Annotated in this window: 231 protein-coding genes, 4 pseudogenes and 4 riboswitches (2 of these 239 running past the window's edge); of the genes and pseudogenes, 59 read left to right on the top strand and 176 right to left on the bottom strand. The window is 38.3% G+C overall.

From position 1 onward, the window contains the following. From ACIQXI_RS04360 to ACIQXI_RS04345, 4 genes are all read right to left on the bottom strand, one after another. Positions 1–288, bottom strand: partial view of a nucleoside 2-deoxyribosyltransferase gene (locus ACIQXI_RS04360; RefSeq protein ID WP_402921983.1) — the 5' portion only. It extends 192 nt beyond the left edge of the window; only the first 288 of its 480 coding nucleotides appear in the window; it begins with the start codon at positions 286–288; the stop codon falls past the left edge of the window. A 10-nt stretch (positions 289–298) separates the two neighbouring features. After that, complete coding sequence (locus tag ACIQXI_RS04355) at positions 299–733, bottom strand: GNAT family N-acetyltransferase (protein ID WP_402921981.1); 435 nt, start codon at positions 731–733, stop codon at positions 299–301. 73 nt (positions 734–806) lie between these two features. Next, positions 807–1,355: a hypothetical protein gene (locus ACIQXI_RS04350; RefSeq protein ID WP_402921979.1), complete on the bottom strand. Its 549-nt coding sequence runs from the start codon at positions 1,353–1,355 to the stop codon at positions 807–809. A gap of 635 nt (positions 1,356–1,990) precedes the next feature. After that, positions 1,991–2,971: an ABC transporter substrate-binding protein gene (locus ACIQXI_RS04345; RefSeq protein WP_402921977.1), complete on the bottom strand. Its 981-nt coding sequence runs from the start codon at positions 2,969–2,971 to the stop codon at positions 1,991–1,993. A gap of 119 nt (positions 2,972–3,090) precedes the next feature. Here ACIQXI_RS04345 and ACIQXI_RS04340 point away from each other — a divergent pair, with 119 nt between their 5' ends. Together ACIQXI_RS04340 and ACIQXI_RS04335 are read left to right on the top strand one after the other, a co-directional pair. Then, entirely contained in the window at positions 3,091–4,116 is a 1,026-nt protein-coding gene (locus ACIQXI_RS04340) for a FecCD family ABC transporter permease (RefSeq protein WP_402921975.1), read from the top strand. Continuing rightward, positions 4,116–5,144 (top strand): FecCD family ABC transporter permease, encoded by a 1,029-nt coding sequence (locus tag ACIQXI_RS04335; RefSeq protein ID WP_402921973.1) that lies wholly within the window; start codon positions 4,116–4,118, stop codon positions 5,142–5,144. Before ACIQXI_RS04340 ends, ACIQXI_RS04335 begins: the two co-directional genes overlap by 1 nt. Positions 5,145–5,258: 114 nt before the next feature. On the opposite strand, the gene ACIQXI_RS04330 is transcribed toward ACIQXI_RS04335, so the two are convergent. Next, positions 5,259–5,696: a hypothetical protein gene (locus tag ACIQXI_RS04330; protein ID WP_402921971.1), complete on the bottom strand. Its 438-nt coding sequence runs from the start codon at positions 5,694–5,696 to the stop codon at positions 5,259–5,261. A gap of 208 nt (positions 5,697–5,904) precedes the next feature. On the opposite strand from ACIQXI_RS04330, the gene ACIQXI_RS04325 reads away from it, so the two are divergent. Both ACIQXI_RS04325 and ACIQXI_RS04320 read left to right on the top strand, forming a co-directional pair. Further along, positions 5,905–6,537 (top strand): cupin domain-containing protein, encoded by a 633-nt coding sequence (locus tag ACIQXI_RS04325; RefSeq protein WP_402921969.1) that lies wholly within the window; start codon positions 5,905–5,907, stop codon positions 6,535–6,537. A gap of 540 nt (positions 6,538–7,077) precedes the next feature. Continuing rightward, a complete protein-coding gene (locus tag ACIQXI_RS04320; RefSeq protein WP_402921967.1) occupies positions 7,078–7,563 on the top strand; it encodes a DUF3231 family protein in 486 nt (161 codons plus the stop codon). Positions 7,564–7,618: 55 nt separating this feature from the next. Here the strand turns inward: ACIQXI_RS04320 and ACIQXI_RS04315 are convergent, their stop codons facing one another. Both ACIQXI_RS04315 and ACIQXI_RS04310 read right to left on the bottom strand, forming a co-directional pair. Then, positions 7,619–7,912 carry a hypothetical protein gene (locus tag ACIQXI_RS04315; protein WP_402921966.1) on the bottom strand — a complete coding sequence of 98 codons (294 nt, stop codon included), beginning with the start codon at positions 7,910–7,912 and terminating at the stop codon, positions 7,619–7,621. 88 nt (positions 7,913–8,000) lie between these two features. Continuing rightward, complete coding sequence (locus ACIQXI_RS04310; RefSeq protein WP_402921964.1) at positions 8,001–9,176, bottom strand: MFS transporter; 1,176 nt, start codon at positions 9,174–9,176, stop codon at positions 8,001–8,003. Positions 9,177–9,237: 61 nt separating this feature from the next. Further along, a riboswitch (purine riboswitch) is annotated at positions 9,238–9,337 on the bottom strand. A 127-nt stretch (positions 9,338–9,464) separates the two neighbouring features. On the opposite strand from ACIQXI_RS04310, the gene ACIQXI_RS04305 reads away from it, so the two are divergent. Beyond that, the gene (locus ACIQXI_RS04305; protein ID WP_402921962.1) at positions 9,465–9,662 is read left to right on the top strand and encodes a hypothetical protein; all 198 of its coding nucleotides are present in this window, start codon (positions 9,465–9,467) and stop codon (positions 9,660–9,662) included. Between the two features lie 52 nt (positions 9,663–9,714). Here the strand turns inward: ACIQXI_RS04305 and lepB are convergent, their stop codons facing one another. From lepB to dacB, 7 genes are all read right to left on the bottom strand, one after another. Further along, the gene (lepB, locus tag ACIQXI_RS04300; protein WP_402921961.1) at positions 9,715–10,272 is read right to left on the bottom strand and encodes a signal peptidase I; all 558 of its coding nucleotides are present in this window, start codon (positions 10,270–10,272) and stop codon (positions 9,715–9,717) included. A 202-nt stretch (positions 10,273–10,474) separates the two neighbouring features. Beyond that, positions 10,475–10,570 carry a transcriptional regulator gene (locus ACIQXI_RS04295; protein ID WP_402921959.1) on the bottom strand — a complete coding sequence of 32 codons (96 nt, stop codon included), beginning with the start codon at positions 10,568–10,570 and terminating at the stop codon, positions 10,475–10,477. Positions 10,571–10,930: 360 nt separating this feature from the next. Further along, positions 10,931–11,863: an LCP family glycopolymer transferase gene (locus tag ACIQXI_RS04290; protein WP_402921957.1), complete on the bottom strand. Its 933-nt coding sequence runs from the start codon at positions 11,861–11,863 to the stop codon at positions 10,931–10,933. A gap of 131 nt (positions 11,864–11,994) precedes the next feature. Beyond that, positions 11,995–13,677, bottom strand: a complete 1,683-nt coding sequence (locus ACIQXI_RS04285) for a methyl-accepting chemotaxis protein (RefSeq protein WP_402921955.1) — start codon at positions 13,675–13,677, stop codon at positions 11,995–11,997. Positions 13,678–14,059: 382 nt separating this feature from the next. Continuing rightward, positions 14,060–14,494, bottom strand: a complete 435-nt coding sequence (locus ACIQXI_RS04280; RefSeq protein WP_402921953.1) for a MarR family winged helix-turn-helix transcriptional regulator — start codon at positions 14,492–14,494, stop codon at positions 14,060–14,062. A 29-nt stretch (positions 14,495–14,523) separates the two neighbouring features. After that, positions 14,524–15,279 (bottom strand): SDR family NAD(P)-dependent oxidoreductase, encoded by a 756-nt coding sequence (locus ACIQXI_RS04275; protein ID WP_402921951.1) that lies wholly within the window; start codon positions 15,277–15,279, stop codon positions 14,524–14,526. An 88-nt stretch (positions 15,280–15,367) separates the two neighbouring features. Continuing rightward, positions 15,368–16,804 (bottom strand): D-alanyl-D-alanine carboxypeptidase/D-alanyl-D-alanine endopeptidase, encoded by a 1,437-nt coding sequence (gene dacB / locus ACIQXI_RS04270; protein WP_402921950.1) that lies wholly within the window; start codon positions 16,802–16,804, stop codon positions 15,368–15,370. Between the two features lie 173 nt (positions 16,805–16,977). Between dacB and ACIQXI_RS04265 the strand changes: the two genes are divergently transcribed. Continuing rightward, complete coding sequence (locus ACIQXI_RS04265) at positions 16,978–17,355, top strand: hypothetical protein (protein WP_402921948.1); 378 nt, start codon at positions 16,978–16,980, stop codon at positions 17,353–17,355. Positions 17,356–17,766: 411 nt separating this feature from the next. On the opposite strand, the gene ACIQXI_RS04260 is transcribed toward ACIQXI_RS04265, so the two are convergent. After that, a complete protein-coding gene (locus ACIQXI_RS04260) occupies positions 17,767–19,500 on the bottom strand; it encodes an ABC transporter ATP-binding protein (RefSeq protein WP_402921947.1) in 1,734 nt (577 codons plus the stop codon). Continuing rightward, positions 19,497–21,239: an ABC transporter ATP-binding protein gene (locus ACIQXI_RS04255; protein WP_402921946.1), complete on the bottom strand. Its 1,743-nt coding sequence runs from the start codon at positions 21,237–21,239 to the stop codon at positions 19,497–19,499. Before ACIQXI_RS04255 ends, ACIQXI_RS04260 begins: the two co-directional genes overlap by 4 nt. A gap of 587 nt (positions 21,240–21,826) precedes the next feature. Between ACIQXI_RS04255 and crcB (ACIQXI_RS04250) the strand changes: the two genes are divergently transcribed. From crcB (ACIQXI_RS04250) to thiD, 5 genes are all read left to right on the top strand, one after another. Beyond that, positions 21,827–22,189 (top strand): fluoride efflux transporter CrcB, encoded by a 363-nt coding sequence (gene crcB, locus ACIQXI_RS04250; RefSeq protein ID WP_402921945.1) that lies wholly within the window; start codon positions 21,827–21,829, stop codon positions 22,187–22,189. After that, positions 22,186–22,518, top strand: coding sequence for a fluoride efflux transporter CrcB (crcB, locus tag ACIQXI_RS04245; protein WP_402921943.1), 333 nt, complete (start codon positions 22,186–22,188; stop codon positions 22,516–22,518). The genes crcB (ACIQXI_RS04250) and crcB (ACIQXI_RS04245) overlap by 4 nt, the downstream gene beginning before the upstream one ends. A gap of 20 nt (positions 22,519–22,538) precedes the next feature. Beyond that, the gene (locus tag ACIQXI_RS04240; protein WP_402921941.1) at positions 22,539–22,886 is read left to right on the top strand and encodes a hypothetical protein; all 348 of its coding nucleotides are present in this window, start codon (positions 22,539–22,541) and stop codon (positions 22,884–22,886) included. A 185-nt stretch (positions 22,887–23,071) separates the two neighbouring features. After that, entirely contained in the window at positions 23,072–24,280 is a 1,209-nt protein-coding gene (locus ACIQXI_RS04235) for a DUF418 domain-containing protein (RefSeq protein ID WP_402921940.1), read from the top strand. Positions 24,281–24,424: 144 nt separating this feature from the next. After that, positions 24,425–25,243 carry a bifunctional hydroxymethylpyrimidine kinase/phosphomethylpyrimidine kinase gene (thiD, locus tag ACIQXI_RS04230; protein ID WP_402921939.1) on the top strand — a complete coding sequence of 273 codons (819 nt, stop codon included), beginning with the start codon at positions 24,425–24,427 and terminating at the stop codon, positions 25,241–25,243. Positions 25,244–25,320: 77 nt separating this feature from the next. On the opposite strand, the gene ACIQXI_RS04225 is transcribed toward thiD, so the two are convergent. The 8 genes from ACIQXI_RS04225 to ACIQXI_RS04190 form a co-directional block, all read right to left on the bottom strand. Next, positions 25,321–25,644: an antibiotic biosynthesis monooxygenase family protein gene (locus tag ACIQXI_RS04225; RefSeq protein ID WP_402921937.1), complete on the bottom strand. Its 324-nt coding sequence runs from the start codon at positions 25,642–25,644 to the stop codon at positions 25,321–25,323. Between the two features lie 61 nt (positions 25,645–25,705). Next, complete coding sequence (locus ACIQXI_RS04220) at positions 25,706–26,893, bottom strand: MFS transporter (protein ID WP_402921935.1); 1,188 nt, start codon at positions 26,891–26,893, stop codon at positions 25,706–25,708. 114 nt (positions 26,894–27,007) lie between these two features. Further along, the gene (locus tag ACIQXI_RS04215; RefSeq protein WP_402921933.1) at positions 27,008–27,460 is read right to left on the bottom strand and encodes a VOC family protein; all 453 of its coding nucleotides are present in this window, start codon (positions 27,458–27,460) and stop codon (positions 27,008–27,010) included. 205 nt (positions 27,461–27,665) lie between these two features. Then, positions 27,666–28,535, bottom strand: coding sequence for a metal ABC transporter permease (locus ACIQXI_RS04210; protein WP_402921931.1), 870 nt, complete (start codon positions 28,533–28,535; stop codon positions 27,666–27,668). Next, positions 28,532–29,404 (bottom strand): metal ABC transporter permease, encoded by an 873-nt coding sequence (locus ACIQXI_RS04205; RefSeq protein ID WP_402921929.1) that lies wholly within the window; start codon positions 29,402–29,404, stop codon positions 28,532–28,534. Before ACIQXI_RS04205 ends, ACIQXI_RS04210 begins: the two co-directional genes overlap by 4 nt. After that, a complete protein-coding gene (locus ACIQXI_RS04200; RefSeq protein WP_402921927.1) occupies positions 29,398–30,147 on the bottom strand; it encodes a metal ABC transporter ATP-binding protein in 750 nt (249 codons plus the stop codon). Before ACIQXI_RS04200 ends, ACIQXI_RS04205 begins: the two co-directional genes overlap by 7 nt. An 8-nt stretch (positions 30,148–30,155) precedes the next feature. Then, positions 30,156–31,070 (bottom strand): metal ABC transporter solute-binding protein, Zn/Mn family, encoded by a 915-nt coding sequence (locus ACIQXI_RS04195; RefSeq protein WP_402921925.1) that lies wholly within the window; start codon positions 31,068–31,070, stop codon positions 30,156–30,158. Positions 31,071–31,679: 609 nt separating this feature from the next. After that, a complete protein-coding gene (locus ACIQXI_RS04190; RefSeq protein ID WP_402921923.1) occupies positions 31,680–31,826 on the bottom strand; it encodes a hypothetical protein in 147 nt (48 codons plus the stop codon). A 360-nt stretch (positions 31,827–32,186) separates the two neighbouring features. On the opposite strand from ACIQXI_RS04190, the gene ACIQXI_RS04185 reads away from it, so the two are divergent. Next, positions 32,187–33,212 (top strand): S-layer homology domain-containing protein, encoded by a 1,026-nt coding sequence (locus ACIQXI_RS04185; protein WP_402921922.1) that lies wholly within the window; start codon positions 32,187–32,189, stop codon positions 33,210–33,212. 197 nt (positions 33,213–33,409) lie between these two features. Here the strand turns inward: ACIQXI_RS04185 and ACIQXI_RS04180 are convergent, their stop codons facing one another. From ACIQXI_RS04180 to ACIQXI_RS04165, 4 genes are all read right to left on the bottom strand, one after another. After that, positions 33,410–34,459: a 2,3-butanediol dehydrogenase gene (locus ACIQXI_RS04180; RefSeq protein WP_402921920.1), complete on the bottom strand. Its 1,050-nt coding sequence runs from the start codon at positions 34,457–34,459 to the stop codon at positions 33,410–33,412. A 20-nt stretch (positions 34,460–34,479) separates the two neighbouring features. After that, entirely contained in the window at positions 34,480–35,118 is a 639-nt protein-coding gene (locus ACIQXI_RS04175; RefSeq protein ID WP_402921918.1) for a GntR family transcriptional regulator, read from the bottom strand. Positions 35,119–35,436: 318 nt separating this feature from the next. Further along, the gene (gene ade, locus ACIQXI_RS04170) at positions 35,437–37,179 is read right to left on the bottom strand and encodes an adenine deaminase (RefSeq protein ID WP_402921916.1); all 1,743 of its coding nucleotides are present in this window, start codon (positions 37,177–37,179) and stop codon (positions 35,437–35,439) included. A 309-nt stretch (positions 37,180–37,488) separates the two neighbouring features. After that, positions 37,489–37,908 (bottom strand): pyridoxamine 5'-phosphate oxidase family protein, encoded by a 420-nt coding sequence (locus ACIQXI_RS04165; RefSeq protein ID WP_402921914.1) that lies wholly within the window; start codon positions 37,906–37,908, stop codon positions 37,489–37,491. A 162-nt stretch (positions 37,909–38,070) separates the two neighbouring features. Here ACIQXI_RS04165 and ACIQXI_RS04160 point away from each other — a divergent pair, with 162 nt between their 5' ends. Continuing rightward, on the top strand, positions 38,071–38,697 hold the full coding sequence (locus ACIQXI_RS04160) for a YczE/YyaS/YitT family protein (RefSeq protein ID WP_402921912.1): 627 nt from the start codon (positions 38,071–38,073) through the stop codon (positions 38,695–38,697). A gap of 71 nt (positions 38,698–38,768) precedes the next feature. Here the strand turns inward: ACIQXI_RS04160 and ACIQXI_RS04155 are convergent, their stop codons facing one another. The 5 genes from ACIQXI_RS04155 to ACIQXI_RS04135 form a co-directional block, all read right to left on the bottom strand. Continuing rightward, positions 38,769–39,404, bottom strand: a complete 636-nt coding sequence (locus ACIQXI_RS04155; protein WP_402921910.1) for a 50S ribosomal protein L25/general stress protein Ctc — start codon at positions 39,402–39,404, stop codon at positions 38,769–38,771. Positions 39,405–39,571: 167 nt separating this feature from the next. Next, positions 39,572–40,438 (bottom strand): ATP-binding cassette domain-containing protein, encoded by an 867-nt coding sequence (locus tag ACIQXI_RS04150; protein ID WP_402921908.1) that lies wholly within the window; start codon positions 40,436–40,438, stop codon positions 39,572–39,574. Between the two features lie 343 nt (positions 40,439–40,781). Further along, positions 40,782–41,696 (bottom strand): S-layer homology domain-containing protein, encoded by a 915-nt coding sequence (locus ACIQXI_RS04145; RefSeq protein WP_402921907.1) that lies wholly within the window; start codon positions 41,694–41,696, stop codon positions 40,782–40,784. 147 nt (positions 41,697–41,843) lie between these two features. Beyond that, the gene (locus tag ACIQXI_RS04140) at positions 41,844–42,533 is read right to left on the bottom strand and encodes a YjjG family noncanonical pyrimidine nucleotidase (protein WP_402921905.1); all 690 of its coding nucleotides are present in this window, start codon (positions 42,531–42,533) and stop codon (positions 41,844–41,846) included. 86 nt (positions 42,534–42,619) lie between these two features. Beyond that, on the bottom strand, positions 42,620–42,988 hold the full coding sequence (locus tag ACIQXI_RS04135; protein ID WP_402921903.1) for a YhjD family protein: 369 nt from the start codon (positions 42,986–42,988) through the stop codon (positions 42,620–42,622). A 499-nt stretch (positions 42,989–43,487) separates the two neighbouring features. Between ACIQXI_RS04135 and yfkAB the strand changes: the two genes are divergently transcribed. Then, the gene (gene yfkAB, locus ACIQXI_RS04130; RefSeq protein ID WP_402921901.1) at positions 43,488–44,600 is read left to right on the top strand and encodes a radical SAM/CxCxxxxC motif protein YfkAB; all 1,113 of its coding nucleotides are present in this window, start codon (positions 43,488–43,490) and stop codon (positions 44,598–44,600) included. 224 nt (positions 44,601–44,824) lie between these two features. Here yfkAB and ACIQXI_RS04125 read toward each other — a convergent pair whose 3' ends face one another. After that, positions 44,825–45,823 carry an LLM class flavin-dependent oxidoreductase gene (locus ACIQXI_RS04125; RefSeq protein ID WP_402921899.1) on the bottom strand — a complete coding sequence of 333 codons (999 nt, stop codon included), beginning with the start codon at positions 45,821–45,823 and terminating at the stop codon, positions 44,825–44,827. Between the two features lie 75 nt (positions 45,824–45,898). Next, positions 45,899–46,324 carry a hypothetical protein gene (locus ACIQXI_RS04120; RefSeq protein WP_402921897.1) on the bottom strand — a complete coding sequence of 142 codons (426 nt, stop codon included), beginning with the start codon at positions 46,322–46,324 and terminating at the stop codon, positions 45,899–45,901. A 216-nt stretch (positions 46,325–46,540) separates the two neighbouring features. On the opposite strand from ACIQXI_RS04120, the gene ACIQXI_RS04115 reads away from it, so the two are divergent. The 6 genes from ACIQXI_RS04115 to ACIQXI_RS04090 all read left to right on the top strand — a co-directional run bounded on the left by ACIQXI_RS04115 (position 46,541) and on the right by ACIQXI_RS04090 (position 52,665). Then, positions 46,541–47,308, top strand: a complete 768-nt coding sequence (locus ACIQXI_RS04115; RefSeq protein WP_402921895.1) for a TSUP family transporter — start codon at positions 46,541–46,543, stop codon at positions 47,306–47,308. Positions 47,309–47,426: 118 nt separating this feature from the next. Then, positions 47,427–47,942 (top strand): RNA polymerase sigma factor SigV, encoded by a 516-nt coding sequence (locus ACIQXI_RS04110; RefSeq protein ID WP_402921894.1) that lies wholly within the window; start codon positions 47,427–47,429, stop codon positions 47,940–47,942. Beyond that, positions 47,935–48,825, top strand: coding sequence for an anti-sigma-V factor RsiV (gene rsiV / locus ACIQXI_RS04105; RefSeq protein WP_402921892.1), 891 nt, complete (start codon positions 47,935–47,937; stop codon positions 48,823–48,825). The genes ACIQXI_RS04110 and rsiV overlap by 8 nt, the downstream gene beginning before the upstream one ends. A gap of 108 nt (positions 48,826–48,933) precedes the next feature. Further along, a complete protein-coding gene (locus tag ACIQXI_RS04100; RefSeq protein ID WP_402921890.1) occupies positions 48,934–50,058 on the top strand; it encodes an endospore germination permease in 1,125 nt (374 codons plus the stop codon). Beyond that, positions 50,058–51,518, top strand: a complete 1,461-nt coding sequence (locus tag ACIQXI_RS04095) for a spore germination protein (RefSeq protein WP_402925656.1) — start codon at positions 50,058–50,060, stop codon at positions 51,516–51,518. The genes ACIQXI_RS04100 and ACIQXI_RS04095 overlap by 1 nt, the downstream gene beginning before the upstream one ends. After that, entirely contained in the window at positions 51,511–52,665 is a 1,155-nt protein-coding gene (locus tag ACIQXI_RS04090) for a Ger(x)C family spore germination protein (protein ID WP_402921888.1), read from the top strand. The genes ACIQXI_RS04095 and ACIQXI_RS04090 overlap by 8 nt, the downstream gene beginning before the upstream one ends. Positions 52,666–52,714: 49 nt before the next feature. On the opposite strand, the gene ACIQXI_RS04085 is transcribed toward ACIQXI_RS04090, so the two are convergent. Further along, positions 52,715–54,451 carry an ABC transporter ATP-binding protein gene (locus ACIQXI_RS04085; RefSeq protein ID WP_402921886.1) on the bottom strand — a complete coding sequence of 579 codons (1,737 nt, stop codon included), beginning with the start codon at positions 54,449–54,451 and terminating at the stop codon, positions 52,715–52,717. 439 nt (positions 54,452–54,890) lie between these two features. Between ACIQXI_RS04085 and ACIQXI_RS04080 the strand changes: the two genes are divergently transcribed. From ACIQXI_RS04080 to ACIQXI_RS04070, 3 genes are all read left to right on the top strand, one after another. Then, on the top strand, positions 54,891–55,649 hold the full coding sequence (locus ACIQXI_RS04080; RefSeq protein WP_402921884.1) for a TerC family protein: 759 nt from the start codon (positions 54,891–54,893) through the stop codon (positions 55,647–55,649). A 185-nt stretch (positions 55,650–55,834) separates the two neighbouring features. Then, positions 55,835–56,470 carry a Bax inhibitor-1/YccA family protein gene (locus ACIQXI_RS04075; protein WP_402921883.1) on the top strand — a complete coding sequence of 212 codons (636 nt, stop codon included), beginning with the start codon at positions 55,835–55,837 and terminating at the stop codon, positions 56,468–56,470. A gap of 135 nt (positions 56,471–56,605) precedes the next feature. After that, positions 56,606–57,118: a ferritin gene (locus ACIQXI_RS04070; protein WP_402921881.1), complete on the top strand. Its 513-nt coding sequence runs from the start codon at positions 56,606–56,608 to the stop codon at positions 57,116–57,118. 60 nt (positions 57,119–57,178) lie between these two features. Here the strand turns inward: ACIQXI_RS04070 and ACIQXI_RS04065 are convergent, their stop codons facing one another. From ACIQXI_RS04065 to ACIQXI_RS03990, 16 genes are all read right to left on the bottom strand, one after another. Further along, complete coding sequence (locus ACIQXI_RS04065) at positions 57,179–58,363, bottom strand: iron-containing alcohol dehydrogenase (protein WP_402921879.1); 1,185 nt, start codon at positions 58,361–58,363, stop codon at positions 57,179–57,181. A 15-nt stretch (positions 58,364–58,378) separates the two neighbouring features. Continuing rightward, positions 58,379–59,224 (bottom strand): AhlS family quorum-quenching N-acyl homoserine lactonase, encoded by an 846-nt coding sequence (gene ahlS / locus ACIQXI_RS04060; RefSeq protein WP_173478915.1) that lies wholly within the window; start codon positions 59,222–59,224, stop codon positions 58,379–58,381. 23 nt (positions 59,225–59,247) lie between these two features. Then, positions 59,248–60,669 (bottom strand): aldehyde dehydrogenase family protein, encoded by a 1,422-nt coding sequence (locus ACIQXI_RS04055; protein ID WP_402921877.1) that lies wholly within the window; start codon positions 60,667–60,669, stop codon positions 59,248–59,250. 104 nt (positions 60,670–60,773) lie between these two features. Then, the gene (locus tag ACIQXI_RS04050) at positions 60,774–61,763 is read right to left on the bottom strand and encodes a LacI family DNA-binding transcriptional regulator (protein WP_402921875.1); all 990 of its coding nucleotides are present in this window, start codon (positions 61,761–61,763) and stop codon (positions 60,774–60,776) included. Positions 61,764–61,911: 148 nt separating this feature from the next. Next, entirely contained in the window at positions 61,912–63,762 is a 1,851-nt protein-coding gene (locus ACIQXI_RS04045; protein WP_402921873.1) for a dynamin family protein, read from the bottom strand. Between the two features lie 246 nt (positions 63,763–64,008). Continuing rightward, positions 64,009–64,890 carry a ribokinase gene (rbsK, locus tag ACIQXI_RS04040; RefSeq protein WP_402921871.1) on the bottom strand — a complete coding sequence of 294 codons (882 nt, stop codon included), beginning with the start codon at positions 64,888–64,890 and terminating at the stop codon, positions 64,009–64,011. Positions 64,891–65,154: 264 nt separating this feature from the next. After that, positions 65,155–65,745 carry a 3-isopropylmalate dehydratase small subunit gene (gene leuD / locus ACIQXI_RS04035; protein ID WP_402921870.1) on the bottom strand — a complete coding sequence of 197 codons (591 nt, stop codon included), beginning with the start codon at positions 65,743–65,745 and terminating at the stop codon, positions 65,155–65,157. A 32-nt stretch (positions 65,746–65,777) separates the two neighbouring features. Next, the gene (leuC, locus tag ACIQXI_RS04030) at positions 65,778–67,187 is read right to left on the bottom strand and encodes a 3-isopropylmalate dehydratase large subunit (protein ID WP_402921869.1); all 1,410 of its coding nucleotides are present in this window, start codon (positions 67,185–67,187) and stop codon (positions 65,778–65,780) included. Positions 67,188–67,203: 16 nt separating this feature from the next. Then, a complete protein-coding gene (leuB, locus tag ACIQXI_RS04025) occupies positions 67,204–68,304 on the bottom strand; it encodes a 3-isopropylmalate dehydrogenase (RefSeq protein WP_402921867.1) in 1,101 nt (366 codons plus the stop codon). A gap of 87 nt (positions 68,305–68,391) precedes the next feature. After that, positions 68,392–69,933 (bottom strand): 2-isopropylmalate synthase, encoded by a 1,542-nt coding sequence (locus tag ACIQXI_RS04020; protein WP_402921865.1) that lies wholly within the window; start codon positions 69,931–69,933, stop codon positions 68,392–68,394. Beyond that, positions 69,920–70,972 carry a ketol-acid reductoisomerase gene (ilvC, locus tag ACIQXI_RS04015; protein ID WP_402925653.1) on the bottom strand — a complete coding sequence of 351 codons (1,053 nt, stop codon included), beginning with the start codon at positions 70,970–70,972 and terminating at the stop codon, positions 69,920–69,922. The genes ACIQXI_RS04020 and ilvC overlap by 14 nt, the downstream gene beginning before the upstream one ends. A 77-nt stretch (positions 70,973–71,049) precedes the next feature. Beyond that, positions 71,050–71,565 (bottom strand): acetolactate synthase small subunit, encoded by a 516-nt coding sequence (gene ilvN, locus ACIQXI_RS04010; RefSeq protein ID WP_402921863.1) that lies wholly within the window; start codon positions 71,563–71,565, stop codon positions 71,050–71,052. Further along, positions 71,562–73,325, bottom strand: coding sequence for a biosynthetic-type acetolactate synthase large subunit (gene ilvB / locus ACIQXI_RS04005; RefSeq protein ID WP_402921861.1), 1,764 nt, complete (start codon positions 73,323–73,325; stop codon positions 71,562–71,564). Before ilvB ends, ilvN begins: the two co-directional genes overlap by 4 nt. Positions 73,326–73,829: 504 nt before the next feature. Beyond that, positions 73,830–75,500 (bottom strand): dihydroxy-acid dehydratase, encoded by a 1,671-nt coding sequence (gene ilvD, locus ACIQXI_RS04000; RefSeq protein WP_402921859.1) that lies wholly within the window; start codon positions 75,498–75,500, stop codon positions 73,830–73,832. A gap of 376 nt (positions 75,501–75,876) precedes the next feature. Then, positions 75,877–77,199 (bottom strand): D-arabinono-1,4-lactone oxidase, encoded by a 1,323-nt coding sequence (locus ACIQXI_RS03995; protein ID WP_402921857.1) that lies wholly within the window; start codon positions 77,197–77,199, stop codon positions 75,877–75,879. Next, entirely contained in the window at positions 77,187–78,362 is a 1,176-nt protein-coding gene (locus ACIQXI_RS03990; protein ID WP_402921855.1) for an amino acid deaminase/aldolase, read from the bottom strand. Before ACIQXI_RS03990 ends, ACIQXI_RS03995 begins: the two co-directional genes overlap by 13 nt. Before the next feature lie 415 nt (positions 78,363–78,777). Between ACIQXI_RS03990 and ACIQXI_RS03985 the strand changes: the two genes are divergently transcribed. Both ACIQXI_RS03985 and ACIQXI_RS03980 read left to right on the top strand, forming a co-directional pair. After that, positions 78,778–79,164 carry a cysteine hydrolase family protein gene (locus tag ACIQXI_RS03985; protein WP_402921853.1) on the top strand — a complete coding sequence of 129 codons (387 nt, stop codon included), beginning with the start codon at positions 78,778–78,780 and terminating at the stop codon, positions 79,162–79,164. A 103-nt stretch (positions 79,165–79,267) separates the two neighbouring features. Then, complete coding sequence (locus tag ACIQXI_RS03980; protein WP_402921851.1) at positions 79,268–79,525, top strand: GlsB/YeaQ/YmgE family stress response membrane protein; 258 nt, start codon at positions 79,268–79,270, stop codon at positions 79,523–79,525. Positions 79,526–79,603: 78 nt separating this feature from the next. Here the strand turns inward: ACIQXI_RS03980 and ACIQXI_RS03975 are convergent, their stop codons facing one another. From ACIQXI_RS03975 to ACIQXI_RS03950, 6 genes are all read right to left on the bottom strand, one after another. After that, complete coding sequence (locus ACIQXI_RS03975; protein ID WP_402921850.1) at positions 79,604–80,947, bottom strand: LLM class flavin-dependent oxidoreductase; 1,344 nt, start codon at positions 80,945–80,947, stop codon at positions 79,604–79,606. 12 nt (positions 80,948–80,959) lie between these two features. Further along, complete coding sequence (locus tag ACIQXI_RS03970; protein WP_402921848.1) at positions 80,960–81,772, bottom strand: ABC transporter permease; 813 nt, start codon at positions 81,770–81,772, stop codon at positions 80,960–80,962. Positions 81,773–81,776: 4 nt separating this feature from the next. Further along, the gene (locus ACIQXI_RS03965; protein ID WP_402921846.1) at positions 81,777–82,604 is read right to left on the bottom strand and encodes an ABC transporter permease; all 828 of its coding nucleotides are present in this window, start codon (positions 82,602–82,604) and stop codon (positions 81,777–81,779) included. Between the two features lie 19 nt (positions 82,605–82,623). Then, positions 82,624–83,616, bottom strand: a complete 993-nt coding sequence (locus ACIQXI_RS03960; RefSeq protein WP_402921844.1) for an aliphatic sulfonate ABC transporter substrate-binding protein — start codon at positions 83,614–83,616, stop codon at positions 82,624–82,626. Positions 83,617–83,632: 16 nt separating this feature from the next. Continuing rightward, positions 83,633–84,409 carry an ABC transporter ATP-binding protein gene (locus ACIQXI_RS03955; protein ID WP_402921842.1) on the bottom strand — a complete coding sequence of 259 codons (777 nt, stop codon included), beginning with the start codon at positions 84,407–84,409 and terminating at the stop codon, positions 83,633–83,635. 324 nt (positions 84,410–84,733) lie between these two features. Next, positions 84,734–85,432: a lytic transglycosylase domain-containing protein gene (locus ACIQXI_RS03950; protein ID WP_402921840.1), complete on the bottom strand. Its 699-nt coding sequence runs from the start codon at positions 85,430–85,432 to the stop codon at positions 84,734–84,736. A 172-nt stretch (positions 85,433–85,604) separates the two neighbouring features. On the opposite strand from ACIQXI_RS03950, the gene mscL reads away from it, so the two are divergent. The 3 genes from mscL (at position 85,605) to ACIQXI_RS03935 (ending at position 88,613) form a co-directional block, all read left to right on the top strand. After that, complete coding sequence (mscL, locus tag ACIQXI_RS03945; protein ID WP_402921838.1) at positions 85,605–85,994, top strand: large conductance mechanosensitive channel protein MscL; 390 nt, start codon at positions 85,605–85,607, stop codon at positions 85,992–85,994. Positions 85,995–86,333: 339 nt separating this feature from the next. Further along, the gene (locus ACIQXI_RS03940) at positions 86,334–87,449 is read left to right on the top strand and encodes a methionine biosynthesis PLP-dependent protein (RefSeq protein ID WP_402921836.1); all 1,116 of its coding nucleotides are present in this window, start codon (positions 86,334–86,336) and stop codon (positions 87,447–87,449) included. Between the two features lie 3 nt (positions 87,450–87,452). Further along, on the top strand, positions 87,453–88,613 hold the full coding sequence (locus tag ACIQXI_RS03935; protein ID WP_402921834.1) for an aminotransferase class I/II-fold pyridoxal phosphate-dependent enzyme: 1,161 nt from the start codon (positions 87,453–87,455) through the stop codon (positions 88,611–88,613). A gap of 112 nt (positions 88,614–88,725) precedes the next feature. Here the strand turns inward: ACIQXI_RS03935 and ACIQXI_RS03930 are convergent, their stop codons facing one another. Continuing rightward, positions 88,726–89,526: an alpha/beta fold hydrolase gene (locus ACIQXI_RS03930; protein ID WP_402921832.1), complete on the bottom strand. Its 801-nt coding sequence runs from the start codon at positions 89,524–89,526 to the stop codon at positions 88,726–88,728. Positions 89,527–89,601: 75 nt separating this feature from the next. Further along, positions 89,602–90,036 (bottom strand): NUDIX hydrolase, encoded by a 435-nt coding sequence (locus ACIQXI_RS03925; RefSeq protein WP_402921830.1) that lies wholly within the window; start codon positions 90,034–90,036, stop codon positions 89,602–89,604. Positions 90,037–90,126: 90 nt separating this feature from the next. Between ACIQXI_RS03925 and ACIQXI_RS03920 the strand changes: the two genes are divergently transcribed. Continuing rightward, complete coding sequence (locus ACIQXI_RS03920; RefSeq protein ID WP_402925651.1) at positions 90,127–90,600, top strand: GNAT family N-acetyltransferase; 474 nt, start codon at positions 90,127–90,129, stop codon at positions 90,598–90,600. A 4-nt stretch (positions 90,601–90,604) separates the two neighbouring features. Here the strand turns inward: ACIQXI_RS03920 and ACIQXI_RS03915 are convergent, their stop codons facing one another. The 4 genes from ACIQXI_RS03915 to ACIQXI_RS03900 all read right to left on the bottom strand — a co-directional run bounded on the left by ACIQXI_RS03915 (position 90,605) and on the right by ACIQXI_RS03900 (position 93,539). Beyond that, entirely contained in the window at positions 90,605–90,955 is a 351-nt protein-coding gene (locus tag ACIQXI_RS03915; protein WP_402921828.1) for a cupin domain-containing protein, read from the bottom strand. Between the two features lie 28 nt (positions 90,956–90,983). Beyond that, the gene (locus ACIQXI_RS03910) at positions 90,984–91,499 is read right to left on the bottom strand and encodes a GNAT family N-acetyltransferase (protein WP_402921826.1); all 516 of its coding nucleotides are present in this window, start codon (positions 91,497–91,499) and stop codon (positions 90,984–90,986) included. 135 nt (positions 91,500–91,634) lie between these two features. Continuing rightward, positions 91,635–91,787 carry a YpzG family protein gene (locus ACIQXI_RS03905; protein ID WP_402921825.1) on the bottom strand — a complete coding sequence of 51 codons (153 nt, stop codon included), beginning with the start codon at positions 91,785–91,787 and terminating at the stop codon, positions 91,635–91,637. Between the two features lie 90 nt (positions 91,788–91,877). Continuing rightward, positions 91,878–93,539: a sensor domain-containing diguanylate cyclase gene (locus tag ACIQXI_RS03900; RefSeq protein WP_402921823.1), complete on the bottom strand. Its 1,662-nt coding sequence runs from the start codon at positions 93,537–93,539 to the stop codon at positions 91,878–91,880. 194 nt (positions 93,540–93,733) lie between these two features. On the opposite strand from ACIQXI_RS03900, the gene ACIQXI_RS03895 reads away from it, so the two are divergent. Then, positions 93,734–94,318, top strand: a complete 585-nt coding sequence (locus tag ACIQXI_RS03895) for a GNAT family N-acetyltransferase (RefSeq protein ID WP_402921822.1) — start codon at positions 93,734–93,736, stop codon at positions 94,316–94,318. Positions 94,319–94,404: 86 nt separating this feature from the next. On the opposite strand, the gene ACIQXI_RS03890 is transcribed toward ACIQXI_RS03895, so the two are convergent. The 5 genes from ACIQXI_RS03890 to ACIQXI_RS03870 form a co-directional block, all read right to left on the bottom strand. Further along, on the bottom strand, positions 94,405–94,722 hold the full coding sequence (locus ACIQXI_RS03890) for a DUF3784 domain-containing protein (protein WP_402921820.1): 318 nt from the start codon (positions 94,720–94,722) through the stop codon (positions 94,405–94,407). 38 nt (positions 94,723–94,760) lie between these two features. After that, the gene (locus tag ACIQXI_RS03885) at positions 94,761–96,050 is read right to left on the bottom strand and encodes an alpha/beta hydrolase (RefSeq protein ID WP_402921818.1); all 1,290 of its coding nucleotides are present in this window, start codon (positions 96,048–96,050) and stop codon (positions 94,761–94,763) included. A gap of 444 nt (positions 96,051–96,494) precedes the next feature. Continuing rightward, positions 96,495–96,893 carry a carboxymuconolactone decarboxylase family protein gene (locus ACIQXI_RS03880; protein ID WP_402921816.1) on the bottom strand — a complete coding sequence of 133 codons (399 nt, stop codon included), beginning with the start codon at positions 96,891–96,893 and terminating at the stop codon, positions 96,495–96,497. A 205-nt stretch (positions 96,894–97,098) separates the two neighbouring features. Next, positions 97,099–98,472 (bottom strand): argininosuccinate lyase, encoded by a 1,374-nt coding sequence (gene argH, locus ACIQXI_RS03875; RefSeq protein WP_402921815.1) that lies wholly within the window; start codon positions 98,470–98,472, stop codon positions 97,099–97,101. Positions 98,473–98,550: 78 nt separating this feature from the next. Then, the gene (locus ACIQXI_RS03870; protein WP_402921813.1) at positions 98,551–99,744 is read right to left on the bottom strand and encodes an argininosuccinate synthase; all 1,194 of its coding nucleotides are present in this window, start codon (positions 99,742–99,744) and stop codon (positions 98,551–98,553) included. Positions 99,745–99,962: 218 nt separating this feature from the next. Here ACIQXI_RS03870 and ACIQXI_RS03865 point away from each other — a divergent pair, with 218 nt between their 5' ends. Then, positions 99,963–100,136 (top strand): hypothetical protein, encoded by a 174-nt coding sequence (locus tag ACIQXI_RS03865; protein WP_402921811.1) that lies wholly within the window; start codon positions 99,963–99,965, stop codon positions 100,134–100,136. Between the two features lie 36 nt (positions 100,137–100,172). Here the strand turns inward: ACIQXI_RS03865 and ACIQXI_RS03860 are convergent, their stop codons facing one another. Together ACIQXI_RS03860 and ACIQXI_RS03855 are read right to left on the bottom strand one after the other, a co-directional pair. Next, positions 100,173–100,928 (bottom strand): SDR family NAD(P)-dependent oxidoreductase, encoded by a 756-nt coding sequence (locus tag ACIQXI_RS03860; protein WP_402921809.1) that lies wholly within the window; start codon positions 100,926–100,928, stop codon positions 100,173–100,175. Between the two features lie 9 nt (positions 100,929–100,937). After that, entirely contained in the window at positions 100,938–101,885 is a 948-nt protein-coding gene (locus ACIQXI_RS03855) for an MBL fold metallo-hydrolase (RefSeq protein WP_402921807.1), read from the bottom strand. Between the two features lie 384 nt (positions 101,886–102,269). On the opposite strand from ACIQXI_RS03855, the gene proC reads away from it, so the two are divergent. Both proC and namA read left to right on the top strand, forming a co-directional pair. Next, positions 102,270–103,076, top strand: a complete 807-nt coding sequence (proC, locus tag ACIQXI_RS03850) for a pyrroline-5-carboxylate reductase (RefSeq protein WP_402921805.1) — start codon at positions 102,270–102,272, stop codon at positions 103,074–103,076. 46 nt (positions 103,077–103,122) lie between these two features. After that, positions 103,123–104,133: an NADPH dehydrogenase NamA gene (gene namA / locus ACIQXI_RS03845; protein ID WP_402921804.1), complete on the top strand. Its 1,011-nt coding sequence runs from the start codon at positions 103,123–103,125 to the stop codon at positions 104,131–104,133. A 185-nt stretch (positions 104,134–104,318) separates the two neighbouring features. Here the strand turns inward: namA and ACIQXI_RS03840 are convergent, their stop codons facing one another. After that, on the bottom strand, positions 104,319–104,597 hold the full coding sequence (locus tag ACIQXI_RS03840) for a YuzB family protein (RefSeq protein WP_402921802.1): 279 nt from the start codon (positions 104,595–104,597) through the stop codon (positions 104,319–104,321). Positions 104,598–104,666: 69 nt separating this feature from the next. Continuing rightward, the gene (locus tag ACIQXI_RS03835; RefSeq protein WP_402921800.1) at positions 104,667–105,548 is read right to left on the bottom strand and encodes a LysR family transcriptional regulator; all 882 of its coding nucleotides are present in this window, start codon (positions 105,546–105,548) and stop codon (positions 104,667–104,669) included. 125 nt (positions 105,549–105,673) lie between these two features. Here ACIQXI_RS03835 and ACIQXI_RS03830 point away from each other — a divergent pair, with 125 nt between their 5' ends. Continuing rightward, positions 105,674–106,723, top strand: coding sequence for a DUF2332 domain-containing protein (locus ACIQXI_RS03830; protein WP_402921798.1), 1,050 nt, complete (start codon positions 105,674–105,676; stop codon positions 106,721–106,723). A gap of 206 nt (positions 106,724–106,929) precedes the next feature. On the opposite strand, the gene ACIQXI_RS03825 is transcribed toward ACIQXI_RS03830, so the two are convergent. The 25 genes from ACIQXI_RS03825 to ACIQXI_RS03705 form a co-directional block, all read right to left on the bottom strand. Then, on the bottom strand, positions 106,930–107,496 hold the full coding sequence (locus ACIQXI_RS03825; RefSeq protein WP_402921796.1) for an NADPH-dependent FMN reductase: 567 nt from the start codon (positions 107,494–107,496) through the stop codon (positions 106,930–106,932). A gap of 12 nt (positions 107,497–107,508) precedes the next feature. Continuing rightward, positions 107,509–108,564 (bottom strand): LLM class flavin-dependent oxidoreductase, encoded by a 1,056-nt coding sequence (locus ACIQXI_RS03820; protein WP_402921795.1) that lies wholly within the window; start codon positions 108,562–108,564, stop codon positions 107,509–107,511. Between the two features lie 13 nt (positions 108,565–108,577). Beyond that, on the bottom strand, positions 108,578–109,519 hold the full coding sequence (locus ACIQXI_RS03815; RefSeq protein ID WP_402921793.1) for a ring-cleaving dioxygenase: 942 nt from the start codon (positions 109,517–109,519) through the stop codon (positions 108,578–108,580). Positions 109,520–109,575: 56 nt separating this feature from the next. Beyond that, positions 109,576–110,013 carry a MarR family winged helix-turn-helix transcriptional regulator gene (locus tag ACIQXI_RS03810; protein ID WP_402921791.1) on the bottom strand — a complete coding sequence of 146 codons (438 nt, stop codon included), beginning with the start codon at positions 110,011–110,013 and terminating at the stop codon, positions 109,576–109,578. A gap of 101 nt (positions 110,014–110,114) precedes the next feature. Then, the gene (gene cdaS / locus ACIQXI_RS03805) at positions 110,115–110,732 is read right to left on the bottom strand and encodes a sporulation-specific diadenylate cyclase CdaS (protein ID WP_402921789.1); all 618 of its coding nucleotides are present in this window, start codon (positions 110,730–110,732) and stop codon (positions 110,115–110,117) included. 143 nt (positions 110,733–110,875) lie between these two features. Then, entirely contained in the window at positions 110,876–111,106 is a 231-nt protein-coding gene (locus tag ACIQXI_RS03800) for an acyl-phosphate glycerol 3-phosphate acyltransferase (protein WP_402921788.1), read from the bottom strand. 96 nt (positions 111,107–111,202) lie between these two features. After that, complete coding sequence (locus ACIQXI_RS03795; protein ID WP_402921786.1) at positions 111,203–113,197, bottom strand: methyl-accepting chemotaxis protein; 1,995 nt, start codon at positions 113,195–113,197, stop codon at positions 111,203–111,205. A gap of 333 nt (positions 113,198–113,530) precedes the next feature. Then, a complete protein-coding gene (gene rnz, locus ACIQXI_RS03790; RefSeq protein WP_402921784.1) occupies positions 113,531–114,463 on the bottom strand; it encodes a ribonuclease Z in 933 nt (310 codons plus the stop codon). 95 nt (positions 114,464–114,558) lie between these two features. Then, the gene (locus ACIQXI_RS03785) at positions 114,559–115,395 is read right to left on the bottom strand and encodes a class I SAM-dependent methyltransferase (protein WP_402921782.1); all 837 of its coding nucleotides are present in this window, start codon (positions 115,393–115,395) and stop codon (positions 114,559–114,561) included. Continuing rightward, complete coding sequence (locus tag ACIQXI_RS03780) at positions 115,392–116,891, bottom strand: cobyric acid synthase (RefSeq protein WP_402921781.1); 1,500 nt, start codon at positions 116,889–116,891, stop codon at positions 115,392–115,394. The genes ACIQXI_RS03785 and ACIQXI_RS03780 overlap by 4 nt, the downstream gene beginning before the upstream one ends. Positions 116,892–116,973: 82 nt before the next feature. Then, positions 116,974–117,510, bottom strand: a complete 537-nt coding sequence (locus tag ACIQXI_RS03775; RefSeq protein ID WP_402921780.1) for a cob(I)yrinic acid a,c-diamide adenosyltransferase — start codon at positions 117,508–117,510, stop codon at positions 116,974–116,976. A 12-nt stretch (positions 117,511–117,522) separates the two neighbouring features. Then, on the bottom strand, positions 117,523–118,083 hold the full coding sequence (locus ACIQXI_RS03770) for a nitroreductase family protein (RefSeq protein WP_402921778.1): 561 nt from the start codon (positions 118,081–118,083) through the stop codon (positions 117,523–117,525). Positions 118,084–118,171: 88 nt separating this feature from the next. After that, entirely contained in the window at positions 118,172–118,939 is a 768-nt protein-coding gene (cobA, locus tag ACIQXI_RS03765) for a uroporphyrinogen-III C-methyltransferase (protein ID WP_402921776.1), read from the bottom strand. Beyond that, positions 118,936–119,574: a precorrin-2 dehydrogenase/sirohydrochlorin ferrochelatase family protein gene (locus ACIQXI_RS03760; protein ID WP_402921774.1), complete on the bottom strand. Its 639-nt coding sequence runs from the start codon at positions 119,572–119,574 to the stop codon at positions 118,936–118,938. Before ACIQXI_RS03760 ends, cobA begins: the two co-directional genes overlap by 4 nt. Further along, positions 119,567–120,934 (bottom strand): cobyrinic acid a,c-diamide synthase CobB, encoded by a 1,368-nt coding sequence (locus tag ACIQXI_RS03755; protein ID WP_402921772.1) that lies wholly within the window; start codon positions 120,932–120,934, stop codon positions 119,567–119,569. The genes ACIQXI_RS03760 and ACIQXI_RS03755 overlap by 8 nt, the downstream gene beginning before the upstream one ends. A gap of 11 nt (positions 120,935–120,945) precedes the next feature. Further along, positions 120,946–122,067: a cobalt-precorrin 5A hydrolase gene (locus tag ACIQXI_RS03750; protein ID WP_402921770.1), complete on the bottom strand. Its 1,122-nt coding sequence runs from the start codon at positions 122,065–122,067 to the stop codon at positions 120,946–120,948. After that, positions 122,060–122,845 carry a precorrin-4 C(11)-methyltransferase gene (gene cobM, locus ACIQXI_RS03745; RefSeq protein WP_402921768.1) on the bottom strand — a complete coding sequence of 262 codons (786 nt, stop codon included), beginning with the start codon at positions 122,843–122,845 and terminating at the stop codon, positions 122,060–122,062. The genes ACIQXI_RS03750 and cobM overlap by 8 nt, the downstream gene beginning before the upstream one ends. Beyond that, positions 122,845–123,552: a precorrin-2 C(20)-methyltransferase gene (gene cobI / locus ACIQXI_RS03740; protein ID WP_402921766.1), complete on the bottom strand. Its 708-nt coding sequence runs from the start codon at positions 123,550–123,552 to the stop codon at positions 122,845–122,847. The genes cobM and cobI overlap by 1 nt, the downstream gene beginning before the upstream one ends. Further along, on the bottom strand, positions 123,545–124,765 hold the full coding sequence (gene cbiE, locus ACIQXI_RS03735) for a precorrin-6y C5,15-methyltransferase (decarboxylating) subunit CbiE (RefSeq protein WP_402921764.1): 1,221 nt from the start codon (positions 124,763–124,765) through the stop codon (positions 123,545–123,547). The genes cobI and cbiE overlap by 8 nt, the downstream gene beginning before the upstream one ends. After that, the gene (locus ACIQXI_RS03730) at positions 124,722–125,855 is read right to left on the bottom strand and encodes a cobalt-precorrin-5B (C(1))-methyltransferase (RefSeq protein WP_402921762.1); all 1,134 of its coding nucleotides are present in this window, start codon (positions 125,853–125,855) and stop codon (positions 124,722–124,724) included. Before ACIQXI_RS03730 ends, cbiE begins: the two co-directional genes overlap by 44 nt. Beyond that, on the bottom strand, positions 125,855–126,514 hold the full coding sequence (locus ACIQXI_RS03725) for a precorrin-8X methylmutase (protein ID WP_402921760.1): 660 nt from the start codon (positions 126,512–126,514) through the stop codon (positions 125,855–125,857). Before ACIQXI_RS03725 ends, ACIQXI_RS03730 begins: the two co-directional genes overlap by 1 nt. Positions 126,515–126,526: 12 nt before the next feature. Beyond that, entirely contained in the window at positions 126,527–127,288 is a 762-nt protein-coding gene (gene cobK / locus ACIQXI_RS03720) for a precorrin-6A reductase (protein ID WP_402921758.1), read from the bottom strand. Continuing rightward, positions 127,285–128,241: a sirohydrochlorin chelatase gene (locus ACIQXI_RS03715; RefSeq protein WP_402921757.1), complete on the bottom strand. Its 957-nt coding sequence runs from the start codon at positions 128,239–128,241 to the stop codon at positions 127,285–127,287. The genes cobK and ACIQXI_RS03715 overlap by 4 nt, the downstream gene beginning before the upstream one ends. A gap of 14 nt (positions 128,242–128,255) precedes the next feature. Beyond that, positions 128,256–129,926, bottom strand: coding sequence for a precorrin-3B C(17)-methyltransferase (gene cobJ / locus ACIQXI_RS03710; RefSeq protein WP_402921756.1), 1,671 nt, complete (start codon positions 129,924–129,926; stop codon positions 128,256–128,258). 3 nt (positions 129,927–129,929) lie between these two features. Continuing rightward, on the bottom strand, positions 129,930–130,301 hold the full coding sequence (locus ACIQXI_RS03705; RefSeq protein WP_402921754.1) for a (2Fe-2S) ferredoxin domain-containing protein: 372 nt from the start codon (positions 130,299–130,301) through the stop codon (positions 129,930–129,932). A gap of 135 nt (positions 130,302–130,436) precedes the next feature. Further along, positions 130,437–130,615, bottom strand: a riboswitch (cobalamin riboswitch). Positions 130,616–130,860: 245 nt separating this feature from the next. Beyond that, a riboswitch (cobalamin riboswitch) is annotated at positions 130,861–131,045 on the top strand. Between the two features lie 141 nt (positions 131,046–131,186). Between ACIQXI_RS03705 and ACIQXI_RS03700 the strand changes: the two genes are divergently transcribed. The 5 genes from ACIQXI_RS03700 to ACIQXI_RS03680 all read left to right on the top strand — a co-directional run bounded on the left by ACIQXI_RS03700 (position 131,187) and on the right by ACIQXI_RS03680 (position 137,568). After that, entirely contained in the window at positions 131,187–131,933 is a 747-nt protein-coding gene (locus ACIQXI_RS03700; protein ID WP_402921752.1) for an energy-coupling factor ABC transporter permease, read from the top strand. 1 nt (position 131,934) lies between these two features. Next, positions 131,935–132,207 carry an energy-coupling factor ABC transporter substrate-binding protein gene (locus ACIQXI_RS03695; protein WP_402921750.1) on the top strand — a complete coding sequence of 91 codons (273 nt, stop codon included), beginning with the start codon at positions 131,935–131,937 and terminating at the stop codon, positions 132,205–132,207. Positions 132,208–132,210: 3 nt separating this feature from the next. Beyond that, complete coding sequence (cbiQ, locus tag ACIQXI_RS03690) at positions 132,211–132,984, top strand: cobalt ECF transporter T component CbiQ (RefSeq protein WP_402921748.1); 774 nt, start codon at positions 132,211–132,213, stop codon at positions 132,982–132,984. After that, a complete protein-coding gene (locus tag ACIQXI_RS03685) occupies positions 132,981–133,817 on the top strand; it encodes an energy-coupling factor ABC transporter ATP-binding protein (RefSeq protein WP_402921746.1) in 837 nt (278 codons plus the stop codon). The genes cbiQ and ACIQXI_RS03685 overlap by 4 nt, the downstream gene beginning before the upstream one ends. 226 nt (positions 133,818–134,043) lie before the next feature. Beyond that, positions 134,044–137,568, top strand: coding sequence for a S8 family peptidase (locus ACIQXI_RS03680; protein ID WP_402921744.1), 3,525 nt, complete (start codon positions 134,044–134,046; stop codon positions 137,566–137,568). Positions 137,569–137,717: 149 nt separating this feature from the next. On the opposite strand, the gene ACIQXI_RS03675 is transcribed toward ACIQXI_RS03680, so the two are convergent. From ACIQXI_RS03675 to ACIQXI_RS03655, 5 genes are all read right to left on the bottom strand, one after another. Then, positions 137,718–138,335, bottom strand: a complete 618-nt coding sequence (locus tag ACIQXI_RS03675; protein ID WP_402921742.1) for an NUDIX hydrolase — start codon at positions 138,333–138,335, stop codon at positions 137,718–137,720. After that, positions 138,332–138,979: an HAD family hydrolase gene (locus ACIQXI_RS03670; RefSeq protein WP_402921740.1), complete on the bottom strand. Its 648-nt coding sequence runs from the start codon at positions 138,977–138,979 to the stop codon at positions 138,332–138,334. Before ACIQXI_RS03670 ends, ACIQXI_RS03675 begins: the two co-directional genes overlap by 4 nt. A 43-nt stretch (positions 138,980–139,022) precedes the next feature. Further along, entirely contained in the window at positions 139,023–139,856 is an 834-nt protein-coding gene (locus ACIQXI_RS03665) for an alpha/beta fold hydrolase (protein WP_402921738.1), read from the bottom strand. A gap of 142 nt (positions 139,857–139,998) precedes the next feature. After that, a complete protein-coding gene (locus tag ACIQXI_RS03660; protein ID WP_402921736.1) occupies positions 139,999–140,439 on the bottom strand; it encodes a GNAT family N-acetyltransferase in 441 nt (146 codons plus the stop codon). 164 nt (positions 140,440–140,603) lie between these two features. Next, positions 140,604–140,849: a YkuS family protein gene (locus ACIQXI_RS03655; RefSeq protein WP_402921734.1), complete on the bottom strand. Its 246-nt coding sequence runs from the start codon at positions 140,847–140,849 to the stop codon at positions 140,604–140,606. A 210-nt stretch (positions 140,850–141,059) separates the two neighbouring features. Between ACIQXI_RS03655 and ACIQXI_RS03650 the strand changes: the two genes are divergently transcribed. Beyond that, positions 141,060–141,608 (top strand): GNAT family N-acetyltransferase, encoded by a 549-nt coding sequence (locus ACIQXI_RS03650; RefSeq protein WP_402921732.1) that lies wholly within the window; start codon positions 141,060–141,062, stop codon positions 141,606–141,608. Between the two features lie 52 nt (positions 141,609–141,660). On the opposite strand, the gene ACIQXI_RS03645 is transcribed toward ACIQXI_RS03650, so the two are convergent. Next, positions 141,661–142,902 carry a DNA polymerase IV gene (locus ACIQXI_RS03645; RefSeq protein WP_402921731.1) on the bottom strand — a complete coding sequence of 414 codons (1,242 nt, stop codon included), beginning with the start codon at positions 142,900–142,902 and terminating at the stop codon, positions 141,661–141,663. A 37-nt stretch (positions 142,903–142,939) separates the two neighbouring features. Then, positions 142,940–144,343 carry an aminotransferase-like domain-containing protein gene (locus ACIQXI_RS03640; RefSeq protein WP_402921729.1) on the bottom strand — a complete coding sequence of 468 codons (1,404 nt, stop codon included), beginning with the start codon at positions 144,341–144,343 and terminating at the stop codon, positions 142,940–142,942. Positions 144,344–144,467: 124 nt separating this feature from the next. Here ACIQXI_RS03640 and ACIQXI_RS03635 point away from each other — a divergent pair, with 124 nt between their 5' ends. Beyond that, positions 144,468–145,631 carry an aminotransferase-like domain-containing protein gene (locus ACIQXI_RS03635; protein WP_402925648.1) on the top strand — a complete coding sequence of 388 codons (1,164 nt, stop codon included), beginning with the start codon at positions 144,468–144,470 and terminating at the stop codon, positions 145,629–145,631. A 45-nt stretch (positions 145,632–145,676) separates the two neighbouring features. On the opposite strand, the gene ACIQXI_RS03630 is transcribed toward ACIQXI_RS03635, so the two are convergent. After that, complete coding sequence (locus ACIQXI_RS03630; protein ID WP_402921727.1) at positions 145,677–146,234, bottom strand: helix-turn-helix domain-containing protein; 558 nt, start codon at positions 146,232–146,234, stop codon at positions 145,677–145,679. Between the two features lie 114 nt (positions 146,235–146,348). Between ACIQXI_RS03630 and ACIQXI_RS03625 the strand changes: the two genes are divergently transcribed. Continuing rightward, positions 146,349–146,942, top strand: a complete 594-nt coding sequence (locus tag ACIQXI_RS03625) for a LysE family translocator (protein ID WP_402921726.1) — start codon at positions 146,349–146,351, stop codon at positions 146,940–146,942. Positions 146,943–147,003: 61 nt separating this feature from the next. Here the strand turns inward: ACIQXI_RS03625 and ACIQXI_RS03620 are convergent, their stop codons facing one another. From ACIQXI_RS03620 to bioD, 5 genes are all read right to left on the bottom strand, one after another. Continuing rightward, the gene (locus ACIQXI_RS03620; protein WP_402921724.1) at positions 147,004–147,126 is read right to left on the bottom strand and encodes a hypothetical protein; all 123 of its coding nucleotides are present in this window, start codon (positions 147,124–147,126) and stop codon (positions 147,004–147,006) included. A 354-nt stretch (positions 147,127–147,480) separates the two neighbouring features. Continuing rightward, positions 147,481–148,479, bottom strand: coding sequence for a biotin synthase BioB (bioB, locus tag ACIQXI_RS03615; protein WP_402921722.1), 999 nt, complete (start codon positions 148,477–148,479; stop codon positions 147,481–147,483). Next, positions 148,476–149,069, bottom strand: a complete 594-nt coding sequence (locus ACIQXI_RS03610) for a biotin transporter BioY (RefSeq protein ID WP_402921720.1) — start codon at positions 149,067–149,069, stop codon at positions 148,476–148,478. Before ACIQXI_RS03610 ends, bioB begins: the two co-directional genes overlap by 4 nt. Continuing rightward, positions 149,036–150,439 (bottom strand): adenosylmethionine--8-amino-7-oxononanoate transaminase, encoded by a 1,404-nt coding sequence (gene bioA, locus ACIQXI_RS03605; protein ID WP_402921718.1) that lies wholly within the window; start codon positions 150,437–150,439, stop codon positions 149,036–149,038. The genes ACIQXI_RS03610 and bioA overlap by 34 nt, the downstream gene beginning before the upstream one ends. Then, the gene (gene bioD / locus ACIQXI_RS03600; protein ID WP_402921716.1) at positions 150,420–151,124 is read right to left on the bottom strand and encodes a dethiobiotin synthase; all 705 of its coding nucleotides are present in this window, start codon (positions 151,122–151,124) and stop codon (positions 150,420–150,422) included. Before bioD ends, bioA begins: the two co-directional genes overlap by 20 nt. Positions 151,125–151,340: 216 nt before the next feature. Between bioD and ACIQXI_RS03595 the strand changes: the two genes are divergently transcribed. Further along, on the top strand, positions 151,341–151,805 hold the full coding sequence (locus tag ACIQXI_RS03595) for a hypothetical protein (protein WP_402921715.1): 465 nt from the start codon (positions 151,341–151,343) through the stop codon (positions 151,803–151,805). Between the two features lie 28 nt (positions 151,806–151,833). On the opposite strand, the gene ACIQXI_RS03590 is transcribed toward ACIQXI_RS03595, so the two are convergent. Then, entirely contained in the window at positions 151,834–152,400 is a 567-nt protein-coding gene (locus tag ACIQXI_RS03590; protein WP_402921713.1) for a TetR/AcrR family transcriptional regulator, read from the bottom strand. A 108-nt stretch (positions 152,401–152,508) separates the two neighbouring features. Here ACIQXI_RS03590 and ACIQXI_RS03585 point away from each other — a divergent pair, with 108 nt between their 5' ends. Continuing rightward, positions 152,509–153,033, top strand: a complete 525-nt coding sequence (locus ACIQXI_RS03585; RefSeq protein ID WP_402921711.1) for a hypothetical protein — start codon at positions 152,509–152,511, stop codon at positions 153,031–153,033. 113 nt (positions 153,034–153,146) lie between these two features. On the opposite strand, the gene ACIQXI_RS03580 is transcribed toward ACIQXI_RS03585, so the two are convergent. Both ACIQXI_RS03580 and ACIQXI_RS03575 read right to left on the bottom strand, forming a co-directional pair. Continuing rightward, on the bottom strand, positions 153,147–154,178 hold the full coding sequence (locus ACIQXI_RS03580) for a beta-carotene 15,15'-monooxygenase (protein ID WP_402921709.1): 1,032 nt from the start codon (positions 154,176–154,178) through the stop codon (positions 153,147–153,149). A gap of 139 nt (positions 154,179–154,317) precedes the next feature. Continuing rightward, complete coding sequence (locus tag ACIQXI_RS03575) at positions 154,318–155,199, bottom strand: AraC family transcriptional regulator (RefSeq protein WP_402921708.1); 882 nt, start codon at positions 155,197–155,199, stop codon at positions 154,318–154,320. 108 nt (positions 155,200–155,307) lie between these two features. Here ACIQXI_RS03575 and ACIQXI_RS03570 point away from each other — a divergent pair, with 108 nt between their 5' ends. Beyond that, complete coding sequence (locus ACIQXI_RS03570) at positions 155,308–156,231, top strand: EamA family transporter (RefSeq protein WP_402921706.1); 924 nt, start codon at positions 155,308–155,310, stop codon at positions 156,229–156,231. Positions 156,232–156,415: 184 nt separating this feature from the next. Further along, positions 156,416–157,462, top strand: coding sequence for a Cj0069 family protein (locus ACIQXI_RS03565; RefSeq protein WP_402921704.1), 1,047 nt, complete (start codon positions 156,416–156,418; stop codon positions 157,460–157,462). Between the two features lie 56 nt (positions 157,463–157,518). On the opposite strand, the gene ACIQXI_RS03560 is transcribed toward ACIQXI_RS03565, so the two are convergent. Together ACIQXI_RS03560 and ACIQXI_RS03555 are read right to left on the bottom strand one after the other, a co-directional pair. Next, the gene (locus ACIQXI_RS03560; RefSeq protein ID WP_402921702.1) at positions 157,519–158,151 is read right to left on the bottom strand and encodes a LysE family transporter; all 633 of its coding nucleotides are present in this window, start codon (positions 158,149–158,151) and stop codon (positions 157,519–157,521) included. Between the two features lie 304 nt (positions 158,152–158,455). Then, positions 158,456–159,199, bottom strand: coding sequence for a tetratricopeptide repeat protein (locus ACIQXI_RS03555; RefSeq protein WP_402921701.1), 744 nt, complete (start codon positions 159,197–159,199; stop codon positions 158,456–158,458). A gap of 347 nt (positions 159,200–159,546) precedes the next feature. Here ACIQXI_RS03555 and ACIQXI_RS03550 point away from each other — a divergent pair, with 347 nt between their 5' ends. The 3 genes from ACIQXI_RS03550 (at position 159,547) to nspC (ending at position 162,431) form a co-directional block, all read left to right on the top strand. Beyond that, positions 159,547–159,741, top strand: a complete 195-nt coding sequence (locus tag ACIQXI_RS03550) for a hypothetical protein (RefSeq protein WP_402921699.1) — start codon at positions 159,547–159,549, stop codon at positions 159,739–159,741. A 324-nt stretch (positions 159,742–160,065) separates the two neighbouring features. Then, the gene (locus tag ACIQXI_RS03545; RefSeq protein ID WP_402921698.1) at positions 160,066–161,295 is read left to right on the top strand and encodes a saccharopine dehydrogenase family protein; all 1,230 of its coding nucleotides are present in this window, start codon (positions 160,066–160,068) and stop codon (positions 161,293–161,295) included. Further along, positions 161,292–162,431: a carboxynorspermidine decarboxylase gene (nspC, locus tag ACIQXI_RS03540; RefSeq protein WP_402921696.1), complete on the top strand. Its 1,140-nt coding sequence runs from the start codon at positions 161,292–161,294 to the stop codon at positions 162,429–162,431. The genes ACIQXI_RS03545 and nspC overlap by 4 nt, the downstream gene beginning before the upstream one ends. Positions 162,432–162,478: 47 nt before the next feature. Here the strand turns inward: nspC and ACIQXI_RS03535 are convergent, their stop codons facing one another. The 5 genes from ACIQXI_RS03535 to mce all read right to left on the bottom strand — a co-directional run bounded on the left by ACIQXI_RS03535 (position 162,479) and on the right by mce (position 167,335). Then, entirely contained in the window at positions 162,479–162,967 is a 489-nt protein-coding gene (locus ACIQXI_RS03535; RefSeq protein ID WP_402921695.1) for a chemotaxis protein CheW, read from the bottom strand. 22 nt (positions 162,968–162,989) lie between these two features. After that, positions 162,990–164,108, bottom strand: a complete 1,119-nt coding sequence (locus ACIQXI_RS03530) for a M20/M25/M40 family metallo-hydrolase (RefSeq protein WP_402921693.1) — start codon at positions 164,106–164,108, stop codon at positions 162,990–162,992. 169 nt (positions 164,109–164,277) lie between these two features. Continuing rightward, on the bottom strand, positions 164,278–165,231 hold the full coding sequence (locus tag ACIQXI_RS03525) for a hypothetical protein (protein ID WP_402921691.1): 954 nt from the start codon (positions 165,229–165,231) through the stop codon (positions 164,278–164,280). Positions 165,232–165,368: 137 nt separating this feature from the next. Next, positions 165,369–166,916 carry an acyl-CoA carboxylase subunit beta gene (locus tag ACIQXI_RS03520; RefSeq protein ID WP_402921690.1) on the bottom strand — a complete coding sequence of 516 codons (1,548 nt, stop codon included), beginning with the start codon at positions 166,914–166,916 and terminating at the stop codon, positions 165,369–165,371. 5 nt (positions 166,917–166,921) lie between these two features. Beyond that, positions 166,922–167,335 (bottom strand): methylmalonyl-CoA epimerase, encoded by a 414-nt coding sequence (mce, locus tag ACIQXI_RS03515; RefSeq protein ID WP_402921688.1) that lies wholly within the window; start codon positions 167,333–167,335, stop codon positions 166,922–166,924. Between the two features lie 125 nt (positions 167,336–167,460). Between mce and prli42 the strand changes: the two genes are divergently transcribed. Next, a complete protein-coding gene (gene prli42, locus ACIQXI_RS03510; protein WP_402921686.1) occupies positions 167,461–167,556 on the top strand; it encodes a stressosome-associated protein Prli42 in 96 nt (31 codons plus the stop codon). 20 nt (positions 167,557–167,576) lie between these two features. Here the strand turns inward: prli42 and ACIQXI_RS03505 are convergent, their stop codons facing one another. The 10 genes from ACIQXI_RS03505 to ACIQXI_RS03460 all read right to left on the bottom strand — a co-directional run bounded on the left by ACIQXI_RS03505 (position 167,577) and on the right by ACIQXI_RS03460 (position 180,848). Beyond that, entirely contained in the window at positions 167,577–168,584 is a 1,008-nt protein-coding gene (locus tag ACIQXI_RS03505; protein WP_402921684.1) for an aromatic acid exporter family protein, read from the bottom strand. Positions 168,585–168,742: 158 nt separating this feature from the next. Continuing rightward, on the bottom strand, positions 168,743–169,183 hold the full coding sequence (locus ACIQXI_RS03500; protein ID WP_024361151.1) for a BrxA/BrxB family bacilliredoxin: 441 nt from the start codon (positions 169,181–169,183) through the stop codon (positions 168,743–168,745). 138 nt (positions 169,184–169,321) lie between these two features. Further along, entirely contained in the window at positions 169,322–170,413 is a 1,092-nt protein-coding gene (meaB, locus tag ACIQXI_RS03495; RefSeq protein ID WP_402921682.1) for a methylmalonyl Co-A mutase-associated GTPase MeaB, read from the bottom strand. After that, complete coding sequence (gene scpA / locus ACIQXI_RS03490) at positions 170,413–172,566, bottom strand: methylmalonyl-CoA mutase (RefSeq protein ID WP_402921680.1); 2,154 nt, start codon at positions 172,564–172,566, stop codon at positions 170,413–170,415. Before scpA ends, meaB begins: the two co-directional genes overlap by 1 nt. After that, positions 172,563–174,254: a methylmalonyl-CoA mutase family protein gene (locus ACIQXI_RS03485; protein ID WP_402921678.1), complete on the bottom strand. Its 1,692-nt coding sequence runs from the start codon at positions 174,252–174,254 to the stop codon at positions 172,563–172,565. Before ACIQXI_RS03485 ends, scpA begins: the two co-directional genes overlap by 4 nt. Positions 174,255–174,385: 131 nt before the next feature. Then, positions 174,386–175,720, bottom strand: coding sequence for a dihydrolipoamide acetyltransferase family protein (locus ACIQXI_RS03480; protein ID WP_402921676.1), 1,335 nt, complete (start codon positions 175,718–175,720; stop codon positions 174,386–174,388). A 142-nt stretch (positions 175,721–175,862) separates the two neighbouring features. Beyond that, positions 175,863–176,846, bottom strand: a complete 984-nt coding sequence (locus tag ACIQXI_RS03475; protein ID WP_402921674.1) for an alpha-ketoacid dehydrogenase subunit beta — start codon at positions 176,844–176,846, stop codon at positions 175,863–175,865. Continuing rightward, the gene (locus ACIQXI_RS03470) at positions 176,846–177,862 is read right to left on the bottom strand and encodes a thiamine pyrophosphate-dependent dehydrogenase E1 component subunit alpha (RefSeq protein ID WP_402921672.1); all 1,017 of its coding nucleotides are present in this window, start codon (positions 177,860–177,862) and stop codon (positions 176,846–176,848) included. Before ACIQXI_RS03470 ends, ACIQXI_RS03475 begins: the two co-directional genes overlap by 1 nt. Before the next feature lie 200 nt (positions 177,863–178,062). Next, entirely contained in the window at positions 178,063–179,490 is a 1,428-nt protein-coding gene (lpdA, locus tag ACIQXI_RS03465; RefSeq protein WP_402921671.1) for a dihydrolipoyl dehydrogenase, read from the bottom strand. A 263-nt stretch (positions 179,491–179,753) separates the two neighbouring features. Next, the gene (locus ACIQXI_RS03460; RefSeq protein ID WP_402921669.1) at positions 179,754–180,848 is read right to left on the bottom strand and encodes a Leu/Phe/Val dehydrogenase; all 1,095 of its coding nucleotides are present in this window, start codon (positions 180,846–180,848) and stop codon (positions 179,754–179,756) included. A 305-nt stretch (positions 180,849–181,153) separates the two neighbouring features. Between ACIQXI_RS03460 and ACIQXI_RS03455 the strand changes: the two genes are divergently transcribed. Continuing rightward, positions 181,154–181,390: a DUF2627 domain-containing protein gene (locus tag ACIQXI_RS03455; RefSeq protein WP_340823878.1), complete on the top strand. Its 237-nt coding sequence runs from the start codon at positions 181,154–181,156 to the stop codon at positions 181,388–181,390. Positions 181,391–181,451: 61 nt separating this feature from the next. Here the strand turns inward: ACIQXI_RS03455 and ACIQXI_RS03450 are convergent, their stop codons facing one another. From ACIQXI_RS03450 to nusB, 18 genes and pseudogenes are all read right to left on the bottom strand, one after another. Further along, on the bottom strand, positions 181,452–181,664 hold the full coding sequence (locus tag ACIQXI_RS03450; protein ID WP_402921668.1) for a hypothetical protein: 213 nt from the start codon (positions 181,662–181,664) through the stop codon (positions 181,452–181,454). Positions 181,665–181,721: 57 nt separating this feature from the next. Further along, the gene (locus ACIQXI_RS03445) at positions 181,722–182,180 is read right to left on the bottom strand and encodes a glycerophosphodiester phosphodiesterase (RefSeq protein ID WP_402921666.1); all 459 of its coding nucleotides are present in this window, start codon (positions 182,178–182,180) and stop codon (positions 181,722–181,724) included. Then, the gene (locus ACIQXI_RS03440; RefSeq protein WP_402921664.1) at positions 182,173–183,744 is read right to left on the bottom strand and encodes a flagellar assembly protein A; all 1,572 of its coding nucleotides are present in this window, start codon (positions 183,742–183,744) and stop codon (positions 182,173–182,175) included. Before ACIQXI_RS03440 ends, ACIQXI_RS03445 begins: the two co-directional genes overlap by 8 nt. Positions 183,745–184,144: 400 nt before the next feature. Beyond that, entirely contained in the window at positions 184,145–184,345 is a 201-nt protein-coding gene (locus tag ACIQXI_RS03435; protein ID WP_402921662.1) for a hypothetical protein, read from the bottom strand. Positions 184,346–184,527: 182 nt separating this feature from the next. Beyond that, positions 184,528–184,905 carry a PH domain-containing protein gene (locus tag ACIQXI_RS03430; RefSeq protein ID WP_402921660.1) on the bottom strand — a complete coding sequence of 126 codons (378 nt, stop codon included), beginning with the start codon at positions 184,903–184,905 and terminating at the stop codon, positions 184,528–184,530. Positions 184,906–185,089: 184 nt separating this feature from the next. Continuing rightward, positions 185,090–185,374, bottom strand: a pseudogene (locus ACIQXI_RS03425) (DnaA N-terminal domain-containing protein); the annotation flags it as partial. A gap of 322 nt (positions 185,375–185,696) precedes the next feature. Further along, a complete protein-coding gene (locus ACIQXI_RS03420) occupies positions 185,697–186,044 on the bottom strand; it encodes a cyclic-phosphate processing receiver domain-containing protein (protein WP_402921658.1) in 348 nt (115 codons plus the stop codon). A gap of 219 nt (positions 186,045–186,263) precedes the next feature. Next, a complete protein-coding gene (gene spo0A / locus ACIQXI_RS03415) occupies positions 186,264–187,055 on the bottom strand; it encodes a sporulation transcription factor Spo0A (RefSeq protein ID WP_402921657.1) in 792 nt (263 codons plus the stop codon). Positions 187,056–187,408: 353 nt separating this feature from the next. Continuing rightward, positions 187,409–188,356: a SpoIVB peptidase S55 domain-containing protein gene (locus tag ACIQXI_RS03410; RefSeq protein WP_402921655.1), complete on the bottom strand. Its 948-nt coding sequence runs from the start codon at positions 188,354–188,356 to the stop codon at positions 187,409–187,411. A 126-nt stretch (positions 188,357–188,482) separates the two neighbouring features. After that, positions 188,483–190,174 carry a DNA repair protein RecN gene (recN, locus tag ACIQXI_RS03405; protein WP_402921653.1) on the bottom strand — a complete coding sequence of 564 codons (1,692 nt, stop codon included), beginning with the start codon at positions 190,172–190,174 and terminating at the stop codon, positions 188,483–188,485. A gap of 160 nt (positions 190,175–190,334) precedes the next feature. Further along, on the bottom strand, positions 190,335–190,784 hold the full coding sequence (gene ahrC / locus ACIQXI_RS03400) for a transcriptional regulator AhrC/ArgR (protein WP_402921652.1): 450 nt from the start codon (positions 190,782–190,784) through the stop codon (positions 190,335–190,337). Between the two features lie 101 nt (positions 190,785–190,885). Beyond that, on the bottom strand, positions 190,886–191,704 hold the full coding sequence (locus ACIQXI_RS03395; protein WP_402921650.1) for a TlyA family RNA methyltransferase: 819 nt from the start codon (positions 191,702–191,704) through the stop codon (positions 190,886–190,888). Continuing rightward, entirely contained in the window at positions 191,704–193,605 is a 1,902-nt protein-coding gene (dxs, locus tag ACIQXI_RS03390; RefSeq protein WP_402921648.1) for a 1-deoxy-D-xylulose-5-phosphate synthase, read from the bottom strand. The genes ACIQXI_RS03395 and dxs overlap by 1 nt, the downstream gene beginning before the upstream one ends. Positions 193,606–193,769: 164 nt before the next feature. Beyond that, positions 193,770–194,651, bottom strand: coding sequence for a polyprenyl synthetase family protein (locus ACIQXI_RS03385; RefSeq protein WP_402921646.1), 882 nt, complete (start codon positions 194,649–194,651; stop codon positions 193,770–193,772). Next, the gene (locus ACIQXI_RS03380; RefSeq protein ID WP_402921644.1) at positions 194,648–194,890 is read right to left on the bottom strand and encodes an exodeoxyribonuclease VII small subunit; all 243 of its coding nucleotides are present in this window, start codon (positions 194,888–194,890) and stop codon (positions 194,648–194,650) included. The genes ACIQXI_RS03385 and ACIQXI_RS03380 overlap by 4 nt, the downstream gene beginning before the upstream one ends. Further along, positions 194,887–196,245 (bottom strand): exodeoxyribonuclease VII large subunit, encoded by a 1,359-nt coding sequence (gene xseA, locus ACIQXI_RS03375; RefSeq protein ID WP_402921642.1) that lies wholly within the window; start codon positions 196,243–196,245, stop codon positions 194,887–194,889. Before xseA ends, ACIQXI_RS03380 begins: the two co-directional genes overlap by 4 nt. A 392-nt stretch (positions 196,246–196,637) precedes the next feature. Continuing rightward, positions 196,638–197,510 (bottom strand): bifunctional methylenetetrahydrofolate dehydrogenase/methenyltetrahydrofolate cyclohydrolase FolD, encoded by an 873-nt coding sequence (gene folD / locus ACIQXI_RS03370; protein WP_402921640.1) that lies wholly within the window; start codon positions 197,508–197,510, stop codon positions 196,638–196,640. A 33-nt stretch (positions 197,511–197,543) separates the two neighbouring features. After that, complete coding sequence (gene nusB / locus ACIQXI_RS03365; protein WP_402921638.1) at positions 197,544–197,924, bottom strand: transcription antitermination factor NusB; 381 nt, start codon at positions 197,922–197,924, stop codon at positions 197,544–197,546. A gap of 381 nt (positions 197,925–198,305) precedes the next feature. Between nusB and ACIQXI_RS03360 the strand changes: the two genes are divergently transcribed. Then, positions 198,306–199,145, top strand: a complete 840-nt coding sequence (locus ACIQXI_RS03360; protein ID WP_402921636.1) for a MerR family transcriptional regulator — start codon at positions 198,306–198,308, stop codon at positions 199,143–199,145. A gap of 215 nt (positions 199,146–199,360) precedes the next feature. After that, positions 199,361–200,530, top strand: a complete 1,170-nt coding sequence (locus ACIQXI_RS03355; protein WP_402921634.1) for an MFS transporter — start codon at positions 199,361–199,363, stop codon at positions 200,528–200,530. An 82-nt stretch (positions 200,531–200,612) separates the two neighbouring features. Here the strand turns inward: ACIQXI_RS03355 and ACIQXI_RS03350 are convergent, their stop codons facing one another. Beyond that, positions 200,613–201,023, bottom strand: coding sequence for an Asp23/Gls24 family envelope stress response protein (locus ACIQXI_RS03350; protein WP_402921633.1), 411 nt, complete (start codon positions 201,021–201,023; stop codon positions 200,613–200,615). Positions 201,024–201,219: 196 nt separating this feature from the next. Then, positions 201,220–201,495: an HPr family phosphocarrier protein gene (locus ACIQXI_RS03345; RefSeq protein ID WP_402921631.1), complete on the bottom strand. Its 276-nt coding sequence runs from the start codon at positions 201,493–201,495 to the stop codon at positions 201,220–201,222. Positions 201,496–201,974: 479 nt separating this feature from the next. On the opposite strand from ACIQXI_RS03345, the gene ACIQXI_RS03340 reads away from it, so the two are divergent. Beyond that, the gene (locus ACIQXI_RS03340; protein WP_402921629.1) at positions 201,975–202,190 is read left to right on the top strand and encodes a hypothetical protein; all 216 of its coding nucleotides are present in this window, start codon (positions 201,975–201,977) and stop codon (positions 202,188–202,190) included. Between the two features lie 124 nt (positions 202,191–202,314). Here the strand turns inward: ACIQXI_RS03340 and ACIQXI_RS03335 are convergent, their stop codons facing one another. From ACIQXI_RS03335 to ACIQXI_RS03270, 14 genes are all read right to left on the bottom strand, one after another. Further along, positions 202,315–203,085: a class I SAM-dependent methyltransferase gene (locus ACIQXI_RS03335; protein WP_402921627.1), complete on the bottom strand. Its 771-nt coding sequence runs from the start codon at positions 203,083–203,085 to the stop codon at positions 202,315–202,317. A 114-nt stretch (positions 203,086–203,199) separates the two neighbouring features. Continuing rightward, positions 203,200–204,558, bottom strand: a complete 1,359-nt coding sequence (gene accC, locus ACIQXI_RS03330) for an acetyl-CoA carboxylase biotin carboxylase subunit (RefSeq protein WP_402921625.1) — start codon at positions 204,556–204,558, stop codon at positions 203,200–203,202. A 14-nt stretch (positions 204,559–204,572) separates the two neighbouring features. Continuing rightward, positions 204,573–205,067: an acetyl-CoA carboxylase biotin carboxyl carrier protein gene (accB, locus tag ACIQXI_RS03325; RefSeq protein WP_402921623.1), complete on the bottom strand. Its 495-nt coding sequence runs from the start codon at positions 205,065–205,067 to the stop codon at positions 204,573–204,575. 200 nt (positions 205,068–205,267) lie between these two features. Beyond that, positions 205,268–205,825 carry a SpoIIIAH-like family protein gene (locus tag ACIQXI_RS03320; RefSeq protein WP_402921621.1) on the bottom strand — a complete coding sequence of 186 codons (558 nt, stop codon included), beginning with the start codon at positions 205,823–205,825 and terminating at the stop codon, positions 205,268–205,270. After that, a complete protein-coding gene (locus ACIQXI_RS03315; protein ID WP_402921619.1) occupies positions 205,826–206,245 on the bottom strand; it encodes a hypothetical protein in 420 nt (139 codons plus the stop codon). It lies immediately after the preceding gene. A gap of 62 nt (positions 206,246–206,307) precedes the next feature. Beyond that, on the bottom strand, positions 206,308–206,451 hold the full coding sequence (locus ACIQXI_RS03310) for a hypothetical protein (RefSeq protein ID WP_402921617.1): 144 nt from the start codon (positions 206,449–206,451) through the stop codon (positions 206,308–206,310). A gap of 1 nt (position 206,452) precedes the next feature. After that, complete coding sequence (locus ACIQXI_RS03305) at positions 206,453–207,364, bottom strand: stage III sporulation protein AE (protein ID WP_402921615.1); 912 nt, start codon at positions 207,362–207,364, stop codon at positions 206,453–206,455. A gap of 12 nt (positions 207,365–207,376) precedes the next feature. Further along, the gene (locus ACIQXI_RS03300) at positions 207,377–207,754 is read right to left on the bottom strand and encodes a hypothetical protein (protein ID WP_402921613.1); all 378 of its coding nucleotides are present in this window, start codon (positions 207,752–207,754) and stop codon (positions 207,377–207,379) included. A gap of 4 nt (positions 207,755–207,758) precedes the next feature. Then, complete coding sequence (locus tag ACIQXI_RS03295) at positions 207,759–207,968, bottom strand: hypothetical protein (protein WP_008179863.1); 210 nt, start codon at positions 207,966–207,968, stop codon at positions 207,759–207,761. A gap of 116 nt (positions 207,969–208,084) precedes the next feature. Further along, entirely contained in the window at positions 208,085–209,086 is a 1,002-nt protein-coding gene (locus ACIQXI_RS03290) for an NAD(P)H-dependent flavin oxidoreductase (protein ID WP_402921611.1), read from the bottom strand. A gap of 140 nt (positions 209,087–209,226) precedes the next feature. After that, on the bottom strand, positions 209,227–209,784 hold the full coding sequence (gene efp / locus ACIQXI_RS03285; protein WP_339258696.1) for an elongation factor P: 558 nt from the start codon (positions 209,782–209,784) through the stop codon (positions 209,227–209,229). A gap of 17 nt (positions 209,785–209,801) precedes the next feature. Further along, positions 209,802–210,863 carry a M24 family metallopeptidase gene (locus ACIQXI_RS03280; RefSeq protein WP_402921609.1) on the bottom strand — a complete coding sequence of 354 codons (1,062 nt, stop codon included), beginning with the start codon at positions 210,861–210,863 and terminating at the stop codon, positions 209,802–209,804. A gap of 2 nt (positions 210,864–210,865) precedes the next feature. Continuing rightward, positions 210,866–211,300, bottom strand: coding sequence for a type II 3-dehydroquinate dehydratase (aroQ, locus tag ACIQXI_RS03275; protein WP_402921607.1), 435 nt, complete (start codon positions 211,298–211,300; stop codon positions 210,866–210,868). A gap of 62 nt (positions 211,301–211,362) precedes the next feature. Further along, on the bottom strand, positions 211,363–211,788 hold the full coding sequence (locus ACIQXI_RS03270; protein ID WP_402921605.1) for a hypothetical protein: 426 nt from the start codon (positions 211,786–211,788) through the stop codon (positions 211,363–211,365). A gap of 205 nt (positions 211,789–211,993) precedes the next feature. Here ACIQXI_RS03270 and ACIQXI_RS03265 point away from each other — a divergent pair, with 205 nt between their 5' ends. Further along, complete coding sequence (locus ACIQXI_RS03265; RefSeq protein WP_402921603.1) at positions 211,994–212,929, top strand: DUF1385 domain-containing protein; 936 nt, start codon at positions 211,994–211,996, stop codon at positions 212,927–212,929. A gap of 71 nt (positions 212,930–213,000) precedes the next feature. Here ACIQXI_RS03265 and ACIQXI_RS03260 read toward each other — a convergent pair whose 3' ends face one another. The 7 genes and pseudogenes from ACIQXI_RS03260 to ACIQXI_RS03230 all read right to left on the bottom strand — a co-directional run bounded on the left by ACIQXI_RS03260 (position 213,001) and on the right by ACIQXI_RS03230 (position 219,823). After that, the gene (locus ACIQXI_RS03260) at positions 213,001–213,912 is read right to left on the bottom strand and encodes an NAD(P)H-dependent flavin oxidoreductase (protein ID WP_402921601.1); all 912 of its coding nucleotides are present in this window, start codon (positions 213,910–213,912) and stop codon (positions 213,001–213,003) included. 150 nt (positions 213,913–214,062) lie between these two features. Next, entirely contained in the window at positions 214,063–214,488 is a 426-nt protein-coding gene (fabZ, locus tag ACIQXI_RS03255) for a 3-hydroxyacyl-ACP dehydratase FabZ (RefSeq protein WP_402921599.1), read from the bottom strand. A gap of 49 nt (positions 214,489–214,537) precedes the next feature. Continuing rightward, positions 214,538–214,774 (bottom strand): hypothetical protein, encoded by a 237-nt coding sequence (locus ACIQXI_RS03250; RefSeq protein WP_402921597.1) that lies wholly within the window; start codon positions 214,772–214,774, stop codon positions 214,538–214,540. A 320-nt stretch (positions 214,775–215,094) separates the two neighbouring features. Further along, a pseudogene (locus tag ACIQXI_RS03245) lies at positions 215,095–216,876 on the bottom strand (vitamin B12-dependent ribonucleotide reductase); the annotation flags it as partial. Positions 216,877–216,952: 76 nt separating this feature from the next. After that, the gene (locus tag ACIQXI_RS03240; RefSeq protein WP_402921595.1) at positions 216,953–217,804 is read right to left on the bottom strand and encodes an LAGLIDADG family homing endonuclease; all 852 of its coding nucleotides are present in this window, start codon (positions 217,802–217,804) and stop codon (positions 216,953–216,955) included. A 206-nt stretch (positions 217,805–218,010) separates the two neighbouring features. Continuing rightward, positions 218,011–218,802, bottom strand: a pseudogene (locus ACIQXI_RS03235) (ribonucleotide reductase N-terminal alpha domain-containing protein); the annotation flags it as partial. A gap of 190 nt (positions 218,803–218,992) precedes the next feature. Beyond that, positions 218,993–219,823, bottom strand: coding sequence for a lipoate--protein ligase family protein (locus ACIQXI_RS03230; protein ID WP_402921594.1), 831 nt, complete (start codon positions 219,821–219,823; stop codon positions 218,993–218,995). 124 nt (positions 219,824–219,947) lie between these two features. On the opposite strand from ACIQXI_RS03230, the gene ACIQXI_RS03225 reads away from it, so the two are divergent. The 4 genes and pseudogenes from ACIQXI_RS03225 (at position 219,948) to ACIQXI_RS03210 (ending at position 225,227) form a co-directional block, all read left to right on the top strand. Next, positions 219,948–220,331 carry a rhodanese-like domain-containing protein gene (locus ACIQXI_RS03225; RefSeq protein ID WP_402921592.1) on the top strand — a complete coding sequence of 128 codons (384 nt, stop codon included), beginning with the start codon at positions 219,948–219,950 and terminating at the stop codon, positions 220,329–220,331. A gap of 622 nt (positions 220,332–220,953) precedes the next feature. Then, positions 220,954–221,030, top strand: a riboswitch (glycine riboswitch). Positions 221,031–221,197: 167 nt separating this feature from the next. Further along, positions 221,198–222,541: an amino acid permease gene (locus ACIQXI_RS03220; protein WP_402921590.1), complete on the top strand. Its 1,344-nt coding sequence runs from the start codon at positions 221,198–221,200 to the stop codon at positions 222,539–222,541. 433 nt (positions 222,542–222,974) lie between these two features. Beyond that, a pseudogene (locus ACIQXI_RS03215) lies at positions 222,975–224,032 on the top strand (ThiF family adenylyltransferase). Continuing rightward, a complete protein-coding gene (locus ACIQXI_RS03210; RefSeq protein WP_402921588.1) occupies positions 224,013–225,227 on the top strand; it encodes an MFS transporter in 1,215 nt (404 codons plus the stop codon). Before ACIQXI_RS03215 ends, ACIQXI_RS03210 begins: the two are co-directional and overlap by 20 nt. A gap of 222 nt (positions 225,228–225,449) precedes the next feature. Here ACIQXI_RS03210 and ACIQXI_RS03205 read toward each other — a convergent pair whose 3' ends face one another. The 4 genes from ACIQXI_RS03205 to ACIQXI_RS03190 form a co-directional block, all read right to left on the bottom strand. Beyond that, the gene (locus tag ACIQXI_RS03205) at positions 225,450–226,433 is read right to left on the bottom strand and encodes a glutaminase (RefSeq protein WP_402921586.1); all 984 of its coding nucleotides are present in this window, start codon (positions 226,431–226,433) and stop codon (positions 225,450–225,452) included. 183 nt (positions 226,434–226,616) lie between these two features. After that, on the bottom strand, positions 226,617–229,463 hold the full coding sequence (locus ACIQXI_RS03200) for a hypothetical protein (RefSeq protein WP_402921584.1): 2,847 nt from the start codon (positions 229,461–229,463) through the stop codon (positions 226,617–226,619). Positions 229,464–229,819: 356 nt separating this feature from the next. Then, the gene (locus tag ACIQXI_RS03195) at positions 229,820–230,146 is read right to left on the bottom strand and encodes a DUF5713 family protein (protein WP_402921582.1); all 327 of its coding nucleotides are present in this window, start codon (positions 230,144–230,146) and stop codon (positions 229,820–229,822) included. Positions 230,147–230,298: 152 nt separating this feature from the next. Beyond that, on the bottom strand, positions 230,299–230,686 hold the 3' portion of the coding sequence (locus ACIQXI_RS03190) for a hypothetical protein (RefSeq protein WP_402921580.1). 254 nt of this gene lie beyond the right edge of the window; only the last 388 of its 642 coding nucleotides appear in the window; the start codon falls outside the window, past its right edge — the gene reads right to left on this strand; the stop codon is at positions 230,299–230,301.

Below are 230,686 nucleotides of genomic sequence, written 5' to 3'. Positions count from 1 at the left end.
GATTGGGCGATTAAGCATAGAAAATGCTCCGATTTCAGCCGCAACACCTGAATCAATCTCGACACCATCTAATACAGCGATTAAGACATCGCTTTTTTGTAACATCTCTAAATCAGCCTCTGCAATAGCTAAACTATCTGCATATGCTGTTTTATCATTAATAGCATCGTTCTCCTGTGGTACATATAATTCAATATTTGGTACTGCTTGTCGAATAGCCGCTGCTAAACGTTCGTTGACTAAACGATCTCCTAATGAAAATAAACCGTTTGCTAAATATGCTTTCATCTTCAATTCCTCAATTCAATAATTTTTCAAACACGATTTTATGACGCCCTTTATCATCGACAAAAGTAGAATGAATGTCAAATCCATGTTTAATGTTTGTAATGAGCATCGCTTTGCGCTCATTTCTACCGTATGTACGCACTTTATGATAGCCAAGTTGTTGCACTTTTTCATGTTGCTGTGTCATCAACTTACTTGCAATTCCTCGACCTCGCATCTTTTCATCGACGCCCCCCAACCAACTATAAAAAACGCCATCGGGATGTGGATAGCCTAGTTTAAATCCTACCATTTCACCGTTCTCTACGGCAAATATACACAATAAATCTTTTTTGGCTTCAAGTTTTTCTAACATTAGATGCGCACCATCAAAAACATGAGCATGCAATTTTTGTAATTGTTGCAACCAAGCATACGGTACACCTTCCACCATAATGATTTGCACTTTTCTCACCTCATCTCTTCTACTAGTCAATTATTATATCAGAAAAATGTCGAGCTCGTATTACGAAATGATTTTAACCATACAACATAGCTGGTTGCCGTACATCTTGTAAATAATGTGCCAGTTTTCCAGCAAAAATTTGTTCTAAATAAGGTAATTGCGCAATACAATCAGGTGTCATAAGCGCTGGATTTTGATAGATTTTTAAGCCACCTATTTTTAAAAGTGTAGCGACAAATTGTGAACAGAAATACGCACGTTCTCTGCGTACTTCTTTTTGCATCATCACCCCGAATAGCCCAATAAAATTGTATTTATAACGATTTCGATTGCAATACATATAATGGACAATTTTTTCCATCTCCCAATACTGGTAGGAAGATACGCGACAGCGATAGATAACACAATCAGCGGTTTCAAAAAGACCCGCTTCAGCATTCTCACGTAAAAAGCCACCGCTTAAAGGATTATTTAGCTGCCTTCGTCCGAAACTGTACATATCAAAAAGACCCTCGTCAAAGGCGATCGATGCATGATTCATCTCTTTTCCAGTGTACATTCCTATCGCTTTCGATAATAAAGTACCTGTCTTCGTTAATACTATGTAAATGGTATATGCCATATCCTCACCTACTTCAATGTTGTTCTGTTAATACCAATACGTTTTATTTCTGCAAATGGTTTCGTAATTTCCCTTTTTTTATAATATAGAATATAAATATTAACTTTTTCCTAACTAGAAACTGAAGAATTTCTTAATTTTTATTAGTTTTATGAAAGTCTAGAAATTGCTAGATTCGATTCTATCATTGTTTTCGGCTACTATTTTTGTACTACCTTTATTTATATGTTTATAAATTGCTCGATATGTGAAGGTACACTTGCTGAACAGAAATTTTTTATTATGGAAACAAGGTCCCAAAAATTTTTTGTTGCTACTTTCATTTGTAGCATTAGACCAGTTATAAATAATTTCGAAATAGTGTTTTATAATAATGTGAGTCGGGCTATAAGAAGTGTCTTACAGTAATTGGTTTGATTATTTTACAAATAACCTCCTAATTTTTTATATCTACAAAACAGTAATGAACAAATAAATAAGACTATCTTAGAAAATGAGAACTTAGGAGTAGCTAGTACTAAAAATTTTGCAAAACTATTATTGTTCAATAACAATTAAAAGATATACAGGGAATCAAACTCTACTGTATATCTTTTAATTGTTAAGCCCATCTTCCTTACACAGCATGACATTCGTTATTTTGCTAATGCATTAACGATATCATCTACTATTTTCGTATTTGCAATAGCACCTGTATATAACCAACTTGAATTTTTCGGTAACTTATGGACATTCCCGGCTTGTACGGCTGGTATCGCTTGCCACAATTTTTCACTTAATGCTTGGACACTTTCATCATCGGCACTCTCAATTACAAACAGATGGTCTGCATCCAATGTTACAAGCTTTTCAAGTGAAATTTCATTCCAGTTAGCTGTTGCGTTTGCAGAAATTTCTTGGACAACTGCTGGTACTGTTAAACCTAAGTCATTGTACATGACATCGCCGCTCGAAAGGTTTTGTGAAACGATAAAAAATTTCCCTCCCACAACCCAAACTGCTGCCGCTGAACTATTGCCTACATGATGATAAAGTCGTTGCTGTGCTTCTTTGACTTTGGCATTATAAACATCTAAAACTTGCTGTGCTTTGTCTTTTTGACCAAATACTTCACCTACAGCGAGTAATTCATCTCGCCAATCATTGTTGACTTCGGTGCCAATGACAAAAGTTGGTGCAATATTGCTATATTGCGCATATTTGTCCCCTTCGACCATAGCGGCGGAGTCCATAATAATTAAATCGGGTTGAAAGCTTTGTACCGCTTCAAATGGTAAGTCATATGGAATGGTTGGCACTTCTTGTAACACATCTTGCAAATAATCCTGCACACTTGTGCCATCTCGCACACTCCATTGTGCCACTGGTGTAATCCCGAGTGCGACAAGATGATCTTCTAAATAAGAAGCAATGACCCTTTTTGGATGAACAGGCACTTCTACTCGATTGCCAAGTGCGTCAGTTAAAGTACGGGGTTCTGTAGTGTTGTCAACTTGTTGCTGTGTTTGTAACGCCTCTTGTGAAGTCGTTTTTGCCTCGTTATGACCACAGCCTACTAGCAATATTGTCATGATACAAGTACTAGCCAAAAACCAATTTATTTTATTACATAACATATTGTATCCTCCTAGCTTTACAAAAAATTTTAATATATTATAATTGATATTGAAAATCATTCTCATTTAAAACATAAAATAAAAACTATCTTATGTCAATACGAGGGGTTTTTACATAGATGAAGAGGAAATTGCACAAGTTCGCTCGCAATTATGCGCGTTCAACTTTTAGTTTTTTTACTATCGTGCTATTAATTTTTATAGTATTTGTTCTGTCAATTCGTTTTGGAGCCTACGAAGATTTAACCTATCAAGTTATATGGCATAGTTTACTGACCTACGATGATACGAACAGTGAGCATATTATTTTACACGAGTTGCGCATACCACGTGCAGTTGCAGGATTACTTATTGGGAGTGCACTCGCTGTATCCGGGGCTATTATGCAAGGGGTAACGCGCAATGCACTTGCCTCCCCTTCTATATTAGGGGTTACATCGGGGGCAGGATTGATGTTAGCGATTGCCTATGCGATGTTTGCAAATCCTAATTTCTCTATCCTGGTACTCTTTTCTTTTATTGGGGCAGGGTTTGGCGCAGCATTGGTCTTCATGTTAACCGCTATTGCTAAAGATGGTATGACGCCCGTCAAACTTGCTTTAGCCGGTGCTGCAATTTCTGCGCTACTGAATGCACTATCTACTACCATTGCGCTTAAGTTCGATATTGCAAAAGATGTAAGCTATTGGTATGCAGGTAGTCTTTCTACTATTCAACTTCTACATATTAAAATCGCATTGCCCTTCGTGATTGTCGGCTTACTACTGGCAATGACATTAGCAAAATCAATTTCTATAATGAGTTTAGGTGAGGAAGTGGCGACTGGACTGGGCCAACGGACAATGTTCATTCGTGTGCTTTGTACAATTACTGTGCTTTTATTAACCGGGATAGCTGTGTCTATTGCAGGTATAATCGGTTTTGTTGGTCTCGTCGTACCACATATTGTACGTGCAATCATCGGGGTTGATTATCGTTTAGTAATACCGCTCTCTGCTCTAACAGGTGGCTGTCTATTATTAGTGGCTGATATTGTTGGACGCCTTATCATGAGCCCGTTTGAAGCCCCGGTCGGTGCTGTCACTGCAATCATCGGCGTGCCCTTTTTCTTATACTTAGCTCGAAAAAATGGAAGAGGTATATAATGTTGCATGTTCTACGAAAAAACAGACATTGTTTTCCTTTTTATATCATCCTCGGTTTGCTACTGCTTTTGATAGTAGCATTCATCAGTGTACAAACAGGCTATAGGGACATTTCATTTTTAAGTTTTATGCAAACGATACTAGGCAACGGCACTGCTGAAAATGTACTAACGATTTTTCACTTCCGTTTACCCCGCATTTGCATGGCAATACTTGTTGGCTTTGGCATTGCTGTATCAGGTGCTATATTGCAAAGCATTACTAAAAACGCACTAGCAGATCCTGGAATTATGGGGATTAATGCAGGTGCAGGGTTCGCCATAGTGTTATATACATTTTTTTTGCAAGGATGGATGGTTTCGAAGGCATGGCTAGCGGTCTTTGTCATGCCATTGATTGCTCTAATCGGTGCCCTTCTTGCAGCACTCATTATTTATGTAATTGCTTATAAAAGCGGACATGTAGCACCGTCGCATATGCTTTTAGTTGGGATTGGTATGAATGCAGCCTTTAGCGCTGGTATTATCTTTTTTCAGATTCGCATGGATCCAAACGATTTCACCCGAACGCTCGTCTGGTTAGCTGGTTCGATTTGGGGTAGTACCTGGACATATGTATATGCATTATTGCCATGGATAGTGGTGCTACTACCGATTGCATTTTATAAGGCGCGCGTGCTCGATATTTTAATGTTAAATGATATAACGGCCATCGGTGTAGGGATTACCGTAACAAAAGAGCGCAAACAACTTATTATAGTGGCCGTCCTACTTGCTGGCGTCTGTGTAGCAGTGGGTGGAGGTATTACTTTTTTAGGCTTACTTGCCCCTCATATAGCAAAAAAATTAGTTGGTGGTTTGCATTTTAGAGTTATTCCCTTAAGCGCCTTTGTCGGTGCCCTACTTTTAATATTGGCTGATACAATTAGTCGTATCATGATCGCACCTGCAGAATTACCGGTTGGCATTGTGCTAGCTATTATAGGGGCACCATATTTTATTTATTTACTCGTAAAAACAAGAGGTTAGATTGGTACAGCTAGTAGCAAGCATTCACCCTCGCGAATCTGAAAGATAGAGCAAAAGTGTTAAATTGAGTATATCAATCTAACACTTTTGCTGTTTTGTTACATCCTCTACTATCTACTTTACATTGACATCAAATACAAAGTTTATTTTCCCCTCAGGCCACCTTGCTTTCACTTCATAAATATAAGTTCCACTAGTATTTGGCATAGTTATTTGATTATTTGTTGTTTCAATCACTTTACTTGTGCCATCTTCATGATATTGCGTGACACTAATCGATGAAGGACTTTTTGTAATTTCAAATGTTAGAATATTATTCTTGACAACTTCTAATGTTTCAAATTGCTCTGCTAATTCCTCGATATCGTAAGTACTTAAAGTAGTAAGTTCCATCTCTTTTTCCTTCCAGCTATAGTCGCCTGGAATCATTAAATAATCCTGACTATCTATAATGATTGTGCCTTCTGGTTGATAAACGGTTTGACGACTATTGCATCCAGGCAAAATTACTAAGATGGAAAACGTTAAAATGGAAATTACAATTTTCTTCATTCTCTATTCCTCGCTTATATAAAATACGATCATTAACTTAGTAGTCCATTCAAATTATACCATAATTAACCACTTCATCAATTTCTTAGTCGAATCACATGCTTTTAGCGTGCTTTTCTTCATCTATGTAATAGGCATTCGTATACTGCACAAATACCTTTCGTCATAATCTATGATATTGAAGATACATGTAGGAAGGATGTTATGATTGCCTATTGATTACACAGCCCCATCTACACAGTTTACGTTTGATGTAAACACAAGTCCTCTGTTTAAAAAAGATGCTCAGAATTACATTAACATTCTTGGCATTGCGCAATTAAATACGCTAGAAAATGTATCATTGCTCGACATTTTTCTAAGCATGAATAATGTCGTGGAACCGCACTATCACCAAAATGCTGGGGAGCTTGTTTATTGTATTGCTGGCGCTGCAACCGTCTCCATTTTAAATCCTTTAACAAAACAAATTCAGAACTATACAATTACGTCCGGACAGGTGGCAAATATCCCACAGGGGTGGTGGCATTATATCGTCGCGAATGCTGATAACACCCATATTCTTGCTATTTTCGATGCACCGACACCCGAAGTTATTTTAGGTTCTGATATTCTGAAGTTTACGCCATCAAATATTATGGCACAAACGTATTGCTTAGATGAAAACTTATGGAAGCAAACAGTGGCACCTATTGTTCCTTCTACCTATATTGGCCCTGCCAATAATTGCAATCAACTGTCCACTGCCCCAGCGAATCCACTGCAAACACAGTCATATATCCACCTGCATCCTTATCCTTATCACTACCCATACGTCTATCAGCATGGGTCTTATTATTAATGTATCTAGTAACGATTGCAGCTAGCATCTAAGCAAAATGCATTGCGAATCGTACGTATCGGTCATGGCATAAAACTTTTAACTATGGGAATTCTATCTATTATGGATCATGCGTATAAGAAGAGGTTAAAAAAATGGTGTACTTTCCAACTATCCATACTAATTTTGGGGATGCAGTCATTGCCGTTCCTGTTGTGATATTGCTGACACAAATAGAAAAAAGATTTTCCAATTCAACCAAAATACGTTCCCGCAATAGGCCTTGCTTTAGGTTTACTTATTTTTATTAGCCATAAACATAAGCTTTTTTTATGGGCTTTTTTTCTAGCAATGTTGCGATTGGAAATTAGCTTTCGTGAAAACAACAAATAAGAGCTTTAAAAATGGTGGATCTTGAGGTGAAATTAAAATATTTGCTACAAAGGACATCTCCACTTACCGTTGAGTTGTCTTTTTTTTATTAAAATGTATAAAAAAACCTTTTTCATCCCATCCTAATCTCACATTCAACAACTATAAAATGAGTTAGGACGTGCGACAATGAAAATGGCAAAACAAAATATAGATTCTCTACCCTTCAAGGAAATCTTTTCTATTTGGAAACAACTTGGTGTCAATAATGGTTATATAGCAAGCAATCATTTCTTTTTCAAATATGCAGTCGATCGTAATTTAAAAGAAATCATATTGGAGTTTATTCAATGTTTAAAAGAGGAAAATAAACAGCTAGAGGAATTATTAAAAAACAATGGCGTTCTTGCCCCGCCATTATCCATTGACAACGAACATTTACAAATTGCGAAGATTCGAAGTAAGGTCGCAATAAACGATGGTGAAATTAGTGCCATCTTGTCAATGAATATTGCCTCTTCCTTAATTTCAGTTAGTCAAGCTATGGACATGTCTTTCGAGCGAAATCTAACGACGAAATACAGTGTATTTCATATGAGATATGCTATTCTTGGAGCTAAGTTAATTGACATTAGTAACAAAAAAGGATGGTATCTTTCTCCTGCAACGATGTAGTCTCAGTTGTACCATAGCTTGGGTCGTCTCGCTTTTACACAAGACGACCTAAAAGCTATTCACTTAGTTGCTTTTCTCTATTTGTAACTAATAAATAATCAAGTGCTGTCATTCTTGTTAATTTACTCGTAAATTTAATAGCATCTGCTTGAGAGTCAAAAATAAAGTTTTCGAGTTCGTCTGTTGGTATATATTGGTCCGCGATTTTTCGTTTCAGTTTTCGTACAGATAAAATGTGTGAATCCTCTTCGTATAAAATGATGGCACCAACGTTGCGATAAAGCGTATGATCAACTGTAGCGACAACTTTCACATTCAATCCTTCAAATTCCGTTAAATCTACTTGCATTTATTTACCAGCCTCCCTCTCTACTCTTACATTCTAGCTTCAACAATCATAGTCCTTCTTTTTTTAAATATACCTTGCGAATGAACTTTTAAATGTTGCCATCTATTTGATTACGAGTTGAAAACGATGCTCTTTTAATTGAGAAAATAGCACAGCCTAGCGCACCTAATACTAAAATTGCTCCAAAACTAGCTAAATGCATGACCGAGCCTGTAATAGTAAACAATGCCCCGCCCACTGCAGAGCCTATTGAAATGCCAATTTGTAAGGCAGCAGTATTTAAGCTTTGTTGAATATCAGAAGTTTCAGGGTCTGTTTGAATTAAATAGGTTTGTAATGGTGGTGTTAATGCCCAGCTAAGCGCTCCCCACAATACTGTAACGATTAAAAATAATGGGAACGCAACGATTGTATAAGGGATAGCAAAAAGTACAAGGGCAAATGCTGCAATAATGAGAACGATTGATTTACCTGTACCAATTTTATCACTTAACCAACCTCCAAGAGCATTCCCGCTAACCGAAGCAAGCCCAAATACTAAGTAACAAATACTAATCCAGGAGGAGCTTAAATGAAAAGCTTCTACTAAAAACGGCGTAAAGTATGCATAGAGCATATAATGCCCTGCTAGCATAAACAGAGTCGTTAAGTGGGCTGTCGCTATTTTTAGATTGGCTAGCGACTTGATTTGCGCTTTTAAGGGCACTACTTCAACAACTGGCATTTTTTCTAATAACAAAAATATTAATATCATCGCTATGCTAGATAGACTGGCAATACCTAAAAAGACAGCACGCCATCCAAATGTCTCGGTAATAAAAATTCCTATTGGAACACCGATAACCAATGCTGAACTTACGCCTATGAAAATAAGCCCTAATGCTTTAGCACGATGTCTTGGTTCCACGATTTTAGTTGTAATTGTTAGAGATAAAACGATGACGAGTGCCGTACTCATCGCTGTTATTATTCTTGCAATCATAACGATAATAAATGTTGGACTTAAATAAGTCATGACATTCCCTAACGTAAAGATCAGTAATGCAATAAGATAAAGCTTTTTCCGTTCCACTTTCGCTGTTAACGACAAAAGGACTGGTGCAGATATAGCATAAACGAGTGCAAATATTGTAATTAATTGACCAGCTGTCGCTTCCGATACATGCAAATCTTCAGCAATATATGGCAATATTCCCCCTACAATTAGCTCTACTAAGCCAACGGCAAAAGTGGTAGCCGCTAGTATAAATACTCTCCAATTCATTTAATCACCTTTCTGTCATACTTCCATCTAGTAGCTTAGGGACAAAAAAAAATCCTGACTACAAAATAAAAGCAATTTTTGTAGTCAGGATTTTATGGTTCCTGGTAGAGACCCTCAATCCATATTATTGAGGTTATACAGTTCATTATTTTCTTTAGCTATATTAGCATATTGATTTTGACGATACAAGATTTTTCTATTCAGCTTAATTTTTTTGAAATTTCGCTTATATTTTTTGTTTTTGGACCATAAATAATATAGTAAATGATATAACGATGGGGTGATTGTTTGCGTATATTTGGTTTAGTATGCTATTTTTTAATGCTATTTTATGGCACCGAACTAGTAGTAGAAGAACTTTCAATCGATCAACCATTTTCCCAATTGGACAAGCAACAAAGCCCAATAAAAGAAACGGTGGAAGATTCCGAAGTTTGCGCCTATTATCCTACCTATAAAGTTTGTAAAGCCTTAACTACAAAATAAAGAGGCAAGCCCAATTTTTATTGAGCTGCCTCCTGGATTATAGAGTGATTGGCTATTCACGGCCAATATGAAAGTGCTTAAACGGATAAACCGTTAATTTGGCTTCACCAAAAATGGCATCTTTTCCAATTAAGCCATAATGGCGACTATCATAACTTTTTAGGCGATTGTCACCCATTACAAAATATTTACCTTCAGGTACTTTTTTCTCATTCGTTAAACCTTCTAAAGTGAAATTTTCCGTAATACGTAATTGACTCGGATCATCTGTTTGACGATTGACATAATCTTCTTTATAAGCCTTGCCATTGACATACAAAACATCATCTTTCATTTCCACTGTATCCCCTGGAAGTCCTATTACACGTTTAATATATAATTCATCCTCAGTCGGTGATTGAAAAACAATTTGGTCAAAACGTTCAATTTTACTAGTTTTACTAACAATAATAATATCCTTATCTTCGTATGTTGGATACATAGAAGCACCTTGTACTTTTATCGGTGCAAATAAAAATTGCTTACAGCCCAGGACAACAATGGCTGTAATAACAATAATTTTAATGTAGGATAATATTTCTTTTTTAATATTTGTTTTTTCTGCTTGCATACTCATACCCCGATACTTTTTTTTATAGTATAGCATTTTCTCATGACTATTGACGAATAATAACAAAAAATGTTTCTTTAACATATAAAATGTGCTGTGCACAAGAGAAAAAGTGTTAGATTGACTGTAATCAATCTAACACTTTATGTTGTTATGGCATGAGAAGTTATGGATTCATAGATTTTATTTCAGAAATGGGTCGTTATGTAGTAGAGTGATGCTGTTCGTTGAATAAATCTACTGCTAATAGTATTCCAATCGGCAAGGCGATGGCTAATAAAATCGTACCAAAAATCATCACAATCACTCCCTCAACCATTTCTTTACTTTATTATACACTTAATTTTCTGATATTTCAAACGAAATAAAATATTGCTTGTCCTTTAATTCACTAAAAAAATCATTCAACTAGGCATGCATCCTACCTGAATGATTTTTTAGTCTTACATAAAAATTTTAAAACAAAATAGTTGTAGCTGTTTGACCATGAGATTGATTGGACTTTTTTGTACTTTACGTTTCGGTACATAGCTTTGCATGCAATTATTTAATGCTGTATACCTAAGCACCTGGGTCCTCCCATTCATTCATCTCTCTCCCTTCGAAAGCACTTTATTTACAACTATTGTAGCCAAACGAACGCCCGAAAAATACCCATTTATTGTAAGTGTGTTTTTAACTCTGTTTGTATTTTTTGCAGCTCGGTTTCATCGGGAATATAGTACCAAATATGGTCAATCTTCTTTCCCCCTTCTGCCTCAAATGATAACTGTTCAATATTGCTATCCATTTTTTTATATATACTTTGCAATTGAATTAAATCTTTCACCGTAAAATTCATGCGCACATTATCTCCGACAACATCTAGCATATCTGTTGCCTTTAATAATACGGACGGTGTGGAAGCCTTTTTCATCACTGCTTCAATAATTTGTCGTTGACGAATTTGACGACCAAAGTCACCGCGCGGATCTTCATAACGGATTCGTGAAAAAATAAGCGCTTCATCACCATTTAATGTTAGTTGTCCCTCAGGATAATGGTACGAATCGTAAGTTAAATCCATATCATTGTTAATCGTAACGCCGCCAAGTGTATCAATAATTTGCAAGAAGCCCTCCATATTAATGAACACGTAATAATCTAGCGGGATATCCAAAAAATTTTCAACCGTATCCATGGCCATTGGTACGCCTCCAAATGCATATGCATGGTTAATCTTATCCACTGTGTCATGACCAATAATTTCGGTTCTTGTATCACGAGGGATACTTAGCATTTTCATCGTTTGTTTTTCGGGATTGACCGTTATGACAATCATTGTATCTGAACGGCCACTATCATCCTTGCGTTCATCAACACCGAGCATTAGCACTGAAAATGGTTCTTTTTTCGCAATGGTTTTTTGCGGTTTTTCTGTAGCTTCAGTTGTTTCAACTAATGGTGTATTTATTTTATTCATCGTCTTCTGGATAGTGTAATAAGCAGTGCCTAAAAAAATTAGAAAAATTGTTAACAGACTCCCTACTATCCAAAGCCATATTTTCTTCTTGCTCTTTTTTTCTTTTGAACGCTTCATATTTTTTTCCATTCTTAAGTCCTCTCTAGCTTTTTAAAAATAATGTCCCTCTTTTTTGACGTTTTAGGTTGGAAAAAAGTTTATATAGTCTATTTATATGCATATTGGGCGAAAATAAGACGTACACTAGTATTTGCCAATTATCAATATGTAAAGCTAGAAATACTATTTGTTAATTCCAATGCTTTATCATTTAGACTTGCTGAAATATTGTTTATTTCCTGAAGGGAAGCTACTTGATTAACTATTTGCTGTGCCACTTCCGCTGTGCCTTGCGCATTCTTCCGAACATGCCCATTTAATTCTTGAATTGATGCTGAAATTTCTTCTGAGGATGCTGACATCTCTTGCGTAATCTCAGTAACGGATGTTACTTCCTGCGTCATTTCCTCGATTGCATTGACAATCTTACTAAACGCTGTACCTGCCTGGACAATGACCTCTACCCCTTGCTCGACCGTTGTTTGACCATGTAAAACAGCGACTTCTACATTTTTTGTTTCCAGTAAAATATCGGATGTAAGTTGCACGATAGTCTGTGCAGAATCTTTTGACTGGCTAGCTAATTTGCGTACTTCATCTGCTACCACGGCAAATCCTTTACCATGCTCTCCAGCACGTGCCGCCTCAATCGCAGCATTTAATGCAAGTAAATTAGTCTGTTCGGTAATATCAGTAATCACTTTTGTGATATTTTGAATTTCTTCGGATTGTTTCGTTAGCCTAGCAATTAACGCTGTTGTTTCTTTCGTGGACTGATAGATGATATCCATTTGCTGCTGCGCATGCTCAATCGTAACTTGTCCTGCATCAGCTGTTTCCTTTGTTTGCTTTGCCTTGCCAAGGACCGAATACGTGGCATCAGCAATTTGCTGAATCCCTTCCGTTGATTCATTTATTGCCAGTGAGGCTTCATTGGAAACAGTGGAAGAGATTTTAGAGCCTGTTGCAATATCTTCTACGGTAGTCGCTACGTAATTCGATGTAGCTGTTACTTGCGTTGTACTTGCAGACAATTCTTCTGCCACAGCAGAGAGCTCACTAGCCGTTTCACCAGACGTTCGAATTAATATTTGGATGGATTGCTTCATATCGTTGAAAGCGTTTGCTAATGTTCCAATCTCGTCTTTCGATTTTACTTGTAGATCTGGTATCGTTAAATCGCCTTGTGCAATCTGTTTAACAGCATTTGCCATGCGCTTCAATGGGTTTGCAATTTTCATCGCTGTTAGCATACTAAAAAACAAACATATCCCTACTGTAATAAAGCCAATTACAATAGCAGTTATCGCACTTTTATGTACTTTTTGCTCTGCATTTGTGGCAACCTCTGAAAATTTCATTTTATTAAATGCCAGCATTTCAGTAGCTATACTGCTCATTAAACTAAGTCGCCATAAATGCTTATCATATAAAGCTTGTGCAGTCGATACATCGCCTGCCTCGACAGCTGAAATAATTGTCTCTGCAACTTTATCAAAAGCTTTTTTGCCTTCTTGCATTTTGTTGTTTACTTCCAACAATTGTTCATCTTCTATCATATCATGTAACTGACCGATACCCGTTTGAATTTTCAGTTGGGTACTACGAAACTTTTCTAACGTCTCCTCGTTGCTATTTTCAATATACTGTTCAATATATATACTTTGTTGCTTTGTATTACTTTGTAAATCGGATGCGATATAAATTTGTTCTACACGTGATGCAAGAATATGGTTATACTCATTTTTCATATTCGTTAAGTCCATATATCCTTTAATAGAAATACCAATAATACTAATAAATAATAGTGCAAAAGCAAAATAAAGTTTTAATTTAATCGACATGTCTATCATTATTCCCCTTTAGTGTAAAAATTCGTTATGTCTGTGAAAAACCCCTTGGTGTAACGTTTAGAATAGCAAATTTTCTGTAAATTATAAAGGTATTTTTGTCGATTTTATGAAATTTTCCAAATAAAGACCAATATTTTGCATCAAAAGAGATGGGTAAAAATATTCAGCAATAATTATGATTGTGTGTAATTTTTATGTAGTAGTGGTATGTATCTGAATGAAACCTCAGATAACCATAAGAGGCATTTACTAGATGGAAATAAATATTGCTTCTGCTAAGTGTAGTCGTAACTTCAATCATCAAACGAAAAAAAACAAAATATCTCGAGAAAAAACTCCTCGAAATATTTTGTCTATAGTGTAAGCTTGAAGGTTATTGATTTCTGTCCTTTATTCCTTGTACTAACTTTTCCAAAATTAACAGGTATTGTTCAATTTCTTCTTCATTGAGTACTTCAAATAGTTGAATAAAGACATCTTTCCCTACATCTTGTGCTTTGCTAAAAGCATTTTTACCCTCTTCCGTTATTTGTAGACGAATAGTACGACGGTCGTTTTCATCGTATAGTCTTTCTGCTAAGCCTAGTTTTACTAATTTTTCAGCAATACTAGTCATAGCCCCTTTCGTATACCCAATCGTTTCCGCCAACTCCGCCTGTCTTTGCGGCCCCTTTTGTTTTAGTTCGCTTAAAACTAAAATCGGAGAAACACCTAACGGGTAGGGAAATTCTTTCGTAAAACGTATAATATTGGCGTTATTCATCTGATCAATCATATGAATGAGTCTAAAAATACTTGTTTGTTTCAAAACTAATCCTCCTCGAACAGCCGAGAATATTAGCGAAGCATTAGAGAACCACCGTCAACCATAATTGTTTGACCAGTAATGTATTGAGAATCCTCACATGCTAAAAATACTGCTACGCGGCCGATATCATCTTCCACATCGCCAAAGCGTCCCATAGGAATTTTATTTTTAACTTCTTCGTAATATTCTGGTTGTGCTTTTGCCCATGCTTGTACACCTGGTGAATTTGCAATTGGGCTGATTAGGTTTACATTAATACCGAAACGTCCCCATTCATTTGCTGCTACACGAGAAATACCGCGGATTGCTTCTTTTGCAGCCGCATAAGCACCTTGTGTTTCATGACCAGCAAGTCCGGCACCTGAAGCAAAGTTAATAACATTTCCTTTTGTTTCTTTTAAGTGTGGTAATGCTGCTTGCATTAAATAGAATGTTGGATAGAAACCAGTATCAAATGATAAATCTAAATCAGCTTGTGTTGTATCTTCAATAGATGCTTGTTTTGAAGCATGTGCATTATTTACTAATACATCTAGTTTACCGTATTTTTCTACAACTGTATCGATAATTTTATGCAAATTAGCACGATCCATTAAATTTGCTTGTAAAAACGTTGATTTTGGAGAAATTTGTTGCAATTCTTTTTCCATTGCTTTCCCTGTTTCTTCGTTTAAATCAACAATCGCTACGATTGCGCCTTCTTTTACCATCGCTTTTGCCATACCACTACCGATACCACCAGCACCGCCAGTAATAATAACTACTTTATCTTGTAATTTTCCCATGGATAACATCTCCTTTTCTTAATCCGATGAATAGTTTAACACTAAATAATATTATTTTAAACTAGTTCGCTCAACTTTTTGAAAACCTTTACATTTCATTTGCAATGTGTCTTACGATGTCATCAATCGTTGCAATTGCTGAGCTTTTATTGGCTTGTGTTAAAATACTAAAAATATACCACTTACCACTTTTTCCCTGAACATAGCCACTCAGTGCATAGGTTCCTGTAATATAACCTGTTTTAGCGGAAACATTATATCCTTTCAAACGCTTTTCTAATGTAGCCCCAACTAAGCTTCCTTTACGTCCAGCATGGGGTAATGCTTCCAAATAAGAGAAGTACCAGGGCTTCTGACGAACTTTATATAATAATAGACTTTCCTGCATACTACTTACACGGTTTTGGTGATTTAAACCAGAGCCATCTTCAAAGTACCATTGCTCCATATTAAGCCCTGTGTCCATGCCGTAAGTACGAATTGCCTGAATACCCGCGGACCAACTTCCTTCCCCTAGCAGCTCTTTGCCTAGTTGTTTCGTCAGCATTTCTCCCATGCCATTAATGCTCAACTTTAAAAAGCCGAAATTAATGTCTTTTAACGGGATAGAATAAGAAATTCCTACTCGTTGTGCATTTTCAGGCACAATCCCAATGTCAAGAGGCATTTTGTGAATCCCTTTTGCTATTAATTTTTCCCGTAAGACATCCAACGTAAACAATGTTGGGTTATAAACGGTCACATATGTATTTTGTTCTGATCCTGCTGGTAAATTACCTGTGACTACGATCCGATCTGCGCCATATTCTCTCGTAATTTTGACAGTCGATTTAGTACCCTTTTTCACAATTTTTGTTTTATTAACAATCGGGATGGTACTGGCATATGGATAAAGTTGAACATTCGCTGCTTGGCCAATTTTTGTGCCCGTCACTTTCACTTGAATATTAGCGACATCGTACTGATCATTAGGTGAAAGCGTGAGTGCAGATATACGGGATGCATAAGAAAATGCCTCTTCTTGTGGCACAATTCCTGTTGCCAAACGATCATCATCAAACCAAGAATCATCTGCAATCAATTTACCTGTAATTTTTGTAATGCCTAATTTTTTCAGCCCATTTGCAAATGATTCTAGATGGACAGGTAGTAAAGTCGGATCACCACCACCTTGTAAATAAATATTCCCTTGTAGTACACCATCTATAATGGGTCCATCTACATAAGCTTTTGTGGCAAAGCGATAATCAGGGCCGAGTAAATCTAAAGCTGCTGCACTAACTAGTAATTTATGTGTAGAAGCGGGACGTATCATTTTTTCCCCATGATTATTGTATAGTACATTTCCATTGTTTATATCTCTTACCGTAATACTATATTCATTGTCTTTCCAATTTTTAGCGACCACTGTGTTGATTTTAGTAGCCATCGTTTGCTCATTCGCCCATGCTTCTTGTGCAAAAGGCACTGAGCCACAACTATACAAGAATAAAAGCACTGTCATCACAATAATTTTCTTTTTCATAGCTCCTCCTATTGGTAAAAATACACTATATATCCTTTATTTTAAGGAAATCTTAGCGTTTTTTCAATTGTTCGACAATCATCTTCCGCATGAGTGGACAGACATCATTTTCATTTGACAAGAATAGACTATAGTAGCTAGCTAAATCACTTTCAGGAAAGGGGTTGTTTACAATGGGAGCAAAATGGATAAAGATTTCAATTCTTTATTTAATGTTGGTTTTCGCTTTTGGCCTATTTATGCATTATACTGTTGAACTTCAGTGGAAGGCGACACATGCTCATATTGGTGTTGTAGGTTGGCTAACTACGGGCTTCATAGGTTTAGTTTATTCCATTTTTAAAGATGCCGCAGAGACCGGGCTCGCAAAAGCTCAGTTTTGGCTTTACAATATTGGATTACCATTCCTTTTAGTTGGGATGATGATGGTTTATATCGATGTACCACGTTGGCTATTTGAGCTTTTCGTTTCGGGTGGCGGTATCGCCGTTGCACTTTCTGTCCTACTATTCTTTGTTAATGTTTTTCAAAATGTGAAAAGTTCTTCTTAGCGAAAAGAGAAAAAGTGTTAGATTGACTGCCATCAATCTAACACTTTTTTGCTATGTAGCTATTAAACATTAACAATTAATCTAACGCTCACCTATGAAGGCAATGAGCATAATTGGAAAATAATAAAAGCAAGCAATTAAAATAAGACCGGCTATAGAAAATAATGCGGATAACTTTCACTTTTTACCAAGCATCATTTCCTCCTCCTTATTCATTTTTCTTACTTTTGCATTTATATAGATTATATCAAAAAATAATCGTTTCCTATCACCTGAAGGTAGTTACATATGACACAACCTTAGAAGGGAATCACCATTCCATTAATACAAATTAGCAACAGTAGTTATCAAAAATGATATAAAAAAAATAATTAAAGCCCCACTAAACAAAGTGGGGCTGCGTCCTTATTGTTATTGTAATGAGTTCGCTTGCATTTGATACATTTTTTCGTAAATGCCACCTTGTGCTAACAACTCATCGTGCGTTCCACGCTCCACAATTTCTCCACGATCCAAAACAAGAATACGGTCTGCATTTTTAATCGTTGATAGACGGTGAGCAATGATAAATGTTGTGCGTCCTTTTTTCAAAACATCCATCGCATGCTGAATAATTTCTTCCGTCTCCGTATCGATATTGGATGTCGCTTCATCTAATATTAAAATAGCCGGATCAAATGCTAGTGCACGTGCAAACGAAATGAGTTGGCGCTGACCAGAAGATAATGTACTTCCTTTTTCGATTACTGGTTCATCATAGCCATTTGGTAAGTTTGCTAACACTCGATCCCCACCCACTGCTTTTAAGGAATCTTCAACTTTTTGACGAGAAATTTTCGGATTATTTAAGCTTACATTGGAAGCAATGGTTCCTGTAAATAAATACGGGTCCTGTAAGACAATTCCCATATGCTCACGCATTGATTGACGAGCAACCGAAGTAATATCGATGCCATCAATCGAAATTTTGCCTTTTGATGGATCATAGAAGCGGAATAATAAATTCATAATTGAACTTTTCCCCGATCCCGTATGACCTACAAGGGCAATGGTTTCCCCTTGGTGTGCTTCAAAAGATAGGTTTTTCAATACATAGTCATCATTTTTATAAGCAAAGGAAACATCTTCAAAGACAACATTTCCTTTGTATCTTGGTAGACTTACTTCCGATACGGGCTCTCCGTCTATGTCTAATACTTCAAACACGCGCTTCCCTGCAATCAGCGAACGTTCAAGTTGTGAAAATTGATTAACTATGTTGGTAATCGGATTAAAAAGTTTCGTTAAAAAATCAACAAAAGCATATAGCGTCCCTGCTGACACAATTTGCGTTGTCGTCATCGATTGCGTCCCAAAATAATAAATAAAAATAGTGAACATGATAAGCCTTAACGTATTCACCAAGTTAAAAGAAGTAGCTGAATCAAGCACTAATAGTTTACGCTCATACGCGTAGTGCTCATTATTCATATCATCGAATTCTTTCGTCATTTGTTGCTCGCGTCGAAATGCTTGAATAATCGTCATGCCTTGAATAGACTCATTAATCATGGCATTAATATCCGCAATTTTCGTACGAATGACATCATTGTATTTCGAAGCAAATTTACGATATAAAATCATCCACACATAAATGATAGGCACCATCACTAAAGCTAAACAAGCCATTTGCCAATTTAAAAAGAACAGTGCCATATATACACCAACAATGGAGATGATACTTGTCACGAAATTCGAAAGCACCTGTACATATAAATTACGTACTGCCTCGGTATCGTTCGTAACGCGTGCCACAATTTTCCCTGCTGGTAAGTTATCAAAATATTGAATGGGCAATGTTTGAATATGCTCAAATACATCTTTCCGTAATTTTTGTACGACGCGATTGGCGCCCATTTGTAAATAAATATACATAAAATAACGTAAGACCGCTGTTGCAATTGCCAAAATAAAATAGATGAGTAATAGCCATGTAATCGGCTTAATCTCAATATGACCTATCGTCATATAATGGTCGATGATATATTTGGCAATAAAAGGCCCTACCAGCTCCGTAAATACGGCAATAGTTAAGAAAAATAATCCTAAAAATATTGGTTTTTTAAAATACATTGCATAGCGTGTTAAGCGTTGACTCGTACTCATGAGGCACCCCCTTCTAGCTGCTGACGGTCGAATTGCTCTTTATACCAGCCTTGTTGTGAAAGGAGCTGTTCATGTGTTCCTTGTTCTACTATTTGTCCTTCATCCAACACAATAATGATATTGGCATGTTGAATGCCTGATAAACGATGGGTCGTAATAATCGTCGTTCGATCCTGTCGCTCACGCTGAATATTTTCAATAATTTTCGCCTCTGTTTTGGCATCTACAGCTGAAAGCGAATCATCCAGTATTAAAATTTCAGGGTCTTTAATTAATGCCCGCGCAATGGACACACGTTGCTTTTGACCACCTGAAAGTGATACACCTTTCTCTCCAACAAGTGTTTCAAGCCCCATTGGGAGATGCGCTAAATCTTTTTCAAAGTACGCTGCACGAATGGCTTGTTTGAGCTCTTCTTCAGTGGCATCTTCTTTGCCGAATAAAATATTTTCTCGGATTGTCCGTGAGAATAGCACATGATCCTGAGGCACATACCCAATCCAATCGAGTAACTGTTCCTTTGTTTGTGCCGTTATATCGATGCCATCAATAGACAATTGCCCCTTGCCAATCGGATACTCACGTAGTAATTGACGTAAAAAAGTCGTCTTACCAGCTCCTGTTTTACCAACAATACCAAGTGTTTGCCCTTTTTTGAGAGACAGTGATATACGCTCTAAATTTTTCACCTGACTCATCGGATACTGGAAGGATAAATCGTCGAAGCCAATAGCATGTGGAATTGCTACCTCTTGTGTTGATACGCTATTTTGCACATCCGCTTTATAGCGTAATGTTTCTTGTACGCGGTCTAATGAGGCATTGCCCTGCTGCATGACATTAATCAGTTCACCAATAGCAAAGATTGGCCACACTGCTAAACCTAAATAGACAGTGAACGTGACGAGCTGCCCTAGCGTCATCGCCTCAGTCGATACTAAATGTGCACCGTAACCGAGTGCCACAACATAACTAATCCCTGTACCTACTTTGGTAATTGGCCCAAATAAAGCATTGATTTTTGTTGTATGCATATTTTTTTCATAGACAACTTCACTCATTGCTGCAAATGTGGCTTCATCTTTTTTCTCTTGCACATAAGCCCGTACAACCCGAACACCTGCTACAGACTCAAGGACACTATCATTTAATTCGCCAAAGGCATCCTGTGCCTTCATATAACGTTCATGCACAATTTTCCCCAAATACTGAATAAGAATAGCCATAATGGGTACTGGCAACATGGCAAAAAACGTTAACTTCCATGAAATCATATAGCCCATCGCAAAAATAATGCAGCCCATATAAATAGTCGAATCAATCAGTGTCATAATACCAAAGCCAGCTGTTAGTGATACAGCATTTAAATCGTTTGTCGCACGAGCCATTAAATCACCTGTGCGATTTTTTTCATAAAAGGTCGGCGTCATGCGTAAAAAATGTTGCATTAAATTACGACGCAAAATCTTCTCTAAGTTAATGGCACCTTCAAATAAACGGAATTGCCATACAAAATTTAATACATAGCCGCCCACGATAATACCGCCAAAAATCAGCAAATATTTCACTAATATAGCTGTCGTCATAGAACCAGCTGTTAATATATCAATTATCGATCCCAATAAATAGGGTGGAATAACTTCCAACCCACTTGCAATCATTAATAGCACAATTGCTACCGTATATTGCTTCCAATATTGCTTAAAAAACCAGCTTAATTTACTTAAAACATCAAACATGTATCATAACCTTCTTTCTTTCCTGCGTTAAATCTTCGCTACCCACTATCTAGCAATTCTTTATTGAAAATTAATTTCCTTGTGATATTTCGCATACGACATACACTCCTTTTTATGTTTCACTACAAATTTTTTGCAATAAAAAAAGACACATCCCCTCAAAAGAGCATGCGTCTCTTATAAAAGGTAAGGTGTGCCCATACCTCATTGCATTAAAAATAACAACGTTAGACATGGACAATGTATGCAGCTGTGCTTTGGTATTGTACTGGTAAAATCATCATTGTCATGCCCTCCTTGTTTATTTTGTATAGTGTTACTGAAGATTATCACATTATTGAAATAATTGTCAACATTCTAACTGTTATTTTTTATTATTTTTAGGTAATAATTAGCACTTTAAAGTAATGAAGTATATCTAGTAATGCGTGTCACATTACATTTCTTTGAATACTGGTCGAATAGCTACCATCCTGCTTTCGTCCTTGATACAATAGAAGAACTGTAGTGAATCTCGGACTTTCTTAAAGTATGCTGATCGCTAACTCTCACATTATTGTCTTAAAAGATAAAGGAGTCTTGGAAATTTGAAATTATTTTTTGCTATTGGTGTAGGGGGATTTTTTGGTGCTATTTCCCGCTATGGTCTTAGTGTGTTACTGCCAAATACAACGAACTTCCCTACTACAACACTTATTATCAACTTACTTGGATGCTTTTGTTTAGCATACCTTTTTACGATTTTTACCAAGCGCACACCACTCGTAGTTTGCATAGGAACAGGTTTTCTAGGTGCTTTCACAACCTTTTCTACCTTTTCTATCGAGACGCTTCTTCTCATTGACAATAGTCAATGGGTACAGGCATTCAGCTATTGTTTTATGAGCGTTGTTGGTGGTGTAGCTTGCGCCTGGCTTGGCGCTAAGCTAGCAAGGAGGCCTGTACAATGATACTAGTCGGTATTGGTGGATTTATTGGTGCCTTAACGAGATTTTACTTAGGGAAATGGATTGTCAGTTCATATCCATGGGCTACCTTTTTTATTAACATTACAGGCTCTTTTGCTCTAGGACTGCTCTATGGTAGCCATCCAAGTGATGCGCTGTGGCATTTCTTAGGGATCGGTTTTTTAGGTGCTTACACTACTTTTTCAACCTTTGGCTTTGAAACGCTCCAACTAATGGAAAAGAACAAATGGGGGCAAGCATTAAGTTATATTTGTAGTACAGTATTCATTGGATTACTTTTTGCTGCACTAGGTCTTTTCGTACTATCTTAACTTAAATAAGAGGTGATTTTTTGACTCAACAACCAAATGACCAGCTCCAAACGTTGGAGGCTGAGATAGAACATACCTTATATAGATTAATTGATTTACAACAAGATGAAGCCTATCAAGAAATGACAACTTGTTTTGCACAATTACTTGCCAAAGTACAAGCAGCTCAATTAATTGATACCAAACTTGATGTACTTGTAGAGCCACAAGCCTATGCTACGGAAACTTGTATTTTACTTGAAAGTTTACTAGAAGCAAAAAATAGACCGAATAAAAGACAACAACTTTTAACACATCGAATGATATTAAAAATATGGCTACGGAAAAATCGACACTTTCTTAACAACCTGTTACCACAAATGTTTTAAGCACCTTAAAGAGGTGCTTTTTTCTATATAAAATGCACTTTTGCATACTAAAAAAATCACATTTTCTCTATTTCAATGCATCAAAATATTCATTTTTGATGCAACCTTCCTTTCCTATCATCGTTTATTATTGCGAGAGCTAAATGATAATCATTACGCTCTACAATGTTACGTGAGGTGTTTTAATGGAGAGAATAAAATTACTTGATGTGGCTAGAGGACTGGCCATAATTGGCACACTGGGAACGAATATTTGGATTTTTGGCTTTGCTGACTATTCCAGTGAGGGAGTAGATGAAGCCGATTTTTCAGTTATTAGTTCATACATAACCAAGTTTTCTGATTATTTAACAAACGGTAAATTCCTTGGGCTTTTAACAATCATGTTTGGTATTGGCATGCAATTGAAATATACTAGTTTCCAAAATAGAGGTCTACCTTGGTTTCGACTTTATTTATGGTCCATGATTTTACTTTTTATTGATGGTTTTCTTCATTATATTTTTGTCTTTGAGTTTGATGTATTAATGAGCTATTCGTTAACAGCTATTGTCGTAGCGTTTATTATTCAACGCTCTGAGCGATTTATGAAAATTTGTATGTATTGTGCGGTAGCTATCCATCTTTTCCACCAAGTCGTGGAAGGTTTTCTATTGGACAAGTTCATGTCTTCTCAACTTGGACGAACATTATTTCCAAATAGCCCGTATGCCACTTTTAGTGCTAATCGCAGCAGTCTCACTGAACAAGCATTATTAGTTCGTCAAGAAAATCAATTATTTGAAATATCCGGTTTATCATGGTGGGAACAAGTCATTTACCGGCTGGAGCATTTTTGGATATTACGCTCTGAAGCTATTATGATCTTACCAATGAATGTTTTCTTATTTTTACTTGGCGTCTTCCTCGTACGAAAAGGTTTATTAAAAATGGATGCAGTCGGTATCCGGCTTCAGAATCGCTTACTATGGATTGGGCTCGGCCTTGGCATCCCATTAAACGCTCTATCGCTATTTATCGCCCAATTCGTCATTTTGGACCGCTATGTTTTCGCTCCTATCTTATCCTTAGGCTATCTCGGCCTTGTCTTTTTAGTCGCTCGCCATCAAAAGTTCATGAAAACCCAACAATATATAAGTAATGTCGGGAAAATGGCTCTTACATGCTATATCGCTCAAAATATCGTAGCATCCGTTCTATTCTATAATTGGGGTCTCGGCCTTTCCAAACATGCTGACCAACTAATGATCCATGCATCTTGGCTAGGCATAACATTATTTATGATTATATTTTCTACATTATGGTTACGAAAATATAACCAAGGTCCTGTCGAAAAGATTTGGCGTAAACTTGGCAATATCCCCGTGAAACGCTATCAACAAAATCTATCATAAAGCGAAACTGACATTATAAAAACGCTGCTTTCTGGCTCTTTCAAAAAAGCGACAATTATTATTAAAATAAAATAATATTTAAATATTTTTTAATCTAATAATAATCAGAAAGCTTAACGCAACAAGAAGAGGAGTACATTTACGATGAAAAAAGCATGCACAATCGCTGGTTCCGCCGCACGTGGTGGAGCTGGCATTCAAGCAGATTTAAAAACTTTTCAAGAACTAGGAGTATACTGCACCTCCGCTATTACAGCCTTTGTCGCAACACACCCCATTACAAAACAAGGCGTTTATACACAATCGCTAGAAGTACTTGAAGCACAACTCTATACAATCGCTTCGCAAATTGGTATGGATGCGTTAAAAACAGGTATGCTATTTACAAGAGAGATTATCGAACTTGTAGCGCACTGGCTCCCTACTGCCCATATTAAACATATCGTTATCGACCCTGTGATGTTTGGCAAAGTGGGCACGGCACTAATGGAGGAAGGAGCTATGGCTTCTTTAAAAGACCAGCTGTTGCCACAAGCAACGATTATGACGCCAAATATGCCCGAGGCTGAGTATTTGCTTGGCGGTAGAGGCTTAACGACAGTGCAAGATTTACAAGATGCTGCCCGTGATTTACATAAGCTCGGTACACAATATGTACTTGTGAAAGGCGGTCGTCTTGAAGGTCCTGCAACGGATGTATTATATGATGGTGCACACATGCTAACTGTAGAAGCGCCACGCATTGAGACAATCCATACAAATGGTGCTGGTTGTTCGTACTCTGCCGCTATTACGGCAGGTTTAGCACAAGGTCTTCGTGTTGAGGATGCTGTCATCCAGGCTAAAAAATTTGTGACAGCAGGTATCCGACGTGCCATTCCGTTTGAAGCGGTTGCTGGTGCAATTGACCATCGTGCATATAAAGAAGTTGGTGAAAATAGCATTACGATTACTAAATATTAGCATCAAATGGCTTTTTACTAATAGAAAATCCGTGTAGCCTTTTTGCAGGTACACGGATTTTCTAGCTTTCTATCGTTTTACTGTGCAGTGCTATCCTCTTTAAAAGAATAGCTACGCAACACTTGGCATATTTCTACCTGATAATGACTGTACCATGTTTCCTTTCCCAATTGTTGTGCAACAGTATGCTTCGTATTGTCTCTCCACTTTTGGATTGCTTCGAGCGATTCCCAGTAAGATACCGTAATTCCTTGCCCCTCTTGGTTTCTTGAACTCTCAACACGCAGAAAACCCGGTTGCTGTTTAGCTAAAACTTCCATTGCATCTGCCATTTTGGCATAGCCTTCGTTGTCGTCATCCGTGCGCTGTGATGTGAAAATGACTGCATAATAACTATTCATTGCATGTTCCTCCTTTTACTAAGTGCCAGGCACTCAAACAATTACGAATTTTCAAATTACATTATTGCGCATGCATCACGACATTCTTTTTCTTCGAGAAAAATAAAAATGATACGGTTAAGCTTAAACTAATAATGCCAAAAACGAGCCCCATGCCATTTAAGCCAATGAAATCAAGCATCATGCCTGTTGATAGCAGAACGACTTGGAAGACAACAGAATCAATCATATTGCGGAATGAAAAGAAACGGCCATAATACTCTTTTGGCACTTGTTTTTGAAAAATCACCATCGTTGTTGGGAAAAAACAACCGACAGAAAAACCAAATAGTCCAAATGTTAGTAACGCAAAGAACGTATTATCTGCCAGCAGTAACATCAGTTCCATTAACCCAATGATAAATGCTAGGCCGAACAATAATGTCCCTATTTGTACTCGCTCAGCAATATATTTTAGCCCCGCCGCCCCTAACATAAAACCTATTCCTTCAACTGTATACAATAAACCAGAAATAGTTGTAGACTGATGCATTTCTGATATTTTCATAATGACTAAATTAAAAGAGCCTAAAAACAATGTTGGGATGAGCATGAGTACTAGTGTCATTAATACAACCGGATGCTCTTTTAGCATTGGCAGTACTTCCTTAAATTTGCCTTTAGCTTTATCTTGAACAGCCACACTAACTGTTTCATCAAGTTTTAAAGCACTTGTTATAAAATACATAATGATGTAAACGATTAGCGAAATTATGTATAACCATTTCAACTCAAAATAACTTAACATCAAACCTGCTGCCGCTGTGCCGACAATTCTAGAAATCGTGCGAGCATTCATTTGCCATGCATTCAATGTAATTAAATCTTGATCTTTCACGACCATTGGAATAATCGACTGTAAGGCAGGCATATAAAAAGCTGCCGCAATTTGCAATGTAATTAAAAATAGTATCATCCAAATGACTGAATTGGTATATAGTGCGATAAACATAAAAAATACGCTAATAATGCGACCTACACTGGCAAATTGAATAACCGTTTTTTTCTTTGATTGATCAATTAAACGTCCTGCGAGTGGTGCTACAACAAGACCGGCTAAAATACCAATTGAAATAATTAATGATTTATAGAAATCAGACGGCACAACCTCTTGCATAAATGCTAAATTGCCGATAATCCCTGCCCATAAACCAAGACCTACTACAAACTCCCCTAATAAAATTATCCAGACGTTACGATTTCTCCACATGCTGTGTCTCCTTGTTGTCCTAGTTTAAATTTTAATAACACCCATAGTAACAAAATTTACAATATTCGTACATATAAAATTACAACTTATTCTATATGTCAACGTCTTCTTGTTTTAAGCTGTGGTCCAATCATTCAAAGACATCATCGGAAATTCTTTATCAACATCGAGTTGAATTGGCGATATCAGTTCAATTGAATTGCCATCAGGATCTGCAAAATAAATGGCTGCATGTGCATAAGGATAATTTGGTAAAACAAGTGGTTGTTGCGCTGGTGAATAGCCAAAAGCTGTTCGTACTTCAATGTCGATGGATTGCAGCCACTCTTTCACTTGCAATAAGTCTTCTTCATCAATTCTGAAAGCGATATGGCGGATAGAAGGATGATAGTCTAATAGGACTTCCTTACTTTCCCATAGCCCTAGCGAACTTTCCCCTTTCACAATCCAGAAAAAAGCCAATTGATTTTGCTTATACGCTAACTCAAGTCCTAGCTTTTGATAAAACAGAACGGACTTTTGTAAATCGCTTACTGGCAAATGTGCTTCATACAATCCCTTTATCATGCTAATCCTCCTTTTGAACACTGTCAAAAGTATACTATTTTTATCGAAAGTGGAAATCATGCAAAAGGATGAATTGTGCCATGAATATAAAGGTCTTTTAACTTCACTTAACTATTTAACAAAGTTAACTACAAAACAAAATAAAGAGATGAGGTTTTTTTGATCCTCATCTCTTTATGCCTCTTTTTCAAATCAACCCAACATGTTATAAACCTTCTAATTTCCCGACGAGCGATTTTCGTTTATGATGGACGAGCTTTTGAGCGAATAATGTCACGATAAATAGAATGCCGACCGCAGTGGCCATCATGCCTGCAATCGAAGTGTCCCAAAGTTTCGCCAAATAATAGCCGATAATCGCCGATGCCCCTCCATATAACATACTCAATAGGAACATTTGTTTAATTGATTTACTAATTAGATTAGCCGTTGCAGCAGGTCCAATTAACATTGCGACGACTAAAATTGCCCCAACACTATCAAATGCTGCAACAGTTGTAAAGGAAATAGACGTCATAAAAGCATAATGCAAAAATAGTATTGGCACACCAATCGACGCCGCATAAACGGCATCAAACGTTGCAAGTTTCATTTCTTTAAAGAAGATTACGCAAAACGCGATATTTATCAATAATACGAGTGCTAATATCCAAACGGCTTTCGGCATAGTAATCGACAAAAAAGTCCATTTATCCCAAGGAACAAATGCAATTTCGCCCATTAAAATATGTTCAACATCTAAGTGCACATGGCTAGCAAACAATGTGATTAGCAGAACGCCAGCAGCAAATAAAGTCGTAAAAACAACACCAATTGCAGCATCTTGCTGTATACCCGAAGTATGGAGTAATTGTACTAAATACGCGGTTAAAATCCCGGCAACTGCGGCACCTACTAACATCCAAAAGCCATTTAATGTTTGCGTGACAATGAAGGCCATAACAATTCCGAATAATACTGTATGGCTTATGGCATCAGCAATCATTGACATCTTACGCAATATTAAAAAAACACCAGCCATTCCACACGTAATACCTACCAATAGCCCCGTGATAATAACCCATAATTCAATCATATAATCTCACCTTGCTTGCGGAACTGTTTTTTTCTAAGAAACTTATTAATTTGCCCCGTTGGACTAATTAAGTAGGATATAAAGAAAATAGCAGCCGCTACTAATACAATTAATGGCCCTGTCGATAAGCCGGATCGCGTGGCACTGACAAAGGTTCCAACAATGCCTGATAAACCACCTATTGCAGCACTAAGGACAAGCATGGAACTTAGCTTTGTCGTCCATAATCTCGCGCTGACAGCCGGAATAATCAACAATGCTGACATTAAAATAACGCCGACTGATTGGATGCCCGTTACAATCGTCATAACAATTAAGACAGTTAATGTCGCTTTCAATGCTTCAATTGGCAAACCAATTCCTTTAGCGTATACCGGATCAAAAATTAGCAGCTTCCATTCTTTATAAAACAATAAACTCACTAAAATGATTATGGTTGCACTAATCAATAGCCATGTTAAGTCCGCTTTAGTCATCGTTGCAGCTTTACCAAAAATAAAATTATTAAGGCCACTTTGATTACCTAACGGACTATGATTGACAACGGTCAAAAATACGACGCCTATTCCAAAAAATACGGTAAGCACCAACCCAATTGCAGCGTCTGCCTTCATTTTAGAAAATGACACAATCCATTGGATACAATAGACAGACAAAGCTGATGTAATACCTGCCCCTAGCATTAAGATAGGTAAATCCTTTTGTCCTGTTAATAAAAATGCTAAGGCAATACCAGGCAATGCTGCATGTGCTGCAGCATCACCCACTAAACTTTGTTTTTGAAGAAAAGAGAACGTACCAGTCATACCAGCTGCAACCCCAAGCAGCATCGTACCCATTAATACCCACAGTAAGTTACCACTTAGCATACGACTTCCGCTCCTATCGTCTCTTGCACCATAAAGAGTTTTCCACCATATGTCTTTTGCAGCTGTTCTGGGGTAAAAACATCTTCGGTATTCCCTGATGCTAAAATCGTTTTATTTAACAAAATAGTATAATCAAAATAGTCTTTTACAGTTTGTAAATCATGATGCACGACAAAAATACTTTTTCCCTGGGCCCTTAAGCTTTTTAAAATATCGATAATCGTTTTTTCTGTTGCGGCATCCACTCCGGCAAATGGTTCATCTAAAAAATATATATTGGCATTCTGTGCTAGAGCTCTCGCTAAAAACACACGCTGTTGTTGGCCTCCGGATAATTGTCCGATGGAACGCTCCGCAAAATCTTGCATGCCGACACTTTCCAATGCCTGCCTTGCTAACATTTTATCTTGTTTAGAAGGCCGTTTAAATAACCCTGTATGTCCATAGCGCCCCATTAATACAATATCGAGTGCATTCGTTGGGAAATCCCAATCAACTGCATTTCGTTGAGGTACATAACCAACAACTAAACTTTTTGGATCAAATAATTTGCCCAATATTTCTACTTTGCCAACCTTATTTGGTAATTGATTTAATATCGCTTTTAAAAACGTCGATTTGCCCGCCCCATTAGGCCCTATAATTGCTGCTAATCGGCCTGTCGGCACTGTCACGTTGGCATTTTCTAATACGGTTTTCTTATCATAAGCAACCGATAAATTTTCAACTGTTAAAGCATTCATTTTCCCACCTACTTCAATGCATCGACAATGGTGTCGATGTTATGTTGATACATCCCAACGTATGTGCCTTCTTCTGTCCCCTCAGCACCCATGGCATCTGAGAATAATTCCCCTCCAATGACAACATCATGTCCTTTTTGTTTTGCCCCTTCGATAACAGCTTTCATCGCTTTATCCGATACGCTAGACTCCACAAAAATAGCTTTGATTTTGTTGTCTACTAGAAAGTCAACCATCTCCTGTACATCTTTCACACCGTATTCAGCCTCTGTACTTAGTCCTTGTAAACCGCGAACTTCAAAACCTTGGCTTTCACCAAAATAGTTAAATGCATCGTGTGCCGTTACTAAAATGCGTTGTTTATCAGGAATTTCACTAATTCGCTTAGTCGCATATGTTTGTAATTCGTCTAATTTTTTTAAGTAAGCTGTTTCATTGGCTTTAAAGTCATCTTTAAAGTCTGGATATTCTTCCACAAGTGTTTTCGCTACCGCATCGACAACTTGCTTCCATAGATCAATGTTAAACCAAATATGCGGATCATGTAGTAGCCCCTCATCTTCACTATCGAGTAGCTTTGTTTTATCTAACTTATCACCAACGGCTAGCACGGTTTTATCTTTTGACATTTGATCAAAAATATCGAGCATTTGCCCTTCTAATTGTAAACCGTTATAAAAAATTACCTCAGCGCTTTCTAATTTTGATAAATCACTTTGTGTTGCCTTGTATAAATGAGGATCTACACCTGGCCCCATTAAAGCCGAAACAGTTAAATGCTCACCGCCAATTTCTTTAATGACATCAGCAATATGCCCTGTTGTTGCTACAACGACTCCTTCCTTTTTGCCAGTTGCATCATTTTCTGCACTACAACCGACAAGGAACATCATGAACATTACTACACCTAAAAAACGTTTCATTACTATTACCGTTGTCAAAACCTTATAAAACATTTTAGCGTTTCGTCTACTTCTTGCTTTACTGTGTCCGCTTGAGCGTATAGCTATTATTCCAAACAGCCAAAGCCAAATTTGGATTCAATAACGCCAACAAATTAGTCGAATCATCGTTTGACGACTATTTAAAACGTACTTGGTAGCCCGCTAATCTTTTCAGCTGTCAGAAAATTTTAGCCACGATATATTATGGAAGAAGGGTTAACACTTAACTGTTTTCATCAAATTGCTTGCAACTATGGGTATTTGCGTTTGAATTATTACAGCTTTTGTTGCCCATTAGTTTGTCACAGTTGTCTATCATTTTCCATCCACTAAAGTGACTGAAGAAGGTTTCATTCTTCCTCAAAGTCTTTCTAGATGATGTGATAAGCGGGTCAGTGTTAATGGACGTGGAAGTAAACGTATGACTTTTATCGTTTTATAATGTTGCGTGTTTTGATAAAACGGCTTCCTCCTTACTCTTTTTATAATTTACAAGAAATGCTTCGCTGCAACTTGCGGAAACATTTCTCGTATTTCCCTAAAGTAAATAATGTGTTTTTCGATTGTTGTTGGCTCAAAGGCAGTCATTTAATTATTGATCATGTATTTCTTCATAAGCTGTTTCCAGCCCATCCAAAAAACAATAATTGAGATGGCTACGCCAACAGATTGGGTCATTTTCCATAACATCGTCAGAAACACTAGAATTCCTAGTGGAAGAATTGTTAGTTTCAAATCATCTAACTCTTTCATACACTCACTCTTCTTTCTTTTGCGATATTTTGTTTCCCTTAGGAAAAATATATGCTTAACATAAAGAAATTTCAACTGTTTTATAAAAATTTCTTTTAAAAATTTTTTTTCTCCTACATGTTGCGCTTTCGCCTACACAAAAAGCACCTTCAATATTTGTCTAAAATTCTACAAATATTGAAGATGCTTATTTCGTTACTTGTGATAAAGATTGGGGATCACCTATAACTTCCATCTATCGAAACGGACTAATCATTTCCACTAATAATAAAGGTAATATTTGCAGTTTCCATCTATATCCTGCAAACTAAATAGTACACTAGCTAGAAAGGAAGTATGATAATGAAACAATTAGTTTACCTGTTATTGCTTTCATTACTGGTCGTTGCTGGAAATATTAAAGTGGAAGCAGCTGGTTTTAAAGATGTACCCGAAGATCATTATGCTTATGAGGCAGTTTTGTGGGCAGAGGAATATGCTATTATCGACGGCTACGCAGACGGCACCTTCAAGCCTAATGCCATTATTACCGAGCAACAATTTGCCAAGTTACTTGCTAATTATTATGAGTTAGAATCTCCCTATGATGAGTTAAAAAAGCAGACTCCTGCCGCTAACTGGGCAGATGATTATTACAACCGCCTTGCAAGTTATGGTGTCCCGCTTAACGGATATTTACATAATCAAATCCGAGCGGCTGCAATAAAACGCGGTGTTGTTGCACAGGCCATTACTCACCTTGCTGAGGGCAAACGTGGTCTAAATGATTCCATTCAATTTTTACTTGATTCTTACATTTCCACTGGTCAAAATGAGCAGTATGAAAATCGTGACTTACAAAAGTTTTTCGGAGTGGCAAACAATATGACACGTGCGCAAGTTGTGACATTGCTGCACCGTATGGACTCGAGAAATTTTTACACAATCTCTGATGATGCACAATCCATTTATGAAAACCAGAGTAATGCTTCTTTAAATGCACGAGCTATAAATGCTCAGCACCAGCTCGATAAATCGATGCAGCAAGGGATAGCAACGAAAAGTATTTGGGAAGGCACCTATACGTATTATTACAAATGGGGCAAAGGAGCGAATGACTTTAATCGCCGCGACGCCATTATTTCCAATGCAACCACCAAAACTTTTGATATTTCTATAACAGCCAATGATGGACAACAGTCAGGGAGTGTTGATGGGAAGGCTACGATGACATCTAGCACGAAAGCTGTAATGAATCAATCAGTCAATGGGAATCGTTGTGTGTTGGAATTTGAGCAATTAAAAAATGCCTTAAAAATCATTGAGGTCGATTGCCGCTCTGAGCATGATGAAGGAACGAATTTCTCAGGTACATTAAAAAAGCAATAAAGCTATAAGTCACCTTTGTGGTTGATAGTGTAAACGAATTACTCCAAAAAATATTCGCTGCACAAAGGGCGATAAAATAATGATGGGGTTTATGTGGATAAGTGAATAAAAATTAAAGAGAGAACTAATAATAGTTCTCTCTTTATGGATTATAAGAAAAGGAGCATAGCCTAGTTACAATTTACTGTCGAGTTGTTTTATTTTTCTCCACTTAACTCAACTAATATTTTAGATTGAGTTTTGTCGTTTGTTAACGCTTCAAATCCTTTGTCGACAATATCATCTAATTTAATTTGACTTGTGATAATGCCTTGTGGATTTAGTTGACCGGCTGCCATTGCGTCAATTGTTCTTTGGAACATTGTCGGTGTATAAACAATTGAAGATAATAGATTGACACCAGTGTTTGTAAGATGAATTGGATTCCACTCAATTGGTCTTGCAAAAATAGACACAATCATCACATTGCCACGCGCTTTTGTTACATCAATAGCTTGTTTAAATGTTGGCGCCACACCAGCCACTTCAAATGACACATCTACTCCATCTTCTACAATAGCACGAACCGCTTGTACAGGGTCACCGTTACCAGAGTTAATAATATGAGTTGCACCTAATTCTTTCGCTTTTTCCAAACGGTTATCCGATAAATCTAATACGATGACTTTGCTTGCACCAGATGCTTTAGCCGCAATGACTGTTAATAATCCAATTGGTCCGGCACCGAACACCGCAACCGAATCTCCTAGAGTAACTCCAGCATCTTTTACAGCTTGTACAGCTACAGCCATCGGTTCTACTAATGCACCATCTTGTAAAGTTAGATTGTCTGCCAAACGATGGATATTAGATTCAGGTACGTTTGCATATTTTGCAAATCCACCATTTCCATGTAAGCCAATAAAATTAAAGCCATCATAACGGTCGATATCTTCATGTTTTTTTCTATATGTTAAAGTAGGATTGATGACTACACGGTCTCCTACTTTAAAGTTTGAAACCTTAGAACCAACTTCTTCGATTACGCCAGCAAATTCATGTCCCATTGTTAAAGGAGCAACTTCATTCGTTAAATCCGCTTTTGCATCAACTGGTATAAATACTGGACCTTCTTGATATTCATGTAAGTCACTACCGCAAATACCTGCCCATGCTACTTTTACTTTCACTTCATCTTCTCTTAAAGCACGTAATGTAACCTCTTCGACTCTAATATCTTTCACACCATGCCAAACTGCTGCTTTCATACAATTATCCCCTTTAAAATTTAATTAAAATGATGCCAAAGGATAACATCTTTAATAGCATTTCGGGCGTTTTCAAAATCCGATATTTCTATACACTTAATAAACGTATGAATGGACATATGATAGGATTCAACGAGATTCATTTTCCATTTTGTTTGTGCAGCTACATTTGTAACAAATATTGTTTCTTTAAAGAAACGGAGCATCGCAATATTTCCAGTGATATCAAAAAATAACTCTAATAAGTGGGCAAACGCTACAACATATTCGTAAATATTTTTAGCGGACTTCCGTTGTTCCATTTTTTCAAAACGAAGTAAAAGTTCATGTTGGAAATCGGCAGTCCATTTTGTTTCACATTTTTTCAGTGCAAGGTCTAACAGGTAATAAAGGGTCTCTAAATAATCCTTTAATTCCTGATCTGAAATAATTTTTACACTTACACCTTTATGTTGTATTTTTTCAACTACACCGTCTTTTTGTAAAAGATAAAGAGCCTCTCGGACAGGTGCATGACTTACTTGTAACTCTTTTGCGATTTCCGACTCAATCAAACGCTGACCTTGTTCATATTGACCGGAAAATATGCGAAATAATAATTGCTCTGCTATTTGTTCTGCAATTGTTTTTTTCGAAATTGAACTTTCATTAAATCCCATCAAACCACTCCAATAAATTTATATCTCTTTATTTTAATAGTTCTGTGTATATGATGGCTAGTAAAAATGTTATACATTATAGATTATCGATAATCTATAAAAGTTATTTTAGTATGAAAACGCTTCGATTTCAATCATTTTGATTCACAAACAATTAGTTCGTTTGATAACTTCTCTTAAAAGTGGAGTAAAATAATGTTCATAATAGAATATTTATCACTTAAAAGAGAACAAAATGTCGTTTATAATCTAAATCCAAATCGAGTATTGACTAAAAAACGACCTGCATGCATTTAGCCTACAGGTCGTTTTTTATTATTATGCTTCTATCGATATATGTTGGAATGTTGTCACATCAAACAAACCTGTATCCGTTAACTTTAACGCTGGGATAACGGGTAATGCTACAAACGAAAACGTTAAAAGAAAATGGAAATCTAAATGTGGGTTAAGTTCATTTAATGCATTGTGTAAATTTGTTAACTGCATTGTGGCATCCTGAGCTGTTGCATCGGTCATTAAGCCACCTATTACTAGTGGCATTTCCGCTAAAATTTGACCGTCTGCTACAATCACAAATCCCCCTTGTATTTCTTGAAGACGATTGAGTGCTATTACCATATCTTCATCATTCGTTCCTACGACTAATGCATTGTGCGAGTCATGGGCTACAGTTGTGGCAATCGCACCTTTTTGTAAGCCAAAGCCTTTGACAATGCCAAGACCTGTCGTATGCAAATGATGGTGACGCTCAATGACTGCAAGCTTTAGTAAATCTTGCGCTACGGATGGTACAAAGACACCATCTTTGACTGGTACATCCATTACTAAATGGTTCGTAATAAGCTGATTTGGAACAATTTCCATAACATTGGCTGTTGTTCCTTTTGTAAATGGAATAGCTAGCCTGTCCGTCGTTACAAATGGCAAGTGAACAGACTGCTGGATATGAGCAGGCACTTCAAGTTTTGCACGTGCTGTTAGCATTGCACCGTTTTCAGCAACTTTAACGCCATTTTTCCAAACCGCTTTTGCACGCATCTCGTTCACATCTTCGACTAAGACAAAATCGGCTTTATAGCCTGGCGCTAAAACACCACGATCATGCAGACGATAACATTCTGCCACATTAATTGTAGCTAATTGAATCGCTTGTAATGGCTCCATTCCTTCTGCAATCGCCATTTGTACGTCAAAGTTAATGCTACCTTCCTCTAGTAATTCATCCACATATTTATCATCTGTACAAAAACCGAATCGCCGAGCATTAATTGTATTAACAGCTGGCAATAAATCACGTAAATTTTTAGCCGCTGAGCCTTCACGAATTAATACATACATGCCTTGCTCAATACGGTCTAACGCTTCTTCAGCCGTCACGCATTCATGGTCGGTTTGAATGCCTGCTGCGCGGTAACCGGTAATTTGAGTGCTCGATAATCCTGCGCAATGTCCATCTACGACTAAATTGCCTTGTTGTGCTAAAATAATTTTTTCAAGCATACTCGCGTCACCATTTAGCACAGCAGGGAAATCCATTACCTCTGCTAAACCACGGACATTGTCATTATTCATAAAAGGCTTTAAGTCTGCAGCCGTAAGAGTAGCCCCCGCATGTTCAAATGGCGTGCCTGGCACACTTGAAGGTAGCATAACAAAAATATCCATTTCCGCTTTTTTAGCATCATCTAGCATAAACTGAATACCTTCTGCCCCTGCTACATTGGCAATTTCATGTGGGTCAGTAATAACGGTCGTAACGCCGTGAGGAACAAGTACACGACTAAATTCGGCTGGTGTCAGCATTGACGATTCAATATGTATATGACCATCAATTAACCCCGGGATAACATATTGCCCAGCCGCATCTTCTTCATTCTTTGCCATAAAACGATTTTGTCTATCTAGGGCTACTATTTGGCCATTTTTAACGACAATATCGGCTTTTTTCCACGTCAATGTATAGACGTCTGCTACTTGCGCATTACGTAAAATAAAATCTGCTTCTACTTTCCCCTGTGATGCCTTGATGTTTTGTGTGAGTTGCTGTAATTTTTCCACCCTTTTATGCACTCCCTATTCTTTTAAAACTTATCATGCATGAATGACGAAAAAGATTCAAGTCTTGTAGCTGTTTCACTTTAAATACCCTTCATTTTCCTAACTACAAGAAAAAAACGACCATCTATTCATGGTCGTTTCCTTATAGTTGATTGCCGCGTCGAGTGGATGCAATCCGCTCACCATAGTAAGCCTGCAACCTCCTAGCGTGGAGGTGTTCGCTTCTAACGAATTGTGCATTTTGGCTAGCAGTAGCCCACCCTCTGGTACAATCAACAAGTATCACCTACAATAGGGTCCCGCTAACACCTATTCATGGTTAAATTCTAACTCTTTTGGTGGCTCGCCTTTTTTGTTCATCAGTCGCATGCGAATAGGTTCTATTTTAAGTGTCACCATTTCATCTTTGTTGCCAATGAAAATCCCTGTGAAAAATTCTGCTAATTTATTTTTCAAACCTTCCTCTTGGATTTCCGTAAGCTTGCCTTCGATTTCTACAAATGTATCACCAAAGCCGCCATTGTCGTAACCATATAAAATATGTGTATAAGGATTTTTCCGTAATTCATCCATTTTCTCTGAATGCTTATTTGTCACAGTATATAACACGAAGTCTTCATGTTGGAATGTCATATAGCGTGAATAGGGCTTACCATTTTCAACTGTTGCCATCGTTCCAATTTTTTCTCGATTTAATACTTCTAAAATTTCATCACGTACTGAAGTCATTTTATCTCATCCTTTCTTCGTCACTGTTATTTTACCCCTCCTACATAAAGCTAAACCGCCTTTTTTTGAAAAATATGAAATGACTATTTTCGAGGTTTTACCAAAAATCTTGCTATAATGTTTTGTTGGACAATATGAAATTTCAGAATGAGGTTTAGAAATATGAAACAAGCTTTTTTTACACGATGTCTATTTTTTATTACTGGCATCTTGCTTTTATCTTTAGGCATCACGTTAACAATTAAAGGACAATTATTTGGCGTCGGCTCATGGGATGTCTTACATATAGGATTAGCCAAAACGTTCGGTCTTACAATTGGCACTTGGTCTATCCTTATCGGTCTAGCAATCTTAGCTTTTGATATGATGGTGACAAAGAAGTTTCCTTTGCCTGGCACATTTGCAGATATGTTTTTAGCTGGTATTTTCATTGATATATTCAACTTTTGGCTCCCTGATATTGAGGGCTTTTGGATGCAGTTATTCGCCTACCTCACAGGCTTGCTTTTACTCGGTTGGGGCTGTGGTATGTATATGGTGGCGAATTTAGGGATTGGTCCACGAGACACGTTAATGCTGCTAATGGTTCATAAGCTTGGTTGGAGTGTTACACGTGCCCGCACGTTAATGGAAGTTACAGTAGCAATAATTGGCTTCTTACTTGGAGGACCTATTGGTATTGGGACAGTCCTGATGGCATTTGGTCTCGGTCCTATCGTACAAGTCGCCTTAACTTACAATGAAAAGTTATTTACTAAATGGACTGGCGTTAAAAGTGCTGTCATCTAAATAGCAATGAACAAAAAGCTTGTGAAATGACCATTTTCACAAGCTTTTATTATGGATGTATACACTATAGATTACTCTCGCGGTTCAGCTGTATTTTGTCCTGTCGCTTCTATCACTTCAGGTGTTCCATCAACTGTATCGTCTTCTTGCACATTTTCTGCTGCTGGAGGTGTGATTGTCACTAATGTATAGTCATCTTCATTTAATATTTCAAAATGGAAGTTTTGACGTATATCACCAACATACACTGATGTGCCAATTGCTACATTTGTGACATCGATTTCTACTGTTTCAGGTATTGCTGATGGTTGGACTTTAATGCGAATATCACGATTTGGTTGTAACAGGAAACCACCATCTTTTACACCAATCGCTTCGCCTACAACAGTAACAGGAATATCGACTTCTAGCTCCTCTGACATATTGATGGATTTAAAGTCGACATGCTTTACATAGCCTTTTAATGCACAGCGTTGGACTTCATTTAATACAGCATTTATTTTTTTGCCTTCAACATCTAGTTGAAAGACACTTTTGCTACCAATTTCGCTTAATATTTTTGCGAACATTCGAGCATCAAGTGATATCGATGTGGGCTCCATTTGGTAACCGTAAACGACACCAGGAATTGCACCACTTTGTCTTAGTTTTGTTAATGATGAGCGTTGTCCTTTGTGACGTTTTGTCGCATTTAATGTGGTACTCATTAGCATTTTCCCCTTTCATGAAAACTAGTCTCATAAAAGGTTTTGCCCGATATTTTAAATTTTATACCTTTTGACCATCATACGTGCCTAGTTGATCTTGCAAATTTTATTCTAATGTATTTGATAGTTTTTATTTTAAACACTCGATGCATGGCGCTACATTTGCATTAAATTTTCTCCTGTCTTACCCAATATCCCTGTTTATATTCATATAATTCACCAGTTATCGTTCTTGTCCATGCCTCAATAAGCCGTTCAAGAGTATATTGGTTATCCATCGCAGCTAACAATGCCTTTGAATAGGAATGAATGGGTTGTTCTAGAATACATTTTGCAGGACCATACTCGATAATTTGACCATCGCGCATCACGATAATGATTTCAGCCATTTTTGCAATAACACTTAGATCATGTGAAACAATAAGCATGCTCGTGTTCGTTTGCTGTTGGTACAATGCTAAATCCTCTAAAATTTCGAGCTGGGTCATTGTATCGAGTGCTGTAGTTGGATCATCTACTAATAATAGTTTAGGACGAAGACTTGCCGCAAGGGCAATCATCATTCGTTGCAGCACTCCTCTACTTAATTCATACGGATATTTTTTTAATATCGTTATGTCTGGCAAATGAAAACGTGCAAGTTGCTCTGTTACTATTTTTAATGCCTGTTGTTTATTTACAGAGGTCTGTGCTTGTAAAGTGGCTATAAATTGTTCACCTATTGTTACAGCTGGGTTAAACATTGCCAACGGATTTTGCATAATAAGTGCAATTTCATTACCTCGTAGTTGACGTAATTCATGCTCTTCCATTGTTAATAATGAGCGCCCTTCAAATAAAATGTCACCGTGATAGCGCCTTGAATCTCGAAATTGTTGCATAATGGCTTGACACAACATAGACTTGCCACTGCCACTCTCCCCGATGATACCGACTATTTTACCTGCTGGAATCGTTATACTAGCATCGCTTAAAACTTGCTTTTCTTCATTGGCTGTTTGTATCCAAATAGAAAGTTGCTGTATTTCTAACATGTCATATCTCCCTCCTATAGTTTTTGGATTCTTTGCATTTCCAAGCGCTTCTCTCCAAACCAATTAACAAACCGTGAAAGAAATCTCCACACCACGAAAAAACAAGCACTTATAGGTTTCTTACTTTCTATACCCCAAAACAAATATCATATATTTATTTTCACTTCTCACACCATCATATTGGTAATGATAACTATTATCAATATAAGTGTTGAAATTTTAATGGATTCGTTTGGTTTTGTAAAGTTGTTCAGCAAATAAAAAAACACCTTTTCTTCCATTTATGGATGAAAAGGTGTTAAGTGCCAGTGTTGAGTGCCAGGCACTCAAACAATTCTGACAATTATAGTCTGCCGGCACTTTGTAAAGTTACAGCCAACATTTTGGCAAATTGAGCTCGTGTGATGAGTTCGTTCGGGTATAGCTTTGCACTGTCTTCCAGTGCACCAATTGCATAAAGTGTTTGCGTGTGATGTAATAACTCCCCTTGGAAGCTACGACTATCCTCATATGGTAAAGATAATTCAGCGTCATGGACAAAATCGATGGCATCTAATGTGCGCCCAAGCATTAAAATCGCCTGCTGACGTGTAATTCTACCGTTTGGATCAAAAATTGTTGGGGTTTTGCCGTTTATAATACCTAATGCATGTAAGGCACCGACATGCCCACCATACCACGATGTTTTTTCTTTGATGTCTGTAAATTGTTTCGTTGGCACCTGTTGGAAGCCAAATGCACGCACAAGTAATACAGTTAATTGTGCACGTGTTAATGTATCATTGACACCGAAATGATCTGCTGTGCGCCCTCGAACAATCCCTCGCTCCGCTAAAGTTTGAATATAACCACTTGCTGATGACGTGGAGATATCTCGAAAATATAGTTGTTCTGGATGCACAAACTTTAACTCTGCATTGTTATGAATCGTGGCAATAATTCGATCCCCTTCATCACGATAAGCAACAGGTTCGGTTACACCTTTCTTCAGCACTTGCTGTAGCACACCCGACTGTCCATTTTTAAAAATAACGACCTCAAGCGGCTGACGATTATTGACGATATTCGCTTTAATACTATATAGGCCATTTTTTTCAGTTGCGGAAATCGTGGCACCATAGGCGGAATATACCGTCATATTTTCTGTTTTCGTATGTACATAATGGGTTGGTTGTTCATAGGCAGATACTTCATTTGGCAAGGCAATGAAAACACCCAACAAGACTGCCATAATTGTTGTTGAAACTATTACTTTCATATTACTCCTCCCTTTTTTATTTGCTATAACTATCATAAGCTATTTGAAAGTGTAAAAATATAGTATTTTTATCATGTCATTCCATACAAAAAAAACTTCACCTACTATTAGTCTATATTCTAATAGTAAAGCGAAGTTCCTTCTAGATTATTTATTTAATAACGTCTGCAGTTCTTGTAATTTTTTAATTTCATAATGTGGTTGAATATCTGTCGTATTATAAATATTGCGAATGTTAAACCAGCACGTATCAATTCCTGCTAGCAATCCACCTTTTACATCCGAAGTTAGTGAGTCTCCAATGATGAGGGTTTTATCTTTATTTAAACCGTCAATGCGCTCAAAGACATAATCGAAAAAGGCGGGCATCGGTTTCTGATAGCCTGTTTGCTCAGAAATAAAAATTGCTTGAAAATATTTTGCTAAATCTGCATCTACCAATCGTTTATTTTGTGTTTTTGTCACACCGTTTGAAACGACATATAAATTATAGTTTTTCGCAAGTTGAGCAATCAGCTCATGCGCTCCATCAACATAATGATGCGCCTCCTGTAGATACTTCTGAAAAACTGTTTCAAAATATTCGCCGTCTACATCGATACCAAATTCTTTTAATGCAATAGAAAAGCGAGTATTATGTAGGGTGTTTTTCGTTACTTCGCCACGCTCAAATGCACGCCACATGGACGCATTAATTTCTTTATAACGAGCAATCATTGTCGGTGTCGTCGCAATATTTTCTTGCTCAAATAAACGGCTTAATGCTGATTCTTCAGCTAAATCAAAATCTAATAAAGTGTCATCTACATCAAATAATAGTGTTTCATACTTACTCAAAACGATTTCCTACTTTCTTTGTTACGGTCTTACCGCCTTGCTCTCTCTATCATAACGTTTTTTGGGAAAAATAGCAGTGCAAAGTCTCAGTCTTTTCTTTGCATCGGTGAATTTAAAGCAAAAAGCCTTTTTTGAACTTCGTCTTGGACTTCACTTTTTAAAGCGTTAATGGCATACTGCAAATCCATATCTTCGCCGCGTGTTGCAATGGTATAGATGCAAAAATATTCATCAAGCACCGTTAATCGCACTATTTTTAAGCCCTTTGCCTGTAACTGACTTTTTAATAATTTGCACTCTCTTCGCAATGTCATTGTTTGCTGTTCAAACCATAAAGAGAAGACTTCCGCCATTTTCATCGGTTCAATATATTGCCAATCCTTCATTAACGTGCGATGCAGTAAATCAGCCACAATATAACGATGCAATAAATACCGCTCATCAGAGGTAATCATCGTACGCTCACCGCTTCCATTTTAGATACAAAATTATATCCATATTGATACATGTTTGTTTAGTATTTTCATCCTTTAGGAAACTATGCTCACATACGTGTACATTGATCATCGTTGCTCCCCTCCGAAAACAATCCAAGCAATGTAACCATCGATTTTTTCAAACTTTCCTTTCGTTCCATCCTCATTACTCCCTTCTTTTAAATTGCTGCTCCAAGGTCCACTTGACGTGAAATGGGTATTCGGGCACTTATTCGTTTTATTGTAGCGTTTATCTAATACATATTTATGTTCCTTAACCTTATTATAGAACAAATGTTCTGTTTTTAGAAGAGGGAATATTTAGAAGCATCATTTCGTCAATATGTGTGAACAAAACATTGCTAAGAAAGATTGAAAATGATCATTTAAACGAAAAAAAGCTCGTTCAAAAATTTCATATTTGAAAATATCAGCGAATATGAGACAATAGGATGCTAGAAAGGAAGATGTACGAATTATGACGACCTTACAAAAAATTACGCCCAGCTTTGATCCTTGGGAAGCTTATTTAGATGTCGAACAACATGGGCACATGACCCTATCAAATATTGAATTTACTACAACAAACCTTTGTAATATGCGCTGTGCACACTGCGCAGTCGGCTATACATTACAAAATAAAGACCCTGAGGCACTGCCAATAGAGCTGATTACAAAGCGACTGGATGAAATTCCACACTTAAAAACGCTTAGCATTACGGGTGGCGAGCCGATGATGTCTAAGAAATCCGTTCAAAATTATGTACTCCCCCTATTAAAATATGCACATGCACGTGGGGTTCGTACACAAATTAATTCCAACTTAACGATTGAGCCAGAACGTTATTTACTCATTGCCCCTTATTTAGATGTTTTACATATTTCACATAACTGGGGTACGGTAGATGAATTCGTTGAAACGGGCTTTGCCATGATGGAGCGAAAACCAACCTATAATCAGCGTGCAGCTTTGTTCCAGCGCATGATTGATAACTCCAAAATGCTTGCAGAGCACGGTGTCATGGTATCAGCGGAAACAATGCTTAACAAAAAAACATTGCCTTACTTGGAGCATATCCATAACCAAATTATTAACGAAATGCAATGTGCGCGCCACGAGGTCCATCCGATGTACCCATCTGACTTCGCAAGTGCGCTTACGTCTTTATCACTTGAAGAAACGCGTGAAGCGATTCATCATCTACTGGATGTTAGAGATAAAAACACTTGGATGCTATTTGGAACGTTACCATTCTATCCATGCAGCATGAATGAAGAAGATCAAAAGCTCTTAAAACGACTAAGAGAAGAAAAAAACGTCACAATGCGCAATGATCCAGATGGCCGTTCCCGTTTAAACGTCAATATTTTCACTGGGGATGTGATTGTCACAGACTTTGGCGATGCATCGGCACTTGGTAATATCGTACAAGATGAGTTACCAGCGATTTTTGACAAATGGATGGCGACAGATTTAGCAAAATCACTTAATTGCCACTGCCCTGCGGTAAAATGCTTAGGCCCGAATGTTTTAGTAAAAAATATGTATTATCAAAATACTACTTTTGCAAGTGGCTCGGCAAAACTTTAACAAAAAAATGTCCAATGCAACTGAATGCATTGGACATTTTTCATTATAAACAAGCCTCTACTATCATGCTTACCGTTCAACAAGCTAATATTGTAGCAGGCACAACTGCAACTAATGGTTTGTACTCCTCCACTTTAAGTGTTGTGCTCAACTTGCCACTCTAATTAATAGGACTGTCTTGTAAAGAGCGCCTTATTCATCAAACCCTACTTAGATTTAAAGAATTATTTAGCAATCAATTCATTTGCCAATAATTTATAGCAATTCAAGCGACTTTCCTGCGCATATTGATTGCAGTTTAACATCACTTCATCGAAGCCATAACGCTCCTGCTCTGCTACTAGAAAGGCAGCAACTTCCTTTGGTGTACCTACAATATTTGCTTTGCGGTTATTGGCAATCATCATTTTATCCATCTCTGTCAGTGGATAATCCTTGGCCTCTTCAGGAGACATTGCTTGAATAATTTGTCCCTTCATTAGCTGAAGGCGCGTAATATCGATTGGTTTAGCAAGGTATTCTGCTTCTTCTAACGTATCAGCAACAGTTGCTGCATACGTAACGATAATTTGCGGTTTTTCCATATAATAAGAAGGTGTAAAGTACGTTTTATACGTATCAAATATATCCTTGGACATATTGCCAGTAAAGAACTGTGCATAAGAATAACCTACACCACGTTGTCCTGCCTGCATAGCACTTTGACCGCTAGAGCCAAGCAACCACGCTTCCGGTAATTGTATGTTAGTAGGTGAAGCAATTACCTGATCATAAACAGATTCGCCCGTTTTTTGGCTATTCATTAGCTTTAAAATAGTGTCGAGCTTATCATATTGTTCATTAAAATGATGTCTGCGTCCTTCTGCCAAAGCATAGATGGCTGCATGGTCGCCACCAGGAGCTCGGCCGACACCAAAGTCAATGCGATTGGGCGCAAGTGCACTTAATGTTTTAAAAACTTCCGCTAGCTTGTATGGCGAATAATGCATCATCATCACGCCACCTGTGCCAATTCGCAGACGCTTAGTTTTTGCAGCGATAAAGGCGGCTGTTACTTCAGGCGCTGAGCTTGCCAATGATGCGCTATTATGATGCTCCGCTAACCACATACGATTGAAGCCAAGCTCTTCCCCTAAAAGCGCTAATTGTTCTGTACGCAAAAAGGCCTGTTCAGCAGTTTGACCTTTCGGTACAGGAATTTGATCTAAAATACTTAATTTCAACGAAAACACCCTCTCTGTCTGTATGCTCTCCTTTCTACTGTAATATAGTCCTCTCTATTTACAAAGCAAAAGCACCTACTGATAGGCAAGCTGTTTCATTTCCCACGTTTCGTAAACCATACCAACTAGCGTTCCCTTTTGTTGTGAATTTAGGACCACATCGTTGAATTTAGAAGCAAATAGCTGAAATTCTTTCGCATCCTCACTCACTATAAATTGTAAGATGGCATGTCCTTGCTGCCCTAAAAAAACTATATCCCCCGACAGTTCTACGACATGTTGTCCTGTTTTTGCCTTATAGTAGCGCCAATAAGGCTCTGTAAAAGCATAATTAAAAGCATCGCGAACTTTGACATCCGCAAAATCAATTAAATATCCTTCTTTTACTGTGTCGATATACACATTATCAGTAACATCCTTTTTCGCATTAAACACATAGCCTACAAGCACGCCCATCAACACAACGCACAGAAATACGCGAAAATGATTTCCTAAAGACATATGTCATCACGTCCCCTTTACGCAAAAACATCATTTCCTTCATAATACATTAAAATATTTACATAAAGTAGAATATTTTTGCATTTTGCAGACTTTTATATTTTCACAGTCATGGAAGCATACTAAATGCATTAACTGAAAATTCTTTCAGGCTATTTACAGTCACTCGATGTTCCGCTAATATCAGATTATTATTATAGAAAAGAGATGACGTTCGTGCCTTTTGATTTAGACTTTAATATTTTACTTATTCTTATTATTTTTGGCTTTTTGGCCGCATTTATTGACTCGGTAGTTGGTGGCGGTGGGCTAATTTCTTTACCAGCTCTCCTATTTGTAGGATTACCCCCTTCTGCCGCAGTCGCAACAAATAAACTAGCTGGTACAATGGGATCTCTCACAAGTACAATTACATTTTATCGCTCTGGAAAACTAGATATAAAATCCGTCTATAAGCTATTTCCATTTGTTTTTTTGGGCTCCATGATTGGCGCATGGATTGTCCATTTAATTGATCCAACTGTGTTAAAACCTCTAATGCTAGTCATGTTAGCGGTTGTAGCCGTTTATACGATATTCAAAAAAGATTGGGGTAGTATTTCTACTTACAAAAAGCTAACACCTAAACGATATGCTTTTTTTATCTTTATTATTACTTTAATCGGCTTCTATGACGGCTTTTTAGGACCTGGAACTGGTTCGTTCTTATTGTTTGCTTTTTTAATGGTGGGCTTTGACTTTTTAAAATCCGCAGGTAATGCCAAGTTTTTAAATTTCGGAAGCAATATTGCAGCGCTACTAATGTTTATATACTTAGGACAAATTCATTATACTTATGGTTTTGCCATGGGGCTTGCCCAAATTGCTGGTGCAATCGTCGGTTCAAAATTCGCAATTAAACGCGGGAGCAGTTATGTGCGTAAACTGTTCATCGTCGTAACAATCCTCTTACTTCTGAAAAATACATATGACTATTTTTCGTGAAACAATCCTTACCTCGTATTGAGGTAAGTTTTTTTTCTTTCCGTCAACTTTTTCTCCACTTTCATACGTCTAGTAGTTGTATACAAATTGAAAATGTTAAAAAGGAGCTTCTTTGGACATGACAAGAAATGCATTTCAACATGAAGAAGTGTTCATCCATTTAATTCGTGAACAGAAAGAGCGTTTTTATTTGCTCGCGTATAGCTATACGAAAAATGAACAGGATGCACTCGATGTCGTACAAGACAGTATTCAAAAAGCCATGCTTTCACTCGAACGTTTAGAGCATGTAGATTATATGAAAAGCTGGTTTTACAAAATTGTTGTAAGAACGGCCATCGATTTTTTACGTAAGCATAACCGCCTACAAGTAACCGACGATGATACTTTACACTATTTAACTCCCGCTAAAGAGGATATCTACGAAGACGTTGACTTAGAGCATGCATTAGCAACGTTACCTCAAATGTACCGTGAAGTCGTGATATTGCATTATTTCGAAGATTTAAAACTAGCTGATGTTGCCGACATATTGGACATTAAGCTAAGTACAGCCAAATCACGCCTTTATAAAGCATTAAAACTATTAAAAATACAACTCCAAGATGTGAAGGGAGAAATAACACATGGATAAAAAATTAAAAGAATTAAAAAAGCACTATAATGATGTACCCATACCAAAGGAACTGGACTTTGTCGTTGAAAATGCATTAAAACAAGGGAAAAAGAAGAAAAGAAATCGAGCGCCACAGTGGTTACTTGGTTCTGCGGCAGCAGCTATGCTATTTACAGCAGGTTTAAATGTCAGCCCTGCCATGGCTCGATCACTTGCTGATATTCCTGTTGTTGGCAGTATTATAAAAGTGTTAACTTGGACTGAATACGAAGTTGCAGAAGACACATATGACGCCAAAATTAAAGTCCCCTCTATTGAAAATTTAGGTAATACTGAACTTGCCAATACATTAAATGAAAAATACCGTACAGAAGGAAAAGCACTTTACGATGATTTTATTGCAGAAGTTGGCGATATAAAAGCCAATGGCGGTGGTCATTATGGTATAGATAGTGGCTATGATATTAAAACAGATAGCGAGCAAATTTTATCGATTGGGCGCTATATCGTTAATACAGTCGGTTCCTCATCAACTGTTATGCATTACGATACAATTGATAAACAGAACGAAATTTTAATTACACTGCCAATGTTATTTAAAGATGATAGCTATCTTCAAGTAATTAGTGACAATATTAAAGAACAAATGCGTGAACAAATCGCTTCATCGAATGCAGAAAAAGTATACTGGATCAAAGGCGCAGGTTTACCAGATGAAGAGCTAATGGATGAATTTAAAACGATTGACGCCAAACAGCAATTCTACATTTCGGATAAAGGGAAACTCGTTATTTCCTTCGATAAATATGAAGTAGCTCCTGGCTATATGGGTGTAGTAGAATTTGAAATACCTACAGAAGTTCTTCAAAATATTCTTGTAAGTAATAAATATATTCATTAAAAGTTGGCACTATCTCATGACATTGGGATAGTGCCCTTTTTTTGACTTATAATCCGACGATTATTTGTCCATGCTAACATGTATCAAAACATGTTAGAGGGTTTTCAAATGAAAGGTGTAGGATCAATTAGTATTTTACATGTTGTTTTCCTTGCAATGACCGTTATTGGCTTGAAAAATCATGTGACTATCATGCCTCCATTATTAGAAGTGGCAGAAAGGGATAGCTGGCTATCCGTTCTATTCACAACAATTATCATGTTTCCTTGGCTCTTTCTTTTAGTGTATATTCATAGAAAATCCAATCAAGAGCCACTAAAGGATTGGCTACCAAAAAAAATTGGCAATGTCGGATCTAAAATTGTAATCTATACTACTGCCATTTTCCTTATTATTATTGCAGCTTTTACAATGATTGAAACATTACAGTGGATCAATACTACGTTTTTACCGAAAACGCCTAAGCTCATTCTACTTGTCATTTACATCGCACTTTGCATTTTACTAGTTACGACTAGCTTACAAACCATCGTGATCGTCAATGTGTTCGTTCTATTAGCTGTAGTAGTGTTTGGTTTTTTTGTAGCATTTACAAATTTACAAGTGAAGGACTATGACTTACTGCGTCCTTATTTTGAACATGGCTTTCAACCTGTTATCAATGGACTTATCTATCCCGCTTCGGGCTTTTCAGAGTTAATTTTATTTTTATTCATACAGCATCAAATTAAAGATCGACTGCGATGGCATCATTTTGCCATCATGCTTCTGATTTTAACGGGACTAACAATGGGGCCACTCGTTGGTGCCATTACAGAATTTGGTCCAGCTGAAGCTTCTAAACAACGCTATCCTGCATACGAAGAATGGGGACTCGTTACAATAGGACGCTATGTGGAGCATTTAGACTTTCTTTCTATTTACCAATGGCTAACAGGCACATTTATTCGGGTCGGTTTTATTTTATATGTTGTTTCAGATTTATTAGGCATGGCTGGAGACCAGCGTCGCATTTGGAAAATGCTCGCATTTCCATTTTTATTTATTTGTCTTCCACTAATGTTATTAAATGAACACATATTTCTACAACTCAAAGGAAATTATATATTAACAGCTACTTTTATTTTCTTTTTCTTACTGTCCATTTTTTTAATGATTGTCGTTGTCATGACTGGAAAGAAAGCCAAAAAGTCGAAAGCCGTTGACCAAGACCCGGAAAGTGGTGATCCATGATGCCTTCAACAGAGAAGCCTTTAAATTTATCCACCTTAAAGCAACTATTTGAAAATTCAGCGGACGTGCAATTTCAAGAGTATGTATTTCAACAACATCGCGTGCAATTTGTCATCTGTGAGGCGATGATTGATCAACAACTACTCAATGATGTTATTGTTAGACGTGTTCAAACTCTTTTTAATCATTTATCAGATGATACAACACTACAAGAGTCTATTCATAAACGATTACACATTCCAGGCTTACAGGAAGTAACAGCTATATCTGAAGCCATTTCCCTTATTTACACAGGCCATTTACTCCTGTTTTTCGAGCAGGATGCATTGCTATTTGCCAGTAATATTGCGCAAAAACCTAATCGTAGCCCTGAAGAAACACGAATGGAAGTACTCGTCAAAGGGCCACGAGATAACTTTATTGAAGATATCTCAGTAAATATTGCCCTTTTAAGAAAACGTCTGCCGACCAATTCCTTATGTGTAGAAAAAATGGAAATAGGAAAACGTTCAAAGACAACTGTGGCTATTCTTTATTTTGGGGATATTGCCAACATGGATATTTTAAATGGCATAAAAGTACAGTTACAATCAGTTGATACAGATATCGTTTTTAGTGGCGATTTACTAATGGAACGTGTGAACAAAAATACGCGATTTTTTCCGAAAACCGATTATACGGGGCGACCTGATTTTGCCATCCAAGCATTGATTCGAGGAAGATTTGTTATTTTTGTAGATGGGGTTGCCTATGCTGTTATTACGCCTGTTAATTTATTTTTATTATTAAAATCAGGCGAGGATAATGAATACCCGATTGTTTTTAGTTCACTTGAACGATTACTACGGATATCGGGGATTTTTATTGGTTTACTATTACCTGCTTTTTGGCTTGCGCTAACAACATACCATCAAAATCAAATACCTTTATTGTTTTTAGCAACGATTGTACAAGGTCGAACCGGGCTTCCTCTCCCCTCTTCACTGGAAATGTTATTGATGTTATTAATGTTTGAACTGTTTCGAGAAGCAGGATTACGACTCCCATCTGTTATCGGTGGCACAATTAGTGTCGTTGGTGGGTTAATTATTGGGGATGCCGCTATACGTGCAGGTGTTACTAGTCCAGAAATGATTGTCATTATTGCGGTTTCTACCATTGCCTCCTTTACACTCGTTAATCAGTCACTTGTGACGACCGTCAGTATTTTCCGTTTAGGCTTCATTTTATTGAGCGGCTTTTTTGGCTTATTTGGCTTTTTTGTATCACTATTTTTAACCCTTCTCTATTTATGTAATATTCGAATATTTGGTTATTCTTATATGCAAGTTGGTGGTGATTTGGACTGGCAAACCATTAAAAAAACATTATTACGTTTGTCGCCAAAAGGGTATACCAAACGTCCAAACTATGTAGCGCCACAAGATCAAACACGTACGAGTGAGGAAAAAAATGAATAAAAAAATACTTAGTTTATTGTTTGTCTTCACATTCGTGTTATCCGGATGTTGGGATGTCACGGAACCACAAAGAATGTACTATGTTCACGCACTTGGGATTGATTATAAAGATGGCCATTATGAAACGTATATGCAAATTATTGATTTTGCTAATATAGCAAAATCAGAACAGCCTAATAATCCAGATGCTCAACAAGCCGAAATTGGCCATGCAAAAGGAAAAACGATAGAAGAATCGCTTTTTGATTTATATCATTCGATTGACCAAAAAGCGTTTTGGGGGCATATAACCTACATTGTTCTTTCAGAAGAAGTTATGAAAAGCAATAAGGTTAATCAAGTCATTGACTTTTTAACACGTTTTCGCGAAACAAGATATCAAATATGGGTATACGGTACAAAAGAGCCGCTCGATGAATTACTTGTCGTCACACCGATAAATAATAAGGCACTCACTTTATCAAAACTTGGAGATCCATTAAACTCCTTTAGACAGGAATCCTTTGTCAGGCCGATAAATCTTCGAGAGTTGGTAATAGGTCTTAATGAACCAAGTCATGAAGTCTATTTACCATTAGTAACAATCGACAGGGGATGGGTCTCGTCAAAAGGTGCGTCTGAATCGATTGAATTAAAGGGTATTACGATACTTTCTAAGGAAGGTTTAAAAGGGGCGATCACCCAAGATAAAGCAAACGGCATTAAATGGATGACCAATAAAACAATTCGCGGTGAAGTAACAGGGCAAATGGGCGCAAATAATACATTTGTAACCATTACGTTAGAGCATATTAAAGTTGAAATAAAGCCTGTCGTTAAAAACGATAATGTCCAATTTGATATCGATATCAAAATGGAGGCTAACGTCCTTGGTATTACAGAAAAAATCACTACGTCCGAAATTCGTCAAGAGGTTAAAAAACAGGTCAAAAAAGAAGTAAGAGAAACATACAAAGAAGGATTGGCACTGAACACGGATCTTTACCGTTTATCCGAACAGCTATACCGTAAAGACATTAAAACGTGGAAAAAATTAGAGGAAAACGGGAAAATTGAATTAACTGAAGATTCGATTCGAAAGATAAACGTCACTGTAGTCAAAGTAAATCCAGGTAGAGAGTCGTTTATCGAAACAATTGAAAAATAAGAAAACATAGGCATCGAGGAGTTACTTTCTCGATGCCTATGCATGATGTTTAGAAAACTTTTTCCAATTCTGTTTTGCGGAATTGGATATGATGGAGTTTTGCAAAAATGCCGTCTTGTGCTACTAGTTCCTCATATGTGCCATCCTCTTCAATCCCGTTTGGTGTCACAACTAACACTCGATCTGCATTGCGAATTGTCGCAAGGCGATGGGCAATAATGAGTGTCGTTCGATTTTCAGCAAGCTCTGCTAACGATTGCTGAATAATCATTTCCGTTTCGGTATCAAGCGCAGATGTTGCTTCATCCAAAATTAATATCGGTGGATTCTTCAAGAACATACGGGCGATTGCAATACGCTGCTTTTGCCCTCCCGATAGTTTTAAGCCACGTTCCCCAATTTGTGTCTCATAACCGTCCGGAAGTTCCGCGATAAATGACGCTAAATGTGCTCTTCTAGCCGCCTCTTCAATCTCTTCATTCTTAGCATCTAAACGGCCATAGGCAATATTTTCTCGAATTGTTCCTGTAAATAAGAACACATCCTGTTGTACAATGCCTATTTGCGCACGTAAAGAAGCTTGTGTCATATTACGAATATCAATGCCATCAATTGTAATCGCTCCACCATGGACATCATAAAACCTTGGAATTAGCGAACAGATAGTCGTTTTCCCAGCACCTGATGGCCCAACAAAGGCGATAGTTTGTCCTGCTCGCACATCGAAAGAAATGTTCTGTAAAACAGTTTTTGACGTATCATAATTAAAATCCACATTATTAAACGAAATATCTCCATATAAATGCGAGACATGCTGCGCCCCAACTCGATCCTGCACTTCTGGCTCTTGCTCTATCAACTCGCGGAAACGTTTAAAGCCGGCCATCCCTTTCGGATAAAGTTCTAACAATGCGCTTATTTTATCAATTGGTTTAATTAGAACATTTGTATACAAAACAAAGCTGACAAGCCCGCCATATGATAATTTTCCATTAAAGCTTAACCAAGCACCGACGACAAGGACTACCAATGTTAACAAACGCGTCATCATATAAATGCTCGAATGGGCACCCGCCATAATTTTATAGGCGTATAATTTGGCAGAACGGAAAAACCCATTTTGTTCTTTAAAACGCTCCATTTCAAACGCTTCATTTGTAAAAGATTTCACAACGCGCACGCCAGATACGCTATCTTCTACGCGACCATTAACATCTGCAATTTTCACATATAATGTTTTCCACGCATTGTTCATCTTTACGTTACTAACCGTGACTAGCCATATTAAAAATGGCACCATAATGGCTGCGATAAGGGCTAGTGTAGGATTGACATTAAACATAATGACGAACGCGCCTAAAAATGTCATAATCGCAATAAATAAATCTTCTGGTCCGTGATGAGCAAACTCACCTATATCAAATAAATCATTGGTAATTCTGCTCATAATATGGCCGGTTTTTGTATTATCAAAGAAACGGAATGATTGACGCTGTACATGATTAAACAGTTCTTGCCGCATATCGGTTTCAATATTGATTCCCAATTTATGCCCTAAATAATTGACGATAAAGTTTAGTACTGTGCTAAGAACGTATACCAGTAATAGCAACATACTAACTTTGACAATCATGTTCCACTCCCCTGTAGGCAATAGTTTGTCTATAAACCATTGTACAGCTAATGGAAAAGCAAGTTCTAGTATTGCTACAACGATCGCACTGGAAAAATCGATAGCAAATAATCGCTTATGTGGTTTGTAGTATGAAAAAAACTTTTTATACATTTGTGTCTCCCCTCTAAGTTGCTAAAAAATTCACTTATCTCCAATACTACCACTTGTGAGAAAAATTCGGAAAAGAAATTTAAGTATAGAATGACATTTTTATTTGCTTTTTGCTCACTACATGCTATAATCCTTGTAAGAAGAATTGAATAGCTTTTGACATTTCTGTCAAAGGGGAGTAGCTAGCAGATGCGAACGATGCATCTGATTTCACATTCGTCATTACATGGCCGTCGCCATCGGGTGTGATAGCAAACTCATCAACAAGATGAGTACTGTACTGAAATATCGGTACAAATTATTATTTGGGCTTCCAAATAGTTATGCTTAGCAAGACCTTTGCCTATTTTTTAGGCATGGGTCTTTTTCTTTTGCCTAAAAATAACAATAGGAAAGAGCATCATATTCATTTCTGTCCAAAATAAAGGAGGAAACACATTTGGAAGCTATTTTATTAGAATACGCATGGGTTTTAGTCGTATTAATTGTACTAGAAGGACTTTTAGCAGCAGATAATGCAGTCGTGATGGCTGTAATGGTTAAGCATTTGCCTAAAACGCAACAACAAAAGGCATTATTATACGGATTAGTCGGGGCATTTATTTTCCGTTTCGCCGCATTATTTTTAATTACAACACTGGTGAATTTTTGGCAAATTCAAGCTCTAGGGGCTGCTTACTTATTGTTTATGTCAATTAAGCATATTTATGATTCACGGAAAGCCGCGGGAGAATCAGATGACATTAAAGAACCTAAAAAACAATCTGGTTTCTGGATGACAGTTGTTAAAGTTGAGCTTGCGGATATCGCCTTTGCGGTAGATTCTATTTTAGCCGCAGTAGCCATCGCTGTTACATTACCGCATTTAGGGAATTTTGATGTGGGTGGCATTAACGCAGGGCAATTCGGTGTCATGTTCCTTGGAGGTATTATCGGGGTCGTGATGATGCGTTTTGCTGCACGCTGGTTCGTACGTGTCTTGGAAAAATTCCCATCACTTGAAACAGCGGCCTTCCTTATCGTTGGTTGGGTTGGTGTGAAATTAGCTGTGTTAACTTTAGCACATGAAAAATTAGGCGTTATTCCACATGATTTCCCACACTCAACGCTTTGGAAAGCGACATTCTGGATTGTATTAGTTGCAATCGCTCTAAGTGGCTACTTAGTAGGTGTCAAAAACCAAAAGAAAGAAGCCTAAACGCTTATAATAAAATTCGCCTAGACATAATGTCTTGGCGAATTTTTTATAATAGTTATTGGCGGTTCGTCAGAGTTTAGGAGTGAGTTCATTTGATTTAATGGCGATTGCCCTACTCTCTCCATGCTTGCTACTGTAAAATCGGGTATTGGATTAAGAAAGCTTAAAAAGAAAGGAATTTTTAAATGGCTTATGCTAACCGTAATCAAAACTTAAATAAAATTTTAAAACACTTTACCTTTATGTGGGTATTAACCGCGATAGGAATATTTGTTGCCACTTTATTACCATCGACTGTGGTCATGCCACTTTCGCTTATATGTATTTTACTCCTAATCATTGCCTGCTTTGTTCGTAGCTTAAAACTAGCCAACTCGATTATGTACGCAATCCCCTTTTTAATGGGGATTTTACTCTTTTGGACAACACAATTTTTTATAGACCAGCTCGGACCACAATTAGTTTTATTAGTCTTCGGAGCAACCCTAATCATTTTCATCATACTCGCTCTAGTAGGTATGGTGATGAATAAGGATATTTCAAATTGGGGAAGCTATTTATTCACTGTACTTATCGTCGTGCTTGTGTTTTCGCTTCTTTTTATGTTTATTCCAGTAAGTAATGTTTTTGGGCTTATTATTGCAGCAGTTTCTGTCTTACTGTTTAGTCTTTTTACAGTATATGATTTTAACCGTATTCGACATAATCATGTGTCTGACGAAGAAGTCATAGGGATGGCATTAAATCTATATTTAGATTTCATTAATCTATTTACAAATCTATTAGAAGTAATATGGCGTTTAAAAAATGAATTTGATTAAATTTTCTAATTGAGAAAGAATATCAATTCACTTTTGCACCATTTATGTCGAAAAATATATTTTTCTGTATGATGACCATCTTTCGCTATATACTAGAAGAAGTAGTAAGTATTTACTGCAAAGGGAGGAACATTTATGTTATCTGAAAAACTACACACAGCGCTAAACGAACAAATGAATTTTGAATTTTACTCAGCACATGCTTATATGGCAATGGCCGCCTATTGCACAGATCAAGATTACGATGGTTTTGCCAATTTCTTTTTAGTGCAAGCTGAAGAAGAACGTTTTCATGCAATGAAATTTTATAATTTTTTAAGTGATATGGGCTACCGTGCAACAATTCACGGCTTTGACAGTCCTGAAAATCATTTCGACTCGATTTTACATGCCTTTAAAACAACTATGTCTCATGAAAAAGAAGTAACTCGTCGTATTTATAACTTATCTGATATTGCATTAGATGAACGTGAGCACGCAACGATGGCATTTTTAAAATGGTTTATCGATGAACAAGTGGAAGAAGAATCAACATTTGATACGTTAATTCGTAAAATCGAACGGATTGAGAATGATTCTAATGCTATTTTTATGCTGGATGCAGAATTAGCGAATCGCTCTTTCACGCCAGATACTGAAGCTAAATAAAAATAAAGGGATGTATCAACTACGTTTGATACATCCCTTTTTGTATTCATTATTTACTCCCTACAACGGCCAGTTTGGCTCTCGAATTTCTCCATCAAATGCCGCACGATAAATAGCAAAAATATCATCTCGATTTAATGTCATCGGGCTGCGAGCTAAAATTCTCGTTTGTTTTGTTGCATCATCTGTTAATTGTTCAAGTGCAGATTCTGGTATGTTAAAGCCTTTCAAAGTAGAAGGAATATTTACATCGTTTACTAGTTGTTGTAATGCATCCACACATTTGTAGGAAGCTTCTTCTTGAGATAAGTACATCGATGATATTCCCATTGCATCTAAAATATCTTTCATGCGTTTTTCGCAGCTTTTACGGATATAGCCCATTACGTATGGCAATAATACTGCGTTTGAATCACCATGTGCAATATGGTACTGACCACCAAGCGGATAAGCCAAGGCATGTACCCCTGCTACACCTGCATTAAAAAATGCCAAGCCTGCTAAATAACTACCATAACTCATATCAGAGCGTGCCTGCTTGTTTTTACCATCATGTACAGCTGTACGAATTGAATTACTAATTAATCTAATTGCTTGCAGTGCAAGACCGTCTGTCACTACATTTGCATTAATAGAAACATATGCTTCAATTGCATGTGTTAAAGCGTCTACACCCGTAGCAGCAGTAACTTTTGAAGGCAATGAAATTGTTAATTCAGGATCTACAATTGCTACATCAGCAAGCAAATAATCATGGGTCACAACATCCTTAGTTGTTTCTAATGATAATACAGAAATATTGGTAACCTCTGATCCCGTCCCCGAAGTTGTTGGAATTAAAATTTTCGGAAGTCCTTTATTTTTAACTGCTTTCGTGCCTGTTAAATTTAAATAGTCTGCCACCTGCCCCTCATGAGTAGCTAATACAGCTGCCAACTTTGCTAAATCTAATGCACTTCCTCCACCTAACCCAATTACTAAATCAAATTGATGTTTTCGTGTATAGTCAACTAGTCGTTCGCCAATTGCAAGAGGTGGCTCAGGTGCAATGTCGTTATAAATCGTCGTCTGATATCCATTGTCCTGCAATGGCTTATTAACCTGCTCCACTAAGCCTAAGTCTTTTAAAAATGGGTCCGTTACTATTAATATATTATTTGCTTGAAATTTGTTTACTTCTACAAGTAGTTGTTGTAGACAACCCCAACCTGTATAACTTGTAGGAGTAAAGGTTAATTTATTCATTTAATCTACTCCTATCTATTCATAATAACCCTCTGTTGATTTTCTAAATGATTTAAATTGCACAGGATCATGACCAAACCAAACTTGTGAATTCGTCTCATTTGCTAATCGTCGAATTCGTTCAACTGTTGAATTATAGCCGACTGAATCATAAATAATACCAGGTGGCTTAACAGGAGGACCAAAGCTTTCTGCTGTGTAGATAGCATCTGACGCTAAAATTATTCCCCCAGTGTCAGGCATATTAATATGCAAGCCAAGCATACCCCAAGCGTGACCGCTACCAAAATTCAATATATTAATGCCTTCTGCAAGTTTTACATTATCTTCACCACGTTTGATTAGTCGCCATTGTAAGTTGTTCTTAATCCACATATCAATATCCCCCCAAACATATGCGCCGTCCTTAACATTTCTCGCGTATGTTTGTAATGTGCCATTGAATTCATCTTCCTGCACAATAATCGTGGCATTCGTAAATAATTCTAAACAACCTGCATGATCTAAATGAAGATGTGAAGCTACAACATATTTAATATCTTCTGGGCGAACATTTAATTCTTCAAGACGATGGTGTAAATAGCACTCTTCTGGCATATTAATAGGAAATGCTTTTTGAGTAAATTCACCCCAGCGTCCCTCAGGTCCCATTGAGTTTGGATTACATGCCGTATCAAATAAAATTTTCCCTTCTGGATGATCAATTAACACTGTATAAACAGGAAATTCAACAAACTCATTAGGTTGATTTGGATGATCAATTGTTGCAGGATTATGCATCGCAATCATATAGTTTTTATCCATCCGCATCGTGCCATTATCCATAACAAAAAGCTTAGCGTGCTGATTTATCATCTTCATTTATAAACATCCCCATTTCATGATTAGTTGTTATTCCATATAACTAATTTCATCTCAGTCATTTCTTCTATTGCATATTTAATTCCTTCTCTTCCTGTTCCGCTTTCTTTTACTCCACCATATGGCATATGATCTACACGATATGTAGGAACATCATTAATCATGACACCACCTACTTGTAATTTTTTTGATGCTCTAAATGCCGTTTCAATAGTTGGTGTAAAAATGCCAGCTTGTAACCCGTAATGAGAATCATTTATGGCTTCGATTGCTTCATCTATTGTGGACACGGTGTTGACGATTACTACTGGAGCAAAAATTTCTTCACAAGAAACACGGCTATTAGATGAAACATTGTAAAGCACTGTAGGCAATAAAATATTGTTTTCAATACGACCTCCAGTAATTATTTGTGCTCCATTCCTCACGGCTTCTTGAATCCATGTAAGCGCTCGTTGTTGCTCCGTTTCTGAAATCATTGTAGTAAGATCTGTCGTTGGATGAAGCGGATTTCCTAAGGTTAGTAGATTAATTTTTGCTGTTAATTGTTCTAAAAATGGGTCAATTACATTTTCCATGACATAGATTCGTTGGAGTGAAATACATACTTGACCTTGGTTTGAAAACGCTCCCATAACAATGCGATCCATAATTTTATCTAATTGAACACCTTCATCAACAATAACGCCTGCATTGGAGCCAAGTTCTAACGTCACCTTTTTCAAACCAGCTCGATTACGAAGTGATATTCCTACTGCAGGACTGCCTGTAAATGTAATCATTTTTACCTGTGGATGGGCTAAAAACGTATCTCCAATGAGTTTTCCTTGCCCCGTAACTAAATTAAAAGCACCTGCTGGCAAATCTGTTTTAGCTAGTAGTTTCGCTAAAAAATGTGCGGATAGGGCCGTTTGAGTTGCTGGTTTTAAAACAATTGTATTTCCTGCTGCTAATGCAGGTCCTACTTTATGTGCGACAAGATTTTGAGGAAAATTAAACGGTGTAATGGCCGCTATAACCCCAATTGGTTCTCGGAGAGTATAACCAAACCGTCCTTCTCCACCTTTTGAAGCGTCCATCGGAATCAACTCTCCTGCAACGCGCTTTGCTTCTTCTGCAGCAAACTTATATGTTTCAATTGTTCGTTCAATTTCTGCAATTGCATACTTTAGTGGCTTCGCTGATTCTAAAGCAATGATTGATGCGGCTTCTTCTTGATGATCTGCAAATAAATTCGATAATTGTTCTAAAATTTGTGCTCTCTGGAATGCTGTTAAAGACGCCATTTTTGAAGTTGCTTGCTGTGCAGATTCTATTGCATTTTGCACGTCGTCCTTACTTGCCATAGCGAATTTAGCAATTAATTCTTTTGAATACGGGGCATACACATCCGTATACGCCTCAGTCATACGCCATTCGCCGTTTATCAATAATTCTTTCTTCAACTCTTCACCTTCCATTCCTTTATGGTTACGTATTCATTTCAGAAAATAAAGAAATGAATACGTAACCATTTATGAGGTAAAAAAATAAACTGACAAATATCAGTTCATTTTTTTCCTGTGGTGTTTCTTGGGAAAAGTTTAACAGATTCAGTTTGCTGGATGCAAGCACTTTTTTTCTCCATTACATCAAATAATTTTTCAATCGCTAGAAATCCTAGATTTTTTTCCGATTCGATGCCCACTGTAGTCAAGGATATTGAATGGTGTTTACTTAACTCCACATTATCAATACCAATCACATTAAAATCGTTAGGAATAGTGAATCCCTGCTCCAAACATTGGTTAAGAATTTCAATAGCAATTGCATCTGTAGCAGCACAAATCGCTGACGGTCTTGGATTAAGAAGCAATAGTTCTTCAAATACTCGTTTTATATCATCTTTGCTCGTATTTGTAAAAAATGCTGGCACGATATTTGCATCTATTTCTGCTTCTGCTAACGCTCTTTTGAAGCCCTCATACCTTCCATAGAAAGTGCTCATTTCATGTGGTCCACCAATCCAGCAAAGATCCCTATGCCCCAAAGACAACATATGGTTAGTCGCTAAATAACCAGCCTCCACATTATCAATTTCAACAAAATGCTTATTTTCTTTATGTTTACGGTTAAACATAATAAAGGGGATATCTAATTTTTCGAGCTTATAAAATAATGGATCTGTATATCCGATAGAAGATAATATAATCGCATCAACTTTCGTTTCTAATACGGAATTATAAATTGTATGTAAATTTTCTTCCGTTCCAAAATGTACATTTACCTTATAACCCCTCGCATTAGCAAAATTAACTATTGCTGTTGTTGTATCAACAAAAAAGGGATTATGTAAAGGACCAGAAATTAACGTAATAATCCCTGTCTTTTGTTGTACAAGTGATCTTGCAATATCATTTGGTATATAGTTTAATTCTTCAATTGCCTCCATCACCTTTTTTATTGTTTTCGGTTTAACTAGTTCAGGAGTATTTAATACTCGAGAAACAGTTGTCTGTGAGACACCCGCAAACCTTGCTACATCTTTAGAAGAAACCAAAAAACCACCCACTTCATCTTTGTATGCCTATTTTATATCATCATTAGAAGAATGTTAATAGGATGTATCTAGTTAAGTTGCAAGCATAGGTAAATAAAACAAAGCCCTAAAAGAATCCATCACTTTTAGGACTTTGACTTAACAAATACTATGCTTCATATTGAATTTCTAATTTGTTTGGTATTGCTGGAATATCGTTGGATTTAATATCCGTCTCTGCAAGGCGTAATTCTTGTAGAGGGTATTTACTGTGAACCTCAAAAGGAATCTCTATACTTTCCATTTTATTGTTCATCTGACTTCTAGCAAGTAGGCCATTTTTTGATAAATCTATATCAATAATACTGTCGATTGTTTCTTTCAGCATTTGTTGATCTTTTATGCGAAGTGGCATACTATCCTCCATTAGAAATGGTTGGATATTATCTTTAATAAATCCTTGCGCTTCAATTAAACACGAAAACTCATTTAATTTAGCCTCATATAATTTTAATTGTTTTTTTTCTTTGGCACGTTGTTGGTTAAGCTCTTTAACTCTTTTTTCTATTCGAGCTAAACGCTGTTTCGATAATCCAATCAAATAGCTTTGAACTGTTTGCATTTCGTCCATAATTGTGGCTTCCGCTTCACGTACTTTCGCATATTGAGAAACACATTCTTCTTGCTGTTCATTTAAGCGCAAAACACGCTCTTTGAAAAATTCATTTTGGGTATGTTGGCCAAAGATGGCTTTCATGAGTCCTTTGCCATGAATTTTTTTATGTTGCGCATCTAAGCGCTCATATTCTCGCATATATTCGTTGTGCATATTTCGATATTCACGTAAAGTTTGTTGGTAGACTATTGCCTTTTCAGTAAACTGTTCTACGTAATCATCTTGTAAATAATCATTTTGAGAAATCGTTTGTAGGAGCTGATACAACGTTTGTACATTTTTGAATACATTTGCTACTTGTCCATATTCTTGTTCGTATTCTTGTACAATCGCTAAATCACGCTGATAACGTGAAAATTCATATTGTGAATCACCAGCGACCTTTTCTATATTTTCAACGGCTGATTGGAATGGATCACGTTGTGGTATAACTGTTAATTCGAAACGGAAACGTTCTAGCCATTGTAAAAAACGAATAATAATAGCGTACGTTTTTTTATCACTATTCATCGCAACCCGTTGAATTTGCGCAATTAAATGATCATATTGACTTTGATGCCATAATTCTTTATTTTCAGTTCGTTGTGCTTCAAGTGCATCTACTGCCGAAACAGGAACAAAATCGCTAATTAAATGACCAATTCGTTCTTTTTCAGAACTTATAAACGCCTCTGTATTATTATCTTTATCGATTGCATTTACAATGCAAAGAGGGACGACCCCTTTATTTTTTAAAGCTTCCATTAATAAAATTTCTGCATCGATTGCCATTGACTGAGAGCGTAGCACCCAGAAAATTTCATCCACACGATTTATTAAAGATTCAGAGAAATAGGCCATTTCTCCCCCACCCGATTCTAAAGACACAGAGTCGATAATTGTAACAGATTTCAATAAATCATGTTTTATATATACTTCTAGATAATCTAAATGTTCACGTAAAATTTGTGATGCAAAAGTATCTCCAGTAGTGAGTAATTCTAGCTTACTCATATCAAATATTGCCACCATACCATCTAAGAAATAAGCTTTTACTTCCTCATTTTCACCGTAACGTAAAAACGTATTAACCCCTGTCGGATTTTGATCGCTAACAGGTAAAATAGAACGACCAAGAAGTCCGTTCACAAGTGTTGTTTTTCCTACCCGCTCTTTCCCGACTATAAGTACCATTGTTTCATTGTTTGCATCTTGGATTATACGATTTAAGTGCTTAGCTGTATCTTTTACATATGTATTTTGTACAATAATGCTGTGCAGTTGACGTAAACGATCCACAAACTGTGGCAAAATATTATTCGCTGAGGCTGTATAGTCGATTGGCGTAGTGTCAATATTCGTCATCCTCAAAACCTCTTTCCTATGTATCTATAGTTTCATTATAAATGAAACTATTCTAATTCTTATACATAGTTGAAAATTAATAATAAAAAAGGACAAACTACTTAGTTCGGGTTGTCACAAATAGGATTTAGTTCTTAGTTATTTTTTCTTTATTTGCTTTATTTATTGCACAAATAGGTAAATGCAATGAGATTTTCCTCGCTAACAACTAATGCATTAAAAGCTCAATTTTAAGTGCTATCTTTGCTATTCGTCCAACCCCGCCATTCTCGCATACACTTGGCTAAGTGTTGGCATACCGCCTTGTGCGCCTAATTTCTCCACAGACAGTGATGCCGCTATATTAGCAAAATAAACAGCTTCATCCAAAGATTGCCCCTCTGTTAATGCATAAGCAAGTGCACCGTTAAATGTGTCGCCTGCTCCTGTTGTATCTACTACTTTTGTCATATAGCCAGGCACATGTATAGGATATTCTCCATCAAAGTAACACGCGCCATCACTTCCTAATGTAACAATCATCTTATTCGGATATTTTTCTAGTATACTGTCAATATTGTCTCCAAATAACTGGGCACACTCTATTTCATTCGGTGTAATGTAAGTAATGTCCTCCATCCATTGGATATCAAAGTTCGCTGCTGGTGCTGGGTTTAATAATACTGGCACATTAGCATCTTTACATAATTCCAATGCATATGCCGTCGTTTCTTTTGGAATTTCCAGCTGTAAAATTACGATTTTGCTCTGTTCTATCACATCTTTAACCGCATCCAAATGTGACGGCTCCAGCTTATAATTTGCCCCTGGCACGACAATAATCCGGTTATCGTTTTGGTGAATTAAAATATTGGCAATGCCCGTCGGTGCTGATGTTGTAAATAGCGATTTTGTATTAATGTGTTCTTGCGCTAAAACCGTTTGCAATGTATCACCAAAGTTATCATTACCGATACAGCCAATCATTGTTACCTCACTACCTAATCGAGCCGCAGCGATTGCCTGATTTGCCCCTTTTCCACCCGGGCTTGTTTGAAACTGTTCCCCAAGTACGGTTTCCCCTTGCTGAGGAAAATCTCCCATTTGTAAGATTAAATCCATATTTAAACTGCCTATTACAGTAATCATCTAAATCATCCTTTCCGTTGTTCATTACCATTTTACCGAGTATACAATAGAAAGACAAAGGCTTACTCGCTCCAGTTCTTTCAATGCAGCGGCGATTCTACTCGTTTTATCGGCGATTTCTTCCCTTGTATCGGCGATTTCACCCGTTTTATCGGCGATTTCACCCGTTTTATCAGCGATAGCAACACCCCTATAAGCAAAAAAAGTGTTAGATTGATGGTAATCAATCTAACACTTTGTCTCTTTTGTCCCAGTACTCTCTATTTAATAAGCTACACGTTGCGCTTCAAATGCGGCAATATGATCTTCATACTTAATAGTTAGCGCAATTTCATCCAAGCCATTTAATAATGTTTCTTTGTAGTAAGAATCGATGTTAAATGTATAGACTTTACCGTCCTCGCCTGTGACCGTTTGTGCTTGAAGATTCACTTCGACATGATACGGTTTCGCTAAACCTTTTGCTAAAATTTCATCACATTCTGCCTCTGTTAATTTGATCGGTAAAATACCATTTTTAAAACAGTTATTATGGAAAATATCAGCGAATGAAGGTGCAATGACAACATTGAAGCCATAATCTAAAATGGCCCATGGTGCATGCTCGCGAGAAGAACCACAACCAAAATTATCTTGAGCCACTAAAATTTTAGAGTTTTTGAATTCAGGTTTATTTAATACAAAGTCTTGTACTTCATTGCCTTGCGCATCAAAGCGCCAGTGATAAAATAAATACTGACCAAAGCCTGTACGCTCAATGCGTTTTAAAAATTCTTTTGAAATAATTTGATCTGTATCAACATTTTTACGGTCTAATGGTGTAATGACACTATTTACGATATTAATTGGTTCCATATTCAATCATCCCTTCCGTGTAAAATTGAACTTTACACAGTTTCCTTTACGAATTCACGTACATCAACGAAGTGGCCTGCAATCGCTGCAGCGGCTGCCATTGGTGGTGAAACGAGATGGGTACGTGCACCCGCACCTTGGCGCCCTTCAAAGTTACGGTTTGATGTTGAGGCACAGCGCATACCAGCTGGTACCACATCGTCATTCATAGCGAGACACATCGAGCAACCTGATTCGCGCCATTCAAAACCAGCATCGATGAAAATTTTGTCTAGACCTTCTGCCTCTGCTTGTTTTTTTGTCGTATGAGAACCTGGTACAACGATGGCAGTAACGTTTTCATGCACTTTACGACCTTGAATAATGTTCGCCGCAGCACGTAAATCGCTTAAGCGGGAGTTCGTACATGAGCCAATAAATACGTATTGAATATCGATTGAAGTTAACGGTTGCCCTTCTTCTAAGCCCATATAGTCAAGTGCTTTACGCAGAGCTGCTTTATCAGTCTCATCCTGATAATCTGCCTGCGTTGGCACATTTTGCGACACACCAGCACCCATGGAAGGATTTGTCCCCCAAGTGATAATAGGCTCAATTTCCTCGGCTTGGATAATGCGCACTTCATCATATGTGGCATCCTCATCTGATGCTAAACTTAACCAATAGGCTGACGCTTCTTCAAATTTTTCACCTTGTGGTGCATATTTGCGACCACGAATATAATCTACTGTAATTTGATCTGGTGATACTAGCCCTGCCTTTGCACCCGCTTCAATTGACATATTACAAATCGTCATGCGTTCTTCCATTGATAGTTTGTGGATGGCCTCTCCAGTGAACTCCACAATATGCCCTGTACCAACGCCAATGCCGAATTTAGAGATGATCGCTAAAATAATATCTTTAGCAGCAACGCCTACAGGTAGCTCTCCTTCAACACGAATTTCCATTGTTTTAGGTTTGTTTTGCCATAATGTTTGTGTGGACATCACATGTTCTACTTCGGAAGTACCGATACCAAATGCAATAGCACCAAATGCGCCATGTGTAGATGTATGAGAATCACCACAAACAATTGTTTTACCAGGCTGTGTCAAGCCTAATTCTGGTCCAATAACGTGGACAATTCCTTGGTCAGGGTGACCCATACCTGCTAGTTCAATACCGAATTCAGCAGCGTTTTTCGCCAATGTTTCGATTTGATTGCGCGCAATTGGGTCATTGATTGTCGGTAAATTTTTCGTTGGCACGTTATGATCCATCGTCGCAAAGCTTAAATCAGGACGACGCACTTTGCGTCCATTCATGCGTAAACCTTCAAATGCTTGCGGAGAAGTTACTTCATGAATTAAATGGAGATCAATATATAACAGGTCCGGTTTGCCCTCTTCCTGATAAACAACATGTTTATCCCAAATCTTTTCAATTATATTTTTTCCCATTGTCTTCACCTATTTCTTAAATATATGTTGTCATAATACTTTCCGAGACAAAACTTGTATCAATTTCGTTAATTACTTTATCTGTCCATTCATTTGTAGAAAGTGTGCGCCCACCATCACGTGTAAGATCTGCAGTAAAGTAACCATCATCAAACACTGCACTTACTGCACGTTCGATTTCTGCCGCTTCTTCCGCAAGGCCAAATGAGTATTGTAACATCATAGCCACTGACAAAATCGTTGCAGCTGGGTTCGCTACACCTTGCCCTGCAATTTCTGGTGCTGAACCGTGTACTGGTTCGTAAAGCCCGAAATTATCACCACGAATTGATGCAGATGGTAATACACCAAGAGAACCTGTAATAACAGATGCTTCATCACTTAAAATATCACCAAACATATTCTCAGTCACAACGACATCATAGTGAGCTGGATTCGTAATTAATTTCATCGCTACAGAATCTACTAAGTTGTGCTCTACTTCTACATCTGGATAGTCTTTTTTCTTCGCTTCCACTACTTCACGCCATAAACGGCTAGTTTCAAGTACGTTTGCTTTATCGACAGAACATAATTTGCCACCACGTAAACGTGCTAATTCAAAGGCATTTTCAACAATACGCTCTACTTCTGCTGTTGAATACACTGTAGTATCAATCGCGCCATTTTCAGTACGCATACGTGGTTCCCCGAAGTATACGCCGCCTGTAAGTTCACGTACGATCATTAAATCGACGTTTTCGGCTACCTCACGTTTTAAAGGTGAAGCATCTAGTAAACTCGGGAACGCCTTTACTGGACGTAAATTTGCGAATAAATCAAAGTGCTTGCGAATACGTAATAGTCCTTTTTCTGGACGTAGTTCCGGTGGGTTATTGTCCCATTTAGGACCACCTACTGCTCCTAATAGAATTGCATCACTGCTCTCACACATCGCAATTGTTTCATCGGGTAGTGGATTATTATGCTGATCGATGGCAGCGCCTCCGATTGTGCCATAACCTAAATGGAACGTATGGTTGAAACGTTTGCCGATTACTTGTAATACACGAATAGCTGACGCAACCACTTCTGGCCCAATTCCGTCGCCAGGTAGTACTGTAATTTTTTTCTCCATTTATAAAACACCTTTCTTTTTATAGAGTCTGGTTACGCTATTTTAGGAAGACTCTCACCACTTTAAGGAGGTGAGAGCCAAATAATATTAAACTAGTTGACCTTGAGCACGAAGACTTACTTGAATTAAATGGCGGTTAATGGCATTTAAATAAGCTTTAGCCGATGCTTCTAATACATCTTGAGATGAATTTCGACCTGTTGTGGATACACCGTCATAGCGGATATTAATGACCGCTTCACCAAGGGCATCGCGCCCTTTGCCGACCGATTTCACACGGTAATCAATCACATGGATAGCACCTGGTACAAGCTGTTCTAACGTATTAAAAATTGCTTCCACTGAGCCAGAGCCCGTTGCCACTACATTTTTTACGTGACCTTCTGGCGTCACGACAGTTGCCGTAGCGGTTGGAATATTTTCTGTACCATATTGTACTTGCACCATCTTTAGTTCAAATAATGGGACATCTTCAATTTGGACTTGTTGCTCTGTAAGCAGTGTTAGTAAATCTTCTTCGGTAATTTCTTTTTTGCGATCTGCCAGCTGTTTAAATTCCACAAATGCTTTGTTTAATTTTTCATCCGACAGGGTAAAGCCCATTGTTTCTGCACGATCACGGAAAGCAGCACGTCCTGAATGTTTGCCAAGGACAAGTGGCACTTCCCCTTCCCCGATTAAGGCTGGTGAAATAATTTCGTAAGTTTCAGGATTTTTTAACACACCGTCTTGGTGAATACCCGACTCATGGGCAAATGCATTTTTCCCAACGATTGCTTTATTTGGTTGGATCACGACATTCGTAAGCTTACTTACTAATTGAGAAGTTCGCTTAATCTCTTGTAAATTTATACCTGTTTCGACAGGATAAATATCTTTACGGATATGAAGGGCAACCGCGATTTCCTCTAGCGCAACATTTCCTGCACGTTCACCAATACCGTTAATCGTGCCCTCTACTTGCGTCGCACCATTTTCAATAGCCGCAATTGTGTTAGCTGTCGCCATTCCTAAATCGTCATGGCAATGTGCTGAGAACTTAACTTTCTCTGCACCTTTGACATTTTCAAGTAAAAATTTGAATAATGCACCGTATTCTTGAGGTGATGCGTAGCCAACTGTATCTGGCACGTTAATCGTCGTCGCACCTGCAGCAATCACATCATTCATAATACGCACTAAAAATTCACGATCTGAGCGGAAAGCATCCTCAGCTGACCATTGTACAAGCGGGAAAAATTTCTTTGCATATTTCACCGCTTCAATTGCTTGCTCCACTACTTGATCTGGTGATTTTTTTAGTTTGTATTCCATATGAATTGGCGAGGTTGCTAAAAAAATATGAATATGGGGTTGCTGTGCTACTTTAATGGCTTCCCATGTCGTATCAATATCTTTTTGCACGCAACGAGCTAGCCCTGTTACAGTTGAATTTTTTACTGTACTTGCAATGCGCTGCACTGCTTCAAAATCACCGGGCGATGAAGCAGGAAAACCTGCTTCAATAATAGTTACACCCAGACGTTCAAGTTGCTTGGCGATTTCAATTTTCTCCGCTGTATTTAAATTAATACCAGCAGATTGTTCACCATCGCGCAGCGTGGTATCAAAAATATCAATTTTTCGCACTAGTCGCCACTTCTCTCACAACTTTTTCCTTACCTTCGTTAATAAATGGCATCATTGCACGTAATTTTGCACCAACTTCTTCGATTTGGTGGTTTGCACCAGCTTCTTTGAATTTTGTATAGTCTGGACGACCATTTTCATTTTCTTGAATCCAACGACGAGCAAATGTGCCATCTTGGATATCTGTTAATACTTCTTTCATACGGCCTTTTACCGATTCATCAATGATACGTGGACCCGCAACATAGTCACCCCACTCAGCTGTATCTGATACTGAGTAACGCATTGTCGCCATACCACCTTCGAACATTAAGTCTACGATTAATTTTAATTCGTGTAATGTTTCGAAGTAAGCAAGTTCTGGTTGGTAGCCAGCCTCTACTAATGTTTCAAATCCTGCTTTTACTAATTGAGTTGCCCCACCGCAAAGTACTGCTTGCTCCCCGAATAGATCTGTTTCTGTTTCTTCTTTAAATGATGTTTCTAGTAAACCGCCACGTGCAGCGCCAATACCTTTACCGTAAGCAAGCGCTAAATCTTTTGCTTGACCTGTTGCATCTTGATGAATAGCGAATAGTCCTGGTACACCAGCACCTTGTTGGAATTGACGACGCACTAGATGCCCTGGTCCTTTTGGTGCTACTAAAAATACGTCAACATCTGCAGGTGGCGTAATTTGACCGAAGTGAATATTGAAACCATGTGCAAACATAAGTGCTTTACCAGCTTCTAAATATGGAGCAATTTCAGCTTCATAAACTGCTTTTTGACGCTCGTCTGGCAGTAAGATTTGGATGACATCTGCTTCTTGCGCTGCTTCCGCAACTGTTTTAACATCTAAGCCATCCGCTTTTGCTGCATCGAAAGAGCCGCCTGGACGAACACCTACTACTACATCGAACCCTGATTCTTTAAGGTTTAAAGCATGTGCGTGACCTTGTGAGCCGTAACCGATAATTGCGATTTTTTTGCCTTTTAATACGTCCTCGTTGATGTTTTGTTCATAGTACATTGTAGCCATTGTTTGTTTCCTCCTAATATTGGGTATATTTTTTTTGTTGTGATCATGACCTCGTTTGACGGGACAACATCACAATTTTCGATTTTATATGCAAACTATTTTAAAATAGAGAGCTGCGTATTCAAGATTTTTTGCGTTTCACGAACAGATGCGGTAGCACCAGTACGCGTTAATTCTTTAATACCATATGGGCGAATTAGCTCAATAAAGGCATCAATTTTTTCTGGGTGTCCTACTACTTGATAGGTCACAACGTTTTTCGCCGTATCAATAATTTGTGGGCGGAACGGTTCGACAATCGAGTTCATTTCTAGACGTAAATTTGGTGGTGAAATAACTTTTACAAGCGCTAGCTCACGAAGCACGATCGATTTATCTGTAATGTCATTGACCTTCAACACATCAATTTGCTTCGATAGTTGCTTCACTAATTGTTCAATTTTGCGCTCATCTTCTACATTTACAACAAATGTCATTTTAGAGAAGTTTGGCTGTTCAGTATGACCAACTGTGATTGACTCGATATTGAATTGACGCTTCATCAATAAACCGGTAATACGGTTTAACACACCACTTTGATTAATCACTGTTACTGTAATTACTCGTTTCAATTCTTTTTCACCCCAATCATTTCATGTAACCCTTTACCTGGCGCAACCATTGGGTATACACATTCAAGCTGTTTTACACGGCAATCAATTAACGCTGGCTCATCAGATAACAATGCCTCTCGGAAAATACTTTCTGCTTCGTCAATTGTGTCAATTCGATAGCCTTTAATGCCATATGCATCCGCTAATTTAACAAAGTCTGGTTGAATCGGCATCAGTGATGATGAATAACGCTCTTCATAGAAGGTTTCTTGCCATTGGCGTACCATCCCTAAACAGCTGTTATTTAAAATCACAATTTTTACTGGCAAGTTGAATTCTTTTAATAATGAAAGCTCTTGTGCAGTCATTTGGAAGCCTGCATCGCCTACAATCGAAACAACTTTTTTGTCTGGCTTCGCAAATTGGGCCCCAATTGCAGCCGGGAAGCCGAAGCCCATCGTACCAAGTCCACCAGACGTTACCCATCCATGATCATTGTTTAAGCGATAATATTGTGCAGCCCACATTTGGTGCTGCCCGACATCCGTCGTCACAATCGCTTCACCTTCAGTAATTTTATGCACAAGCTCTAATGCTTCTTGCGGTAAAACTTCTGTATCTCCTTCTTCTTTTGAATACCATAATGGATATTCTTTGGCATGATTGTTTAAAAACTCAAGCCATTGTTCTGTATCTGGCGCATCAAAGTCTTTTTTCAATAAAGATTTAAGTGCTTCTTTTGCATCCGCTACAATTGGGATATCGGTCGGAACGTTTTTACCGATTTCTGCTGGATCAATATCGATATGAACAATAGTTGCATTCGGTGCAAAGGTTGCTAAATTACCCGTTAAACGGTCATCAAAACGAGCACCAATATTTATCAGTAAATCGGATTTAGTAATGGCCATATTCGCTGTTACTGTGCCATGCATCCCTGCCATTCCGAGAAATAGTTCATGTTCCCCATGGATTGAACCAAGACCTAGTAATGTGTTGATTACTGGAATTTGATACTTTTCAGCAAATGTAGTTAATTCTTCGCGTGCATCAGCAAATAGTACACCAGCTCCTGCTAAAATGACTGGATTTTTCGCTAATGAAATAGCTTGAATTGCCTTTTGGATTTGCAAATAGTTCGGCTTGTATGTCGGTTGATAACCAGGCAAATAAATTTCTTCAGGTTCCTTCGGTGGATTCTCTACATCAAACAGCATTTGCGAGACGTTTTTTGGGAAATCGACCACAACTGGTCCTTTTCGGCCAGTGTTTGCAATATGGAACGCTTCTTTTACAATGCGTGGGATATCATTGACATCTTGCACTTGATAGTTGTGCTTTGTAATTGGTGTAGTAATGCCCATAATATCTGCTTCCTGGAAGGCATCTGTTCCGATAACTGTTGTTGCTACCTGCCCAGTGAAAACGACTAAAGGGATGGAATCGATCATTGCATCGGCAATACCCGTTACTAAATTCGTTGCTCCCGGACCACTTGTAGCGATAACAACACCCGGTTTATTCGAGACACGTGCATAGCCTTCCGCGGCATGAATCGCACCTTGTTCGTGACGTGTTAAAATATGACGAATTGGATTTTTGTACATGGCGTCATAGATTTGAAGTACTGCTCCACCTGGATAGCCAAAAATAATTTCAACATTTTGATCATGCAGCGCTTGAATTAAAATGTCTGCACCATCTTTCGCTTGAAAAGTTTGTTCTACTTCTTCTGTCGCTACCTGTTCTTTTTCATTGATTGAAACATTCGTACTCATCAACATAAGCCTCCTTCTTGTCTTTCTATTCACATCAGCATACGACTACCCATTCTTGTTCATGAACACTTTAATGATTTAAAGTTGAAAAGGTTTTAGATTTATGCCGGAAAACGGTAAATAGTAAAATACTTCTCTAAAAAAATAATAAAAAGCCCTTTTCTCCGAACGCAAAGAACTACCTTGCGTAGGGATGAAAAAGACTTTTCATGGTACCACCCTTGTTTATAGCAATATTAATTGCTACCTCGCGAATAAATGAAAGCATTTATGAACCAATGCAAGAAAACTCGCATCCAATACGGTGTCATAAATCATTTATTCATTAATAACGAGCACTTCGAATATGCCCGGAACTATCTAATGGCGGTTACGCGTTTAATAGTTCACTCCGAGGGGATGTCGGATCTAGTTGTATCGCCGGCTTCCAGCACGACCGGCTCTCTGGTAGATACAAGGCTCTAGAACCTTTAACCTCATCAACGTTTTATCTTATTTTTAAACTTAAATTTTCATGACGCCACCTGTTGAGGCGCTTGTTACTAGTTTTGAATATCTTGCTAACCAACCGCGTTTGATTTTCGGTTCAAATACTGGTAGTTTGGCACGACGTTGTGCCAATACTTCCTCGGAAACTTCTAAATTGATTGTACGATTTGGCAAATCAATCGTAATAATGTCACCATTTTCAACTAAAGCGATGGGTCCGCCTTCTGCTGCTTCTGGCGAAATATGCCCGATGGAAATACCGCGAGATGCACCGGAGAAACGACCATCGGTAATTAACGCTACTTTAGTGCCAAGACCACGACCTTGAATGGCGGATGTTGGTGCTAACATTTCAGGCATCCCTGGGCCACCTTTTGGTCCTTCATAACGAATGACGACGACATGGCCTTCCTTAACCGTACCGTTATCGATATTTTCTTGCGCTGCCTCTTGTGATTCAAAGACAATGGCTTCCCCTGTAAACACTTTTATAGAAGGATCTACAGCACCAACCTTGATAACGGAACCATCTGGTGCAATATTACCGAATAATACGGATAAACCGCCAACTGGGCTATACGGATTGTCTTTTGTACGAATAACTTGCTCATTTGTAATCTGATAATCTTTTACTAGTTCGCCCATTGTCACACCTGCAACCGTCGGACGATTTGGATGAATAGCGCCTGGAATCGATGCTAATTCATTGATGATGGCACTTACACCACCAGCTTTATTAATATCATCCATTGAAATATCTGAAGCTGGCATAATTTTTGCTAAATACGGTACTCGTTCTGCCACTTTATTAATATCTTCAATGTTATAGTCGATTTCAGCTTCATTTGCGATGGCTAATGTATGAAGAACTGTATTTGTAGAACCACCCATTGCCATATCGAGTGCAAATGCATCGTCAATTGCTTCTTTTGTAATAATGTCACGTGGCTTAACGTCTTCTTTAATCATACGCACTAATTGTTTAGCGGCTTCTTTAATCAGTTTATGACGCTCTTCAGAAGTGGCAACAATTGTACCATTGCCCGGAAGCGCTACACCTAGCATTTCCATTAAGCAGTTCATCGAGTTCGCTGTGAACATCCCTGAACATGAACCACATGTTGGACATGCATTATTTTCAATATCTAACAGCTCTTCAGCTGACATGTTACCTGATTTATGAGCTCCCACACCTTCAAAAACTGAAGTTAAAGAAAGCTGTTTACCTGTAGCAGAAGTACCCGCCTCCATTGGACCACCAGATACAAAAATCGATGGTACGTTTGTGCGAACAGCTGCCATTAACATTCCAGGTGTAATTTTGTCACAGTTTGGAATGTAAAATACGCCATCAAACCAGTGTGCATTTATAACAGTTTCTGCTGAATCTGCGATAATTTCACGGCTTGGTAAGGAGTAACGCATACCAATATGTCCCATTGCAATCCCATCATCAACACCAATTGTATTGAATTCGAATGGAATGCCACCCGCTTCAATTATGGCTTCTTTCACTACATCAGCAAAAGTACGTAAATGAACATGACCTGGAATAATGTCAATATAAGAGTTACAAACCCCAATAAATGGTTTCCCTAAATCCTTAGCTTTTACTTTGCCTGTTGCATATAAAAGACTTCGATGCGGCGCACGATCTACGCCGACTTTAATCATGTCACTTCTCATATTAAACGCCCCTCATTTATTGCTATGTTCGTTTTTATATACAAAATGTTCTGTCTATTTTGTTTAGTTCTAGCTAATTGCCTTTGTTGGCAGCTAATTGTGGAACGAACGTATTAAATTGTTGTTATCATAGTACGAATAACTAGGCTAAGTCAACAGTATTTTTTGAATTGTTTAAACAATTAAAATACTCTGCTAAATTTGAAATCGTTTACATGCTGATTAAGCATCAGTTTTATCTCGAAATGATTAAATTTTGACAATTCGTTCAAATTTAAATTTTTTTATTATATAAAATATTTGTTATGAATTAAATGTAAAAGCGATTATTCTTTTCCAAAATAATCACAGAGTTTATCACGAGCAAGATGAGTTTTTACACTATAAATAATTTTTTTAAGTACTGTGTGAAAAATAGGTTGTCCGGATCATAATTTGCTCGAATGGCTAAAAACTTATCGACATTTGGATACATTGCATGGACATGGGAGGCAGTTAAATGATTTTGTTTGCCCCAATGTGGACGGCCCTGATATTTTTGCATTAACGTATGAACCCATGTAAAATAGGGCTCCTCCGCCATTCCTTTATACATATGGAAGGCAATAAAGGCAGATTCTTCTCCTTGTGTCGGACTTAAATAACCGGCTTCACCTGCAGTCGTTCGACATTCTAAAGGAAAATGTACATGCAAATGCCCTTTTTTAAACGTAGCATGAATTTCTTCCATACATGCTTCAAATTGTGGTAATGCTATCGCATACTCACTTTCTTGGAATTTCACACTGCGAGGCGAAGGGAAAATTTCATAGCTAATCCCCATTTTCTCGGCCTCCACCACATTTGCAGCAGCTAATTTACTCATCGCCCCACTTAAAGATGGCCTCCACTTACACAGTTCCGACATGGCAAAAAATGCACCGTTTTCTACGATTTGCAGTTTTATATTTTCCACATATTTGTTCCATTGACTTTGATAGATGGGGGCCATTGCATTCATTCGTTTAATTTGAATGGTCTCGCTAGCAGGGAAGTAAAACCATTCCACATGACGATGCTGCCGGATATCTTGAGCAAAGGACGCTAGGCCATTTGTTAACGTATCCCTTGTCCCGATATAGTATAGGCTATAAAGTGGTATTACTTTGATTGTTACTTTTACTAGTACACCAAGCATGCCGAGTGACACATGGAGAGTTTCGGATAATTCATCTGAACCTCTACTATGTTCGTTAAATTGGCCCTTGCCATCGACAAAGCACCAGCGTGTTACTGCCGACGATAGCGAGCCTAACGTCACACCTGTTCCATGTGTACCAGTGGAAATAGCCCCTGCAATAGTTTGTTCTTGAATATCGCCCATATTGATAAGAGCAAAACCATATTTAGCAAGCTGTGGTCCAATTTCGTATAAATATGTGCCTGCCCAGAATGTCGCCTCTTGTTTTTCAGCATCAATCGCAATCAGCCCTCGCATATTATGTAATGACAGTGCAATATGCTCAGGCATAGCAACCGCACTAAACGAATGTGCAGCACCTGTCACCCGGATGGTTTTTTTGGATTCTCGCGCGTGTTCCACGACGTTGATTACTTCATCGATAGAGCGAGGTACATACATCTCACTTGGATAAGAAATGACATTGCCTGCCCAATTTGTCCACTTGCCTCCACTTTTCCACTTTTCTATAGAAAACATTGGCCGTCCCCCCTATAGGTTGCAAAACTATCCACATAAGCGTCTCCCCTAATTGCATGAAGTGCTGGAAATCTCTCGCATAATTCCCCTGCTTTTGCATGGCGAAAATAAATGGTGTCCCCTATTATTATCTCTTTCCCAGTAACTTTAATTGGCGTCTGCACTTCTCCTGCTCCTTCTAAGCTGAGCAATGAAAAATAAGCAGGCTCATAAAAAGCTGGATAACGATCGGTTGCCATCGCTCCAGACGCCGGATAGCCTCCGCCATGACAAACCACAATATGCGGTGTCGGTTTGCGTGTAACACGCAGTGCAAAACCCGCTGCCTTAGCAAGTTGCAAATGCGAATACTGGTCAAAAAGTGCTGGTGCATAAAATGCGGAACCAACTGTGATTTCAGTCACTTCTTTTTGATTGGCTGTGTACGTCATGCTGCCCGTACCACCGCCATTCACAAAGCGCACATGCGGAAAATAAGCTTTAATATGCGCAATAACTAATCTACGAAACTGCGTTACTTGTTTTTTTGCTTGTTTTTGCATGTAATCAATTAACTTACCTTTTAAAACGCTTGCAGGTCGATTCCCAACGCCTGCTATTTGCGCTTCATAGCCCATCACACCTACAACTTCTATATGCGATTGTTCTTTAATATAGTATAAAAAAGGTGTGATGCACTCGAGAGAATGCAGGGATGAGCGCCTCGTACCGAAATAAAGCACTTTAAAATCAGTCGATACATTAATATCAATACAAATGGATACCTTCACCTCAAGCTCAGCACCTAATTTCTCTAAAAGCGCTATATGTTCAGGTCGATCAACCATAAAAATGACCGTACGTCCTTCTTTGACAAACTGTAACAGCTGTCGAACCGCTATTTCTTCCATTATGGGATAGCCAATTAACATATCATCAAATTGCTGTTCCAGTAAAAATAATGTTTCGGCAGCAGTAAATGTCATAAAACCTGCTAGATTCGAGAGGTTTTGCTGTAAATATTGCAGCACCTCCACAGACCGAATCGATTTGGTAGCAATGCGGATTTTTTTCTGTGCGCATGCTTGCTGAACCATGCTAATATTGTGATCCAGTGCGTCTAGATCAAGCCAGGCAAATGGACGCTCTAATCCTTTGAATGCTTGTTGAAATCTTGTCGTCATTTTATCCCCCCCTCATCTAATTTATATATTTGATTATTTTAAAAAACTTCCTCTTAATGAGAGCAAAATTTTATTTATAGACAACAAAAAACAACCGTGGACTACGACGAAATTGCCTTCACGGTTGTTTTAGGATAGGTCAAGCATTATACTCACCTTTCTATTGTATTTTTAAGAGTTTACGATGCATATACGAATTCCATAGCTAAATTTATTACCACTACTAAATGTAGCGCTGCGATAAGAAAACCTTGGCGATCTAAACGTTTCATAACAGTCATATTCATAAACTATCACCTCTTCTTTTTTTCACATTATACGCGCACTTCCGTCATTTTTCAAACTATTCTTAATATTAAAATAGGACTATTTTTCTGACAACCAAAACCAAATATGGCATCATAAGAGCATAATGATGTTAAAAGGAGTGGACAATAAATTGAAAAAAGCAGCATTACTTGTGATTGATTACACGAATGATTTTGTAGCTTCAGACGGTAAATTAACATGTGGGGAACCAGGACAATTACTTGATGCACCTATTACAGCACTAATTGAACAATTCATTGCTGAACAACATTTAGTCGTTTTCGCTAACGACTTACATGAAGAAAATGATCCGTTTCATCCAGAAACAAAGCTTTTTCCTCCTCATAATATTCGAGGCACACTTGTCGATGCTTATAATTTGGGCATTTCCACTGTTATTTATGCAAATGCTGTCGCTAGTTTTGACGCAGCAGGTCATGAATGGGCTTTACGCCATTTTGAACATACGTTAGGTGCAAAAGTAGTGAAATAACAAAAGCAACGCATAAAAAAAGAGCGATTCAGGTTTAATTATCTTCAAACAGGATATAACTAAGTAATGCCATTATATCTTAACTTTGAGGAGATGAATCATTATGATCAGTTTCATTTGGTATTTAATCATCGGAGGAATTTTAGGTTGGTTAGCTGGCGTCATTTTAGGAAAAGATATTCCTGGAGGCATTATTGGTAATATCATTGCCGGGATTATCGGTTCTTGGATAGGTAGTATGGTTTTAGGAAACTGGGGTTGGAAAGTCAGTGATTTCTACGTATTCCCAGCATTAATTGGAGCAATCGTACTTATCTTCATTGTGAGTCTTATTTTAAAGGGTATGCGTAAAGCTACTTAATTATGTATAAAAGAGCCATCTAAAAGCGATGGCTCTTTTTGTATTATTTATATCAGTATTTCAACTAAACATCCATCGTTAAATAGACTGCAATTTTTTAAAATGCTGATACAATGGTCGCTCTAAGCCAAGATGTTCTCGCAAAGTATTTCCTTCATACTCTTTACGAAACAACCCCCGCTCCTGAAGAACAGGAATCACTAAATCTACAAAATCGTCCAATCCAACAGGAAGGACTGGTGGCATAATATTAAAACCATCACAAGCATATTCATTAAACCAAAGTTCCAATAAATCTGCTAACTGCTCAGGTGTGCCGACAAATTGTAAATGTCCACGAGCTCCTAGCATTTTACGTCCTAACTCCACAATAGATAAGTTCTCCGTTCTAGCCGTATCAATGAATAATTGGACACGACTTTTCATACCATTTGATGCCGCAGCTACATCAGGCAAGTTTTCAGGTAAAGGCCCATGTGGATCAAAACTTGTTAAGTCAAATCCTAAAAAGCCCGCAACAGCCGTGACCGCATCTTGTTCCGTAATAAGATTTTGCAATTGCGCATGCTTTGCCCAAGCCTCTTCTTCCGTTCGTGCAACAATTGGTGAAATCCCTGGCATAATTTTTATACTATTCTCCTGGCGCCCCTGAGCAGCTAATTTTTCATGAATGCTTCGATAAAACTGTTGTGCCGATTCAAGAGACTGCTGTGCAGTAAAGACCACTTCACCTGTTTTCGCTGCAAAATCTTTGCCCGCTTCTGATGACCCTGCTACCACAAGCACTGGATATCCTTGGGGAGGTCGAGGTACATTTAATGGACCTTTCGAGCTGTACCAGCGTCCTTTGTAATTAACTTCTTTTACTTTCTGCGCATGAGCAAATAAGCCATTTTCTTTATCTAATGCAATGGCATCATCCTCCCAGCTATCCCATAACTCCGTGACAAGATCAACAAATTCTTCAGCCATTTCATAACGGAGGGCATGATCAGGATGCTTATCTTTTCCATAGTTTTGTGCCTCAATATCCAGTTGAGATGTCACGATATTCCAGGCAGCACGCCCTTTACTTATATGGTCTAATGTCGCATATCGTCGCGCCACATTATAGGGCTGATTATATGTCGTAGAAACTGTAGCAGTTAGTCCTAATTTTGTTGTAGAAGTCGAAATTGCTGAAAGTAGCGTGACTGGATCAAGCATTCCTGAAGCTGCCTTTTCAACATTCATTGCATATAATAAGTCCGCTAAAAACATCATGTCGAATTTCCCACGTTCTGCTGTCTGCGCTAAATCTTTATATAAATCGACAGAAAAAATTTCGTTGCTCCGTGCTGCTGGATGGCGCCAACTTGCGCTATGATGGCCGCTGTAGTAAATAAAAGCCCCTAATCGTAATTGTCCTGCTCTTTTCACCATAATATATCCCTCTTATCCTTTGAAAGTATCTCGCCATTTTAAGCTTTTCCGTTCTAGCGCATAGACGAGTGAATCTGAACATTTCCCTAACAATGCAAACATTAAAAGGCCAACGAACACAATATCTGTTTGCGCATATGCACGCGCATCTTGAATCATATAGCCAAGCCCTGCACTTGTTCCCATCATTTCGCTCACTACAAGCACTAACCAGGAAGTCCCCAGTGCTAAACGCAAACCTAGTAAAATATTCGGGAGTGCTGATGGCAACATAACTTTAGTTATCGTTTGCCAAAACGAAAACTGTAATATCTTTGCCACTTCCATTAACTTTTCATCAACTAACCGGATTCCTAAAAAGAAGTTCACATAGACTGGGAAAAATGCGCCAAGTGCAATCATTAGCACTTTTCCAAATTCACCCAAACCAAACCACAATATAAATAATGGTATTAACGCAAGCAAAGGGACGGTACGAAGCATTTGCAAACTAGGATCAATCACTTCTTGCACAAGTCGGCTAAAACCTGTTAAGACACCAAGTATAATGCCTGTTCCTGCCCCAAGCACAAATCCTATGAACACCCGTTGCCCACTGACAGCAAAGTGATATAAGAGTTCCCCATTGCCAAGTAACGTTGCAAACGTTGTTGCTATTTTGATGGGTGTCGGTAAGATATGTTCTTCGACAAAACCTAAACTTCCAATAGTTTGCCATAGAAGTAGGACGAGCACCGGAACAATCCATGGGACAATCATATTCATCCAGTGGCATGTGTGTGTTTGCTTTCGGGTATAATTTTGCTCATTGTGTACAACTGCCATCCATTCATCCTCCTTTAAAATTTTGCTGCCAACGTAAACATTTACGTTCTATCCATAAAATCAGTGAATCCGATAGTTTACCGAGTGCCGCAAAAATCATAATGCCGACAAAGACTGTTGGTATCATGGCCATTGCACGTGCATCATTGATTAAAAACCCAATACCAGATGTTGAGCCCATCATTTCGGCTACGACTAATCCTAGCCAGGCAATACCTAACGATAAACGAATCCCTAATAAGATGTTTGGCAGGGCAGAGGGTACAATGACCTTCGTCAATAAGTGCCACCTACTAAATTGCAGTATATTTGCCACTTCCAGTAATTTTCGGTCTATCGAACGTATGCCCAAAAATGTATTGACGTAAAGTGGGAAAAATGACCCTTTCGCTATTAACAGCAGCTTGGAAGTTTCCCCAAAGCCAAACCATAAAATAAATAATGGAGCAATAGCTAAATGTGGTAACATTCTAAGCATTTGGATTGAAGGATTAAGTAGCCTTTCCGACAGATAGGAGAAGCCTACTAAAATCCCAGCTAGCAATCCTAGCCCTCCCCCTAAAACAAAACCTCCTAATGCACGCCAAGTTGATATTTGTAGATGCCCTAACAAGTTCCCATGTTGCACCAAATAGATAAACTCCAGCACAATATCAGAAGGCATCGATAAAAGTAATGGATTTAAATACGCATTGCGTCCAGCAATTTCCCAAACAATGAGTAGCCCAATTGGTAAAATCGAGCCCAAAACTAGCTTTCGAAGTTGTGCGTGCGAATTTAGTCGCTGTTTCTTGCGTGTTTCTTGGATACTTTTCTCAATGGTCGCTTCCACCCTAGGCAACTCCTTTCCATTACTTCAATGCTTCTTCTATATAGTGATTATCAAATACATCCTTAACCTTTATTGCTTTTCTAATTGTGCCTATTTTATATTGAAAATCTGCGGTATTTTGGTGCTCCTCGATGACTTCATCACTTACTGGAATACTTATACCACGCGCACGTTTTCGCGTCTCTTCTATTAATGTCACTGACAACTTACGTTCTGTAGCATAACGATTCACCGCTTCTTCTTCATTGTCCAACTCCCATTGCAGTAACTCATTGTATGTCTTTAAATAGGCCACAACTAAATCCGCGTGTTGCTCTGCAAATGCTGTACGAACAATTTGATAAGAAGGTGACAATAAATCCAGCTTCTCACCATCTGCAATAATCGTACCTTTTCCTGATAATGTATTGATTGTTAAATACGGTTCCCAAACTGCCCAGGCATCGATACTACCAGCATCAAAAGCTGCCTGTGCTTCATCTGGATTTAAATTAATTAATTCTAGTTTTTCTGGATTCAGCCCCTCTTTCTTAAGCCCACGTAATAAAAAGTCATAGGCATTTGTTCCTTTGCCAACTGCCACTTTTTTGCCCATTAAATCGTGCAAGTTTGTTATGCCATTGGCTGAATTTACAACTACACCTACATTTTTCTTACCTTCTAGTACTTGTGAAATAACGGTAAAAGGAATGCCTGCTGCTTGTGCTGCAATAATCGGCATATTTCCTAGCCCTGCAAAGTCTAACTTATTGGATGCAATGGCTTCGGTCATCGGCGGTCCACTTTGAAACTCAACCCATTCAACGGTTGCTCCATATGGGGCAAAAGCCTTTTCAAATAGCCTTTCTTCCTGTGCTTTACCGAATAGACCACCACTTCCTTGAACGCCAATTTTAACAACGATTTCTTTGCTATTTGCCGACTCTTCCGCAGCTGACTCATGTTTTGCACAGCCAATTAGAAAAACAACTAGCGTTAGTAATAATGCAAACACTTTCCATTGTTTTTTCATCTTCATTCATCCCCTTTTAAATTCCAGCGCCTATCGTGTACGATTGTTCTTCCACTTTTTCAAACTCATTTAACACCGCCCGACGCATCTCCTGAAAGCCTAAGGATGAACGCTTGCGTGGAAAAGTTAAGTCAATCGATAAAACAGCTTTAATATGACCAGGTCTTGGATTCATCACGACTACTCGTTGGCCTAAAAAGACCGCTTCGTCTAAATCATGTGTCACAAAAATCATTGTCGTCTTGTTTGTTTCCCAAATATTTAACAATACTTCTTGCATATGGGATCGTGTGAAGGCGTCCAATGCACCAAAAGGTTCATCTAGTAGTAAAATAGCAGGGTTTCGTAGTAATGCCCGTGCAATCGAGACACGCTGTGCCATGCCACCTGAAAGCTCTTTAGGATAAGCTTTTTCAAATCCTTCAAGCTTCACTAACTGAATCAGTGCTTGAACGCTGGCACGCACATTCGGGTCCTTCAATGATTGGTCGCCCGCAATATTTTTTTCTACCGTTAACCAAGGGAATAATCGCGGTTCTTGAAAAATAAAGCCTTTCTCTAAACTAGGTCCTGTAATCGGTTGGCCATTTAGCTCCACTTTACCGACATAGTCAACATCAAGCCCTGCCACTATTTTTAGAAGAGTACTTTTTCCACATCCACTTGGCCCAATGACCGTTATAAATTCTCCTTGTTTGACATGCAAGTCGACATCTCGTAATGCCACAATGTGCTCATGTTGCGTAATAAACATTTTATTTAACTGCTCAATGACGAGTGCCCGTTCTCTCACTTTCCTTCCTCCTTTACTGTTGAACAAAATAAAACCCTTAAGTAAATAAATACTTAAGGGCCTCTAGTTTTTACTAGTCAGCTTTTCGTTAAGAAAAGTTCTATTGTTATTTAGTTTATGGATTTACTTGGAATTAATGACAACAGTAGTTTTTAAAATACCAAGTAAACTTATAAAGATGATATTAATTATTCAGAAAAAAGTCAATAGTTTTTATTTGTTGTCGTCTCCCCTTGTGCTAAAAAAGCAAAAAGTGTTCGATTGGTAACTGGCCATCGAACACTAAACTCGGTCGTATAACTGCTCATGCGCGTTACACTTTTATTATTTTTTCTCATTTAATAGCACTGCCGTTTTTAATTCATCGTGATAATCATTATACATCTGATAATAATGTAGGACATTGTTAACGTATTCTTCGCTATGATTATAATTAAATACCGCCCGTTTGACATCGCCTTTTGCCGCGCCATACCTTGATAAATAATTTGCTGCACTAAAAACTGCATCTTCAATATCATAGGGATCAGCTACTCCGTCTCCATTGGCATCTACGCCATAGCCGCCATATTTTTTGATGATGGCAGGGTTCATAAGCTCTGCATCCGTAATATTCCCCTTGCCTAATCCTGAGCAAGTCGGATGCTTCCAACCTACAAACGTACACGGCATAAATTGCATATGTCCGATAGCACCCGCCGGGGATACTAGGGATTTCATGGAGGAGAAGCGCGTCTCTATACGATGATGTGCCGCTAACAATGTCCACGGAACGCCATATTTTTCTTCAGCCGCTATGTATACAGGGATATATTGCTCCGGGATATTCATATCAAAATTTTGCTGTATTTCTTCAATTGCCTTTTGCTGCGCAAGCTTTTCAAATATCGGTAATGTTTGGAGCTCTTTCCACGCAAAAAAGGTAAGAACATACACAGTTATTGCTACGGGAATTAATAATGCAATCATCCCCATCTTCACAGCTGGTGATAGCAGTGGTTTTTTTTGTTTCTTTTTCGCCATAAGTCACACCTAATCATTCTTTGTCTATTTCCATATTACCAAATTTACCGTTTTATGTTGTACATTTTTTTCTATTTACCTTTTCACTATGTTTATAGTTGAATAACAAGCGGAAAATATAGTAGAATACAATTTGATTGTTTTATTGGATAATTATAGGAGGATTTAGGTTATGTGGAAAGACTTTAAAGAATTTGCTATGAAAGGCAACATAATTGATTTAGCGATTGCAGTTGTTATCGGCGGTGCATTCGGTAAAATTGTTACCTCCTTAGTAGAAAATATTATTATGCCGTTAGTAGGTGTTTTAACAGGTGGCATTGATTTAACAGAGAGCTTTATGTTTGGTGCTGGAAAAGCACAAGTGAAGTTAGGTGTATTTTTACAGTCGATCATTGACTTTTTAATTATCGCATTTGCCATTTTCTTAGCAATGCGTCTTATGACTAAATTTACGCGAAAAAAGGAAGAGGCTGTTGTAGAAGAACCTACGCCAGTACTTGATGCCAAAGAGGAACTGTTAAAAGAAATTCGAGATTTATTACAAAAACAACAAGCATAATAGCCAAGGCTATAGAGCATTCGTTACAGGCGAATATTCTATAGCCTTTTTTATGCGGTTCTAGCCATTCTAAAACTAAATCCCCTACTATTCCTACATGATTTAATTTTAATAATCTATGTAATTTTCTGAAATCATCTTGTCCTTCTGTACTATCCATGTTAAATTGGTAACAATTATAGAGAAAATAGAAGGTAGTAAATGAGCTTTAGCTTCATGGCATACTGTTTTTTTGAGCTTGAAGGAAAGCAGCATTTCATTCATTTATTCTATTAAGTAATAGAGTCTCCAATGGGCTCTTGCCATATCCATATTAATGACGAAGAAAAGAGTGACGACATGACAAATAACAGAAGTATTGAAACAAAACTTGTACAACTCGGAAACTTAAGTGACCCGCAAACTGGCGCTGTCAGTCCCCCAATTCATTTATCGACTGCTTATAAACATGCTGGTATTGGTGAATCAACAGGTTTTGATTATTCACGTACAAAAAATCCAACTCGTGCGATTTTAGAAGCAGGTATTGCTGATTTAGAAGGTGGCGATGCTGGCTTTGCCTGTAGTTCAGGAATGGCTGCAATCCAGCTTGTAATGTCACTGTTTAAGCCTGGTGATGAATTAATCGTGCCAGACGATTTATACGGTGGTACATACCGACTTTTCAGCTTTTTCAGCGAAACATACAATATTAAACCAATTTATTCAAAATTTAAGTCCGTTGATCAGGTAGAAGCGTTAATCAATAATAATACGCGTGCTATCTTTATTGAAACACCGACAAACCCACTAATGCAGGAATTCGACCTTCAAATATATGCTGAACTTGCCCATAAACACGGTGCATTATTAATTGTAGATAATACATTTTACACGCCTTATTTCCAGCGTCCAATTGAACTAGGTGCCGATATTGTGTTGCATTCTGCGACTAAATATATTGGTGGCCATAATGATGTTTTAGCTGGTCTAGTTGTTTCTAAAGGTGCAGAGCTATCCGAGCGTATCGGTTTTATTCATAATGGCAGTGGGATGGTACTTGGTGCGATGGATTGTTGGTTATTAATACGTGGCTTAAAAACATTGCATCTTCGTTTAAAACAGCATGATGCCAATGCTAAAGCAATCGCAGCTTACTTAGAGGAAGAAGAGCTTGTAGCAGATGTTCTTTACACTGGTAAAGGTGGTATGCTATCTTTCCGACTGCAAAAACCTGAATGGATTGACCCATTCTTACGTAACTTAAAGTTAATTATTTTTGCGGAAAGTCTTGGAGGCGTTGAAAGCTTTATTACGTACCCTGCGACGCAAACACATGCCGATATGCCTTACGAGGAACGTGTAGAACGCGGCGTTTGCGATCGTTTACTTCGCTTCTCTGTTGGAATTGAAGAAGCAGAAGATTTAATTGCAGATTTAAAACAAGTATTTGATACGCTAAGAAAAGAGGCATAAATAATGAAGCAACATATTGAAACAGCGCTTATTCATGCTGGTGTGCGTGATGGCTATGCAAATAAAAAAGGTGCAGTCAATGTCCCGATGTACGTTTCATCAACATTTCACCAAGAAAGTATTGATGAGTTCGGTGAATACGACTATGCCCGTTCTGGCAACCCAACACGTGATGCATTAGAGAAAGCCGTTGCAGAGCTTGAAGGCGGCGTTCGAGCACATGCCTTCTCTTCTGGGATTGCAGCTGTTTCGGCTGCATTAATGTTATTATCCCAGGGCGATCATATCGTTATTACAGAAGATGTCTATGGTGGCACATATCGCTTTGTTTCTAAAGTTTTACCACGTTTTGGTATTAGCCATACATTTGTAGACTTTACAGATTTAGCAGCGATTGAAGCAGCCATTACGCCTGCTACTAAGTTACTTTATATGGAAACACCATCAAATCCAACTTTAGGCATTACAGATATACGTGGTGTTGTGTCGCTAGCTAAAAAACATCACTGCTTAACATTTTTAGATAATACGTTTATGACGCCGTTACATCAACGTCCTCTTGACTTAGGTGTAGATGTGGTTATCCATAGTGCAACGAAATTTTTATCTGGCCACTCAGATATTATTGCAGGTCTAACAGTGACAGCAGATGAGCAATTAGGTAACGACCTGTATTTTATCCAAAATTCTTTTGGTAATATTTTAGGTGTACAAGATTGCTTCACATTACTGCAAAATATGAAAACTACAGATGTACGTTTTAGTCGTTCTGCTGCATCGGCACAAAAAATCGCACAATTTTTAGATGCGAATCCGCTCGTTGAACAAGTGTACTATCCAGGTCTTGCTTCACATCCAGGTTATGCAATTCATCAAAACCAATGTACAAGTGCTGGTGCAGTATTGTCCTTCCGCCTACCAAACTATGCAGCAGCAAAAGCATTAGTGGAAGCAATGACAATCCCTGTTTTCGCTGTTTCCCTCGGTGGGGTGGAGTCTATCCTTTCCTACCCTGCTAAAATGAGTCATGCGGCGATGGAGCCTGAAGAGCGTATCAAACGTGGTATTACAGATGGACTATTAAGATTTTCAGTAGGTTTGGAGCATGTGGATGATCTGATAGCCGACTTTGCCCAAGCATTAGAAATCGCTGCCAAAGCTTAAACATTCTAAATTGTTTCGGTGCCTGGCACTTTTGCCGCAACCCTTCGCATTAGCGTAGGATGTTGCGGCTTATTTTATGTGCATTTCGACTAATTTATTTGACTGCCAAATGTCAGAATTGTTTGTGTGCCTGGCACTCATTGTTTTCTGAATTGTTTGTGTGCCTGGCACTCAACCAATTGTATACAATATCATTAAAGAGTGTTGGATTGGCTAATGAAATACCGTGACCGATATCCGCTATGACCATGGCATCACAATTCACATTGCAATCGACCAAGTCGTTTGCAGATTTCTTCATCATTGCTTTTTCTTTTTCTCCTACCATAACCAGCATGGCGGTTGTTACATTTGAAAAGTTTTCTGGTATGGAAAATGACATATTCTCCTTTAATACACTAATCAACACGTGCTGAGACATACGGCAACTTTCCTCATAATACTGTGTAAACTTTTCTTGTGGGATGTAAAGTGTCTGCGCCTGAATTTTAGAAAATGTTCTATTAGAAATAAGTGGGAAAGATAGCTTTATTGCTGGCGCTATCCATTTTACAACCGAGGGCATCGGTCTTACTAATGCACTGATAATCACTGCAGTATCTACTAAATTTGGCCTCATACTTAATGCTTGTACAATAATTTGTGCGCCTAATGAAAAACCGATAACGGTTATTTTACGGTTGTTAGCCACCTTATCGATAAGATCTATGATAAGCACTGCCGCTTCCTCCATTGAAAAATAGGAATCTCCACTGTTTGTCCCATGACCTGGCAAATCAGGAACAAGACAATGATAATGTTGAGCAAAAAAGGTTACCTGTTGTTCCCACATCCATCCACTAACACCTCCCCCATGTAAAAAAACGATAAGTGGTGCATTTTTGTCTCCATATTCTTCATAATAAAGCGTCAACTTTTTTCCTCCTTTTCGATTTAGCTACCCCATCCCTATACTGAAAAAAAATCCCACTTTTAACAAAGAGGGATCTTAGTGTTCAGGCGCGACACTTGAAAATATACGATATAAATAATCTCCATGGCCAGGAGCAAGCTTAACGATTTGTTCTTCATCCATCCAATACAGCGTAAATAGCAAATTCGCCTCATTTACACCTGTTGGCTTGTGCTGCCATGTGTGACGCAGGTCAATAGATGTTAAATGATAAAAATAACGTTTTTGTAATGCACCCGAATAGTGCTCGGCATAATCCTGTGCAATTAGTCCTTGTACACATAAATTGGTTAAACCAGTTTCTTCCTCCATCTCTCGCATAACAGCTTCAAGTGGTGTTTCCCCTTCTTCAACTGTACCTTTTGGGATTTGAATACCAGCTCCAGCTGTATTTTGCTCAAAAACGAGTACTTGCCGTCGTCCCTCATATTGTCTCGTAATATAACCAAATGCTTTTTCCAAAACTTGCATGGCACCATCCCCTTCACTACAATTAGTGTTACAATATATAGAAATAATTGAAATTGCAGGTGATTAGTTTTGACACTCATTATACGACAAATGAATAAAGATGACATCCCTTTTGTACAAAAAATTGCCCAGCTAAGTTGGTATGCGACCTATGAAGGCATTATTCCGAAGCAAATTCAGGAGGAATTTTTGCAAGCCGCCTATAGTGATGATCGTTTACAAACACGTCTTCAAAAAAGCCCATTTTTAGTTGCGCAGATTGGTGATGCTATTGTGGGCTTTGCGAACTTCTCCAATGTCAACGCAGGACAAGCTGAGCTCTTCGCTATTTATCTTCATCCTTCATATCAGCATAAAGGCATTGGCTCAGCTCTACTGGAAAGTGGTATTCAACAATTACAAGGCGTGGTTTCTCTAACGGTTTGTGTTGAGAAAGACAATTTAATAGGTAGACAATTCTACTTTGCAAAGGGCTTCCAACAAGTAGAAGAATATGATGAGCTATTTGGCGGCCATATTTTAAAGACTTTAAAATTGGCGTTAGCATTACCAAAAAATAAATAGACGTTTAGCCCTCGTTTTTAGGTAAATCAATTTGTGTTGATTCAATAACAAGGGCTGTTAACCCTTTGTCACTTCCTGATTGATGAGCTTGTCCCATCTTCCAAAAAACACCATCACCTTTTTTGACATGTTGTTTTCCTCCATTTTCATCACAAACCCAGCCTTCTCCCTCAATTACAATAAATAATTGTGGAACTGGCGCTTCGTGCAAACCTACAACACCACCAGCTTCTATGTAAATAAAACCAATACTTGTCGGTTCTACCGTTTTTATTATTTTTGAATAAAATGCATGCAATGAGTTGTATCGGCGAATCACATTGGCGCCGTTCTTTGTAAAATTATACATTTCCATTTTGCAAACCCCTTTAGTAGAGAATATGTTAAACCATTTTATACATTAATACATCATCAACATAGTGATTGTCAGATACTTTAATTTCATTTATCTTTCTACCTTCTTCGATAAAACCCATTTTGCGATAAAGTGCCATAGCACCTACATTCGTTGAAAATACACCTAAACAAACTTTCTCAATATGAGGATTAGCAACCGCCCATGTCAATAACGCTTCAATCAAACGTTTTCCAATTCCTTGCCCTCGATAATCATTACGCACCATTACACCAAAGCTACCTGTATGCGCTAAACGTTTTCGTTCTGGCGATTGAAATGCTAGCCAACCTACAATATCGTCATTGTATTCGGCAATCAGGATTGTTTCTCGGTCATTCGCCAGTTTTGTCTGAATCCATGCTTGCTGACCTTCGATAGTTTGCTGAAATTCTTCTATCGTTGACAGTAAATACTGTTCTTCTGCGATAACTTCCTGCTGAATGGCTAGCATTTGTTGGGCGTCAGCAAGACAGGCGACACGCATGTTAATTTGACTATTCATCACCTTTCCTCCAATACGATTTTACTTATATTTTACTATAAAACTATTAATTGGGTAAGTAATAGCACAATTCCTAAATGCAAAAAAAGCCCAGAAAAGTTCTGGGCTTGATGACACTTATTGCTTCTAGCATGATTAAAACTGTCGGGCTTTCGCTTCGCTTCTCAAAATACGGTTATGGAGAGTAATCTCCGTTTCACCGTTTACTTGAGATTTTGAACGCTTAATCCTTGTCCAGTTACGGTGGATTTTTTGAGATTTCGGGTCTAAATGTTCCGGCCTGCTCATTTGACATCCTCCTCATCATTATAGACTTCATAAGTGAATCAAAGATAGTATGGTCATTTTTTTTATGATTAAACATTTTTTATGAGCAAATTAATTGATAGCAAGGTTATTAGCACCTTCATAAATTTTTAGCATATTTCGCCCACTGTCTTTCGCAATGTAAAGTGCCTGATCTGCCTTGTCAATTAGATCGTAAAAGTTTAAAATATCGTTATCAATGGTAAATTCAGCAATGCCAACACTTACTGTTATGTGAATGAATTGTTCGCCAATCTGAAATGGATATTCTTCAATATTTCTTCTGATTCTTTCAGCAATTTTCACTGCACTTTCCACTGTCGTCGTTGGTGACAATATAACAAATTCCTCTCCGCCATATCTCGTTGTAATATCTTTTCTTCTGACAGAATCTTTTATAATAGAAGCAACATGCTTTAATACTTCATCACCAATTAGATGCCCATACGTATCATTAATATGTTTAAAGAAATCAATATCTATAGCTATGCAAGAACAGTGATTATTTTCACTTTTACACTTTTGAAACACATGCTCTCCTTGCTCGATTAAATAGCGCCGATTATATAGTTTCGTTAATTGACAAGTAACAGATAGCTCCTTTAATAAAATGGTATCTGCTTTCACTTTCGTACTCATCTCATTAAAGGATAAACATAATTCTTGAAATTCTTTGGCATAACGTGCTACCTGTTTTTCATTAATTTGATAATCGTAGTTACCTTGCTCCACCTTGCCAACGCCTTGCAGTAACTGTTGAATCGGCTCTTCCATTCTTTTCGTTAACAGCATCATAATTTTAATCGTAAAAAAGGTACCTACTATTATACAAATCGCTAGTAAGCCAAACCTTTTTATTAAAGGTGTATACGCTTCCAATAGATTGACTTCCGAAATCATATACCATTTACCATGATTAATTTCCTTACTTTTAGCTAATACCCATTGTCCCTTCGCATCTTTATACGTGTGCAATGGTGATTGAATTGTATTTGATTGGGCTATCGTCAGTATACGATCATCAATGTTTTGCGCAAATAAATGGTTAGCACTTAATGCAACATTTTCTTTCTCGGTATCCAAATCTGTTAATAAAGTTCCATCTTGGTTGACAATATAAGCATGCCCTTGAAAACCGACTCTTGATTCTTTTAATAGCAAATCAATTGTCGCAAAATTGATCGTGCCAAAAATAATACCATTAAACTGATGTTGCGCATCCAGAATGGGAGAGGCAATAGCAATAATTGGCTCATTCGTAACTCGACTAATTAAGACATCCGTAATCGTTTGCTCATTCATATTTTTTGCTACTTGAAAATAATCTCTTTGACTGACATCCATACCAACGCCGTTTTGTTGATATTCTGTCACTGTATCGAACTGTACTTTCCCTTCTTTGTTTACAAACACTAAATCAGAAAAAACAGATTGGTTTTTAAAATCTTGAAAAAAAGTCTGCGTTTCTTCAAATTGATAGCCTTGAACAAACTGTAAATTCGCGATTGTAAAAATATCCTTTGAACGCTCCATTAACCAGTTTTCAAAAAAATAACTTTGGGCGTCTAAGTAGTTGGTTATTTCTTCTTTTTGATGGTTAATCATTTGCCGATATTCGATAAAAACTGTCGGAATAAATATACATAAACTAATGATAAAAATAATCATTATATGCCCTCGTCGAAGCTGATTTTTTATCGTATTTTGCCAGTGAACCTTATTAACTATTTTCAAAGCCTGTCCCTCCACAATGCACTATCCACAATTACTAATTAATTGGAAATTTTTTAGTATTCATATTAAAAATACCATAACAATATAGTTATGACAGTGAGAAAGTTAATAGTTAGGAAAGTAAATTTACTTAACCTAATTATACAATATTTGTTATAATTAGGTTATCTATGTAATTTGAATAGGAGGAAACAATGGAAATTAGAGATTATCAAGTAGATGATGAAATCGGTTGGGTGCGTTGTAGAGTGTTATCATTTTTGGATACAGCTTACTTTGACAATGTACTTCAGAAAAAGGAGACCTACGCTCAGCCAGCCATTGAACTCGTTGCAATCGAGAACGAACAAATAATTGGTTTAATAGATATTGAATACGAAGTACAACCGCAAACAGTTTGTTCACAAGGCGAAGGCTTAGGAGGCATGATTTGGCATATCGCTGTACATCCTGACTACCAACGCAAGGGAATAGGTCATCTGTTACTGCAAGAAGCAGAAAAAAGAGCAAAAGAGAAAAAGTTAAATCGTTTGGAAGCTTGGACAAGAGATGATCAGTGGGTAAACAACTGGTACATAAGCAATCAGTTTTCTATTGTTAATTCCTATTTACAAGTGTTTATTGATGGTGAAGAACTAAAACAATCAGTGACCTCCGAAATACCTGAATTGTACCCTATTCAGGTTTTTGCCCATTATGTTGGAAAAGAACAAGAGAAAATGAAGGAACGCTTTACAAGAGTACATGAATGTTTTTGTTTTGAGAAAAAGTTAATGTGAAATTCCCTAAATCCTTGGCTTAATTTAACAGGCACAACGTAAGTTATACTCGCAATAATTGCGACTTACGTTGTGTCTTTGTTAACTTACTTTTTAAAGCGATTTCCAGTGTTGCCATAGATGAGCATAAAAACCGTAAGCCCAACAAATAAAATTGTACCCATAATGAAAAGCCATTCTGTTTGAAATAACCCATCAAGAGCCCATAACAGTATACAAAAACAATAGCCATACATGATTTTGCCTGTAAATTTAGCAAGGGCTTTTTCATCATATGTTGCTTTTTTACTGTCAGACATTGTGTTATATCCTGCTATGAGGAAGGCACCTTTACCTTGCGATAAAACGATGGCAAAAATTAGAAATGGAATCATAATAAACAAAAGTACAATAGTTTCTACCATATTTCATCCCCCAATTGGCTTTCGATTATAGCATGTCTCTAGTCATTGTCAATAAATTGCTGAATCGTTGGTAATAAGTTGGCATGCAACGGTAATGCTGGGTCCGCATAAGTAGCTAAATTTTTCGCTCGATCCTCCGGTGCATTTTTTAAAATATGATTCATGCCCTCCATATAAGTAAGTGTTGCTTTGTCATTGCCTTGCTTCAATGCCTCTGCATCTGTCTTATTCACTTGGATATCCGTTGTTCCTTGAATAATTAAGACGCGACCTTTCAATTTTTGAAGCTCAGTAGCAGGGTTATATTTTATCCATGAAATCATATATGGTTGCACAGAAGGTCTAAATAATGCTTGTAGCTCAGGAGAGACATTTTGTACTTGCTCTCCTTTTTTCAACGCGGCCAAAATCTTTGTTGCTTCGGCTGTTTGGGCGGGTGTTAATTGTCCTGATAATTGCTCTAATAGCAATGTATCAGCAGTTCTACCTACACCTGCTATGGAAACAAAAGAAGCAACATCGACTTGTTGAGCAGCTAGCATGCCTACTAACGACCCCTCACTATGACCAATAATATGGACACTTGAAAAAGCTTTATTTGCTGTCAGTGCATTGACTACTTGAACGGCATCGTCAACATACTGATCGATCGTGATATCCTCTTCCTTTGTTAACAGCGACATGTTATCACCAATGCCACGTTTATCATAGCGCACACTTGCAATACCTTCTTGTGCTAAGCCTTCTGCAAGCATTTTCAAACTATTGTTTTTTCCAGTAACTGTAGAATTACCATTTTTATCTGTCGGGCCTGAGCCGGCAATAAGAAGAACAACTGGTGATGGCTCTTTACTACTTTTTTGCAGTGCGACAGTTAAATTACCATCCTTAACAGGCACTGTGAGTGTGTCATAGGTTACAGGCTCTTCAGCTTGTTCTTCATACGGTTTTAATAGCAATCGGAATTTTCCGCCATTTTGATTAAATGTTGCTTCTATTTCATCACCTTTTAACGTACCGTTTACTTCAATGGCCGAGCCGTTTAAATTAATGGTAATTTGTACTTGATCTCCGTCGTACTTAACGGTACTAAACGGGAAATTACTTAGGCCTTGTGCTGGCACCGATAAAGTTCCTCCATCTTTTTGTAAATCCACGATAATTGGTAATGCACCATTTGGAAGCTCGATATTGCCTGCCCATTTACCGATTAGTTGTTCATTCATGCTTTGATCCTCCTCCTTATTATCCGCCTGTATTGCAGTGTCCTGTTGCGAACAGGCAACTAATAATAATGCTACAAAACATAATACGAAAAGCTTTTTCATTTAAGTTCCTCCCCCATTCTATGTATTGAATAACGTATACCCAAGGATTGGAAATTCCTTCTGTTATACTAATAATATAACAGCGTACTTGCAATATCAACAAGAAATAAAAGAAAGACCCAGAAAAATTCTGGGTCTCATGGACACTTATACATTCAATTTGATTGTACAGTTGTGGTTTCTACTTCATCCTAAGATTCAGTAACACAGAGTATGCTCTCATTACCTATCCCTTAAGATATGTGAAGTATCAACCTTATTCAGCTGTGGCGGACTTTCCTGAGATTCATTGTCTACTGGTGTGGAACTTGAAGTACTCATTCTGCATCCTCCTCATCAATTTCGATGATTAAGTGTATCCTTTAACAGTATGGAACATAAACGAAACTTCTATACATATTGTTCAAAATTTTTTTAAATAGTCGAGTAAAAAACTTATTTGCTTTACTCAATTGATTTTACACTAAGCTGCTTATCCTGAAATACTTGCTGCGCTACAGTTAGCGCATTTTGTACGCGCGGAAAACCGATATAGGGTACTAATTGTAACAGCGTCTCTACAATTTCTGTTGGTGTTAACCCTGCATGTAAACCTCTTGTAATATGTGTTTTCATTTGTGGCGCGGCACCTTGTGTCACAACAGCAGTAATAACAATAAGTGCGCGGCTTTTAGCATCAAGACCTGGCCGTGAGTAAACATCCCCATAAGCAAACTCAATAATCATTTTGCGTAAATCGGGCGCAATATCTGCAAGCGCATCGGAGTCGATCAAGCGAGCTGCTTCTTCTTCCGTCACATATTGCTTTATCGTTTCAAACCCCTTTGTAAAACGATCTGTCATGTCATCTTCCTCCCATTTGTCTTATACAAAAACCCCAATTTCGCGTCTCCGAAAATTGGGGATTGTCCTTCACATATGTAAGGTGCTCTTTTTTGTTTCACCCTCTGGCTCCACAGAAAAAGGATTAAGGTTTTTCATAGTGCCTCACTGGACAGCTTTAATGAATATCTATGCAAAAGTCACTTAGGACTTGCACGCAAAATAGTTAAGAAAGACAGGCTTTGGCTTTGTCGATTTGAATATTAACTTGCTCGAAACCTGTACCACCTAAAGAATGACGACGGCGAACAGCTGCTTCAGGAGCCAACACTTCATAAATATCTGCTTCGATAAGCTCACTTTCTTTTTTCATGTCTTCAATTGGTAAATCTAATAAATAAATCCCTTTTTGAATACACGTAAACACTAATTTACCTGTTACTTCATGTGCTTCACGGAATGGCATCCCTTTCGTTGCAAGGTAATCTGCTAATTCGGTCGCATTAGAGAAGTCAGAGTGAACTGCCTTGTGCAGACGCTCCTTATTTACTGTCATCGTGCGTACCATACCTTCAAAGATTTTCAAAGAGCCAAGAATTGTATGCACCGTATCGAACATACCCTCTTTGTCCTCTTGCATATCCTTGTTGTATGTTAACGGCGTCCCTTTAAGGACTGTTAGTAAGCCCATTAGGTTACCGTAAACACGACCAGTTTTTCCGCGAATAAGCTCCGCCATATCGGGATTTTTCTTCTGTGGCATGATGGAAGAGCCTGTTGAGAAGGCATCATCCAATTCAATAAATTTAAATTCATCTGTTGACCATAAAATAATTTCCTCAGCAAAACGAGATAAATGCGCCATTAATAATGATGAATTGCTTAAAAACTCCACAATAAAATCACGGTCACTGACTGCATCCATTGAATTCGCATAGACTTCACTAAAGCCAAGTAGCTCCGCTGATTTTAGGCGATCAATCGGGAAAGTTGTCCCAGCCATTGCACCAGCTCCAAGCGGTAAAATATCAATGCGTTTAATGGATTCCGTAAAACGTTGTTTATCGCGCTCAAGCATCCAAAAATAGGCCATTAAATGATGCGCAAAAGAAATTGGTTGCGCACGTTGTAAATGGGTATAACCCGGTGCAATGGTTTCAACATGCTCTTCCGCTTTTTCAACTAACGTTTTTTGGAATGTCTCGATTAAACCAATCGCTTCCTTTACACGTTTCTTTAAGAAAATATGCATATCCGTTGCGACTTGGTCATTCCGGCTACGCCCTGTATGCAGTTTGCCACCAACAGGTCCGATACAGTCGATTAGCATTTTTTCAAGGTTTAAATGAATATCCTCATTGGCAACCGTAAATTCAAGCTCACCAGCGATTGCTTTTTCCTGAAGTTGTGCAAGACCGCCAAGAATAGCTTCTACATCAGCTGCCGGTAAAATTCCTGTCTCACCAAGCATCGTGACATGTGCGACACTACCTTCTAGGTCTTCCAAAACAAGTTGTTGGTCAAAGCCGATGGATGCGCCAAATTCATCGACCCATGCTTCTGCTGATTTTTGGAAACGTCCGCCCCAAAGTTTTGTCATAACAGCTCACCTTTTCTACATTTCTTATCGAAAAGGTGCAGTACAGCGTCAATGCTACACTACACCCTAATGTAATAATTATTTTTTATTAACTGAAGAGTTAACCACTGTTGGCAGACCCCATAGTTCGATGAAGCCTACAGCTGATGCATGGTTGAATTGATCTTCTTTAGAGTAAGTTGCTAATTTTTCATTGTATAGTGAATTTGGTGATTTACGTCCTTCTACAATCGCATGACCTTTGTATAGTTTCACACGTACTGTACCGTTTACGTACTGTTGTGATTCTGCAAGGAATGCTTGTAATGCATCACGTAAAGGAGAGAACCATAAACCATCGTAAATTAGTTCAGATAATTTCTTCTCAATTACTGGTTTGAAATGTGCTAATTCTTTTACAAGTGTTAAGTCTTCAAGCTCTTTATGAGCAGTTAACAGTACTTTGGCACCTGGAATTTCATATACTTCACGCGATTTAATGCCTACTAAACGGTTTTCAACATGGTCAATACGGCCAACACCGTGTGCACCAGCTACTGCATTCAGTTCTTGGATTAAATCAGCAAGCTTCATTTCTTTGCCATTTAACGATACTGGTTTACCAGCGATAAATTCGATTTCTACATATTGTGCTTCATTTGGTGCGTTTTCAACAGAAACTGTTAAGCCATAAGCTTCTTCTGGTGGAGATACCCAAGGATCTTCCATTACGCCTGCTTCATTGGCACGACCCCATAAGTTTTGGTCAATCGAGAATGGTGAATCTAATGTTGCTGGTATCGGTACATTATGTTGCATTGCATATTCGATTTCTTCATCACGGCTCCAGCCCCATTCACGTACAGGTGCTAAAACCTCTAAATCTGGATTTAATGCTTTAATCGAAACTTCGAAACGAACTTGGTCATTTCCTTTACCCGTACAACCGTGAGCTACTGCGTCCGCACCCACTTGGTTAGCAATTTCCACTAATTTTTTTGAAATTAAAGGACGTGAAAGTGCTGATACTAATGGATATTTTTGTTCATACCATGTATGTGCTTGTAACGAAATCAATGCATATTGTTCAGCAAATTCGTCCTTGGCATCTACCATATAAGATTCAATTGCACCTACTTGAAGTGCTTTATTTTTTACAAATTCAAGATCTTTTCCTTCACCAACGTCAAGACAAACTGCAATAACGTCCCAACCTTGTTCTTTCAACCACGGAATTGCTACAGAAGTATCAAGACCGCCAGAGTATGCTAATACTACTTTTTTATTTGCCATACAAAATGCGCCTCCAATTGCTATATATGATATGTATTTTTATACACTCACTTAAAAGTTTATACACGAATAGTACCATGTTATAAAAATAAATACAAGTGTATTTTTATAAAAAAATATACTTTTAAGAAGAATGATAAAAATCAGTTATAACAATGGTTAAGTTAGTTATTTGTAGAGTAAAAAGTGGGATATCGATAATAGTAGATGGATGTATAGTGTATAAAATGGCTGCACAACAAGCGCAAGAGAAAAACCCACGTCGCACTACCAGCAGCTTATCGTACGATGCTGAAGTCGTCATGGGTTCAATGGATATTTATAAATTGTTTGGGTGCCTGGCACTTCGTAAATACGCGATACCGGAGGATTCATTTAGTATTTTTACATGAATATTTATGAATTGTTTGAGTGCCTGGCACACATCATTATTTTTTATTGAATAGTGGTTTTGCTAACAATTCAATAGTAGCAGGCGCTAGTGCATATAGTTTACTCGTCCATCCCATTATTCGTGGTAAATTGACTTCTCGAACTGGGTGGGCAATTGTTTTCACTGTTGCTTGGGCTACTGCTTCAGGTGTTAATAGTAATTTACCTAATGACTGACGATAACCACTTTCATCATTTACTTTATCTAAAAATGGGGTATCGATTGGTCCTGGATGTATAGCTGTTACTTTAATATTATACGGTGCTAGCTCCATTCGCAGACCGTTTGTAAAGCCGACAATGGCATGTTTTGTTGCAGCATAAACACTAGCTTTTGGCGTTGCAACTTTGCCCGCTTGGGAACCGATAAAAATAAGATGACCTTGCCCACGCGCAATCATCGGCGTCGCTAGACGCTTTGCTAAATACATCGGTACCCGCACATTAAGCTCCACCATTTGGGCTATTTCTTCATCTGAAAGCATAGGTGCAATTGCAAATTTTCCTACCCCTGCTGAAAAAATGGCTACATCAAGTATAGGGAGTTGTGCACATACTTCATCAATTGCTGTTAGTGACGTTAAATCCGCTTGTATAACATTAGCGCCTAGACGTTGTAATGTTTTTAATGCGACTTCATTTCGTCCTGTGGCATATACGTTATGACCTTGTGCAACTAATAATTCAGTAATTTTTAAGCCAACGCCACTCGTTGCACCTGTTACAAAGATTGTCTTTTTATTCATTCTCATGTATAAACCCTACTTTCGTGTAAACAAATAGACACCTTCCTCATTTTGTTCTGAAACGACAAGGTGATTGGCCTCTAAATAGTCTAAATGTCCAAGTGTTTTTGATAAAGTTAAGCCAAGCTGATGCTGAAAAATCGATGGATATAAACGTTTTGTCATTTGTACAACCGTTAGTTGATCTTGAGCAAGTAAGTCATACACTTTCATCGATTGCTGATGTTGTCGTTCAAGTCGCTTGTCAATTAACTGTGGTATGCCTTCTAAATTCGCGCCATGCCCTGTATACATAATGTTGACGGGCAATTGACGTAATATTTCAAGTGAGGCATTATATTGCAACAACGATTTCGGACGACCTAGTGTACGATCTAACGGTGGCTCAATTAATGGATTAGGTGTAATTTTTTCTAATAATAAATCTCCACCAATAATATGATGCTTTTTTTCATCCCAAAAAATAAAATGACTTTGAGCATGTCCTAATGTTTCAATTGCCTTTAAACCAGGATGTCCTGGCACCTCATCCCCATCGTGTAAAATTTGAGTTAATGGTCGTTCCCCTACAAGTTCTAATTCACGTCGAACATGAACACTAGATTGAATATATTCCTGTGGAACGCCATGTTCGAACAAACGCTCACTATAAAATTGTTCATGATATCGTAAAAATTCTTCATCACGGCGTAACCATTTATCGTTATAAGCATGCCCTAAAATTTCAGCATGTGGAAAAGCATCGGTCCAACCCGCATGATCAGGATGGTGATGTGTTAATACAACTTGCTCTATATCTTGTATATTAAAGCCAGCAGCTCGAATTCCCCATTTTAGGGCCTCATAAGCTTCGGTAGTTTTTGGACCAACATCAAATATTGTTAATGCATCACCTTTGACAATAAATGCATTGACGTCACCTACTGCATACGGTGTTGGAATTTCAATTTTATGTATGGACAAAGTTGTCTCCCCCTTTTGGGCTGTGAATGAATACTAATTCATCCATTTTACAAGTTTTTTTTCTTCAAGTCACCCTTCTGTTGACAGATAGATATATTATCAATATAATTTTGAATAATCAAATTATTTATGTGCGTTGAAGAAGCCAAGTATGTATGGTGAAGGTGTCTAGAGAGTGTTACATTTGCTGCAAGTAACATCACCCACTCCCCTTACAGAACCTACTTCTGAGCAGTTATGACAACATAACCGTTCCCCTTGCGATAAAAGGGCTAAGAGTTGTGCCAATTGGCAAACAAAGGTGGTACCGCGGAAACGACAGCGTTTTCGTCCTTCTATATAAGGACGAGAGCGCTTTTTATTTTGAAACGGAGGTGTTTTCCTATGAAAAAAATAGTATTTATCGGTGCTGGCTCGATGGCAGAAGCATTGATGCAAGGCTGGATTAAACAAGAAGTGTTGAAAGCCCAAGAAATATATGTCACCAATCGCTCCGATAAGAAACGCTTACAATATTTACACGAGACGTATGGTATCCATTGTCACTTTGATGATGTCGTTTATCAGCAAGCAGATCTTATTATTTTAGCGATCAAACCTAAGGATGCCATTACAGCTATGCAAGAATTAAAGTCCAAAATAACCGAACAGACTGCTATCCTATCCATTTTAGCTGGCATTGCTATTGGCACTATTACAGAGCAATTAGGCATACGCCCTGTAGCACGCGTAATGCCAAATACTTCGGCAACGATCGGCATGTCCGCTAGTGGAATTGCTTTTAATGCGCAAGTATCCGCTAGACAACGCGCGATGTTTTTACAATTATTAGAAGCGGTTGGATCGGTCATTGAAGTCGAAGAAGATCAATTACATGCCGTAACAGCACTCTCCGGAAGTGGCCCCGCATATATTTATTATTTAATGGAAGCATTTGAACGAGTTGGGATGGAAGTAGGACTGACGAAAGATACTGTAAGACTACTGATGACGCAAACGCTCGCTGGGACCGCTGAGATGCTCAAGCAATCCATCGATGAGCCAGATGTGCTACGGAAAAAAGTGACAAGTCCAGGCGGTACAACTGAAGCTGGCATAAAAGCACTTGAACAGCATCAATTTAATCAAGCGATAGAAGCGTGTATAAAAGAAGCTGAAGCCCGATCTCGCGCACTTGCAAATAGCAAATAAACAATGCAAAATAGAGGTAATAACTAGGAATTAGGAGGGCTTTGCTTTGACAAAATTATTTGAACCATACCAATTACAATCGATCTCATTAAAAAACCGCATTGTCATGGCCCCTATGTGTATGTATTCTGCTAAAGAAGATGGGTTTGTTACACCTTTCCATCACGTGCATTATGCCACACGTGCCGCTGGGCAAGTCGGATTAATACTTTTGGAGGCGACTGCTGTCGTTCCTGAGGGACGAATCTCTAGCAACGATCTTGGCATTTGGGATGACGCACATGTCGACGGGTTACAACAATTAGTTTCTTCTATGCAAGCTTACGGAGCCAAAACAGGTATTCAACTTGCACATGCGGGACGGAAAGCAACTGTGGAAGGCGATATTTTCGCTCCTTCTGCCATTGCTTTTAGTGAAGCTTATCAAACCCCAAGTGAAATGACACTGGCCGATATTGACTATGTGATTGAAGCGTTTAAAAAAGCAGCTGTACGTGCACGACAAGCTGGCTTTGATGTGTTGGAGATTCATGGCGCACATGGCTATTTAATTAGTGAGTTTTTATCGCCAGCAACCAATAAACGAAGCGATCAATACGGTGGCTCGCAGGAAAATCGTTATCGCTTGCTACGTCAGATTATCGATGCAATACGCAGTGTTTGGGAAGGCCCATTATTAGTTCGTGTATCAGCGGAAGATTACGCCCAAGATGGTACGACTATGGAGGACTTTATCGTCTTTAGTAGATGGATGAAATCACAGGGCGTAGATTTGGTGGATGTTTCAACAGGTGGAGTCGTACAGGCAACTATTCATCCGTTCCCTGGCTACCAAGTACCACATGCGGAAGCGATTAAACTTGGGGCAAATATCCCTACAGGTGCTGTAGGTTTAATCACTATCGCCCAACATGCGGAAGAAATATTGCAAAATAATCGCGCCGACTTAATTTTCTTAGGTCGTGTTTTACTACGCGAGCCCTATTGGCCACTACATGCCGCTAAAGAACTTGGCACAGCAATTGAACCGCCAGTGCAATATGTAAGAGGTTGGTAAATTACTGACGCTGATAGCTCATTCCCTTGAAAGCTATCAGCGTTTTTTAGGCTTAATGGCGATTTCTTTTCATTTCGTGGCGTTTCTTCTGAATTTCGTGGTGATTCTTCTGAATTTCGTGGCGATTCTCCATCGTTACGTGGCGATAACTCTAAGTATAATGGTGAATTACCAAACCCCAGAATTTAATAAAGCGGATTTTGCTTAATTTCCTCATCAATTGCTTGTACTAGTGACGCTGCATCAGGTGCTGTAATAATCTCGCCATTGACAATCGCAAAGATACCCTGCTCGCAAATTTCACAGTGCGATGTACAACCTGATTCTTCAATTTCTATATCTGTGCGCTCTACTAACACATCATAGGCATCCGCAGCACCGAGCGATAAATTCGTCATGCAAAATTCTACTCGATTGAGCATTTGTTGCGGCTTTTTATTTTTCTTAAATAAAGAAAACACCATTTCTCTCCACTCCTTTTAACTATATTCTCCCAGTTTTCAACGCTTGCGTCTAATTTAAGCATGTATAAGTTATAAATAATCCCTCGTCTGAAATAATTGCAATAATGCTTTTGGGACTTGCACGGCATCTTTGTAAAAAAGATAAACGGGGACGCTCGGCAATGCAAACTCTGTAAAAGGCACGATGTTAAAGCGGCCCTCCATTCGTTCTCTTCTTACAATCATTCGAGGTAAAAATGACATACCCAAACCATCTTTAATTAACCGTTTCACCACAGACGACTGTGAAATTGACACTTGTTTCGTATAGGCGTATTTTTGATGAATTTTGGATAATAAATCTTCCCAAATAGTAGGATGATGATCGGTAAATAATGTATAGGTTTGAAACAATTCATCATAATCAATGTAGGTTCCTGTTTCGTCATCAAATGCATCGAGCGGAATAACCAATTCTAACGGACTATCGACTAGCAATTCCTGACACCAATGACGATAGCGTGTTGGCAATAAAGAAATACCAATATGTGCCTTGCCACTATGAATTAATTCCTCTATTTTCGATGATTCCTCGACAAGAATGGAAATTTCAATTGTCGGATGTTCATTAATAAACTGGTAAATAACATGGGGTAAAATCGTTTCTACCATTAATGGTGTTATCGCAATAATAATTTTTTCTTGAATTCCATTCGTCATTAATCGAAAACGTTCAATACTTTTTTCCCACTGTTGCATAATGAGCTGTGCTTCCTTTAAAAATAACTCCCCTGCCGCTGTTAATTGCACGCGATTCTTTTCTCGTTTGAATAAGGAGACATTCAAATACTGTTCTAACAAATGAATATGTACTGAAATACTAGGTTGTGATACATGTAATTCTTCAGCGGCTATGCGAAAATTACAGGACTTTGCAGCAACGACGAAAGACTTTATCCATTTATAATCCATACTGTCACCTATTTTCAATTACTATTTTTAATTAAATTCATTAAATGTATTTAATTTACTAAATTGTATAACAATACTAAACTCAAAGCTAGATAGTCCATTTTACAACAAAGGGGAGTATGATGATGATATCGACACTAAGCAAGCAGTTCCGTACTTTTGCCCAAAACGAATGCCGAAACTCTAGTCCACTTTATGAATATTTAGCGATGCAAATCGCAGAAGATGAAGCATTATTGCTTATAGCTAGTAAACGTGCCAGCGGTCAACCTGCACCTAATTTATTGTTTGCAGCAGTCCACTATTTGCTAATGGCGCATAATGACGACGAACTAGCATCTTTTTATCCCTCCCTTACGACCACACCAAAGCCAATAGATGCTGTCTATCCGTATTTCAAAAAATTTGTGATGACGCATGCTGATGAATTAACAGCATTGCTTCAAGAAAGACTTGTGCAAACAAATGAGATTAAACGCTGTGCTTATTTGTATCCAATGATGGCTGAAATTTATCATAAGCACCAAAGGCCCTTAGCATTGATTGAGATTGGTGCTAGCGCAGGATTACAGCTTGCGATGGACCAATATAATTACTGCTATAACGACATATTGTCAATTCACAATTCTGATAGTGCACTAGTATTAGCATCGCAGAATACAGGTGATGCTCTACCGCCTTCCATTAGCCATCCCTTTGTTGTGTCACAAAGAATTGGCATCGATTTAAATCCATTGGACGTGACAAATGCTAACGACGTTGCTTGGCTGCAAGCGTTAATTTGGCCAGAGCATCATGAACGACGCACACAATTAAAAAAAGCCATTCCTATTGTAAAGCAGCTTAATGTACAGCATATACAAGGTGATGCAATAGAACGTCTAACAGCGATTAGTAGCCAAATAGAAGAAGAGTCGATGTTGGTCGTTTTTCATACGCATGTTGCAAATCAAATCCCTCTCCATTTACGTTATCAGTTAATTGAGCGATTAACAGAAATTAGCTTGCAAAGACCTCTTTATCATTGCTATAACAATTTATTTGATGGGCAGTTACACCAAGACTTTGTGCAAAATGGAGAAATAACATCCGTCCGAACAATTGATCAACCAGACGGTCATGCAAGATGGTTTAAGTGGGTGAATGAAAACAAACAAATTGAAAGTAATTGCTAAGTGCCAGGCACTCAAACAATTATACTAGTTGAATGGTGCAAAAGGGGTGACTCCTACGACAATGCACGCATAGCAAGACGCAACACTTCGCGCGCTAGCGGAACTCTACGAACGGATCCATTTACTTCAAAAAAAGCACTGCATGACGACCATGCAGTGCTTCTTATTATCATCTTCCATTAGTAGATTTTTTCCTTAAGGTCACACTAAAAATCATATTCTGCATCTTTTATTGCACGAATTTCAACAAAAGCATCTGCTATCATTACAGTATCTTCGGCTAAACGCTCTAAGCGGAAAAGAATATCGTCATTGACAATTTCTTGGCGTAAAAAATCCTTTTCTTCTATAAAAACGTAGGTCGGTACAATATGTGCTTTCATATAAGCTAGGATGGGCTTCAATTGTTGCTCAACCATTAAATAATGTTTGGCAGTTCCCGCTGTGACTATTACGCTAACTGTTTTGTCTCGAAAGGCATTGACAGGCAGCAAGTCAAAAATATTTTTTAAGGTTGCCGGAATAGAGGCTTGAAATGTTGGCGTACCAATGACGATTGCATCTGCAGCCATAATCGTTTGTGCTACATATTTTGTATCGCCTTCGTAATCTACATAATTTCTACCATCACTAAAAGCGATATTGTACTGCGCTAAATCAAGGATTGTCACCTCATGTTGTGGATATTTTTCTTGCAGTATATCAACCATTTTATGAATGGCGATTTTGGTTTTAGAGCCGATGATTGACCCTGCTAATGCAACGATTTTCATGCTGTTCGCCCCTTATTTCGCTGTATATTTTTTAATTGCTGGCAAAATATCATTCCCGATAATTTCGATGTTCTTCATTAACTTTTCAAATGGTACGCCACCAAAATCAATTTGTGCCATAAAGCGTTGCATGCCAAACAGTTCATATTGGTACAGTAACTTTTCAATAATTTGTTCCTTACTTCCGACCATGAGCGCATCACGTGTATCGACTGCTTGGGCGAATTGCTGTTTTGGATAGCCACCTCCACGAATTGCTTGGAAGCCTCCATTCAGATGTGGATACATATTTTGCAAAGCTTCTTTTGATGTATCTGCCACATAAAATAAACTTGTTGTGGCAATTGGTAACTGGTCTGCATCAAAGCCGCTTCTATCGGCCGCCTCGCGATATGCATCTACAGAAGGTTTAAAGTTCATGGCTGGGCCACCTAATGTTGTTAACATCATCGGAATGCCCATATAGCCTGCTTTTATGGCACTTGCCGGTGGGCCTCCTACTGCGCGCCAAATAGGTAATGAACCATTTTTAGGCTGAGGTAAAATTTGTGCATTGTGTAGCGGAGCACGATATTGCCCTTCCCATGTGACAAGTTGTTCTTCATTAATTTTTTTTAGCAATTCTAATTTTTCTTCAAAAATTTCTTCATAATCTTGTAGATTAACACCAAGTAAATGATAGGCTCCCACTCGTGAACCTCGACCTGCTACAATCTCCGCACGGCCATCTGAAATTAAATCAATTGTTGCAAAATCCTCATATACTCTTACTGGATCTGCTACACTAAGCACAGTTGCCGAACTGGTGATTTTAATTTTTTTCGTTGCTTGGGCAATGGCACCTAGAACGACTGTATGGGCCTGTGTTGTAAAGTAAGATTGATGGCTTTCGCCCACTCCAAATACATCGATACCCGCTTGCTCCGCTAATTGGCTCATGTCAATTAGCTGCTGTATACGTTGCTGGGCAGAAATACGATCACCTGTTAGTGGGTTCGGAATATGATCTCCTAGGGAATAAAGCCCAAATTCTAAACCTTGTGATTGATCAATACGATAATTTTCCATTGTACTCTCTCCTTTAATCAAGCGGCTCTAAAATCGCTTCAATTTCCGCGCGTTTTGCTTCTAAAAATGGAGGCAAATCTAGATCATTCCCCAAATCCTCGATAGCAGAATCAACTGTAAAACCTGGTCCATCTGTCGCTAACTCAAAAAGAATGCCGTTCCGATCTCTAAAATATAGACTTTGGAAGTAATAACGATCGACAACGCCTGAACTATCTAAACCACGTGCTTTAATCAATGCGTCCCATTGCTGAAGTTCTTCCACGGTTGCAACGCGTAAGGCAAGGTGATGAATACTGCCTCGCCCAGGCTTTTCACTTGGTCCTTCCAATTCCTTGACGATAATTTCACCAAACGTTTCTCCCACAATTGACTGCAAACGTACTTCTTTGTCATCTTCAGTAATCACTGTATACTCAAAAAGCTCTTGTAATAAAGCCACAGTACGCTGTAAATAACGTACGGTCATTTCAACCGTGCCCATCCCTAAAATACGATGCTCTGATGCAATATCGGAGCCATCCCACGCTTGCCATCCTGAAGGTACCGACTGTCCATCATGATTTAGTAGCACCATGCGCAAGCCTTCATGATCTTCAAAATGTAAAGCATCTTTGCCTGCATATGTCGTTATTTCGCTATGTTCCACTTGTAAAAGCTCAAACCGTTTTTTCCAATATAGTAAACTATTAAAGTTCGGTACTAATAAACCGATGCGTGTAATGGCATTTGTTCCACGGACAGTGCGCCCTGCTACAGGCATTTCGAAAAACGTCAATTCTGTTCCAGCGGCTCCTGTAAGATCGCCATAAAATAAATGGTACATGGACGGTGAATCTTGGTTGACCGTTTTTTTCACACGACGTAAACCAAGTATTTTTGTGTAAAATTCGTTATTTTGTTTACCATTTTTCGTTAACATGGAAATATGATGATGTCCGCGTATGTTGTTCATATAGCATCCTCCTATTTTCACTTGACTAAGCAAGTGATGATGTAAAAAAATCACGACTAAGGTAATTTCTTTTCTCTACTATGTTTTTCTAGCTTCGACATTAATGTATATAAAGATTTCATTTCTTCTTCAGATAAAACCTCTTCAAAAAATGAGGATTGAAAGCGAAGCTGACTAGGTGTCGCCGCATCAATCAATTGCTCGCCTTTGTCTGTTAAGGAAATCGTTTTAGTCTTCCAGTTCTGCTTGCGTTCAATCAGTCCTTCTTTTTCAAGGCGTGCTAGCATTCGTGACATGCCACCTTGCGTTACTGTAACTTTTTCGGCTAGCTGGGATTGCGTTAGCGGTGCGTATGTTTTAATTTGAATTAACACATCAAACTGGGCAGTAGTTAAGTTAAATTGCTTTAAAAAATCATTCGATAGCTGATTGCTTTGATTGGTAAAGCGCATCATCCGCAACCATGTTAGCGAGCCGAGTGTATGTTTTTCCATCACTTAGCCCTCCCTTCCTCGAACTGTATCATCACTTTACCATGCAAGTGACACCGTTGCAAGAAAAATATCTCGAATTCAAGATAATAGGAGTGGCACTTTTAAATGCCATGTGACGTAATAGGGTGTAAGCTACCATTAAAGGCAAAAGAAATTCGGCCCGTTTCTTCTGATATTACCATAATCAAAGCATCACTAAGCTCGCTTAAACCGATTGCTGCACGATGTCTTGTGCCAAGTTTTTTATCGCCTGTATTGATGTTTGAAAGCGGGAGCACATTGGCTGCTGAAACAATTCGATTATTCTTAACTAGTACCGCACCATCATGCAGAGGATTGCCTGGATAAAAAATTGATTCTAACAAGGAATGTGTTAATTCTGCTCCAATGTTAATTCCCGGTTTGATCAGATGGTCAATGGCATCTTCTCTTTCAAAGACAATTAATCCACCATGTCGTCGCTTGGACATGTTTTGTACGCAAATTGAAAGCTCTGGATATTTTTCAGTAAAGGGTGATAAATAGCAATTCAAATAAAATGTAGCCGCTTGTATTTCGATCGTTGCAAATTGTTCTTTAACTTTGTTCAAGTCCCCAAGTAAACAATCTTCTAATGAATCCATCGCAGCTAAACTTTGCTGTAAAGATAGTATTACTAGTCCAAGTTCCTCTTTTATTGTTTGTTTTAATGGAGCCGAATCACAGTTTGGTTGGTTCATAAACGACACCTCTGTTTTCAAATTTCTATGCTTGTTAGTTTCCCTCTATGGAAAATTTTTATGCATTTTAGACGCAAAACTACGATTTTTCTAAAAAAACACGTTACATCTAATCAGATGCAACGTGTTTTTGCTATCAGCTATTACATATGCCCAGCACGAATTTTTTTTACAATACGGAAAGTTGTAAAGGCTGCCGCTGGCGCAAGTACTGCGATGAAAATTAACCATACTTTCAAATTCTCAGTTGATTTTAATAGTTCATAATGTGTCGTAACATAAAAAACAAGTCCGCCTAATAGTAAGTAGCTTAACACGTTTGGAAAGATCACTAGTAAACGTAAAACAGCTGGTGGCATCTTTTGTTGATCCATACAACCACTCCCCTTTACTTAATTATACGTAAATCTTCTAGTATACGCACTATAATTATACAACTATTCCAACTTCTAACTAATATTTTAGCACCATTATACTTTGTATTTTCCAGCAGAGTGTTGAAGCTTTTCAGCTGTCCCATTCAATATATCAATAATGGCTGTCATATCATTCATACTCGTTGCTTGATCTTGTGCCTTTTGTGCAACGGCATCTACACTCGAGGATGTTTGCTTGGCCAATAATGAAACATCTTCCATTGTAGCTGTCACTTCTTCGGTACTCGCTGCAATTTCTTCTGTGGAACTGGATACTAAATCTACTTGTTCAGCCAACACTTGGACATCATTATGAATACCTTCAAAGGATTGCCATGCCTCACTTGCAACGGAGCGGCCTGCATGTAAGACATCCGCTGTCGAATAAATGGCAGACACGATTTTCGTTGTTTCACTTTGCACATTCATCACTACTTGCGAAATGCGCTCCGCAGCAACCTTTGATTCCTCAGCTAATTTTCGAACTTCTTCTGCTACAACTGCAAAGCCTTTACCAGCTTCTCCTGCGCGTGCGGCTTCTATCGATGCGTTGATCGCTAGCAAATTAGTTTGATCAGAAATGCCGGTAATTACAGTCGTAAAGTCGCCAATCATAGTAGATAGTTTTTCTAATTGTTGCGTACTTGCTACAGATAAAGTTGTTTTCTCATGCACTTCGACTAATTGATTTTGCAAGCGATTCATAATATTCAATCCATTATTAGCATGTTCTTCTGTATTACGAGAAATCGTTGAAATTTCAGCAATGGATTCGGAAATATGTTGGATACTACGTGCTAACTCTTCCATCGACTGCGCGCTATCCTCTGTATTGTGCAACTGCGCAAACGATGCCTGAGCTACTTGCTGCGATTCATTTTGAATGACTTGCGCAGACTCTAAAGTATGATGGGCATTTTCATGGATGATATATGTCGCCTCTTTAATTTGAATAGCATCCTGTTGTAGATCACGCATAATTTGTTGAAAATTATCCATCATGCCATTAAATGCTGTGACCAATTGTCCAATTTCATCTTTTGACTTGACGTCGATACGTTTCGTTAAATCTGCATCACCACTACTAATCTCTACAAGCGAATTTCGCACATGTAAAATACGTGACACTTGTTTTGAAATAGAAAAACCAGTGATAAGGAAAATCACACAAACGACGATAATAGATGCAATAATAGTTCCTACTAGTATATTGGATAAGACATCATTAGACACTATAATTGCTAACGATGTCCCATTTGATAGCGGCTTCACATATTGCGTAACGCGCTTACCGTCATAGCGGCCTGAAAAGTCTGCACTTTTCGCTGCAGTAAATTGCTCCTTAGTAAAGCCAATATCCGCTAAATTTTTGTCTGTTGTCGTAACAATTGGTTCTCCTTGCGCATTAACAACTGCTGCAAAGAGCACCGTTTTCGATAAGTATTTGTTTAGTTCATTTATGTAGTAGTCACTGCCAATTGTTGTTTCTAAATCTAATAATTGTTGGCCATTTCTCGCAACTTGAATAATTTGTGGCGTAGCCGGGTTCCAACTACTAACCCCAACAAATTTGAAAAATTCGCTGTCCACATCGCGAATTTGCGCTTTTTGAACAATTGAAGTTGCACGTCCATCTAATAGCTGCATGTATTCAGCTGCTTGTCCATCTGGATCTGAACCAAAATTAAAATCAATGTAAGGGGCAACGGATGTAACGGCCGTGTTTCCTTTATCATCGGTACTCCAAATTTCGTCAATTCCACCTCGTTCAGCAATGGCTTTTAAATCTTTATATGTAGCCCCTTTCTCAATAATATACGAAGCCATGACCGATTCTGCGATCATTTCTTTTTCCATAATTTCTTCTGCTTTTGCCCTTGATTGAATAGCTCCCTCCATTCCCATAACTATTGAGCTAGCGAGTGCCTCACCATTACTCTTGACGCTTTTATAAGTCGCCTGAAAAATATAAATAGAAAATGCGCCTATGATTAACACTACAATAGCCATAATCTCCAGCATCATTTTCCACTTCATTGATTTTCCCACTAAATGTTCCTCCCGAAAATAGGTTTATTTCAATTTCATCATACAATATCATTTCACTATATTTAATTTATTTTTTTAGTATTTAAAATAATAAAATTAATCAAGCGATTAAAAAGACATAAATTTGTAATAAAATTTTCTTCACACTAAAAAGTTGATAGAAAAGCACTAATATATTGGTCTTTTTCTCATATTTTTAGTAAATATTTTTTATTTTTTAGACAATTTTTTTCTGCCTATGATAGCCTTTTGTCCCATAAAAAAAAGCACCTTGTTTAATGAAGATTCACTAAAAAGGTGCACAAGTTGGTTTTCACACAAACTCGAATTATATTAAGATAATTTATTGTTACTCCAATTAAAAACCGCTTGGTCCGCTGTCAGGAAAGTTTGTGGAAAAACTGCTTGAGCCTCCGCTAAAAAAGTTGGTAAATCATGCGGTAAAAATCGCGCACTTAAATGATTAAGAAGTAAATAGTGAGCACCCGCTTTTTTTGCTACCATCGCTGCTTCCACATTTGTTGAATGACCGTAGCTTGCGGCTAAGTCCGTTGTACTACCGTCAAATGTTGCTTCATGGACAACGACATCTGCATGTTCTGCCAAAGAAATCGCTTCTTCACAATATTTTGTATCCCCTAGAATTGTGAGTGTAAAGCCTTTTTTAGGAGGTGCCACCACATCCTTTGCAGAAATAATAGTACCATTTTCAAGTTTAATATCTTGGCCTCTTTTCAACTGTCCAAGCAAAGGACCTTTTGGTACGCCGAAATTTTGTACTTTTTCCATCAGGAGCTCGCCAGGTAAATCCTTTTGCTCTATGCGATAACCAAAGCAAGGGACTACATGGCGCAACTCACTCGCGCGCGCAATAAATTTTTCATCTTCATAAATAATCCCCTCTTGTACTTCTACAAATTGCAATGGATACGTTAAATGTGTTTTCGATAATGCAAAAGTTTGCTCTACCCATTGTTGTAAACCTGCTGGACCAAAGATTGTCAGCGGTTCATCGCCACCTTGAAAAGAGCGCGAACTTAGAAATCCAGGTAAACCAAATATATGGTCACCATGTAAATGGGTAATAAATATTTTCGTTACTTTGCGTGGCTTTAATGATGTATGCAAAATTTGGTGCTGTGTCGCCTCTCCACAATCAAATAGCCACATTTCACTGTTTTCATCCAATAATTTTAGCATTAACGCGCTTGTATTGCGCTCTTTTGAAGGCATGCCTGCGCCTGTTCCTAAAAAATGTAGTTGCACAACTGCCACCTCAATTCTTTTTCTGTCGTTCTATTGTACCTTATTGCTAAACAGAAGAAAAACCTTTGGTGAATGCATCTCCAAAGGTTTTGCTGTTATTTAGGCTGCCACGATACGAGTGCAGCATGAAAGTCATGGCGATAGTAGTAACGACCATTCTTTTCTTCTATAAAGGGTACAAGTGACTCCTCAACATGTGCGCGGTTAAAATCCGTGTTCAATATTTTTTTACTTTGAGTTGTCACAAGCTGCTCCAATGTTTCATATTCGTATGTTCGCTCCAGGGGAACAATGTGACAATCCGCATAAATATCCATCTCATATAGTAAATTTAAAAATTCAATATAATCTCTTCTTGGATATTTAATATCATAACCGTACTTTTCATGCAGTACTTCATAATGTGGTTGGATTGGCCCCGTTGTCATACCAATAATCGCACGCTTTTTAGCAAGGCGATCCATATGACGAAGTGCCGCTTTAATTTCGTACATACGGTAAAAACAGTTGACACCGACGACAATATCATGTGCTTTTAAATCACTTTCAGCCAGTTGCTCCCACTTCGCATGGACATAGGAAACATGGTTCTTGTCTTGTAAACATTGCTGTAAATAACTTAGGATGCTATCTGAACTATCAACACATGTTAGTTCACGTACATAGTCAGCAAGTGGGAACGTATAGTTACCCCAGCCTGGCCCAATTTCAATGACTGTATGATGCGGTTGAATGTGTTTTTTTATTTCTTCAAAAATTTGAGTAGCATATGGATCCGTTTGCCCTATTTTTTTACGCGCGATGGATTGCGACCAAAATTGCTCCTCTAGTTGATCATTGAGCATGCGCTCTGGCATTTGTCCTTGCCAATCTTTCATGCCTTCTTGCCATAATGCTTCATAATTAATTGCTAACGGCCCTTTTCTTGTCATCCACGTACCTCTATTTTTAACATTTCATATATTTTTTCCATATCGATATTCGCGCGCACATGGGATGCCAGCATATTGTAGGCATCTTCCCTACGCTCAGCATCACTTTTGACATCTGTCGGCAATAATGCAAGCCCTTTTGACTGGCGCATATCATTGACAAGCTGACGTGTAAAGTTGCGATTATGGAACAAACCGTGGAAGTATGTACCAATTACTTGTTCATCAGCACTGACAGCCCCGTCTTCACGACCATCTGCTAAGTGTAAAAATGGGGATACTTCCTCGCGTAAAATTTTTGTGCGACCGAGATGAATTTCATAGCCAGTCAATGTCTCATTTGCTCTTGTTCCCGACATTTGCACTGTTTTTTTATGCCCTACAAAGACGGTTTCCATCGGTAATAAGCCCAGACCTTGCGCAGAGTCACCATTTCCTTCCACTGCATCTGGATCGAGTAAAGTTTCACCGAGCATTTGAAAACCACCACATATACCAATAATTTTGGTACCACGTGCTCGTAAGTTCTTAATCGCCTGATCAAAGCCTTGTGCCTTCAGCCATGCTAAATCATCCATTGTACTTTTTGTGCCCGGTAGTATAAGCAAATCCGGCGTGCCAAGCTCTGCTACATTGCCAATTAATCGCACACCTACTTCCGGTTCATCAAAGAATGGATCAATATCTGTGAAATTAGAAATACGAGGTAAGCGTATCATTGCCACATCTACTGAGAATTCGCCTGGCTTTGGTTTTTTAAAGCGCAGTGCTGATAACGCTAAAGAATCCTCGGCTTCTATATTGACATCTACATATGGCACAACACCTAGAACAGGGATGCCCGTCTCACGCTCTACCCATTCAATGCCATCGTCTAACAGCTCGCGCATACCACGGAATTTATTAATGATAAGCCCTTTTACCCGTGCACGCTCTGCCTCATCAAGTAATGCAAGTGTCCCAATAATAGAAGCAAAGACACCGCCGCGGTCAATATCCGCCACTAACACAACTGCCGCATCTGCTAAATGGGCCATGCGCATATTGGCAATATCGCGATCTTTCAAATTAATTTCAGCTGGGCTTCCTGCACCTTCAAGCACAATGACATCATATGTATTTTGTAACGTTCGTACAGACTTCTCCACAATTGGCATCGCTTGTTGCACAAATTGATTACGATAGCTTTTGGCATCCATATTTAAAAAATGCTTACCATGTACAATCACCTCAGACACCATATCTTGCTTTGGCTTGAGTAAAATCGGATTCATATCGGTCGTTGCGACTACGCGCGCTGCTTCTGCTTGAACCCCTTGCGCACGACCGATTTCTCCGCCATCTGCTGTGACAAATGAATTCAGCGCCATATTTTGCGACTTAAACGGCACTACTTTCAGACCATCATCTGAAAAAATACGACATAGTGCCGTACATATCATACTTTTTCCAACATCAGAAGCGGTTCCTTGAATCATAATTGATTTTGCTGGCATCGTGATTTCCCTCCTTCATTCATTAGGAGGGTAGCTACTATTCAGCTTATTACTGAATATCCCCCCTGGCCTGTACTTAGAATTAGAATTCAAGCCCTTTGACAGCAGGAATTCCTTCTTCATAATAATGTTTTGTGGCATCGATTGTTGATACTAAATCTGCCATTGCAACAAGTGCTGGATGGGCACTGCGTCCGGTTACGACAAGGTGCATTGTAGCAGGGCGTTGTGCGATGGCTTCAAGCACTTCAGCTAATGGTAGTACATCCTCAATTGGAAATTTTGAAATAGCCAGCGCATTGTTTAGCTCATCTAAAACAAGTAAATCAATGCTGTCGTCTTGTAAAGCTTCCTTTGCTTTTTGCCAAGCCTTAGCTAATGCAACACGATGTTCCTCTGGTGTTTTCGTCCATGTGAAACCAATGCCCATTTGTTCCATTTCTACACCCAGTTTCTTTAGGGCAATGTGTTCACCATATGTACGTTCTGGCGATTTAATAAATTGCATATAACGCACATTCAACCCGCGTCCTACTGCGCGCAACGTTACGCCAAGAGAAGCGGTCGTTTTACCCTTGCCATCCCCTGTATATACTAAAAACAAGCCTTGTCTAGCCATTTTCCTACCTCCTTAAAGCCATGTTGTTTTTTCTTCAAATGCTGTCCGCTTTTTATCAGTAAGCGCTTGTTCTTGTGGGTAACCAAGGAAAATCGTACCGACCACTTTTTGCTTGTCGCTGGCACCGATAAATGCATGCATGCGTGCATCATGGACAAGTCCAACACCACGCGTACGCCATACAAATCCTAACCCTAGCTCCTCTGCCGCGAGCCACATGGACATGATTGCACTGCACACAGCAAAGACATTATCTGCTGTTGCATCTTCGTCATTTTCCACTATATCGGCTGTTACCACAATGGCCACAGGTGTTGTTTGAACAACCTTTAATGAGCTTTCCACTAAATTTGGCTTTGTTGGAAAACGTTCTTGCAAATAGGCATCTGCCATCGCTTCATAACGCTTCATCGCTTCACCTTGAATGATATAAAAATGCCAAGGCTCGCGCATGCGATCGTTAGGGGCATAGGTTGCGGCTTGTAAAATTTGTTCGATTTTTTCCTTTTCTACAGGCTGTGCTGTATAGTTACGGATTGCACGACGATTTTTTAATGCTTCCATTACTGTCATGAAGGTATCCTCCTTTATGGTAGTTTACTTTTGGTTAGATAACTGTCTAGCTATTTATATAGGTGAATAGCTAGGTACTATAACAACATTAGCTAAACGCAAGTCCTTGCTCTTCAAACCATTGAATTTTTTCTCGCACATGGACAACATCCCCAACGACAATCATCGATGGATTGTGGTAGCCCTCGCGTTCGATAATATTGGCAATATCGTTTAGCGGTCCTGTAATTGTTCGTTGTTGCTCGGTTGTACCCCATTCAATAACCGCTACCGGTGTCGTCGCGGGACGGCCATTGTCAATCAACTTTTGCGAGATATATGCAATATTGCCTACACTCATATAAAAAGCGACGGTATCGATACCTGTTGCAAGTGCTGGCCAATTTAAAAAATCTTGTCCTTTTTCCTCTCGACCGTGGCCTGTAACGAGTGCAAAGCTTGTGGCAAAATCTCTATGCGTCACAGGAATACCTGCATATGCTGGAGCTGCAATGCCAGCTGTAATCCCCGGTACTACTTCATAGGAGATGCCGTGATTTTTTAAAATTTCTGCTTCTTCAGCGCCACGACCGAATACAAATGGATCGCCACCTTTTAAACGTGTTACGACTTTACCCTCTTGCGCCTTCTCAACAAGCAATGTATTAATTTCATCTTGTATTAAATGATGCTTACCAGGCAATTTCCCACAGTAGACAAGCTCTGCATCTTTTTTTGCATACGCTAATAATTTTGGATTCACTAATCGGTCGTATGCAATGACATCGGCTTTTTGAATACATTCCAACCCATATACCGTAATGAGCTTTGGATCACCAGGACCCGCTCCTACTAAATAGACAATTCCATCCTTCATCGCGTTTCTCCCGTCAATAGTTGTTGTAAAAAGGCCTCTCGGCGATCAATGTCTCCACTTCGTGTCCACTCTAATAAGCTTGGCTCAAGCAATGCTTGTAACGCTTTGCGTCTTTGTTCACCCTTGTCAAATTGAGCAGAAATCATTAGACGGGCTTGCTGTAAAAAGCAAACATAATCTTCATAGACAGCATCAAATTGCTCAGCTAAATCTTCTTTTATTTTGCGTGCAAGCGCCGGGCTTGCCCCTGAAGTAGAGACAGTCAACACTAAAGGACCGCGACGTACAGTTGCTGGTGTAATAAAATCACTCTCTCCTTGTACATCTGCTCGATTGAACAACTGCCAATGTTGGGCTGCCTCTTGTACCGCATCGTTAACGTTCGTATTATTTGTCGCAGCAATAATAAGCGTGGCATCATCTAAATCTCGCGGCTCAAATTCTTTTTCCCGCCATGTAATTTGCCCAGCTTCTGCAAAGGGAATTAATGAGTCATGTAACGTTGGACTCACCACGACAATGTTTGCTTTCGCAGGTAATAAGGAACTTACCTTTTGCGTCGCGACATGTCCTCCACCAACGATGACAACAGTTTTGTATTCCATATTGAGATGAATAGGAAAATAATTAGTCATTCGTTTTCACCTTCTTACAAGCTGTTAGCCAATTATCAACAAGCTTTGGATTAGAAACAAAATGAAAGTGTGTATAACCCGCCACAACATTTCCTGCTTGATAACCTTCTTGCTTATTGCCAAAACGTCCCTTTGTTTCATAAGCGTGGCTATTATGCGTACCACTATAGGATGAATAATGGAATTCGTGTCCTTTTGCTTGTTCGTCTTGACCGATTAAAAAATTAGACTTTGTGCCGTAAATTTCACGATAGCCCAATGCCGCAAGCTTTGTTTGCATCGCTACTTCCCCCGGAATCACACCGAGCATTTCATATCGTTCCCCTTGACTGTTCGTAATTGCTTCGGTCAAGTACATGAAACCTCCACATTCCGCTAATGTTGGAATGCCCTTCGCAATCGCTTCACGAATAGATGTTTTCACCACTTCATTGTTTGCTAGCGTGTCGGCAAATTCTTCCGGGAAGCCCCCACCGATATATAAACCATCTGCTTCAGCTGGTACCGGTTCATTGGCAAGTGGTGAGAAAAATTGTACTGTTGCTCCCTTTGCTCGCAGAAGCGCTAAGTTTTCCTCGTAATAAAAGTTGAATGCCGCATCTTTGGCTACCGCAATACAAATATTTTGGGAAGGTTGTTCGGCAAATAATTGGCCCGTCTCCTGTAGGGCTGGCGCTTGTGTTAATGCCAGTAATAAATCCAAATCAATCGTCTCCGCCATTAAAGCACCGAGCTTATCAAAAAACGTATTGAGTTCTCCCCGTTCAATCGCAGGAATAAGCCCTAAATGACGACTTGGAATATCAATATCTGCTTCACGCTTTAAATAGCCAATTACAGGAATACCACATTCTTGTTCAATCGCTGCTTTGGCAATTTCATAGTGACCTACACTGCCTACCTGGTTGGCGATAACCCCAACAATTTTTGGCTTGTCGGACAGAAGTTGAAAGCCTTTAACGACAGCAGCTACACTTCGAGCCATACTTGCACAATTGACAATTAAAATCACCGGGCTTTCTGTGACAACACTAATTTCCGCTGCAGAACCTTCATCAGAAAGTGGACTTTTACCATCATAAAAGCCCATTACTCCTTCAATAATCGCCACGTCGGCATCCATACTTGCACGTGCCACAATATCACGTACCGCATCATGTGAAAACATCCAGCTATCAATATTGCGCGAAACACGTCCTGTTACGGCTGTATGGTAGCTTGGGTCAATATAATCTGGACCACATTTAAAGCCTTGCACGATTTTTCCTTTTTCCTGCAATGCCTTCATAAGGCCGATGGTGAACGTTGTCTTACCAACACCACTGCCTGTTCCTGCAAGAACAAAGCGATTTGTTTGCATACGCTTCCCTCCTAAAATACTAATCTCGCTACAGAAATCGTAGCATTGCCTGATTTTTTCTTTGGTAATACAAGTGATTCCACCTGTGCATAACGCATCGCAGCAGGTTCACTTACCCCATATGCCCCTGTATATTTAAATACCGTTTCAGATGGTGATGGAAAATGGATTTCATTTAATTCGGCTGGAGTATAGGTAACGAACTCCCAATCATATTTTTTCGTAATTTCAATAAAACATGACTCGTCTTTTTTCAAATCAATAGTACAAAGTGCTTTAACACTTTTTTTCGATAGTTTCAATTCAACTAGTGTTGAATCAATGACTTGTTCAATTTCTTCAACAGACGTTCCTCGATTACAACCCATGCCAAGTACTACTGATTTTGGTCGATAAATAACCCCGTTGTCCAGTAAAGTTTCTTCCTCTGGTTCAATGAGTCGATCAGTAATCAATAGCGTCGCATGCGGTTGCGCTGCAATTGCCGCTTGTGTTGAAGGATAAATTTTTATTTGCTCCGGCATTGGTGAATCACGCATCCACCAATCACGTTCTCCTGTTTCCTGGACAATTGCTACATGTTCTTCATTGACGACTGAGGCACTTACTGGTGTTAGCTTATCTGCACTATCCCAAACCCAACCAAAACGTGCACCAAATAAATCAACAGGGATGGTTTTTTGTACGTCGGAAGCCGTTGTAATGATCGGATTTGCCCCAAGTGCCGCTGCCACCTCATGTGTGAGCTCATTGGCGCCACCTAAATGACCTGATAATACACTGATGACATTTTCTCCTCGGTCATCAATAACAACTACACCTGGATCGGTTTTCTTATCCTGCAAAATAGGTGCAATCATGCGCACGACCGCACCAAGTGAAATAATTAATATTAATCCTTTATACTGTTTAAAAAGTGTTGGCAGTAATAACCGAACCGTACCCGTAAAAAGCTGAATATGCTTTTCCGCTTCGTCGCCCTGCTCAAACTTACTCATATAATATAAATCGCTTGCTGCAAACGTTTGCTGTAGTTTACGTCCGATTTGAACACCATGCTTGGTAATGGCCACAACGGCATAAGGATTACGCTGATCAACTGCTGGCAATACACCTTCTTGTAATTCAATCATGTGACTTCACACCTTTGCGGAAGCCATGTGTAAAGGTCGCATCATATAATTTTGAACGGTACTCATCTTTATCATGAATATTCGGATCTAATGCCCAACCAGCTAGAATCATCGCATGCTTGCGAATACCATTGACACGCATTGCCTCATCCAGCTCGACTAATGTCGTGCGGACGATTTTTTGATCTGGCCAAGTGGCACGCTGGATAACCGCTACAGGTGTATCATCTGACCATCCGGCACCTTGTAATTCTTTAACGATTTTCTTTGTTAGCGTTGCACTTAGGAAAAGCGCAATCGTACAATGATGGCTAGCAAGATCACGAAGCTTTTCGAACTCGGGCACAGGCGTACGCCCTTCTGCACGCGTTAAAATAAGCGTTTGTGTTAAATCAGGAATTGTTAACTCGGCACCAATGGCAGCAGCTGAAGCAAATACCGAGCTAACACCAGGAATAACCTCGTATCCAATTCCTTCCTTTTTCAACAATGCAATTTGCTCCATAATGGCGCCATACATTGCAGGATCGCCTGTATGCATACGGGCAACGACTTTTCCAGCATTGACATGCTCAACCATGACCGCAACCATTTCCTCTAAATGCATACCAGCTGTACGAATGACTTCCGCATCTGGCTTTGCTTTGGCAATTAAATCTTCATTAACTAATGAATCCGTATACATCACAACGTCCGCTGTTTGCAACAAATGTAAACCTTTGACAGTAATTAAATCCGGGTCCCCTGGGCCTGCACCGACAATATAAATTTTCTTCATTATTTACGCACCACCATTAACGTTAAATATTCTAAATCGACACCGTCAAGCTCGCGCACATCCCAAATAATTTCCTCATCAGATGTTACCTTTGTGACAACGGAAGCTTTATCTAGCAAGTCTAAATCGCGCAATACTTCGAGCATTAAATCAATCACTTTTGCTACTTTAATAAAAACGACTGCATCATGACTTTCAATTGCTTCGCGCATTGCATCATAATTATCATAGGCTGGTATGATTGCTACACGATCATCTCCATCCGCAAGGGCAATGCCTAAACGAGACGCAGAACCATTGAATGAGGAAATGCCTGGTACTGTGCGAATTTCCACATCTGGATGCATGTCCTGCATGAGCTTCATCATATGAATAAATGTACTATACAAAAGAGGGTCGCCTTCCGTTACAAATGCAACATCCTTACCTTCTTGCAATTTACCATAAACAAGTTCAACGGATTTCGTCCATTCACGTTCTAAAACCGCCTCATCTTTTGTCATCGGGAAAACAAGACCTAGCATATCTTTTTCCTCAGGGTTAATGTAGACATCGACGATACGATGCGCATAACTTTTACTACCTTTTAATTTTTTCGGATAAGCAATTACCGGTGACTCCTGAATCACGCGGAATGCCTTTACTGTAATTAATTCTGGATCGCCAGGACCTACGCCTAAGCCATATAAAACACCAAGATTACTCATGATTTTCTTCCTTTCGATATGCCGAAATTATATAGATCGGATTTAATGGGACAAAGCGCGTCATATCTAAAATTGGTTTACTACGTGCGAGTTGTGCTTGTAAAATCTCTACTGTAAAGTTACAAGCTTTAAATGCCTCAACGGCTTTATATAAATTTTCAATTGTTGCCGCATTTAAAACAATGCGACCATTTGGTTTCAAACGAGCACAACACAACTGTAATAGCTCCACCATTTCCCCACCAGTGCCACCGATAAAAATGGCATCTGGATCTGGGAATTGCTCTAGACCTGCAGGCGCTTTACTATGTATAGCCGTTATATCGACACGGAATTTCTGTTGATTTTGCAGGCAGTTTTCTAAATCAGGTGCATTTTTTTCCACTGCATACACTTGACCTTCTGGGGCGAGTTTCCCCGCTTCAATTGCCATCGAACCTGTACACGTACCGACATCCCAAATCGTACTATCTTTCTGTAGCTGCATCGCTTGTAAACTTAGCACACGAATTTCCTTTTTCGTAATCAATCCTTTATCTGGCTTACGCTGCGAAAACTCTTCATCATCTATACCAAGTGCATAGCGTTTCGGTATAGATGTTTGCTGCAAAATCACAACATTTAAAGATGAAAATTGCGCTTCTGCCATCTCATCAAGAGAATACCAGCCATATTTTTCGCCGACGCCTTGTAAATTTTCTGCCACAAAAGCACGGTATTCTGTCATACCAAAATGTTTTAAATAGCGTGCCAGCACATTTGGATTATTGTCCGCATCCGTCAGCAATGCTACTTTCTTTTGGCCATCAATCCGTTGGGCTAAGCCTTTCATTGGTCGCCCGTGAATACTTGTAACATAGGCATCTTGCCAGCTTTCACCCATTTTTGAAAAGGCAAGCTGGATGGAGCTCATATAAGGATAGACTTCGATATTGAGCTTCTTTGCTAAATAGCCGCCGATGCCGTAAAATAGTGGATCCCCCGACGCTAAAATCACCGTTTTTCGTGTTTCTTTAGCAAGTTTTTCAACGAGCGTCGAAAGACCACCTTTAATAACGATTTTTTCGCCTGTAAAGCTTGGGAAAAAATCAAGGACACGCTCACCACCTACCAGCACCTGGCAGTCAGTAATCCACTGCCGATACTGTGGTAGTAAACTTTCTTGTCCGTTATCCCCGATCCCAATCAATTTTATCGATGGATGCAATGTCATCAGCCCTTCCTAGTAATTGTCCCTGCATCGAATAAATCGATGTTGACAGCTTCAAGCCCCCTCGAATATGGTGTAATGATGAATAACAACATGCCTCACATAAGTGATGAAAGAACGCATTATAGCCCTTTTCCGCCATTATTTCGCCAACTTGAGAGGCGGTATTTGCTTCCCTTACTTGCATAACTGTCTCATCATCTGCTCCAATATCAATGGCTAACTGCGCCAAAAAATTAAAATCAATGGCTGCACTTTTGGAATGCACCATCATGACTCCTTGTGCAACTTTTGAAAATTTCCCCATCATGCCAACAAGGGATACTTGTTTAATGCCAAGTCGTTTACAGTGCTTTAAAGTAAAGCCGACAAAATCACCCATTTCAATAAAGGCTTCCTCTGGTAATGCAGGATACTGAGCCATGCCGTACTTTTCACTGCGTCCTCCTGTCGTCACAACTACGTGTTCACAGCCAGCTGCTCTTGCGACACTGATTGCTTGGACAATGCTTGCCATATAAGCAGAACTTGAAAAAGGCACGACGGTTCCCCTTGTGCCTAAAATAGATATACCGCCAAGTATGCCGAGCCTGCCATTTAATGTTTTTTTTGCAATTTCCTCACCGTCCGGTACCGAAATAACAACATTAACGCCACGACTAATTTGAAACTCGTCGAGCACATCTTGTACAGTACTATGTATCATCTTACGAGGAACAGGATTGATCGCAGCTTCTCCAACTGGCACCGGTAAGCCGGGCTTTGTCACGCGCCCGACGCCAATACCACCATCTAAATGTATCCCAGGGGTATCAGCCCAACTTACCGTACCAATAATAAGCGCTTTATGGGTCGCATCCGGATCATCACCAGCATCTTTAATTGTTTCACAGCTGACTTCATTATGACCAAACGTACATTTTTCAATTGTAAACGTTGCATCACGCCCTATTGGCAAATGGATTGTACTTGTTTCTTGCTCTTCATTCGTAATAAGGGCTAGCAAGGCGGCTTTCGTAACAGCAGTTGCACAGGCTCCTGTTGTATAACCGTGACGCATGTCTTTCGGATCCTTTTTTGGCTTCCGCTCCATTACTTTTTCGCCTGTTCGTCCGCTAATAATGAAACGGCATTTAATGCAGCAACCGTCACTGTACTTCCGCCTTTACGCCCAACATTTGTAATATACGGAATGCCTTCTAGCTTTAACAGCTCTTCTTTCGACTCTGCTGCTGACACGAAACCAACAGGCATACCAATAATTAAATCTGGTTTGGCTAACCCTTCTTTAATTAAACGAATTAACTCAAGTAATGCTGTTGGGGCATTTCCGATTGCATAAATACCACCTTCGTGTAATTTCGATGCTTTTTGCATAGAAATAATGGCGCGCGTTGTATTTTGTTTTTTCGCTTCAATCGACACATCTTCATCTGCGATATAGCAGTGTAAATCCCCACCGTGCTTTTGGAAACGTTTTTTCCCAGAGCCACTTTCAATCATTTGCACATCGGCAATGACATGACGACCTGCAAGAATAGACTTGATACCCGCTTCAATCGCTCCTGGCGTAATAATAACGCTACGTCCTAACTCAAAGTCAGCTGATGCATGGATAATACGACGAACAATTTTCCACTCGTCTTCTGAAAAATCATGGTCGCCCATTTCCTCTGCAATAATGGAAAAACTATAATCATAAATTTTGTCCGGGTCTACTGTTAATGGTTTAAAATCTGTTTTGAAATCCATGTGGAATGCCTCCTAAAATAAATGTTGTACAGCCTGTAGTACTTCCTCAAATGTGGAATATTGCTGGCCGTATTGAATATTTGGTCGTGCAATTAATATCGTTTCAATGCCACAGGCAAGTGCTGCGTCTAGCTTCTCATCGACTGAGCCTACCTTGCCACTTTCTTTCGTAATCATCAATGTGACATTGTATTGTCGGAATAATGCTTCGTTTAATTCTTGTGAAAAAGGACCTTGGATGGCGACAATATCTTTTTGCGCCACACCAAGTGCTTGACATTTTTCCATATTATCGAGGCGCGGAAGCATACGGGCAATCACACGTGTATTTTCTAAGCCTTGTAATACGTTCGTAAACGTTGCGAGCGTTTTACTGCCAGTTGTCAGCATAATGACGCCTCGTTTTTCCGCGGCTAACTGAGCTGCTTCCTCATAGTCTTTGACCACCGTAATAAGAGGATGTTCGTAATGCTCATTTGCGCGTTCATAGCGAATATATGGCACACCTGCACTTTCGGCTGCTGCCATGGCATTTTTAGATGCTTCCTCCGCGAATGGATGGGAGGCATCGACAACTAAGCGGTAACCACGTTCCGTAAGTATTGCTGCCATTTCCTCAGCAGTAAGTCGGCCAACTAAATGTGGCAGCCCTACCTCTGCAAGGCTTGAAGCGGCAGATTCTGTTACAACGGTTGCCGTAATAGCATAGCCTGCTGACTGCAATTCTAGCGCAAGATTCCTTGCATCACTCGTACCCGCTAACATAAAAATCATTTTACTAACTCCTCGTCATGATGGTGGTCATGTGCATGGTCGTGGTGATGATGGTGATGATGGTGATGATGATCGTGATCATGGTGGTGATGATCGTGATCATGGTGGTGGTGACCATGGTCGTGGTCGTGGTCATGGTGGTGCTCCACAAATGCTGATGCGTTAATACGATATTGGCATGTATCACAATTCATTTTCACATCTCCTGCAATAGCTTCTTCCATACGATCTAGTAACACCGTTTTTAATTTTGGGTGGTAGCCAAAGTAATCTGCCAATTGGATGTCTAAATCAGCATATGTCGCGGCAAAGTGCTTTTGCATACCTTCCATCCGCTCCATTAAAATGCCTGTAAATAAGAAATACGGCAACATAATGATTTTTTTCGCACCAAGACGATAACAGCGTTCGATTCCTTCATCTACTGTAGGATTCGTTACACCCATAAATGCACACTCAACTGACAGGACATCTAATTGCTCCCATAATAAACGTCCGATTTTATAAAAGTCACTATTCGCATCCGCATCACTGCCGCCACGTCCAATAAATAAAATCGCTGTATCTTCATGTTTTTCTTTAATATTCAAGCCAGTTCCAGATAAACGCTCTGTTAAAATATTTAACACTTCTTCATGTACACCCAAAGGTCGACCGTAAGTAAACGATACGTTTGGATATTTGAGGCGAGCGGCATCAATTGCTGCAGGAATATGAATTTTTGAATGGCCTGCCTGCAATAAAATAATCGGCACAGCATACACCTCTGTAGCCCCACGCTGGATACATGCATCAATTCCAGAAGGAATGTTTGGTGCCTCAAACTCTAAAAAACATGTTTCTACAATAAAGTTGTCATCAATTGAAGGCGTCAATTGTTGTATAAACGTGCGTACCTCATCATTTCCTGCTGCTAAACGGCTACCATGGCCAATAAATAAAATTGCTTTCATTACTTTTCTCCTCACTAGTCGCCGCACGGAGCTGGCTCTACTTTTATTTTTGATGACATATCTTGATACGTAAAATGCAATATTTTTTTCACCCGTTTGAAATATTTAAACAAGCGCTCATTTGGGTGAGCATTAGCCTTATATTCCTCAATAATGTCTGTAAGAAGCGGAATTAATAGCTCAGGCTCTAGCCCCTCAACAACAGGCTGTGCGGCATGAGCTGTGCGTCCTACTGGTTTTGCACCGATAAAAACATCAAATTTACTTTTTCGATAGACTATACCGATATCGTCAAATACTGCACGATAACAAGCCATGCCGCAGCCATTAAAGCCAATATTTAAAGTTTTCGGCAACGACAAGCCACCAAGCTTTTCTTGAATTTCCTCAGCATATGGAATAGAATCAGCCTTCTCCCCGTAACAGAAATCACAAGCTTTTAATGACAGTACATCGCCAATCGGTGCGAGTAAAAAACCGACTGCAGTTAATTTTTCTGTAATAGTCTCAGGGTCTGTCGTTGGAATTTTCAAATGAATTTGATGGTCTGGTGTATATTCCATCGTCCCTTCTTCCCCTACAACTTCAGCTAATGTCATCATTTGTTGTGGCGTGAAAAATTTATTTGCCACCCCAGGACTAACAGCTAGTTCAAAAATAGACTCTATCTTTTGTTGAACCAATTTGGGTGTTGGTTTTGTATCAGTTGTCCCTTTTACCATCGCAAGTGCCGTTGCTGCCATTTCTAACGATGTTTTTTTCGCTTCTGCTACAGGGTTAATCGCGATACTGCTCTTAATGCGTCCTGCATTTGGATCTGCAGCGAAGTCATGGCGTGCTGTACCTGTTTCTTGATTCATCGCCCACGGTTCATTTTCTTCTTTTAAACGCTGATGTGGACGTAAAGGCTGTTTTTCCTCTCCAAGCGTATATTTACGCTGATAGCCTCGCGGGGTAATCATCTTATTGTCATAGAAAAATGTCGATGAATTACCAATAATAACCGTCGTTAACATGCCGATATCGTGGTCGAGCATTTCTGCTAATGTCGTCATCGTAATTTCCTGACGATCTCGATAGGCACTTTTCACAAGTCCTACAGGTGTATCCGGCGAACGATATTCAAGCAAAATTCGTTGCGCTTCAACAATTTGACGTGTCCGGCGACCGCTTTTCGGATTGTATAAGGCAATAACAAAATCGGCCATCGCCGCCGCTTCCACACGCTTAGCAATTAAATTCCAAGGTGTTAAATGGTCACTTAAACTAATGGTGCACGAATCATGCATAATCGGGGCACCTAGTAAACTTGCACATGAATTAATAGCTGAAATACCAGGTACGATTTCGACTTCAACCCCAGAGGCCTCCGTCCAACCAAGCTCAATGAGTACTTCATAGACCAGTCCAGCCATACCATATACGCCCGAGTCTCCACTTGAAATAACCGCAACGATATTGCCAGCCTCGGCTTGACGAACCGCTTCCTGAGCGCGTGATACTTCTTCGGTCATACCGGTACTTACAATAGACTTTGCACTGACTAAATCTTGAATAAGCTCAACATACGTTTTATAGCCGATAATAAATTCACTTTGTTGCAATGCCTCTACAGCTCGTGTCGTAATGTGTTTAAAATCTCCAGGTCCAAAACCTACAACAAAAATCTTTCCTTTTTGCGCCATTTGTTACCCCTCTTTCACCTTATCGATGCCTTTAATCGCTGTTGTTTGTGGTGTTCGTTTCAGCGTACCTTCCGTCAATGTAAAAACATGCTCACTATGTAAAGAATCATGATTTAAATCTTGCACGAGTGTCCTACCGTGTTCTACTGTTGGCACACGATACCAATTGCCTTGTGGATAGGCTATAACGACACAAGCATCTTTACATCTGCCATTACAACGTGTTCTCGTCGTATGTATTTCTTTATCGAGTGATAATTTCTCGATTTCATCACGTATGGCTAACGTAATTTCCTCCGCCTCTTTTTTCATACAACTACTACCATTACAAATAAAAAGATGGGTTTTCATTCCCTCTAAATTCCAAGTTGTCATTGTTTTTCTCCCCTTATTGACTTACTGGAAAAAGAAAAAACCTTTACTCAATGTCGAAGAGTAAAGGTTTTGTAGAAGCCAAATAAAACGAATAAACATATATCCGTTCTCGCTCCACTTCTCCCTCCGAAAAGTTTGCATGCCATCAACTAAGCAGGTTTCCTGACTTAAGCTTCCTTTTACTTTCGCGCCTTCCCAGTTTCTTAGTGGCATTGCGATTTCATCAGCTATTACAGTAGCGGGGGCTGTACCGGATTTGCACCGATTTCCCTATTATCTCGAACTATTTCGAGCACTTAATGATGTTTCTATATGAAATTTTTACATAAAAGTTTATAAAATGATTGGAAAACTATTTCTATCATAGCCTATTATTTTTATACTTTTCAACAGTTCTTTTTCATTTATTAGATTTTTAATAAAATTTCAACAAATATTCCGTTGAAATTGCTCGCTATTCTCTTACATTTATCTTAATTTTCTATAAGTAAAAATATTTTTCACAAAAAAAGGATAGCGAATGACTGGAAAAACATGTTACACTTTGTCGTGAAAACTCACAACTTCATCTTTTTTCGGTGCGAAGTGTAGCCATTTCGCTTAAAAGGGAAGCCGGTTCAAGTCCGGCGCGGTCCCGCCACTGTACTAGGGAGTTTTATAGAAAATGTCACTGTCCAAAGGATGGGAAGACCCTATAAAATGATGAACTAAAGCCAGGAGACCTGCCGAAAAAAACGTGATCGTTTCAACCTACGAGGATAGGTGTGCGGCTTGGCAAATGACAAATCGATTTGCTTTTTCAGCTATGCACTTTTTCCACACTGGAGAAGTGCTTTTTTTATTGCGCACGCTACAATCAATGGGAATTGTTAAGGAGGAGAGATTGTGAAATTATCTTTTTGGAAACTTAGTTATTTCTTACTAGCATGTTTACTAGTACCAAAGCGCGCATTTGCTATGCATATTATGGAAGGATTTTTACCGATAGAATGGGCGATTTTTTGGTGGATCATTTCCATCCCATTCATCATTTTAGGATTGCGTTCGATTCGTAAAACAATTGATGAAAATCCCGAAACGAAAATGATCCTAGGATTATCAGGCGCATTTGCATTTGTCTTATCTGCCTTAAAAATACCTTCTGTTACCGGAAGTTGTTCACATCCAACCGGGGTTGGACTTGGGACAGTGCTTTTCGGACCATTAGCGATGAGTGTCATCGGTACGATCGTCTTATTGTTCCAATCATTACTTTTAGCGCATGGAGGTATTACAACTTTAGGGGCAAATGCTTTCTCCATGGCGATTGTAGGACCGATTATCGCTTATTACGTCTTTAAAGGTTCGCAAAAAATTGGCCTATCGTTCTCACTTGCTGTCTTTTTTGCTGCGATGCTCGGGGACTTAGGTACATACGTTGTCACTTCAGTTCAATTAGCACTAGCATTCCCTTCTGAAGTAGGAGGCTTTATGGCTTCATTCACTAAATTCGCAGGGATTTTCGCGCTAACACAAATTCCATTAGCCATTAGTGAAGGTATTTTAACCGTCATTGTCATGAATTTCTTAAAAAAATACAATGTCAGCGAATTAAAAGCTTTACGTGTATTGTCAGCAAAGGAGGCACATTAATATGAAAAAAAATTTATTGCTCCTTGGGATTGTTGTACTGTTAGCAATCATCCCTCTTTTTATTCAAAAAGGTGCTGAATTTGGTGGAGCAGACGGAGAAGCTGAAGCAGCTATCGGTGAAATAAATGCAGACTATGAACCATGGTTTGAAAGTTTGTGGGAACCACCTAGTGGTGAGATTGAAAGTTTATTATTCGTCTTACAAGCTGCGATTGGCGCTGGCTTTATTGGCTATTTCGTAGGCTATATGCGCGGCAAGCATAAAGAGGGTTAAAGTATGTTACTTATTGATAAGTATGCTTATATTAATAAACTAGCGTCTGTACATCCATTAGAAAAAATGACATTTTCCTTAGGGTTACTGCTGTTGTCTTTAATCATAAGAGATGAACTTATTTCACTCATTGCATTTATTGTAATGAGTGCTTTTATCATTTTAGGCGCTAAAATCCCTTGGCAATATTATGTAAAACTACTGTTGTTGCCTGCATTTTTTCTGCTATCAAGTTTACTCTCGATTGTCATTTCCATAGCCCCAAATACAAGTGCTCTCCCTCCCTATTTTTGGGCATTAACGGTCAGTCAGTGGACTATTTTTATCGGTAATGAGAGCATACTTACAGCTCAGCAATTATTATTCACTGTGCTAGGCAGTATCGGCTGTTTATATTTTTTAATTTTAACGACGTCAGTGCAATCTATTTGTTTCGTCTTGCGACAATGGCATCTGCCTGCTTTATTTGTTGAACTAGCAGAGCTCACCTATCGATTTATCTTTATCTTTTTAAATAGTATGCAAAAAATTCATCTTGCCCAACAGGCTCGACTCGGCTATCAATCACCGATGCAATGGCTACGGTCGATTTCCATGCTTATTGCAGCATTATTTGCAGAAATGTTTCAACGGAGCCGCGAGTTAAACAATGCCATGCAAGCACGTGGTGGTGACGCCGTCTACTGGCAAAACAACGTCAGCTATAGCAAGAAAAATTGGATTGGAATTGTGGTTATTTTTACATTCCTCACTTTATTTGGAGGGTTTTATTCATGACAGAGCTTTATTTTGATATTCAGCATTTATCTTATGCCTATGCAGACGGTACTGAAGCCTTAACAGATATTTCATTACAAATTCCAAAAGGTAAAAAAATCGCACTGCTTGGTCATAATGGTGCGGGTAAATCTACGTTATTTCAGCATTTAAATGGTATTTTAAAACCGACCGCTGGCAGCATTATGTTTTGTAATAAAACGCTTGGCTATTCTAGAAAAGCATTAGCTGCCTTACGTCAGCAAGTTGGCATCGTCTTCCAAGATGCAGACAATCAACTTTTTTCCGGCACCGTCAAGCAGGACGTTGCTTTTGGACCATTAAATCTTGGTTGGTCGCAAGAAAAAATAGAAGAAAAAATCGCATGGGCCGTAGCACAAACTGAGATTGAAGCACTGCTTGATAAGCCTATTCATTTTTTAAGTGTTGGTCAGAAAAAACGAGTGGCGATGGCTGGTGTACTTGCAATGGAACCATCTGTGTTACTACTAGATGAACCAACTGCCGGCCTCGATAATTATTATGCTACACAGTTTTTACAGTACTTAGCTAAATTAGAAAATGGGCAACGTACCTTTTTATTAGCGACACATGATATTGCGTTAGCTTATGAATGGGCAGATCACATCATTGTTATGGAGGCTGGAAAAGTTATTTACAACGGAGATCCAATTGACCTTTTCTATCAGAATGAAGTACTGGAACAAGCCCATCTAGAACGCCCTTGGGTTTTTGACATAGCGCTAGCTTTGCAACAAAAAAAGCTAGTCCCTGCCAATCTACCAATGCCTCGCTCTAAGGAAGACTTACAAAAAATAATTGCAACCATTTAAGTGCCAGGCACCCAAACAATTTTGAATATTTAGACAAACTTGCATTGAGTTGATAAAACTGATGCAAGTTTTGTTATCTAAGTGGTAAATTACCTTTAAGTTTAAGGATATATACTATATTTATTTAAAAAACTTGCAATTTTTTTTGAATATGATATGAAACTTTTCTATTTTTCATCCGTTATAAATAGTGTAATGCCATATTTTACGTAAGGAGGAAAAACAATTGAAAAACTGGGTGATGAAATCAATCGCTGTTGTAGCATGTTCTGTACTAATGGTTCCTGCTGCTTCTGCCTTTGCTGAAGCACCACAGAACCCAGCACTAGTAGCAAATATGCTCGCCAGCAACAAACAGCAAGCAGTCAAGCAAGTCAACAGGCTAACAGGAGGAAACGAATGGATTAATACCGATACTATTATTATCAAACATTCGGGTCTCGCTAGGAGCGTACATAGTAAAATTGGTTCCAAAGTCATTCGTTCGATTCCATCATTAGGTTACGATGTGATTCAACTAAAAAAAGGACAATCGTTAAAAGAAGCAATTACTTATTATGCTAAACAAAAAGGCGTAAAAAGTGTATCTCCAAGTTACAAATATCAGTCCTTTAGCAACAAAGTCGATCCAAACAAAAAAGATATGTATCATTTAGACTTACTACAAATTGATAAAGCGCTAGCATTGGCTGGAAACCATGAAGTAAAAGTAGCTGTAATCGATTCGGGTGTGGATTTTAAGCATCCTGATTTACAAAAGCAAATACTGCCACCACACAATGCAACAGCACCTGCCAATTCTACTTTCCCTGATGCACATGGCACACATGTAGCAGGTATTGTCGCTGCCACAAAAGATAATGGCATAGGAGGACATGGGGTCTTTCCTCAAGCAAAGATTCTTCCAATCGATGTTTTTAACGGCAAACAAACCGCCAATGATTTTGTCATAGCACAAGGCATTCTGTACGCTATTGAACAAAATGCAGACATTATTAATATGAGTCTCGGTGGCTATGGAGCGTCGCCACTTATGGAGGAGGCCGTTAAAAAGGCAATCGACAAAGGCATTACGATTGTCGCGGCTGCAGGTAACGAATCAACCGATTTTTACTCCTTCCCCGCTTCTTTTGAGGGTGTCATTAGCGTCGGCTCTACTAATGAACGCAATCAGCTTTCAAGCTTTTCCAACTTCGGCCCATCAGTAGATTTAGTCGCTCCAGGGGAAAATATTTTCAGTACCGTTTATGATGATAAAAAAGGTTCTTCCTTTGCGACATTTAGCGGGACCTCGATGGCATCACCTGTCGTTGCAGGGGTAGCCGCTTTATTAAAATCAAAACATCCCGATTTAAAACCACATGAAATAGAAGCAATACTTGAATTAACAGCAAAGGACTTAGGTGAAAGAGGCTACGATCTTACCTATGGACATGGCCTCGTTGATCCGTTAAAAGCATTACACTTCGATTTAAACAACCTACCTAAACGCTATTCTGAAACTAAAGAACAACGCATAACTAATGCCACTGAGCTAAATAAAAACATAGTTAATGTTGAAAAAGGGCAATTCAAGCTACCAGATGAAAAGAAATGGTACAAAGTTGATTTAGAGGCGGATGAATATGTTCAACTGTCCTTAGAGGGTGCTAGCAACTACGATTATGCATTTGACTTGTATTTCTACCCTGCTGGTCACAAGGGAGAAGTAGAACCTATAAAAGTGAATGATGTGCGAGCAGGCAAACAAGAAGGCTACCTTTATAAAGCGGAGCAAGCAGGTACGCTACTTATTGGCATTAAAGATTTTAATGGCGGCTATAGCTTAAGAGGTGCATCAAACTACGTTTTTACTGCCCAAACGACTAATGAATTACCAATCGATTCATTAGACATAAACAACCCGCATAACATTCAACAGTTCCCATTTAGTACAGCAGGACAAAATTACACATTACTTTCTGCTGATCAACAAGGTGATGCAGACTACTTCACTTTTGCAGTTACTGAACCTAGCACGCTCAAATTTGATTTATCAGGTATCCCAGGTGTGAATGCATCAATGGAAGTCTTTTTAAAAGAAGACCTAGCAAATGCTCCAACAGAACAAATAGATGACGAGGAGTGGTATGAGGACGAATGGCATGAGGCTGTCCCTTTACAATCTTCCAGTTCTGCTAAAAGTGACGGTACAAGCCTTATATTCGATGCACAACCAAATGAAGAGTATATACTAAAAGTGTCCAATAGCAACTCTAGTGAATTTTTATTAGAATTGCTCCTTTTCGGTAGCTTTGATAATGGGGAACTAAAAAGCAGCAATGAATCTATTATTCCTTATACTTTAAAAGGAGAAGTTGTTGTTCTTCCTGAAGACGAAGACGGACTGCCGTTATTTGAACCATTTATAGAAGATAGCTATACCGATACTGCTGTAGAACCTCGTTATAATGCACAAAAACGGCCACAAAAAAATAAGTTTTTTTCAATATTCTTTGAAGATGATTTTGGTGAAAATATAGAAGATGTCGATTCCATTATGGCAAACGCCATACCTTTTGATATTGGTGACAGTCAAAGAGCCTATTTCCAAACCGAAGACGATGAAGATTATTTCGTATTGACAGCGCCTGAAGATGGCATTTACGGCTTCCATATTGCGAGCGGCATGAACCAAAGTCCTGCTGGTACCATCTTTGAATACGATGAAGAAAATCATGCATTACGACCAATTTCAGATTTAACAAATGACGTAAAGCTTCTCTCCCTTCTTTATGATATTAATATCGATGAAAACGATGCAAAAACGATTGCACTGAAGGGTGATAAAACTTATGTAGTCAAAGTAGTCAATTTCGGAGGACGTTCGATCGAGCCATATACCCTTTCTTCTCGGAAAATGGCCGATATTCCTGAAGGAAAAATTAACGATATCAACGAAGTGGCAAATGCTCAATTAATCCAACCAGGTACTAACTATCAAAACCATCTCATTTTCAATGATGATAGTGATTTCTACTATTATAAACATCGAGGTGAAGATACAATTTTAAGTTTGTTGTTATCTTCCATACCATTGACCAATGAACAAGTTAAGCAAGTTCCTAAAGAGCTTCAAATCGGTTTAAAAATAACTGGTTCCATTATTGAAGATACAAACGGCAATATGGAAATTGATGATAATGAATTGGCAACAGAAATTCCCTTTGGCGGAGGCGAAAACCTATTTGAAATACTACTTGGTATTTCAGGCGCTTCAGATATCAATACATCCTTTGTAGCGAAAAGAAATCGGGGCTATTTTATCAATGTTAAAGGCGTTGATAGTGGACTTGTATCGCTACAACCGTATACGTTAACTGTCTTTAATCATAAAAATATCGATGAAGATGCAGATTCCGAGTTAGTTAATGGTGTACCAACAAAACCTATGAAACTGACAAAAAATGGCGATAAATGGCTTGCGACACAATATTTTAACGCAAGGGTACCATTTGGCGACAAAGACTATTTCGAATTTAACAATGATCGTAAACGCCATGTATTCTTCTCTTTACAAACCGAAAAGGGTCTAGATGGCGTAATCCGTATTATTGATGCAAATGGAAAAACAGTCGCAACGTTGGATCTTTACGGAGCTGAAGATGCAGAAATAGGGTTAGTCGAACTAGAAAAAGGAACTTACTATATTGAAGTTAGTGAAGTATATGGTAAAGCTAGTACACAACCATATACGCTGGAAGTACAGTAAGTTGCACTAAACCGGTTGATTTTCGCTATGGCCGTGCTTCAATCAACTATATTGTTCGTACTCCATAACAACTATTAACATCACTACTAATGGCATCAAGACATAGTTTCTTGATGCCATTAAACTTATATGACAACCATTTCATCCATTCAATCCAATATTGTTTTCTTGTCAGGCGTCCGTAAAAATTCAAAGAGAAGATGAATTTGAGACACTGTATTTCTATTGGTCGAAAGCGGTGGTAAATGTTGTTCAGAAAAAAATTCAACATTATTCGTTTCAACACCTATCGCTGCTTGCCCTCCAATAATCTCACACAATATAAATAGCTTATAATAATGATAGGGTTCTGGAGGATGTGGATGTTTATTTTTATCCAATAATGCAAGAATTCTCACTGGCATTACATCAAATCCTGACTCCTCTTTCACTTCCTTTACAACATTCTCTGCTGGCGATAAACCAATATCACAAAACCCACCCGGTAAAGCCCATTTATCATCAATCGTTTCTTTAACCATTAATAGCCGTTGGTTTTTAAAAACTACACCGCGAACATCTACTTTGGGCGTTTGGTAACCCGTTTCATTTGTAAATAATTCTTTTACTTTTGTCATATCCAGTTCCGTGTATTGTGCCATAATCTCTGCACTAATATTGCGTAACTCTTCAAATCGCTCGATATCATACATATCCTTAGAAAAAGTTAAACCAGCCTGCGAGATGGCCTGAATTCTTTTTGCCCAATCCAACCATTGATAGCTCATATTATCCCTACTTTTAAGGATTGCTTAAATTGAGCAACAGTTTTTATAATGGCATGTGGTTGTGCACTAAATTGCGCTGTTTGGAATTGTGGTAACCATTGTACGCCTATCGTAAAGACATTAGCTTGTAAACCGGCAACGATATCGGCATCACTATCTCCGACATAAATTGCCTCACATGCGTCTACTTCTAATAGAGATAAAGCTTTCAGCAAGCCTTCTGGATCTGGTTTAGGTTTGACTACATCATCACCCGTTATAATAACATCAAACAATTCCGCCATTTGTAATGCATGTAATGAGATGTCCAAACTTCTTTTTGCCTTTCCCGTAAATATTCCTATTTTCATTCCCGATTCTTTTAAAAAGCTTAATAATGCAAGTATTTCACCATCGCCATCTAGCAAGTCTTTATGTAATTCTTCATATTTCGCGTAGTAGTTTTCGATTGCTTCTTCCTTATTAGGGTGTAACAGGTTGTCTCGAATAATCCCTGTTTCAGAAGGACCAAACATCGCCTTAATGTCATTGTCAGTACAATCCTTGTTATCAAATTCTTTAAATACATGGTGAAAAGCCTCAAAACAAATCGGTAAAGTATTGGCCAAAGTTCCATCAAAATCAAAAATGATTGCTTCCATCATATGCTCCTTTTCGTTAACGTATAGCAAACCTATACGTAGATATTCAAACAGTAGACGCTACAAAGTCTTGAAATTCTTTTTCCTCTTCGATAAATGGATTATGATTACTGTAATTAAATGCTTTAAATGTAGCTGTTGAAATTAAATTGGCTACTTCCACCCCAAATTCAAAAGGACATTGTGCATCATATAAGCCTGCATATAAATAAGTCGGCACTTTTACGTCTTTTAGTGAAGGTCTTAAATCATAATTTGGCAACTCTTGATAGGCATAGTAATCTAAACGTGCCGATACTGTTTTGCCACTATTAGGACGACGCTGCATTTCTTCGTACGCTGACTTGTTGTATAAGGACATCATTGTCCATTCTTTATTTACAGCTCGACGTTCATCGATAGTGGAATTAGAATCTCCTAGCACTGCAAATATCTCTTTTAATCTTTTGTTATTGGCATTTTTCACACAATAAATACTGCCAGGATGATACATATAATCTGCTGAAGCACATAGACCACCGACAATCATTTTTTGTAAATGATGAGGTGATTGCACAGCATATTTTAGACCTAACATGCCGCCTGTCGAATGACCGGCAAAACTCCAAACATTGTATCCTAGTGCTTCTCTTATTGCTTCTAAATCCTTAACAGAAGAGGCCATACTATATGAATCATCACCTTGACCGTCAGTTGACTGTCCACAGCCTGCTAAGTTTATTAGGTATACACAATATTCATTCGTAAAGCTATCCGCAAATAGATTACCATTGGCATTATATTCGCTATATAAATGTGTGACGCATAGCGGTTCCCCTTGCCCTTTTTTAAAAAGTTCAAAGCGCCCTCTTTCGGTTTCAATTAACTGCTTTTCCCACATACGCTATATCCACTCCTTTTAGTTACTACTATTTATATTTTACAAATGTTTCTAAATACCTTTAAATGATTACTACAAAAATCCAATTCAGTATAAAAAAAGCATCTCAACCCTAAATAGGCGAGATGCTATTAGCTTATTTTTAATTAAAGTACTTTACATAATTACAATATTGATCTTGTTTCATATGTAAATTTTCATATAGCTTTCGAGCATGTACATTATCAGCAGCTGTTTGCAATGTCACATAGCGTGCCGATTGCTGCTGACAATATTGAAAGACATTTTCCATCAATGCTGTGCCTACCCCTTGACCCCTAGCATCGTCGGTTACATAAATATCATTCAAAATATAGGCACGTTGTAACGCGATTGATGAAAATGTTGGATACAATTGGGCGAAACCAATCGTTTTGCCATTAATAACAGCAATGAAAATAACAGACTCTTTTAAAGCCATACGTAATTGAATAAATGCTTTGGCGCTACTAGTATCTGATTCTAGACCATAAAACTGACGATATTCATCAAATAGTCCTGCCACTTCTTCTAAATCATTTAATGTTGCGTGAAGTATTTCCATTTTCTTCTCCCCTTATGTCTACCCATGATTGTCTTATAAAATATAAAGCTAGTATTAATTATATAGTAAATATTGTAATAAAGATATTAGCCCTTCTCTAAAGGAATTGAAAAATGCTGTTTTTGCAATCATAGCAGACTGCAAAAACAGCACCTTTCGCCTTTTTAGTGGAAATAATGCTCTACGCGCTGGATTACTTCGTCAGCAGATAGTCCAGCCGCATCAATAACAGGTCCTGCCATAATAGGATCGCTAATGCCCATGACATCTCTGTCTTGCCCTGTAATCACGCAAGCGTCACATTTTTTTGCATCTTCTTCATTACGAAGCTGAATCACTTCATACCCTTTTGCTTTTAAAGCATCTTCCACATTTGTTAACGATTGTTCGACACCAATAATTTTAGACATCTTTCTTCCACCTCCTATATGTTAATGTGCCATATAGGATTGCTAATTATTCACGGCGAATGTTTTTGTTTTTTGAAATAGCCTAACGGAAGAGGGAAAATTGGTTATAGTTCAAAATTAAACCAAAATTAAATAAATTATCCATTTATATGTGCTATACTTTAAAATACTTTCTATAGCACTTAAAACTCAAAGAATAGGAGGCGTACCATGAATTTTAATAAAATTGATAAATCAATAGAGACAGAACGTTTACTGCTACGTCTATTTAAAGACACAGATGCACAACAAGTCAGCCATTATTGTAATAACTATAATATTTACAAAAGCACATTGAATTTACCGTTTCCCTATACATTAGCGTGTGCGCAGACTTGGATTGCCAATCATGAAAAGCACTATGACTTAGACAAAATGTTTGAATTCGCCATTACAGATAAACAAAGCGGGCAGTTATTTGGGGCTATCGGTATTTCCAACCATCAGCAATACAAAAATGGCGAAATTGCCTATTGGATTGCTGAAGAGCATTGGGGCAAAGGGTATGCCACAGAAGCAGCCAAGGCACTAATCGAATTTGTCTTTACAGAAAAAAACTATCATCGCGTGTACGCTCGCTATTTTAAATCCAATCCCGCTTCCGGAAAGATTATGGAAAAGTGTGGGATGCACTATGAAGGTACGCTAAAAGACCATATTTATAAAAATGGCACGTTTGAAGATATTGTATTTTACGGCATTCTTAATACGCTAAAATAAGTTATATAAGTCGGGGCTTACTTGACACGGTATGCCCCTTTTCTAAACATCATCATGCTTCATGATCATCTAAAAAGTCTTTGCTAAAACTTGTTTGGGATTGATAAGATGAGCGTTTACCTATATCTGCACCCCGTTTAATAATACCTTTTCCAAAGCGCTCTTCCATTTCGTCCACTACCTTTAAAATCGGTTCATCTTTTACATGTTCTTCAAAATTGAAAATAGACAACTGTTGACTATAATCTTTGCGATCTACTACATTCGATACAGTTACACCGAGCAAACGAACAGGCGATTCATCCCAATGCTTATCAAACAGCGCACAAGCAATTTCAAATATATCTTCAAAACGATAAATAACATTGGTCATCGATTTAGAACGTGTATGATTGTGCCAATTGGCATCACGTATTTGAATACTCACCGTGGAGCCTGCTAGTCGTTTCGCATCGAGACGTTCTGCTACTTTTTTACATAGCCCATCAATTGTTTTATGTAGCAGCCGGATATCGGTTACATCTTGCGGTAATGTTGTCGAATTGCCAACACTTTTTGTATCATAAATAGCTTCTGGATCAACTTCTCTTGTATCTTTCCCATTTGCTCTAGCACGGAGCCTAACCCCATTTTTACCTAAAAGATGTTTGATTGTATGTTCTTCAACTTTCGCTAAATCACCAATTGTAAAAATACCTTGCTCATTTAGCTTTTTTGCTGTGCTTGTCCCAATCCCATGCATTTCAACTACCTCAAGCGGCCACAGCACCTGTTCTATATCTCTCAGTCTTAACACTGTGATGCCCATCGGTTTTTTCATATCCGAGGCTGTTTTTGCTAAAAATTTATTCGGGGCCACACCGATGGAACATGGTAAATCTAACTCTGTTAACAATCTTGTTTGTATTTCCTGGGCAATTTGTAGTGCGTGACGCTCCTTACTTAATAAAGTAACATCCATATAACCTTCATCAATTGACACAGGCTCCACTAATTCCGTATAGCTTCGTAAAATAGCAAACATCGCCTTTGAAGCTTCTCTATATTTTTGAAAATCTGGAGGTAGTAATAATAGCTCTGGACATTTTCGTTTCGCTTCATGAACCGACATCGTCGTATAAACGCCGAGCGCTCTTGCCTCATAGGAACAGGTTACTAAAATTCCGCGTCTTTCTTTCGGGTTTCCTGCTATGGCAATTGGCTTGCCCTTTAAACTAGGATCATGCGCCTGCTCAACAGAAGCATAAAAACTATTCATATCTACATGAAAAATAATTCGCCCTTTATGTTTCATATCATCACCACACAACCTTTAGTATGTACTACTTATTTTAATCTACAAATGTATAATCGCCATCACTTTCGAGCAATTCTTTTAATACAGTTAATGCTTGTTCTAGCTGCGTGCTATTGTCTGGTGCAGTAATCGCCAAGCGAACAGCATTGACCGGTTTCGACTTGCCCACTGCAAAACGCTCTGCAGCATACACTTGTACCCCTGCTTTTGATGCCAGTAATTCAAACTGCACACCTGTAAATTTTTCAGGCAGTATTAGCCATCTAAAAATACATTCATCATCACCTAAAATGTCATAATCTCCTAAATATTGATTGACCAGTGTATTTTGTTGCTTTGCATATAAACGATGTTTCTCTAAAATCGTTTGGGCAACACCATCTTGAATGAGTCTCGCTGTCAGTTCTACCATAACAGGTGATACTGAAATATTCAGCGTATAAAGGGTTTCTATGATTTTCTTTCTTAATGCAGTTGGTGTCACAATAAAAGATAGCCTTAAACCAGGTGAAATGGTTTTGGACACACTGGCGATATAGACGACCTTTTCTGGTGCATAGAAGGCAATCGGCGCAAGAGGTTGTTCCTTTAGAAAACTATAAATCGCATCTTCTATGACGATGATATCTTTTTGCCTTGCCACTTCTGCAATCATTTTTCTCGTCTCTTTAGACATTGTATGTGTCGTGGGATTATGAAAATCTGGAATCACGTATAGACCTTTAATATGCTCATTTTTACATGCATAGAGTAGACCTTCTTTCGTCATCTCTCCATTTTTTTGCTGAATCGCTACTAGCTGAATACCAAGCATATTAGCAGCCGTTTTCATGCCCGCATATGTGATTGGATCTGTTCCAATTCGATCTCCTGGTTGAAATAGTGCTGCTAATGTACCGACTATCGCATTTTGTCCCCCTGCTCCTAGCAAAATCGGCTGATCGGTTTGAAAACCGACTTTATCCAATAGCTTTGCAACAGCTTCTGTTTGCCAAACATTGCCCTCTGGTCGCCCATATTGAAATAGTTTGCTGAAATCTGAATCATTTAGCATTTTTTTCATATAGCGTGTTATTTCTTCATTGGCATAAGTATCAGGCAATACAGAGCCCATTTCAATCATATGTGCAGAATTATTTGTAGGTAATAAAATTTTATTTGTTGCTGCATCAGAAGAAACAAATGTACCGCTCCCAATTGACGCATAAATCAGTCCCTTTTGTCCACAAAGCTTAAACGCTCGTGTAATCGTACTTAAATTGACATCTAAAAAATCCGCCAGTTCTCGTTGTGGCGGCAATTTTGTACCTGGTAATAAAATACCTTCTTTTATATCCTGTTCCAACTGTTCTGCAATGGCAATATATAATGGCGTTGAACTAGTGTTTATATTGGGCTTCCAACTCATTGGGTATTGTTCAAATGAATTAAATGGCATTTTTCACATCCCTCTCTTCAATTATGCATACAATATTTTATTGTCTTGCATACAATCATAATATTGTATGCATATGATGACAATGATATAATTTTTAAAAATCAGAAAAAGGACCGATAACATGATGCAATATTCCGAAAGAATCTTAAACACACCGTCTTCATTCATCCGTAATATTTTAAAAGTAACGGATGCCGAGGATGTCATTTCCTTTGCTGGGGGGCTTCCAAATCCAATCTCTTTCCCAATTGATGCTTTAAAAGCATCTGTCGACCATGCGATTAGTGAAAATGGCAGTCGCCTATTCCAATATTCATCAACACAAGGGTATGCGCCATTGCGTGAATACATCGCTGCAAAATACCGACGTGTTCACGGATTGGATATCGATGCGGATGATATTTTAATTACAACTGGTTCACAACAAGCACTTGAACTACTTGGGAAAGTACTCATTAATAAAGGTGATGGCATCATTATTGAGGAGCCAGGTTACTTAGGTGCGATTCAAGCCTTTACATTAAGTGAGCCGACATTCCATGGTGTAACTCTAGAAAACGATGGTCTTAATTTGGAAGAATTAGAGCAAGCTTTACAGCAACCTAATGTGAAGTTCATCTATACTGTACCAAACTTCCAAAATCCAACGGGACTTACGTATTCAAAAGAAAAACGTCAACAAATGTATGACATGATTGCGAAATACGATGTTGCATTAATTGAAGACGATCCGTATGGCGAATTACGTTTCCAAGGTGAGCCTCTGCCTTATATCGGTGCCGGAAAACTCGACAATAGTATTTTACTAGGTTCTTTCTCTAAAACAGTAACACCAGGTATGCGTCTTGGCTTTATTATTACGAAAAATAAAGAGTTAATGAAACATATCGAAACAGCGAAACAAGCGACGGATTTACACACTAATATTTTCTCGCAATACGTTATTTATGATTATTTAGCAAACAATGATTATACAGAACATGTTAAAAAAATAATTGCTTTATATAAAAATCAAGCGGATGCCATGTTAGATGCGATGCAAGAATTTTTCCCTGCACATGTGGAATACACACGACCAGAGGGGGGCATGTTCATTTGGGCTACGATGAATAACGGTGCTTCTGCATTGGACGTTTTCAACAAAGCTATGGAACAAAAAGTCGCTTTCGTTCCTGGAGATCCCTTCTACACATCTAAAACAGGCGTTAATACAATGCGTTTAAACTATACAAACGCGACGCCTGAAGTCATTCGCGAAGGCATTAAACGTTTAGGTAGCATTTTATAACAAAAAAGAACCGTACAATCCTTTACGCTTGTACGGTTCTTTTGTTCATTTGTCGGGATAATAGATGGTCATGCTTAACTTTGTTAATGACTCACCTGCATTACGATAAAAGTGTGGTCGGTCAGCTTTGAAACGAATGGCATCACCTTGTGTTAACGTATAGTCATTGTCATTGACGCGAATTAATAAGACCCCTTCAAAAACTGTAATATATTCCTCCGTGCCTTCTTTATGCGCCTCTGCACTTAATTGCCCATCTTGATCAATCTCAATGGTATAAATTTCAAAACGACTCTCCTCTTGAAATGGAAAATTCGGATACACTCTATATTTCCCATCATTCTCTGACAACATTTGAATATCCTTTTTCAACACGACTTCAGTATCCAACTGTGGTTGATGAATGAGGGAAGTAAATGAAACTTTAAGTCCATTGGCGATTTTCCATATTGTTGTAAGTGTCGGGCTGGACTCTCCTCGTTCAATTTGCCCTATCATCGTTTTACTAACGCCGCATAGCTGTGAAACTTTTTCTAAGCTTAATTTTTCTTTTTCTCGAATAGCTTTTAAATTTTTTGCAAAGATAAGATGGATTTCCTCCATGATAATCACCTCACGATATATGTACAATATAACGCACATTATGTATAATAAAAAGCACGACGTTATATTGTTCATTTCGAACATTATAACATACGAATAACAAGGAGGTCGAATATGCCCTACATATCTTTTCTCGTATTTGTAGTGATTACTAGCTTTACACCAGGTCCAAACAATATTATGGCAATGGCGTTTGCCAATCAATATGGATTGCTAAAAACAATTCAGTTTTGTCTAGGTGTTGGCATTGGTTTTTTCACAATAACCGGCTTAAGTTGTTTCTTTAATGTTGCTCTTATGAATGTCATGCCTATTATTACTTTCCCGTTAACCCTATTAGGGGTTGTCTATATGTTATATTTGGCTTTTAAAATATTAACTTCCCAAGACACTGATGAAAATAGCCCTCATTCACTAGAACCTAAACGTAACTTCTTACTTCTGGGCGCCATTCTTCAGTACGTTAATCCGAAAGGCATTTTATTTGGTATCACAGTCGTAGCTACTTATATTCTTCCACATTATTCATCCAATATAAGCTATCTATTATTTTCTTTACTATTAGGTTTTGTCGGTATTTTAAGTACCTTTAGTTGGGCCCTATTTGGCTCTGCTTTTCGCACAGTACTTACCACCTATCGTCAACCATTTAATATTATAATGGCGCTCTTATTACTATATAGTGCCTTTTCAATTATCGTTCATTAATAAAAAAACAACCCACTGTGTACGCTATAGCGTATACAGTGGGTTGTTGTCATGTATAGTATTATTTTGTATAAGTTAACACGGCATTTTTCTTATATTTCGCTAAAGCAGCTGTTGCCTCATTTTTGTTAGTATATTCAAAAATACGAATATTTTTATGTTCAAATACTGTTACAACCCACATTCTAACCTCTCCTTTCGCTTTTGTTTTTGTAATATAACAATCACCTAAATTGTGATTCAAAGAACAAACTGTTTTATAACAACTCTTGCTGATTCTTATTGTACGCTCTTTTTTTAAAAAATAAAGCTTTATGTGAAGCCCTTCACAAACTGTTCATTTTCAAAACGCTTTCATTGAACAATTTGTGAAAATCTAGATATTTTAGGTATAAATTAGAACCAACCCTATTCACTATTCCTTCTCTACTGCATATAAAAAAACCGTTTGGCGCCTTTTCCACGACGTACAAACGGTTTTTCAATTTCAATCATCATGAAGTTGTAGTAGATTTTATTTCATAAAGATGATGATTTTTTACGAACAAAATACTTCTTCTTGCTTTTGTGTTAGCTCAATTTCAAAGCCCAAATCTTCAAGCATACGATAGTCGCTATTGACTTCCTGGCCTGCTGTCGTCAAATAATCCCCGACAAAAATACTATTTGCCGCATACATGCCAAATGGCTGAAGGAAGCCTAAATTGACTTCACGCCCGCCCGAAATTCGAATTTCCTTTGTCGGATTTGTATAGCGGAATAATGCTAATACTTTTAAACAATAACGTGGATTTAATTCTTGTGTCCCTTCTAGTTTCGTGCCATCAATGGCATGTAGAAAGTTCACTGGAATTGAATCCGCATCCAACTGATGCAGTGCTCGAGCAATTTCCACAACATCTTCTGGCGTTTCCTTCATGCCAATAATGGCACCTGAACAAGGAGAAAGTCCATGTTTCTTAACAATTTCCACCGTGTTTACACGATCTTCATACGTGTGGGTAGTTGTAATATAGGAATGATGGCGCTCAGATGTATTTAAATTATGGTTGTAGCGATCCACACCGGCTGCTTTTAATTGTTGTGCTTGTTCTTCTTTTAGTAACCCAAGGCAAGCACATACTTTTAAGCCATACTTTGCTTTAATCTCTTCCACCGCTTCACTAACCACATTCACATCTTTACGCGTTGGGCCACGTCCACTCGCCACGATGCAATACGTACCAATTTTATTATCAAATGCTCGTTTTGCACCAGCTAATATTTCTTCTTTTGTAATAAACGGATATTTGTCAATGGGTGCTGTTGACTTGGAAGACTGCGAACAATAGCCACAATCCTCAGGACAATAACCACTCTTTGCATTCATGATCATATTTAATTTCACTTTTTTGCCGTAATAATGCTTACGAATAGCAAAGGCTCCATCCATTAATTTTAAAATATCATCATCATCACTCTTTAAAATGGCTAATGCCTCTTCATTGCTAATCGTCTTGCCCGCAATGACTTCTTCTGCTAATTGTAACCAATTCATTGAACATTCTCCTTTTCAACTTGCACAAATTTTATGGCTCTTGCGGAGCGAAATACTTTATATAATCGTTCAGCTAAAAGTGCTGAAGCGATTGCTAAGCAAAAGTCAGCCACAATGCTATTGACAAAGCCCACTAAAAAAACATGAGACCAACTTGATTTCATATTTAACCAGAGGTTCAATGCCATATATAAATATGGAACCGCCACTGCGTAAATAATGAGCAACCCTACAATATTTGCAACGATAAAGTGCTTTTTCGTTGGCGCTTCTCGTCGATCAATGATAGTACCGACCACGAATGCTGCAAGTGCGAAGCCTATTAAGTAACCAAAAGTCGGCTGCAATACATATGTAATGCCTCCGCCTTGCGTAAAAACAGGTAAGCCTGCTAAGCCAATGGCAATGTAAACGAATTGGCTTAAAAATCCATTGCGCGCGCCAAGTAAACAACCTGCTAAAAAGACAAAGACAATTTGTAAAGTAAAAGGCACGACTGGCAGTGGAATTTTTATAAATGCACCAACAGCTGTTAAAGCTGCAAACATGGCAATCATCACAAGTGATAGCGTTGATTGTCGTTGTAACATGCCTGATCCTCCCGCTCTGTAAAAAATTGAACGATGGTTTCTTTTGTTGTCTGAATCATAAATTGCATTTCATCGTCTGTAATAATATAAGGTGGCATAAAGTACAAAACATTGCCAAGTGGCCTTATTAGTAATCCTTTTGCCAATGCTCTTTTATAGATTTGATAGCCTATGCGCTCCTCGCTCGGCAAAGGCTCTTTTGATACACGGTTTGCCACTAATTCAATTGCCCCGACCAATCCTACTTGTCGATATTCACCCACAAAAGGCAAGTCAGCAAAAGCTTGCATGGCTATGTTACGCATGCGCTGCCCTTTATCTTGCACAATGGCGATGTATTGCTCTTCTTCAAACATTGTCAATACTTCAAGTGCAACACGGCATGCGAGCGTATTCCCTGTATAACTATGCGAATGTAAAAAAGCCTTCATTGTCGCATAATCATCATAAAACGCCTGATAGACTTCATTTGTTGTTAAGACGACCGACAACGGTAAATAGCCACCTGTTAAACCTTTAGATAAACACATAAAATCAGGTTCAATATCCGCTTGCTCACAGGCAAAAAGTGTACCCGTTCGTCCGAAGCCTACCGCAATTTCATCTGCAATAAGATGGACATCATATTTCGTACATAGCTCCCTTAAGCGCCGCAAATAAATTGCTGGATACATTTTCATTCCCGCCGCTGCTTGAATCAACGGTTCGATAATGACCGCTGTAATATCCATATGATGCTGCATCAACTGCTCCTCAACAAATTGAATACATTGGGCATGGCAACTTTCAGGATGCTGATTGAACGGGCAACGGAAACAGTCAGGCCCCTGTGCTCGTATCGTATCTAGCAATAGTGGTTGATACACTTCATTATAAAGATCTACGCCCCCAACCGCTAACGCGCCGAGTGTTTCACCGTGATAAGCATCTGTTAATGCTAAAAATCGTTTTTTCGTTGTTTTGCCCGTTTGCATATGATATTGAAAACTCATTTTCAAGGCAATTTCAATAGCAGATGAGCCATTATCAGCAAAAAATACCTTTTGTAAACTATGAGGTGTTAACGCTACTAATTTTTGTGCAAGCTTAATGGCAGGTTCATGTGAAAAATTTGCAAAGATTGCATGCTCTAACGTAAATGCTTGGTCACTTAATGCTTGACTAATACGCGGGTTGGCATGTCCAAATAAATTTACCCACCAGGAAGATACTGCATCAAGGTAGCGCTGATTATGTTCATCGTACAACCATACACCTTGTCCCTTTTTAATAACTATCGGTGGGAAGTCCTCATAATCTTTCATTTGGGAGCAAGGATGCCAAACGTGTTGTAAATCACTTTGTTGTAACTCAGACAATACTTGTTTCATGTTTGTACAGCCTTTCAAATAACGATGTGTCAGTTAGAGCATAGTCACCTATTTGGGATAGATCTTCTAGCTTCGGTATCGTCGCAAATGGTAGTGGATGATGCTGTAAAATCGTTTGTATATTGTCTTGCTCCATCGCACTTTCCTTATGTCCGTTAAATACAATGCCTAGCACTTCAATATGACGTTTATTTAATGCTTCTAACGTTAATAGCGTGTGATTAATTGTACCAAGCGATGTTCGTGTTACAACGACGACAGGTAATTTACTTTGAACAATGACATCCACAAGTGTCGTTTTACCATATGTATCTAATGGCACAAAGAGCCCACCTGCTCCTTCACAAATGACAACATCGACAGTGTGCTGTAACTGTTGTATTTGTCTTAATAATCGTTGCGTATCGATTTGCTGCCCCTCTAGTTGAGCAGCAAAATGTGGTGATGCCGCTTCTTTAAACGAATAACCATTCAAATTCTTTCGATCTAGTAGCTGAAGAGAATATTTTTCATACATAGCTGTATCGAAATAATATGACTGTTCGCCATCATTCACTTCACCTGTTTGTACGGGCTTATAGGGCATCACACTTATACCCTGTTTTTGCAAATTGCGCATTAATAATGTGGTGACGAAAGTTTTCCCAACATCTGTATCTGTTCCAACAACCCAAAAATGTCGCATTATAATCTCCCCCTCCATTTAAGTTAACCTAATACATTTTTTAAGTTAACACATTCTTTTTCCTTTTGTAAATGCTCTTTTTTGCATTTTTACTTAAATTATTCTTCATATTCCATTTACAACGTGTGGTAATAAGCACTGTTTATCCAATTTCCAAGAAATATAAAAGGATATTTTGCATACGCTGTAGTATTTAACACAACAGGGGGTGTCACGATGTTTGGTCTATTTAAAGAATCGGAGAAAGACATTGATACATATGAACAAACGAGCACTATTTTACATTCTTTGCTAACATACGAAATAAGAGACTTACCACTACGCTATGAATTTTGGTATCGGGTAGCTATACGGCAGGAAGAGTATCGATCATTACAAGCTGAACATCGAGCAAACATCTCGATGCATACAGCTGTTGGTCGTTTTCATAAAGTCCAATATGAAGCGACAAAGCAAAAATGCGCGAAGCTCGAACGACTAGCGGATGTCTATAAGGTTTTTTGTATCGAAGAAGAACGACAAGCATTAAATCATCGACTACATTTTCACAAGGAAACGATTGCTGAGATTTACCGGCATGTACACAATAAAGAGCTCTATACATATAATGATTCAGTACAGCAACAATTTTGGGAGGCCGTTAGCGAGGACATATTAAAAGCAATTGCCCATCTAGATTAATACTAGATGGGCAATTGCATTGGTCTTGTCATTTTAGAAGTTTATCAATTTCCTTTTCAATTAAAAGCTGGATGCGGCTTTTATCCATCGGCACTAAGCCCATTAAAACATGCAGTGCAAGGCCATCAATAAAGGCATGTAAATGCTGTATTTCATCCTGCACAACTAGTCCCTCTTGTAATAAATTCGCTTGTTGTAAATAACTAAATATTTTCTGAATGCCGTTCAACATATTTTCTTCTGCGGGTGGGTCTCCATTACGAACCTTATACGACACATACTCCAACCACACTTGCATTTCGATAATATGTTGCTCAGATATTGGTACGAGCTCCAAAAGGATCGCTACAATCATTTGCTTGATTGGCAATGGCTTCTGCAAGTGCTTGGCAATACGCTCATTAACTTGCTGCTCCACTAACTCCATCGCAAAAATAATTAATTCTTCCTGCGTGTTAAAATAATAGCGAACAGCTCCTAATGATAATTTCGCCTCCTTTGCTATGGACCGTACTGTAGCACCTTTTAAACCATCCCTTGCAATGACCTTCCAAGTGGCTTGCGCAATACTAGCTTTTCTTTCTTCATGATTCACTATTTTAGGCATATAACTAGTATAGACTATTTTAATACGTTTGTATTATTTAAGATTTTATGGTAATTTTATTTAATACAAGTGTACTAAATAAAAGGGGGATTCTTTATGATTGCTTGGATTATTACAGCCGAAATAGCCTTTTGGGTTGTCATTATATTAGGCCTGATTTGTAGATACCGTTTGAAGAAACCAAAACTGAGCATTGTTTTTTTTGCTTTGACACCTGTAATCGATTTCTTATTAATAGTGCTAACTGTCGTAGACTTACGAGCTGGAACACCCGCTTCCACTTCTCACGGAATTGCCGCTGTGTATATAGGTGTGTCGATTGCCTATGGTAAAACAATGATTGCTTGGGCCGATGAGAAGTTTCAACAATGGTTTTTAAAACAGCCGACCGCTAAAAAAAGATTAACAGGACTAGCGAAAGGAATTCATGAAATAAAAATGCTAGGTCTTCACGTGATTGCATATGCAATTAGTGCTAGTTTTCTATATGCGATGACTGTTTTTATTGGGCAACTCGCAGATACCTCTTCCTTATTACAAGTAATGAAAGTTTGGGGCATCGTTTTAATAGTTGATGCCTTGATTAGTTTTTCTTATATCATTTTCCCTAGTAAAAAATAGCTACTATAATCATTGCAATGATCAATGTATATGCATAGTAAATTGCCTGAAGTTGCTTTAAATAATAAGCCTCGCGCTTGCAAGTGCGAGGCCTTGATTCGTCAATTTTATCCTTAATGATTAGCCATGCCATGTAAAATGATTTCTCTCAATTCCTGTGCTTGGTCTGCTTTAATTGCTACGGAATGATAACGCTTTTTAATGCCAAACATAAAGCTAACTTCTAGTGGTTCTTTTAATTTCAATAGTATTTGCGGATAAGCTTCCCCAAAATCACGGGCGATAAAATCAATAGTATCTTTCGATAATTTTCCTTTTAACAGCTCCGGTTCCGTTTCTATTTTTTCAATCATAGCAAAGCGAATCGTTGCTCGTTTCATTAAACCTAATGAAACATAAAGCGCATCATTTGTTGCATAGACAGGGTTTAAACGCACTGCCTGCATATCAGCTATGAAAAAGATGACAGAATAGATATTAATAATTAACAATAGGATAGACAGTAGCATTGATTTTTCATGTAGCCACCAATGGATTCCGATTGTTTCTATAATAATGGCATGAATCATCATCATTTGAAAGGCAAGATAACTAGAGTTTTTATGCAATGTTATGCCTGCTCGTTCTTTGCGCTTCCAACTTGCCAATCCATAATAAAGAACGAGTAAATCTGCACAAAGCATTTGAATAATCGGATATTTTGGTGCATATTTTGCAACAGCTTGAGGGAACGCAAAAATATCGGGTAGTGTACTTGCTCGTACAGCCGCTAAAATTTTAGGCATATAATAAAAAAGAGTGACAACAAAGACAACTTCTATAACAATTATTGCCCCTTCAATCGCAAATCCTGCCCAAGTCACTGCAACAAAAGGCTGCAAATGTTGAATCGGAATAATAAAGCGGGCCGCAATACAACCTGCAGCAGCTAAAATGATTGCTTGCTTGATGGAAAACTTTCGTTTATACAGCATAAATAACAATGGCATAACGACAATTAAATCGATTAATGAGCCGAGTACAACACCTGCGGTTTCAACTGGTAAAACCGTTGTACCAAGTCCCGTATTATAAAGCGAGTAGTTGCTTATAAATACAATAAATAAGAATGCAAGCCAAATATGTTGCTTCTTTAAAGCCATCATTACAAATCACCCCTTCGAAGGATTTAACAACCCGATTTCACTTCTTATGTTCACTTTATATTATTTGGTATAATTTTCAAACTCTTTCCCAACACAAAATCCAATGATTGTACTCACCATGTCATGAATTAGCCATTTATTATGTAAAAAATTTTTTACGATACACATGTGGTGAATAGCCTGTATACGCCTTAAACTGCTCAATATAGTAACTAACAGTACTAAAGCCAGTTATAGAAGCAATAAAAGTGATGGAGTGCTCACTATCTCGCAACAATTCAATACTTTTTCGTAGACGATAATGTAAAAGGTAGGTAAAAGGCGTCATACCTACAATCTTTTTAAAAAATCGACTACATTCCGCTCTACTTAAAAAAACATGTGTCGCTAAATTTTCAAGTGTTATTTTTTCCTGATAATGGCGATGTATATAATCAAGCATTTCTTTTGCACGCTCATGATGGACAATCATAGAGGGCTGCATCGTTTCTTCGGTTAGTTTGGATTGTCTTAAAATTGCTTCCCACAACGCTAATAATGCACGCCATACTTGCATTTCAAAATAGGCAGGCCGTTGTTGTAAAAGTAGCGCAGTACTTTCCACTGTACGCGCAAGTTCACCTGTAAGTACTACATAGGGCAAACGATTATTTTCTATATATGGGCGGACATAGTGTGCTGTCAATATACTGCCTTCATGACCTCCTAATAATTTCGGGTCAACATTTAGACAAAAAAGTAAGGACTGCTCAACATTTGCGGGCTTGGCTTCATGCAAACACGCTGCATTGACAAACAGACCTTCCCCCTCCTTAAGAAACAAGACATCCCCACCTACGCGATATTCGACACATCCACTTTTCACATAAACAAATTGAATTTCCTTATGCCAATGTAACGGTAAAAAATCCGAGCGATCTAATTGTAAAGACGTTTCATATAATGCCACCGGAAAAGCATGCGAGCCATGTAATGTTAGCTCTTGTAAATCTTTCGCGATTTTAATATGGTTTAATGCCATGCTAATCACCTCAATATATTGATATTTTCAATAGGTTTATTCGATATTTTTTGCGCACGAAGTGCTTTATGATTACTTTATATTGATAGTTTAGGAGATGCTATAGGAATGAATCAACAACAAAATAAAAGCCGGGCCTTTGGTTTTATGCTCGTAATTCTCGGGGCAAGTTTTTGGGGAATTGGTGGAACAGTTGCTCAAAAACTTTTCCAGTATGAACGTATTGAAGTTGGTTGGCTTGTATCTAGTCGACTGCTATTTTCTGGCATTCTGTTAATCGCCATCTACAAAATTACCCATCGCCACCAATCCATTTTTGTTATGTGGCGCACAAAGAAAGATGCGTTTAGACAAATCCTTTTTAGTTTGCTAGGGATGCTTGCAGTGCAATATACATACATGATGTCGATTGCACTCGGCAATTCTGCTGTTGCGACTTTGCTACAATATTTAGCCCCTCTTTTTATCATTGGATTTTATATTATTAGAGGGCATAGTAAATTAACAATGCAAGATAGCATTGCTGTCACATTGACACTTGCTGGCACGACATTATTGCTGACAAACGGTTCCCTTTCCACGCTTTCCGTTCCTATGATGAGTATTGTTTGGGGTGTATTATCTGGTCTTTCCGTTGCATTTTACACATTGTATGCTGTGCCGCTTTTACAGCAATTTCATTCATTACTTGTTGTCGGTTGGGCAATGCTTATTGGGGGTACAACGATGAGTATTTTTTATCAGCCTTGGCATATTGACCTTTCGAACTGGACCTTTGCTACGACTGCATATTTTTTCTTCATTATTCTATTTGGCACAATGCTTGCCTTTTGGTTTTATATAGCCAGTTTACATTATTTAACACCAAAAGAAACGAGCTTACTTGGCAGCTTAGAGCCGTTAATGGCTGTAATCACAAGTGTAGTTTGGCTTCATATTCCGTTTGGAGGCTTCCAAATCATGGGCACATTGCTTATTCTTATTATGATTTTATATCTTACTGTTTTTCAGAAAAAAAGCATTGGGTTGTAATAAAAATCCAAATTTTTAGTTTGTTATAAGGAAATTTGATTATTCAAAAAAATATTAGTCGTAAACTCCTATGTTTGAAAATTCGTACTATGAATTTGTATATAAATTTTACATATTTCATATATCTTTTCTCCTTGATTGTCCAGTATACTAAAAAATATCATGAAATTAAGGAGGCATTTATATGAATAGAAAAGTAATTTTCTTCGAGGTACGCGGAGGCACTGATAAAGGACCCGATGGCTACCGACAAGATACGATGCCGATGGTAAATGCACTCAAACAGCGCGGGCAAGATGCGGAAGTCGTGTTTTTTGATATAACAAAAAAGGACGAAATTTTTGACTATGTAAAAGAACATGGTATTGCCTATGTATCTCGTATTAATCCCGGCAATCTCGAACATGAGGAAGAATATTTTGACATGCTCCGAGATTTATGTGCAGCTGGTATTATTGGCATGCCGCATCCTGATGCTATGATTGGCTACGGTTCAAAAGATGTATTATCAAAATTAGTGTCTACAAACTTAGTTCCGGATGATACTTTTGCCTATTATACGATTGAAGCATTTAAAGCTCAATTCCCTGCCTCTCTTGCGATAACTGAACGCGTATTAAAGCAAAATAGAGGTTCCACTGGTGAAGGTATATGGCGTGTCAAATTAGTCGAGCCTCTACCTGCCGGCACAACAGTTGTACCGCTTGATGCTAAAATTAAATGTACTGAGGCGAAAGATAACCATGTAGAATATTGGCAGTTAGATGCGTTCATGGCTTTTTGCGAACAATATATCACTGGCCCAAATGGCATGTTAATTGATATGCGCTTCCTGCCACGAATTACAGAAGGTGAAATCCGTTTATTTATGTTGCGTGACAAACCTGTTCACGTCGTACATAAAAAGCCTGCCGATACGGAAGATGCCTTTAGTGCGACACTTTTCTCGGGTGCACAATATCGCTACGATAAGCCCGAAGATTGGCAAGAGCTTGTCCAAAACTTTTTAACACAGCTCCCCCTTGTCACAAACTTATTAGGCAATTATGATCTACCGCTTATTTGGACAGCTGATTTCATGCTGGATAATGATGAAGCTGGTAAGGATTGCTACATTTTAGGTGAAATGAATTGTTCTTGTGTGGGCTTCACTTCAGAATTAACGTTGGCCCATCAAGTGGCAGAAGAAATTTTAGCATGCCTTCACGAGCATCGAGAAATGCCCGCATAACCATTACACAAATAAAAAGGCATTGAGGTTTTTATCTCAATGCCTTTTGTGCATGCTTATCTGTACATTTTTATACCTTGAATAAATTCGTAAATAAAGTAACCCGCAAAACCAATCAATAAGATACCTGATATCATTGTCATTGTTTTAATCATCTTACGACTCATCGCTCTTCGGGTAACAGAAACAATTATCATTAAACCTATGTCGTGCAGTAAAATACCACTCAGTATACCAGCTGCTATTACAAGGAAGTTTGCAGACTCACCTTTGTCATACGATTTTGCTAGAACAACACCGAATACATTTACCCAAAAAACAAGATTTCCTGGTGAAATAGCTACTAGTAGCCCATTTCGATACGAGGCGAAAAATGATTTTGTGACCTTTTCACCCGCTAATGTAATATCCTGATCGGCATTTTTTATCGAATCTAGCCCAAGTAAAAACAAAAAACCTGCCCCAATAATCCACATTGGTAGTTGAATAATCGGCATCGCTAATATAGAAGCTAGTCCCATATACAATGCAAAAACTAACACTACATCTACCGTCATACCACCAAGTCCTACCGCCCAGCCATGCATAAAGCCATTTTTTAGCCCTTGCTTTGTCATCTCGACAGTAATGGCTCCAACAGGCATTGCAATAGCAAGTCCAACTAATACATACGCAACATATAAACTCAAACAAACACTTCTTTCATGCAATAAAATAAGCTTCTTACGTCCGTTTATAGGTATATTCTAGCATAAAAATACATTAATGGCTTATTTTTTTCGTGTTTTTTTCGTGCCTGGCACGCAAACAATTTATAAATATTCATTTAAAAATCAGCGTAAATGCCTGCTATTATGCCATTTTATTATGTGCCAGGCACACACACATTTATAAATATACAATTGAAAGACTTCTTCGAGAAAGTATATTTTGTATACACTATGAGGGATTTAGGGATTTTTCATACTATACTAATAGGTTACAGCGACTTATTTACAGCATCTGCTTCTTCCATTGTGCTAGTAAATCCTCAGATTTAGCTATTTCCACCTTTAATGCAAGTTGCTTAGCAGCGCAACGTTTTTTCGCTTTTTGCCAAGCCTCCTCTAGTGCAGGTATGTAGCTTAAATTTTTCGTAGCTGCGACGAGCTGGAAAAGAATATTCCCTTGAATATAGTGCCATCGAGGGTTCATACTATCTAGCTGAATCGCCTCTTCAATAAGGCGCAATGCCAAATAAGGGCTCGCTTCTATGCGATTAATAAATTGCGCAAATGCCCCCCAGTAGAGTGCAGTATTAGGCTGTAGTTTAATTGCCTCCGCATATTGCACCATCGCTTTGTCTAGTTCTTCAGAAAGGACGAAATATTCAGCCATTGTATAGTAAGCATTCGCCTGTGCTTCAATAGATCCTGCTAATAATTCATCCACTACCTGCCCAAATTGCTCATCATCTTGACTACCAATATAGGCGGCGAGGACATCTCTCTCGGGATACGAGCCATCTGCACGTTCCACACTTTGCTTTACATTGCTTGCAGTTGGGATTGGCATATTGGCATAGCCATTTGCCTCTAATAGCGCCACATGCTGCTGAATCATGGCAAACGACTCATTCGCTGTAAATGATTCATTTCCTAACAATGCTTTCGCTAACATATAGCTTTCTTTTACTTGTCCACTGACAAATAATTCATTTACTTGTTGTACTTGCTCTTCAAAATGTTTTATCACCATATACTCCTCACCTTCACAAAAACAAAAGTCATATAGGTAGTTTACCATCTTTATAGAGAAAAACAGTAATTATCAAGAAAACCAATGCATCTTAAACCCTTTTTCTTAATATAACTAAGGTCAACCTATTATTGCGTCTTTAAAATAAGCCATGCAACGGTGAATGGTCTATCACACCGTAACAAAGACTTATTTAAACGGTAAAGAAACATCACCCTGCTCTTAAATATTATGGAATAAGTGGGTAATAGTAGTTATTGTTTGGATATTTTTCTGAATTATGAGATAATTGAAGGAAATTTCTTCATCTTTAGGCCGAGTAAATTTCATTTTAGGAGGGGCTTGCTATGAATCGACGTTTTCAACTGTTCTTACTGATTATGGGCAATTTAATTATACTAGGAGCCATATTCATTTATGCTTTACAAAGTCAAGTACAAGTGGCCTTCAGCACCTATGGCCTCGTGATGGGGTTATTAAGCACCCTGCTAATTATTATCTTTTATTTATGGGGTGACGAAGAGCCCCACATAACTGATTGAGTGCCAGGCACTCACACAATTCTCACACAATTTATGAATTGTCCACTATAAAGCTATGGATGCTCCTGCTCAGAAGGCCATGACGTATGCACAGGTAGCCAAAGGAACCCTGTGTTTGGCTTGCTGAATGCTGTGCCAGGCACTCACACAATTCTCACACAATTTTAGGAGATAACTATGAAGCTCTCCCCTTCGATTTAGCTAATAACATGTTGAAATAAAAATTTTTTTGTAGAATTTTAAAAACAATGATTGAGTAGTAAAACAAATTTCTGTATAATCAGCTTGTTTGACAATACTTTATATGAACTTGGGGGTAGACAATTGGGTAAAGCATTGATTATAGGAGCTGGCGGAGTAGCCAGTGTTGTGGTACACAAGTGTGTTCAAAATTCGGACGTATTTGAGGAAATTTGTATCGCAAGTAGAACTGTTTCAAAATGTGACGCTCTAAAAGAAAAACTAGACGGCGGAAAAACAAAGATTCATACTGCACAGGTAGACGCTGACAATACGGATGAATTAATCGAACTTATTAAAAGTTTCGGACCAGATGTTGTCATTAACGTAGCGTTACCTTATCAGGACTTAACGATTATGGATGCTTGCTTAGCGACAGGTGTGCACTATGTGGATACTGCAAACTACGAGCCACCTGAAACGGCAAAATTTGAATATAAATGGCAATGGGCTTATAAAGAAAAGTTTGAAAAAGCTGGCTTAACGGCATTACTTGGTAGTGGTTTTGATCCAGGTGTAACAGGCGTATTCACTGCACATGCTCAAAAACATGAATTCGACGAAATCCACTACATCGATATCGTAGATGCCAACGCTGGTGACCACGGTTATCATTTCGCAACAAACTTCAATCCAGAAATCAATATTCGCGAAATTACAGCGAATGGTCGTTACTGGAAAGAAGGCGAGTGGATTGAAACAGCACCACTTGAGAAAAAAGAAGTTTACAACTTACCAGAAATCGGACCAAAAGATATTTACCTGCTGTACCATGAAGAATTAGAATCAATTGCTAAAAACATTAAAGGTCTTAAGCAAATTCGATTCTGGATGACATTCTCTGAAAAATACTTAACACACTTAAAAGTATTAGAAAATGTTGGCATGACTTCAATTGAGCCAATCGAATTTGAAGGACAAATGATTCAGCCAATCCACTTCTTGAAAGCGGTTTTACCAGATCCAGCATCACTAGGGCCACGTACAAAAGGTAAAACAAATATCGGCTGTATTATTCGTGGTTTAAAAGATGGCAAAGAAAAAACGTACTACGTCTATAACGTATGTGACCATGAAGCGTGCTATAACGAAGTTGGTTCACAAGCGATTTCTTACACAACTGGCGTACCAGCAATGATCGGTGCAATGCTTGTGATGAACGGTCAATGGCAAAAGCCAGGCGTATGGAACGTAGAAGAATTCGATCCAGATCCATTTATGGACGCTTTAAATAAATGGGGTCTACCATGGCAAGAAAGCCATAACCCAGAATTACTCGACTTAGAGATCGAAACGAAGGAACATAGCCGATGAAACCAATTGATTTCACAAAAGTTCCATCTCCTTCCTATGTAGTAGATGAAAGACTATTAACAAAAAACCTTGAGCTTCTAAAGTCGATACAAGATCGTACTGGCTGCCGTATTTTACTTGCACTAAAAGGGTTTTCAATGCATTCAACATTCCCTTTAGTCGGTGAATACTTAGCTGGTATTACTTCAAGTTCTCTATTTGAAGCGCGTCTTGGCTATGAAAAATTGGGCAAAGAAGTTCATGTGTATGCACCTGCTTACGTAGAGCATGAAATGGACGAGCTTCTTGGCTATGTGGATCACATCGTCTTTAACTCATTTAACCAATGGGCCCAATATAAGGATAAAGTAAAGGCTGCTGGTAAAACAATCGAATGTGGTATTCGTGTAAACCCTGAGTACTCTGAAATTGAGACAGCGCTATACGATCCCTGCTATACGAATTCTCGTCTTGGTACAACATTAGCGAACTTCGACAAATCTCAGCTTGAAGGTATTGATGGCTTACACTTCCACGCGATGTGTGAGCAAAACTCTGATACATTAGAGCGCATTATTGAAAAAGTCGAAGAAAAATTCGGTGATGTTTTACACCAAATGAAATGGCTAAACTTCGGCGGGGGTCACCATATTACGCGTGAAGATTATGACGTTGAGAAACTAGTGCAGATCATTAATTATATTCAAGATAAGTACAATCTCCTTGTTTATTTAGAACCTGGTGAAGCAGTAGCGCTTAATACAGGTTATTTAGTAGCAACGGTTCTTGATGTTCAGAAAAACGGCATGGATTTAGCAATTTTAGACACATCGGCAACTTGTCATATGCCAGACGTGCTCGAAATGCCCTACCGTCCGATGATTATCGGTTCAGGTCAAGCTAATGAGTTAGCTTACACATATCGTCTTGGTGGACTTACATGTCTTGCTGGAGATGTAATCGGTGACTACTCATTTGAAGAGCCTCTAAAACCAGGGGATCGTCTTGTGTTTACAGATATGGCCCACTACTCAATGGTAAAAAACCATATGTTTAATGGTGTCAACCTACCGTCTATCGTTTCTTATAACGATGAAGAAGGTATTAAAGTTATTCGTGAATTTAAGTTTGAAGATTATAGTGGTCGACTTTCTTAATACAAATGAAAACCCCCTCCAACTTTGGAGGGGGTTTTTAAGATGCATTACACTTCAATATTTTCTTTTTCGTTTTCCAACATTTTGTGTAAATAATTGATGATTTCACGAATACCATCTAAAGAATTTACAAGAATTTTAGGATCTACATACGTAATCATACGGTTTTCTAAATTGGCTACAGCCGTAAAGTAACGTGTTTTTGAATAATTAACAAGCCCCATTTGTTTTAAAATAGACTCATCTAAATCAAGAATTTCACGTGCCTCTGTTACAAGCAACCCGTAGTTCACGACATCCGTATTAAGCACAATAATACGTGCTGTAGCCGCATTTGACGAACGATTATAAAGAATACGCTCAAAATCTAATACAGGAATTAGCTCTCCGCGATTTCTAGTAAATCCTAATAAATAATTAGGTAAATGGGGAATTGGCGTTATTTGTTCTAATTTTTCAATGGATATCGCTTGCTCTACCGGTACAGCATATTCTTCTGTACCACAAGCAAAAACGACTGCCTTTACACTTTCCATGAGGTCACTTCCTTCTATGTTATTACTCGTGTTTAGTTGTTTCTTTCACGATTTCAACAAGCAAATCTGCCAGTTTTTCTAATTCTTCCACAGGAATCTTTTCATTTGTCGTATGGATATCTTCATATCCTACCGATAAGTTGACTGTAGGGATACCAAAGCCTGCAATAATATTAGCATCTGACCCTCCGCCGGAAATACCTAACTGTGGTGTACGTTCAATATTGCGTGCTGCTGCCATCGCTACTTGTACAACTTTATCTGATTCTGTAACACGGAAGCCCGGATACATAAGTTTTACTTCTACTTCCGCACGTGCGCCCATTGCAGCTGCCACTTGCTCGAACGTATCTTGCATATGTTTTGTTTGGGCATCTAGTTTTGTCTTATCGATTGAACGCGCTTCTGCTAGTATTGTCACTTCATCACAGACGATATTCGTTGCTTGACCACCTTCAAAGCGACCAATATTGGCAGTTGTTTCCTCATCTAAACGGCCAAGCTTCATTTGTGCAATACATTTTGAAGCAACCGTTATGGCCGACACGCCTTTTTCTGGAGCGACACCTGCATGCGCTGTTTTCCCAATAATTTTTGTGAAAATTTTCGCTTGGAATGGCGCTGCTGTCACGATTCCTCCAACTTTGCCATCACTATCAACAGCAAAGCCATATTTTGCGCGAATCACCGTTGGATCTAATTCTTTGGCACCTACTAGGCCACTTTCTTCCCCAGCTGTAATGATGAACTCGATATCACCATGTTCGATTTGTTGCTCTTTTAATCGTTTTGCCATTTCCAACATGGCAGCTATACCTGCTTTATCGTCAGCACCTAAAATCGTTGTACCGTCGGAAACGATATAGCCATCTTCACGAAGGGCTGGTTTAATGCCCTTTCCCGGAACTACCGTATCCATATGTGAAGTGAAATAGATAGGCTCGATATGTAAAGAACCTTTTAATGTCGCGATTATATTGCCAGCACCGTGCCCATTACGCGTATGTGCATCATCTTGCACTACTGTAAAACCAAGAGCTGTTAATTTGTCGATTAAAACGGGCGCAATAAGCTGTTCATGTTTTGTTTCTGAATCAATTTGTACGAGCTCGAAAAACTCTTCTACTAGACGACTTGTCATGTTGTAAGACTCCCTTGATTTACGTGTTTGTCCACGTCATAATATATGTATTAGTTTAGCACAATGACAGAAGAGTTGGAATAATACGCTAGTCGCAACTTCTTTATTTTGTATAATCCATCATAAAAAGCCTGTGAAAAGAGTATAAATAGCTCTTCCCACAGGCTTTTTATGTTTGTAAAATTGCTGCTTTTTCCTTTTGTAATGCTTGTAAATAGCCCTGTGCTTTATTATGTTTTTCCTGCAAACGTCTAATCGTATTATGTACATCATCCTGTACACGAGATACTTGCTCTCTTGCCGTAGAAATTTTGGAATGCACGGACCAAGCAGAAAAAATATCATCAAAGAAATAGTCGGCAAATTTTACAAAGCCATCTGTCTCTACGTGTAATGTTGTAGTAGACATATCTTGAATGTCTAGTAATTCGTTGTGAAAGCGCTGCAAAGCAATTTGCGCATCATGAAGTTGGCTCTCTGTCTCATCAAGCGCTTCATGCTTTAAATGCGTGGCAATAAGGCCACCACCAATAAACGTATCCCAAATTGAATAGCCATTAGCTGAATGCAATGATGCTGCTGCCTGCCCTAGTTTAGTAAGCGCAATATCGCCCGCTTCTTCAGCTTCTATAATCTCAATAATCAGCTGCTTGGTTATGACTTCTTCATTGGCTAGCTGCTCTAATTGTAGTGCTTGCTGGGGATCATGTAGGTGGAGATAGCTTTTCTTTTTTACATGTAGAGTGCTTAAAGCTTCCTGTAGTTGTTTTTCATTTATTTGGGCAATTTTTAAATTGACCTGACTAAGATCAACTGTTAAGTCTTTTTGCATCTTTTTCGATTCATTGATTTTTAATTCTAAAATTACTGCTTTGTCGACTTTTTCTGCAAGGAGCTCATCTTGTTGCCCCGTCCATGTTCGAATCATATTCATAAATGAAAAGCCCTCTAGCTTTTGAAGTTTTAGTCGAATTTGATTGAGTTCTACAGAATGTTTGGTAATCTCTTGTTCTACATGTGCAATTTGCCCTTCAATTAAAAGCTGTTGTTCACTTAATCTCTTAGCACTTCTTAGCTGTCCATGAAGTTTTTCCTGCTCCGTCTGTAATTGTTGCCATTCCATTCATCTCAACTCCCCTTTTCTATTTGTACGAATGAGCGAACGAAATGTTTCAATTATCTGCCATTTTATAAAAAAATTTTACGATTGTCTTTCATACAAAAACCCAACAACCAAGTAGCTGTTGGGTTTCACTAGCGTTATAGCGGAATATTTCCGTGTTTTTTCTCTGGACGTGTTTCGTGTTTGTTTGACAACATGTCCAAAGCTTGGATAAGTTTGATACGTGTGTCACGAGGATCAATAACATCATCCACCATACCGCGAGATGCTGCAACGTATGGGTTAGCGAATTTCTCTTTGTACTCTTCAATTTTTGCTGCACGCGTTGCTTCTGGATCTTCAGACTTTGCAATTTCACGCGCGAAAATAATGTTTGCTGCACCTGCTGCACCCATAACGGCAATCTCTGCATTTGGCCAAGAGAATACTAGGTCAGCACCGATAGATTTAGAGTTTAATGCAACATAAGCTCCACCATATGCTTTACGTAAGATGACTGTAATTTTTGGTACCGTTGCTTCTGAATAAGCATACAGGATTTTTGCACCATGGCGGATAATACCACCGTGCTCTTGTTTTACGCCAGGGAAGAACCCAGAAACGTCTTCAAATGTAATAATTGGTACATTGTATGCATCACACGTACGAATAAAGCGAGCTGCTTTATCAGAAGAATCGATATCAAGACCACCTGCTAATACTTTCGGTTGGTTACAAACTAGCCCTACTGATTCACCTGCGATACGCGCAAAACCTACTACTACATTTTTCGCAAATTCAGCATGCACTTCCATAAATGAACCTTCATCAACTACTTGTTCCACTACTTTACGCACATCGTAAGGACGCGTAGTTTCGATTGGCACCGTATCAACGATTTCCGGACGGTAATCGTCACCTTCTGGACGTGCTTGACGAGGTGCTTTTTCTTTATTATTTTGAGGTAAGTAACTTAATAATTGTTTAATTTGATCAATGGCCGCTTCTTCAGAAGGTGCGCGGAAGTGAGCGTTACCACTTACGGCATTATTTACCTTCGAACCACCAAGGTCTTCCGCAGAGATTTTTTCACCCGTTACCGTTTCAATTACTTTCGGTCCAGTAATGAACATTTGAGATGTTTTATCAACCATTAGGATAAAGTCTGTGATTGCCGGCGAATAAACGGCTCCACCTGCACATGGCCCCATAATTACGGAGATTTGCGGAATAACTCCAGAGTAAATCGCATTACGGTAGAAAATATGTCCATAACCATCAAGAGAAAGGACACCCTCCTGAATACGTGCGCCACCTGAATCATTAATGCCGATGAATGGTGTACCATTTTTCGCTGCAAGGTCCATTACTGTCGCCATTTTTTTAGCGTGCATTTCACCAAGTGCTCCACCGAATACAGTGAAATCTTGGGAGAATAAGTATACTGGACGTCCGTTAATTTTACCGAAACCTGTTACTACGCCGTCACCAGGGCCTTCTAGTTTATCCATTCCGAAGTCTACAGTACGGTGTGTAATGAATGGGTTAATCTCGAAAAACGTACCTTCATCTAGCAATAATTCAATACGTTCACGAGCAGTTAGTTTACCTTTTTCATGTTGCTTTTCAATGCGCTCATAGCCACCGCCAAGCTCAATTACTGTCTTACGATCATATAAGTCATTAATTTTATCGAACATATCCATATTAATCACTTTTCCCCTTTTCCACTTTTATCACATAATTCATATAGCACGCCGAAAGATGATTTAGGATGCATAAAAGCAACTTCTGCACCACCAGCACCTGGTCCTGGCTCTTCTGACAATAGGCGTACACCTTTTTCACGAAGTTCTGCCATACGTTCACGAATGCCTGTTACTCCGAATGCAACATGGTGAATGCCTTCGCCACGTTTTTCGATGAATCCGTGAATCGTGCTTTTTTCGCTCATCGGTTCTAGTAATTCAAGTTTCACATTGCCAGCGTCAATAAAAGCAACACGAACTTGCTGAGATTCAACCTCTTCTACTTTTAGTAACTTTAAACCTAAAGTTTCTGTATAATATGTAATGCGTTCATCAAGATCACGCACCGCAATCCCGATATGGTCTACTTTCTCCATGGTGACATCTCCTTCTGTTATGGTACATACCCTATTTTACAGATTTTTTTGTCAAAACTCTACTACTTGAGAAATTTTTCAGATTTGCTAAACTATTTATAAGAAAAGAAGGAGCGAACGAGCATATGAGTAATAAAAAATTTCAAAAAATTGTTGTTTATGCGATGATTGCTATTATGATAATCTCATCTCTTGCATTCGGTTTATCGATGCTAGTTTAAGAAAGCGCGAAGCGTCCACACTACTGTGGGCGCTTTCCTTTTACCTTTATACCTTTAAATGATTGTTTAATCTCCAAATAGCGATCCATTTCTTCGATGAATTGATAGAGAGCTGCTTGAGCAATAAACTCTTGATGATTGGTCGGTAAGGGTAAAGCGGCAAATTCCCGCTTTACAAGCTCTAATTTTTCCCGATAGCGACCTGCCGTATTGCCTGAATGAACATGCTCTCCTAGATCTTCTAGAAAGTCTGCGACGACTTCTGCCTCTTGTACTATAACAGGAAGCGTCGTTATTTTCGGTAATACGCGTTCAATAATTTCAAGCTGCTGTTCACGCATATCAAAATAAACATAGTAGTCATTTTGTCTTCTTGTAAAATGATTTTGTACATCTTTAAATGCTAACGATTTTGCATCATTCAGCATTTTGACAGCTTGAATAATTTCCTGCCCATCCCATAATGTATCGCCCTGTCTCAAATAGCTAGCAATTTCTAAAAAAATCTTACTGTATAGTTCCTCTATTTTAACTCTATAGTAATTTAATTCCTTTTGAATGTCTGGCATGTACATATTAATGGCAATCCCCGTACCATAGCCAATAGCCATCAATGCAAACTCATTTGAAACAAGCGCCCACGAAAAGCCCTTCGCAGCGTATATATGCATAATAATGACCGCACTCGATACAAAGCCATCTGCCACCTTTAACGACACAATCGTCGGTATAAACAATATAAGCATCCCTGCTAATGTTAGCGGATGATAAGAAAATAGCTCAAAGCTCAAAAATGCATACAGCATACCGACAATGCTTGCGACAAAGCGTGTATAAGCAGCGTGGAGAGATTTTTTCTTCGTGGGCTGCACACATAGGATCGTTAGAATACCAGCTGAAGCATAAGAAGCCAATTCAAAATACTGCGCAATCGCAATTGCAATTGCTGCTCCGATTGCTGTTTTTAATGTACGATAGCCGATTGAAAATTTCTTCAGTTCGACTGCCTCCCATCCTGCAGCATTCATAACGAATAGTTATTCATTAGAAGCTTATCTTCACTATAAAAACATTTATTTAGCCAATATTACAAAAATTTTAAAAAGAGCTGGCTAAAGTGTACAAGTCACTTTAGCCAATTTGTATGTCACCATGCATAGCTATGGTAGCTTAACAATGAACAATATTATAGTTCTTCACAATATTCTTCAAAATTTGCTTGTAAGTTTGTTACGACTGACATTGGATCATGGCCTTCGATTTCATAACGGCCTACCTCTGCCACAACTTGTCCATCTTTTAATAGAACAAATGATGGAGAAGATGGTAAGTGGTCTTCACCGAAGTGATAACGTGCAGCTGCTGTTGCTTCCTTATCTTGGCCAGCAAATACCGTCACTAAATGATCTGGTCGTTTATCGTAATGTACACATTGTGCTGCCGCTGGTCGTGCGATGCCTCCCGCACAGCCACATACTGAATTGACCATAACTAATGTTGTACCTGGACGAGCAAACGCCTCTTCAACAGCTTCTGGTGTGCGTAATTGCTCATAGCCTGCAGCCTCAATTTCTGCACGTGCTGTTTTTAAAATTTCTTGCATAAATAAATCGTAATCCATATTCATAAAGCGATAGCTCCTTTCAATGTCGCGCTTGTCTTTCAACTTTGTGTGCTTTAGATTGATGCGCTCATACATCTCCTATCATAGCAGTTAGTGATACTTTTGTGCACCTACATGCTCAAAGAAAAGCGTATATTCTTTCTAGCATTGTTCATCGCTAAATAAACGATCTACACCTTGTGTTACGGTTAATTGCCCATTCAAAATTTGGCGCTCTAATAACTGTACCTGTTCTTTCCGCTCTGGGTTGCCATAAAACGCATCGATTAAATGATCGGTAATCATGGATTGGAACCAATCCTTCGTTTGATTTTGACGACGTATGGACCAGTACTGATTCGCTTCGACCGTTTTTCTAAAGTCACCAATCGTATCCCACACTTTGTCGAGACCCTTTTTTTCCCACGAACTCACCGGCATGGCTGTAGACATCCATCCAGGTGTTGCAGGTTGAAGGAAATGCAAAATTTGCTTATACTCGGATACTGTTTTTTTCGCCAGGCGCGCATTATCACCATCAGCTTTGTGCACTACAATTGCATCCGCTAATTCCATAATGCCTTTTTTCATGCCCTGTAGCTCATCTCCTGCTCCTGTTAATACGAGCAGTAAAAAGAAATCAACCATACCTCTGACATATGTTTCACTTTGCCCAACGCCAACCGTCTCGATTAAAATGACATCATAACCGGCCGCTTCACAAACAAGCATCGTTTCGCGCGTCTTTTTATGAACACCCCCCAGGGTACCTGCAGACGGCGAGGGACGAACGAAAGCATTCGGCTTTTTCACTAATTCTTCCATGCGTGTCTTATCGCCTAAAATACTTCCTCCTGATAATGAAGAACTCGGGTCAATCGCAAGGACTGCTACCTTTTTACCCATCTCACATAACATTGTTCCGAAAGCTTCAATGAAAGAGCTTTTCCCTGCCCCAGGTACTCCCGTAATGCCAATACGGACACTGTTGCCTGTATGCGGCAAAAGCTCTTGTAATAGCTCTTGTGCCTGTGCTTTATGTGTACTATTTGAGCTTTCTATCAGTGTAATGGCTTTTGACAATTGTACACGTGAGCCTGCACGCACTTGACGTGCAAGCTCCTGTATATCCACCTTGTCTGCTTTTTTCTTTCGGAATTTTTTCGGCACACCATATTGCATACCGTCGTGAGATGCTTCGACGCCACCCATGACAAATAGAGCACTTTCTTGCATCTCTTTGTTTTTGTCCATTATTTAGACACTTCCTCGTAACCTAAACGTTTATAAATTTCCTCAATAATTTTAATAGCGGAAACAGGAATCACTGTACCAGGACCGAAAATAGCAACAGCCCCTGCTTCATAAAGGAATTCATAATCTTGTGCTGGAATTACGCCACCTACAATGATGATAATATCCTCACGGCCTAGTTTTGTTAGCTCAGAAACTAGTGCCGGTACTAATGTTTTATGACCTGCGGCTAAGGACGATACACCAATACAATGAACGTCATTTTCCACAGCCATTTGCGCTGTTTCTTCTGGTGTCATAAAGAGTGGTGAAATATCAACGTCAAAACCTAAGTCAGCGTAGCCTGTTGCAATAACTTTTGCACCGCGATCATGCCCGTCTTGTCCCATTTTGGCAACTAAAATACGTGGACGACGACCTTCATTTTCAAGGAACTCCTCTGTCATATTTTTTACTTCTGTAATTTGCTCTTCATCAGAGAAGTTAGCAGAATATACGCCAGAAATGGAACGAATAATTGCTTTATGGCGACCAGAGACCACTTCGATTGCATCAGAAATTTCACCAAGTGATGCACGAGCACGCGCAGCATCTACCGCTACAGCAAGTAAATTTTCTTCTCCATCTTGTGCAGCTTTCGTTAAGCGCGCAAGATGTTTTTGCACTTCTGCTTCGTCACGGGCTGCCTTCATCGCATCTAAACGCTCAATTTGTTTTTGACGTACTAGTGTATTGTCAATATCAAGAATGTCGATTGGCTCTTCTTTATCCAGACGATATTTATTCACACCTACAATCGTTTCGGATTTCGAGTCGATTTTCGCCTGACGTTTAGCTGCCGCTTCTTCAACCTTCATTTTAGGAAGACCTGTTTCGATCGCTTTTGCCATTCCACCAAGTTCTTCGATTTCTTCGATTAACGCCCAAGCAGATTGGGTAATTTCATCTGTTAATTTCTCAACATAGTAAGAACCGCCCCATGGGTCTATCACCTTTGTCATCGCTGTTTCTTCTTGTAAAAATAACTGCGTATTCCGTGCGATACGTGCTGAGAAGTCTGTTGGTAATGCAATCGCTTCGTCCAATGCGTTTGTATGAAGTGATTGCGTATGCCCCATTGAAGAAGCATTGGCTTCAATTAATGTACGCGTCACGTTATTGAATGGATCTTGCTCTGTTAAAGACCATCCAGAAGTTTGGGAGTGTGTACGTAATGCTAATGTCTTTGGATTTTTTGGATTGAACGTAGACATCATTTGCGCCCAAATACGGCGCGCAGCTCGCATTTTTGCCACTTCCATGTAATAGTTCATTCCAATAGCCCAGAAGAATGATAAACGTGGTGCAAAGGCATCGATATCAATACCTGCTTTTAAACCCGTACGAACATACTCAAGACCGTCAGCTAATGTGTAGGCTAGCTCGATGTCATTCGTAGCGCCCGCTTCTTGAATATGATAGCCAGAAATAGAAATTGAGTTGAATTTCGGCATATACTTTGCTGTAAACTCAAAGATATCTGCAATAATTTTCATCGACATGGCAGGTGGATAAATATAAGTGTTACGTACCATATATTCTTTTAAAATATCATTTTGAATTGTCCCTGCAAGCTGATCTGGTGTGACCCCTTGTTCTTCAGCAGCTACGATATAGAATGCAAGTACCGGTAATACTGCACCATTCATTGTCATCGATACTGACATTTGATCTAATGGAATTTGATCAAATAAAATCTTCATATCTTCGACAGAGTCAATGGCTACCCCTGCTTTCCCGACATCACCTGTTACGCGCGGATGATCTGAGTCATAGCCACGGTGTGTGGCTAGGTCAAAGGCAACAGAAAGTCCCTTTTGACCCATTGCAAGGTTACGTTTGTAAAATGCATTAGATTCTTCGGCGGTAGAGAAACCTGCATACTGACGAACAGTCCAAGGACGAGCAACATACATGGTAGGGTATGGACCACGGGTATTTGGCGCGATTCCAGCAACATCCTGTAAGTGTTTTGCATCCTTAATATCTTCTTTTGTATAAATATCTTTAATTTCAATACCTTCATTGGTCATGAATTTTTCATCTGACGCTGCAGGTGCTTCAGCTGTTAATACTTTTTCGATTTCAATTGCATTAAAATTTGGCTTGCTCATCGTTGGACCTCCTTCATGCTTGCGAACACTGAATTTAATTTTTCAATAATGTTCTGTCCTGCGAAAATAAAGCCGTTTAAGCCGTTTGCTAACCAAGCTTCTTCTTCGTCTTTAAATTTACCGGCAACATCAACAATAACATGGGCAGGTTTACCAGCTAATATCGCAGGTACCATTTCTTTTGTCGTATCGTCATTTCCTGCGATGACAACATATTTCACGTCAGTTGTTTGTAACCATGTGAGCGCTTCCTCAACTGTCGCAACTGGTTCGCTTTTTTCTGGTACAAGACCAACCGTATTCAAGAAACCTGAGACAAAATCAGCACGAGGCTTTGAGCTTTTTAGAGAACCTAATGCTAAAATGCCAGTTTTTACATTGGCAGCTGTCATTTGTAAGCGTAATTCTTCAAACGGTATCGTAATGCGCTTAACATCTGCAAAGAGTGGGTTTGTTTCACTTTCCAGTTCATCTGCGGGATTTGCATAAATGTTCGTACCGATAAGAGATTGTTTGCGCGTTTGTGCAGCTTTAATGCGCGCTTGGTAAGATACTTCTAATGCTTTTGCTAATTGACCAGATGCAGTATAAGCGTCAATACCACCAGCAGCTTCAATTTCTAAAAATAATGCCCATGCTTCTTTAACAAAGTCTGCTGTTAATGATTCGATAAAGTATGAACCACCAGCAGGATCTATAATTTTTAAGACATTCGTTTCTTCTTTTAATACTAAAGATACATTGCGCGCAATACGAACAGATTGTTCTGTAGGCTTCGTTAATGCATCATGTGGGTGAACTGTAAAAACATCCGCACCGCCAATAATTCCAGAAAGCGCTTCATTTGCAGCGCGAAGTAAATTTACGTAAACATCTAATTTCGAAAAGCTGCGAAGCGATGTTTCAGCAAGTGTAGGGATTTTCACATTTGCTGTTACGCCATAAGCGGATGAGAACGCTTTCCAAAGTACTTTAAAAGCACGGAGCTTAGCGATTTCTGTGAAGAATTGCGTATCCATAGCAAATGACACATAAAATTTTTGAGCAAAGGCTTCAAAGTTTTCTTCTTGCTCCGCATACTTTGCTGCAAGCGCAAGTGCATACGCTAATTCTTGGACAGCATTAGCCCCTTCGTTGTGGTAAACCACTGTGTTTGCGCTTAGTGTTCGTACATTTGGCCACTCGGCAAGTTTCACAGGGTTTTGACATAGGATAAAACCATGTACTGCTTCACGTTGTTCGGCAGGGATGTTGTTGAATACTGCTAGTAATGGGTCATTTTCACTTTTTACCGTTATTTTAAACGAATATTCAGTGAAATAAGTAGCTAAACGTGCCAATACTTCTTCAGTCCATACAAAGCTTACACGGCTATCAACAGTAACAATTTCATTACCACGCGCTAAACTATCATCTAGTTGGGCAAAAAAAGCTTCACTTGTTTCTGCATAAACTTGCTGTGCCACACGAAATACTTGATTATTTTGTAGGGAACGAATTGTGGCAACTTGTTTATCAAGCTTATCTCCTAGTTTTGCTACTAAACTTTCTTGTGTGTAAAGAGGTTCTAACGTAATACCTTCAATAGTTTTCGTTAAAAGAGACTCGAATGGTTTCCCTTTTAAAGCTTTGATTGCTGCATCTTGCCATTCTGAATAGGAAGGCTTTTCAAATTCAATATTTTTCATGTTATTTGACATGCGGACGCTTAATCAGCTTCCCCCCTTAGTAGTTTCTATTTGTTATTCTACAGTACATTTTGCGACTCGCAAAGCAAAAAAAATCGGAAACCGTTATATAACAGGTTTCCGACAAATCATCAGTAGACTGACGTCGAAGATTTATTTGTATTTTCGAGTATTTCTTTTACTCTATTTAAGAATTTACCACAAACTAATCCATCTAAAACGCGATGATCTAAAGATAAACATAAATTGACGATATCGCGTGCTGCAAACATTCCACCCGGTAAAACGACCGGTTTTTTTACAATACTTTCCACTTGAAGGATCGCAGCTTGCGGATAATTAATAATGCCCATTGACTGCATAGAGCCGAAAGCTCCCGTATTATTAACTGTAAACGTACCGCCTTGAATATTGTCCATTGTCAGTTTGCCTGCGCGCACCTTTTGAGCAAGCTCATGAATTTCTTTCGCAATGCCTTTAATCGACTTGTCATCTGCGTGTTTTATAACAGGAACAAACAGCGCATCATCTGTTGCGACCGCAATGGAAATATTGATGTCATGTTTTTGGATAATTTTATCATCCGCCCACATAGAATTCATCATTGGGAACTCTTTTAAAGCTTGTGCAACTGCCTTGACAAAGAACGCAAAATACGTAATATTAAAGCCTTCTTTTTGTTTAAACTCTGTTTTAATGCTATCACGATAGGCAACTAAATCTGTTACATCCACTTCCATCATCATCCAAGCATGTGGCACTTCTTGGGCACTGCGCACCATATTATTGGCAATGGCACGGCGCACATTTGTAACAGGTATTTCAACATCACCTGCTTGCGTCTTATGAGAAGATACTGCTGGTTTTGCAGCTTGTTCTGACGTCGTGACTTGTTGGCTACTAGTCGATGCTTCCGGCTGCGAAGATGGTACATCTTTTGCTGTTGGTATAGTACCTGCATCAATTAGTTGCTGAAGGTCTTTTCGTGTAATACGACCACCCTCTCCTGTGCCAACAACTTGCTCCAGTGCAATATCATGCTCTTGGGCCAATCGAAGTACAGCAGGCGAGTAGCGAGCTTTTTGCTGTCTTACTGGTTTTTCAGATGGACTAGCAACAACTGTTTCCTTAGGCGACTCTTGTTTTTTTTGAATACCAGCATTTTTAATTGCTGAACTTACTGTTGTTTTTTTAACAGGAGTTGGTTCTGGCACATCACTATCACCTGCAACTTGAATTGTACAAACATTTGCTCCTACAGCTAGCGTTTGCCCCTCTTCCGCAAGTAACTCTGTAATTACCCCTTCAAAAGAAGATGGGATTTCTGCATTTACTTTATCCGTTACAACTTCTGCTAATGGATCATATTTTTTGACTGTATCACCTGGTTGAACGAGCCATTTTTCGATTGTCCCTTCTGTTACACTTTCACCGAGCTGTGGCATCGTAATATGTTGAATCACCATTATTTATTCCTCCCATCAATTACGCCTCGTGTAACCTTTGCCTGGATTTTACATGCTGTTTCCACAATCCTTGACATCCGCCGGAGGCTTCACGTCTCTTACGCCTGTTCAATTATCGAGGTAGGAGACTTTTTAGAATAAGTTAAAATGCGGCTAAATCCCTAAGTGCACGTTCAACTTTGTCAGGATTAATCATGAAAAACTTCTCCATCGTCGGTGCATAAGGCATCGCAGGAACATCCGGTCCAGCTAAACGTTGGATAGGCGCATCAAGGTCAAATAAGCAATGCTCTGCTATAATGGCTGCAACCTCGCTCATAATGCTACCTTCCTTGTTATCTTCCGTCACAAGTAATACTTTGCCGGTTTTACTTGCCGCTTCAATGATGGCTTCTTTGTCTAACGGATATACTGTCCGTAAATCCAAAATATGCGTAGAAATACCATCTGCCGCTAAACGTTCTGCTGCTTGTAAGGCGAAATGAACAGCTAATCCATAGGTAATGACCGTTACGTCTTCACCTTCACGCTTCACATCCGCCTTGCCAATTGGCAATGTATAATCATCTAAAGGAACTTCCCCTTTAATTAGTCGATATGCTCGTTTATGTTCAAAGAATAGTACCGGATCTTCATCACGAATCGCAGCTTTTAACAAGCCCTTGGCATCGTACGGTGTAGACGGAATGACAATTTTCAATCCTGGTGTTCCAGCAAATAGCGCTTCTACAGATTGCGAATGATAAAGCGCACCGTGAATCCCACCACCGAACGGAGCACGTACGACAATTGGACAAGTCCAGTCATTATTGGAACGATAACGGATTTTCGCCGCCTCTGATACAATTTGGTTAACAGCCGGCATAATAAAGTCTGCAAACTGCATTTCAGCAATTGGACGCATCCCATACATTGCTGCTCCAATGCCGACCCCTGCAATGGCACTTTCAGCAAGTGGCGTATCTAATACACGATACTCACCAAATTGCTCATAAAGACCAGTCGTTGCTTTGAAAACGCCGCCTTTGCGGCCAACGTCCTCTCCTAAAATGAAAACACGTTCGTCTCGTTCCATTTCTTCCTTCATTGCTAATGTAATCGCATCAATATAAGACATTACTGCCATTACACGTCACCTCCGTCCACTGGTGCATACACGTATTTCAAGGCTTCCTCTGGATTGGCATACGGCGCTGCTTCTGCATAATCCGTCGCTTCATTGACCTCAGCCATAACACGCTCTTCAATTTCTGTACGAAGTGCTTCGGTCATGATGCCAGCATCTTGTAAATACTTTTCAAATGATACAATCGGATCCTTTGCTTTACCTTCCGCGATATCTTCAGCTGTTCGATATTGACGATCATCATCATCAGAAGAATGCGCTGTTAAGCGGAATGTGACTGTTTCAATTAAACTTGGGCCTTCACCTCTACGAGCACGTTCAGCCGCCTCTTTGACAACTTTATATACTTGTAACGGACATTTCCCATCTACCGTAACCCCTGGCATACCGTAACCAATTCCACGATCGGATACTTTTGCACAGCCTAACTGGCGTTCTACCGGTACCGAAATGGCATATTGATTGTTTTCTACCATAATGATCACTGGTAACTTATGCACACCTGCAAAATTCGCTCCTTCATGAAAATCACCTTGGTTAGAAGAACCTTCTCCTAATGTGACAAAGGAAATGAAATCCTCTTTTTGTAGACGGCCCGCAAGTGCCACGCCTACCGCATGGGGAACTTGGGTTGTTACTGGCGAAGAACCTGTCAAAATGCGATTTTTCTTTTGACCAAAGTGCCCCGGCATTTGGCGCCCGCCAGAGTTCGGGTCTTCAGCCTTTGCAAAAGCAGACAGCATTAACTCTTTAGGCGTCATACCAAAATGCAATACAACCCCCATATCACGGTAATACGGTGCAATATAGTCTTTATCTTTATCTAGCGCGAAGGCTGCTCCCACTTGAGCTGCCTCCTGCCCTTGACAAGAAATAACAAATGGAATTTTACCTGATCGGTTTAATAACCACATGCGCTCATCTAATCTTCTCGCCATTAACATCGTTTCGAACATAGCAAGGACATCTTCGTTCGATAACCCTAAATCTTCATGTTTAAGTTGAACGTCTTGCATACGAACACCCCTCTCGCATTAGAAAAAGTGCTAAAGTGCCTGCTATAAACAACACAAGCTACTCTAGTATTTACTTTATAATCTGTATTTTACGCCTTAGCGCATTTTCATTTATCAAGGATATAACTTGATTCAGCCTATGATTATACCCTTTATGAATGGTAGTGTATAGTTAACGCCCTTCTCCCACGAAACACGCATTAAAAATGGATAGCTCGTTTATCTACTGCTAGGGCAGATTCAACCAATACTTCATTTAATGATGGATGTGGATGGATAGCCTGACTAATTTCCCATGGCGTGGCATCTAATAATTTCGCTAACGATGCTTCTCCTATTAAATCGGTCACATGCGGTCCTACCATATGAATACCTAAAATGTCATCCGTGTCTTCATCCGCAATAATCTTTACAAAGCCATCAGAATCGCCATTCACAAGTGCCTTACCAATCGCTTTAAATGGAAACTTACCAATCTTTAATGCAAAACCTTGCTCGCGAGCAGCACTTTCCGTTAAACCGATACTTGCTACTTCTGGGAAGGAATAAACACATTTTGGCACCTTTAAAGCATCGAGCGGTGCAACTTTTCCAGTTGCAATATGCTCAATCGCTGATAACCCTTCATGAGACGCGACATGTGCTAATTGCAATCCACCTATTACATCTCCGATAGCATACATATGTGATTCCTTCGTTTGATAAGAATCACCTACTTGGATAAAGCCATTGGCAATTTCAATCTCGGTATTTTCTAAACCAATACCATGTATATTTGCTTCACGTCCTACACAAAGCAATAATTTTTCTGCCTCAAAGTGTTCTTCGTTGTCATTCACCTTCGCAGAAATGTAAACGTTATCATTTTCCGTTTTGTAGCTATTTACGTCTAATCTAGCATTGGTCACAATACGTACGCCACGATTTTCTAGCTGTTTTGTAACCTCTTTTACGACATCTGCATCCTCTGCTGGTAAAATGGATGGACCATATTCAATGACTGTTACAGATACGCCAAAATCGCAAAGCATCGATGCCCATTCTATACCGATAACACCGCCTCCAACGATCAGTAAAGATGTTGGCAATTGTTCCATCTGCAATGCATGGTCTGAATTCATGATATATTGCCCGTCAACCGGTAAACCATCCATGCCTCTTGGCTTCGAACCAGTTGCAATGACAACATTTGTTGGAACAAGCATTTCATTTTCTTCACCATTTAACATCTCAACAGAGATAGTACCTGGCATTGGCGAGAAAATAGAAGGACCTAAAATTCGCCCTGTTCCTTCATAGACATCTATTTTACCTTTTTTCATCAGTGTATTCACACCTTGGCTTAATTGCTCTACAATGGCTTGTTTGCGTGCTTGCACTTTATCGAATTGCAACGTCACCCCTGAAATATCTACACCAAATTCACTCGCGCTTTTATTGGCCATACGATATACTTCTGCACTGCGTAGTAACGCCTTACTAGGAATACAGCCTTTATGTAGACAAGTACCACCAAGTCGTTCACGCTCTACTATAGCTGTTTTTAGGCCTAATTGAGCTGCACGAATGGCTGCTACGTAGCCACCTGTCCCGCCTCCTAATATCACCACATCATAATTTTGAGCCATATGTTATTCCTCCTTATGAGAAAAGCGCGAAAGCCCCTCTTTCCCAACATGTGTGACAGTGCCACCCATCGAGGAAATCGTTATATCGCTACAGGCTTATTATTTCATCTTTTTATGACAATGAAATGAAAGCTACTCCTGCTCACGTTCACTTGAAGTTTTTTGCGCTATATTTTCTTGACTACTGTTTGAGTCTCGATTTTATTATTCTATATGAAAGAGAAGAAGTCGACAATGCGACTTCTCTTGATTGAATAGACCTATTAACGACCGTTCAAAATATTTTTTTCATTTTTTAAAAACTGGCTACGTGATTTAGCTACACGAGCAATACGTTCTTCCGCTAGACGATTTGCCGCCACATAAGTTGGAATGCCATCTCGTTTAGAAATTTCGAAGATTTTTTCGATGCTATCATAAATACCATCGACGCGCTTCATAGCACGCTCACGATTATAGCCGTATAATTCATCCGCTACATTAATAACGCCACCTGAGTTAATCACATAATCAGGAGCATAAACAATGCCAAGTTCATGGATATAGTCACCATGTTTTGAATCTTGTAGTTGGTTATTAGCAGAACCAGCAATAACTTTTGCTTTTAATTGTGGAATTGTTTCATCATTGATAATCGCACCTAAAGCACAAGGTGAGAATATATCAACTTCCTGTGCGTAAATTTCCTCTGGAGCTACTGCTGTAGCACCAAAATCATTGACAACACGATCAATTGCTGCTTGATTAATATCTGTCACTACAAGTTTTGCACCTTCATTATGTAAATACTCGCAAAGTTTGTAAGCAACATTTCCTAATCCTTGCACTGAAATTGTACGACCTTCCAGTGAATCTGTACCGAACGCTTCTTTTGCCGCTGCTTTCATGCCACGGTAAACGCCATAAGCCGTTACCGGTGAAGGATTACCCGATGAGCCAAATGCTGGTGAAATACCTGTAACATAATTTGTTTCCTCATGGATTAAATCCATATCTGTTACCGATGTACCAACATCCTCAGCAGTAATATAGCGACCGTTCAGCCCTTGAATGAAACGCCCTAACGCACGGAACATTTCTTCATTTTTATCTTTAAATGGGTCACCAATAATGACCGTTTTTCCACCGCCAAGGTTTAAACCAGCAGCTGCGTTTTTATATGTCATCCCACGTGCTAGTCTCAATGCATCCTCTATCGCATTTTCTTCTGTCGCGTAGGTCCACATACGAGCGCCACCTAATGCTGGCCCAAGTGTTGTGTCATGGATAGCGATAATCGCTTTTAACCCAGATGCTTCGTCTTGGCAAAATACCAATTGTTCATAATCATACTTTTCCATATACTTGAAGATTTCCATGAAAACTCGCCCCTTTGCTTTGGAAAGTGCAACCCCTAATGCCCATCCCAATTAAAATAAAGTAATGATAAAACTGTTTTACAATGGATAATATCGCTCCATTTAATTTTACAATACTGACAAATTCACAATTTCGCAACTATTATTACACTTTTCCTATTAAGTAAGAATTTTCTAAACATTCAGTTACGCATTTACGTTTTGCATAACTTATTTTTTATTTCTAGATTGCTAACAATTAAGGGCTTTCTTGACATTCCGTTATCCAAAGGTACAATTATAGTTAGGTATGAGGAGGGACATGCATGGCTCGATTTGCTGCGTTTATTGTAATGCTTATTCCAGGTCTTATGGCTGCTGGTGGCATTAAATTTATGCGTGATACACTATTCGGTAAGCTCATCTCACCTTTCCCATTTTTATGGCTACAATTTGTTGTTGGCATCATTTTCTTTGTTGTCGGCTTTGGCTTTTTCGCAGGCTTTTTACTGCACCGCGATCGAAAAAACGGAAAAGTGGCTCCGCGCTTCCAAAAAAAATAAAAATAGCTATCCAATTAAGTCACTGCTCGAGTTGACTTACTGGATAGCTATTTTTCTATAGTTATTGGCGTTGCTGTACAGTGAGGACTTTATCAGGAAAATCTGTAATCCACCCTATTACCGATGGATGTGGGTTTGTCAAAAATTTTTCAGTACCATCTATCGCATAAAAACGACATGTTTTAGCACTAGCTACACAAGCCTCTAAATAACGAGGTTTATAATAGCGTTTATGCATATGAACACTGTCGATTGCCTGATAATCACACAGCAAATCCCATTTTAATTTTTTGGTGGCGATAAATGCTGTCTCATATTGCGGTGCATAACGTTAAACGACCTCTAACAGTTCATAATGAAATGATGAAAAATGGCTACCCTTTGGTAAAATAAGTCCATGAAGCATGTCAATCAACGCATCCTTATTGTCTAGAATCGTTGATTTTAATTCGATATTTAGAGGTAGTTGATGGCGATTTGCCCAGGCTAAAACTGCATCAAATGTTGGTATTCTATAGGATGAAAAAAGTCTTCTCCACGGCTTTCCTAATTTAAAGTTCTGTAGTTCTGCTATCGAACATTCATTTACCAGCTTATTACTGCCTACTAATCTTGATAACTGTGGATCATGATAGACAACTGGAACGCCTTCTTGTGAAAGCTGAATATCTAATTCAATCCCATCCGCTCCTAGTTCTAATGCTTTCTCAAACGCTTTAAAACTATTTTCTAAGGCATAAGCTGACGCCCCTCGATGCGCAAACACAGGGATGAACGATGCATTATACATTTAGCTCACCAAACTCAAGCAAGAATTTACCATTCGTCATATTATTTAATAACGAGGACTTTTTGCCAATTTGAATATACGTTCCTGGATAGGCTTCTTTGGTCACGATAATTTCTTCTTTTCCAGCATGGCGCATATCATCCATCATTATTTTAATCTCACGATCCATAGTGGCCGCTTCTGCTTTTAATTTTGACAACCTTTGTTTCGTTTCCTCAAATGCGGCAATTTGCTGTGTTGACATTTGCTTGATAAGAGGCAATAAACTTGTAATCTTCGTTTCATGTTCTGAAATTTCTGATTGCAATTGTTTCAGCTGTGTTGCTTTATCATGCATTATTGCATTACTCTCCTGCTTGTTGACGCTTTCAATAATTAAATCTGTTCTACGTTCTAGACGGTTGCCAGAGATAGCTGTAACAATTGTATTTTTCGCTACTGCACGCCCACCAATAATTTTCCCTTTGCGCTCATCAACATAAATTGAATGCGCAGTAAGTTGAGAGCCTAGCGAATAGAAGCCGATATGAATACTGTCATCCGCAACTAAATTTGCCTCATTAACATGCTTAACGAAAATATTGCCACCCGCTTCTACTTGTGTTGAACCTAAGCCAAAAATACCGCCTCGAATATAAACATCACCTTCGATTGATTTAATTAGCTTCGCGCCACTAACACCTTCTGCACCTTCAATTGAAATATCGCCGGTCGCAATAACAGTATAGCCTGTTGTAACAGTTCCTTTAATACTTAAAGAACCATTAAACTCTAAATTTCCTGTTTCAACGCCTACATCTCCATGTATAGGTAAATGGCGATTTACACCGATGGCACCTTTAACATCATCTAATACACCAGCGATTTTCGAGCGAATGACAATTCTACCATCCTCTTCTACTTCGTATGCTGACTTTTTGTCGTAACGAATAGGAAAATCTCGTCCTGGCGCTGCCGCAATGATTTCACCGAGTACATTTTGACCAGGCTTGCCCATCGTCGCGGGAATTTTTTCCCCAAGCCAAGAACCTTCAGAAATTTCTGAAATAAAATTCATGTCATAGTAATCTGCTTTCCCATCTTCACGAATGACAGGCTTTCTCTCTGGTTTTGGTAAGTATGTAATTTGAGCGTCTTCCCCTGCTACAGGTGACGTTCCTTGCGCAATTAAAAATGCTTTCCCTGGCTCAATCTGTGTAATATCAAAATCTAAAATGCCATAGATAATGCCTTGGTTTGCAAGTGTTTCTAAAATTTGTTCTGTTAATTTCTCTTTATTTTTTTCAATATAATCAGGCGTTTCATATATAAATATAGAGGCAGACATTTTATCACGTGCAATTTCAGCTTCAACATTTGGAAGCCAGCGTCCAATTTCAACAGGACTTGTGCTTTCTGTCGCGAGTACAGTTTTTAAAATTGAAAAATTAGATAACTTTAGTCTTGGATGACTTCTCAAGACACCATCAAATTCTTTTAAAGGAAAACCTGCACTATATGTAAGCATAAATACCTTTCCGTTTTCTTCCGATATTTCGAAGTTATCATTTCGAACTAGAATCACGCTACCTCCTCCTTCCCTCTATATGTAAGTATATACAATCTATTTACATTTGTTTAGAGACAATGGTCACTACTCCTAAAGAAAATACCCATACTTTATCAGTAACTCCTACATACAACCCAGACAATTTTCTTCTAAAAAATAGACGATATATACTATAAAAAAACAAGTTTTCCTTTGTGCCAACAGTGCAAATGCCTTTTACGATTAAACGAACAGTAAATATTTAGGTACTATGCAATATACCCCTTCTTTATAAAAAAGCCACATTCACTTATCGACCCATCCACCTTAGGTCTTGCTTACTAGAAACGCCTCCTTTGCATTGTAAAGAGACGTTTTACTATTGGTTGGTTTCATGCAATCTTCAGCAATCGACGTTCCACTTGTCGACTCGTAATCAATCACTATCAGGAAAATAGTCGGTCAATAACTGAGCATGAATAGCCTCAATTTGTTGGTCGGCTCCTAGTTGTGCACGCGTCATATAAAAAATAGAAATGCGCCCATTTAGTTCAAGTCGCACCTCAAATAACTGATCATCTACTTGCGTTATTTCTAATGCATTATGATGGTCAAGTTGAAAATTTACACTTTTCATTAAGTATCACCCTGTTAAATTATATACTATCAATCTTGTGACGGCGAAAAGCGACTATTTTATCAATAAATTGAGCCCATCGCCTTACAACCTAAATTGATGTTTGCGCCATATAAAGCGGAACTTGTAAAAAAATAAAAACGATTAACAGCAATCAAACTGTTAACCGTCCATCATACATACTAACCTAGTACATATTCTGCTAATACACTTTGTACTTTATAAATATTCGTCGATTTATTAAAGTTCTTTTGAATTGGCATTGGGCTACCTGAAACCCAAATTTTCAGTTCTGCATCATAATCAAATGTGCCCGCAGTTTCCACTGCAAAATGTAGAATATTCTTATAGGGAATTGAATGATATTCCGTTTTCTTACCTGTTACCCCTTGTTTATCAATTAAAATCAGTCGCTTATTCGTAAAAATAAAGGTATCTCTAATAATTTTATACGCACTTTGAATTGTTTCTTGTGCAATTAATATCTCTTGCATTTCTTCCTGCAATTTATCCAAATTGATTTCACTTGCATTGCCCATTAATCCATCAAATAGCCCCATTTGTGTTCCTCCCAGTTTCTAAGACTTTATATAATATATATACCATTTCACGTCATTAATACCATTTCCAACAGTATTTTCGGCGTATTAATTGAGCCGTGCATCTTATCCTATATTACTGTTAGTGACATCTATGTCATTTCAGTCTTAAAGCTATTTAAACAACTTATTTTATCGACTCTATTAAAGCAAAATCGTCCATATCCTGATTTTTTTGCACAACAAATTGTATGACTAAATCCTCACCAGCTAGCTTTGTCAGTATAGTCGTAATCAAGTGAGCATAATGATTTTCAAGCCAATCACGTGCAAACGAATTAGGCGCAGAAACGATAGCAATACTCTCGTTGCAGGAAGCTAATTTTGTAGATTTAATCCATGTCTCGAAGCTTGGTTTAGAAATTTGTTGTTCAATTTGCACTAGGACATTATTCCAAAGTTCTTCTAAATGGTCTGAGCTCTTACTCAGCTGTCCACTGTTCAAACTTTCATTTTGCCTTTGTACAATTACTTCTCTTTTTTGTATTAAGGGTTCTGTTTCTGCAAGTACTACTTGTCCGTTAAGGAGCAACTTTAATTTGCCAATTTCTTCGGCTAAGAAATTGCTATTATGATTTACTCTCTCAAGATGCTGTTCTAATTTATCAATACGCTGATTCGTTTCTTCAAAGCGTTGATTGATATCAGCTTTTAATTCGTCTATGCTCGTTGTAATCTGTGTTAGCATTTCCATTATTATGTTTTTGTTTGCATTTTCTTTTGTCATATTTTTATTTCTCCTTACATTTTCCCTACTTTACAGTATATTTATTTGGAACTTTTGGATAATGATATAGTTTATCAATTTGAATAATGTTATGTCGAACTGCACTTTTTAATGTTTCGTACATATTGTCACGTCCGACAGGATTATCAGTATGTATATATACATTGTTAATATTAATACCTTCATTGCAAATCCATTTAACTAAGTCATATCCATTTTTCAACTCTTCTTCGTTTTCATCACATCCTAAATCATGATCTAGACTTATTAATACTACTTTGCCAGTTAAAAGATATTTTACAGCTTCCTCAAATGTTCTTGCACCGACAAACCCTTTTGGAATATCTCGTAAATCATCGACATAGAGCCACATATTTTAACCTCTCTTCTTCTAATGTCATACCTCGTCACTACTGAACTTTCGAATTAATATGGGTCTTTATCCTAAAAAAAGACTTCAAAGCCATAAAAAAATACGCCCCCTCAAACATTTTGTCTAAAAAGGCGTTATCATTTTCGCTATAAACGCGTTATCTATAAATTACCGGCTTTTGTCGCTTACATTACGCTAACAAACTTTGTCACATTAACCTTAACTCGCCATCATATCAATACGAATCTTGTCCGCAATCATGGCGATGAATTCGCTATTTGTCGGCTTCGACTTTAAGTGATGCACTGTATAGCCAAACATCGACGAAATAGACTCGTAATTGCCACGATTCCATGCAACTTCGATAGCATGACGAATGGCACGTTCTACGCGTGATGGTGTTGTGTTGAATTTTTTTGCAATTTCTGGATAAAGAATTTTCGTCACAGAACCTAATAACTCGATATCTTCAAACACCATTTGTATAGCCTCACGTAAATAAGAGTAACCTTTAATATGGGCAGGCACTCCGATTTCTTTAATAATCGCTGTAATCGTGCTATCAAGCTGGTGTTGATTTAATTTTTGAGGAGTTGTTGGCTGTAATACACTTGACTTTTTCGGTATTGCTGCCTTTTGGCCAGCACAATGCAATATTTTTTGAACGAGCTGATCGAATTCAAATGGCTTTAACATGAAGTAGGATGCCCCTAAATCCACGGCTTGTTTCATAACATCTTCTTGACCAAATGCAGTTAGCATAATGACTTGTATAGAAGACATACGATCATTTTGATACATCGCCTCTAAAACAGCTAAACCATCTAGATGAGGCATAATAATATCCAGTAATAAAATATCCGGAGAATACTCTTCAAGCATTTGAAGACATACTTTCCCGTTTGACGCAGTTGCAATTATTTCAATTTCAGGATGTCCTTGAAAATATTGCTCCATTGTTTTTAATAATTCACGATTATCATCTGCTATAGCCACTTTTACCTTTGTCATTTCAATTCCTCCTTCTGGACTTTGCTTTGACTACTCAAAGCACAAACCTTTTACCCCTAATGTCTATTTTGGCACACTGTGGAATTTTCGACATTTTTGCTTAAAAACCTTTTCTATTTCCAAAAATGAGTATGTAGTCCGATACTTTCTATTTTTATCGACAAGTTACGATAGTTACCAGCAATTTGTCGAATGCTCATACCCCTTATTTTAGTGAAAAAACTGAGATAAAACTACACTTTTTTTTAAGTATCGCTAAAGTGTTTTGTTTGAACCATGAAATACTTAGGGAAAGAGCTAGTTTATCCTAGTTTTTTCATAAAAAAAGGAGCTACACTAGGCAGCTCCTTTTTTTATGAGGATTTTTTTAACATTTCCGCCACAGTAATAGCTGCACCTTTTTTCGGTTCTTCAACAAACATATGTGTGACGGCCCCAACGAAACGACCATCCTGAATGATTGGACTACCACTCATTCCTTGTAAAATTCCCCCTGTTTTTTCAATGAGCTTTTCGTCCGAAACGATAAATTCAAGCCGTTCATTGTCCACTTTAATAATGTCAATCGTAAATGTTTCGACTTTACTACCTTCAATTGCCGTATAAATTTCAGCTTTCCCCAATTTTATATCTTTTGCATGCATAATTTCGATGGCTTTGGGCAATCTTTGTTGATAACTATCTTCCCATCGCCCAAAAATTCCGTAAACCGTATTTTTATCAATACTACCTAGTCGTTCCTGATGTTTTTCAATGGAGGATATTTTATAGCCAGGTTGTCCAGGAAGGCTTTTACGGATTTGTTGAATAGATGCTAAGAAAATGGAGCCTGCTCGGAAGACAGGTGCTTCTTGAAGCGTTGAATCGACAATTTGATGGCCTAGTGCTCCGTAATTTGATGTCTCTGGATCAATATATGTCAATGTCCCTACTCCATCTGTTTCATCCTTTAAAAAAGAGATGACATGTTCTGCTTCTTGCGCTTGTAAATCCACGGTGACTTCTTTTCCTTCACTTTTTATCGTCCATTTTTGTTGCCCCTGTTTAGCAATTGCTTGTTTGGCCTCAGCAAGCGTCTTCACCTTTGTGTCATTTATTTTTTCAATAACTGCGCCTCCTTTCATCCATTGATTGGAAGCTAATAACACATCATGAGCAACAAATACATGAGATAATTGAAGCTGAATTCCAATTGCTTCGCCCATCGGTATTAATTTTTTGGCCGCAAATGCCTGAATGGGTAAACATAACAAAACGATGAGCATAGGCAAAATGACAAATTGACGCCAATGACGATTCATACGACACCTCCTTTTGATTTTTGTCTTTTTACTATGTGTTGTTGTGCGGTTCTTATGAGCGGTAAATATTTGCGCAAAATGAAAAAAACCCAGAAACAGTTGACTGCCTCTGGATTTCTATAATATTTAACGCATTTGTTTTTTTCGTTCATTCGCCATTTTTAATAATTCTGTTGCATGCTGTAACGTTAAATCGGTAATTTCTGCACCTGACATCATTCGGCTCACTTCTTCAATACGAGCACGCGTATCAATTTCCGCTAACGACGTAAACGTACGATCATGTTCGACTTCTTTTTTAATAAAATAATGATGATCGGCCATTGCTGCGACTTGTGGCAAATGGGAAATACACAAAACTTGGGAATTAACAGAAATGGCGGCAATTTTTTCAGCAATTGCTTGCGCAACTCGACCACTGACACCCGTATCTACTTCATCAAAAATAATGGACGTGACACCATTTGAGGAAGAGAAAATCGTTTTTAACGCTAACATCATACGCGATAATTCTCCCCCAGAAGCAATTTTCGGTAAAGATTTCGGTGGTTCACCGACATTCGTTGAAATATAAAAGATAACTTGGTCTTTACCATTAACATCAAAGTAAGGTAAAGCGTCAAAATTTACGATAAATTTTGCTTTTTCCATATGTAATTCACGTAGCTCGGCCATGATAGCTTCACTTAATTCATTTGCCGCTTCTTTACGAACATGGGAAAGTTCTTCCGCAAGCACATTTAATACGGCTTCCATTTCAAGCACTTTGCGTTCTTTAACTTGTAAAATTTCATCACGATTTAACAGCTCATTTAGTTCTGTTTTTATTTTCTCGTAATAAGCGATTATATCTTCCACAGTGGAACCATATTTGCGTTTTAAGTTTTGGAATAATGCAAGACGTTGTTCCACTTCATTTAAACGCGCTGGGTCAAATTCCAATTCATCTAATACATTTTTCACCTGATAGGCTGCATCCTGTAATGCATAAAAAGCAGTTGTTACCGATTCAGAAGCCTCTTTGAACTGTTCGTCAATCATCGCAGCATCATCTAAAGCGGCCATTGCAGTGCCAATCCAATCAAGACCTTTTGTCTCTCCCTGGATGGCTTCATACGCGGCACTCGAACGTTCAAAAATTTTATTAAAATTCATTAGACGGCGACGTTCATCAACAAGCTCATCTTCTTCGCCTAGCTTTAAATTGGCATCTTCCAGCTCTTTCATTTGAAATTGGTACAAATCAATGCGCTGTGCCATTAACTGTTCATCGATTGAAATAGTAGCTAATTCTTTTTTTAAAGCACGATATTCATTATATTGTGTACTATACTTTTCAAGAATGGGTGCTAGTTGCTCGTCTGCAAATTGGTCGAGTAAATGTATATGTTGCTTTTCATCCATGAGTTCCTGGTTTTCATGTTGACCATGAATATCAATCAAACTTGCCCCAATATCACGCAAAACTGATAACGGTACTAATTTGCCATTTACCCTACATACACTTTTGCCAGTATCATTTAAATCACGGCGTAAAATGATGGAATCCTCTTCTATTTCAATGCCTGCTTCCTCCAGTTTTTTATAGACTGGATGTGCCGCACTTGAAATTTGAAATAGTCCCCCTAATTCAGCTTTTTTAGCCCCATGACGAATAAATTCTGAATTACCTCTACCACCAGCTAGTAAATGCACCGCATCAATAATAATAGATTTCCCAGCACCAGTTTCCCCTGTTAATACAGTTAAACCATCTGAAAAACTAACCGTTAAATCCTCAATGATAGCAAAATTTCGAATACTAAGCTCTCTTAACACAAAATGTCACCTCTGAATTAAATTCAACTGCTATTGTAACCTGTACTAGCTAAAGCCAACATACCCGCTAACACTTTTAAAGGGGAGTATTTAGCAACAGCTAGTATTCGAATGATTTTTCAACTATTTAAGTGAAAAAACATCGACGACAGTTTCACGATTATAGCATGCCCAATAAGCGATTTTTTGTATTTTCTCGCTCATTTTCATCGCGACATATAATTAAAATAGTGTCATCCCCTGAAATTGTTCCTAAAATTTCTGGCCAATCTAAATGGTCAAGTAAAGAGGCAATTGCATTAGCATTACCTGGAAGTGCCTTCATCACTAAAAAATGCGAAGCACCATCAATACTTACAAATGCATCTGCTAGTGCACGATGTAATTTTTGGACAGGATTGAATCGTTGGTCTGCGGGTAAGCTATATTTATAACGTCCATCCTGTAATGGTACTTTAACTAAGTGTAATTCTTTAATATCTCGTGATACTGTTGCTTGTGTCACATTATAGCCTGCATCTTTTAAAAAATCGACTAAATCATCTTGTGTTTCGATTTCATGATTCGCAATAATATCGCGAATACGTATATGTCTTTGTCCTTTATTCAAAGCGTTCACCTCTTATAAATAATTAAATATTTGTATAATCACACTACCATCTTCGCCATAAAAGCACAAGAAAAAACACGGCTCTACTTAATGAGCACGTGTTATTTTAGTGCACTATGCGCTTCTTCGACGAGTGCATTAAAAGCTGTATAAGGCGTAACTACTTCATCTGCACGAGGATTCACTAAATGGAATAAAAATTCAATATTCCCTTCGCCACCTGTAATAGGTGAATAAGAAGCATTTTTCACGACAAAGCCAACTTCAGTTGCCATCGCAGCGGTTTTTTCTAAAACATCGAGATGTACTTTTTTGTCACGGACGATGCCCTTCTTGCCAACATTCTCTTTACCTGCTTCAAACTGTGGTTTAACAAGTGCCATAACATCGCCACCTGGCATCAATACTGTTTTTAATACAGGTAAAATTAAAGAAAGTGATATAAAGCTAACATCAATTGTTGCAAATTCCGGTAAACCTTCCGTTAAATCAGCAGCTGTTGTATAGCGGAAGTTTGTTTTTTCCATCACGGTTACCCGTTCATCTGAACGGATTTTCCACGCTAGTTGATTTGAGCCTACATCGAGTGCATAACAATGTCTCGCACCATTTTGTAAAGCACAATCTGTAAAGCCGCCTGTAGAAGAGCCGATGTCAAGCATCAGCTTCCCTTCTACAGACATATCAAAAATTTGCAAAGCTTTTTCTAACTTTAAGCCACCACGGCTTACATATTTTAAATCAGACCCTTTTACTTGAAGTGGAGCATCGATGGCAATCTTTTCTCCTGCCTTATCGATACGTATTTCGTTCGAAAAGACAAGACCTGCCATAATGGAGCGTTTAGCCTTTTCACGCGTTTCACATAATCCGCGTTCCACAAGTAAAATGTCTACACGTTCTTTCGGTTGTTTTGTCATTATTTATTTAAACCTACTTGCTGTTTTTGTTGGAGTAACACTTGCATGCGTGCTACTGTATCTTCTGCTGTCATATGAATTTCCGCGAGCAGTTGGTCAACATTTCCATGTTCAATAAATTGATCTGGAATGCCCATGCGATCGATAATCGCATTTAAATAGCTATGGTCATGCGCGAATTCTAATACGCCGCTGCCAAAACCGCCTTGCAATACAGCTTCTTCTATTGTTAACACCGGTTTATTACTCGTAAATATACGATGTAGCATATCCTCATCCATCGGCTTGATAAATCGTGCATTGACTACTTCGATTTCGATACCTTGTTGTGCTAACATATGAGCCGCTTCCATTGCCATAGGAATGGTCGTACCAAATGTTAAAATCGTTGCATCTTTCCCCTCACGTAACACTTCCCAGCTGCCAATTGGTAAACTCATCGGCTCATCATCCATCGGTACACCAATCCCGTTGCCACGTGGATAACGCAGCGCAATTGGGCCACCATTATAATCAATCGCTGTTTTCACCATATGTTGGCCTTCATTCTCATCCTTTGGCATCATGATCGTCATATTTGGCATATGGCGAAGGAATGCTATATCAAAGACTCCTTGGTGTGTTTCTCCATCTGCACCGACTAAGCCTGCTCGGTCGATTCCGATAAAGACATTTAAATTTGGGCGTGCGATATCATGAAGAACTTGGTCATATGCTCGTTGTAAAAACGTTGAGTAAATAGCTAAAAACGGCTTCATTTTTTGCGTAGCAAGACCAGCAGCCATTGTAGCAGCATGTTGTTCAGCTATGCCCACATCAAAAAAGCGCTTCGGAAAATCTTTTTGAATGCCTTGTAATTTTGAGCCAACAGGCATTGCTGGTGTAATCGTCACAATACGTTCATCCTCATGCGCGATTTTGCGCACAGTTTCAGCAACTAAGCTACTCCAAGCAGGACCTTTTGTCTCAGATTTGACAAACGCACCCGTCTCCATTTTATATGGACCTGTGCCGTGCCAGTTGCCAATCGTATCGTCTTCGGCTGGTTTATAGCCTTTACCTTTTTTCGTAATGACATGAACAAGCACTGGACCTTTAACTTTTTTAGCATACGATAATGTTGTTTCGAGCGCTTCAAAGTCATGGCCGTCAATTGGACCTAAATATTTAAAGCCTAATTCCTCAAAAAAGACTCCAGAAACGACTAAATATTTTAGGCTATCCTTCAAGCGTTCAGCAGTTGAAGCAAGTTTTCCACCTAACACAGGAATTTTAGTTATTAACGATTCCAGTTCTTCTTTTGCTTTAGAATATTCCTTAGCTGTGCGTAAGCGTCCTAAAATGCTGTGCAATGCACCAACATTCGGCGCAATGGACATTTCATTGTCATTTAAAATAACAATCATGTTTGTTTTTGCATGTCCAATATGATTTAACGCCTCAAGCGCCATACCGCCTGTTAAAGCACCGTCCCCAATAATCGGTACGACGAAGTTTTTTTCATTTTTTATATCACGTGCTGCTGCCATACCCATGGCTGCTGACAACGAAGTCGAGCTATGACCTGTTTCCCATTCATCATGTTCACTCTCCACAAGCTTCGGAAATCCACAAAGCCCTTTGAACTGACGCAATGTGTCAAATTGACTCGCACGACCTGTCAAAATTTTATGCACGTAAGCTTGGTGGCCAACATCCCATAAAAACTTATCTTTTGGACTGTCAAACATTTTATGAAGCATAATTGTAAGCTCCACTACGCCTAGGTTCGGTCCAATATGACCACCTGTGACAGAACATTTTTCGATTAAGAAAGCTCGTATTTCTTTTGCAAGTTGTTCAAGCTCTCTCTTTGTTAAGTTTTTTAAAAAGGATGGACTAGAAATGTTGTTTAAATCCACCTTTCTCACACACCTTTTCAATAAATTATTCACCGCAATCGTGTTTCCACCATTATAACAGTGTTATCCATATGCTAAAAGTACGAACACTTTATTGTTTGCTTGTTGGCAAACGTCCCCACCTATTCTAGCATATTCTTTACCTTTAACGCCCTTTTTTTCTCTTAGTTTTTACGATGAACAATATAGGCTGCAAACTCACGCAATAAACTTACATCGACTTGTAACTTATCCAGTGCCGCATTGGCAAGCTGATAATGGTCGTTAAGTTTTTCTTTCGCACCAGTTAATGTTAGTAATGCAGGATACGTGCTTTTATCGCTAGCTACATCCTTACCAGCAGTCTTGCCCAATTCTTCCGTTGTTCCTTCAATATCTAAAATATCGTCTTGAATTTGGAAGGCAAGGCCGATATGATGTGCATACTCTTTTAAAGTAGCTCGATCTTGTTGGGATGCATTCGCTAATACAGCGCCTGATTCAATACTAAATCGTAACAGGGCACCTGTTTTATTAACATGGACATGTTCTAGTTCAGTAAGGCTTAGTTGACGCTGTTCACCTTCCATATCCAATACTTGCCCGCCTACCATTCCTTCTGCACCGGCCGCAATGCTTAATAGATTAACCAGCTCAATGCGTTGTTCAGCTGACAAATCCATTCGTGCTAAAACACCAAAAGCTAAAGTATTTAATGCATCACCTGCAAGTGTTGCCAGTGCCTCACCAAATACTTTATGGTTTGTTGGTTTGCCACGACGGAAATCATCGTTATCCATGCTCGGTAGATCGTCGTGGATTAAAGAATAGGTATGAATCATTTCAATAACGGCACCTACTGTAAGCCCCGCATTCTTCTCTTTACCGTATAGTTCTAAAACTGCTAATACAAACAATGGACGAATACGCTTACCGCCCGCTTTTAATGAATATAGCATTGATTCCTTTAAATTCGTCGGTGCGTCAATTTTATCCACTAATGCAAACATTTCAGCTTCGACTTGTGGTGTGTTGCTTTGAATAAATTGTTTTAATTGTTCGTTCATGTTAAATAGTTCTCTCCCTTTAACGGATCAAATGCTGTTGTTTCACCATTCTCCTGGACAATTGAAATTAACTGTTCTTCGGCATGCTGAAGTTTCCCATGGCAAAATTGCGAAAGCTCCATGCCTTGCTTATATAAGTCAATAGCATTTTCTAATGGGACATCCCCTTGTTCTAATTGGCGGACTATTTCTTCCAGCGTCGTCATTGCTTCTGCGAAGGTTTGCTGCTTCTTCGTCATTGTGATTCCTCCTTACTATTTGGCAATACATCTGTCACTTCGGCAATAACCTTGCCATCGTGGAAAGACAGTGTGAGTTGATCCTGCCGTTTTAAGTCAGTTGACGATTTTAACACTTTATCATCTTTGTAAGCTACAGTGAATCCTCTTGTTAAAATGGCAAGTGGATTTAATGCTTCTAATGTTCTTACAGACGCTTCAAATTGTTGTTTTTGCTTCATTACATAGTGCGAAGCTGAACGTGTTAGCTGTTGGACACGGTGTTCCAACTCTTTTTGATGATAAACAAGTGCCTTTTTCGGCGATTGTCGCTCAACTGCACTATGCAGTTTTTGAAGCTGGGCTTCTTTTTTCATCAAATCGACCTGCATTGCTTTTTGCAATGTCGTTTCCAATTGTGCTAAGCGTTCGGTAAACGGTCTATACAATCTCTCTGGCATCGATAAAGGATAAGACTGTTGTAGCTTATTAAGACGTTGTCGTTCAGTTATAAGTTGCGCTCTGACCATTTGATGTAGCTGGGATTTTTGTTGCAATACTCTTTGATATAACTCTTGCTGATCAGGAACAGCCATTTCAGCCGCTGCAGTTGGCGTTGGGGCTCTTAAATCAGCTACAAAATCTGCAATGGTCGTATCGGTTTCATGCCCTACTGCACTGATTATCGGAATACGACTATCAAATATAGCTCTTGCAACAGCTTCCTCATTAAACGCCCAAAGATCTTCAATGGAGCCGCCACCCCTTCCGACTAACAAGACGTCACAAAAGGCTTCTTGATTGGCGCGCGCAATATTTTGTACAATGCTAGGTGCCGCTTGTGCACCTTGTACAAGTGTTGGATAAATCACAATTTCAGCTAAGGGATAGCGTCGCTTTAATGTTGTACAAATATCACGAATGGCTGCGCCAGTTGTAGAGGTTAAAACACCTATTTTTTCAGGAAACTTTGGAATTGGCTGTTTCCATTCTGGTTTAAAAAGCCCTTCCTTTTGCAGCTGTTCTTTCAGTTGGTTAAAGGCCACAAATAAGCTACCGATACCATCTGGTTGCATTTCTTGCACATATAGTTGATATGTACCATAACCTTCGTAAACGTTTACATCTCCACGGATGAATACTTGCATACCATCTTTTGGTTCAAAGGCTAACTTGCTTGCTGCGGTTTTAAACATCGTAGCCGCAATCCGTGCGCCATCATCTTTTAAAGTAAAGTAAATATGTCCAGATTGGTGTATTTTAACATTCGATAACTCCCCTTTGACATACACTTCACGCAGATGCGGATCGGCATCAAATTTACGTTTAATATATTTTGTTAATGCTTTTACAGTTAAATAAGAAGCTGATGACATTATTTTTTCGGCTCCTTTTCTAAAATCAAGTTTTTCACAAAACTACATTTATCATAACATTTTTTATAACGCATGACGTGTGTAAATACAGTTTTGCATGAAAAAACGTCTATCTTTCATCCTAGCTTTAAAATTATACTGTACCATATTTATTGCCATCTTGGCTCGTGTGAAAGTGGGTACTCTATGTCTGGGTAAAAGCGTTTTAGATGAATTTAATGGCGATTTCGTGGCGGTTTACCTCGATTTCGTGGCGATTTCCGCTAGTTTAGTGGCGATTGGTCCAGATTTTTTGGCGATTTACTTCATTCTATTAGCACTATGTACTTGCAAAAAGAGAGCCATCTCAAAAGTACTGAGATGGCTCTCTAAGCAAACGAAAAAATATGTTCTTAATTTATGACTTTATTGTTATTTGCAAGTGTCATTTCTGCCGCTTGCACTGTGTTGAAGAGTAACATTGTGATTGTCATTGGCCCTACACCGCCTGGTACTGGTGTAATGTGAGAGGCAATACCGTCAACTTCTGTAAAGTTAACGTCTCCGCAAAGTTTGTTATTTTCATCGCGGTTAATGCCGACATCAATAACAACAGCCCCTTCTTTAACATGCTCTTTCGTAATAAAATTCGCACGTCCAACCGCTGCAATTAAAATATCCGCCTGTTTTGTAAATGAAGGTAAATCTGGGGTTTTTGAATGTGTATATGTCACCGTTGCATCTTTTTGGAGTAAAAGCTGACCCATCGGTTTGCCGACGATATGACTTCTACCAACAATTACTGCATGCTTACCAGCGATGTCAATTCCTGAATATTCAAGAAGCTTCATCACGCCAAACGGTGTACAAGGTAAAAATGTTTCTTGGCCAAGCATCATTTTCCCAACGCTAACCGGTGAGAAGCCGTCTACATCTTTGTCAATGGCAATAGTTGCAATTACAGTATCCTCATCAATATGTTTTGGTAGAGGTAATTGAACTAAAATACCGTGAATATCTTCACGATTATTTAAACATTCAATTTGCTTTAGAAGCTCATCTTGTGTTGTCTCTTCTGGTAGTTTTATTAATTCTGAAAACATGCCAATCGCTTCACAAGATTTTTGCTTATTTCTCACATATGTAGCTGAAGCTTGGTTGTCCCCAACTAGAACAACCGCTAAGCCTGGTGTTAATCCTTGCTCTTTTAAACGAGCTACACGCTCTGCTACTGCATTCCGAATTTCTTGACCAATCTCTTTACCATTAATAATTGCACTTGACATAAACCTTAGTTACTCCTTCCAATTCAACACATTTTATTGTTCTGTAAATTTAGAAAGTACGCCATTAACAAATTTCGACGATCCTTCGTCTCCAAATGTTTTGCATAACTCGATTGCTTCATTAAGTACTACTCTTTTTGGTGTTTCTTGCATGTATAAAAGTTCGTATACAGCTAGTCTTAAAACTGTTCTCTCAATTTTCGGTAGACGGGCAAGTGACCACTTTTCTAGATGCTGCGTTAATGCCGCATCAATTTCTTCTAAATGTTCAGCTGTTCCATTTACAATCTTTTCGTAGAAAGCATTTGTTGGTTGACCTTTAATATGTTCTTTTGCTTCTTCGACTGTAAGATCAGTATTGTCTAGCTGAAACAAAACTTGCAACGCTTTTTCACGTGCTTCATGTCGTTTCATGTAAAGCTCTCCTTCTTAAGTGGCATTAAGGTTTATAATAGCATAAATTCATACGATAAACACGAATTCAAGCAAGTTTTCAATAATCTGAAACCTTTTTCAAGCAACTTTCTACTTATTTAACTGCAACTTTGTTGAAGTTAAATAATGAAGGGCTACCTTCGATTCCCTGACATTCAATTTGCTTACGAATGTTTTTCTTTATAAAATAATAAAAAAAACGTTGCTACACGAACAAAGTCATTCGTTTAATTTAAAACATTGCATGATTTTGTCGAAATTAATAAAAGCATTGTTCTGTATCATTCATCTAGAGCATGGCTTATTTCCGATTACATCACATTACAAAAATGCAACATTATTTCCTATTGGAGGACAACTATGGAAGAACACTATTATACAATTGGTGAAGTCGCAAAATTAGCAAACCTTTCTGTGCAGACACTCCGATACTACGACCAAATTGATTTGTTTAAACCTGCTTATACTGATTCCGCTAGCAATTACCGCTATTATAAAGATAGTCAAATTTTCTACTTAGATATCATTAAATCGCTAAAATATATAGGGACATCTCTTGAGGACATAAAAAAGGCGTTGATGCTTACACCTGAAGAGCTTCTTGTCTTTCTTGAACAACAGGAACAACGACTTGAAGAAAAAATTGCTCGGCTGAACGAAGTGAAATACACACTTCTGAAAACAAAAAAGCAAATGCAAGAACAAATCGAAATCCCTATTTTCGGAGAGGTATATACGCGTTTTGAAGAAGAAATGCCTATTTTACAAGTTACAACGACTGAACTGACACCGACATCAAGCACCAATAAGTACTATGCAACATTAACGAAAATTATTGAGAATGAAGGCAGTGTTTTAAATAGTCGCTATGGATGTATTTATCCGCTAGCGCGATATCAAGATGTCAATGATATTATCTATGATGCAATCTTTTCTCCACTATTAACAGAACGCACATTTTCTAAACTTTCAACTAATATGAAACAAACGATTGTACCCGCAGGTAAATATGCTTGTATTGCGTTTATTTATCATCCGGATACATATTTCACTTTTTATGAAAAATTGAAAAACTATGTCGATTCACAAAAAATATCATTTGAAACTACAGTGTATGAATTTTATATGCCCGCAACCATCACTTCTGAACGTGAAAAGAAATTCATTGTCGAATTAAAAATTAGACAACAGGATTCGTAATAATGACTTGAGCAATCCACTCTTCATTTGACAGAAAATTACTTAATGTACGTTGTATAACAATGTCATATTACTTCCACACTAATAGCGCATATACGTAAAAAAATAAAACAAATCTTTTGACCCTATAGTTACTATAGGGTTTATTGTATTAAGTGGCAATCTTCTAGTAGATTATCAATCTCATGTATCGTGAACTGTTGAAGGAGAGAAAAATGAACAAGAAACAAGCTTTAACGCTAACTATTTTATTATCCAATCTATTTATCGCCTTTTTAGGGATAGGATTGGTTATTCCCGTTTTGCCAACAATTATGAATGAGCTTAACATTACAGGATCTGTCGTTGGTTATATGGTTGCAGCATTCGCTATTACGCAGCTTATTGTATCGCCAATTGCCGGCAGACTAGTCGACCGTATTGGACGAAAAATTATGATTGTTATTGGTTTAATTATTTTTGGCTTATCCGAGCTTTTATTCGGGATGGGGCGTACCATTGAAATTTTATTTGTATCACGCATGCTTGGTGGGGTAAGTGCTGCGTTTATTATGCCTGCGGTTACGGCATTTATTGCGGATATTACAACGATGGCTCAACGTCCAAAGGCACTTGGCTATATGAGTGCTGCCATTAGTACCGGTTTCATTATAGGGCCTGGGCTCGGTGGATTTTTAGCAGAATTCGGCACACGCATTCCTTTTTATGCCGCTGGTATTCTAGGTTTTCTAGCAGCACTATTGTCGTTTACATTGTTAAAAGAGCCGACGCGTGCTACAGATGATACTGAAGCTGCACCTTCAATTTTAAGCAGTACCAAACGTATTTTTAGCCCTTTGTATTTCATAGCTTTTGTGCTTATTTTTGTCCTTTCATTTGGTCTTGCAGCATTCGAATCACTGTTTAGCCTATTCGTTGATCATAAATTTGCCTTTACGCCTTCTGATATTGCTATTATTATTACCGGAAGTGGTATTATTGGTGCGCTTGCCCAACTGTTATTATTTGATTGGCTAACGAAGAAAATGGGTGAAATTAATGTTATCCGTTACTCACTTATCCTTTCGGCCGTGTTAACCTTTGCTATGACAGTAGTAAGTCATTATTTCGCAATTTTATTTGTGACATTCTTTATTTTTGTTGGTTTTGATTTAATCCGACCTGCCGTTACATCTTATTTATCGAAAATTGCAGGAAACGAGCAGGGCTTTGTCGGAGGTATGAACTCCATGTTTACGAGTCTCGGCAACATTTTTGGCCCAATTATTGGTGGAATGTTATTCGACATTGATTTAAACTACCCATACTACTTCGCGACAATTGTCTTAGTGTTTGGCGTAATGCTCGCATTTTTCTGGAAAAAACCAAAAAATATCGCTTTATAAAATTGTGCTGTCACAGGCAATTAATAAAAAAGGAGTTGCCTTCGAAGGTGAATATAATCACCTCGTTGGCAGCTCCTCTTTGTTATTCGTGTATTGCGACTTCTTCTTTTTCGAAGTGAATACTAGTTATATGTACATTCACCTCTGCTGTTTCAAGTGCAGTCATATTTAAAATCGCTTGGCGAATTTGCGTTTGTACATCTTTTGCCACTTTTGGAATTGAATAGCCGTATTTTACAGAGCAAAATACATCAATAGCAATTTCACCATGTTCTGTGACACCAGATTTAATGCCTTTATTGTGTACTTTTTTGCCAAAGCGTTCAACGACGCCAGTTGCAATATTGCCACGAGTTGCTGCGATACCCTCTACCTCGTTAACAGCGATTCCAGCTACAATCTCAATTACTTCTGCAGCCACTTCAATTTTCCCAAGCTCTTCTTTCCCAGAAGGTGTTGGTTGTACGAAAGATTGTCCTACTTTCTCTGCCATACAAATATCATCCTTTCTCATACGCATCGCAAGCAAATGCAGTTGTTATGCTTATTATACTATAAAAAGGAAGGTTTCGCTTAAGAAAGACGCTGTCATCTTTGCAACTAACAAAAAGCATTGATTTTTGACGCGCTTTTTTAGATGAAGGAACCCCGGCCAGCTATGGTAATCCCATCAGAAACAGCAGTACCGCTTATTTCGAGCATTCTTCACCAATCCCTTGCGAGATGATAACTTCTGTTACTTTATCTAACAATTCACTTGCATCTGATCCTTCCGCTGCTATTTCTATAATAGAGCCTGGTGATACGGCAAGGGACAGAACACCCAAAATGGATTTTAAATTCGCAGATTTTTTGTTGTATGTAATGGATACTTCTGATTCAAACGCTGATACAGTTGTGACGAGTAATGTTGCTGGTCTTGCATGCAAACCTTCTAGCACTGTAATATTAAATGTTTTGTTCATGTAAATATCCCCCTAGCATTGTTTTCAAAGTTTTTAGTCGTGTTTTCGAGAATATTTTTGGACGATTACGATAAATAATCCACTATTACATTCACGTCACGTATTAAAATTATAGTACATGAAAAAATCGCATTCAATCAACTCCATCTAAAAACGCCCAAATGCATTTTTTGTAATAAATTATGTTAAAATTTACATAATAACCGCTTCAACATGGCGAACACAATAACAGAAAGGATGTAATAATTGAGGAATTTGATAGATGATGTTTCAGGAGCTGTTCTTGATGTTTTAAAATTAATACTTTATTTCTTAGCAGGTGTCGTTTTAGTTGCTACCCCTTTGTACATTATAGCGAAGGTTTTTAAATGGTTGTATTAAATTGTTTACTTTTAATAATCTACTCCTTCCTCTCCCTACGTGCTACAATTTCTTAATATAGAAAGATATTCCAGACAGCTCAAAATGGGGGATTTAAGATGGATAGTGAAACAATTGAAATTAAAAAAAACGAAGTTTACGGTTATAAAACCTATAATATTATTGCTTATATAACTGGTTTTGTATTATTGCCATTATTAGGGTTGATTATGGGGATTGTCGCTGTAAAACAACGTAAGAAACATGCGTGGAGTATTATTATTGTTTCAATAGTAGGTTGGGTGCTGAATTTTTTCTTATCTAGTAAACTATAAAATATTTTACTTAAATGGAGATGAACTTGCGGTATAAATTTCCTTATACGCAAGTTCTGAAATTTCTCTAGCGCTTCCTTATAAAAAAACCTTCAAACTATTAATAGTTGAAGGAAGAGGATTTTCACGTGCTTTTTTTGCAAACATAGATTAACTCGTAACTTTCATTAGTTACCGCCGTTTCCTTCCAGTCCTGAAATACATCCACGATTTCAAAACCGTTGTTCAATAACATGCGTTCCATTTCTTTTGGAAATACATATCTTAAACTTATCTTTGTACTCTTTTCATCTAAAATTTGACCATCATTGTTTTTATATTTTCTAATTGTTGTATAGTGTTGGAGTTGGCTTAATGCATCATAATGACTAATGGTATAGAGATCAACCGTATGAAGCGTATCACGGTCCGTATACGTTCTCCAATATTCTTCGGTACTTGGTTGGAGTAATTCCTCTACACTAGGAAACCTTGTATTAAAAATGAAAGTACCGCCAATTTCCAAATGGTTGTTCACGGAAGAAAGGAAGCCATCTTGTGATGCGTTCGTTAAAAAATGTTGAAAGGAATTCCCTACTGAATAAATCAAACTACTTTTAGCCATTAATTTTAATTTCGTACAGTCCTGCTTCAGCCATTTAATAGGTAAATCAAGATTGACTGTCTTTTGCTTCGCCTCACTTAACATGCCTTCATGTATGTCTACGCCAATCAGCTCGCAGCCATTTTGCGCCAACGGTATCGTTAATCTCCCTGTGCCACAAGCTAAATCAATAATTGTCCCTTGTGTTGTGGACGCCCATTTTAACAAAAATGGCAATTCAGGCAAATAAGTTTCATTTTCTTTGTCATATAAAGTTGGGTCATCGTATTCTTCAAAATTATTTATAATCATCGTCTTCTCCCCTCTTTACTAATACTTTATAATTTTAACATAAAATAGAAAGTTAACAGTACTAGATAAAAAAAACCTCCTGACTACTAATAGCCAGAAGGTTAATCCAAACAATTATTTGTTTAATCCTAAAACGTCGTTCTCTTCCAAGAATTTCGTGTTAAATTGCGCAGATTTGAAAACATCATTATTCATAAGTGCTTGGTGGAATGGAATTGTTGTGTTGATACCAGGACCAGCTACTTCAAATTCACCAAGTGCACGATTCATTTTCGCAATGGCCTCTTCACGCGTATCAGCATGCACGATTAGTTTTGCTACCATTGAATCGTAGTATGGTGGGATTGTATAACCTGCATATACAGCAGAATCAATACGTACACCATAACCACCTGGTGTGATATACGTGTCTACCGTACCAGCTGAAGGCATAAAGTTTTTGTATGCGTTTTCTGCATTAATACGGCACTCAATTGCCCAACCATTTAATTTAATATCATCTTGTGTGAATGGAAGTTTCTCACCAGATGCAATTTTTAATTGTTGTTGTACAAGATCGACACCAGAAATCATTTCTGTCACTGGGTGTTCTACTTGGATACGTGTATTCATTTCCATGAAGTAGAACTTGTCCTCTTGGTAGTCATAGATAAACTCGATTGTGCCAGCACCTTCATAGTTACATGCTTCTGCTGCTTTCACCGCTGCTGCACCCATTTCTGCACGTCGTTCAGGCGATAGCGCAGGAGATGGAGCTTCCTCTACTAATTTCTGCATACGACGTTGCACTGTACAATCACGTTCGCCTAGATGGACAACATTACCGAAACTATCCGCTAACACTTGGATTTCACAGTGACGGAAGTATTCAATAAATTTTTCTAAATAAACGCCAGGGTTACCGAATGCTGCAGCTGCCTCTTTTTGCGTAATATCGATACCTTTTACAAGGTCTTCTTCTGTACGCGCTACACGGATACCTTTACCGCCACCACCAGCAGTTGCTTTAATGATCACTGGGTAACCGATTTTTGCAGCCCACTCTTTACCTGTTTCAATGTCTGGTACAATACCTGTACCCGGAACAAGCGGTACACCTGCTGCTTCCATTGTTGTACGAGCAACGTCTTTAATCCCCATAATTTTGATTGAATCAGATGAAGGACCAATAAATTTAATGCCCGCATTTTCACATGCTTCAGCGAAATCAGCATTTTCAGAAACGAAACCGTAGCCTGGGTGGATACCGTCTGCTCCTGTTTTTTCTGCTACGCTTAATAATGCAGGGAAGCTCAAATAAGAATCTTTTGATAGCTTCGGACCGATGCAATAAGCTTCGTCCGCTAACTTCACATGTAATGCATCTGCGTCAGCTTCAGAATATACGGCAACCGATTTAATGCCTAATTCTTTACAGGCACGAATAATACGAACAGCGATTTCGCCGCGGTTTGCAATTAAAACTTTTTCCATGGTTTTTGCACTCCTTACTCAGCTTTTACAAGGAATAATGGTTGACCGTATTCTACTAGATCGCCATCTTTAGCAAGTACTTCTACGATTTCACCTTTAACTTCTGCTTCAATTTCGTTGAAAAGTTTCATCGCTTCTACGATACAAACGATTGTTTCGTCGCCTACTTTATCGCCCACTTTTACGTATGCTGGTGAATCTGGGTTTGGAGCAGCATAGAATGTACCTACCATTGGTGATACAATTTTATGTAACGATGGGTCGTTACTTGTAGGTGCTGCTGGTGCTGGAGCTTCTTCAACTTTAGCTGGAGCTGGAGCTGCTGCTGCTGGTGCTGATTGTTGTACAACAGGGGCTGTTTCTTCTTTTTTAGGTGCTACAGTTTCAGTAACAACAACACCATTCTTTTTTAATTTAACTTTTGCGCCATCTACTTCATAAACGAACTCGTCGATAGAAGAAGAATCAACTAATTTGATAATTTCACGAATTTCTTGAATTTTGAACATTTCTAACTCTCCTTATGAAATAAAATCTACTACAATGACTATTCTATATTTTTTTGACCCAATATGAAACACTTAAATGCAAATTAAGTAAATATAAACATAATAAAAGGCTTTCGTTTCTTTAGCGAAAGCCTTTTCATAACGCTGATATATAACAATAATTAATTAATAAACAGAATATTCCTTTTTTTCTTTATTTTTTAATAGTTATTGGCACTAAATTTAACTTGCACGTCATTTGCGCCTTCCCACTCCGTTTTCACCAAGTAAATAATCTCATTTGCTTGTGATTTTGATAATTCTTCTGCCATCACTGTGACAGAAACTTTTTCGCCTTCAGCTCTAACAAAAGCATCCGAATAGCCTAAAGACTTAATGAGCATTTCTAGCATTGCTTCCGTTGATTCTTGTTTAATTAAACCGTCTATTTCGTTATAAGCTTCATTTTTTTCTTCAGCTGTATATTCTTCTGAGCCAATTTTTTGCGTTAGTTGTTCACGTAATTGGCTTCTTTCATCATCTACTTGCATACGCATTTCTTCAAATAAATGACTCGGAGACAATACTTCTTGTGTTGCATCTTTGTTTGTAGCTTCCTGATCTGTAACACCGGTAATTGCTGTTTGTTGTAATGTATCATCCGTAAAAATCGTTAAGCCATTAAATTGTTTTGCAGGGTCTACCAAATAATAAACTGAAATAACTGCTACAAGACTTAATAATGTCATAAACCAAACTGTTCTTCTACGTACGCGCATTTACTTTTCCTCCTTATTTTCCATTGGAACGATAATAATTCGATGAATAGGTAATTGCATCACTTGACTGACGACAGCACGTATTTCATTTTTTACAAAAATATCTGATGCACCTTCTGAAACAATTAGCAATCCTGATACATCTTTTGTACTTTGGTTAGTCCCTCGAAAATACTGGCTAATTAGTTTATTTTCATCTTTAGCATCTGTCATCTCTCCGTAATAAAAATATACTTTTACCTCCCCAACACCTTGCATCGCCCTAAGCGTTTGCTCAAGTTTTTCTTCATTCGTATTCGGTGTTACTTTGTCATTTGTTGAATTCGTTTGATACATAGGAAACACGATGAAAATTCCCACGGAGGCAGCAATCAACATTAAGACGATAAATGACGTTGTTTTTTTTTGTGCCTTTTCCACATCACTTGTACATTGCCTCCTTTCATCTTCTCTTTTTCAAGTGTATGTACGCTTGTTTCTTCCTATGAATTGATAAATGGAATCTTTAATAGCAATTGCAAAAATACTAATGTAATAACTAGTTTTGTTAGTGAAATGATTTGTTGGTCATCTGTTAGAAACACGAAAAGTTGACAAATAAAGAGCAATGCCAATAAAAGAATCAATCTATCTCCCCCCAGCCATCACTTGCACGAAAACGATAAGGAAAAAACAAGAAAACATAAATGAAAAAGCAATTAGAAATGATACTGCACATAACGTAAATAGAGATTTACTAACATGATCAAGCAGTTTACAAATATCATCAAAAGCAATCGGCTCTAAAATAGCGGCTAATAGTTTCAATGAATAGGCACTGACAACAAGCTGGACAGTCGGAATAAACGCTACCGTGATTACGGCGATAAACGCACTTATACTACTAATCGAGGAAGAAAATTGTGTCATATGCTGAAACATCGAGAAACTATCAACAATAAAGGAACCGACTACCGGAATATTTTCTTCAATCAATTTTTTCACTGGCTCCGCTACTGCCTTATTAACACTAAAGGCAGCAACGCCGCTTGCCGACATTAAAATGATGTAGCAAATAACAGAAGCGGAAACAATACTCATAATGGTAAAACGAATCAATTCTGCAATTCGTGAAAAAGATATTTCTTTCACAATGACACTGCTAACATCAAAGACAATAGCAAACAGCACACCAGGTATTAGCCATTTACTACTGACAATCGTTAAGACTTGTACAAAGAAAAGTAGAAAAGGCTGCCAAGAAGCAACGGCCGTTATACTGCTGGACAACAAAAAGCTAGAAGTAAGAATTGGATAAAAAGCCGTGAAAATATGGGATAGTCCCTGTGCAATTTCATCAATGAGTTGAAATGATTTAACGACTACAGGCCCGATCGTGGCTATTACAATAAGAAAGAACAGTATCCTTGTCCCTTTTTCAAATCCTGGTAAAAGCATGTTGACAATTAAAATTATGATGACGTAGCTACACAATATGAGCGTCATCTTGAGCAAGAGAAAAAATGGATCGATGAAAAACGAAAGTAGTTGCTCCTGCACTGGCTTCGCCCCTTAGTTTAACCTTTGTAAAATAGCCGACACCCCCTGTAATACATCCAAAAATTCTTTAAACCAATACATTAAAATAACGATTTTCACAGCATCGAAAACAATACTGCCAAGCACTTTATAACTATGCTCCACAAGTAACATCGACACCCATTGCCCTACGTAAAAAAGGCTAGCACTCATTACAATAGCTTTTGCATATGGCAAAAATGTCAGCAAATCAAGTAATTGTTTAACGAATGGCAATAAGAGTGTCGTGAACAAAAAACCAAACAACAAAAAGGCAAACATCACACTAATGAGCGCGTGGAGTGGCTGTATGACTTCTTTTATAAGCAACAATAAAAGCAGCATGACAACAGCAACAATAACAATTTCCATTTACTTACCCAGATGAGGTCAACCACTGGAAGAATGTTAATATCTCAGTAAAAAATAGACGTAAAAATCGGAGTAATTCTGCTGTCATATATAAGTAGGCAATAAAAAATAAGAAAAATGAAAATTCTTTCTTCCCTGTTTGATCAAAAAAAACATGAAGAAGCGCTACTACTAGTCCCACTCCAGCGACTCTTAATACGTCCTGTAATTCCATTCATACGCCCCCTCGTGTACAGCAATATATGTCGCACTCCAATAAAAAAGAACAGAAAAAAAGAACAGTGCCAGTCACTCAAACAATTCAGAATTGTTTGAGTGACTGGCACCTGCCTATACTAATTTTTCTATGATGCTTTTCACTGTGCCCTGTTGGACTAAATGACAATTTTCACCCATCCACATCGATAAATATTGTGGATTTCCTTGCGCTGCGCTTTCTTTGCGAATAGTGGTCGTCAAATGGTGTTGCAATGGGTAAGGTGCTACAACAGCATCCTTCATATTTTCAGTAAAACGATTGGCCAAGCCACGTGCCGCTTTACCAGTAAATGCATACGTTATAGTTGTCTGCTGTGCTTTCGACTGTAAAATTGCATTTTTGTACAGCGGGGATATTTCACATTCATCCGCTACTAATAATGCGGTGCCAACTTGAACGGCCCGAGCCCCAGCTGCTAGTGCACGTTCGACATCATCTTTTGAGACAATACCGCCAGCTGCAATAATCGGTATCGAAATATTGCCTGCCACTTGCTGTAACAAGTTTTCTCTCGTAATTAATTGCAATGGATTAGTAAAAGATCCCCGATGACCACCAGCCTCACCACCTTGTAAAACAACAGCGTCCATGCCAGATTGCTCAACTTGAATCGCTTCGTCTAACGTCGTAGCTGTACCTACAACATAAACATCCTGGTCTTTTAAACGTTGAATCACCTCTGCTGAAGGGATACCAAATGTAAACGAGCAAACTGCTACTTGCTCATCAAGTACTGCTTGTAACTGACCTTCAAATACTTCGTTTGACATGACACTTTGCACAGGTGAGAGCCCTAGCTCGTCATAGTAAGGCTGGAGTGCCATACGCGCTTTTTGAAGGACATCTACATCAATTCGCGGCTCTTCCTGCACAAATAAATTCACTGCGAATGGCTTGTGTGTAAGTTTTTTTACTTCCTGAATAAAACTTCTTGTCTGCTCACCATCTAAATAGCCCGCTCCAATCGATCCCAGAATCCCGATTTCTGCACAGGCAGCTACAAATTTCGGTGTAGTAACACCAGCCATTGGGGCTTGAATAATTGGATATTGCATCTGTAATTGTTGGTACATTGCATTCCCCTCCTTACTATTATTGTAAACGTTATTTCTCAATAAGACCTCCATCAATTTCACCTATTTTTGTAATTGGCGTTTATATGTACTAAAAATAAAAAAACCTACTCTATAAAAGAGTAGGTTTAACTATAAACTTACGCGCGTGACACGTAAGAAGCTTCTGAAGTGTTGATAACTAACATATCACCTTGGTTTACGAAGAAAGGAACTTGCACGATAAGTCCAGTTTCTAGTGTAGCAGGTTTTGTACCGCCTGAAGCTGTATCACCTTTAATACCTGGTTCTGTTTCTGTTACTTCTAATTCAACCGTATTTGGTAATTCAACACCTAGCATTTCACCTTGGTAAGATTGAATATGAACTTCCATGTTTTCTTTAAGGAATTTTAATTCATATTCAATAGCTGCTGAAGCTAGTTCAGTTTGCTCGTATGATTCTAAATCCATAAATACATGCTCATCACCTTGTGCATATAAATATTGCATTTTACGGTTATCAATTTGTGCTTTTTCTACTTTTTCACCAGCACGGAAAGTTTTTTCATTGACAGAACCGTTACGTAAGTTACGTAATTTAGAACGCACGAATGCTGCACCTTTACCTGGTTTAACGTGTTGGAAATCTAACACGCGGTATAATTGGCCATCAACAATAATTGTTAGACCTGTACGAAAATCGTTTACTGAAATCATTTTTGTTCCTCCATTGTTTATAAGATGATGAGTTCTTTAGTCGAATGCGTTAGCAGTTCATTACCGGATTCAGTGATTAAAATATCGTCCTCGATACGTACTCCACCAACTCCTGGTACATAAACACCTGGTTCAATCGTAACGGCCATACCTGGCTCTAATAGCGTCTCAGAACGCTTCGATAAACCTGGCCCTTCATGAACTTCAAGACCAATACCATGTCCTAAAGAATGACCAAATGCCTCACCATAGCCTTTTTCTGTTAAATAGTCGCGTGCAATGGCATCTGCCTGAATACCTGTTAAACCAGGTCCAACTTTTTCAAGAGCTAAAAGTTGAGAGGCAAGTACTGTATTGTACATATCCACTAATTTTTCAGATGGCTCCCCAACTGCCACCGTACGTGTTATATCGGAAATATAACCATTGTAAAGTGCACCATAATCAAGTGTGACAAAGTCGCCTTTTTCAATCACTTTATTTGTAGCAACACCATGTGGAAGTGCTGAGCGAAGACCAGACGCTACAATTGTATCAAATGAGGACTGCGTTGCTCCTTGTTGTCGCATGAAAAACTCTAATTCATTCGAAACCTCAAGCTCTGTTTTACCTGGCTTGATGAAGTCTAAAATATGTGTAAATGCGTGATCGGCAATTTCACACGCAACCTTAATAATATTAATCTCTTGTTCAGTCTTAATCAAGCGAATTTTTTCAATTAATCCAGAAACGGGTACTAAATCAGCTTTAATGACACGATTATATAACTCATATGTGCCAAAGCTTACAGTATCTTTCTCAAATCCCAATGATTTAATACCCATCGCTTGCACTTGCGTCGCAATTTCTTCTAAAAGTGTCGCCTCATGCTGTACAATTGTAAAATCGGTAATTTGTGCAGCTGCTTGCTCTGTATAGCGGAAGTCAGTAATGAATACAGCATCATTTTGTGACACAATTGCAACACCTGCTGTACCTGTAAACCCTGTCATATAGCGACGATTGTAATCGTTCGTAATTAAAATGCCATCGATGTTTTGCTCTTGTAGCGTTTGACGAAGCTTTTGTAATTTCAACATAGTTATTTCTCCCTCTCAATAAAAGTGCGTAGTGCCAGTTCATAGCCTTTCGTACCAAGTCCACTAATCTGACCAAGGCATGCCGGTGCAAGATAAGAATGATGGCGGAAAGCCTCACGTTTGTGGATATTGGAAATATGTACTTCGATTACTGGTACAGCAATCCCTGCAATGGCATCATGTAATGCTACACTGGTATGGGTATAGGCACCTGGATTAAAGATAATGCCATCATACTTTTCGTCTTCTGCTTCATGTACCCAATCCACTAGAACACCTTCATGATTCGATTGACGAAACTCGACTGTAGCACCAAGAGAAGCCGCAAGATTTTGAACATTCTTCTTTACATCGTCTAGTGTTTCATGGCCGTAAATATGCGGTTCACGTTTTCCTAATCGATTTAAGTTTGGTCCATTCAAACATAATAACTTCACGCAGTATTCGCCTCTTTCTATGTACTTGCCTTTTATTTTATCATACCAAAAGCATACAGCAACTAATTTCCTTTTTGTGCTGTATGCTCTTTCTGATGAAAATTAGCTGTTTCAAGTAAAAAGCGCAGTAGGCAAATTACGACAACAATAAAAGGTATGGATAATTTTTTGAAAGATTTCGATTGTAAAGGTAAATCCAAAACAAACCATTCTAATGTTATCGTGACAATAAGCCCTAACAACAAAGAAGTTAACACAGCAGGTATTATATGCGTATAGCGCAAAGTCATATATAAAAAGAAGCCAACGACAAATAGTGCCAATGTTAGAAAACTCCAATGAAACAACTTAGAACTATCCTCGAACAATTCCCATTTTTTATAGAAACCAATCGGATTCCAAGAAATCAAATGAAAATAATGAAGTCCTTTTAAACATAAGGCTAAAACAATGGCATAAACGGCTGCTGTTATTAATCCTGTCTTCATCTAAATCCCTCCTAATTTGACGCTGCTTGCTTGCAAGCTTCGCATTGTTATCGTACTTATCTAACGATGACCACGCTTCCATAAAAACCAAAATAACATGATTAGTGTAACCATTTAGAAAATTTACTATGCGTACCTCTAGAGGTTTTTCGCTAAAAATAGTACAATAATACAGTTGAAATATATAAAGAGAGTGGTGTTAGCCTTGAGCAATTCACCTGTTTACGGGGGACAAGCACAATTAGAAGGTGTGATGTTCGGAGGAAAGGAACATACAATTACTGCCATTCGCCGTAATGATGATTCCATTGATTATTATCATTTTAAAAAAGTTCAAAAACCAATCCTGCAAAAGCTTAAAAAAATTCCATTCGTACGTGGGGTTGTTGCACTTATTGAATCTGCAGGTTTAGGTTCGCGTCATATGCAGTTTTCAGGGGATCGTTATGACGTGACACCAGGTGAAGAAGCAGAACATGTAGAAGAAAGTGGCTCGAAATTGCAAATGATTTTAGGCGTAGCTGTTGTCGGAATCCTTTCCTTTCTATTTGGAAAATTTGCCTTTACGTTAATTCCAGTGTTTATTGCAGATTTCTTTTCAAAATGGATTGATGGCAAAGTAGGACAGGTTCTACTCGAAAGTGGCATTAAGCTTCTTTTACTTCTTACCTACTTATATTTTATTTCTTTAACACCGATTATTAAACGTGTTTTTCAATATCATGGCGCTGAACATAAAGTCATCAATTGCTATGAAGCGGGTATGGAGATAAATGTAAAAAATGTCCAAGCCCAATCTCGTTTACATTATCGTTGCGGTAGTAGCTTTATGTTATTCACAGTCTTTGTTGGCATGTTTTTATATTTCTTTGTACCAACAGATCCACTTTGGTTACGAATTGTAGACCGAATTTTATTAATTCCAGTTGTCTTAGGGGTATCCTTTGAAGTACTTCAGGCGACAAATGCGTGTCGTAATATACCTGTATTACGCTACCTTGGCTATCCAGGTCTATGGTTACAATTGCTAACAACTAGAGAGCCATTAGATGAACAAGTGGAAGTAGCTATTGCCTCATTCAATATGCTACGCCAAGTTGAACAGCAACCTGAAATTGCTGCAACATTAAATCACGACTAATAGGCAGCGACGATTTTTTCCATACAAAAACGCACAATGTGTTGATATAACTGCATTGTGCGTTTTATTTTTTATAATGCTATTGTCATCTCACTAACACGGTGCTTTGCATGCTCATATTCTTCTTGTAATAACGTCATAATTTCACGCATAGATTCTCGTTTTTCAATATTTGTAACACCATGCCCCGCTGACCAAATATCGCGCCAAGCTTTAACATTGACAAGATGTGTTAAATCAATATCTTCTCTAGGCTTTAACGAAGCCGGGTCAATGCCTTCCTTCACTAAAGAAGGAATTAACACATTGACATGGACCCCACTAAACGCATCCGTATACAAAATATCGTCGGTCTGACTGTCGATAACCATCTGTTTATAATCGTCTGGTGCATTGCCTTCATGACAAGCGATAAAACGCGTGCCTAAATAAGCATAATCCGCACCCATAATTTGCGCAGCTAAAATATCTGCTCCACTGGAAATGGACCCAGATAAAATAATGGTTCCAGTAAAAAATTTTTTCACGGCCGATACAAAGCCAAACGGATTAAGCTGTCCACCATGCCCACCAGCTCCTGCGCATACGAGAATCAAACCGTCTACACCGGTTGCGGCTGACTTCTCAGCATGTTTAACGTTTGCCACATCCGCATAAACTTTGCCACCATAACGATGGACAATATCAATGACCCGCTTCGGGTTGCCTAGCGATGTAATCACAATCGGTGGCTCATATTGCTCAATGAGTTGTAAATCTTCTTCAAAACGGGCATTCGCTACTGGATGACAAATAAAATTGACTGCCCAAGGCTCTGATGGCAATGCTTCTTTAATTTCTTGAAGCCACTCGGCACAAGCGGACGCTGGTCTTGCATTTAATAACGGAAACGAGCCAATAGCCCCCGCCCGACTTGCTTCAATGACCATCGCTGGATTGGAAATTAAGAACATCGGCGCTACGATAATTGGTAAACGTGACATATTCTCTCCCCCTTTTTATTAAAGATTCTAGCTAGTTGATGAAATCCCTACTTATTGACATAAATTAATCATTCACAAGATTGGTTTGTAAAACTGTTAAAAACAGACTTATCTTTGTCTTTCACCCAAAAAGAACTGCATACGCAACAATTAATCACCAAACGCAAAGAGTATTTCTACTTCGCAAGCTAACTCACCATCCACTGTCACAATGCCTTTCCCTTTTCCGATAGGTCCTTTTAAGCGAGTAATTTCTACTTCAAGACGTAGTTGATCTCCAGGCTTTACTTGCCGCTTAAAACGACAATTATCTATTCCAGCTAATAGCCCTAATCGTCCTTGATTCCCTTCTTTCGTTAACATCACAACAGCGCTTACTTGCGCTAATGCTTCAACAATTAATACACCGGGCATTATCGGATAATTCGGAAAGTGCCCGTTAAAAAAATCCTCATTGGCAGTGACATTTTTTATTCCAATTGCACGTTTCCCTTCCTCTAATTCCACTATTTTGTCAACTAATAGGAATGGATAACGATGCTGAATGATTTCTTGAACGTTTAAAATATCTAACATTAGTAATTCCCCCATATCCCTTTTATTTAACATCTTACTAATTATTTTATCACCTGATACTAATAGTTAATACTATTTTTTCCTTATGTACGCTATTTTGTCTGCAAAAATCATCCAAATTCGTCACTTCATTGTCCGTAAATAAACGTGCTGAATGTTGGACCATTTCTATATATTCAGCATCATTTAATGTCACCCTATTTTTTAACAAACGATTTAATTTTATCGTTTCGATACTGCCAGATACTTTTGTTTCTTCAGTTAACACATGATAATGAATCCGCATATAGGTCTTTCCTTTATAGGAAATAGAAGCAGTAACTTCACCATTCTCCAGATTAATTCGTGGACCTTTATACCACTGGAAACAAAGAGTGCTTTACAAGCCATACGCTTTCGTAAATAAAATAACGAACAAATAGCAGCTGCCAAAACGATGAGCTTTATTCCATTCCTTGTCGAACGCTTCATTCCTTTGTCCCCCAATGTTCGAAAAAATTTAGCTGAAATAACTTCCTACATATTTACCATAATCGTAACATAAATTCCCAACAAAAAAAATCATCTTACCTCTATAGAGGTAAGATGATTTTACTCAGCTTTATATTACAAACCGCATTTTAATTGTGCACCACAGTTTGTACATGTGTTACAGCCACCCATTTCTTCGACTGTACCTTTGCGACATACTGGGCATGTGTTGCCTACATCCGAGCCAATTACAGTTGTAGACTCAAGAGCTTGAATCGTATCAACCAATACGACTGGACGTTTTGTGTGCTCTTCTACTAATTCTTCTTCAAATGATAATTGATCCATATCATTTTCTTCTGCTTTTAGTGTAAGCACTTGAGAATCACGGCTACCATCCACATAGACTGTACCACCTTTAGCGCCACCTTTATATAGACGCTCGTACACTTTCTCTACTTGTTCTACTGAATAGCCTTTTGGTGCATTCACCGTTTTTGAAATCGATGAATCAATCCATTTTTGAATAATACATTGTACATCCGCATGTGCCTCTGGTTTTAATTCCATTGCCGTAACAAACCATTCTGGTAATTTATCTTCAGATGCTTCTGGATGACGGTCTAAGTATTCTTGCACGATTTCTGCTTTTACTTCAATAAATTTACCAAGACGACCTGAACGGTAGTAAGTGAATGAGAAGTATGGTTCCAGACCAGTAGCTACACCTACCATTGTACCCGTAGAACCTGTTGGTGCTACTGTTAACAGATGCGAGTTACGAATACCTGTTGCTAAAATTTGCTCTTTAATGTGTGCCGGCATTTTTTGCATAAAGCCTGTTTCTGTGAAGGCTTTACGTAAACGCGCTGTTTCTTCCTCTGTCGCTCCTACAAGGAATGGGAAGCTGCCACGTTCTTTCGCTAGCTCTGTTGAAGCCTCGTAAGCTGTTTCTGCAATTGTTTTAAAGATTTCATCTACAAGCGCATTGCCAGCATCTGAGCCATATTCTTTTTCACAGTAAATCAGTAAATCCGCTAAGCCCATTACGCCTAAACCTACACGACGCTCACCAAGAGCTTGGATACGGTTTTCTTCTAGGAAGTAAGGAGTGGCATCGATGACATTATCCTGCATACGGACACCAACACGCACTGTTTCACGTAATGCTTCATAATCCACTGTTTGGTCTTCTTTATTGGCAAACTGTGCTAAGTTGACAGCTGCTAAGTTACAAACTGAATATGGAGCAAGTGGTTGTTCACCACAAGGGTTCGTCGCCACTACACTTTGACCATATGCTTTCGCGTTTGTCATATCGTTAGCATTGTCGATAAAGAAAATACCTGGTTCTGCAGAGTATGTTGCACATACGTTGATTAAATTCCATAATTCTTTTGCTTTAATCGTACGATATGTACGTACTTTGTAGCCCATCTTCTCCCATTCACGCACATCGCCAACTTTATGCCACTCACTGTTGTAAATAGCCATTTCTTCTTTTGTATATTCTTCAACGGCAGGGAAACGCAAATCGAATTCAGCATCCGCTTCCACAGCTTCCATAAATTCTTTCGTTAACGTAACAGAAATATTAGCACCCGTTAAAAACTCTGGGTTGTGCACTGTGTACGTACCACCGTCACGCAATTTATTTTCCGCTTCACGGATAATGCCACTATCGAATCCGCCTAAACCTTCAATGCCTTTATAATTAACAATACCTTGATACATTGCTTCTTCTTGCATTGTAAGCGGCTTAAAGTTTAATTTTTCTTTTGCTAGACGAATAATCGTCTCATCTGCTGTATTTTCCATTAGGTATCGTAAAATACGTGGATTTTGCATTTTTGAAATAATAAATTCCACGATATCAGGATGCCAATCTGCCAGCATTATCATTTGTGCCCCACGCTTTTTTGTTACAAAAAGTATATCGAAATATCTTTTTGATGTGGTCATTTCTGCCACATTCTTATGCTTTCACATAAGATCAGACTATATCATCAAAGAAGGATTTGATTTTTTCATATTTTCGATTGAGTCGTATAGAGCCATACTTGTATAACTGTTGCGCAATCCTTTTCACATCATCTTTACGAGTGATATATAAGTCTACACAACCTTGTTTTGGATAAAGTTTATGGACAGATAAAGCTAGTCTATTTGCATGTAGAAATTGTAGCAACGACAAGAGCATTTGATAATTCCCTGTAAACCCAAGTCGTCTGCGACTTGATATATGACCGTCTGCATCAAAAAAACCTCTTAAATACGCCCATTGTAAATCTTCTCTTGCAAAATTAATCCAACGTTCCATACCTGTTTTTCGTGGTGTAATCCCTAATTTTATTAAATCATTACACATTTCTGTTGAATTAATAGGTAAAGTGTATTTATGTTGTTCATTTGGTGCTGTGCGTGGTCGAAATTTCATTGCTTCTAACATACATAACTCTTTAGCAATATCCTCAAGTAGTTGTCGATCCTGCTCTGCAAGTGATAGCACAAGGCGCTTAGATTTCCCTCGATCAAAAATCGTTCCATCGCCCGTAATATAACCTACGAGATAAGCCTTATTTGCTGTATCCACTTGTTTAAAGTAGTTTTCATTATAAGCGTATTTCTTATTTTTCAGCTTACCCGCTTCACCTGGAGTTCTTGGTTTAAAAAGATGCAATTCTTTGTTCCATTTATGAATTGTTCCTCTACCAATTCCTAGCGTTTTCGCAATATCTACTTGACTCAGTCCATGCTCATGTAACTCAATAATTTTTTGTATCAATCTTTCTTTGTCTCGCGCCTCGTAAGGACGTCTCCGTACATTACGATTTACTTCTTCCATGCTCACACCTCCAACGCGGTTTTAAGTTTAGGAAGTTTCAATAGTCGTTGAACGTTCATCTGCGTTTCCATAGATGCTTCGCTGCTGATTGCCCAATCATTTCTTTTTTTAGCATTCACGTTTAACTTCACAGTTTCCGTTGTAGCAAGAAAAGCTCTCAGGGTGTTCCAGCAATTCACGAGATTTTAATCCCGCCGTTAAGGTTAACGGGATCCACCTTGCTCGACAAGGTGAGTCAGTTTGGCAATATCATCTAGCCATGACACGGAACCTGAAGATTTACCGTTTACGCCACGCGCTAATGTATTGCGAGGACGAAGTGTTGAACCATTCGTTCCTACACCACCACCACGGCTCATAATTTCCATTACTTGCTTACGGTGATCACTAATACCTTCACGAGAATCTGCAACAAATGGCATAACATAGCAGTTAAAGAATGTTACATCTGTTTGCGAACCTGCTCCATAAATAACACGGCCAGCCGGCACAAACTTTAATGAAACAAGCTGCTTATAAAATTTCTCAAACCATTCTTGGCGCTTTTCTGCTGTTTTTTCTACTGATGCAAGCCCAGTTGCATTTCGTTTTGCAATTTGCTCATAAAAAATTTCAAGAGGCTTTTCTAGCACGTCAATTGAACGTGTGATCACACCTGTTTCTTGTTCTGTTGGATCATCTAATGCGCTACGGTAGTCTTCCTCAATCAATATGTCCGCTGTTTTTGAAGACATATCAAGACGTTGTATTGTTCCTAAACCACGTGCGGGGAATTTTGGATCTGCTTTTACTGTTAATACGACGAAATCACCAGCTTTAAGTGTTTTCTTTTCCGTATCCTTAAAGGAGTAGCGATCGATCATCACAAGTCTTGAAACACCTTTATGCGTTATGTGCATATCAGGCGTCACAGGGTGAACCTGTGGGAATTGCTCAATATCTTTGTTTAACTGTTCAATTTGTTTGTTTACATCGGGTTGATGATTTGTAAGTACCATCGTTTTGCCTCCCCTACAAAATTAAATACACAATATCATGTGTTAGTGAACACTACATATTGTGTATGTTGCTTTTAAAAAGATACTATATATAGTTTTATAATTCAACTCTTGCAATTTCGAGTAGATTGGTTACTGCTTGCCATTACAAGGTTTAAACGTTGAAAAAATATTTTTCTTATACCATATTTTACTTTTTAAAGTTCCAATCGTCATGCGCATATTTTTTTTCTGCTAACTCATGCACATATTTTAATTGCTCCTCAGAAAGTGTAAATGGTTTTAATTCAATTTGCAACGATTTTGCAAAACCATCGCGAAAAGCTTCGACACATTGTTCAATTGTAACGGGTTCTTTTACCAAACTATTTATGGCAACTGCCTTTTCTGGTAGTTTTTTGCGCATACGTTCTTTAACCGCTTCACTAGAAAAATTAAAAACAGATAATAGTTTTTCCTGATCGAGATCAAGTAAAATGGCACCATGCTGCAAAATAACACCTTTTTGACGTGTTTGTGCACTACCTGCTATTTTTTTACCCTCTACGACAAGCTCATACCAACTCGGTGCATCAAAGCACACGGCACTTTTTGGTTGTTTCAAATCCGCTCTTTTTTCCTCTGTGTCAGGCACACTAAAATAGGCATCCATCCCTAAATTATGAAAGCCCTCTAAAATCCCTTCACTTAGTACACGATATGCCTCTGTCACGGATTCCGGCATATTCGGATAGCTTTCGCTAACAATCACACTATATGTCAACTCATGTTCATGCAAAACTGCTCGACCGCCTGTTGGTCGACGAACAAAACCTAGTCCTTGTTCACGCACTGCCTGTAAATTTATATCTCTTTTTGCTTGTTGAAAATAACCAATTGATAATGTCGCTGGCTCCCACTCATAAAAACGAATAACTGGAGGAATTAAACCCTCACTATGCCAATCAAGTAAAGCCTCATCTAGTGCCATATTAAAAGAAGGACTACATTTTCCTGAATTTAGAAAATACCAAGTTGTCATTACGTCATCTCCTACATTTATAGATCATTTCTAGCCACAATCTAGTTAATTTTATCAAACTCATTGGACTATCGCTAGCGCATCTTTTATAATAATAAAGAAGATAGAAAGGGGTAAGAAGAAATTGGATATACTTATCACAATTGCTGTACTTTTAGTAGTTACAATTGCATATATCGCTATTAATGCAATGCGTCTAAAAAAAGCCGTAACCAACCTAACACAAGAACAATTTATTGAAGGCTACCGTAAAGCACAATTAATCGATGTGCGCGAACAAAAAGAATTTGATGCAGGTCATATTCTTGGAGCACGAAACGTTCCTTCTACAGCATTACGTCAACGTTATAAAGAAATTCGCCCAGATTTACCAGTATATTTATACTGTCAAAATACAGGCCGTAGCGCTCGTGCTGCTCTTTATCTTAAAAAACGTGGTTACAATCAAATTTACCAGTTAGAAGGCGGTTTCCGTAATTGGACTGGTAAAATTAAAACAAAAAAATAATAAATAATGCGAATGCAAGAAGGCAAATGCGACTATTTTGCATAGTCCTTTTATCAGAGAAGCATGCTTCAATTTCGCACAAAAAAGAATCCATCCTCATGCCTTGGGGATGGATTCTTTTTGCTAATTTTCAGAGTTTCTTCTATATAATAGTAGTTGTCTAACGACTAACTTTGTCAGTTATATCCTTCCGCTCCTTCAACAACTACTGGACTGTAGTCACTTTCAGCATTTTCAAGCAAGATTGTGTCGTCATTGTGGACTTTCACGAATATCCCACCCCTGCGCCTTCGTTCAAAAATTTTTAATATCAATTGCAAATAAATTAGTTCATTCGTCGACCTCTACTCTCCATCATCACGATTCACCTTATGTAACGGTTTAAGGTTAGGATGAGACAATTCTAGGAAAACGTCTAAACGTTTATATGGTTACTAGAAATACTATATGTCCAAAATCACTATCTTTCGTAACAAATTGATCCACATAAGCTCAATTTTTCTCTATTTGTTGTAAACAACTGAAATTTTCCCTTGAATTATTCCCTTGTCATTGTTAGGATAAATAATATCTTAAAATAATGTATAGATTAAGCTATGAATGCTATGGATCAAACTATAGCAGGAGCATTTCTGGAGAGAGCGCAATTTGCGTCGCCGAAGGGTTCACTATCTCAGGCAAAAGGACAGAGGAGTAATATCAACTTTCATCATGAAAGCTATACCACACGAATGTTGTATTTATTTTTAACGAACCAACCTTTCGAACATGGTAATTGTTATTCTGACGTTTATGAGACTAGTGTCGCTACTAGTCTCTTTTTATTTTCCAGATACCGCTTCTACGCAACCTATGGGGGAATGAACGTGGAACAACAACAATTAAAACGGGATTTAAAAAATCGCCATGTGCAACTGATTGCCATCGGGGGCACTATTGGTACAGGCTTATTTTTAGGTGCAGGTAAAGCAATTTCTTTAGCTGGGCCCTCTATTATATTGGCCTATCTTATTGTCGGCACTGCTCTATTTTTTGTTATGCGAGCATTAGGCGAACTATTGCTCTCAAACGCTGGCTATACTTCTTTTACCGATTTTGCTAGCGAGTACATCGGTTCATGGGCAGGATATGTTACAGGCTGGACGTATTGGTTTTGCTGGATTATGACTGCGATGGCTGATATTATCGCCGTTGGTGTCTACACTCAATATTGGTTTAATATTCCGCAATGGGTACCTGCTATCGGCTGTCTAGTACTACTGTTATTTCTAAATTTATTGTCTGTAAAACTATTTGGGGAACTCGAATTTTGGTTTGCTCTTATTAAAGTTGTCACTATCGTTGCCCTAATAATTATTGGATTATTCATGCTATTTACAGGCTTTCAAACAAGCTCTGGCACAGTATCAATAAATAACCTTTGGGCACATGGCGGACTGTTTCCTAACGGTATTTATGGCTTCCTAATGGCTTTCCAAATGGTTGTCTTCGCATTTGTCGGGGTTGAATTAGTCGGTGTTTCTGCTGCTGAAACGGCTGATCCGCAGAAAAATATACCATCTGCCATTAATAAAATTCCATTACGAATTTTATTATTTTATATAGGAGCACTAGCCATCATATTATGCATTAATCCATGGTATGAAATGTCTGCTGCAAGCAGTCCTTTCGTACAAGTCTTTACATTGGCTGGGATACCAATCGCCGCGGGTATTATTAATTTCGTCGTTCTGACATCTGCGGCATCAGCAGGCAACAGCGGTCTATTTTCGACAAGTCGTATGCTTTATAATCTTGGTCGTCAGAAGCAAGCATCCGCTTCATTCGCAAAGCTAAATAAAAACAGTGTACCAAGTAACGCACTTGTTGTTTCTGCCATTGTTGTATCAGTCGGCGCATTGCTAAGTAAGCTGATGCCCGAAAATGCCTTTAGCATCGTCACAACAATTAGTGCCATCTGTTTTATTTGGGTTTGGAGTATTATTTTAATCTCCCATATTATTTATAAACGCAAAAATCGTGCACTACACGAAGCATCGATTTTCAAAGCACCATTGACACCTTTTGTGAACTATTTAGTGCTCGCTTTCTTCGCTTTTTTATTAGTGATAATGTTAATTTCTGAGGCAACTAGAACTGCTCTGTTACTAACACCCATCTGGTTTATCGGACTTTTCATTCTATACAAACGTAAAAAAAGTCAACAATAAACTTCACTATTTTGAATAAAGTACATGATAAGCCAAGACGCAATCGCTAAACATTACGTCTTGGCTTTCATTATTAACAATCCCCAATCTTCCACCACTTCCATACAATGAAAAACTATGAAACTTATATTGCTTTCGCAGACATAACCCATTTCACCTTATATTTCCTTAGCATAATAAAAGTCTCCCCTCTCACATACATCATGTTTAAGAATAGAAAATAGAATAAAAAAAATTGACGATTATTGAGACTGAATAACATTCAGAAAAAATAGTACTCACTCATTTATTTTTTATTTCGAATTTTCTGCTTTTTTTATAATGTCTCTAAGAAATTAGTTGGGGGTGATTTTATGCTACCAGCATTTCGTAATGGCGATCGCTAATATTAGCATTTTGTAAAGCCTATATCGTTAATTTAGAATTCATTGCAATGAAGCAAAACAGGAAGAATTTCATTCTTTCTGTTTTGTTTTCAATCTTCGAACGGAGGTATATTTCGATGACTCTATTAAAAATAAAAAAAACTTTACAGCCTATAATAGTAGAAGAAAAAATAATCTTTGGTTTTGGTCAAGGTGGAATTGAACGGTCAATTGAAAAAAGCAAACTAAATATTGATATTCTAAAAGTACTAAATGGTGAAAAAGAGCGTGAACAATTAACAATAAGTACCGAAGAATTTAATAATAAAGTAAAAGAGCTAAAAGATTTAGGTCTACTTACTTTCAATGATTATGATAAACAATATAAATATTCACGCAATATCAATTTCTTCGAATGGATGGATACTTCAAATAATACGGACCCTTCAATTTATCAGAGAAAATTAAATAATGCACATGTTTTAATTGTTGGTTTAGGTGGAATTGGTGCCAATGTATGCGAAATATTAGCTAGATTGGGTATTCAAACATTCACAATCATTGATAATGATCGAATAGATGAAACAAATTTAACTAGACAGGGTACATATTTTAAAGAAGACATAGGAAAAAATAAAGTAGACATCGTTGAAAAATATATAAAAAAATAGATTCAAAAATAAGAGTGAATAAAATAAATAAATACTTAGCTACAAAAAATGACTTGCAGGAAATTTACGAAAAATATAACTTTGATATTTCGATTTGTTGTGCAGACACCCCAAAGCACGAAATTGACGCATGGTTTGATGATTTATCAATAGCGTTTAATAAACCTTTTATTTCAGGTTCCTATGCTTCTACAGTTATCAACACTTTTTGTATGTATCCAAATTTAACGATTACAAGCTCTGAATTGTATGGAGAGCAAGGTGCACCAAGAGAACAACTTTTGGAAAACATTACATTCCCGACAAGTGTTATAGCACCTGTAACTTACATGGCAGCAGGCTTAATTTCCTATCAAGCTTTCAGCGTTATTACAAAACTAAATTATAAACCAGAGGCAATTCAAATCGATTTATTTAATTGGGATGTATATAAATATGACCTTAAGAAAAAATAACAACTTTATTTACTTAATTTCCGGGAGAGTGATAACAAATTTTGGAGATAGCTTATATACTGTTGTTTTAACCTATATAACCATCTCTCTATATAATTTAGGTGCAAATGCTTTGGCTCTCTTCGGATTAATCGCCTTTTTCCCCTCACTAATTAACTTTGCCTTTGGATCTTTCATAGATAACTGTAGAAATAAAAAAAGCTTACTAATCACTTTTGAAATTGTCCAATTATTATCCATCACAGGCATCTTATGCACAGTATACTTTAGATTCGATATGCTATTCATTTTCATATGCCACTTTATATTTTCATTTGCAAACACATTGATTTATCCCGTACAATCCAGTTTTATTCCTCAAATTCTACACTATAAAAAAACAGATATCGAAAAATCTGTTTATGCTATGAATATTACAAATAATACCGTTGATATAGTATCAAATTTTTTATCATCAATTATTCTTATATATATGTCTGTCATCAGTATACTCATACTTGACATGTTTACGTTCATCTTATGTATTGCACTATTCTTAAGAATATCTGTAAAAAATATTGGTTATACGCCACCTAATAACAATCATCTTCAAGAAAAAGCGAATGATAAAAATGATATATTGTTTGCCTTTACATATTTTTGGCGAAAAAAGACACCATCTCGCATTGTTGTCATGGAAGGTATTTTAAGCGGGCTTACAACAATGGTTATGCGTATTGTAGGTGCTTATCTTGTAATACTAAATATTGGCGTTGAATATTTAGGCGTTCTTTTAGCAATCCAGAGAGGATCAGAGCTAATTGGCGTATTTCTGTCCAACCAGATTAGAATGCCTTTTCAAAACTTTTTCATGATTGATTATCTAGTATCAGGCGTTGCGATTACAATGATAGCTTTCATAGATAGCATAGCTATAAAAACCGTACTCTTCGCCTTAACATTTGTATTAATCGGTATGTCAGGGACAGTTTATGGGAAAATGATCTATCATTTTTATGAATATCAACATATTGGTAAAGTGACTTCTGTAATCAATACCGTTTCGTCCTTCGCTATTGTTACATGCTTGGTCATACCTATGATCTATGATGATGTAGTAAATTTAATTATTATCACAGGAATTATTACTATTGTGTTTGGTATGTATCTTCTATTTTTCAATAGATCAAATGATTGTGTAGAAAGGATTTCATAACTATTGTCCTCCTTCCTAGGCTAGGAAACTATATAACCGTTCATTAAATTAGCTCTAGCGAGGACCATTCCCATTTAATTACGATGCAGCAAGGGGACTGCTTATCATTGTGTTGTGGAATAGGAAGTAGGGATAGTGCTGTTGAACGGCATCCATCTCCTGCTACAAATAAAAATAGCGTAGCTAAGCCTCTTTGCTTAACTACGCTATTTGTCTACTTTCTTAAAAAATCGTCATATTCCACTCTGTCGCAATATGCTTTAATAATTTTACACCTGCTACACTATTTCCTATGTCATCAATCGCAGGTCCATAAATACCGATACCACAACCTGTCGGAAAAGGTGAATCTAAGCCTGCGTGACTCGGAACAGCCGCAACAATGGCACCAGAGACGCCACTTTTAGCGGGCAAGCCAATAAATGCCGCGAATTTACCTGATGCATTATACATTCCACACGTCACCATTAATGCCTTTGCCAGTTTTGCCACTTGCTTTGGAAAAAGCTGTGTTTTGGATTGCGGGTGATAGCCATCATTCGCAATCACCAATCCAATTATGGCCAAATCTGAAACATTCACCTCAATGGCACATTGTCTCAAGTAAACTTCCAACGCCTCTTCTACAGGGCAATCTAAAAAGCCCGAGTCCATTAAATAATATGCTAATGAACGATTACGATTAGCAGTATGCCATTCCGATTGAAAGACCTCTTCATTTACCTTTAATTGCTTGCCAATTATCTGCTCTAAAAAAGAGAGGATTTTTGACACCTTCTCCTGTGGAGAATTTCCAGCTAGCATAGAAGAAACGGTAATGGCTCCTGCATTAATCATTGGATTAAATGGTTTGCCCGGTTGATGACTTTCTAAACGAATTATAGAATTGAATGTATCACCTGTAGGCTCAACATCTACTCGCTCTAACACATAAGGTAATCCCCGATCCATACACGCTAAAATAAAGGTCACAACTTTTGACACACTTTGCAGCGTAAAAAGTTCGGTTACATCTCCCCCCTTTAGTTCTTCATTATTCGGTCCAATAATTGAAATCGCCAAATGTTGCGGATCTTTTTGAGCTAAAGCAGGAATATAGCTTGCACATTTCCCCTCTTGTGCAAATGGACGAAAATCCTCCACCCACTTTGCCATATGAGGTTGATGGGCATTGTTAAAATTATTGTTTGTATGATTAGTCAGCATTGCGTTATTCTCTCCTCTTACATCACTTGCCGTGTTCTATAGATACTGCTATAACTCGCGCTAGATTTTTTATAAATCAACTTATTCAGCGCCTCGTGCTATTTATCCTCTATTGTATCGATTAACCTACTATTTTCAAGTATTACAGAAAAAACCCCGAATAATCTTATTCGGGGAAATTTTTTATAAATCGCTTGGATACATTTTATGATACAGATTTTCTAATTTCTTTGAAAGCTTTGCATAGGCATTTTGCCAAGCTTTACGAGCAGCTTCATCCCCTTCTGTAGCAGGATAAAGCGCATGCACATCAGCGACTTTTTTCAAATCACTTTCTGCCTGTGTCAGCTTCGAAATATTTTTGACTACACTTTTTTCAGAAGCACTCAAACTATCATATTCTACTCGAATGTTCTTTACCGTTTCCTCTAAATCATCAATATATTCGCCATTTTTAAGCAGTAAATTGATGGATTCAATTAATTGCAACGCCTTTTCATTTGAGTGTTGTAGTCCTTGCTCCTTGTCAATAATGGCTTTTCGAATTTCTGCACTAACTAAACTCATTTGTTTAGAAGAAAGTTTTCCAAAAGCGCTAATAACAGCTGTTGGATTACTCGTAAATGATTTTTCATACTGCTTCAGGAATGACTCTACTTTTTTCACATCGGATACTGCCGCAGTTAAGAGCGAAGCATTTGTAATACGTTTTTTATCTGTAGCACTTAACTTATTATATTGTGTTGACAGCTCCATTATTTTTTCTTTTGACACTAAATACTGGTCGTTAGCGATGATAAGAGCAATTGCCTCATTCAATGCTGTGATGTCTGGTGCAGTGCCATCCTCTAAACGATTGTTCAGTAAATCTTCGTATTGCTGTTTTGCTAAATGCTGCTGGTTGGCAGGTAGTTTCGCATAAGCCGTTTGGATTGTTTGAATTTTTTTAGCCTGTTTTGTCGCATCTGTTTCTTCGCGTGCTGCTTGCACTTTTTTATGGAACGATTTTACGCCCGATAGATCTTTGCTAGCAGCTGTTAATAAATAATAATTTGTGACATACTTGCGTGCTGGTGAAGATAAGCTTTTGTATGTTACGGTCGCTGCATTGACAGCTGCTTCGAATTGGTCAAATGTAAAGTTCGTAACATCTGCAAACTTAGCAACAGTTGCCTTTAACGTTTCAGCCGCTGCTTTATCAGCAGGTTCCTTGCCGTTATCAACCGTAACATTGGGCGAATTTAATAAAAAATCATCTGCATTATAAACGAGCGATTGCTGCAAGCTTGTTAACTTATTATAGGATTTTAACGTATTCGTATAGCTTGAATTCAGCTTATTACTAGCCACACCAGCTACCTCTGATAGCTTTTTATAGGCATCCATTTCTTTTATCACTTTATCTGCCGTTTTTAAATCCTTTTGCAATGTGACAATACGATCATAGCCGATAATTTTGGCAGCGGATGTTTTCGTTAGTCCTTTATATTCATTAATGATGCGGTTTACCGTTGTAACATGGCTTTGCCACGTTTGCGCTGTCAGATTGATTGGATACATATCATCAGCTTCCCCAACATAGTTGGCGATGTCTGTATTTAAATTTTCGATTTGAAGATCTTCTGCATTTTCCGCTTCCAGCAATCTCGTAACAAAATTAGCTGGCACGAGTTGTAATTGTTTATAAGTTAGCTTTTCATAAGCTGTACGTATTGATTTCGCCGTTGTCACTTGTTTGCTCGGTGTATTATTGGCTGACAGCTTATCGAACTGTTTAATAAACTGCTCAACCTTTTTAATATCTTGCTTCGCATCATTTAAGATCGATTGATTTTGCACAGTTGGACGGTAGTTTTGCGATAATTTTGCGATATCCTTTTCGATTGTTTCAACTGCTGTTTGTAATAACTGTATATTAGTTGGGACATACTTCACAAAGGAATTTTCATAGGCCAGTAATCCAATAATTGCTTTATTTAATCTTCTAACTTCCTTGAAGTCATTGATATCTGTTGGATCTTGCAATATGTTTTTAATACTCGTATACAACGCATCATCAACATCTAAACTACGTTGTAATAAATCCAACTTATTATAAGTGTCATCAATTTCCTTTAAATATTGGGTTAGGTTCTTGACCTCAACATCATTAACTTTATTTACTTTCTCATTTAGCTTCTCGATAACCTCTACATCCGCAAGTGCCTGCTTCAACACGCTATAATTGGTCACATTTGCTTTTGCAGGTGCCGATAATGCTTGATACTTTGCATCTAAAGCCGTTACTTCCGCTTTAAATGAAGCAAGATTTGAAATATTATAATGATGGTCATTTTTTAGCAATGTTTTAATTTCGTTCATTATTGTATTCGTTGGTTCATTCGATATCGTTATCACTTCAGAAAAATCGGATTCCACCATAGCCGAGCCAACTTTTGCTTTTACTTTCACCATAATATCTTTCATATTTTCTTCTAAAGCATTTTTAGGGACTGTATATGTACCATTCGTTGCTCCATCAATAATTGTGAAGGAATCACCAACTTTATAAAACCATTGGTAGCTATATGTAATTTGATCACCTTTTAATTTTGCGCCTGACTTATCCGTAACTTCGGCAGAAGCTTTAACCGCTTCCCCTGGCACGATATAATTTGCAGAATTCGGAAAGATCGGTTTAGTAATCGCCAAGTCAAGCGTATTAATTGTTTGTGTCGCACTCTTATAGCGATTATTAGTCGTTGTAATAGCTTCTACATATAGCGTTTTTCCAGCGGCCTCTACTGGCACTGTGAAAGATGCAGTCGTTGCGCCAGGAATCGGTTTATTCGTCCCATCTTCTACGTAATACCATTGATAGCCATTGACAATTGAATTAGCAGGTAAATTTTCGATAGAAGCTTTCAAAACTTCGTTCACCTTGTTTTGACCTGTCACTGTCACTTCTGATGCCGCTGCTCCCGCTATTGTTGGGGTAATAAGAACTGCCGGAATAGTAGCAGCTACTGTAATAAATAAATTTTTATTCAATTTTTCTACCTCCTCTATCATCTATTGTATATATCGGTCCTAATCCGATATTTTCCTTTGTTTTCAACAATCTTTCTAAAAGCTGCAAATTAAACAATACAAAATAGTAATATATTGATGTGGATTAGATAGAAAGAAGTAATGACTTTAAATGGTGAATAAGTTTCCTTTATTATCAATATCGCCCTCTCGATCCATGCATCAAATTGCAGCAAAAGAAAAGACGCCTCAAAGGACGTCGACATCTTTATCTATTAGGATATCCACCGAAGCACAGTCGTCTTTCGCATAGAATGCACCTTACATTGTATATAGAATTTAGCGCTAGTAAACAACAAGATAGTGAATTTATTTTTTCACCAATCTCTTTCTCTTAAAGCTTCTTCAATATCTATATCAATCTCAAAATATTGTAAAATTTCTTCTACTGTTATGGCGATGGAATCGCGTGCTACCGTTTCAATTTCACTCTCATTTTGATAAAACTCATCCTCTAGTTCATTAATGGCTATGGTCATTTCATCTAACTTTTCCTGAACCGCTTCAATCGAATGCTTGCCTTCTTCAAGAAAATCAACTACTTTACGAATGTTCAATTGTATTTTATCTACTAAAAACGATGGATAATAAGAATCCTCGTACATATCCGATAAATAGTTAAATTCTGAGTTAAGTTTTTTCACAAATAGCTCCTCCTTTGATTTTTGAAAGATTGATGCTTCTCTTTTTAAGTATGTTACACAAAGTAAAATTACTACAAGTTCTCTTTGTAAAAACACCAATAACTAATTATTTCCCTCATTTAGGCTACTGCCAAATCGGATGAGACCATTTATTAACCATATAAGTAATCAATAAAATTACGAGCATATTCCTCTTTTTTCAAAGTACTAATTAAAGATGACTTTAATTGGTCAATAAAATCCTCGTAGATATCGAAAGTTTCTTCATCCATTATCTCTCCTGTAAATTCTTTATGTTTGATTTCTAATGTCACGGAAAGTGCATCAAGAAAGGCCGAAAAAGAATCTGCAATTGGAAATAAGGCACTCGTTTCATAACTAGCAAAAACAGGTGAATTTTCTTGGTTTGTGACAACTACAATTGGATCATCATCCTTATCCGCAACGACAAGCCAATTGGGGTCCCAATCTGGATTATCTCTTTTTTCGGTTCCAACCCATCGAAATCCTTCTTGCCTACGAACCAATTTATCTGCAGGA

This window comes from Lysinibacillus sp. NPDC097195 (genome assembly GCF_044762075.1).
In the GTDB taxonomy this organism is placed as follows: Bacteria; Bacillota; Bacilli; order Bacillales_A; family Planococcaceae; genus Lysinibacillus.
Note: the sequence above shows the minus strand (reverse complement) of the source record. Positions and strands in the feature narration are given on the sequence as shown.

Coding starts and splice junctions, on each gene's coding strand:
- ACIQXI_RS04350 (WP_402921979.1), bottom strand. CDS start 1,355: ATGGCATATACCATTTACATAGTATTAACGAAGACAGGTACTTTATTA.
- ACIQXI_RS04345 (WP_402921977.1), bottom strand. CDS start 2,971: ATGTTATGTAATAAAATAAATTGGTTTTTGGCTAGTACTTGTATCATG.
- ACIQXI_RS04340 (WP_402921975.1), top strand. CDS start 3,091: ATGAAGAGGAAATTGCACAAGTTCGCTCGCAATTATGCGCGTTCAACT.
- ACIQXI_RS04335 (WP_402921973.1), top strand. CDS start 4,116: ATGTTGCATGTTCTACGAAAAAACAGACATTGTTTTCCTTTTTATATC.
- ACIQXI_RS04330 (WP_402921971.1), bottom strand. CDS start 5,696: ATGAAGAAAATTGTAATTTCCATTTTAACGTTTTCCATCTTAGTAATT.
- ACIQXI_RS04320 (WP_402921967.1), top strand. CDS start 7,078: ATGAAAATGGCAAAACAAAATATAGATTCTCTACCCTTCAAGGAAATC.
- ACIQXI_RS04315 (WP_402921966.1), bottom strand. CDS start 7,912: ATGCAAGTAGATTTAACGGAATTTGAAGGATTGAATGTGAAAGTTGTC.
- ACIQXI_RS04310 (WP_402921964.1), bottom strand. CDS start 9,176: ATGAATTGGAGAGTATTTATACTAGCGGCTACCACTTTTGCCGTTGGC.
- lepB (WP_402921961.1), bottom strand. CDS start 10,272: ATGCAAGCAGAAAAAACAAATATTAAAAAAGAAATATTATCCTACATT.
- ACIQXI_RS04295 (WP_402921959.1), bottom strand. CDS start 10,570: ATGATTTTTGGTACGATTTTATTAGCCATCGCCTTGCCGATTGGAATA.
- ACIQXI_RS04290 (WP_402921957.1), bottom strand. CDS start 11,863: ATGGAAAAAAATATGAAGCGTTCAAAAGAAAAAAAGAGCAAGAAGAAA.
- ACIQXI_RS04285 (WP_402921955.1), bottom strand. CDS start 13,677: ATGTCGATTAAATTAAAACTTTATTTTGCTTTTGCACTATTATTTATT.
- ACIQXI_RS04275 (WP_402921951.1), bottom strand. CDS start 15,279: ATGGGAAAATTACAAGATAAAGTAGTTATTATTACTGGCGGTGCTGGT.
- dacB (WP_402921950.1), bottom strand. CDS start 16,804: ATGAAAAAGAAAATTATTGTGATGACAGTGCTTTTATTCTTGTATAGT.
- ACIQXI_RS04265 (WP_402921948.1), top strand. CDS start 16,978: ATGGGAGCAAAATGGATAAAGATTTCAATTCTTTATTTAATGTTGGTT.
- ACIQXI_RS04260 (WP_402921947.1), bottom strand. CDS start 19,500: ATGAGTACGAGTCAACGCTTAACACGCTATGCAATGTATTTTAAAAAA.
- ACIQXI_RS04255 (WP_402921946.1), bottom strand. CDS start 21,239: ATGTTTGATGTTTTAAGTAAATTAAGCTGGTTTTTTAAGCAATATTGG.
- crcB (WP_402921943.1), top strand. CDS start 22,186: ATGATACTAGTCGGTATTGGTGGATTTATTGGTGCCTTAACGAGATTT.
- ACIQXI_RS04235 (WP_402921940.1), top strand. CDS start 23,072: ATGGAGAGAATAAAATTACTTGATGTGGCTAGAGGACTGGCCATAATT.
- thiD (WP_402921939.1), top strand. CDS start 24,425: ATGAAAAAAGCATGCACAATCGCTGGTTCCGCCGCACGTGGTGGAGCT.
- ACIQXI_RS04225 (WP_402921937.1), bottom strand. CDS start 25,644: ATGAATAGTTATTATGCAGTCATTTTCACATCACAGCGCACGGATGAC.
- ACIQXI_RS04220 (WP_402921935.1), bottom strand. CDS start 26,893: ATGTGGAGAAATCGTAACGTCTGGATAATTTTATTAGGGGAGTTTGTA.
- ACIQXI_RS04215 (WP_402921933.1), bottom strand. CDS start 27,460: ATGATAAAGGGATTGTATGAAGCACATTTGCCAGTAAGCGATTTACAA.
- ACIQXI_RS04210 (WP_402921931.1), bottom strand. CDS start 28,535: ATGATTGAATTATGGGTTATTATCACGGGGCTATTGGTAGGTATTACG.
- ACIQXI_RS04205 (WP_402921929.1), bottom strand. CDS start 29,404: ATGCTAAGTGGTAACTTACTGTGGGTATTAATGGGTACGATGCTGCTT.
- ACIQXI_RS04200 (WP_402921927.1), bottom strand. CDS start 30,147: ATGAATGCTTTAACAGTTGAAAATTTATCGGTTGCTTATGATAAGAAA.
- ACIQXI_RS04195 (WP_402921925.1), bottom strand. CDS start 31,070: ATGAAACGTTTTTTAGGTGTAGTAATGTTCATGATGTTCCTTGTCGGT.
- ACIQXI_RS04185 (WP_402921922.1), top strand. CDS start 32,187: ATGAAACAATTAGTTTACCTGTTATTGCTTTCATTACTGGTCGTTGCT.
- ACIQXI_RS04180 (WP_402921920.1), bottom strand. CDS start 34,459: ATGAAAGCAGCAGTTTGGCATGGTGTGAAAGATATTAGAGTCGAAGAG.
- ACIQXI_RS04175 (WP_402921918.1), bottom strand. CDS start 35,118: ATGGGATTTAATGAAAGTTCAATTTCGAAAAAAACAATTGCAGAACAA.
- ACIQXI_RS04165 (WP_402921914.1), bottom strand. CDS start 37,908: ATGACTTCAGTACGTGATGAAATTTTAGAAGTATTAAATCGAGAAAAA.
- ACIQXI_RS04160 (WP_402921912.1), top strand. CDS start 38,071: ATGAAACAAGCTTTTTTTACACGATGTCTATTTTTTATTACTGGCATC.
- ACIQXI_RS04155 (WP_402921910.1), bottom strand. CDS start 39,404: ATGAGTACCACATTAAATGCGACAAAACGTCACAAAGGACAACGCTCA.
- ACIQXI_RS04150 (WP_402921908.1), bottom strand. CDS start 40,438: ATGTTAGAAATACAGCAACTTTCTATTTGGATACAAACAGCCAATGAA.
- ACIQXI_RS04145 (WP_402921907.1), bottom strand. CDS start 41,696: ATGAAAGTAATAGTTTCAACAACAATTATGGCAGTCTTGTTGGGTGTT.
- ACIQXI_RS04135 (WP_402921903.1), bottom strand. CDS start 42,988: ATGATTACCTCTGATGAGCGGTATTTATTGCATCGTTATATTGTGGCT.
- yfkAB (WP_402921901.1), top strand. CDS start 43,488: ATGACGACCTTACAAAAAATTACGCCCAGCTTTGATCCTTGGGAAGCT.
- ACIQXI_RS04120 (WP_402921897.1), bottom strand. CDS start 46,324: ATGTCTTTAGGAAATCATTTTCGCGTATTTCTGTGCGTTGTGTTGATG.
- ACIQXI_RS04110 (WP_402921894.1), top strand. CDS start 47,427: ATGACAAGAAATGCATTTCAACATGAAGAAGTGTTCATCCATTTAATT.
- rsiV (WP_402921892.1), top strand. CDS start 47,935: ATGGATAAAAAATTAAAAGAATTAAAAAAGCACTATAATGATGTACCC.
- ACIQXI_RS04100 (WP_402921890.1), top strand. CDS start 48,934: ATGAAAGGTGTAGGATCAATTAGTATTTTACATGTTGTTTTCCTTGCA.
- ACIQXI_RS04095 (WP_402925656.1), top strand. CDS start 50,058: ATGCCTTCAACAGAGAAGCCTTTAAATTTATCCACCTTAAAGCAACTA.
- ACIQXI_RS04090 (WP_402921888.1), top strand. CDS start 51,511: ATGAATAAAAAAATACTTAGTTTATTGTTTGTCTTCACATTCGTGTTA.
- ACIQXI_RS04085 (WP_402921886.1), bottom strand. CDS start 54,451: ATGTATAAAAAGTTTTTTTCATACTACAAACCACATAAGCGATTATTT.
- ACIQXI_RS04075 (WP_402921883.1), top strand. CDS start 55,835: ATGGCTTATGCTAACCGTAATCAAAACTTAAATAAAATTTTAAAACAC.
- ACIQXI_RS04070 (WP_402921881.1), top strand. CDS start 56,606: ATGTTATCTGAAAAACTACACACAGCGCTAAACGAACAAATGAATTTT.
- ACIQXI_RS04065 (WP_402921879.1), bottom strand. CDS start 58,363: ATGAATAAATTAACCTTTACTCCTACAAGTTATACAGGTTGGGGTTGT.
- ahlS (WP_173478915.1), bottom strand. CDS start 59,224: ATGAAGATGATAAATCAGCACGCTAAGCTTTTTGTTATGGATAATGGC.
- ACIQXI_RS04045 (WP_402921873.1), bottom strand. CDS start 63,762: ATGACGAATATTGACACTACGCCAATCGACTATACAGCCTCAGCGAAT.
- rbsK (WP_402921871.1), bottom strand. CDS start 64,890: ATGATTACTGTAATAGGCAGTTTAAATATGGATTTAATCTTACAAATG.
- leuD (WP_402921870.1), bottom strand. CDS start 65,745: ATGGAACCAATTAATATCGTAAATAGTGTCATTACACCATTAGACCGT.
- leuC (WP_402921869.1), bottom strand. CDS start 67,187: ATGGGAAAAAATATAATTGAAAAGATTTGGGATAAACATGTTGTTTAT.
- leuB (WP_402921867.1), bottom strand. CDS start 68,304: ATGGAGAAAAAAATTACAGTACTACCTGGCGACGGAATTGGGCCAGAA.
- ilvB (WP_402921861.1), bottom strand. CDS start 73,325: ATGAGTACGAATGTTTCAATCAATGAAAAAGAACAGGTAGCGACAGAA.
- ilvD (WP_402921859.1), bottom strand. CDS start 75,500: ATGAGAAGTGACATGATTAAAGTCGGCGTAGATCGTGCGCCGCATCGA.
- ACIQXI_RS03995 (WP_402921857.1), bottom strand. CDS start 77,199: ATGTTTTCTATAGAAAAGTGGAAAAGTGGAGGCAAGTGGACAAATTGG.
- ACIQXI_RS03990 (WP_402921855.1), bottom strand. CDS start 78,362: ATGACGACAAGATTTCAACAAGCATTCAAAGGATTAGAGCGTCCATTT.
- ACIQXI_RS03985 (WP_402921853.1), top strand. CDS start 78,778: ATGTTAAAAGGAGTGGACAATAAATTGAAAAAAGCAGCATTACTTGTG.
- ACIQXI_RS03980 (WP_402921851.1), top strand. CDS start 79,268: ATGATCAGTTTCATTTGGTATTTAATCATCGGAGGAATTTTAGGTTGG.
- ACIQXI_RS03975 (WP_402921850.1), bottom strand. CDS start 80,947: ATGGTGAAAAGAGCAGGACAATTACGATTAGGGGCTTTTATTTACTAC.
- ACIQXI_RS03970 (WP_402921848.1), bottom strand. CDS start 81,772: ATGGCAGTTGTACACAATGAGCAAAATTATACCCGAAAGCAAACACAC.
- ACIQXI_RS03960 (WP_402921844.1), bottom strand. CDS start 83,616: ATGAAAAAACAATGGAAAGTGTTTGCATTATTACTAACGCTAGTTGTT.
- ACIQXI_RS03950 (WP_402921840.1), bottom strand. CDS start 85,432: ATGGCGAAAAAGAAACAAAAAAAACCACTGCTATCACCAGCTGTGAAG.
- mscL (WP_402921838.1), top strand. CDS start 85,605: ATGTGGAAAGACTTTAAAGAATTTGCTATGAAAGGCAACATAATTGAT.
- ACIQXI_RS03940 (WP_402921836.1), top strand. CDS start 86,334: ATGACAAATAACAGAAGTATTGAAACAAAACTTGTACAACTCGGAAAC.
- ACIQXI_RS03935 (WP_402921834.1), top strand. CDS start 87,453: ATGAAGCAACATATTGAAACAGCGCTTATTCATGCTGGTGTGCGTGAT.
- ACIQXI_RS03925 (WP_402921830.1), bottom strand. CDS start 90,036: ATGCAAGTTTTGGAAAAAGCATTTGGTTATATTACGAGACAATATGAG.
- ACIQXI_RS03920 (WP_402925651.1), top strand. CDS start 90,127: ATGAATAAAGATGACATCCCTTTTGTACAAAAAATTGCCCAGCTAAGT.
- ACIQXI_RS03915 (WP_402921828.1), bottom strand. CDS start 90,955: ATGGAAATGTATAATTTTACAAAGAACGGCGCCAATGTGATTCGCCGA.
- ACIQXI_RS03910 (WP_402921826.1), bottom strand. CDS start 91,499: ATGAATAGTCAAATTAACATGCGTGTCGCCTGTCTTGCTGACGCCCAA.
- ACIQXI_RS03905 (WP_402921825.1), bottom strand. CDS start 91,787: ATGAGCAGGCCGGAACATTTAGACCCGAAATCTCAAAAAATCCACCGT.
- ACIQXI_RS03895 (WP_402921822.1), top strand. CDS start 93,734: ATGGAAATTAGAGATTATCAAGTAGATGATGAAATCGGTTGGGTGCGT.
- ACIQXI_RS03890 (WP_402921820.1), bottom strand. CDS start 94,722: ATGGTAGAAACTATTGTACTTTTGTTTATTATGATTCCATTTCTAATT.
- ACIQXI_RS03885 (WP_402921818.1), bottom strand. CDS start 96,050: ATGAAAAAGCTTTTCGTATTATGTTTTGTAGCATTATTATTAGTTGCC.
- ACIQXI_RS03880 (WP_402921816.1), bottom strand. CDS start 96,893: ATGACAGATCGTTTTACAAAGGGGTTTGAAACGATAAAGCAATATGTG.
- argH (WP_402921815.1), bottom strand. CDS start 98,472: ATGACAAAACTTTGGGGCGGACGTTTCCAAAAATCAGCAGAAGCATGG.
- ACIQXI_RS03870 (WP_402921813.1), bottom strand. CDS start 99,744: ATGGCAAATAAAAAAGTAGTATTAGCATACTCTGGCGGTCTTGATACT.
- ACIQXI_RS03860 (WP_402921809.1), bottom strand. CDS start 100,928: ATGAGAATGAATAAAAAGACAATCTTTGTAACAGGTGCAACGAGTGGC.
- proC (WP_402921805.1), top strand. CDS start 102,270: ATGAAAAAAATAGTATTTATCGGTGCTGGCTCGATGGCAGAAGCATTG.
- ACIQXI_RS03840 (WP_402921802.1), bottom strand. CDS start 104,597: ATGGTGTTTTCTTTATTTAAGAAAAATAAAAAGCCGCAACAAATGCTC.
- ACIQXI_RS03835 (WP_402921800.1), bottom strand. CDS start 105,548: ATGGATTATAAATGGATAAAGTCTTTCGTCGTTGCTGCAAAGTCCTGT.
- ACIQXI_RS03830 (WP_402921798.1), top strand. CDS start 105,674: ATGATATCGACACTAAGCAAGCAGTTCCGTACTTTTGCCCAAAACGAA.
- ACIQXI_RS03825 (WP_402921796.1), bottom strand. CDS start 107,496: ATGAAAATCGTTGCATTAGCAGGGTCAATCATCGGCTCTAAAACCAAA.
- ACIQXI_RS03820 (WP_402921795.1), bottom strand. CDS start 108,564: ATGGAAAATTATCGTATTGATCAATCACAAGGTTTAGAATTTGGGCTT.
- ACIQXI_RS03815 (WP_402921793.1), bottom strand. CDS start 109,519: ATGAACAACATACGCGGACATCATCATATTTCCATGTTAACGAAAAAT.
- ACIQXI_RS03810 (WP_402921791.1), bottom strand. CDS start 110,013: ATGGAAAAACATACACTCGGCTCGCTAACATGGTTGCGGATGATGCGC.
- cdaS (WP_402921789.1), bottom strand. CDS start 110,732: ATGAACCAACCAAACTGTGATTCGGCTCCATTAAAACAAACAATAAAA.
- ACIQXI_RS03800 (WP_402921788.1), bottom strand. CDS start 111,106: ATGGATCAACAAAAGATGCCACCAGCTGTTTTACGTTTACTAGTGATC.
- ACIQXI_RS03785 (WP_402921782.1), bottom strand. CDS start 115,395: ATGACAAGAAAAGGGCCGTTAGCAATTAATTATGAAGCATTATGGCAA.
- ACIQXI_RS03780 (WP_402921781.1), bottom strand. CDS start 116,891: ATGCCAGCAAAATCAATTATGATTCAAGGAACCGCTTCTGATGTTGGA.
- ACIQXI_RS03775 (WP_402921780.1), bottom strand. CDS start 117,510: ATGGCTAGACAAGGCTTGTTTTTAGTATATACAGGGGATGGCAAGGGT.
- ACIQXI_RS03770 (WP_402921778.1), bottom strand. CDS start 118,083: ATGACAGTAATGGAAGCATTAAAAAATCGTCGTGCAATCCGTAACTAT.
- cobA (WP_402921776.1), bottom strand. CDS start 118,939: ATGAAGGATGGAATTGTCTATTTAGTAGGAGCGGGTCCTGGTGATCCA.
- ACIQXI_RS03760 (WP_402921774.1), bottom strand. CDS start 119,574: ATGACTAATTATTTTCCTATTCATCTCAATATGGAATACAAAACTGTT.
- ACIQXI_RS03755 (WP_402921772.1), bottom strand. CDS start 120,934: ATGCAAACAAATCGCTTTGTTCTTGCAGGAACAGGCAGTGGTGTTGGT.
- ACIQXI_RS03750 (WP_402921770.1), bottom strand. CDS start 122,067: ATGATTGAATTACAAGAAGGTGTATTGCCAGCAGTTGATCAGCGTAAT.
- cobM (WP_402921768.1), bottom strand. CDS start 122,845: ATGAAGAAAATTTATATTGTCGGTGCAGGCCCAGGGGACCCGGATTTA.
- cobI (WP_402921766.1), bottom strand. CDS start 123,552: ATGAGTAATCTTGGTGTTTTATATGGCTTAGGCGTAGGTCCTGGCGAT.
- cbiE (WP_402921764.1), bottom strand. CDS start 124,765: ATGACATTGCATCCATCGATAAAATTGATTGGGATCGGGGATAACGGA.
- ACIQXI_RS03730 (WP_402921762.1), bottom strand. CDS start 125,855: ATGGAGCGGAAGCCAAAAAAGGATCCGAAAGACATGCGTCACGGTTAT.
- ACIQXI_RS03725 (WP_402921760.1), bottom strand. CDS start 126,514: ATGGATTTCAAAACAGATTTTAAACCATTAACAGTAGACCCGGACAAA.
- cobK (WP_402921758.1), bottom strand. CDS start 127,288: ATGATTTTTATGTTAGCGGGTACGAGTGATGCAAGGAATCTTGCGCTA.
- ACIQXI_RS03715 (WP_402921757.1), bottom strand. CDS start 128,241: ATGAAAGCAATTTTATTTATTGGCCATGGTAGCCGTTTAGCAGCAGGA.
- cobJ (WP_402921756.1), bottom strand. CDS start 129,926: ATGGCGCAAAAAGGAAAGATTTTTGTTGTAGGTTTTGGACCTGGAGAT.
- ACIQXI_RS03705 (WP_402921754.1), bottom strand. CDS start 130,301: ATGACAACTTGGAATTTAGAGGGAATGAAAACCCATCTTTTTATTTGT.
- ACIQXI_RS03695 (WP_402921750.1), top strand. CDS start 131,935: ATGAAAAAAAATTTATTGCTCCTTGGGATTGTTGTACTGTTAGCAATC.
- cbiQ (WP_402921748.1), top strand. CDS start 132,211: ATGTTACTTATTGATAAGTATGCTTATATTAATAAACTAGCGTCTGTA.
- ACIQXI_RS03685 (WP_402921746.1), top strand. CDS start 132,981: ATGACAGAGCTTTATTTTGATATTCAGCATTTATCTTATGCCTATGCA.
- ACIQXI_RS03675 (WP_402921742.1), bottom strand. CDS start 138,335: ATGAGCTATCAATGGTTGGATTGGGCAAAAAGAATTCAGGCCATCTCG.
- ACIQXI_RS03670 (WP_402921740.1), bottom strand. CDS start 138,979: ATGATGGAAGCAATCATTTTTGATTTTGATGGAACTTTGGCCAATACT.
- ACIQXI_RS03665 (WP_402921738.1), bottom strand. CDS start 139,856: ATGTGGGAAAAGCAGTTAATTGAAACCGAAAGAGGGCGCTTTGAACTT.
- ACIQXI_RS03660 (WP_402921736.1), bottom strand. CDS start 140,439: ATGGAAATACTTCACGCAACATTAAATGATTTAGAAGAAGTGGCAGGA.
- ACIQXI_RS03655 (WP_402921734.1), bottom strand. CDS start 140,849: ATGTCTAAAATTATTGGTGTCGAACAATCGTTAACAAATGTGGAAGAT.
- ACIQXI_RS03650 (WP_402921732.1), top strand. CDS start 141,060: ATGAATTTTAATAAAATTGATAAATCAATAGAGACAGAACGTTTACTG.
- ACIQXI_RS03645 (WP_402921731.1), bottom strand. CDS start 142,902: ATGAAACATAAAGGGCGAATTATTTTTCATGTAGATATGAATAGTTTT.
- ACIQXI_RS03640 (WP_402921729.1), bottom strand. CDS start 144,343: ATGCCATTTAATTCATTTGAACAATACCCAATGAGTTGGAAGCCCAAT.
- ACIQXI_RS03635 (WP_402925648.1), top strand. CDS start 144,468: ATGCAATATTCCGAAAGAATCTTAAACACACCGTCTTCATTCATCCGT.
- ACIQXI_RS03630 (WP_402921727.1), bottom strand. CDS start 146,234: ATGGAGGAAATCCATCTTATCTTTGCAAAAAATTTAAAAGCTATTCGA.
- ACIQXI_RS03625 (WP_402921726.1), top strand. CDS start 146,349: ATGCCCTACATATCTTTTCTCGTATTTGTAGTGATTACTAGCTTTACA.
- ACIQXI_RS03620 (WP_402921724.1), bottom strand. CDS start 147,126: ATGTGGGTTGTAACAGTATTTGAACATAAAAATATTCGTATTTTTGAA.
- bioB (WP_402921722.1), bottom strand. CDS start 148,479: ATGAATTGGTTACAATTAGCAGAAGAAGTCATTGCGGGCAAGACGATT.
- ACIQXI_RS03610 (WP_402921720.1), bottom strand. CDS start 149,069: ATGTTACAACGACAATCAACGCTATCACTTGTGATGATTGCCATGTTT.
- bioA (WP_402921718.1), bottom strand. CDS start 150,439: ATGAAACAAGTATTGTCTGAGTTACAACAAAGTGATTTACAACACGTT.
- bioD (WP_402921716.1), bottom strand. CDS start 151,124: ATGCGACATTTTTGGGTTGTTGGAACAGATACAGATGTTGGGAAAACT.
- ACIQXI_RS03595 (WP_402921715.1), top strand. CDS start 151,341: ATGTTTGGTCTATTTAAAGAATCGGAGAAAGACATTGATACATATGAA.
- ACIQXI_RS03585 (WP_402921711.1), top strand. CDS start 152,509: ATGATTGCTTGGATTATTACAGCCGAAATAGCCTTTTGGGTTGTCATT.
- ACIQXI_RS03580 (WP_402921709.1), bottom strand. CDS start 154,178: ATGATGGCTTTAAAGAAGCAACATATTTGGCTTGCATTCTTATTTATT.
- ACIQXI_RS03575 (WP_402921708.1), bottom strand. CDS start 155,199: ATGGCATTAAACCATATTAAAATCGCGAAAGATTTACAAGAGCTAACA.
- ACIQXI_RS03570 (WP_402921706.1), top strand. CDS start 155,308: ATGAATCAACAACAAAATAAAAGCCGGGCCTTTGGTTTTATGCTCGTA.
- ACIQXI_RS03565 (WP_402921704.1), top strand. CDS start 156,416: ATGAATAGAAAAGTAATTTTCTTCGAGGTACGCGGAGGCACTGATAAA.
- ACIQXI_RS03555 (WP_402921701.1), bottom strand. CDS start 159,199: ATGGTGATAAAACATTTTGAAGAGCAAGTACAACAAGTAAATGAATTA.
- ACIQXI_RS03550 (WP_402921699.1), top strand. CDS start 159,547: ATGAATCGACGTTTTCAACTGTTCTTACTGATTATGGGCAATTTAATT.
- nspC (WP_402921696.1), top strand. CDS start 161,292: ATGAAACCAATTGATTTCACAAAAGTTCCATCTCCTTCCTATGTAGTA.
- ACIQXI_RS03535 (WP_402921695.1), bottom strand. CDS start 162,967: ATGGAAAGTGTAAAGGCAGTCGTTTTTGCTTGTGGTACAGAAGAATAT.
- ACIQXI_RS03530 (WP_402921693.1), bottom strand. CDS start 164,108: ATGACAAGTCGTCTAGTAGAAGAGTTTTTCGAGCTCGTACAAATTGAT.
- ACIQXI_RS03525 (WP_402921691.1), bottom strand. CDS start 165,231: ATGGAATGGCAACAATTACAGACGGAGCAGGAAAAACTTCATGGACAG.
- ACIQXI_RS03520 (WP_402921690.1), bottom strand. CDS start 166,916: ATGGATATGTTCGATAAAATTAATGACTTATATGATCGTAAGACAGTA.
- mce (WP_402921688.1), bottom strand. CDS start 167,335: ATGGAGAAAGTAGACCATATCGGGATTGCGGTGCGTGATCTTGATGAA.
- prli42 (WP_402921686.1), top strand. CDS start 167,461: ATGAGTAATAAAAAATTTCAAAAAATTGTTGTTTATGCGATGATTGCT.
- ACIQXI_RS03505 (WP_402921684.1), bottom strand. CDS start 168,584: ATGAATGCTGCAGGATGGGAGGCAGTCGAACTGAAGAAATTTTCAATC.
- ACIQXI_RS03500 (WP_024361151.1), bottom strand. CDS start 169,183: ATGAATATGGATTACGATTTATTTATGCAAGAAATTTTAAAAACAGCA.
- meaB (WP_402921682.1), bottom strand. CDS start 170,413: ATGGACAAAAACAAAGAGATGCAAGAAAGTGCTCTATTTGTCATGGGT.
- scpA (WP_402921680.1), bottom strand. CDS start 172,566: ATGAGCAAGCCAAATTTTAATGCAATTGAAATCGAAAAAGTATTAACA.
- ACIQXI_RS03485 (WP_402921678.1), bottom strand. CDS start 174,254: ATGAAAAATATTGAATTTGAAAAGCCTTCCTATTCAGAATGGCAAGAT.
- ACIQXI_RS03480 (WP_402921676.1), bottom strand. CDS start 175,720: ATGGTGATTCAACATATTACGATGCCACAGCTCGGTGAAAGTGTAACA.
- ACIQXI_RS03475 (WP_402921674.1), bottom strand. CDS start 176,846: ATGGCAGTAATGTCTTATATTGATGCGATTACATTAGCAATGAAGGAA.
- ACIQXI_RS03470 (WP_402921672.1), bottom strand. CDS start 177,862: ATGCAAGACGTTCAACTTAAACATGAAGATTTAGGGTTATCGAACGAA.
- lpdA (WP_402921671.1), bottom strand. CDS start 179,490: ATGGCTCAAAATTATGATGTGGTGATATTAGGAGGCGGGACAGGTGGC.
- ACIQXI_RS03460 (WP_402921669.1), bottom strand. CDS start 180,848: ATGGAAATCTTCAAGTATATGGAAAAGTATGATTATGAACAATTGGTA.
- ACIQXI_RS03455 (WP_340823878.1), top strand. CDS start 181,154: ATGGCTCGATTTGCTGCGTTTATTGTAATGCTTATTCCAGGTCTTATG.
- ACIQXI_RS03445 (WP_402921666.1), bottom strand. CDS start 182,180: ATGTATAATGCATCGTTCATCCCTGTGTTTGCGCATCGAGGGGCGTCA.
- ACIQXI_RS03435 (WP_402921662.1), bottom strand. CDS start 184,345: ATGAAAAGTGTAAATTTTCAACTTGACCATCATAATGCATTAGAAATA.
- ACIQXI_RS03430 (WP_402921660.1), bottom strand. CDS start 184,905: ATGGGGCTATTTGATGGATTAATGGGCAATGCAAGTGAAATCAATTTG.
- ACIQXI_RS03420 (WP_402921658.1), bottom strand. CDS start 186,044: ATGTGGCTCTATGTCGATGATTTACGAGATATTCCAAAAGGGTTTGTC.
- spo0A (WP_402921657.1), bottom strand. CDS start 187,055: ATGACAAAGGTAAAAGTGGCTATAGCAGATGATAATCGTGAATTATTA.
- ACIQXI_RS03410 (WP_402921655.1), bottom strand. CDS start 188,356: ATGAATCGTCATTGGCGTCAATTTGTCATTTTGCCTATGCTCATCGTT.
- ACIQXI_RS03395 (WP_402921650.1), bottom strand. CDS start 191,704: ATGACAAAACAACCGAAAGAACGTGTAGACATTTTACTTGTGGAACGC.
- ACIQXI_RS03385 (WP_402921646.1), bottom strand. CDS start 194,651: ATGAACGAACAATTAAAACAATTTATTCAAAGCAACACACCACAAGTC.
- ACIQXI_RS03380 (WP_402921644.1), bottom strand. CDS start 194,890: ATGACGAAGAAGCAGCAAACCTTCGCAGAAGCAATGACGACGCTGGAA.
- xseA (WP_402921642.1), bottom strand. CDS start 196,245: ATGTCATCAGCTTCTTATTTAACTGTAAAAGCATTAACAAAATATATT.
- folD (WP_402921640.1), bottom strand. CDS start 197,510: ATGTCAAGTGCAATTATTAATGGTAAAGAGATTGGTCAAGAAATTCGG.
- nusB (WP_402921638.1), bottom strand. CDS start 197,924: ATGAAACGACATGAAGCACGTGAAAAAGCGTTGCAAGTTTTGTTTCAG.
- ACIQXI_RS03360 (WP_402921636.1), top strand. CDS start 198,306: ATGGAAGAACACTATTATACAATTGGTGAAGTCGCAAAATTAGCAAAC.
- ACIQXI_RS03355 (WP_402921634.1), top strand. CDS start 199,361: ATGAACAAGAAACAAGCTTTAACGCTAACTATTTTATTATCCAATCTA.
- ACIQXI_RS03350 (WP_402921633.1), bottom strand. CDS start 201,023: ATGGCAGAGAAAGTAGGACAATCTTTCGTACAACCAACACCTTCTGGG.
- ACIQXI_RS03345 (WP_402921631.1), bottom strand. CDS start 201,495: ATGAACAAAACATTTAATATTACAGTGCTAGAAGGTTTGCATGCAAGA.
- ACIQXI_RS03340 (WP_402921629.1), top strand. CDS start 201,975: ATGGATAGTGAAACAATTGAAATTAAAAAAAACGAAGTTTACGGTTAT.
- ACIQXI_RS03335 (WP_402921627.1), bottom strand. CDS start 203,085: ATGATTATAAATAATTTTGAAGAATACGATGACCCAACTTTATATGAC.
- accC (WP_402921625.1), bottom strand. CDS start 204,558: ATGGAAAAAGTTTTAATTGCAAACCGCGGCGAAATCGCTGTTCGTATT.
- accB (WP_402921623.1), bottom strand. CDS start 205,067: ATGTTCAAAATTCAAGAAATTCGTGAAATTATCAAATTAGTTGATTCT.
- ACIQXI_RS03320 (WP_402921621.1), bottom strand. CDS start 205,825: ATGCGCGTACGTAGAAGAACAGTTTGGTTTATGACATTATTAAGTCTT.
- ACIQXI_RS03300 (WP_402921613.1), bottom strand. CDS start 207,754: ATGGAAATTGTTATTGTTGCTGTTGTCATGCTGCTTTTATTGTTGCTT.
- ACIQXI_RS03295 (WP_008179863.1), bottom strand. CDS start 207,968: ATGGAATTACAGGACGTATTAAGAGTCGCTGGAGTGGGACTAGTAGTA.
- ACIQXI_RS03290 (WP_402921611.1), bottom strand. CDS start 209,086: ATGTACCAACAATTACAGATGCAATATCCAATTATTCAAGCCCCAATG.
- efp (WP_339258696.1), bottom strand. CDS start 209,784: ATGATTTCAGTAAACGATTTTCGTACAGGTCTAACAATTATTGTTGAT.
- ACIQXI_RS03280 (WP_402921609.1), bottom strand. CDS start 210,863: ATGTTGAAATTACAAAAGCTTCGTCAAACGCTACAAGAGCAAAACATC.
- ACIQXI_RS03270 (WP_402921605.1), bottom strand. CDS start 211,788: ATGAAGACAGGATTAATAACAGCAGCCGTTTATGCCATTGTTTTAGCC.
- ACIQXI_RS03260 (WP_402921601.1), bottom strand. CDS start 213,912: ATGTCACGTTTACCAATTATCGTAGCGCCGATGTTCTTAATTTCCAAT.
- fabZ (WP_402921599.1), bottom strand. CDS start 214,488: ATGTTAGATATTTTAAACGTTCAAGAAATCATTCAGCATCGTTATCCA.
- ACIQXI_RS03250 (WP_402921597.1), bottom strand. CDS start 214,774: ATGCGGATTCATTATCATGTGTTAACTGAAGAAACAAAAGTATCTGGC.
- ACIQXI_RS03240 (WP_402921595.1), bottom strand. CDS start 217,804: ATGGAAGAAGTAAATCGTAATGTACGGAGACGTCCTTACGAGGCGCGA.
- ACIQXI_RS03230 (WP_402921594.1), bottom strand. CDS start 219,823: ATGACAACTTGGTATTTTCTAAATTCAGGAAAATGTAGTCCTTCTTTT.
- ACIQXI_RS03210 (WP_402921588.1), top strand. CDS start 224,013: ATGACCTTAAGAAAAAATAACAACTTTATTTACTTAATTTCCGGGAGA.
- ACIQXI_RS03205 (WP_402921586.1), bottom strand. CDS start 226,433: ATGCTGACTAATCATACAAACAATAATTTTAACAATGCCCATCAACCT.